Origin of the sequence: Hydrogenophaga sp. (assembly GCF_050182545.1) — a bacterium.
Taxonomy (GTDB): domain Bacteria; phylum Pseudomonadota; class Gammaproteobacteria; order Burkholderiales; family Burkholderiaceae_C; genus Hydrogenophaga.
On record NZ_JBFXCD010000009.1, the window covers coordinates 1 to 180,337 of the forward strand.

Annotated in this window: 175 protein-coding genes, 1 other RNA gene and 1 pseudogene; 70 read left to right on the forward strand and 107 right to left on the reverse strand. The window is 66.3% G+C overall.

All coding sequences use genetic code 11. From position 1 onward, the window contains the following. Positions 1-456 precede the first annotated feature (456 nt). The 4 genes from AB7P10_RS11170 to AB7P10_RS11185 form a co-directional block, all read right to left on the reverse strand. On the reverse strand, positions 457-1,083 hold the full coding sequence (locus tag AB7P10_RS11170) for a hypothetical protein (protein ID WP_428293929.1): 627 nt from the start codon (positions 1,081-1,083) through the stop codon (positions 457-459). A gap of 45 nt (positions 1,084-1,128) precedes the next feature. Beyond that, positions 1,129-1,527 carry an ACT domain-containing protein gene (locus AB7P10_RS11175; protein ID WP_428293930.1) on the reverse strand — a complete coding sequence of 133 codons (399 nt, stop codon included), beginning with the start codon at positions 1,525-1,527 and terminating at the stop codon, positions 1,129-1,131. Beyond that, on the reverse strand, positions 1,524-2,123 hold the full coding sequence (locus AB7P10_RS11180) for a GNAT family N-acetyltransferase (RefSeq protein WP_428293931.1): 600 nt from the start codon (positions 2,121-2,123) through the stop codon (positions 1,524-1,526). Before AB7P10_RS11180 ends, AB7P10_RS11175 begins: the two co-directional genes overlap by 4 nt. A 127-nt stretch (positions 2,124-2,250) precedes the next feature. Further along, positions 2,251-2,946: a pyridoxamine 5'-phosphate oxidase family protein gene (locus AB7P10_RS11185; protein WP_428293932.1), complete on the reverse strand. Its 696-nt coding sequence runs from the start codon at positions 2,944-2,946 to the stop codon at positions 2,251-2,253. 104 nt (positions 2,947-3,050) lie between these two features. Here AB7P10_RS11185 and AB7P10_RS11190 point away from each other — a divergent pair, with 104 nt between their 5' ends. Next, entirely contained in the window at positions 3,051-3,938 is an 888-nt protein-coding gene (locus AB7P10_RS11190) for a LysR family transcriptional regulator (protein ID WP_428293933.1), read from the forward strand. Here AB7P10_RS11190 and AB7P10_RS11195 read toward each other — a convergent pair. From AB7P10_RS11195 to AB7P10_RS11220, 6 genes and pseudogenes are all read right to left on the reverse strand, one after another. Continuing rightward, positions 3,895-4,137: pseudogene (locus AB7P10_RS11195) on the reverse strand (ATP-binding protein); the annotation flags it as partial. The gene AB7P10_RS11190 and the pseudogene AB7P10_RS11195 overlap by 44 nt on opposite strands. Before the next feature lie 565 nt (positions 4,138-4,702). Beyond that, positions 4,703-5,002, reverse strand: coding sequence for a hypothetical protein (locus tag AB7P10_RS11200; protein ID WP_428293934.1), 300 nt, complete (start codon positions 5,000-5,002; stop codon positions 4,703-4,705). A gap of 177 nt (positions 5,003-5,179) precedes the next feature. Next, positions 5,180-6,445 carry an ATP-binding protein gene (locus tag AB7P10_RS11205; protein ID WP_428293935.1) on the reverse strand — a complete coding sequence of 422 codons (1,266 nt, stop codon included), beginning with the start codon at positions 6,443-6,445 and terminating at the stop codon, positions 5,180-5,182. 254 nt (positions 6,446-6,699) lie between these two features. Then, positions 6,700-8,451, reverse strand: a complete 1,752-nt coding sequence (locus AB7P10_RS11210; protein ID WP_428293936.1) for a methyl-accepting chemotaxis protein — start codon at positions 8,449-8,451, stop codon at positions 6,700-6,702. A gap of 522 nt (positions 8,452-8,973) precedes the next feature. Continuing rightward, positions 8,974-9,648, reverse strand: coding sequence for a response regulator transcription factor (locus AB7P10_RS11215; protein ID WP_428293937.1), 675 nt, complete (start codon positions 9,646-9,648; stop codon positions 8,974-8,976). Between the two features lie 18 nt (positions 9,649-9,666). Beyond that, positions 9,667-11,406, reverse strand: a complete 1,740-nt coding sequence (locus AB7P10_RS11220; protein ID WP_428293938.1) for a sensor histidine kinase — start codon at positions 11,404-11,406, stop codon at positions 9,667-9,669. Between the two features lie 336 nt (positions 11,407-11,742). On the opposite strand from AB7P10_RS11220, the gene AB7P10_RS11225 reads away from it, so the two are divergent. From AB7P10_RS11225 to AB7P10_RS11250, 6 genes are all read left to right on the forward strand, one after another. Next, positions 11,743-12,699, forward strand: a complete 957-nt coding sequence (locus tag AB7P10_RS11225) for a hypothetical protein (protein ID WP_428293939.1) — start codon at positions 11,743-11,745, stop codon at positions 12,697-12,699. After that, entirely contained in the window at positions 12,693-13,262 is a 570-nt protein-coding gene (locus AB7P10_RS11230; protein WP_428293940.1) for a GTP-binding protein, read from the forward strand. The genes AB7P10_RS11225 and AB7P10_RS11230 overlap by 7 nt, the downstream gene beginning before the upstream one ends. 55 nt (positions 13,263-13,317) lie before the next feature. Beyond that, the gene (locus tag AB7P10_RS11235; RefSeq protein WP_428293941.1) at positions 13,318-13,668 is read left to right on the forward strand and encodes a roadblock/LC7 domain-containing protein; all 351 of its coding nucleotides are present in this window, start codon (positions 13,318-13,320) and stop codon (positions 13,666-13,668) included. 80 nt (positions 13,669-13,748) lie between these two features. After that, a complete protein-coding gene (locus AB7P10_RS11240) occupies positions 13,749-14,108 on the forward strand; it encodes a hypothetical protein (protein WP_428293942.1) in 360 nt (119 codons plus the stop codon). Positions 14,109-14,191: 83 nt separating this feature from the next. Next, positions 14,192-14,950, forward strand: coding sequence for a hypothetical protein (locus AB7P10_RS11245; protein ID WP_428293943.1), 759 nt, complete (start codon positions 14,192-14,194; stop codon positions 14,948-14,950). 31 nt (positions 14,951-14,981) lie between these two features. After that, positions 14,982-15,548 carry a carbonic anhydrase gene (locus AB7P10_RS11250; protein ID WP_428293944.1) on the forward strand — a complete coding sequence of 189 codons (567 nt, stop codon included), beginning with the start codon at positions 14,982-14,984 and terminating at the stop codon, positions 15,546-15,548. Positions 15,549-15,894: 346 nt separating this feature from the next. Here the strand turns inward: AB7P10_RS11250 and AB7P10_RS11255 are convergent, their stop codons facing one another. Both AB7P10_RS11255 and AB7P10_RS11260 read right to left on the reverse strand, forming a co-directional pair. Continuing rightward, positions 15,895-16,158, reverse strand: a complete 264-nt coding sequence (locus AB7P10_RS11255; RefSeq protein ID WP_428293945.1) for a DUF6953 family protein — start codon at positions 16,156-16,158, stop codon at positions 15,895-15,897. Then, positions 16,158-16,391 (reverse strand): DUF2158 domain-containing protein, encoded by a 234-nt coding sequence (locus AB7P10_RS11260; protein ID WP_428293946.1) that lies wholly within the window; start codon positions 16,389-16,391, stop codon positions 16,158-16,160. The genes AB7P10_RS11255 and AB7P10_RS11260 overlap by 1 nt, the downstream gene beginning before the upstream one ends. A 317-nt stretch (positions 16,392-16,708) precedes the next feature. Between AB7P10_RS11260 and AB7P10_RS11265 the strand changes: the two genes are divergently transcribed. The 5 genes from AB7P10_RS11265 to AB7P10_RS11285 all read left to right on the forward strand — a co-directional run bounded on the left by AB7P10_RS11265 (position 16,709) and on the right by AB7P10_RS11285 (position 22,839). Then, complete coding sequence (locus tag AB7P10_RS11265; protein ID WP_428293947.1) at positions 16,709-18,598, forward strand: DNA internalization-related competence protein ComEC/Rec2; 1,890 nt, start codon at positions 16,709-16,711, stop codon at positions 18,596-18,598. Positions 18,599-18,707: 109 nt separating this feature from the next. After that, positions 18,708-19,007 carry a helix-turn-helix domain-containing protein gene (locus tag AB7P10_RS11270; protein WP_428293948.1) on the forward strand — a complete coding sequence of 100 codons (300 nt, stop codon included), beginning with the start codon at positions 18,708-18,710 and terminating at the stop codon, positions 19,005-19,007. A gap of 24 nt (positions 19,008-19,031) precedes the next feature. Continuing rightward, positions 19,032-20,330 carry a type II toxin-antitoxin system HipA family toxin gene (locus AB7P10_RS11275; RefSeq protein WP_428293949.1) on the forward strand — a complete coding sequence of 433 codons (1,299 nt, stop codon included), beginning with the start codon at positions 19,032-19,034 and terminating at the stop codon, positions 20,328-20,330. 94 nt (positions 20,331-20,424) lie between these two features. After that, complete coding sequence (locus AB7P10_RS11280; RefSeq protein ID WP_428293950.1) at positions 20,425-21,864, forward strand: circularly permuted type 2 ATP-grasp protein; 1,440 nt, start codon at positions 20,425-20,427, stop codon at positions 21,862-21,864. 15 nt (positions 21,865-21,879) lie between these two features. After that, positions 21,880-22,839, forward strand: coding sequence for an alpha-E domain-containing protein (locus AB7P10_RS11285; RefSeq protein ID WP_297649392.1), 960 nt, complete (start codon positions 21,880-21,882; stop codon positions 22,837-22,839). A 13-nt stretch (positions 22,840-22,852) separates the two neighbouring features. Here AB7P10_RS11285 and AB7P10_RS11290 read toward each other — a convergent pair whose 3' ends face one another. Continuing rightward, positions 22,853-23,716, reverse strand: coding sequence for a LysR family transcriptional regulator (locus tag AB7P10_RS11290; protein ID WP_428293951.1), 864 nt, complete (start codon positions 23,714-23,716; stop codon positions 22,853-22,855). Positions 23,717-23,799: 83 nt separating this feature from the next. Between AB7P10_RS11290 and AB7P10_RS11295 the strand changes: the two genes are divergently transcribed. Then, positions 23,800-24,729 (forward strand): DMT family transporter, encoded by a 930-nt coding sequence (locus AB7P10_RS11295; RefSeq protein WP_428293952.1) that lies wholly within the window; start codon positions 23,800-23,802, stop codon positions 24,727-24,729. 159 nt (positions 24,730-24,888) lie between these two features. Next, positions 24,889-25,827, forward strand: a complete 939-nt coding sequence (locus AB7P10_RS11300) for a hypothetical protein (protein ID WP_428293953.1) — start codon at positions 24,889-24,891, stop codon at positions 25,825-25,827. A 16-nt stretch (positions 25,828-25,843) separates the two neighbouring features. Here the strand turns inward: AB7P10_RS11300 and mltB are convergent, their stop codons facing one another. The 4 genes from mltB to AB7P10_RS11320 form a co-directional block, all read right to left on the reverse strand. Continuing rightward, positions 25,844-26,944: a lytic murein transglycosylase B gene (gene mltB / locus AB7P10_RS11305; RefSeq protein WP_428293954.1), complete on the reverse strand. Its 1,101-nt coding sequence runs from the start codon at positions 26,942-26,944 to the stop codon at positions 25,844-25,846. Between the two features lie 15 nt (positions 26,945-26,959). Continuing rightward, complete coding sequence (locus tag AB7P10_RS11310) at positions 26,960-28,993, reverse strand: transglutaminaseTgpA domain-containing protein (RefSeq protein WP_428293955.1); 2,034 nt, start codon at positions 28,991-28,993, stop codon at positions 26,960-26,962. Positions 28,994-29,119: 126 nt separating this feature from the next. Further along, positions 29,120-30,097 carry a DUF58 domain-containing protein gene (locus AB7P10_RS11315; RefSeq protein WP_428293956.1) on the reverse strand — a complete coding sequence of 326 codons (978 nt, stop codon included), beginning with the start codon at positions 30,095-30,097 and terminating at the stop codon, positions 29,120-29,122. Further along, complete coding sequence (locus tag AB7P10_RS11320; RefSeq protein ID WP_428293957.1) at positions 30,094-31,014, reverse strand: AAA family ATPase; 921 nt, start codon at positions 31,012-31,014, stop codon at positions 30,094-30,096. Before AB7P10_RS11320 ends, AB7P10_RS11315 begins: the two co-directional genes overlap by 4 nt. A gap of 26 nt (positions 31,015-31,040) precedes the next feature. Between AB7P10_RS11320 and AB7P10_RS11325 the strand changes: the two genes are divergently transcribed. The 3 genes from AB7P10_RS11325 to AB7P10_RS11335 are packed head-to-tail and all read left to right on the forward strand — an operon-like array spanning position 31,041 to position 34,211. Beyond that, on the forward strand, positions 31,041-31,994 hold the full coding sequence (locus AB7P10_RS11325) for a histone deacetylase family protein (protein WP_428293958.1): 954 nt from the start codon (positions 31,041-31,043) through the stop codon (positions 31,992-31,994). Between the two features lie 39 nt (positions 31,995-32,033). Then, positions 32,034-32,840, forward strand: coding sequence for an enoyl-CoA hydratase (locus AB7P10_RS11330; RefSeq protein WP_428293959.1), 807 nt, complete (start codon positions 32,034-32,036; stop codon positions 32,838-32,840). 39 nt (positions 32,841-32,879) lie between these two features. Beyond that, entirely contained in the window at positions 32,880-34,211 is a 1,332-nt protein-coding gene (locus tag AB7P10_RS11335; RefSeq protein ID WP_428293960.1) for a mechanosensitive ion channel family protein, read from the forward strand. On the opposite strand, the gene AB7P10_RS11340 is transcribed toward AB7P10_RS11335, so the two are convergent. From AB7P10_RS11340 to AB7P10_RS11350, 3 genes are all read right to left on the reverse strand, one after another. After that, positions 34,188-35,483: a TRAP transporter large permease gene (locus tag AB7P10_RS11340; RefSeq protein WP_428293961.1), complete on the reverse strand. Its 1,296-nt coding sequence runs from the start codon at positions 35,481-35,483 to the stop codon at positions 34,188-34,190. The two genes, AB7P10_RS11335 and AB7P10_RS11340, sit on opposite strands and share 24 nt — an antisense overlap. Next, positions 35,480-35,998, reverse strand: coding sequence for a TRAP transporter small permease (locus AB7P10_RS11345; protein ID WP_428293962.1), 519 nt, complete (start codon positions 35,996-35,998; stop codon positions 35,480-35,482). Before AB7P10_RS11345 ends, AB7P10_RS11340 begins: the two co-directional genes overlap by 4 nt. Before the next feature lie 81 nt (positions 35,999-36,079). Next, positions 36,080-37,093, reverse strand: a complete 1,014-nt coding sequence (locus AB7P10_RS11350) for a TRAP transporter substrate-binding protein (RefSeq protein ID WP_428293963.1) — start codon at positions 37,091-37,093, stop codon at positions 36,080-36,082. A 345-nt stretch (positions 37,094-37,438) separates the two neighbouring features. Between AB7P10_RS11350 and AB7P10_RS11355 the strand changes: the two genes are divergently transcribed. The 4 genes from AB7P10_RS11355 to AB7P10_RS11370 all read left to right on the forward strand — a co-directional run bounded on the left by AB7P10_RS11355 (position 37,439) and on the right by AB7P10_RS11370 (position 42,005). Further along, positions 37,439-38,188, forward strand: coding sequence for an electron transfer flavoprotein subunit beta/FixA family protein (locus tag AB7P10_RS11355; protein ID WP_428293964.1), 750 nt, complete (start codon positions 37,439-37,441; stop codon positions 38,186-38,188). Positions 38,189-38,199: 11 nt separating this feature from the next. Further along, positions 38,200-39,132 (forward strand): electron transfer flavoprotein subunit alpha/FixB family protein, encoded by a 933-nt coding sequence (locus tag AB7P10_RS11360; protein WP_428293965.1) that lies wholly within the window; start codon positions 38,200-38,202, stop codon positions 39,130-39,132. A 77-nt stretch (positions 39,133-39,209) separates the two neighbouring features. Next, positions 39,210-41,000, forward strand: a complete 1,791-nt coding sequence (locus tag AB7P10_RS11365) for an acyl-CoA dehydrogenase (protein WP_428293966.1) — start codon at positions 39,210-39,212, stop codon at positions 40,998-41,000. Positions 41,001-41,024: 24 nt separating this feature from the next. After that, positions 41,025-42,005 carry an NAD(P)H-dependent flavin oxidoreductase gene (locus AB7P10_RS11370; RefSeq protein WP_428293967.1) on the forward strand — a complete coding sequence of 327 codons (981 nt, stop codon included), beginning with the start codon at positions 41,025-41,027 and terminating at the stop codon, positions 42,003-42,005. On the opposite strand, the gene AB7P10_RS11375 is transcribed toward AB7P10_RS11370, so the two are convergent. From AB7P10_RS11375 to AB7P10_RS11385, 3 genes are all read right to left on the reverse strand, one after another. Continuing rightward, on the reverse strand, positions 42,006-44,348 hold the full coding sequence (locus AB7P10_RS11375; protein WP_428293968.1) for a penicillin-binding protein 1A: 2,343 nt from the start codon (positions 44,346-44,348) through the stop codon (positions 42,006-42,008). Between the two features lie 85 nt (positions 44,349-44,433). Beyond that, a complete protein-coding gene (locus tag AB7P10_RS11380; RefSeq protein WP_428293969.1) occupies positions 44,434-44,721 on the reverse strand; it encodes a DUF1330 domain-containing protein in 288 nt (95 codons plus the stop codon). 40 nt (positions 44,722-44,761) lie between these two features. Then, positions 44,762-45,787 (reverse strand): LacI family DNA-binding transcriptional regulator, encoded by a 1,026-nt coding sequence (locus AB7P10_RS11385; RefSeq protein ID WP_428293970.1) that lies wholly within the window; start codon positions 45,785-45,787, stop codon positions 44,762-44,764. A 180-nt stretch (positions 45,788-45,967) separates the two neighbouring features. Between AB7P10_RS11385 and AB7P10_RS11390 the strand changes: the two genes are divergently transcribed. From AB7P10_RS11390 to AB7P10_RS11405, 4 genes are all read left to right on the forward strand, one after another. Continuing rightward, entirely contained in the window at positions 45,968-46,507 is a 540-nt protein-coding gene (locus AB7P10_RS11390) for a gluconokinase (protein WP_428293971.1), read from the forward strand. After that, the gene (locus AB7P10_RS11395; protein WP_428293972.1) at positions 46,504-47,001 is read left to right on the forward strand and encodes a TRAP transporter small permease; all 498 of its coding nucleotides are present in this window, start codon (positions 46,504-46,506) and stop codon (positions 46,999-47,001) included. Before AB7P10_RS11390 ends, AB7P10_RS11395 begins: the two co-directional genes overlap by 4 nt. Next, positions 46,998-48,275: a TRAP transporter large permease gene (locus AB7P10_RS11400; protein ID WP_428293973.1), complete on the forward strand. Its 1,278-nt coding sequence runs from the start codon at positions 46,998-47,000 to the stop codon at positions 48,273-48,275. The genes AB7P10_RS11395 and AB7P10_RS11400 overlap by 4 nt, the downstream gene beginning before the upstream one ends. Before the next feature lie 79 nt (positions 48,276-48,354). Continuing rightward, the gene (locus tag AB7P10_RS11405) at positions 48,355-49,350 is read left to right on the forward strand and encodes a TRAP transporter substrate-binding protein (RefSeq protein WP_428294095.1); all 996 of its coding nucleotides are present in this window, start codon (positions 48,355-48,357) and stop codon (positions 49,348-49,350) included. Positions 49,351-49,390: 40 nt separating this feature from the next. Here AB7P10_RS11405 and AB7P10_RS11410 read toward each other — a convergent pair whose 3' ends face one another. The 10 genes from AB7P10_RS11410 to AB7P10_RS11455 form a co-directional block, all read right to left on the reverse strand. Continuing rightward, entirely contained in the window at positions 49,391-50,353 is a 963-nt protein-coding gene (locus AB7P10_RS11410; RefSeq protein ID WP_428293974.1) for a helix-turn-helix domain-containing protein, read from the reverse strand. 35 nt (positions 50,354-50,388) lie between these two features. Next, on the reverse strand, positions 50,389-51,777 hold the full coding sequence (gene dalD / locus AB7P10_RS11415; RefSeq protein ID WP_428293975.1) for a D-arabinitol 4-dehydrogenase: 1,389 nt from the start codon (positions 51,775-51,777) through the stop codon (positions 50,389-50,391). Positions 51,778-51,814: 37 nt separating this feature from the next. Then, positions 51,815-52,855: an ABC transporter ATP-binding protein gene (locus AB7P10_RS11420; protein WP_428293976.1), complete on the reverse strand. Its 1,041-nt coding sequence runs from the start codon at positions 52,853-52,855 to the stop codon at positions 51,815-51,817. A 17-nt stretch (positions 52,856-52,872) separates the two neighbouring features. Next, complete coding sequence (locus tag AB7P10_RS11425) at positions 52,873-53,694, reverse strand: carbohydrate ABC transporter permease (protein ID WP_428293977.1); 822 nt, start codon at positions 53,692-53,694, stop codon at positions 52,873-52,875. Between the two features lie 2 nt (positions 53,695-53,696). Then, positions 53,697-54,554 carry a carbohydrate ABC transporter permease gene (locus AB7P10_RS11430; RefSeq protein WP_428293978.1) on the reverse strand — a complete coding sequence of 286 codons (858 nt, stop codon included), beginning with the start codon at positions 54,552-54,554 and terminating at the stop codon, positions 53,697-53,699. A 54-nt stretch (positions 54,555-54,608) separates the two neighbouring features. After that, positions 54,609-55,814 carry an ABC transporter substrate-binding protein gene (locus AB7P10_RS11435; RefSeq protein ID WP_428294096.1) on the reverse strand — a complete coding sequence of 402 codons (1,206 nt, stop codon included), beginning with the start codon at positions 55,812-55,814 and terminating at the stop codon, positions 54,609-54,611. A gap of 356 nt (positions 55,815-56,170) precedes the next feature. Next, on the reverse strand, positions 56,171-57,901 hold the full coding sequence (locus tag AB7P10_RS11440; RefSeq protein WP_428293979.1) for a SulP family inorganic anion transporter: 1,731 nt from the start codon (positions 57,899-57,901) through the stop codon (positions 56,171-56,173). Between the two features lie 13 nt (positions 57,902-57,914). Next, positions 57,915-58,352, reverse strand: a complete 438-nt coding sequence (locus tag AB7P10_RS11445; RefSeq protein ID WP_428293980.1) for a DUF6691 family protein — start codon at positions 58,350-58,352, stop codon at positions 57,915-57,917. Positions 58,353-58,363: 11 nt separating this feature from the next. Next, complete coding sequence (locus AB7P10_RS11450) at positions 58,364-58,801, reverse strand: YeeE/YedE family protein (protein ID WP_428293981.1); 438 nt, start codon at positions 58,799-58,801, stop codon at positions 58,364-58,366. After that, positions 58,798-59,124, reverse strand: coding sequence for an ArsR/SmtB family transcription factor (locus tag AB7P10_RS11455; protein WP_428293982.1), 327 nt, complete (start codon positions 59,122-59,124; stop codon positions 58,798-58,800). Before AB7P10_RS11455 ends, AB7P10_RS11450 begins: the two co-directional genes overlap by 4 nt. A gap of 93 nt (positions 59,125-59,217) precedes the next feature. Between AB7P10_RS11455 and AB7P10_RS11460 the strand changes: the two genes are divergently transcribed. After that, the gene (locus AB7P10_RS11460; RefSeq protein ID WP_428293983.1) at positions 59,218-60,093 is read left to right on the forward strand and encodes an MBL fold metallo-hydrolase; all 876 of its coding nucleotides are present in this window, start codon (positions 59,218-59,220) and stop codon (positions 60,091-60,093) included. Positions 60,094-60,124: 31 nt separating this feature from the next. Here AB7P10_RS11460 and AB7P10_RS11465 read toward each other — a convergent pair whose 3' ends face one another. Beyond that, a complete protein-coding gene (locus AB7P10_RS11465; RefSeq protein WP_428293984.1) occupies positions 60,125-60,481 on the reverse strand; it encodes a hypothetical protein in 357 nt (118 codons plus the stop codon). Between the two features lie 243 nt (positions 60,482-60,724). Between AB7P10_RS11465 and AB7P10_RS11470 the strand changes: the two genes are divergently transcribed. Together AB7P10_RS11470 and AB7P10_RS11475 are read left to right on the forward strand one after the other, a co-directional pair. Further along, positions 60,725-61,270 carry a hypothetical protein gene (locus AB7P10_RS11470; protein WP_428293985.1) on the forward strand — a complete coding sequence of 182 codons (546 nt, stop codon included), beginning with the start codon at positions 60,725-60,727 and terminating at the stop codon, positions 61,268-61,270. After that, a complete protein-coding gene (locus AB7P10_RS11475; protein ID WP_428293986.1) occupies positions 61,263-61,757 on the forward strand; it encodes a hypothetical protein in 495 nt (164 codons plus the stop codon). Before AB7P10_RS11470 ends, AB7P10_RS11475 begins: the two co-directional genes overlap by 8 nt. A 4-nt stretch (positions 61,758-61,761) precedes the next feature. Here the strand turns inward: AB7P10_RS11475 and pgi are convergent, their stop codons facing one another. From pgi to AB7P10_RS11505, 6 genes are all read right to left on the reverse strand, one after another. Continuing rightward, on the reverse strand, positions 61,762-63,333 hold the full coding sequence (gene pgi / locus AB7P10_RS11480; RefSeq protein ID WP_428293987.1) for a glucose-6-phosphate isomerase: 1,572 nt from the start codon (positions 63,331-63,333) through the stop codon (positions 61,762-61,764). Between the two features lie 11 nt (positions 63,334-63,344). Then, the gene (gene eda / locus AB7P10_RS11485) at positions 63,345-63,983 is read right to left on the reverse strand and encodes a bifunctional 4-hydroxy-2-oxoglutarate aldolase/2-dehydro-3-deoxy-phosphogluconate aldolase (protein ID WP_428293988.1); all 639 of its coding nucleotides are present in this window, start codon (positions 63,981-63,983) and stop codon (positions 63,345-63,347) included. Positions 63,984-63,994: 11 nt separating this feature from the next. Then, complete coding sequence (edd, locus tag AB7P10_RS11490) at positions 63,995-65,875, reverse strand: phosphogluconate dehydratase (protein WP_428293989.1); 1,881 nt, start codon at positions 65,873-65,875, stop codon at positions 63,995-63,997. 133 nt (positions 65,876-66,008) lie between these two features. Further along, positions 66,009-66,719 (reverse strand): 6-phosphogluconolactonase, encoded by a 711-nt coding sequence (gene pgl, locus AB7P10_RS11495; protein WP_428293990.1) that lies wholly within the window; start codon positions 66,717-66,719, stop codon positions 66,009-66,011. 11 nt (positions 66,720-66,730) lie between these two features. Then, complete coding sequence (gene zwf, locus AB7P10_RS11500) at positions 66,731-68,206, reverse strand: glucose-6-phosphate dehydrogenase (RefSeq protein ID WP_428293991.1); 1,476 nt, start codon at positions 68,204-68,206, stop codon at positions 66,731-66,733. Positions 68,207-68,360: 154 nt separating this feature from the next. Continuing rightward, positions 68,361-69,371, reverse strand: a complete 1,011-nt coding sequence (locus AB7P10_RS11505; protein ID WP_428293992.1) for a PfkB family carbohydrate kinase — start codon at positions 69,369-69,371, stop codon at positions 68,361-68,363. A gap of 77 nt (positions 69,372-69,448) precedes the next feature. On the opposite strand from AB7P10_RS11505, the gene AB7P10_RS11510 reads away from it, so the two are divergent. Further along, complete coding sequence (locus tag AB7P10_RS11510; protein ID WP_428293993.1) at positions 69,449-70,684, forward strand: ROK family protein; 1,236 nt, start codon at positions 69,449-69,451, stop codon at positions 70,682-70,684. A 12-nt stretch (positions 70,685-70,696) separates the two neighbouring features. On the opposite strand, the gene AB7P10_RS11515 is transcribed toward AB7P10_RS11510, so the two are convergent. From AB7P10_RS11515 to mutL, 6 genes are all read right to left on the reverse strand, one after another. Continuing rightward, the gene (locus tag AB7P10_RS11515) at positions 70,697-71,347 is read right to left on the reverse strand and encodes an ABC transporter ATP-binding protein (RefSeq protein WP_428293994.1); all 651 of its coding nucleotides are present in this window, start codon (positions 71,345-71,347) and stop codon (positions 70,697-70,699) included. Between the two features lie 61 nt (positions 71,348-71,408). Beyond that, positions 71,409-72,377 (reverse strand): tRNA (adenosine(37)-N6)-dimethylallyltransferase MiaA, encoded by a 969-nt coding sequence (gene miaA, locus AB7P10_RS11520; RefSeq protein ID WP_428293995.1) that lies wholly within the window; start codon positions 72,375-72,377, stop codon positions 71,409-71,411. Positions 72,378-72,384: 7 nt separating this feature from the next. Continuing rightward, positions 72,385-73,635 carry a multidrug effflux MFS transporter gene (locus AB7P10_RS11525; RefSeq protein ID WP_428293996.1) on the reverse strand — a complete coding sequence of 417 codons (1,251 nt, stop codon included), beginning with the start codon at positions 73,633-73,635 and terminating at the stop codon, positions 72,385-72,387. A 59-nt stretch (positions 73,636-73,694) separates the two neighbouring features. Then, a complete protein-coding gene (locus AB7P10_RS11530) occupies positions 73,695-74,588 on the reverse strand; it encodes an alpha/beta hydrolase (protein WP_428293997.1) in 894 nt (297 codons plus the stop codon). Between the two features lie 104 nt (positions 74,589-74,692). Next, positions 74,693-76,036 (reverse strand): NADP-specific glutamate dehydrogenase, encoded by a 1,344-nt coding sequence (gene gdhA / locus AB7P10_RS11535; protein ID WP_428293998.1) that lies wholly within the window; start codon positions 76,034-76,036, stop codon positions 74,693-74,695. Between the two features lie 163 nt (positions 76,037-76,199). Beyond that, the gene (gene mutL, locus AB7P10_RS11540) at positions 76,200-78,125 is read right to left on the reverse strand and encodes a DNA mismatch repair endonuclease MutL (RefSeq protein WP_428293999.1); all 1,926 of its coding nucleotides are present in this window, start codon (positions 78,123-78,125) and stop codon (positions 76,200-76,202) included. Positions 78,126-78,161: 36 nt separating this feature from the next. On the opposite strand from mutL, the gene AB7P10_RS11545 reads away from it, so the two are divergent. Continuing rightward, a complete protein-coding gene (locus AB7P10_RS11545; RefSeq protein WP_428294000.1) occupies positions 78,162-78,815 on the forward strand; it encodes a DedA family protein in 654 nt (217 codons plus the stop codon). 16 nt (positions 78,816-78,831) lie between these two features. On the opposite strand, the gene AB7P10_RS11550 is transcribed toward AB7P10_RS11545, so the two are convergent. Next, positions 78,832-79,752 (reverse strand): LysR family transcriptional regulator, encoded by a 921-nt coding sequence (locus tag AB7P10_RS11550; protein ID WP_428294001.1) that lies wholly within the window; start codon positions 79,750-79,752, stop codon positions 78,832-78,834. A 123-nt stretch (positions 79,753-79,875) separates the two neighbouring features. Between AB7P10_RS11550 and AB7P10_RS11555 the strand changes: the two genes are divergently transcribed. The 4 genes from AB7P10_RS11555 to AB7P10_RS11570 are packed head-to-tail and all read left to right on the forward strand — an operon-like array spanning position 79,876 to position 83,042. Further along, positions 79,876-80,862, forward strand: a complete 987-nt coding sequence (locus AB7P10_RS11555) for a 2Fe-2S iron-sulfur cluster-binding protein (RefSeq protein WP_428294002.1) — start codon at positions 79,876-79,878, stop codon at positions 80,860-80,862. Positions 80,863-80,871: 9 nt separating this feature from the next. After that, the gene (locus tag AB7P10_RS11560; protein WP_428294003.1) at positions 80,872-82,227 is read left to right on the forward strand and encodes an aromatic ring-hydroxylating dioxygenase subunit alpha; all 1,356 of its coding nucleotides are present in this window, start codon (positions 80,872-80,874) and stop codon (positions 82,225-82,227) included. Between the two features lie 2 nt (positions 82,228-82,229). Then, positions 82,230-82,712 (forward strand): aromatic-ring-hydroxylating dioxygenase subunit beta, encoded by a 483-nt coding sequence (locus AB7P10_RS11565; RefSeq protein ID WP_428294004.1) that lies wholly within the window; start codon positions 82,230-82,232, stop codon positions 82,710-82,712. A gap of 6 nt (positions 82,713-82,718) precedes the next feature. After that, positions 82,719-83,042 (forward strand): non-heme iron oxygenase ferredoxin subunit, encoded by a 324-nt coding sequence (locus AB7P10_RS11570; protein WP_428294005.1) that lies wholly within the window; start codon positions 82,719-82,721, stop codon positions 83,040-83,042. A 32-nt stretch (positions 83,043-83,074) separates the two neighbouring features. Here AB7P10_RS11570 and AB7P10_RS11575 read toward each other — a convergent pair whose 3' ends face one another. After that, the gene (locus tag AB7P10_RS11575) at positions 83,075-84,025 is read right to left on the reverse strand and encodes a LysR family transcriptional regulator (RefSeq protein WP_428294006.1); all 951 of its coding nucleotides are present in this window, start codon (positions 84,023-84,025) and stop codon (positions 83,075-83,077) included. 115 nt (positions 84,026-84,140) lie between these two features. Here AB7P10_RS11575 and AB7P10_RS11580 point away from each other — a divergent pair, with 115 nt between their 5' ends. From AB7P10_RS11580 to AB7P10_RS11590, 3 genes are read left to right on the forward strand one after another with little or no spacing between them, the layout of a single operon-like run. Beyond that, the gene (locus AB7P10_RS11580; RefSeq protein WP_428294007.1) at positions 84,141-85,343 is read left to right on the forward strand and encodes a CaiB/BaiF CoA transferase family protein; all 1,203 of its coding nucleotides are present in this window, start codon (positions 84,141-84,143) and stop codon (positions 85,341-85,343) included. A 17-nt stretch (positions 85,344-85,360) separates the two neighbouring features. Beyond that, the gene (locus tag AB7P10_RS11585) at positions 85,361-86,623 is read left to right on the forward strand and encodes a DUF1254 domain-containing protein (protein ID WP_428294008.1); all 1,263 of its coding nucleotides are present in this window, start codon (positions 85,361-85,363) and stop codon (positions 86,621-86,623) included. 28 nt (positions 86,624-86,651) lie between these two features. Further along, a complete protein-coding gene (locus AB7P10_RS11590) occupies positions 86,652-87,626 on the forward strand; it encodes a Bug family tripartite tricarboxylate transporter substrate binding protein (protein WP_428294009.1) in 975 nt (324 codons plus the stop codon). A 51-nt stretch (positions 87,627-87,677) separates the two neighbouring features. Here AB7P10_RS11590 and AB7P10_RS11595 read toward each other — a convergent pair whose 3' ends face one another. Both AB7P10_RS11595 and tsaE read right to left on the reverse strand, forming a co-directional pair. Continuing rightward, on the reverse strand, positions 87,678-89,114 hold the full coding sequence (locus AB7P10_RS11595) for an N-acetylmuramoyl-L-alanine amidase (RefSeq protein ID WP_428294010.1): 1,437 nt from the start codon (positions 89,112-89,114) through the stop codon (positions 87,678-87,680). After that, positions 89,111-89,704: a tRNA (adenosine(37)-N6)-threonylcarbamoyltransferase complex ATPase subunit type 1 TsaE gene (gene tsaE, locus AB7P10_RS11600; protein WP_428294097.1), complete on the reverse strand. Its 594-nt coding sequence runs from the start codon at positions 89,702-89,704 to the stop codon at positions 89,111-89,113. Before tsaE ends, AB7P10_RS11595 begins: the two co-directional genes overlap by 4 nt. On the opposite strand from tsaE, the gene queG reads away from it, so the two are divergent. Then, positions 89,687-90,775 carry a tRNA epoxyqueuosine(34) reductase QueG gene (gene queG, locus AB7P10_RS11605; RefSeq protein ID WP_428294011.1) on the forward strand — a complete coding sequence of 363 codons (1,089 nt, stop codon included), beginning with the start codon at positions 89,687-89,689 and terminating at the stop codon, positions 90,773-90,775. The two genes, tsaE and queG, sit on opposite strands and share 18 nt — an antisense overlap. 4 nt (positions 90,776-90,779) lie before the next feature. On the opposite strand, the gene AB7P10_RS11610 is transcribed toward queG, so the two are convergent. Beyond that, entirely contained in the window at positions 90,780-91,217 is a 438-nt protein-coding gene (locus tag AB7P10_RS11610; protein WP_428294012.1) for a MarR family winged helix-turn-helix transcriptional regulator, read from the reverse strand. Between the two features lie 74 nt (positions 91,218-91,291). Between AB7P10_RS11610 and AB7P10_RS11615 the strand changes: the two genes are divergently transcribed. Further along, positions 91,292-92,101: a siderophore-interacting protein gene (locus AB7P10_RS11615; protein ID WP_428294013.1), complete on the forward strand. Its 810-nt coding sequence runs from the start codon at positions 91,292-91,294 to the stop codon at positions 92,099-92,101. Between the two features lie 2 nt (positions 92,102-92,103). On the opposite strand, the gene AB7P10_RS11620 is transcribed toward AB7P10_RS11615, so the two are convergent. Continuing rightward, positions 92,104-93,666 (reverse strand): acyl-CoA synthetase, encoded by a 1,563-nt coding sequence (locus AB7P10_RS11620; RefSeq protein WP_428294014.1) that lies wholly within the window; start codon positions 93,664-93,666, stop codon positions 92,104-92,106. Positions 93,667-93,789: 123 nt separating this feature from the next. Here AB7P10_RS11620 and AB7P10_RS11625 point away from each other — a divergent pair, with 123 nt between their 5' ends. From AB7P10_RS11625 to AB7P10_RS11635, 3 genes are all read left to right on the forward strand, one after another. Further along, on the forward strand, positions 93,790-94,596 hold the full coding sequence (locus AB7P10_RS11625) for an MlaE family ABC transporter permease (RefSeq protein ID WP_428294015.1): 807 nt from the start codon (positions 93,790-93,792) through the stop codon (positions 94,594-94,596). A gap of 5 nt (positions 94,597-94,601) precedes the next feature. Beyond that, on the forward strand, positions 94,602-95,615 hold the full coding sequence (locus tag AB7P10_RS11630; protein WP_428294016.1) for an MlaD family protein: 1,014 nt from the start codon (positions 94,602-94,604) through the stop codon (positions 95,613-95,615). A 176-nt stretch (positions 95,616-95,791) separates the two neighbouring features. Continuing rightward, a complete protein-coding gene (locus AB7P10_RS11635) occupies positions 95,792-96,364 on the forward strand; it encodes a hypothetical protein (RefSeq protein ID WP_428294017.1) in 573 nt (190 codons plus the stop codon). A gap of 4 nt (positions 96,365-96,368) precedes the next feature. Here the strand turns inward: AB7P10_RS11635 and AB7P10_RS11640 are convergent, their stop codons facing one another. Both AB7P10_RS11640 and AB7P10_RS11645 read right to left on the reverse strand, forming a co-directional pair. After that, positions 96,369-97,346: a tripartite tricarboxylate transporter substrate binding protein gene (locus AB7P10_RS11640; protein WP_428294018.1), complete on the reverse strand. Its 978-nt coding sequence runs from the start codon at positions 97,344-97,346 to the stop codon at positions 96,369-96,371. A 39-nt stretch (positions 97,347-97,385) separates the two neighbouring features. After that, the gene (locus AB7P10_RS11645) at positions 97,386-98,258 is read right to left on the reverse strand and encodes a fumarylacetoacetate hydrolase family protein (RefSeq protein WP_428294019.1); all 873 of its coding nucleotides are present in this window, start codon (positions 98,256-98,258) and stop codon (positions 97,386-97,388) included. A gap of 153 nt (positions 98,259-98,411) precedes the next feature. Between AB7P10_RS11645 and AB7P10_RS11650 the strand changes: the two genes are divergently transcribed. Then, on the forward strand, positions 98,412-99,083 hold the full coding sequence (locus AB7P10_RS11650) for a FadR/GntR family transcriptional regulator (protein ID WP_428294020.1): 672 nt from the start codon (positions 98,412-98,414) through the stop codon (positions 99,081-99,083). Positions 99,084-99,414: 331 nt separating this feature from the next. Here AB7P10_RS11650 and AB7P10_RS11655 read toward each other — a convergent pair whose 3' ends face one another. The 8 genes from AB7P10_RS11655 to AB7P10_RS11690 all read right to left on the reverse strand — a co-directional run bounded on the left by AB7P10_RS11655 (position 99,415) and on the right by AB7P10_RS11690 (position 109,508). Further along, on the reverse strand, positions 99,415-100,329 hold the full coding sequence (locus tag AB7P10_RS11655; protein WP_428294021.1) for an AEC family transporter: 915 nt from the start codon (positions 100,327-100,329) through the stop codon (positions 99,415-99,417). Positions 100,330-100,365: 36 nt separating this feature from the next. After that, positions 100,366-100,779, reverse strand: a complete 414-nt coding sequence (locus tag AB7P10_RS11660; RefSeq protein ID WP_428294022.1) for a DUF1850 domain-containing protein — start codon at positions 100,777-100,779, stop codon at positions 100,366-100,368. Between the two features lie 30 nt (positions 100,780-100,809). Next, positions 100,810-102,837: a TRAP transporter permease gene (locus AB7P10_RS11665; protein WP_428294023.1), complete on the reverse strand. Its 2,028-nt coding sequence runs from the start codon at positions 102,835-102,837 to the stop codon at positions 100,810-100,812. A 66-nt stretch (positions 102,838-102,903) separates the two neighbouring features. Continuing rightward, positions 102,904-104,031: an ABC transporter substrate-binding protein gene (locus AB7P10_RS11670; RefSeq protein WP_428294024.1), complete on the reverse strand. Its 1,128-nt coding sequence runs from the start codon at positions 104,029-104,031 to the stop codon at positions 102,904-102,906. Between the two features lie 118 nt (positions 104,032-104,149). Beyond that, positions 104,150-105,121 (reverse strand): TAXI family TRAP transporter solute-binding subunit, encoded by a 972-nt coding sequence (locus AB7P10_RS11675; RefSeq protein WP_428294025.1) that lies wholly within the window; start codon positions 105,119-105,121, stop codon positions 104,150-104,152. Positions 105,122-105,308: 187 nt separating this feature from the next. After that, complete coding sequence (locus AB7P10_RS11680; RefSeq protein ID WP_428294026.1) at positions 105,309-106,628, reverse strand: sigma-54-dependent transcriptional regulator; 1,320 nt, start codon at positions 106,626-106,628, stop codon at positions 105,309-105,311. Continuing rightward, a complete protein-coding gene (locus AB7P10_RS11685; RefSeq protein WP_428294027.1) occupies positions 106,609-108,375 on the reverse strand; it encodes a sensor histidine kinase in 1,767 nt (588 codons plus the stop codon). The genes AB7P10_RS11680 and AB7P10_RS11685 overlap by 20 nt, the downstream gene beginning before the upstream one ends. Before the next feature lie 173 nt (positions 108,376-108,548). Beyond that, a complete protein-coding gene (locus AB7P10_RS11690; RefSeq protein WP_428294028.1) occupies positions 108,549-109,508 on the reverse strand; it encodes a TAXI family TRAP transporter solute-binding subunit in 960 nt (319 codons plus the stop codon). Positions 109,509-109,629: 121 nt separating this feature from the next. Between AB7P10_RS11690 and xerD the strand changes: the two genes are divergently transcribed. Further along, positions 109,630-110,565 (forward strand): site-specific tyrosine recombinase XerD, encoded by a 936-nt coding sequence (xerD, locus tag AB7P10_RS11695; RefSeq protein WP_428294029.1) that lies wholly within the window; start codon positions 109,630-109,632, stop codon positions 110,563-110,565. A gap of 19 nt (positions 110,566-110,584) precedes the next feature. Here xerD and msrA read toward each other — a convergent pair whose 3' ends face one another. The 4 genes from msrA to AB7P10_RS11715 form a co-directional block, all read right to left on the reverse strand. Further along, the gene (gene msrA / locus AB7P10_RS11700; protein WP_428294030.1) at positions 110,585-111,208 is read right to left on the reverse strand and encodes a peptide-methionine (S)-S-oxide reductase MsrA; all 624 of its coding nucleotides are present in this window, start codon (positions 111,206-111,208) and stop codon (positions 110,585-110,587) included. Continuing rightward, positions 111,205-111,687: a peptide-methionine (R)-S-oxide reductase MsrB gene (gene msrB, locus AB7P10_RS11705; RefSeq protein WP_428294031.1), complete on the reverse strand. Its 483-nt coding sequence runs from the start codon at positions 111,685-111,687 to the stop codon at positions 111,205-111,207. Before msrB ends, msrA begins: the two co-directional genes overlap by 4 nt. Positions 111,688-111,797: 110 nt before the next feature. After that, a complete protein-coding gene (locus AB7P10_RS11710; RefSeq protein WP_428294032.1) occupies positions 111,798-112,382 on the reverse strand; it encodes a DUF1439 domain-containing protein in 585 nt (194 codons plus the stop codon). 51 nt (positions 112,383-112,433) lie between these two features. Next, positions 112,434-112,694 (reverse strand): DUF3297 family protein, encoded by a 261-nt coding sequence (locus AB7P10_RS11715; protein ID WP_428294033.1) that lies wholly within the window; start codon positions 112,692-112,694, stop codon positions 112,434-112,436. Between the two features lie 90 nt (positions 112,695-112,784). On the opposite strand from AB7P10_RS11715, the gene AB7P10_RS11720 reads away from it, so the two are divergent. Next, a complete protein-coding gene (locus AB7P10_RS11720; RefSeq protein ID WP_428294034.1) occupies positions 112,785-113,213 on the forward strand; it encodes a VOC family protein in 429 nt (142 codons plus the stop codon). Between the two features lie 41 nt (positions 113,214-113,254). On the opposite strand, the gene AB7P10_RS11725 is transcribed toward AB7P10_RS11720, so the two are convergent. The 5 genes from AB7P10_RS11725 to AB7P10_RS11745 form a co-directional block, all read right to left on the reverse strand. Beyond that, positions 113,255-114,178 carry an SdiA-regulated domain-containing protein gene (locus AB7P10_RS11725; RefSeq protein WP_428294035.1) on the reverse strand — a complete coding sequence of 308 codons (924 nt, stop codon included), beginning with the start codon at positions 114,176-114,178 and terminating at the stop codon, positions 113,255-113,257. Continuing rightward, positions 114,178-115,572: an ATP-dependent RNA helicase DbpA gene (dbpA, locus tag AB7P10_RS11730; RefSeq protein ID WP_428294036.1), complete on the reverse strand. Its 1,395-nt coding sequence runs from the start codon at positions 115,570-115,572 to the stop codon at positions 114,178-114,180. The genes AB7P10_RS11725 and dbpA overlap by 1 nt, the downstream gene beginning before the upstream one ends. 22 nt (positions 115,573-115,594) lie before the next feature. Beyond that, on the reverse strand, positions 115,595-117,085 hold the full coding sequence (locus AB7P10_RS11735; RefSeq protein ID WP_428294037.1) for a sensor histidine kinase: 1,491 nt from the start codon (positions 117,083-117,085) through the stop codon (positions 115,595-115,597). Beyond that, positions 117,082-118,119 carry a sensor histidine kinase gene (locus AB7P10_RS11740; RefSeq protein ID WP_428294038.1) on the reverse strand — a complete coding sequence of 346 codons (1,038 nt, stop codon included), beginning with the start codon at positions 118,117-118,119 and terminating at the stop codon, positions 117,082-117,084. Before AB7P10_RS11740 ends, AB7P10_RS11735 begins: the two co-directional genes overlap by 4 nt. Before the next feature lie 70 nt (positions 118,120-118,189). Continuing rightward, complete coding sequence (locus tag AB7P10_RS11745) at positions 118,190-119,056, reverse strand: ferritin-like domain-containing protein (RefSeq protein ID WP_428294039.1); 867 nt, start codon at positions 119,054-119,056, stop codon at positions 118,190-118,192. Between the two features lie 39 nt (positions 119,057-119,095). On the opposite strand from AB7P10_RS11745, the gene AB7P10_RS11750 reads away from it, so the two are divergent. Next, a complete protein-coding gene (locus tag AB7P10_RS11750; protein WP_428294040.1) occupies positions 119,096-119,620 on the forward strand; it encodes a gamma carbonic anhydrase family protein in 525 nt (174 codons plus the stop codon). A 49-nt stretch (positions 119,621-119,669) separates the two neighbouring features. Next, a complete protein-coding gene (locus tag AB7P10_RS11755) occupies positions 119,670-120,647 on the forward strand; it encodes an Hsp33 family molecular chaperone HslO (protein ID WP_428294041.1) in 978 nt (325 codons plus the stop codon). A 1-nt stretch (position 120,648) separates the two neighbouring features. Here AB7P10_RS11755 and AB7P10_RS11760 read toward each other — a convergent pair whose 3' ends face one another. The 5 genes from AB7P10_RS11760 to AB7P10_RS11780 are packed head-to-tail and all read right to left on the reverse strand — an operon-like array spanning position 120,649 to position 125,269. After that, positions 120,649-121,089, reverse strand: coding sequence for a hypothetical protein (locus AB7P10_RS11760; RefSeq protein ID WP_428294042.1), 441 nt, complete (start codon positions 121,087-121,089; stop codon positions 120,649-120,651). 4 nt (positions 121,090-121,093) lie between these two features. Then, positions 121,094-121,378 carry a septum formation initiator family protein gene (locus AB7P10_RS11765; RefSeq protein ID WP_428294043.1) on the reverse strand — a complete coding sequence of 95 codons (285 nt, stop codon included), beginning with the start codon at positions 121,376-121,378 and terminating at the stop codon, positions 121,094-121,096. Between the two features lie 11 nt (positions 121,379-121,389). Further along, the gene (eno, locus tag AB7P10_RS11770) at positions 121,390-122,673 is read right to left on the reverse strand and encodes a phosphopyruvate hydratase (protein WP_428294044.1); all 1,284 of its coding nucleotides are present in this window, start codon (positions 122,671-122,673) and stop codon (positions 121,390-121,392) included. Positions 122,674-122,711: 38 nt separating this feature from the next. Continuing rightward, positions 122,712-123,569, reverse strand: coding sequence for a 3-deoxy-8-phosphooctulonate synthase (kdsA, locus tag AB7P10_RS11775; protein WP_428294045.1), 858 nt, complete (start codon positions 123,567-123,569; stop codon positions 122,712-122,714). Positions 123,570-123,595: 26 nt separating this feature from the next. Then, positions 123,596-125,269: a CTP synthase gene (locus tag AB7P10_RS11780; protein WP_428294046.1), complete on the reverse strand. Its 1,674-nt coding sequence runs from the start codon at positions 125,267-125,269 to the stop codon at positions 123,596-123,598. A gap of 114 nt (positions 125,270-125,383) precedes the next feature. On the opposite strand from AB7P10_RS11780, the gene coaBC reads away from it, so the two are divergent. Beyond that, entirely contained in the window at positions 125,384-126,610 is a 1,227-nt protein-coding gene (gene coaBC, locus AB7P10_RS11785) for a bifunctional phosphopantothenoylcysteine decarboxylase/phosphopantothenate--cysteine ligase CoaBC (RefSeq protein WP_428294047.1), read from the forward strand. A 16-nt stretch (positions 126,611-126,626) separates the two neighbouring features. Here coaBC and AB7P10_RS11790 read toward each other — a convergent pair whose 3' ends face one another. Continuing rightward, on the reverse strand, positions 126,627-127,757 hold the full coding sequence (locus tag AB7P10_RS11790) for a substrate-binding domain-containing protein (RefSeq protein WP_428294098.1): 1,131 nt from the start codon (positions 127,755-127,757) through the stop codon (positions 126,627-126,629). A 122-nt stretch (positions 127,758-127,879) separates the two neighbouring features. Here AB7P10_RS11790 and AB7P10_RS11795 point away from each other — a divergent pair, with 122 nt between their 5' ends. The 9 genes from AB7P10_RS11795 to AB7P10_RS11835 all read left to right on the forward strand — a co-directional run bounded on the left by AB7P10_RS11795 (position 127,880) and on the right by AB7P10_RS11835 (position 135,040). Further along, a complete protein-coding gene (locus AB7P10_RS11795) occupies positions 127,880-128,617 on the forward strand; it encodes an ABC transporter permease (RefSeq protein ID WP_428294048.1) in 738 nt (245 codons plus the stop codon). Then, positions 128,614-129,399, forward strand: coding sequence for a phosphate ABC transporter ATP-binding protein (locus tag AB7P10_RS11800; RefSeq protein WP_428294049.1), 786 nt, complete (start codon positions 128,614-128,616; stop codon positions 129,397-129,399). The genes AB7P10_RS11795 and AB7P10_RS11800 overlap by 4 nt, the downstream gene beginning before the upstream one ends. After that, positions 129,396-130,208: an extracellular solute-binding protein gene (locus tag AB7P10_RS11805; RefSeq protein WP_428294050.1), complete on the forward strand. Its 813-nt coding sequence runs from the start codon at positions 129,396-129,398 to the stop codon at positions 130,206-130,208. The genes AB7P10_RS11800 and AB7P10_RS11805 overlap by 4 nt, the downstream gene beginning before the upstream one ends. A gap of 2 nt (positions 130,209-130,210) precedes the next feature. Then, entirely contained in the window at positions 130,211-130,939 is a 729-nt protein-coding gene (locus AB7P10_RS11810) for a substrate-binding domain-containing protein (RefSeq protein WP_428294051.1), read from the forward strand. Then, on the forward strand, positions 130,920-131,969 hold the full coding sequence (locus AB7P10_RS11815; protein ID WP_428294052.1) for an iron ABC transporter substrate-binding protein: 1,050 nt from the start codon (positions 130,920-130,922) through the stop codon (positions 131,967-131,969). Before AB7P10_RS11810 ends, AB7P10_RS11815 begins: the two co-directional genes overlap by 20 nt. A 2-nt stretch (positions 131,970-131,971) precedes the next feature. Next, a complete protein-coding gene (locus AB7P10_RS11820; RefSeq protein WP_428294053.1) occupies positions 131,972-132,970 on the forward strand; it encodes a FecCD family ABC transporter permease in 999 nt (332 codons plus the stop codon). 5 nt (positions 132,971-132,975) lie between these two features. Further along, entirely contained in the window at positions 132,976-133,743 is a 768-nt protein-coding gene (locus tag AB7P10_RS11825; RefSeq protein WP_428294054.1) for an ABC transporter ATP-binding protein, read from the forward strand. A 41-nt stretch (positions 133,744-133,784) separates the two neighbouring features. Continuing rightward, positions 133,785-134,564, forward strand: a complete 780-nt coding sequence (locus AB7P10_RS11830) for a hypothetical protein (RefSeq protein ID WP_428294055.1) — start codon at positions 133,785-133,787, stop codon at positions 134,562-134,564. 62 nt (positions 134,565-134,626) lie between these two features. Then, positions 134,627-135,040, forward strand: a complete 414-nt coding sequence (locus AB7P10_RS11835) for a DUF3597 domain-containing protein (protein ID WP_428294056.1) — start codon at positions 134,627-134,629, stop codon at positions 135,038-135,040. A gap of 32 nt (positions 135,041-135,072) precedes the next feature. Here AB7P10_RS11835 and modC read toward each other — a convergent pair whose 3' ends face one another. Genes modC through modA form a run of 3 tightly spaced genes read right to left on the reverse strand, consistent with a single transcriptional unit; the run spans position 135,073 to position 137,616 of the window. Then, positions 135,073-136,176 carry a molybdenum ABC transporter ATP-binding protein gene (modC, locus tag AB7P10_RS11840; RefSeq protein ID WP_428294057.1) on the reverse strand — a complete coding sequence of 368 codons (1,104 nt, stop codon included), beginning with the start codon at positions 136,174-136,176 and terminating at the stop codon, positions 135,073-135,075. Then, a complete protein-coding gene (gene modB, locus AB7P10_RS11845; RefSeq protein WP_428294058.1) occupies positions 136,173-136,856 on the reverse strand; it encodes a molybdate ABC transporter permease subunit in 684 nt (227 codons plus the stop codon). The genes modC and modB overlap by 4 nt, the downstream gene beginning before the upstream one ends. Positions 136,857-136,860: 4 nt before the next feature. Further along, on the reverse strand, positions 136,861-137,616 hold the full coding sequence (gene modA, locus AB7P10_RS11850) for a molybdate ABC transporter substrate-binding protein (RefSeq protein ID WP_428294059.1): 756 nt from the start codon (positions 137,614-137,616) through the stop codon (positions 136,861-136,863). A gap of 75 nt (positions 137,617-137,691) precedes the next feature. Here modA and AB7P10_RS11855 point away from each other — a divergent pair, with 75 nt between their 5' ends. Next, positions 137,692-138,486, forward strand: a complete 795-nt coding sequence (locus AB7P10_RS11855) for a TOBE domain-containing protein (protein ID WP_428294060.1) — start codon at positions 137,692-137,694, stop codon at positions 138,484-138,486. A gap of 22 nt (positions 138,487-138,508) precedes the next feature. Here AB7P10_RS11855 and AB7P10_RS11860 read toward each other — a convergent pair whose 3' ends face one another. The 12 genes from AB7P10_RS11860 to AB7P10_RS11915 form a co-directional block, all read right to left on the reverse strand. Beyond that, the gene (locus AB7P10_RS11860; RefSeq protein WP_428294061.1) at positions 138,509-139,621 is read right to left on the reverse strand and encodes a sigma-54-dependent Fis family transcriptional regulator; all 1,113 of its coding nucleotides are present in this window, start codon (positions 139,619-139,621) and stop codon (positions 138,509-138,511) included. Between the two features lie 103 nt (positions 139,622-139,724). Next, the gene (locus AB7P10_RS11865) at positions 139,725-140,363 is read right to left on the reverse strand and encodes a nucleotidyltransferase family protein (RefSeq protein ID WP_428294062.1); all 639 of its coding nucleotides are present in this window, start codon (positions 140,361-140,363) and stop codon (positions 139,725-139,727) included. Then, positions 140,360-141,433: an XdhC family protein gene (locus AB7P10_RS11870; RefSeq protein ID WP_428294063.1), complete on the reverse strand. Its 1,074-nt coding sequence runs from the start codon at positions 141,431-141,433 to the stop codon at positions 140,360-140,362. The genes AB7P10_RS11865 and AB7P10_RS11870 overlap by 4 nt, the downstream gene beginning before the upstream one ends. A gap of 6 nt (positions 141,434-141,439) precedes the next feature. Beyond that, a complete protein-coding gene (locus AB7P10_RS11875; protein ID WP_428294064.1) occupies positions 141,440-142,015 on the reverse strand; it encodes a CoxG family protein in 576 nt (191 codons plus the stop codon). A gap of 46 nt (positions 142,016-142,061) precedes the next feature. Continuing rightward, positions 142,062-143,237: a vWA domain-containing protein gene (locus tag AB7P10_RS11880; protein ID WP_428294065.1), complete on the reverse strand. Its 1,176-nt coding sequence runs from the start codon at positions 143,235-143,237 to the stop codon at positions 142,062-142,064. Positions 143,238-143,715: 478 nt separating this feature from the next. Beyond that, complete coding sequence (locus tag AB7P10_RS11885) at positions 143,716-144,621, reverse strand: AAA family ATPase (RefSeq protein ID WP_428294066.1); 906 nt, start codon at positions 144,619-144,621, stop codon at positions 143,716-143,718. Beyond that, complete coding sequence (locus AB7P10_RS11890; protein ID WP_428294067.1) at positions 144,618-145,409, reverse strand: FAD binding domain-containing protein; 792 nt, start codon at positions 145,407-145,409, stop codon at positions 144,618-144,620. The genes AB7P10_RS11885 and AB7P10_RS11890 overlap by 4 nt, the downstream gene beginning before the upstream one ends. Positions 145,410-145,420: 11 nt before the next feature. Further along, positions 145,421-147,799, reverse strand: a complete 2,379-nt coding sequence (locus AB7P10_RS11895; RefSeq protein WP_428294068.1) for a xanthine dehydrogenase family protein molybdopterin-binding subunit — start codon at positions 147,797-147,799, stop codon at positions 145,421-145,423. Between the two features lie 13 nt (positions 147,800-147,812). Next, the gene (locus AB7P10_RS11900; protein ID WP_428294069.1) at positions 147,813-148,280 is read right to left on the reverse strand and encodes a (2Fe-2S)-binding protein; all 468 of its coding nucleotides are present in this window, start codon (positions 148,278-148,280) and stop codon (positions 147,813-147,815) included. Positions 148,281-148,423: 143 nt separating this feature from the next. Continuing rightward, the gene (locus AB7P10_RS11905; RefSeq protein WP_428294070.1) at positions 148,424-148,921 is read right to left on the reverse strand and encodes a hypothetical protein; all 498 of its coding nucleotides are present in this window, start codon (positions 148,919-148,921) and stop codon (positions 148,424-148,426) included. A gap of 129 nt (positions 148,922-149,050) precedes the next feature. Continuing rightward, on the reverse strand, positions 149,051-149,530 hold the full coding sequence (locus tag AB7P10_RS11910; RefSeq protein ID WP_428294071.1) for a DUF1579 domain-containing protein: 480 nt from the start codon (positions 149,528-149,530) through the stop codon (positions 149,051-149,053). A 14-nt stretch (positions 149,531-149,544) separates the two neighbouring features. After that, positions 149,545-150,264, reverse strand: a complete 720-nt coding sequence (locus AB7P10_RS11915; protein WP_428294072.1) for an NIPSNAP family protein — start codon at positions 150,262-150,264, stop codon at positions 149,545-149,547. 79 nt (positions 150,265-150,343) lie between these two features. Between AB7P10_RS11915 and AB7P10_RS11920 the strand changes: the two genes are divergently transcribed. Beyond that, a complete protein-coding gene (locus tag AB7P10_RS11920) occupies positions 150,344-151,303 on the forward strand; it encodes a helix-turn-helix transcriptional regulator (protein ID WP_428294073.1) in 960 nt (319 codons plus the stop codon). Here AB7P10_RS11920 and AB7P10_RS11925 read toward each other — a convergent pair. The 6 genes from AB7P10_RS11925 to AB7P10_RS11950 all read right to left on the reverse strand — a co-directional run bounded on the left by AB7P10_RS11925 (position 151,298) and on the right by AB7P10_RS11950 (position 156,213). Then, positions 151,298-151,804, reverse strand: coding sequence for a GFA family protein (locus tag AB7P10_RS11925; RefSeq protein WP_428294074.1), 507 nt, complete (start codon positions 151,802-151,804; stop codon positions 151,298-151,300). The genes AB7P10_RS11920 and AB7P10_RS11925 overlap by 6 nt on opposite strands. Before the next feature lie 25 nt (positions 151,805-151,829). Beyond that, positions 151,830-152,213: a fluoride efflux transporter CrcB gene (gene crcB / locus AB7P10_RS11930; protein WP_428294075.1), complete on the reverse strand. Its 384-nt coding sequence runs from the start codon at positions 152,211-152,213 to the stop codon at positions 151,830-151,832. Positions 152,214-152,238: 25 nt separating this feature from the next. After that, positions 152,239-153,237 (reverse strand): recombination-associated protein RdgC, encoded by a 999-nt coding sequence (locus tag AB7P10_RS11935; RefSeq protein WP_428294076.1) that lies wholly within the window; start codon positions 153,235-153,237, stop codon positions 152,239-152,241. Between the two features lie 88 nt (positions 153,238-153,325). Then, positions 153,326-154,621, reverse strand: a complete 1,296-nt coding sequence (locus tag AB7P10_RS11940) for a TRAP transporter large permease (RefSeq protein ID WP_428294077.1) — start codon at positions 154,619-154,621, stop codon at positions 153,326-153,328. Next, positions 154,614-155,117: a TRAP transporter small permease gene (locus AB7P10_RS11945; RefSeq protein ID WP_428294078.1), complete on the reverse strand. Its 504-nt coding sequence runs from the start codon at positions 155,115-155,117 to the stop codon at positions 154,614-154,616. The genes AB7P10_RS11940 and AB7P10_RS11945 overlap by 8 nt, the downstream gene beginning before the upstream one ends. A gap of 130 nt (positions 155,118-155,247) precedes the next feature. Further along, positions 155,248-156,213 (reverse strand): TRAP transporter substrate-binding protein, encoded by a 966-nt coding sequence (locus AB7P10_RS11950; RefSeq protein WP_428294079.1) that lies wholly within the window; start codon positions 156,211-156,213, stop codon positions 155,248-155,250. Between the two features lie 94 nt (positions 156,214-156,307). On the opposite strand from AB7P10_RS11950, the gene AB7P10_RS11955 reads away from it, so the two are divergent. The 7 genes from AB7P10_RS11955 to AB7P10_RS11985 all read left to right on the forward strand — a co-directional run bounded on the left by AB7P10_RS11955 (position 156,308) and on the right by AB7P10_RS11985 (position 165,668). Beyond that, positions 156,308-157,243: a LysR family transcriptional regulator gene (locus AB7P10_RS11955; protein ID WP_428294080.1), complete on the forward strand. Its 936-nt coding sequence runs from the start codon at positions 156,308-156,310 to the stop codon at positions 157,241-157,243. 163 nt (positions 157,244-157,406) lie between these two features. Then, positions 157,407-158,183 carry a putative hydro-lyase gene (locus tag AB7P10_RS11960; RefSeq protein WP_428294099.1) on the forward strand — a complete coding sequence of 259 codons (777 nt, stop codon included), beginning with the start codon at positions 157,407-157,409 and terminating at the stop codon, positions 158,181-158,183. A 14-nt stretch (positions 158,184-158,197) separates the two neighbouring features. Then, a complete protein-coding gene (locus tag AB7P10_RS11965) occupies positions 158,198-159,163 on the forward strand; it encodes a TRAP transporter substrate-binding protein (protein WP_428294100.1) in 966 nt (321 codons plus the stop codon). A 116-nt stretch (positions 159,164-159,279) separates the two neighbouring features. Next, positions 159,280-159,753, forward strand: a complete 474-nt coding sequence (locus AB7P10_RS11970; protein ID WP_428294081.1) for a TRAP transporter small permease — start codon at positions 159,280-159,282, stop codon at positions 159,751-159,753. Between the two features lie 28 nt (positions 159,754-159,781). Continuing rightward, positions 159,782-161,080: a TRAP transporter large permease gene (locus AB7P10_RS11975; RefSeq protein ID WP_428294082.1), complete on the forward strand. Its 1,299-nt coding sequence runs from the start codon at positions 159,782-159,784 to the stop codon at positions 161,078-161,080. Between the two features lie 13 nt (positions 161,081-161,093). After that, the gene (locus AB7P10_RS11980) at positions 161,094-162,056 is read left to right on the forward strand and encodes a TRAP transporter substrate-binding protein (RefSeq protein ID WP_428294083.1); all 963 of its coding nucleotides are present in this window, start codon (positions 161,094-161,096) and stop codon (positions 162,054-162,056) included. Positions 162,057-162,068: 12 nt separating this feature from the next. Then, the gene (locus tag AB7P10_RS11985; RefSeq protein WP_428294084.1) at positions 162,069-165,668 is read left to right on the forward strand and encodes a hydantoinase B/oxoprolinase family protein; all 3,600 of its coding nucleotides are present in this window, start codon (positions 162,069-162,071) and stop codon (positions 165,666-165,668) included. Positions 165,669-165,672: 4 nt separating this feature from the next. On the opposite strand, the gene lapB is transcribed toward AB7P10_RS11985, so the two are convergent. From lapB to gyrA, 9 genes are all read right to left on the reverse strand, one after another. Then, a complete protein-coding gene (lapB, locus tag AB7P10_RS11990) occupies positions 165,673-166,818 on the reverse strand; it encodes a lipopolysaccharide assembly protein LapB (protein WP_428294085.1) in 1,146 nt (381 codons plus the stop codon). After that, positions 166,808-167,122, reverse strand: coding sequence for a lipopolysaccharide assembly protein LapA domain-containing protein (locus tag AB7P10_RS11995; protein ID WP_428294086.1), 315 nt, complete (start codon positions 167,120-167,122; stop codon positions 166,808-166,810). The genes lapB and AB7P10_RS11995 overlap by 11 nt, the downstream gene beginning before the upstream one ends. A 46-nt stretch (positions 167,123-167,168) precedes the next feature. Then, positions 167,169-167,489, reverse strand: a complete 321-nt coding sequence (locus tag AB7P10_RS12000; protein WP_297649651.1) for an integration host factor subunit beta — start codon at positions 167,487-167,489, stop codon at positions 167,169-167,171. Between the two features lie 92 nt (positions 167,490-167,581). Continuing rightward, a complete protein-coding gene (rpsA, locus tag AB7P10_RS12005) occupies positions 167,582-169,267 on the reverse strand; it encodes a 30S ribosomal protein S1 (protein ID WP_428294087.1) in 1,686 nt (561 codons plus the stop codon). Positions 169,268-169,449: 182 nt separating this feature from the next. Next, the gene (locus tag AB7P10_RS12010; RefSeq protein ID WP_428294088.1) at positions 169,450-171,477 is read right to left on the reverse strand and encodes a bifunctional 3-phosphoshikimate 1-carboxyvinyltransferase/cytidylate kinase; all 2,028 of its coding nucleotides are present in this window, start codon (positions 171,475-171,477) and stop codon (positions 169,450-169,452) included. 35 nt (positions 171,478-171,512) lie between these two features. After that, on the reverse strand, positions 171,513-172,391 hold the full coding sequence (locus tag AB7P10_RS12015) for a prephenate dehydrogenase (protein ID WP_428294101.1): 879 nt from the start codon (positions 172,389-172,391) through the stop codon (positions 171,513-171,515). Continuing rightward, positions 172,391-173,488, reverse strand: coding sequence for a prephenate dehydratase (gene pheA, locus AB7P10_RS12020; RefSeq protein WP_428294089.1), 1,098 nt, complete (start codon positions 173,486-173,488; stop codon positions 172,391-172,393). Before pheA ends, AB7P10_RS12015 begins: the two co-directional genes overlap by 1 nt. Positions 173,489-173,492: 4 nt before the next feature. After that, entirely contained in the window at positions 173,493-174,599 is a 1,107-nt protein-coding gene (gene serC / locus AB7P10_RS12025; protein ID WP_428294090.1) for a 3-phosphoserine/phosphohydroxythreonine transaminase, read from the reverse strand. Then, entirely contained in the window at positions 174,599-177,238 is a 2,640-nt protein-coding gene (gyrA, locus tag AB7P10_RS12030) for a DNA gyrase subunit A (protein WP_428294091.1), read from the reverse strand. Before gyrA ends, serC begins: the two co-directional genes overlap by 1 nt. Before the next feature lie 262 nt (positions 177,239-177,500). On the opposite strand from gyrA, the gene ompA reads away from it, so the two are divergent. The 4 genes from ompA to ssrA all read left to right on the forward strand — a co-directional run bounded on the left by ompA (position 177,501) and on the right by ssrA (position 179,995). Continuing rightward, complete coding sequence (gene ompA, locus AB7P10_RS12035) at positions 177,501-178,157, forward strand: outer membrane protein OmpA (protein WP_428294092.1); 657 nt, start codon at positions 177,501-177,503, stop codon at positions 178,155-178,157. A gap of 66 nt (positions 178,158-178,223) precedes the next feature. Then, positions 178,224-178,931 (forward strand): bifunctional 2-polyprenyl-6-hydroxyphenol methylase/3-demethylubiquinol 3-O-methyltransferase UbiG, encoded by a 708-nt coding sequence (gene ubiG / locus AB7P10_RS12040; protein ID WP_428294093.1) that lies wholly within the window; start codon positions 178,224-178,226, stop codon positions 178,929-178,931. After that, positions 178,928-179,605 carry an HAD-IA family hydrolase gene (locus AB7P10_RS12045; RefSeq protein WP_428294094.1) on the forward strand — a complete coding sequence of 226 codons (678 nt, stop codon included), beginning with the start codon at positions 178,928-178,930 and terminating at the stop codon, positions 179,603-179,605. The genes ubiG and AB7P10_RS12045 overlap by 4 nt, the downstream gene beginning before the upstream one ends. A gap of 13 nt (positions 179,606-179,618) precedes the next feature. Beyond that, positions 179,619-179,995: a transfer-messenger RNA gene (gene ssrA, locus AB7P10_RS12050) on the forward strand. The last annotated feature ends 342 nt before the right edge of the window (positions 179,996-180,337 follow it).

Sequence of the window (180,337 nt, forward strand, 5' to 3'; positions counted from 1 at the left end):
TCCGGCAGCAGTGTGACTTGACTGCGCTCCTCGCCTTCGATGAATCGCTTCATATGGCCCACCTAAAGTCGCGTTGTCGAACATTAAGTGATCACTTCGGTCAATTCAAGCGTTTTCACACAGCCTCGACTGAACTCGGACGCTGGTCATCGACGCATGGACTCGTCGTGACGTCAACTTCCGGTCATTGGGGCAAGCAGCGCTCGAACGACTGCAGGTCCATCGAAACCTATCATTCCCCAGACTCTGGTGACTGGAACTGATCCAACCGATTTTTTACATTCATTCCTGCAAGAAGGCTCGGTTGGGAATGGGGTGATTGTGCTGCTTGAATATTTGGGATGTGAGGTAGCCACGGTGGAGAATGGTCAAGCGAACTCGCTTGCCCAGCTTGATGTCGAGCCGTATGGCTCGAAGTCGGTCGTCGTGTGACCACGCGAACCAACCACCAGCCAGTCAAAGAAATTGTCCATGCCCCCAGCGGGTCAGTGTTTGGGCAGCGTTGGCAAGCAATGTTTTGGAGACCAGATTCGGGCCGCCTTCAACGGAGATGGGGATGCCAAACCAGTGCTCGATGGGATGTTTGAATGCGAACTCTATGGCTTTGGCGTGGTCGGTGTCGCGTCCGATCGGGCTATCGCAGATCAGACTCCAAAGAAGCTCAAACTCAGACACAGTGGGTGGCAACTCGGTCATTCGGAATGCGCCAATGCTTCGCCATCCGTTGACACAGCCGATTTCTACAAAGTCGGGTTTTTGTGCCAAACTCGGGCAGCCGATCTCGCGGCGCAACGTATCGAAGAACGATGACTGCGTGCTCAATGCCTTGAGGCATTTGATACCGAAAGCTTTGACCTCAGAGGTTGTGCCCGACAAGCGCACGCCGAAGAACGCGGGGCCAAAAAAAGCTTCAAACGCTACCTCGGTCCGATGAGCGAGGCAGCCGTCAAGCTCCGGCAGCGATGGCGGACGATCACAAGGAAAAGACCAAGCATTTTCCCACAAACCGTCTTTCGCAAACTGGCACATGGTGGGCGAAGACATGAACTGCGGCAGGCTGTCACTGGTTGCAGATGGATACATGCGTGTCTTATGGGGAAGTTTTTGTGTTGGAGCTCTGGTTCGAGGTCAGTCGATAACAAGATGACCGGCGCCTCTCAGGCATTTCAGCGATGCCACCCAGTTCTGTTCAGCGACGAGGACATGCTCGCCATCAAATGTGCAGACAACGAAGATGCCGATACCTTGTGCGGACAGTGGCGCGATGATCGCCAACACAATGCCGCTTGTATCAAATGCAAAGGGCCCGACACTGCGCAGACAGCGCCAGTGCAGTACACACTCGACATCATTTGGGATGCGTTCTTGCAGACAGACCAGCGTGAGTTCATCATCGGCGCGAACACCCGCACTGAAACCCGGCCCACTCGCCCAGCTGGGGATCGGAGTATCCTGCGCCAGCCTTGCAATGCCATAAAGTCCTGGCACGACCCGCAAGGTGATGATCCGTTCGGATTGGCGGCTCATGTCGGTATCGCCTTGCGCATCAGCACCCACTCGCCCGGGCTGTCAGACCCTGGAAATGCTGTAAACGGGCGCCTGGCCCATTCTTCAAGGCCGCATCGCAAATAGAGCCTGTGGGCCCTGGTGTTGAAGCTGCCGACCAGCAGTGTGAGTTGCCCCGCGCCGGTATCACGAGCTTGTGACAATGCTTCCTCTATCAGTGCCGAGCCGAATCCACAGCCTCGGTGTTCGGGATAAAGCGCTGCCGCAGACAGATAGCAGCTACCTGCGGCGAGCGATTTGAGTTCGTTCGACGCGCGTGTAACGTCTGGCAGGATTTGCGACGGAGTCGGCGGTTCGCACATCGCCGGCGGTAACAGGCAGGTGTTGATGGCACCGACCACCTCACCATCAAGCGCTGCAACCCGCCAGTTGCTGAAATGTGAAAAGTTCAGCTTATCGTTGCGAATGATTGATCTGCCCACCTCGAAAGCAGATTGTCCTGCAGTCGCAGCATGAGACCAGAGATGAGAGGCCAAGCACCGCGTTGCCATGTCTGCGAGCAAAGCCAAATGGGTGCAATCACTCTTTAGTGCCGGTCGAAATTCAAGCTCAGACATCAATACTCCTCATGCTTAAACTTGACATCAATACCGGCGTTGCAGGCCGAGAATCGTCTTTTGAGCCAATGGCATAGGTATGTAACCACGCGTTTCAACCGAAGCGTGTACGCATGCAGGTCAAAGTTCAGTTTGCGCGCAAAACACTGAGGGGCGGTTTGATTCCGCTCACAACATTCGAATCAGTCAGCGGTCGTCCGCGCCCCATCGCAAGCGGAACAACACCCGCCCAGGTGCTTTCCCACTGCCCGGGCGTGTAGTCTGCTTTGTCATCCAGCACGCCAACGTCGCGGATTTTTGCTGAGGCAAACAGGATTTCGACACGCTGCACTTCGGTCGCCTTCAATTCTTTGGACAGCGGTGGCCGAACTTCCTGCCACCGCCCGGGCATCAAGTGGTCACTCATTGCTTCTAGTGCTCTCAGCTTTTCAGCCTCGTCTTCAATAACTCGTGCAATGCCGTGGACCACGACAGAGCGGTAATTCATGGATGAATGGAAGATTGAACGTGCATAGACCAGTGCATCCAGCAGGGTCACGGTGATACACACCGGCAAGTCTGCCACTGCCTGCTGTATGCGTGATTTGCGTGCGCCATGAATCAGCAGTTCGTCACCCCAACGTGCGCAGGTCATCGGAATCACGACAGGGCGACCGTCTTCGACGAAAGCAACATGGGCGATAAGTGCACGGTCAACGATATCAAACACCGTCGCCTTGTCGTACTTGCCGCGCTCAGGTATCCGCCGTACCTGATTGACTGCATCAACCGCAAAGTGTGTTTGCGTGACGGTTGCTGCATTTACGTTCACAGAGGAGCTCATGATTTGAATCGGATGTTTCTACTCAGAGCGACTATGGCTTGGCAGTTGATATCAGTAAAATACTTGTTTATAGGCTCACTATTCAGTTTTGATATGTTATTTCTATGCGACTCAACCATCGCCTGATCGAAACCTTTCGTACCGTTGTTTCATGCGGCAGCGCAACGCGCGCAGCCGAACTGCTCTTTACGTCACAACCCGCCGTCAGCCGTGATCTGGCGCGACTCAAGCAGGTGCTGGGTTTTGCGCTTTTTGAGCGCGTCAAGGGGCGGCTTTCGCCCTCCGCGCAGGGGCTGGCTTTTTATGAGGAGGTCGAGCGCAGCTTTACAGGGCTGGTCGAGCTTGGCGCGCGCGCCGAAGCACTGCGTCAATTCAAGAGCGGCACGCTATCGGTTGCAGCCCTGCCAGCGCTTTGCGATTCCCTGCTGCCCCAGGCTTGTGAGCGGTTCCACCGCAGGCATCCCGATGTGCTCATTCGCATCAGCGCCTTGGACTCTCCCGAGCTTGATGGCGCTTTGTCAGAGCAACGTTTTGACCTGGGTCTGGTTGAGCACAAACATCCGATAGCGCAAACTGTCGCCACCTCGCTGTTCAGAGGCAATGAAGTTGTGATCATGGTGCACACGCATCCACTGGCACGAAAAAAACACCTTCGGCTGCAAGATTTGACGGGCCAAGCATTTGTGAGCTACGGCTCACGTGATCCTTATCGCCGTCGGTTGGATGCCATGCTGGATCAGCACGGTATAAAGCGGCAGATTGTGGCTGAAACCAGCAGCGCAACATCGCTTTGCGCGCTGGTGCGCAGCGGTATTGGCTTGGCGGTGGTGAACCCGATCACGCCACGTTTCTCAAGTGGTTCAGGCTTGGTTTGCGTTAGCTTGAGTCCATCCATCGTCTACGAAGTGGATGTCGTGCAACCGATCAATCGCCCCAGCAACCCGCTCATCAATCTCCTCTTGTCTGATCTGCGGCAATGCCTGGAGCCCTGACAACGGTTTCGTTTTCAAACCGACGGGCTTGTCTGGCTCTGCGCAGTTGATCACGTCGAATATTGAGCCACTGGTTTGATGGATTCTCTGGTGCTGCCGCGACAGCAGCACTGGAATGCTTGAAGCGCCAGCTCTTATTGCCCGTCTCTACGATGTGGCAGTGGTGCGTGAGTCGGGCAAGCAAGGCGGTGGTCATCTTGGTGCGGCGCACCGGGCTTTCGCTCAACGAGCGATGTAGCGCGTCCAGTCGTAGAGGGTTTGATCACGTTCGAAGTTGCGCACCAGGCGCACCTGTCGCCCATCAGGCCCGACCACCAGCAGGTCGTCCGCACAACCCGGCTATCGAGAGGATGCTCAACTGGCTGCGCCAGTTGGTCGCCCCATATTTCAAGCACTGGGCTGCACGTGCACCGCGCATTCAAGAGCTGTGACATGAATCGATACAAATCGCGACCTGAGTGAGAATCGGAGAATAGAGCGCGTTGAGATCATCTGCTTTATCAACCTTTAGGAGATGAAGCAATGTTCAAGACGTTCGACCGCTATCAGGCGCTCAAATCAAATCGTCAACTTGTCGTCTTGACACTTGCGGGACTGGCGCTCAACGTCCGCTTTTGGCCTATGTGCATCATGGTAGCGGGGGAGGTGGTGGGCCCATAGCGGCCGAACGGGCCAGTGCATCAATCTTGAACGACCTGGCAGTCAGAATTTCACATCAGACCTTTTCCGTCATCAAGCCCAGCACTCTTTACGGTGAGCAAAGGTCATCCTGCGAGTGGCTCTCCATTCAAGCATTTTCGGATCCCTTCAATGTATGGACCAATCTCATCGAAACCTTGTGCCAGTGTTGGATCATGCAAGACACTTTGCGCAATCATTGATGAAGATTGCCCGACACTTTGCACAGCATTCAGTAATTCATGGCAAGAGGATTCGATTAAGACATAAGCTTGATTAAATCGAATATCCAGCGCACGCGATTGAACTTCACCAGCGAATTGATGCATGATGTTGGCGATTGTGACACTTTTCAACTGAATATCTTCCAACAATGGCAGCAGCATCTCGACATCTTTCCATGCTTGATTCGTGGTGCGACATGCGATATCGTCCTGAAGGCATTGTACCGCAATGAGCAGCTGTCGCAATCGCCAACAAGCGTCGTGATAAAGTATGAACTGCTTATCCATAGTGACGGGTACCAACTGCGTGTTAATAGAACCACAGACTGAACTCAACGTCTAATGTTGATCAACAGAGACTGATGACGTCATGGGTAAGGTAATACAGAAAGTCGCTCCACAGCCTGTCTGAGACTGGGCATAGATGGTTCCTCCATGGGCTTCAATGATCCGTCGCGCTTGTGCCAACCCGATCCCACTGCCTTCAAAACGCTCATCCGAAGTCATTCGCTGAAAAATCTCAAACATCCTCTTTGCGCTATCAGGATTGAATCCGATACCATTGTCCTTGATGCAATAACAAAGCTGATGACCAACTTTCTCCACAAAGAACTCAATCTCAACCACTGTGCGATCAGCGGAGTACTTGATTGCGTTGTCAATGAGATTGACCCACAGGGTTTGCCAAAGTACCTTGTCGACGAAGACGGGTGGAAGCTCGCCAGTGATCTTCCATTGGACCTTGGATCCGCCCTGAGATGAAAACATTTGTGTCATCAAATCGGAAATGAATTCACCTTGATTGACTTCGGCATATTCAAGGGCTCGATGTCCCACTTGGGAAAAACTGAGCATTCGGTCAATCAGGTTGACCATGGTGGTGGCTGCAAGCTGTATTCTCTCGGCAAAGTCCATGCTCACTGAGATTTCACTCTGTTGTAATGCTTCTTTAAGGAGTTCAGCGTAACTGTGAACGTGGCGCACAGGACGACGAAGATCATGAGAGAGCGCGTAAGCAAACTCTGTCAAAGCGCGATTGGCTTGCGCCAGTTGCCGGTTACGGAGTTCCAAGTGGTTGTTCAACACAGCCATCTGGGTACGATACGGCGTGACATCCTGGATCGACCAGCAGTGTGGAAGCTTTCCAGCGCTGTCATATTCGCTGGATACGCTGTGACATCGAACCCATCGAATATTGCCATCGTCTCCTGCTATACGAAATTCAACATCGATAGGTCCTCCAGACTCGACGGTACGGGCAATACTCATGGCAACTGCTTGGGCATCGTCCTCAAAAATGATCCCTCCTATTTCCTCCAAAGTCCACTCGGATTTGTCTTCAGGCAGGTGGAACAAAGTCCGAACCTCCTTGGGAACGGAGTAATGTCTCTCACCAGGACGGCGAGAAACTGAAAAAGCACCAGCCAGCTTTTTTAGAACGTCCAATTGTGAGATCGCGAGCAGCTTTTCATGCAATGGAGCTGTATCTGTCGTGATATCTTTTTGAACGCAATTGAAACCAATCACTTCAGCATCACGATTCCTGACAGTCTCAATACTGACCAAGAGAAGATCGATTAGAGTATGATTGTTGGCGACGCTCATGCTGTGACACTTCATATTTAGAGAGATGATTCCGCTTCAGCAGGCTCATTTGTATTCTTTAGGATGTCAACATTTACTTTTTCTATTTATCTACAAAACCTAGTACGCTCTAAATCTTCATGTCACCATGATAAGACACCTATTTTTTATTGCCAGTTTGATATAAGCAGTCAGGGCTAAGTGCAACAATCTTCTGTAGAAACAATGAGGATCACACAACCACAGTGATTTCACGAGGCATGCAGTTGGATCACTTAAAAGCTTTCCCATGCATCGCCATCAGATTTTCCCGATGATGATCCAGTTGTGGGCTGCACAACATGGGGTTTTGGTGTGGGTCTGGCCGAAGCGCCCATTTGAGGCGGGGAAGTCTTCTTGGCCGGATGCAGATTGCGGTGTGATTCAGCGGGCAGCCCGATGGCCGGCGCCCGGGCACTTTGAGCTTGGGAGCTGTGCGGTGTTTGCGCCAACTTGAATACAGCCACCGCCTGCACCAGTTGATCTGCCTGCGCCCTGAGGCTGTCGGCAGCAGCAGCACTTTCCTCCACCAGCGCAGCGTTTTGCTGGGTGGCCTGGTCCATCTGGCTGACGGCCTCGCCCACCTGTGCCACACCCTCGCTCTGTTCGTTGCTGGCTGCGCTGATTTCTGCCACGAGGTCGGTCACCCGCTTGATCGAGCCTACGATCTCGCTCATCGTCGCGCCCGCTTGGTCAACCAGCATCGTGCCCTGATCGACCCGCTCGACGCTGGTCATGATCAAACCCTTGATTTCCTTGGCCGCTTCGGCGCTGCGCTGCGCCAGGTTGCGCACTTCGCCCGCCACCACCGCGAAACCCCGGCCTTGTTCTCCGGCGCGTGCCGCTTCCACCGCCGCGTTCAACGCCAGTATGTTGGTCTGGAAGGCAATGCCGTCGATCACGCTGATGATGTCGGCAATCTTCTTGCTGCTGTCGTTGATGCTTTTCATGGTGTGAACCACCTGACCAACGACCTCGCCTCCCTTGATGGCGACTGCACTGGCCCCAAGCGCAAGTTGATTGGCTTGCTTGGCGCTGTCGGCGTTTTGCTTGACGGTGGAGCTCAGTTGCTCCATCGAGGCCGCCGTTTCCTCCAGCGCGCTGGCCTGCTGCTCGGTACGGCTGGACAAATCGTTGTTGCCAGAAGCGATCTGTGCTGAAGCCGTTGCAACTCCATCGGCGTTCTGTCGCACGCCGTAAACGATGCGAGTCAGGTTGTCCTTCATGTTGGATAGTGCTGCCAGCAACTGCGCTGTCTCGTCTTTGCCCTCAGCGCTCAGATCCACGGTCAGGTCGCCTTCGGCCACACGGCTGGCAGCGTCTCGTGCGCGATTCATTGGGCCAGTGATCGAGCGCGTGATCAGCCATGCGGCAATGGCGCTCAACAAGATCGCAAGTGCAGTGACCGATACCAGCAGGATTTCCGCACGGGTATCTGCCACGATCGCAGCCTCATAAGCTGCCTTGTTGTTTTTGCGTTGCAAGGCTGCGTTGTCGTCCAGCGCTGCTTGCCATGCGGCAACTCGGGGTGCGGCTTGTTTTAGCAGCAGGTCAATCGCTTCGGTGTCCTTTTTGGAGCGCGCCAGTGCGATCACTTGATCATTAAAGCTTCGAGCGTCAACGCGGGCGGCGTCGATTCGAGCTCTGATCGCTTTTCCTTCTTCAGAGGCTGGCATCTTCTGCAGTTCGCTCCACGCCTGGTCGTACTTTTGGCGCGACTCGGCGATTCGACTTATCTCCGCTTCGATCTGCGCTGGGTCATCAAGGAGAACCACTGTGCGCAAATCGCGAGACACGATGTGCACCTGCTCCGACATGTCGTTGATGAGGTTGATCTTGGCGATGTTGTCGTTCACAACATCATCCATGTGGTGGATGGCGGCCTGTATGCTTGTGAGGCCAATGCCGGCGACCAGCATCGTCAGAGACAGCGTCAGCGCGAAAGCGGAGCCCAAGCGCGTACCAATTTTGAAGTCTGAGAGTTTCATGAAGAGATCCTTGTACCGATGAGAAAGGTCACGGGTTTCACGTGTTGCAGCTTCTGCCGAGGCAAATTCATACTTAGGCTCATTGCCCGGGTGTGCGCAGGTGACATGGTCACGCTCGTGGCAATGGGTGGCGTGGCCAAGTTTGATGCCCAACGCACCTTTGCCACTGGTGCGCGTTGCCTTCGTGTTCCTCGCCATCGATCTCCTGGGTTCGCACATCGCACGCGCTTGGTTTGGAGGTGAAGACGCTCACCATGGGTGGACGTTCCTGGCGTGATGGGCCGATTGGCGGTTTGCGAACGCATGATTCAGGTCCCATGTCTTAAGGTGGGGGTTGGGAAGTCCTCGGGCGTTTGGGGCCACTAGTCCCCATGCCATGTAAGGATTTTCGGCGTAACCCCAAAGAACTAAAGCGAAAAGTAGGAATGAATCTGTGACCTTTTGGGCGCTTACATCAAATAGCGCCAGTTGGACAGATGAACCAGCTCCTGGCGTCTGCGCTCGTTCAGTTCCAACGACCGGTCACGATCTTCCGCTGGGGTTCAAGCTGTGCTCGACCGCGTACCGCATCAGCGCGATACCTGTCTTCAGGCCCAGCTTCTGCTTCAGGTTTTCCTTGTGAGACTCCACCGTTTTCACACTGCGTGAGAGCAGGGAAGCAATCTCAGCGGTTCCCAGTCCCTGTGCCATCAGGGTCAAGACTTCCAGCTCTCGATTCGATAACCGCGGCAGCAACAGAGTCTCCGCCGACGCATTGGCGGCCTTCAAGTTCTCGAACAGGCGGGCCTGAGCTTGATCACTTATGTACACGCCACCCGCGAGAACCTTGCGAACGGCAGACATCAGCACCTCGATGCTGGCGTCCTTGGACACAAAGCCGTGCCCACCCGCCCGCAGAACACGGTCCAGCCAGATGGATTCGTCGTACATCGACAAGGCCACCATTCGCACGCTGGGATGCTGTGCGCTGATGTGTCGAATCAGGTCCAGTCCAGAGGGTCCTTGCAATGACAGATCCACCAGCGCCAGATCCAGCGACACGGACTTGAGAAGCCCAACCGCATCTTCCAAGCTGCAAGCTTCGGCCGCCACCTCGAGATCTGGCTCCATGCCGATCATCAGGGCCAGGCCCCGCCGGACGACCGCGTGGTCGTCCACGATCAGGATGCGGCGGATGGCTTGCTTGGGTTGGGACATGTTGGGTTCGATTGATTTTCAGAGGGGCAACTTCACCAGGAGGGTGAATCCTGCAATCTGATTGGGTATGACGCTCAACTGACCACCGCACAACATCGCCCTCAATTGCATGCCCGCCATACCGAGGCCAGACTGCGACTCGAGCTCCTTGGCGGTTGCAGGCAGGCCGTCATTCCAGACCTCAAGGACCACGCCATCCACGGCATCGCTCTGCAAGGAAATCTCTATCGTCTGGGCCTTGCCGTGGCGAACAGCGTTGGTGGTGGCCTCCTGAACAATCCTGTACAAATGGTTTCCGATACCCACATCCATCTTTGGGATGCCCGCAGCTTGCAGAAAGGTACATTGCACACCGAACATGGCACTGCAATCCAGGGCCAGCTGCTTCAGGGCCTGCTCAAGCGCACCATCTTCGTCATGCACGGGCTGCAGCCCTTTGGAAATAGTTCGCACCTCCGCCACGCTTTCTCTAAGCAGGCGTGTGATCCATTCTGCTTCGTCGGCAGCACCGATGTTTTTCTCTCGCAGTTTGCGCTCGAGCACCCCCGACAAGAAAGCCAGCCCGGTGAGTTTCTGCCCTATCCCGTCGTGCAGCTCCTGGCCGAGTTTGCGCTTTTCCTGATCAAACGTTGACAGGATTTCGCTCGCGACGCCCTGCGAAACCACCGCGATGCCTTGGCGTCCCCCAAAGCGAAGGCTCGCCGCATCCTTGATGGCTGAGCGCCAGAAGAAGATCAGCAAGCTCGCCAGCACCACCAGTGTCAACAATCGGATCATCAACTCCTTGCGCCAAGGTGCGAGGTAATCCTCACTGGCAATCATTGCAACGACAGCAAGGCGCTGCGTTTCCAACAATCGGTAGCGGACGATCCAGTCGGGATGAACGTTTTTTCCCCCGACCACAAGCCGGCCACTCGCCGGATTCTGTGCGATCGAGCGCCTGATCGCCTCGATCGGTAGCCCGATCACCTCGTTGGACTCGACCCGTCCTGCATGCGACGCAATCACCGCCCCCGTCCGGGTCGACAGGATGAAGCTGACACCTTTGGTACCCACATCGGCCAAGCGAACGGCGTCATCAAGGTGCCTGGCCTCCAGATGCGCGACAACCAGACCCAAAAACTCCCCGTTGCGTCCCAGCACGCGGCGCTGGATCTCGATGACGCTTCTCTGCGAACTTCCGGACTCTCGCCTCACGTGATGCCACCCAAGATCGTTGGGTGCGGCCTGCCTCAATGCAGAGACTTCGGATTCACTCAGCGGAAAAGGGTTACTTTCCCCAGACCGCTCGCTGGCAGCCACTAACGCGCCATTGGCATCCACCAGCCACAGGTCAATGACATCGGGGACGAGCATGTTGAGATCGGATACCACCGTCCGAACAGCGGCAGCTCCATCGTTGGCATCTCGGTTGCGGTAGACCCGCGCCACGGCGCCCATGATCAGCTGAGCCTTGTCCACGACCTTTTGCGACTCGCTACCCACGGCGTTGGCAGCTGCCTCAGCCCGTTGCTCTGCAAACTCTTCGTAGGTCGTCAGTTCAAGGATGCTTTCTGCCAGGAACAATCCCCCGATAGCCGTGAGCGTGAAGGCCAAGGTCAGCCACAGGCTGTAGTGGCGCACGAAACGCCGCAGCGCATACGCTCTGCTTGAGGAGGGTGCTGCCTCAAGTGATGACTGGTCGATGCGTGCAGAGGGATCCGCACGCTCACCCGGGTCCATCGGGTCTGCCAGGTGATCGTGCTGTGGTGGAGCCATGGGGCAATTTTTCTTGTTGGTCGGTTGGGCTCAGTTGGATGCTGACGCAATTGGCACGCCTGCGCAAGCAAACGGATGATCTGGCTGAGAAGGCGCCCCTCAACCCAGCAAGCACTGCGCAGTGTGCGTCTTGCGTACGACCAACCTCAGTCACACGATCCCGCCTGTGAAGCACGCCTGACCCCTCTAAGAGATTCCCCCACCTGCCTTTCAGGAGGCTCCCCATGTTGCGTTGCTCCGAATGCCGCCACCATTCAAGCCGTCGCCAAAGTCGGGTCGTACAGCATCAAAGCAGTACACCAGTTCAAAGAATGTCGTTGGAGAAGATCGAAGCTTATGACCTTGAGTGTTGGATTGTTTGGCTTGGAAATGCGCGATGAAGCTTTGCTTCGTTCCATGCTGGGTCTGCTCAGTGGGCGTCTGCCCCACTCGCTGCTCTTGAGCGGCGAGGGATCGGGCGCTCAGGCCGTCTTGTGCCCCATAGGCAAAAAGACGTTGCTTCATGATCTTTCTGCAGAACAGGTGGTCATCTGGATCGACAACGGACGCAACGCATCAGCACATGACCTGTCGGCGAGCGATCTCCGATTCGTTCTCCGACGGCCGTTTGGCATCACCGATCTTGCTCGAGCACTGCACCTGGTGAGCGAAGTTCTGCCTCCTGGGGCACCTCAGAGAACTGCCGCCACAGGCGCAAGAAGCCTGTTCAATGCTTTGGTCGAGGGTGTGCGGTCAGAGGATTCTCAACGCACTGTCATGGCATTCAAGGATGGTCGCCGGATCATGATTGATCCACAGCGCAACACGGTTGTGAGTGAGCCGTCGTGGAAAGAGCTGCTGGATGGACTGGGCCACGACAGTGGAATGAGTGTGCTCCCGAACGATCCGACCTTGGAGCCGGCACTGGCCACATCACACCTCATTCCTTTGGAGTCTCTGCTCTGGGACCTTGCGCACCAATCGAGGAGCGAGTTGGGTTGTGACGGCAGACTTTCGCAGGCGCAAGGTTTTCGCTTGCGCCGGTGGCCAGACTCCGCTGCATTGACGAAACCGCACTACGCTCGCATGGCAGCGCTCATGTCCGTGCGTTCCCGCAGCATCAGCGAACTGCAGCATTTGTCAGGTGTAGACGTCGAAGTGGCAACGCGCTTTGTCGAAGCTGCAGTTGCGTGTGGCATCGCAGTCGCGGAGGCTAACGTACCTGTGTCAATACTCGTTGGATCTGAACATGTGACCCAGCGAGACAAGCGGACTGTGTTTTCTCGGATTAGAAAACACTTGAAGCTATGGTGAACGATCGTATGAATGAGTGCGCTCTCGATCCCACCGAACTGAAGATCGTTTTCGCGGGCTCCATGGGCGCCGGCAAGACGACGGCCATCAAAGCCATCAGCGAAACCGAGACCGTTTCCACCGACGTGAGAAACAACGACATGGGCTCGTTTCCGAAGCTCACGACCACGGTTGGGCTTGACTATGGCGAATGCCAGTTGGGCGACAACCTGACGCTTCGTTTGTATGGAACGCCAGGGCAAGATCGCTTTCGCTTCATGTGGGACATCCTCGGCAAGGAGGCATTCGGCGTGGTGATTCTTGTTGACAACTCTCGCCCCGATCCCTTGGCCGATCTGGACACTTACCTCGAAGCATTCCTCAAGTTGGTGGCGCCGCACCAAATAGTGGTTGGGGTGGGTCGCGTGGAATCCCACCCGGTGCCGACAGTGAAGGGTTACTGCGACCATCTTGCTCAGCGCGAAACGCTAATCCCCGTGCTGTCGGTTGATGTGCGTCAGCAGGCCAGTGTGAAGATGCTGCTGACCGTGCTGGTCCACAACCTGGAGGCTCACGATGTATAGCGTCCCGTCGTCGCCGCTGCTTCGCGATCGCCTCCTTCAGGTGTGTGATCTGCAAATGTACAAGCTGCAACTGATGAGCCCCGGTATTGGGAGCGTGACACTGGCAACTGGTGATGGATTCACGCTGACGACGACGCTGGCCTCCCGAGTGCAGGCCAACAAGCTCTCAGCCATGGCAAGTTCGCTGGTGTCGGTGGGCGAGTCGCTCGGGCGTGAGGCTGGGCAGGCAGCTCCTGACAACGTGATCATGGAAACAAGCGGCGGCAAGCTGCTGCTGATGCGGGTTCCTGCGTTGGTCGAGGCCGTGGTACTTGTGGTGGTGGCAGACACCACGGCCGTCCTTGGACATCTGCTGTGGTCATGCCGGAGAACCTGCGTGGCGATCGGCTCAACTGGGCGTCCCTGAACCTGAAATTCGCCAGACTTGTGCGCACATCGGGCGGCTGGTCTGGATTCACAACAACCGATGCAAGAAAGTAACTCGACATGGCAAACCCCAAGGAAATGCTGGCCCAACTGATGCAGCTCGACGGTGCGATGTGTGCAGCACTCGTCGACTACCAGAGCGGAATGTTGCTGGAGTCTGTGGGCAGTGGCGTTGATCTGGAGGTGGCTGCCGCGGGCAACACCGAAGTTGTTCGCGCCAAGATGAAAACCATGAAGGCGCTGAACATTGAGGGCGGTATCGAGGACATGCTGATCACCCTGACGACGCAATACCACATCATGCGTCCAGTGGCCAAGCACGAGGGCCTGTTCATCTATTTCGTGCTCGACCGCGCACGGTCCAACCTGGCCATGGCGCGGCGCAGGTTGTTGGAAGCCGAGAGCGCCACTACGCTCTGACCCCGGACCACTTTCCGACCACAGCGCAGCCGACGCTTCGCATCACCCACAAGGGCCATATGAAAAGGTTTCCTCAAATCTGTTTGGCGTTCGCGATCGTGATCGGTCATGCATGCGCCCTGGCTGCGCCCTCTCCAGCCAAGGTCTTCTCGGACCTCGCGATCATCAAGGCACAGTGTCAGCAGCTCGCCAAGCTGTATGTAGAGAAGGCGGTCAGAGGTGTCACCCCAAGGATTGACCGGCGCCTTGCTCGCTCACTGACGGGGATCTCGGCCGCGACGACCGATTCCGCGTCCTGGGATGCGTTGCTGAGCGAAGCAGGCCATGCTCGTCCCGTGCAGAGTTCCGTCAAGGCACTGATCGAGCGCGCAAGCAGCACGGCAGCACCTGACTCCAAGGGCATGGCCGACATAGTCGCAAGCGCGGACCGTTGTTCGTTCGAAGCCGAAGCGGCTATGAAGGTGCTTTCTGGACCTGCGGCATCGGGCAGGGCCGTGACCTTGGTCGCACGAGCACTCTATCTTTCTCAGCGAGTCTCTCGAGATGCGATTCTCCTTAGCACTGGCGTGAAGGTGGCTGGTATCACGGCAGATCTCATGGAGCGTGAGCGCGATGAGCTGCAAGCGACGTTCCAACAGCTGCAACAACTCCCAGCCACACCCGCGATTCGCTCCGCGCTGGAGGGGTCCATCGCGCAGTGGACGTTGCTGCAGCCCAAACTCAACCGGTCTGTGCTGAACAAAGACAGCGAGGATTCGATCGTGCGCTCCAGCGATGTGCTTGTTGATGCACTTGAAGAGCTGCTGGAGATGGTCCAGAAAGCCTTGTTGATGATGAATTGAGAACCTGTTTACCCACCGAAGAAAGAGACCCATGCGCCTGATGCCGACCACCCCCAATCCACGGTTTCAGTGCCAGTGCAGCACCAGCATTGCCCCCATCAGCCGCCGCTCCTGGCTGACGCAAACGCTCGCGCTCACGTCGTTGGGGGCCCTGCTGCCGATGAGTGCGCGCGCTGCTGACGGCGAATACGAGGCGATGATCATTTCGTGTATCGATCCCCGGTTTCAGCGGATCGTGTTTGACTACGCACGAAACAACCAGTTGGTGGACAAGTACAGCCACGTGGCGCTGGCAGGCGCCTCCATTGCTGCGGTTGCCGAGCCTTTGAAAGATTGGCACAAGGCTGTCTGGGACAACATCGCAACCTCCATTCAGCTGCACAAGGTCAAGCGCATCGTGGTGCTCAATCACCGCGACTGCGGCGCTGCGCGAATTGCCTATGGGGATGCCGCAGTGGTGTCACGCGATGTTGAGGCGATCACCCACCGAAACGCTTTGCGGACGTTCGCCGCTCAGTTGAAGCAACGCCATCCCGCCATGAAGGTTGAGATGGGGCTGCTGGAGTTGGACGGTTCGGTCGTCATGATTACGGTCTAAGGCGATACTCGCCTGCGTACAAAGCGGTGGCGCCTCATTCAAGTGCGACCCATGAAGCACGTCAAGCGAGTACATCCCGTCCCGTTTGCTGCAGGACACGCCGATTGACGAGTGGGTAACCATTGCTTGATGGAGAACATTTAGGGAAGGCGCCGCAAAACGCCGTGTCCGCGCCACACATAGGGTTGCAATGTCTGCAGCACTTCCGGCAGCTGACACTCGATCCATGCGATTTGGAGGAGCTGAGTGACCGCGATGTGGCAAGCGCTGCGGGCTCAGCTCTTCATCGCGACTGTCGGCTGCCGCTGCACGACCGTCGTTCACGATCACGGGATGAAGGACAAAGCTATCCGCGCTGATCGCGACCAGGCTCGTCCTCATCGACACGCCAGCGCCAGTAGCGGTCGGGCTTGATCCAGACCGCGCTAGCCGAGACTTTTTTGAATGCATTGAGCACTCCACTCCCGAGAACAATGTTTCCGTCTGGGTTCTCGCGAAGCAAATCCTCCGCATTTGCCTTTGTGAGCATGTCTACTGTGTCGTCCTGATAGATGCAGCCGTCGCGATACAGCATGGCGAGCATCCACTGTGCAGCCTCGGACGCCAGCATCACTTCTTCTCGGTTTCAGGCGCGGGCAACGGAGCCTTGGGCTCTGCGGCGATGAGCTGTTCTTCCTTGAACTCGCCTTGGTCAAGCTTCTTGCCGGCGAACCATTGACAGTAGTAGCTCGCCCCTTCCTTGCCCGGTTCATGCTTCACCGACATGACGGGGCCGCCCCCGGTATTTAGCGTCACAGTTGAGCCAACAGGAAACTTCGGTGCCCAAGCCTTCGCGGTAGCCATTCGTGTCTCTCCTTTGTTTGTGAGGAAACGTAAGCATAGCCGTTCAGCCCAGCAGATCAGGCAGCCGCTTGGCTACCTCAAGCGACCATCGCCGAAGGACGGCTTTGCCGCGGCTAACGTTCTGGAAAACAATGCCGGCAGGGCGTAGGGCTTGACCAAATCGATCGGCCTGCCTGTTCAGCTCGAACTTGGCTGCTGGTCAAGTTGTACCGGACTCGCCGATCACGAACAACTGAAATACGCATCGCTCCGCGCCATCCTCGATCTGTGAGTTCCCCGCAGGGGCCGCTGCCCAAGGGAGTTCAGTCGCGCTCACAGTGAGTACCGTTCAGAAAGCTTGGCTCTGGGAGCAAGGCGTCCAGGCCACCGGCTATGTGCGCAACGGCCCGCGCGACCCGGTGCCGCAGCGCCTGGGCCAGACCGCCTCGCTGGATGCGGTGCGGCAGGCCGTGGCCGAGCGCATCGAGGCGCGCGTGCAGCACGACCCGCGCAGCGCGGGCGTGCTGGCCGCACTGGTGGTGGGCGAGCAGTCGGCCATCGAGCGCGCCGACTGGGACCTGTTCCGCACCACGGGCGTGGCGCACCTCATGTCGATTTCGGGTCTGCATGTGACCCTGTTTGCCTGGCTGGCCACAGCGCTGGTGGCGGTGCTCTGGCGGCGCCTGGCCTGGCGCTGGCCACAGGCCTTGCTGGCCGTGCCCGCGCCGTGGGCGGCGGGCGTCGGTGGCGTGGCGCTGGCCACGGCCTACGCGCTGTTCTCAGGCTGGGGCGTGCCGGCGCAGCGCACCGTGTTGATGCTGGCCGTGGTGGTCGGGCTGCGCCTGGGCGCGCGCCACTGGCCCTGGCCTATGGTCTGGCTGCTGGCCATGGCCGTCGTGCTGCTGCTCGACCCCTGGGCGTTGATGCAGGCCGGTTTCTGGCTCAGCTTCGTCGCGGTGGGCATTCTGTTCGCCACCGACCCGGGGCGGCGGGCCCGCCATGCCGATGGGACTGACCATGGGCCATGGTTGCGTCGCAGCGTGCGGGCGCTGCGGGGCCTGCTGCGTGAGCAGGGCGTGATGACCGTGGCGCTCGCGCCGCTGACCTTGTTGCTGTTCGGCCAGTTCTCGGTTGTGGGGTTGCTCGCCAACCTCATCGCCATCCCGTGGGTGACGCTGTTGGTCACACCGCTGGCGCTGCTGGGCGTTCTTGTGCCCCCGCTGTGGGACGTGGCGTCCTGGGCCGTTCAGAGCCTGTCGCTCTGCCTGCAGTGGCTGGGCCAGTGGTCCTGGGCCGCCCTGTTCCGGCCGGTTGCGCCCTGGCCGCTGGCGCTGGCCGCCGTGGTGGGCGGCGTGCTGCTGGTGCTGCGCCTGCCCTGGGCCGTGCGCCTGGCGGGGCCGTTGCTGCTGTGGCCGGCGCTGATGTACACACCGCCGCGCCCGGCGCCCGGTGAGTTCGAGCTGCTGGCGCTGGACGTGGGGCAGGGCAGCGCGGTGCTGCTGCGCACCGCGCGGCACAGCCTGCTGTACGACACCGGGCCGCGCTACGGCGCGCAACCCGATGCCGCCGATGCGGGGGACCGTGTGGTGTTGCCGCTGTTGCGCGCGTTGGACGAGCGGCTCGATGCTGTTGTGGTGAGCCACCGCGACAGCGACCACGCGGGCGGCGCAGCCTCGGTGCAGGCGGCGCAGCCACAGGCGCGCTGGCTATCCTCGTACGACGCCGATCCGGCGCGACGCTGCGTGGCGGGCCAGCGCTGGCAATGGGACGGTGTGGATTTCGAAGTCCTGCACCCGCAGCCGGGCGACTACGCGGACGATGGCAGCGCGCGCCTTTCGAGCAACGCCATGTCCTGCGTGTTGAGGGTGAGCAATGGCGCGAGCAGCGCCTGGCTCGGTGGCGACATCGACGCCGCGCGCGAGGTGCGCCTGGCGCTGGCGAGGCCCGAGGAGCGCGCCACCGTGTTGCTGGCGCCGCACCACGGCAGCCAGACCTCCAGCAGCCCGGTGCTGCTCAACACGCTGCAGCCGCGCTGGGTGTTGGTGCAGTCGGGCTACCGCAACCGCTTCGGCCACCCGGCGCCGGCGGTGCTGGAACGCTACGCGCAGCGCGGCATCCGGTGGGTGACTTCGCCGGATTGCGGGGCCGCCACCTGGCACAGTGCCCGGCCCGAGGATGTCTTGTGCCAGCGCGATCGCCATCGGCGGTATTGGCATGCAATGCGATAAAAATAAAGCTTTTATGTAGTTTTGATAAACATATCTATCAAATTGGGCTTGCGCAGCTGAGGTCAAAATGATAAATTAAATTATCAAAATCTTTAAAAAGATCATGATAATGAGCATTGTCCAGGATCTCGAAAACGCCCGCAAGGCGGCCTCGCTCACCCAGGAGGTGCTGGCGCAACGCGCCGGCGTCAGCCGCATGACCGTCTCGCGCATCGAGGCCGGCATGGACCCCCGGCTGTCCACGCTGCAGGAACTGGCACGGGCCATGGGCATGGAGCTGATGCTGGTCCCGCGCGCGCTGCGCCCCGAGGTGGAGGGTTTTCTTCGCTCGGGCGGGCGCGTGCTGGGACAGCCCGCCGGAGCGGGCGCGCCCCGCTCGCTGGTCGACCTGCTGGACAAGGCGCCCTGATGGCGTGGCGCCGATGAGCAGCCCATGAGCACGTCCATCCGCTACCTGCGCCTGTCCTTGCACACGCCGACGGGCGAGAAGCGGCCCATCGGCCACCTCTCCCAGTACGGCGACATCCTGCGCATGTCCTTTGACGGGTCCTACATCGAAGACCCGCGCCGCCCCACGCTCTCCATGAGCCTGCGTGGCGTGGACGATGACGCCACCCGGCAGATCCTGCGCGCACCGCGCGACGAACGCCTGGTGCGCAACGATGGCCACTGGCCGGTGTTCTTCCAGAACCTGCTGCCCGAAGGCCACAACCGCGAACGCCTGGCCGCGCAACGGGGCTGCACCACCGAGGACGAGTTCGAACTGCTGGCCGCCGCCGGGCACGACCTGATGGGGGCGCTGGAGGTCGAGCCCGTGCCGGCGGACGAGGAGATTCCGCAGGCGGTGCGCCACTGGCATGCGGCGCTGGGGCTCGATGTGCTGGAGCCGGGCTTCGTGGAACTGCCGGTGGAGGACGCGGCGTCGCTGCCGGGCATGGTGACGAAGTTCTCCGCCGTGCAGGATGGGCGGCGCTATGTCGTGCGCCGCCATGGCCTGGCCGGCAGCCACATCCTCAAGCTGCCCAGCACCCGGCATCCGGACCTGGTGGAGAACGAATACACCGGCTATCGGCTGTGTGCGGCGCTGGGGCTGGACTGCGCCCGCGCCAGCATCATCACCCGGGAGCAGGCACAACTGCCCGAGCCCGCCACCTTCCCGCACATTCTGGCGGTCGAGCGACTGGACCGCAGGCACGGCCTGCGTGTGCACATGGAGGAGTTCGCCCAGGTGTTGGGCTATGCCCCGAAGCACAAATACGGCAGGGGCATCGAGCGCGATTTCGGCCAGATGCTGCGCCTGCTCAACCAGTACTCGGTGCAGCCGGCCAGGGACACGCGCGAATTCCTCGGCCGCTTCGTCGCCTTCATCCTCATGGGCAACACCGATGCCCACCTCAAGAACTGGGCCCTGCTGTATCCCGACGGCATCGAACCCCAGCTCGCGCCGCTGTACGACCCGGTCTGCGTGAGCGCGTTCTTCTCAGGCCTGCCGCCCGCGGACTATGGCGTCAACCGCGCCATTGATCGCACGCTGCGCGCCTTCACCTGGGAGCAGCTCGGGTCATTGATCGAACGCGCCGGCCTCCTGCGCAAGTCGGTGGTGCTGCGCCACTGCAAAGACCTCGTCAAGGTGGCGCGCGCCGACTGGCCCGCGCTGCTGGCCGATGCACCGCCGAACGTTCGGGAGGAAGTCGGTGCGCGCCTGCAGGGCGGCGTGGCGCTGACCGCCTGAGCGAGCTGGCGCGCCGGCTGAATTCGAGCGCTGGGGTCGCGAAACCCCATTCCTGGCCCAGTCCTTGCTATGCTGTGCCCAGGAGAAAAAGCCCATGAGCAGACCGATGTTCGACGAAATGAATGCCTCGCCCAGCGAGGTCAGGGCCCACTACCAGAGCTATGCCAAGTGGCTGGCGCAGCAGCCCGACGACGTCATGGCGGCGCGGCGCGAAGAAGCCGAGATGATCTTCCGGCGCGTCGGCATCACTTTTGCGGTGTACGGCGCCAAGGACGAGGACGGCTCGGGTACCGAGCGGCTGATTCCCTTCGACCTGATACCGCGTGTGATTCCCGCCCATGAGTGGCAGAGCATGGAAGAAGGCCTGGTGCAGCGCGTGACCGCGCTCAACCGCTTCATCCACGACGTCTACCACGATCAGGAAATCATCAAGGCCGGCATCATCCCGGCGGACCAGATCTTCCAGAACGCGCAGTTCCGCCCCGAGATGATGGGCGTGGATGTGCCGCACCAGATCTATTCACACATCTCGGGCATCGACATCGTGCGCGCCCCCAATGCCGACGGCGTGGGCGAGTACTATGTGCTGGAGGACAACCTGCGCGTGCCCAGCGGCGTGAGCTACATGCTCGAAGACCGCAAGATGATGATGCGGCTGTTCCCCGAACTCTTCGGCGAGAACCGCGTGGCACCGGTCGCGCACTACCCCGACCTGCTGCTCGAAACCCTGCGCGCGGTCAGCCCGGCCACCACGGCCGAGCCCACGGTGGTGGTGCTCACGCCCGGCATGTACAACAGCGCGTACTTCGAGCACGCCTTCCTGGCGCAGCAGATGGGCATCGAACTGGTCGAGGGCCAGGACCTGTTCGTCAAGGACAACTTCGTCTACATGCGCACCACGCGCGGCCCCCGGCGCGTGGACGTGATCTACCGCCGCGTCGACGATGACTTCCTGGACCCTTCGGTGTTCCGCCCCACCTCCACGCTGGGCTGCGAGGGCCTGCTGGGCGTGTACCGCAGCGGCAATGTCGCGATCTGCAATGCGGTGGGCACCGGTGTGGCCGACGACAAGTCGATCTACCCCTACGTGCCCAAGATGATCGAGTTCTACCTCGGGCAGAAGCCGATCCTCAACAACGTGCCCACCTACATGGGCCGCGACGCCGAAGACCTCAAGTACATGCTGGCCCACATGAAGGACCTGGTGGTCAAGGAGGTGCATGGTGCCGGCGGCTACGGCATGCTGGTCGGACCGGCGTCCACCAAGGCCGAGATCGAGGACTTTCGCAAGGCCGTGGTGGCCAACCCCGGCGGCTACATCGCCCAGCCCACGCTCTCGCTCTCCACCTGCCCAACCTATGTGCAAAGCGGCGTGGCACCGCGCCACATCGACCTGCGCCCCTTCGTGCTCAGCGGCAAGGAGGTGCAGATGGTGCCCGGGGGCCTCACGCGCGTGGCGCTCAAGGAAGGCTCGCTGGTGGTCAACTCGTCGCAGGGCGGTGGCACCAAGGACACCTGGGTTCTGGAAGATTGATCAAAGGGACTATCCATGCTTTCGCGCACCGCCGACCACCTCTTCTGGATGTCCCGCTACACCGAGCGCGCGGAGAACACCGCCCGCATGCTGGACGTCAACTACCAGACCTCGCTGCTGCCGCAGTCCGCCGCCGTGGCCCAGGTGGGCTGGGAAGGCCTGCTCATCATCAGCGAGCTGATGCCAAGCTACACCGCCAAGTACGGCCAGGCCATCACGCCACGCAACGTGATCGACTTCATGGTGCGTGACGAAGCCAATCCGTCGAGCATCTACACCTGCCTGAAGGCCGCGCGCGAGAACGCCCGCGCGGTGCGCGGCGCGCTCACCACCGAATTCTGGGAAACGCAGAACCAGACCTGGCTCGAACTGAATCGCATGGTCAAGAGCAAGAATTTCGAGCGCGACCCCAGCGAATTCTTCGAGTGGGTCAAGTTCCGCTCGCATCTCTCGCGTGGCGTGGCCATCGGCACCATGCTGCAGGACGAGGCCTTCCACTTCTACCGCATGGGCACCTTCCTGGAGCGCGCGGACAACACCGCGCGCCTGCTCGATGTGAAATTCCACGCTGTGCACAGCGACTTCTTCGGCGCCGCCAGCGAGCTCGATCAGGAATACGACTTCTACCACTGGAGCGCCATCCTGCGATGCGTCAGCGGCTTCGAGGTCTACCGCAAGGTCTACCGCGACGTGATCACGCCCGAGCGCGTGGCCGAGCTGCTGATCCTGCGCGCCGACATGCCGCGCAGCCTGGCCGCCAGCCTGAACGAGGTGGTCAACAACCTGGCCGTGGTGTCGAACGAGCACTCGGCCGAAACCCTGCGCCGCGCCGGCAAGCTCAAGGCCGACCTGCAGTACGCGCGCATCGACGAGATCCTCTCCACCGGTCTGCACGCTTTCCTGACGCAATTCCTGGACCGGGTGAACGAACTCGGCGGGCGCATCAGCCAGGACTTCCTCGTGCCCTCGCACTGAGCTGGTCGCTGGCTCAGCCTTTGGCCTTCAGTGTCTGCACCATCAATTCGAACAGCGCATCCACCGCCTTCAGGGCGCGCGAGGCCTGGCTGCGGTACAGCGCCACATCCATCGACGCGAGCGCTGGCAGTCCCTGGCGTTCACCCAGGATGGCGAGGTGCGCCGGCACGCTGCAGCGTGTGAGCACGGCCACCGCCAGGCCGCTCTCCACCGCCGCGAGCTGCCCCGCGAGACTGGAACTGTTGTAGACCACGCGGTGGGCGCGCCGCTGCGCGGCGAGCGCCGCGATGGTTGCGCGGCGCGCCAGGCTGGCGGCCTCGTACACCGCGATCGGCAGTGGATCGCGTCGCCAGACCTCGAACTGCGGAGCGCCCACCCAGACCAGTGGCTCCTGGAACAGCAGCGTGCCGCGCGTGGCCTTGTCGCGCGAGATCAGGGCGATGTCGATCTCGCCGCGCCGCACCCGGGGAATGAGTGCGGTTGACTGTTCGCAGTTGAGTTCGATCTCCACGCCCACATGGCGGCTGGCGTAGCTGCGCAGCACCGGCGTGAGGTACTTGCCGGCGTAGTCGTCCGGCACACCCAGACGCACGCGGCCCGACAGCACCGGCCCGTGCAGCGCCTCCAGCGCCTCGCTGTGCAGCGCCAGCATGCGCCGCGCATGACCCAGCAGCTCGGTGCCGGTGGGCGTGAGCTCGAGGTGGCGTGGGCCGCGCAGGAGAACCGCCCGGCCCACCGCATTCTCCAGCTTGCGGATCTGCATGCTCACCGCGGGTTGCGAGCGGTGCACCCGCGGCGCGGCCGCCGACAGCGAGCCGCCATCCACCACGGCGACGAAGGCGCGCAGCCAGTCCAGTTGCAGGTCGGTGTGGGTCATGGTTTTCAATCATTCGATTATCGAAAGACCAAGATTTTATTTATCCGCTGTACAGAACCAACGCGCCAACCGACCATCGGCGCATGACCACCTCTGCCTCGCTGTCAGCCACCACCTCTGGCGACTCCCACGCTGCGCGCGAGCGCGGCGGCCTGTGGCTGATGGTCGCGGGAGGTGCGATGCTCGGCACGCTGGGCATTTTTCTGGAGGAGGCGGGCCAGAGCCCCTTCATGGCCGTGTGGTTCCGCTGCGCGTTTGGCCTGCTTGCGCTCACCGCATGGTTCGCCGCCACGCGCCGATGGCACGAGCTCCGGTTGAGCGGCGCGGCGCGCGTCGCCGCGGTGAGTGCCGGTGTGCTCGCGGTGGTCAACTGGTTGCTGTTCTTCGAGGCCATCGAACGAACCTCCATCGGCGTGGCCACCGTCGTCGTGCACGTGCAGCCCTTTCTGGTCATGGCCTTTGGCGCCTGGTGGTGGAAAGAGCGCGTCAGCCCCGCGCAGGGCATCGCCGCGCTGGCCGCGCTGACTGGTCTGGCGCTGGCATCGGGCTGGCTCGATGGCGCCCTGACCGGCGCGGGCGGCTCGTCCCGCTATCTCGGAGGCATCGCACTGGCCTTGCTCAACTCGGTGGGGTATGCCGCGCTCACCCTCATTGCGTTGCGCGCGCGCAGCGTGAGCCCGCTTGCGCTGGCCTGGTGGCAGTGCTCGGTGGGCGCCGTGGCGCTGGTGTGGTGGCCCCTGACGCAGGGCTGGCCCGCAGCCGGGCCGGCCTGGGCCTGGCTGGCCGGCATGGGTGTGATTCACACCGGATTCGCCTACATGGTGCTCTATGCTGGAGTGGCCCGCTTGAGCGCGGGCCGGGTGGCGGCGCTGCAGTTCGTCTACCCGGCAACAGCGGTCGCGGTGGAATGGCTGGTGTATGGCCGGGCCCTGAGCGCCAGCCAGTTGCTGGGCGTGGGCGCGATGCTCGTGGCTCTGGGTGTGGCGGGCGCGGAACGGACGCGCAGGCTCTGAGGAGGGTCAAAAAACCCGCTCCGCTGGTCGCAAAAGTCACGGACGGCCGCTGGCAGACGCCGGGGAGGTGATCAAATCGCTCTATGCTGCCCGACGGGCTGGCGCCAGAGCCTCCAGGACGGGCCCGCCCACGAAGAAGATGCCATCACCGGAGGCGACATGGCCAGCGATCTCGACACGGTAAGGGTGCTGCGCGCCCTGTTCAACGACATGCCCCGGGCTCCCCAGGGTCTCTCGCCCGAGCAGACCATGGCCTGGGTCCAGCAGTCAATGACGGACTACGCGGGCGGCGACATGGCCTACATGCTCGAACACGTCACGCGCAGCTCCATGCTCGACATCGTGCTGCGCCTGCGCGAGGACGGTTACCTCAAGAACGACGCCGCCTTCACCGAAACCGTGGACCTGCTCTCCACCCCGGCAGGCCGCAAGACCTTCATGGACCGCTGCATCCAGGCGCAGAAAAGCGCCGACGCCACTTCGCGCCTGATCCACCGCGCCAAGCGCTCGTGGACCGACCCGCTGCCCCTGTTCAGTTCCGACCCCGGCACCCTCGAACGCTTCGTGCGCGGCGAACTCTCGGGCCCCGGTCCGCTGTACGCCGAGTACCAGGCGCGCGAGGACGTGCGCGAAGTCGGCGTGCTGGCGCAGGCGCCTGACGGCATCCACGAGTTTTCCTGGGGTTTTGTCGTCGAAGACCAGGGCGCCTGGGTGTTCTACCTGGCCGACGTCTGGCGCCGTGGCACCGTGGGCTGCTTCGACCGTTTCCTGAGCGCGTGGCAGCAGATGACGCTGGCGGATCACGCCACCGCCGCACCGGCCGCGCCCGCGCGGGAAGACCAGGACCACAACGCCCACGACGGCAGCAGCGCCCAGGCCCTGGCCGGTTTGCCCCCCGTGCCCAATGGCCTGGTGATGGAAGACGGCATCGCGACCTTCAGCAGCCTCTCGCTGCTGGCCGCTGGCCCCATGAACCGCCCCGAACTGCGGCGCTGGATCGGTGAAGTCTTCATCGACCGCATGCTGCCGACCATGGCCGCGCGGGTGGTGGATGCGGACTACGACTTTCCGTTGCTGGCGGGGGTGTCGGCGCATTGATGCCGGCACGGCTTCGTCATCGCTCGCCGAGCGTCTCCCGCACGGCCTCTCCCAGTTCGATCACCGCCAACGCGTAGTAGCTGCTCCAGTTGTAGCGCGTCACCACATAGAAATTCTCGGTGCCGGCGATGTAGGTGGACGGTGCGCCCGCGTTCTCCAGCTCCACCAGGGCGAGTTTGCCGCTGTGCTGTGGCGCCAGGGGGCTTTCGATCCGCACGCCCTTTTCGTTGAACGTTTCCACGCTGAAGCTGGGCAGGATGTCTGGCGCGAGCAGGGTGGCCAGGTCCTGCGGGCTCTGGTTGGGGTCGAAGCGCACAGGGTAGTGCGTGGGCAGGCCGGGTTGCCAGCCGAAGGCCTTGAAGTAGTTGGCCACCGAACCGATCACGTCGGCCTGGCTGTTGAACAGGTCGACCCTGCCGTCGGCGTCAAAATCGATGGCGTACTTGGTCCAGCTGCTGGGCATGAACTGGGGCCAGCCCATGGCGCCGGCGTAGCTGCCCAGGTAGCTCGCGGGGTCGGTGCCGGTGCGTTCGGCCAGGCTCAGAAACTGTTCCAGTTCGTCGCGAAAGAAGGCGCTGCGCGTGGCCGCACGCGGGTGGCTCTCCGGGAAGTCGAAGGAGAGCGTGGCCAGCGCGTCGATGACGCGGAAGTTGCCGGTGTGCCGGCCATACAGCGATTCCACGCCGATCACACCGACGATGAGGCTGGCGGGCACACCGTACTGGTCTTCAGCGCGCGCGAGCGCCTCGCGGTTGTCTTCCCAGAAGCGCTGGCCGGCGCGCAGGCGCACGGGTTCGATGAAGCGCGCGCGGTAGGCGGCCCAGTTTTTGGGGGTGCCGCTGGGTGCGGGCTGCATGAGGCGGATGACGGCAGGAATGCGCTGCGCGGCGCCGAGATGCTGGCGCACCCAGGCGGGGTCGAGATCGCGGCGCCCGGCCAGGTCGCGGGCGAAGGCCATCGCGGCGTCGCTTTGTGCGTAGTTGAAGGCTGCTGCGGTGGGTGAGGCGCCTGGCCGCGTTTTGGCGGGCGACTGCGCGAGGGTGGTGGTGGCACTGGCAACGACGAGCAGGCTGGTGGCGATGCAGGCCAGGGCGCGGCGCGGGAGGCGAAGGGACATGCGGGGGAGCGAGGTTCAACGGGACGCGGTAATGGGGCGGGGCCAGGCCAGTTGCCGGAACTCGCGTTGCAGCGTGGCCAGGGTGTTCATGTCCGGCGAGGCGGGACGGGCGTAGCGCTGCGCTTCGAGCCGGAGCAGCCATTGTGCAACGCCTTGCGCGGCCGCGTCATCGCCGCTCCATCGCTGCTGTATGTGTCGTGCCAGTTCGCGGGGCGGGGTGTGCTCGGCGCTGTCCACGCCCAGGGCTTTGAGCTTGAGGCGCGCGCGGCGCAGCAACCGAAGCCAGGGGTCGTGTTGCTGGCGTTCCCACAGCGTCCAGGCCGCGCCGAGCAGGCTCGCGATCACCACCACCCCGAGGAGGACATAGGCCAGGTCGGTCCAGCTCGGGGACTTGAAACCGAGGTTGCGCAGCAGGTCGAGCTGGCTGCCCTGGGTGTAGTTCAGCACCCACTGGTTCCAGCTGTTGTTGAGCGCTTCCCAGGCCGCGCGCAGCTGGGCGGACAGGTTGGGCGTGAGGTTGCGGATCGCGCCGGCAATGGCGCCCTCGGGCGCGCGCAGGCGCTCGAACGCGCCGATGCGGCCCGGGGCCACGGCCGAGGTGGGGTCCACGCGCACCCAGCCCTGGCCGGCCAGCCAGACCTCCGTCCAGGCATGGGCGTCGCGTTGGCGCACCGTCCAGTAGCCGTCCAGCCCGTTGAGTTCGCCGCCCTGGTAGCCGGTGACGATGCGTGCCGGGATGTCGAGCGCGCGCATCAGGACGACGAAGCTGCTGGCAATGTGCTCGCAGAAACCGGCGCGAACGTCGAACCAGAACTCGTCGGCCGTGTCGCGCCCATACACGCCAGGGGTGAGCGTGTAGCTGTAGCCCCCGGTGCGCAGCCGCTCCATCACCGTCCGGATGAGGCGGGGGTTCGCTTCGGCGCCCGTACCGTGTTCGCGCCGCAGCTGTTGCGCCAGCGCGAGCGTGCGCGGGTTGTAGCCCGGCGGTAGGGCCACATGGTCCTGCAGGGCCAGGGCGGGTTCGAGCGGGCCGTGGCGAAAGGTGGTGTGGCTCTCGGCGCGGTACCGCACCAGGCTGTTCATGGGCCGGTTGGTGATCCACTGCAGGTCGTCGTTCATGCGCACGCGCGCGCCCGGCACCTCGGGCGCCTGCGTGGCCGCTTCCAGCAGGAACAGCCAGGGCCGGCGGTGCGGTTCCATGGTCACCTCGTAGCGCACAGGCTCGCCCGCCACGCTCAGGTTGGCGGGCAGGCTCAGGCGCGTGGGAAATTCGGAGCGCACAGGGCGCCATTCGACGCCGTCGAAATCGCTCAGCACGGGGCCGCGAAAGTACAGCTGGCCCGGCGGTGGCGGCGTGCCGTCGAATCGCAGGCGCAGCGCGATGCTGTCGTCGAGCACCAGCTCGGCGATCTGGCCCACGCGCATCTGGGCCGAGAGACCGCTGCGCCCGGTGTCGCTCTGCGAGGGCACACCCCATAGCGGCGCCAGGCGCGGAAAAAGCAGGAACAGCACCAGCATGATGGGCGCGCCCATGGCGGCCATGCCGGCGGCGATGCGCGCGGCTTGCACCAGCGAAGGCCGGCCCACCGGCATGTGGGCGTTGACCAGCGCGGTGAGCAGGCCCAGTAGCGCCAGCAGGATGCCGGCCGCGGTGAGCAGGGACTGCGAGTAGAAGAAGTGGGTGAGCAGGGTGAAGAAGGCCAGGAAGAAGATCACGAAGGCGTCGCGCCGCGCGCGCATCTCCAGCGTCTTGAGCGTCAGCAGCACGACGATGAGCGTGACGCCGGCGTCCTGCCCCAGCACGGTACCGTGGGTGGCCCAGGTGGCCAGCAGCGTGAGCAGCAACAGGCCCAGGCGCCAGGGCCAGCCGGGCAGTGGCAGGCCACGCAGCGCGAGCACGGCGCGCCAGACCAGCACCCCCGCAGTCAGCGCGCTGCACCACCACGGAACGTGGCCCACCTGCATGCCGACCACCCAGGCCACCACGGCGAGCAAGAAGAGCACGTCGCGCGTCTCGCGGGGCAGAGAAGTCAGGGACAGGGTGGCCATGTCAGCGGACGCGAGGGCGCGAGGTGACACAATCCAGGGCAGCCGTGGAACTGGCTTCGCCAGGCCACAGGCTGCGTCCCCCTCCCGCAGGCGAGGGGGAAGACGCGAAGCGGCGCAGGGGGTGATTCATACCAGCGCCAACGCCTCCAGGCAGCGCGCGCGGTGCGCCGGGCCCTGGTCGGGCGCGAGTTCGCGCGCGGGCAGGCGCAGGCCGTAGTCCAGCCCGAGGCGGTCGGCCATGAGCACCCAGGCGGTCAGGCGCGAGAGGCGTGCTTCCAGGCCGCTGTGGCCGCACTGCGCGTGGTCCAGCCAGAGCTGCTGGCGCTGGGTGGAGAGTGCGTCGCGACTCACCAGTTCATCGCGCCCGGCCGCAAAGGCCTGGGCGGCCTTCTTCCACACCACCGCTTTCAGGGGGTCGCCGCGCCGGTAGCTGCGCACGCCATCGAATTCGCCCGTGCTCTGCACGCGTGCGCTGCCCGAGCTGCCCGCCTGCGGCTCGCCCGGTGGCAGGGGCGGCGGATGGCTTTCGGGCTCGGGGTACACCAGCACGGTGGACGCCGGGCGCCACACCGTCCAGACGCGGAAGGTGCCCAGGGGAAACAGTGTGAGCGCGGTCAGCGCGGGAAGCGCGTGCAGGCCGCGACCGGGCACCGACCAGCTCACCTGCAGGGTGGCGCTGCCTTGCGCGGGCACGTCCGTCCAGGCCAGGGGCGCGTGGGCCAGGTCGACGCCGATCACGCCCATGCCGATGCCGTAGCGGATGCGCGTGCGTTCGCTGGAGAGGCGGATGTCCAGCGTGGCCGCCTGCCCCGCGTGCACGGGCCCGGGAGCGTCCAGGTGCAGGGTGGTGCCGCGCAGGTTGCCGTGGCACACGTGCATGCCCACCACCGCGCTGCCCGCCAGCAGGAAGGTCAGCAGATAACCCAGGTTGAGCTGGTAGTTGATGCTGGCCACGAGCAGCAGCACCAGCGTGAGCGCCAGCATCCAGCCCGCCCGCGTGGGCAGGATGTAGACATTGCGCTGGGTCAGCGTGAGGGTGTCGCGGCGCGGCAGGCGGTTGTGCCACCAGGTCCGGATGCGGGCGCGAACCTTGAGGACGCTCACGGCAGGGGAACGGCTTCCAGCATGGCCCGCACCTGCTCGACCGGGCCACGCCCGGCGTCGCGAACCGGGGTCAGGCGGTGCGCCACCGTCTGCGGAAGGATGGCGGCGATGTCGTCGGGTGCCACGTAGTCGCGCCCGCTCAGGTAGGCCTGTGCCTTGGCCGACCGCACCACGGCCAGTGCCGCACGTGGCGACAGGCCTTGCGCAAACCAGCGCCCGCTGCGCGTGGCGGCCACCAGATCCTGCAGGTACTCGAGCACCGGGTCGGCGGTGTGCACCTGGCCCACTGTGCGTTGCAGGTCGGCCAGGTCGGCCAGCGTGAGGGCGGGAGGCATGTGGTCGAGCATGTCGCGCCGGTCCTGGCCGCGCAGCAGCTCGCGTTCGGCGGCGCGGTCGGGGTAGCCGATGGACAGGCGCATGTGGAACCGGTCCAGCTGGGACTCGGGCAGGGCGTAGGTGCCCAGTTGGTCGTGCGGATTCTGCGTGGCAATCACGAAGAAGGGCTCGGGCAGGGCGCGCGTCTCGCCTTCCACGGTGACCTGCTTCTCCTCCATGGCTTCGAGCAGCGCGCTCTGTGTCTTGGGGCTGGCGCGGTTGATTTCGTCGGCCAGCAGCACCTGGGCAAACACCGGCCCCGGGTGGAACACGAAATCCTCGCGCCCGCGCTCGTAGACCGACACGCCCACCAGGTCGCTGGGCATGAGGTCGGCCGTGAACTGCACACGCGAGAACTGCAGGCCGAAGGAGCGCGCCAGCGCGTGCGCCAGCGTGGTCTTGCCGACGCCCGGCACGTCCTCGATCAGCAGGTGGCCACCCGCCAGCAGGCAGGCCACGCAGTCCGACACCTGCTGCGATTTGCCCACGATCACCGTGTTAAGCTGGCTCAGCAGCAGTTGGATTCTTGTGTCGGCTTGCATGCCGCGAACCATACCGTAAAACCGCCATGGGACAGGCCACCGGATATTTCACCCACCAGGCATGCTGGAGGCACGAGATGGGCGCCGGCCACCCGGAATGCCCGCAGCGCCTGGACGCCATCGAGGACCGCCTGCTCATCAGCGGCCTGGACATCGCGCTGGAGCGCCGCGAGGCGACCGCCGCGGCCATCGCCGACCTCGAACTCGCCCACAGCCGCATGCATCTGGCCGCGCTGCGTGGCCTGAGCGAACAGCTGCGCGAGGACATGGCCGCTGGCGGCCCCGGGCACGCGCAGGTGGACCCTGACACCTCCATCAACACCCACAGCTGGGACGCGATCCTGATGGCCGCGGGCGCAGCGATTGACGCAACCGACGCGGTCATGGCCGGCGAACTGGCCAATGCCTTCTGCGCGGTGCGCCCGCCCGGGCACCACGCCACGCGCAACCAGGCCATGGGCTTCTGCTTCGTCAACAACGTGGCCGTGGCCGCGAAGTACGCGCTGGAGCGCCATGGTTTGAAGCGCGTGGCCATCGTGGACTTCGACGTACACCACGGCAATGGCACCGAGGACATCGTCGCAGGCGACGAGCGCATCCTCATGTGCAGCTTCTACCAGCATCCGTTCTATCCTCTGTGCGAGCACTCGACCGCGAGCAACCTCGTCAACCTGCCGGTGCCGGCCTACACCAAGGGCATGGACATCCGCGAGCTGGTCGACATGATGTGGCTGCCCCGGCTGGAAGCGCACAGGCCGCAGATGCTCTTCATCAGCGCGGGATTCGACGCCCATCGCGAGGACGACATGGCACAGCTGGGCCTGGTGGAGAACGACTATGCCTGGCTCACCGAGCGCATCAAGGAAGTGGCGCAACGCCACGCGAAGGGCCGCATCGTGAGCTGCCTGGAAGGTGGTTATGCGCTCAGCGCACTGGGCCGCAGCGTGGAGGCACACCTGCGTGTGCTGGCCGGCGTCTGAGCCACTGGACGCCCCGGAGCGCGGCAGATAATGCGCTCCATGACGGACTCCAACCCCCCAGACCCGATCAATGATTCGCCGATGCTGCAGGCGCGCGACGCGCGTGGTGTGTACACGCTCACGCTGAACACGCCGCGCAGTTTCAATGTGCTGTCCGAGGCCATGTTGACGGCCTTGCAAGGCGCGCTGGAAGGTGTCGCGGCCGACCCGCAGGCGCGTCTGGTGGTGATCGCCGCCAGCGGTCGCGCGTTCTGCGCCGGGCATGACCTCAAGCAGATGCGGGCGACGCCCGAGCTGGGCTATTACCAGCGTCTGTTCGCGCAGTGTTCTCGCCTGATGCTCACCATCCGCCAGCTGGAGGTGCCGGTGATCGCGCGCGTGCAAGGGCTGGCCACGGCCGCGGGCTGCCAGCTGGTGGCGCAATGCGACCTGGCGGTGGCCAGCGACAACGCGACCTTCGGCGTCAACGGCATCGATGTCGGCCTGTTCTGCGCCACGCCGGGCGTGGCCCTCTCGCGCAACATCCTGCCCAAGCAGGCGATGGAGATGCTGCTCACGGGGGATTTCGTCTCGGCCGCAGAAGCCCGCGCCCGCGGGTTGGTCAATCGCGTGGTGGCGCCGGACGCGCTAGACGCCGAAGTCGCCGCGCTGGTCGACCGGATCCTGGCCAAACCGCGCGAGGCCCTGGCCATGGGCAAGGCTTTGTTCTACCGCCAGCTTGAGACCGGCATCGCGTCGGCCTACCAGCTCGCGGGCCAGAGCATGGCCTGCAATATGGTTCACGCGGTGGCACAGGAGGGCGTGCAGGCCTTCATCGACAAACGGCCTCCCGCATGGCGCGCCTGACGCGGGCCCATCACATCAACCACCTGTCTGCGCCACTCCATGGACTCCACTTCCAATCCCAAGCCGATCGATGACTTCGGTCTGTGGCTGGCCGGCTTCGCCCAGCCCACGGTGCTGGTCGAACTGGCCGCGCTGGCGGTCTGCGTCGCGATGGCCTGGTCGCTCAGCTGGGCACTGCGTCGCGCGCTGGGCATGCAGGACGACAAGTCGTCGGTGCTGTTCGGTCGGCGCCTGATCGATGGCGTGATGTTTCCGCTCGCACTGCTCACGCTCGGCTACATTGCGCGCGCACTGGTCACCAAATTCCTGCCGCTGGCGGCGTTCAAGGTGGCCATTCCGGTGCTGGTTTCTCTGGTGGTCATCCGCGTGGGCGTGAAAGTGCTGCAGGTGGCGTTCGCCACAGCGCCCTGGGTGCGCGTGCTCGAGCGCACCATCTCCTGGGTCGCCTGGCTGGCCATGGTGCTGTGGGTGAGCGGCCTGCTGCCGGTGGTGCTGGCCGAGCTTGACAACATCAGTTGGAAGATCGGTGCGACCACGCTGAGCTTGCGCACCTTGCTCGAAGGCATCATCACCGCGGGTGCGGTGCTCATCCTCTCGCTGTGGGTGTCATCGGCGATCGAGACGCGGCTGCTGCGCAAGGCCGTGGGCGGCGACCTTTCGCTGCGCAAGGCGGTGAGCAACGCCACGCGCGCGCTGCTTATGTTCCTCGGTCTCATCATCGCGCTGTCGGCGGTGGGTATCGATCTCACTGCGCTGTCGGTGCTGGGCGGCGCAATCGGTGTGGGCATCGGTTTCGGCCTGCAGAAGCTGGCCTCGAACTACGTCAGCGGTTTCGTCATCCTGGCCGAGCGCAGCATGCGCATTGGCGACAACGTGCGCGTGGACAACTTCGAGGGACGCATCACCGACATCAATGCGCGCTACACGGTGATTCGATCGACCACGGGCCGCGAATCCATCGTGCCCAACGAGTTGCTGATCATCAATCGGGTGGAGAACCTCTCGCTTGCCGACAACCGCCTGTGGCAGTCCACCGTGGTCTCGGTGGCCTACGACAGCGACGTGGAGCTTGTGATGCGGTTGCTGACCGATGCCGTGGCCGAGCACGAGCGCGTGCTCAAGGACCCGGGGCCGTCGGCGGCGCTGTCGAACTTTGGCGCGGACGGACTGGAATTCACGCTGGGCTACTGGATCGCCGACCCGGAGAACGGCACGCTCAACATCCGCTCGCTGGTCAACCGCAGCATCCTGTCGGCGCTGCGGGCGAACGGCATCGAGATTCCGTACCCGCAGCGCGTGCTGCACATGGTGTCCGCGCCCGCGCTCACACCCGAGCCGCCCGCGGATTTAGCGGGCCATGAAGCCCGGTAGCCACAGCGCGATGGCCGGGAAGGCGATCAGGATGCCCAGGCGCACGATGTCGGCCAGCACGAAGGGCCATACGCCGCGGTAGATCGCCCCGAGCTTGACCTGGGGCAGCAGCGAGTTGATGACGAACAAGTTGAGCCCCACCGGGGGCGAGATCATGCCGATCTCCACGATGGTGACGATCAGGATGCCGAACCACACGGGATCGAAGCCCAGCCCGGTGATGACGGGGAAGAAGACCGGTATGGTCAGCAGCACGATGGCCAGCTCCTCCATCACCATGCCCAGCGCGAGGTAGACGCCCATCATCACCACCACGACCATCACCGGATGCGGGCTGAACTGCAGCACGAAGTCGCGCAGGTCCGCCGGCATGGTGGTGAAGTTGATGAAGTTGGTGAAGATCATCGCGGCGATCAGGATGGTGAACAGCATCGCCGTGGTGCGCGAGCTCTCGACGAGGATGTCCACCAGCACGCGCGGCGTGAGCGAGCCACGCAGCAGCGCAAAGAAAAAGGCGCCCGCTGCGCCCACGCCGGCGCCCTCGGTGGCCGTGAACACGCCACCGTAGATGCCGCCGATGACCAGCGCGAACAGCACGGCCACGCCCCAGATGCCGCGGATGGCGGCCAGGCGCTGGCGCCAGCTGAATCGCTCGGCCGGTGGGCCCGCGGCAGGGTCGCGCCAGGTGACGAACACCACACCCAGGCACAGGCAGGTGATGGCCACCAGACCCGGCAGGATGCCGGCAATGAACAGCTTGCCGATGTCCGTCTCGGTGATGATGCCGTAGATGACCAGGATGGTGGACGGCGGGATCAGGATGCCCAGCGTGCCGCCCGAGGCGATGGCACCCGTGGCCAGCGTGTCCTTGTAGCCGTGTGCCTTCATTTCCGGGTAGGCCACGCGCGCCATGGTCGCTGCCGTGGCAATGGAGGAGCCGCAGATGGAGCCAAAGCCACCTGACGCAATGATGCTGGCCATGGCCAGGCCGCCCTTGCGGTGTCCCACGAAGGCATTGGCCGCCGTGTACAGCTCCTTGGCCATGCCCGCGCGCGCCACCAGGTTGCCCATCAGCACAAACAGCGGAATGACCGATAGCACGTAATGGAATCCGGTCTCGAAGATGACCTGGCTGGTGCTGGCGTAGGCAGGCTGCCAGCCGCGCAGCAACCCCATGCCGACGATGCCGGCGATGGTCATCGCCACGGCCAGCGGAATGCGCAGAAAGGCCATCGCGAAGACGGCCAGGAAACCCAGCACGGCCTCGATCATGATGGCATCCCTTCATCGGCCACGGGCGCGGGGTGATGGGGCGAGGGCACCGGCACCGTGACGAAGACGAACAACAGGTGCACCAAGGCCGTGAGCAGCAGGAACAGCGCCATCATCCAGGCCACGGGCGCGATCGAGAGCTGCAGGTGCACGGTGATGTCGCCGTACTCCATGAAGCGTTCGGCGCGGGTGGTCATGAGATAGGCCAGGAAACCGAACACCGCCGCGCACACCAGGTTCACCAGGCGCGCCTGGATCGAACGCAGCCAGCCGGGGATGAAGGCGTCCAGCGAGTCGAAGACCACGTGTTCGCCTCGCCAGGACACCAGCGGCATGGCGCCGAAGATCACCACGACCATCAGGATCTCGGTGATCTCCAGACCGCCCGGCACCGAATGGCTGAAGAAGCGGCGGCCGGTGACATCCACGAGGGTGAGCCACATGATGGAGAACAGGGCCATGGCCGCCATGAGACCGGCGGACCAGCGCAGCATGCGCTCGAGCAACTTGAGCATGATGGAGAGTCTTGATGTGAAAAGGCCGGCGGGCATCTAGCTCCGCCGGCCGCTGACGGCTGGTGGGGTGGGCGCGTGGCCTTACTTCACCTTGGCGATTTCAGCACGGAACTCGGCCAGCACCGCCTTCGGGTTTTTCAGGCCCTTGACCTGGGCGGCGGCGGCCCACTTGGTTTCCAGGTAGTCCTGCTTGTCGGCGACCGCTTTCACGAACGCCTTGTCGGCCATGACGCGCGCGACGCCCTGTGCCTTCTGCAGCTCGCGGCTGGCAGCGTCCACCTTGTCCCAGCCTTCGCCGAACATGCGCGCGGCCGTTTCGCCCGAGATCTTGTCCACCACCGCCTTGTCCTGCGCCGACAGCGCGTTGTATTTGCCCTGGTTCATCATGAAGACGAAGCTGGTGTTGTAGAGGCCACCGGGGAAGGTGGTGGCGTGCTTGATCATGCTGAGCTTGAACGAGGCCACCGATTCGTCGGGGAAGAAGGTGCCATCCATCACGCCGGTGGAAAGCAGTTCGAATGACTCGGGCGCCGGCTTGAGCGTGGTGTTCCAGCCCATGGCCTTGGAGAGTTCATTGATGTTGCCGCCACCGATACGGAACTTGAGCGACGCCGCGTCCGCCGCCGACGTCACGGGCTGCTTGCTGTTGAAGATGATGCCCGGGCCGTGCGTGAACACGGCCAGCGCCTTCACGCCACGGTGTTCACCCAGCGGCGCGAAGTACTTGCTGTAGATGCGCTGGTAGGCCACCGAGGTGGCGGTGGCGTTGTCGCCCAGGAACGGGAACTCCGCCACCTGGGTGTTGATGAAGCGGCCCGGCGTGTAGCCATCCACCGTGTAGGAAATGTCGGCCAGGCCGTCGCGCACGGCGTCGAAGGTGCCGGGTGCGGCCGTCACGCCCTTGGGCAGGATGTTGCACTTCATACGCCCCGCGCTGTCCTTCTCCAGCAGGTCGCACCAGTTCTTCTGCACGGTGCTCAGCGTGTGCGTGGGCGGCAGCCAGCTGGAGACGGTGAACACGGTCTGGGCCGAGGCCGCGCCGGCTGCGAGCACGGTGGTGGACAGGGCAGCGGCAAACAGGTGGCGGGATTTCATGCGGCAACTCCGGGTAGGGGATTAATAATTAACATATTAAGTAAAAGCAGGCTTACTCAATATAAGCAATTACCCGGGAACGCCGTCCCCAGACTTACCCGAATTGCCCGACCGATTGGTTGGTTAATGGTCGTTCAGGCGACAGTCGAGGATGGGCGATTGACGTGCCTTGGTCGTGATGGGGGAATCCCCTATAATCAAAAAATAGCACGACCGTTCGTTTTACTCCCCTGTGCCTGTCATTTGCCCGCGCAAGCGTCCGCACACGGAGGCATACAATTCCCGAGTTGACGTGCACGTCAATTCGTGGCGCCCATTTTTCCAATCATCCAGGAGCAAACCAGCATGAAGGTCATCGTCCCCGTCAAACGCGTGGTGGATTACAACGTCAAGGTGCGCGTCAAGAGCGACGGCAGTGGCGTGGACATCGCCAACGTGAAGATGAGCATGAACCCGTTTGACGAGATCGCGGTGGAAGAAGCGGTTCGTCTGAAGGAAAAAGGCGTGGTTACCGAGGTGATTGCCGTCTCCTGCGGTGTCACGCAGTGCCAGGAGACGCTGCGCACGGCCATGGCCATCGGCGCGGACCGCGCCATCCTGGTCGAGACCAGCGAAGAACTGCAGCCCCTGGCCGTGGCCAAGCTGCTCAAGGCGCTGGTGGACAAGGAGCAACCGGGCCTGGTGATCCTGGGCAAGCAAGCCATCGACGACGACTGCAACCAGACCGGCCAGATGCTGGCCGCGCTCGCCGGCCTGCCGCAAGCCACGTTCGCCAGCAAGGTCGAAGTGGCCGACGGCAAGGCCAGCGTCACGCGCGAAGTCGATGGCGGTCTGGAAACCCTGGCCATCACGCTGCCGGCGGTGATCACCACCGACCTGCGCCTCAATGAGCCGCGATATGTCACGCTGCCCAACATCATGAAGGCCAAGAAGAAGCAGCTCGACACCCTCAAGCCTGAGGACCTCGGCGTGGACGTGAGCCCACGCATCAAGACCCTCAAGGTCAGCGAGCCGCCCAAGCGCGGTGCCGGCGTCAAGGTGCCCGACGTGGCCACGCTGGTCGAGAAGCTCAAGAATGAAGCCAAAGTGATCTGAGGAACCCACACATGACCGCACTCGTTATTGCCGAACACGACAACGCCTCCGTCAAGGGCGCCACCCTCAACACCGTGACCGCTGCCGCCCAGTGCGGCGGTGACGTGCACGTGCTCATCGCCGGGCACAACGCCGGTGAAGCCGCCAAGGCCGCCGCGCAGATCGCCGGCGTGGCCAAGGTGATCCACGCCGATGCCCCCGGCTTCGAGCACGGCCTGGCCGAGAACGTGGCCGCGCAGGTGCTGGCCATCGCGGCCGACTACAGCCACATCCTCTTCCCCGCCACCGCCAGCGGCAAGAACATCGCGCCGCGCGTGGCCGCCACGCTGGACGTGGGCCAGGTCAGCGACATCACCAAGGTGATCAGCGCCGACACCTTCGAGCGCCCGATCTACGCCGGCAACGCCATCGCCACCGTGCAGAGCACCGACGCAAGACACGTGATCACCGTGCGCACCACGGGCTTTGACCCGGCCGCGGCCACGGGCGGCAGCGCCGCAGTGGAGACGGCCACGGCCGCCCAGGGCGAAGGCAAGAGCGAGTTCAAGGGCTCGGAAATCGCCAAGAGCGATCGCCCCGAACTCACCGCCGCCAAGATCATCGTCTCGGGTGGCCGGGCGCTGGGCAGCGCGGAGAAGTTCAACGACGTGATGACGCCGCTGGCCGACAAGCTCGGTGCCGCACTGGGCGCCAGCCGCGCCGCGGTGGACGCGGGCTACGCGCCCAACGACTGGCAGGTGGGCCAGACGGGCAAGATCGTCGCACCGCAGCTCTACATCGCAGCCGGCATCTCGGGCGCCATCCAGCATCTGGCCGGCATGAAGGACTCCAAGGTGATCGTGGCGATCAACAAGGACCCCGAAGCCCCGATCTTCTCCGTGGCCGACTACGGCCTGGAGGCCGACCTGTTCGAGGCCGTGCCGGAACTGATCAAGGCGCTCTGAGCCCTCTGAAACACGCAAGGGCATCGTTCGCGATGCCCTTGTTGCATCTGCACCGTTGATTCCCCTGGAGACAAGACATGAGCTACACCGCCCCTCTCAAGGACATGTTGTTCGACATCGAACACCTGGCACGCATCGACGAAGTGGCGAAGATGCCCGGCTTCGAGGACGCCGGTCTGGAGACGGCGCAAGCCGTGCTGGAGGAGTGTGCCAAGCTGAACGAGGGCGTGATCGCACCGCTCAACTTCGAGGGCGACAAGAACCCCTCGTCGTTCAAGGACGGCGTCGTCACCACCACGCCCGGCTTCAAGGACGCCTTCAGGCAGTACGTCGAAGGCGGATGGCAGGGCCTGCAGCATCCGGTGGATTTTGGCGGCCAGGGCCTGCCCAAGACCATTGGCGCGGCCTGCGGCGAAATCCTCAACAGCGCCAACATGAGTTTCGCGCTGTGCCCGCTGCTCACCGACGGTGCCATCGAGGCGCTGATCACCGCGGGCAGCGATGAACTCAAGGCCGTTTACCTGGAAAAACTGGTGAGCGGCCAGTGGACCGGCACCATGAACCTGACCGAACCACAGGCGGGCTCTGACCTCGCAGCCGTGCGCAGCCGCGCCGAGCCGCAGCCCGACGGCACTTACAAGATTTTTGGCACCAAGATATTCATCACCTATGGTGAGCACGACATGGCCGAAAACATCGTGCACCTGGTGCTCGCGCGCGTGACCGGCGCCCCCGAGGGCGTGAAGGGGATCAGCCTGTTCGTCGTGCCGAAGTTCATGGTGAACCAGGACGGCTCACCCGGTGCGCGCAACGACGTGCACTGCGTGAGCATCGAGCACAAGATGGGCATCAAGGCCAGCCCCACCGCGGTGCTGCAGTACGGTGACCATGGCGGCGCCGTGGGCTACCTCGTGGGTCAGGAGAACCGTGGCCTCGAGTACATGTTCATCATGATGAATGCCGCGCGCTACGCGGTGGGCGTGCAGGGCATTGCGATCGCCGAGCGCGCCTACCAGAAGGCGGTGGGCTACGCCAAGGACCGCGTGCAGAGCCGACCTGTCGACGGCTCGATGAGCGCGGCCGCGCCCATCATCCACCACCCCGACGTGAAACGCATGCTGATGACCATGCGCGCCTCCACCGAAGGCTGTCGGGCCATGGCCAGTGTGGCTGCCGCTGCGTACGACGCCGCGCACCACCACCCCGACACCGAGGTGCGCAAGCAGAACGCGGCCTTCTACGAGTTCCTGGTGCCACTGGTCAAGGGCTACAGCACCGAGATGAGTCTCGAAGTCACCAGCCTGGGTGTGCAGGTGCACGGGGGCATGGGCTTCATCGAGGAGACCGGCGCGGCGCAGCACTACCGCGATGCCAAGATCCTGACCATCTACGAGGGCACGACGGCCATCCAGGCCAACGATCTCGTGGGTCGCAAGACCGCGCGCGACGGCGGCACCGGCGCCAAGGCCATCGCCGCGCAGATCGAGAAAACGGAGGCCGAGCTCGCGAAGCGCGGCAGCGCGAACGCCAAGGCCGTGCTCCAGCGCCTGAAGGCCGCGCGCGAGGCCTTCGTGGACGTGGTCGAGTTCATCGCGGCGAACGGCAAATCCAACCCCAATGCCGCATTCGCGGGCAGCGTGCCCTACCTCATGCTCGCGGGCAACCTTGTTGCGGGCTGGCAGATGGCGCGCGCGCTGATGGTGGCCGAGGACCTGTCTGCCAAGGGACAGGACAAGGCCTTCATGGACGCGAAGATCACCACCGCGCGCTTCTATGCCGACCACATCCTCAGCCGTGCGCCGGGCGTGCGCGATGCCATCGTCGATGGCGCCGAGGCCGTGACCGCGCTGGCCATCGAATCGTTCTGATCTGATCCCTTACCCGGAGACACCATGACCGCACCCGCCCGCAGCCTGCCGCCCGTTCTCAAGAACCTCAAGTTCCCGGTGATTGGCTCGCCGCTGTTCATCATCAGCAACCCCAAGCTCGTCATTGCGCAGTGCAAGGCCGGCGTGGTGGGTGCCATGCCGGCGCTCAATGCGCGCCCGGCCTCTCAGCTCGACGAGTGGCTGGCCGAGATCACCGAGGCGCTGGCGGCGCACGACCAGGCGAACCCGGACAACAAGGCCGCGCCCTTCGCCATCAACCAGATCGTGCACAAGAGCAACGACCGGCTGGAACAGGACATGGCGCTGTGCGCCAAATACAAGGTGCCGATCATCATCACCAGCCTGGGCGCGCGCGAGGATGTGAACCAGGGCGTGCACGGTTGGGGCGGCATCGTGCTGCACGACGTGATCAACAACGTGTTCGCGCACAAGGCGATCGAGAAGGGCGCCGACGGCCTGATTCCGGTGGCGGCCGGTGCCGGCGGACATGCCAGCGTGAAGAGCCCGTTTGCCATGGTGCAGGAAATCCGCCAGTGGTTCGGTGGCCCGATCGCGCTCTCGGGCGCCATCGCTTCCGGCGGCGCGATCTTGGCGGCGCAGGCCATGGGCGCCGACCTGGCCTACATCGGCTCGGCCTTCATCGCCACCGAAGAGGCGCGCGCGGTGGATGGCTACAAGGCGATGATCACGGCGTCGGACTCCGACGACATCGTCTACAGCAACTTCTACACCGGCATCCACGGCAACTACCTCAAGGGCAGCATCAAGAACGCCGGCATGGACCCGGACAACCTGCCCCAGAGCGACCCGAGCAAGATGAACTTTGCCACCGGTGAAGGTGCCAACGCGGCCAAGGCCTGGCGCGACATCTGGGGCTGTGGCCAGGGCATCGGTGCGATCCACGAAGTGGTGCCGGCGGCCGACCTGGTGGCGCGCTTCAAGCGCGAATACGCCGAGGCCAGGGCGCGCCTCTGCGCCGCCTGATCAGGGCGACGTCGTCGGGCGCGCGGGCTCCCCGCCGCCCAACCAGGCCTTGAAGGCATCCAGCGCCGAGCCGATGGCGGCGCCGAAGCTGGTCTTGTACTGCACGCCGTTGGCGTCCGAGATTTGCGACACCCAGCCGCCGTCGCGCCATTCCGCATACAGCCAGTCGTCGCCCTCGCGCACCAGTCCCTCGGGAGGAGGTCCCGGCTGCGCCACCGGCACGCCCTTGAGCGCCGCGCCCATGTAGTCGATCCAGATCGGCAGCGCGATGCGGCCGCCCGACTCGCTGCCGCCCAGACCACGGGGTTTGTCGTAGCCGACCCACACGGTGGTGGCCAGCGTCGGCTGGTAGCCCGCAAACCAGGCGTCCACGGCGTCGTTGGTGGTGCCGGTCTTGCCATACAGGTCGGGGCGCTTGAGCAGGGCCTGGGCCCGCGCGGCGGTGCCCGAGCGCGTGACCTCGTTGAGCAGACTGGCCATCACGAAGGCGTTGCGCGCCGGAATGGCCCGGGTGTCCTCGGTCAGCGGCGCGGGCGGTGGCGCTTCAAACAGCACCTTGCCCTGGGCGTCGGTGATTTTTTCGATCAGCACAGGAGACACTTGCCAGCCGCCGTTGGCCAGCGTGGCATAGGCCTGCGTCATCTGCAGCGGTGTGGCGCTGCCCGTGCCCAGGGCCAGCGTGAGATCACTCGGCTGACGCGCCACGTCCAGGCCGAAGCGGCCTGTCCATTCGCGCGCGGGCTGCGTGCCGGTGTGCTGCAGCACACGCACGCTGGCCAGGTTGCTGGAACGCGCCAGCGCTTCGCGCACGGAGATGGCGCCCAGGTGCTCGCGGCTGGCGTTGTCGGGGCTCCAGCCGTTGGCAGCGGTGAAGGGCAGGTCGTCCACCAGGGTGGCGGGCATCACGCGCGCTTCCAGTGCGGCGGAATACAGCAATGGCTTGAGCGCCGAACCCGGCTGGCGCCAGCCCTGCGTGACGTGGTTGAACGGCTGCCTGCCGAAGTCGAAGCCGCCGACCAGCGCGCGCACGCGGCCGGTCTGAGGTTCCATGGCCACCAGCGCGGCTTCGGCCTCGGGCCATTGCGAGATGGCCCAGGTGGTGATCGACTTGCCCTTGACCCTGGAGGCACTGCCGACCACGCGCACAACGGCGCCGCGCGCCAGTTTGAGTGGCGGCTTGGCCTTGGGGTCGAGCGCGCGCTGCGCCCAGCGCAGGCCCTCACCCTGCACCGTAACGCGTTCGCCGCTGGCCAACTGCACCTGCAAGGCCTTGGGGCTGGCGGCGAGCACGATGCCCACGCGCAGGGTTTCGTCGTCGCGGTGGTCCTTGAGGGCCTCCGCGGCCGCGCGTTCCACTTCGGCACCGTTGCCGGACGGGAGGGATTCCACATCTTCCGGGCCGCGCCACGCGCCCCGGCGGTCAAAGGCCAGCACACCGCGCTGCACGGCGGCATGCGCGGCACGCTGGTCGGCCGCGCGCAGCGAGGTCGTCACGCGCAAGCCACTCGAATACACCTCGGTGCCGAAACGCTCGACCACCGCGAGGCGCGCCATTTCCGCCACGTGGGCGGCGTGCACGCTGCGCAGGCCCGGCGTGCGGATGGTGAGCTTTTCGGCACGCGCCGCAGCGAGCTGCTTGTCGTTGATGACCTCGGTGGCGCGCATGCGTTCGAGCACCACGCGCTGGCGCTGGGTGGCGCGCTCGAAGTTGGCCACGGGGTTGGCGTAATACGGGTTCTGCGGCAGCCCGGCGAGCATGGCCGTCTCGGCCAGCGAGAGTTTGTCCAGTGGCTTGCCGAAGTAGATCTGCGAGGCGGCGGCGAAGCCGTAGGCGCGCTGGCCGAGGAAGATTTCGTTGAGGTAGATCTCCAGGATGCGGTCCTTGGAGATTTCATCCTCCAGCTTCAGCGCGAGCCAGATTTCCTTGGCCTTGCGCTCGGCGGAGAACTCGCGCGTGAGCAGCATGGTGCGCACCAGCTGCTGCGTGATGGTCGACGCACCCTGCTTGCGCCCGCCGGTGACGGCCGCCACCAGCGCACGCACCATGCCCTTCGGATCGACGCCCGAGTGCTCGCGAAAGCGCGCGTCTTCCACCGCCAGCACCGCCTGCTGCATCTGCAGCGGGATGCGCGACAGCGGCACGTACTCGCGCCGCTCGGTGCCGAACTGAGCGATCTCCACGCCGTCGGCGGTGAGCACCTGCAGCGGCAGCTTGGGCTGGTAGTGGACGATGCGGTCGAGCGACGGCAGATCGAAGGTCGAGGCCGGGACAGGGAGCGCTGCCACGATGGCGGCGACGACGGCCGTGGCCACCGCAGCCCTGCGCAGGGTGAACTGAAACATGGGGCTGAATTATCCCGCGCCCATGTGAAGCGCAGGTGTGGTCAGAGGTCGCGCAAGTAACCAGCTGTGACCGGCTGGCGCCAGCTCAGAAGCCTTCGATCGCGAACAGCGTGCCGGTGGATGCACGCTGGCGGATCGCCACCAGGCGCTGGTATTCGGGCGAGTGGTAGAAGGCCTGCAGGTGCGCCATGTCGGGAAATTCCAGGATCACCTGCCGGTGCGGCACGCCGTCGCCTTCGAGCACCGTGACAGCGCCACCGCGCACCAGGTAGCGCCCGCCGTGCGCGGCGATCAGGGCCGGTACTTGCTGGCGATAGGTTTCGTACGTTTCCGTGTCGGTGACATCGACATTGGCGTAGATGTAGGCGGGCATGGGGGTCTCCGGTGGGGAATGGGGCGTTGCGTCGGGTGAGTCAACTGCTCCCGCGCACCATCATCTCAAATCCCAGGTCCACCGAGTTGCTTGGCGGCAGCTGGCCCCGCATCAGGCCCAGCAGCATCTGCGCGCTCGCCTCGCCCATCGCGCGGCGAGGTGTTCGCACCGTGGTCAGCGGCGGCACCATCTGGTCGCTGCCCGAAAGGTCGTTGAAGCCGGTTACCGCGATCCGGCCCGGCACGTCCACGCCCAGCCGCAAGGCGGTCAGCACCCCGCCCTGGGCCAGGTCGTCGTTGCAGAAGAACACGGCATCCACATCGGGGCGGGTGCGCAGCAGGTCCTCCAGCAGCTCGCCGCCGAGCCGCATCGACGAGGGCTGCGGGCTCAGCAGTTCCAGCCGTGCGTCGTACAGCCCATGAGCGCGCAGGCAGCGGCGGTAACCCTCGGCGCGCTGCAGTGTGCGCGGGTCGAGCTGGGCGGCCACAAACGCAATGCGCTGGCGCCCGCGCTGCACGAGGTGCTCGGTGATGGCATGACCGGCCTCGGTCTGGGAGAAGCCCACGCAGTACACGTTGGGCGCCTGCGTGAGTTCCATCAGGTAGACGCAAGGCACACCACTGCCCGCGATCATCTGCCGAGCGGCCTCGGTGCGGTCGAAGCCCGTGAGCAGCAGGCCGGCCGGGCGGTGCGCGAGGTAGCTTCGCAGCAGCTGTTCTTCCTCCAGCGGGTCATAGTGCGTCACACCGATCATGGGCTGGTAGCCATGGGGCAACAGGCTGCGGTGCACGGCCTCCAGCACGTCGACGAACAGCGCGTTGGACAGCAGCGGCACGAGCACCGGCACCTGGGTGCTGCGCTGCGAGGCCAGCGCGCGCGCGGCCGGATCGGGCACATAACCCAGCTGTCCGGCCGCGTGCTTGACGCGTTCGACCAGTTCGGCGGCCACGCCACGCTCGCCGCGCAGGGCGCGCGACGCGGTGATCGGGCTGACCCCGGCGGCCTGCGCCACGTCGTTCAGGGTGGTGCGCCCGCTCTGGCGGCGCTTGCGTTCGGTCGGTTCCAAGGGTTTTCCCGATGGTGGAGGCGGTGGTGGTGGCGATAGGATAGCGCTGTCCAAGAGTTTTTTGTCCCCGAATTTACCCTGAAGTGCAGGGCGCTTCAGGCAGAAAGGTTCTCCGGACGGCGGCAACACCCTGCCGGGTGGTCCGCCTCTTTTTTCAGTTTTGTGGGACAGCGCTATCCAATGAAGAACCGGCCCTTTATCACCTCCCTCGTCGTCATGGGCGTCGCGGGTTGCGGCAAGTCCAGCCTCGGACAGCGCTGTGCGCAGGCACTGGGTCTGCCGTTGCTCGAAGGGGACGACTTTCATTCGGCCGGCAATGTGGCCAAGATGCGCAGCGGTATCCCGCTGAGCGACCATGACCGTGCCGCCTGGCTGGACACGCTGGCCGCGCAGCTGCAGGCGCACCCGCAGGGTGTGGTGCTGACGTGTTCCGCGCTCAAGCGGCGTTACCGGGACCGTTTGCGCGTCGCCGCACCCGGCCTGCGCTTCGTCTTTCTTGAACTCACGCAGGACCAGGCGCGCGAGCGCGTGGCAGCCCGCCCGGCCCACCTGTTTCCGGTGAGCCTGGTGGCCAGCCAGTTTGCCGCGCTCGAAGACCCGCGGGACGAACCGGGCGTGCTGCCGCTCAATGCCACCGAGCCGCTGGACCAGCTGGCCACTTGCGTGGTGCGCTGGGCGCAGCAGGCTCCAGATGCCGCCGGGCTGGAGGTGCGGTCATGAAGCTGGGGCAGGCCCTCAAGCACGGCGTTGAAGCCATGCTGGCGCTGTGCCTGACGGGCATGGTGATCTGCGTGTTCGGCAACGTGGTGCTGCGCTATTTCTGGGGCACCGGCTGGGTGGTTTCGGAAGAACTCTCGCGGCTGCTGTTCGTGTGGCTGGTCTGCCTCTCGGCTGTCCTCGCGTTCGGCGAGAACAGGCACCTGGGCTTCGACCTGGTGACCGCGCGGCTCAAGGGCACGTCGGGCGCGGTGTTTCGCTGGCTCACGCGGGGCCTGATTGCGCTGGCTCTGTATTACCTGATCGATGGCTCATGGTCGCAGGTGCTGGTGGGTCTGGACAGCCGCAGCCCGGTGATGGACCTGCCGCTGGCCGTGGGCGCCGCGGGCACGCTGGTGATGGGCGTGTGCATGGCGGTGCTGCTGGTGCTGCAGGCCTGGGACGACCTGCGCGGCAATGCGTCCGGGTCGTCCATGCAGGAAGGGCGCACACCATGACCATCGCGATCTTCCTGCTGGTCCTGTTCGCCACCATGACGGTGGGCGTGCCGATTGCGTTCGCGCTCATGCTCACGGCGCTGGCGCTCATGGTGCACCTGGACTTCTTCGACGCCCAGCTGCTGGCGCAGAACGTGCAGGCCGGCTTCGACAGTTTCCCGCTGCTGGCCGTGCCTTTCTTCATCCTCGCGGGCGAGCTCATGAACGCCGGTGGCCTGAGCCGGCGCATCATCGACCTGGCGCGCTCCCTCGTCGGTCACGTGCCCGGCGGGCTGGGCTATGTGGCCATCGCGGCTTCCGTGCTGCTCGCGTCCATGAGCGGATCGGCGATTGCCGACACGGCCGCGCTGGCCACGCTGCTGCTGCCCATGATGCGGCGACAGAACTACCCCGATGGCTCCAGCGCGGGCCTGATCGCCTCGGGCGGCATCATCGCGCCCATCATCCCGCCATCCATGCCCATGGTGATCTACGGCGTGACCACCAACACCTCGATCAGCAAGCTGTTTCTTGCCGGCATCGTGCCGGGTCTGATGATGGCCAGCGCGCTGGTGCTGGTGTGGCGCCGGGTGGCGCGCGACAAGCAGCTGTCCGTGGCGGAGAAGACGGGCTGGCCCGAGCGCCGCCAGGCCCTGGCCAGCAGCGCCTGGGCGCTCATGATGCCGGTGATCATCATCGGCGGCCTGCGCATGGGTTTCTTCACGCCGACAGAGGCCGCCGTGGTGGCCGCGGTGTACGCCCTGGTGGTGGCCACGCTGGTCTATCGCGAGCTCAACCTGGCGGGCATCTACCGTGTGCTGGTCGATGCCTCGCGCACCACCGGCGTGGTGATGTTTCTTTGCGGCGCCGCCACCGCCGCGTCCTACATGATCACGCTGGCCGACCTGCCCAACGAGCTGGCGAAGAGCATCGGGCCCTTGCTCTCCGAGCCCATGCTGTTCATGGCCGTGGTCTGCCTGTTCCTGCTCGCCGTGGGCATGGTGATGGACCTCACGCCCACCATCCTGATCCTGGCGCCGGTGCTCGCGCCGCTGGCGGCGAAAGCCGGCATCGACCCGGTGTACTTCGGCTTCGTCTTCATCTTCGTTGGCTGCCTGGGCCTGCTCACGCCACCCGTGGGCACGGTGCTCAACGTGGTGGCCGGTGTCGGCGGCCTGCGCATGGAGCCGGTCATCCGCGGCGTCATGCCTTTCCTGCTGGTCTACGTGGCCATGCTGGTCCTGCTCATCGTGTTCCCGGCCATCGTGTTGTGGCCCTTGAAGCTGATGTTCTGAGCGTCGGCACCTTTCTGTTCCCCCGGCTCGCGCCGCATTCCAACCCAGGAGATACACCATGAAACTCAAACAGCTCGCCATGGCCACCGCGGTCACGCTCGCCACCCTCGGCGCCGGCATCGCCCAGGCGCAGGACATCAAGCCGCGCCTGATCCGTTTCGGCTACGGCCTGAACGAGGTGTCCAACCAGGGCCGCGCCACCAAGGTGTTCGCCGACGAGGTCGAGAAGGCCTCGGGCGGCAAGATGAAGATCCGCGCCATCGGCGCCGCCGCCCTCGGCTCGGACGTGCAGATGCAGCAGGCCCTCATCGGCGGCGCGCAGGAAATGATGGTCGGCTCCACCGCCACGCTGGTGGGCATCACCAAGGAAATGGCGATCTGGGACACACCCTTCCTGTTCAACAACGCACAGGAAGCCGACGCCGTGCTGGACGGCCCGGTGGGCCAGAAGGTGATGGACAAACTGCAGGAGAAGGGCCTGGTCGGCCTGGTCTACTGGGAGAACGGTTTCCGCAACCTGACCAACAACAAGCGCGCCGTCAACAAGCTGGAGGATTTCGATGGCATCAAGCTGCGCGTGATGCAGAACAACGTCTTCATCGACAGCTTCAAGACCCTGGGCGCCAATGCCGTGCCGCTGCCGTTCTCCGAGCTGTTCACCGCGCTGGAGACCAAGACGGTCGATGGCCAGGAGAACCCGTACAACACCATCCTCTCCAGCAAGTTCTACGAGGTGCAGAAGTACCTGACTGTCACCAACCACGTCTACAGCCCGTGGATCGTGACCGTGAGCAAGAAGTACTGGGACCAGCTCAGCAAGGACGAGCAGAAGGTGCTGATGGACGCGGCGAAGAAGAGCCGCGACTTCGAGCGCCAGGACACGCGCGCCGAGGCCGACAAGGCGCTGGCCGACCTCAAGGGCAAGGGCATGCAGATCAACCAGCTCAGCCCGGCCGAGGCCAACCGCATGCGCGAGAAGCTCGGTGCGGTCAACGCCAGCATCGCCGCCAACGTGGGCGAGGATCTGTGGAAGGACACGCAGGCCGCGGTGGCGAAGGCCCGCGGCGCGAAGTAAGCCAGCGCTATCGATGCCGTGCCGAGGGTGCCTGCACTCGCTACGGCATCGGGGGGCGTTCCACCGTCAGCGCCGCGCCGCGAAAGCGGTTGAGCGACTGGCGGCGGAAGCCCGATGGCGTCATGCCCTTGATCTCGAGGAAGCGACGGTTGAAGTTGGCCACGTTGTTGAAGCCGACTTCGTAGCAGATGTGGGTGATCTGCTGATCGGTGTCCATCAGCAACTGGCAGGCGCGGCTGATGCGCACGCGGTTGACAAAGTCGGTGAAGGTGTTGCCCGTGGCGCGGCGGAAGAAGCGGCTGAAGCGGCTCTCGCTCATGCCGAGTTCGGCAGCCAGTGCGGCGGCGGAATGCGGCTCGGCCAGGTGGTCGGTGATGCGACTGACCACGGCGTCGATCTGCACCAGCGAGGCGTCGTCGTCGTCGCTTTGCAGCTGCACGCTGGAGAGCAGGCGGTAGTCGGTGCAGGCGACCAGGTCCGCCATGAACTCACAGAAAGCGTTGAAGCGACGCAGGCCGTGCGTGGACTTCACCCGGTGCCAGTGGGCGTCGGCGGCGTCGGACAGGCCAAAGAACTCGATGCCGTGGCGCGCGCGTTCCAGCAGCGGCAGCACGTCGGCGAGCTCGGGAATCGTTTCGCTTGCGCGCGCCAGCGGCTCGTGGGAAAACTGGATCACCAGGTCGCGCTGTGCCACGCCGCCTTCGGGCAGGTCCATGCTCACCCAGTTGTGCGGCAGGCGCGGGCCGGTCAGCACCAGTTGTCCGGGCTGGAACGGTCCGATCCAGTCACCCACGAACACCTTGCCCGAGGTGGCGGTGATCAGGTGCAGCTCGTATTCGTCGTGGTAGTGCCAGCGCGCCAGCGGCGTGGGAAAGCCGTGCGAGAGGCAACGCACGAAACCCACGTCGCCCGGTGGCTCGTAGCCCAGGTCGGGCGAGCGGGCGTACTCCAGTTCCAGCTCGGGTCTGAGCTGGCGCGGTGCCGGTTCGGTTCGCTGGGGCATGGGTCTGTGGGGCGGTGGCGCCGAGGCCAGTGCGGTCAGACCGCGACGTTACCACCGAAGGCTTCTGCGCGCGCGTGCGCGGCCTGAACGGCTTCGACCAGGCGCGCATCGCCGGCCGCCGTGCCCCACAGGCTGGTGTCCGCGCACAGGGCCGCCACGGGATCGGGGGCCTCGCAGATGGCATGTGCCACGGCCGGATCCATGCCCTGGTCCTGGTAGGCATAGGGCAGGCGGCCGAGGTGCCAGCGCTGCAGGAACGCGAGGAACAGCGCGGGCAGCATGGCCACGCTGTCGATGCGCGCGCCCTGGGCCAGGCGCTCGCGCACGGTGGGGGCAATGAAGCCTGGAATCTTGGCGAAGCCGTCCATGGCCACCCGCTGGTTGGTGTCGCGGATGGCGGGGTTGGCGAACCGGTCGAGCACGATGTCGCGGTAGGCCGGCAGGTCCACCGGGCTGGGCGCGCCGGACCGGGTGAGGCACGGAATCACGTCGTTGGTGACATAGTCGAACGCCATCTGGCGGATGGCAGGTTGCAGCGTGCCCTCGTGGATGAACCGCAGGCCGGCGAGCGTGCCGGCCCAGGCAATGCAGCTGTGGCTGGCGTTGAGAATGCGGATCTTCGCCTCTTCATAGGGCGCAACGGTTTTCACCATCTGCACCCCCACCGTTTCCCAGACCGGGCGACCCGCCATGAAATGGTCCTCGATCACCCACTGGATGAAGCTCTCGCCCGTCACGGCGGCGGCGTCGTCCAGGCCGGTGGCGGCGCGCACACGCTCGCGCAGCTCGGGAGGCGGGCGTGGGGTGATGCGGTCCACCATCGCGTTCGGGCAGCTCGTGTGGGCGCGCATCCATGTCAGCAGGGCGGCATCGCCCACGAGGTCGACGAATTCGAACAGGCCGGCTCGGAAGCGGTCTCCGTTGTGGCGCAGGTTGTCGCAATTGAGCAAGGTCACCGCACCCGCGTTGCGGTCGCGCCGAGCGCGCAGCACGGTGCACAGCGCGCCGTAGATGGTTTCGCCGGCCTGCCCCTGGCGCACGCGGTCCAGGTCGGCAACGAGATCGGGAAAGCCCAGGTCGAGCCGGTCACGGGCGTCGAGGTAGTAGCCAGCTTCCGTCACGGTGAAGGAGATGATGCGCGTGGCCGGGTGCGCGCCACGTTCGACCACGGCGGCCAGCCCGGGGGCCCAGGGAAGCACCTCGCGTATGGACTGGATGCGCTGGTAGCGGTATTCGCCGCCAGGCGACACCGTCTCCAGCGTGTAGGCGCCACCCTGGTCGCGCAGCGCCTGCAGCAGTTCGGGCATGTCGTTGCGCAGGTTGGCGCCCGAGATCGACCACTGATCGTCGCCGCGCTCGATCAGTTGCTGGAGGTAGACGGCCTGGTGTGCCCGGTGGAACGAGCCCAGCCCGAGGTGGAGCATGACGCATGGGGAAGCGGGAGGCGAGAGGGTCACGTGGTCACGCGCGGGCCTGGGCGATGGATTGACCATCGCGGTTGAACAGATGCAGCACGGCCGGGTCGAGCTCGACCGCGACCGGATCGCCCACGCGCAATGGCGTGCGCTCGTTCTGGCGCGCGACCAGTGGCACGCCAGCCACGTCCACATGGATCAGCGTGTCCGCACCGAGCGCCTCGATCAGGTCAACCCGGCCCGGCTCGCCCGCACCCTGGCCGGGGTGCACGCGCAGGCCTTCCGGCCGCACGCCCAGGAAGCCGTCGCCCGGCAGGCGGCCACCGGTCTGTGCCGAGAAACTGGGGATGGCGTTGGCCGCCACCACGTTCATGGATGGCATGCCGATGAACTGCGCGACGAACTGGTTGGCCGGATGGTCGTACAGCTCCAGCGGGGTGCCCACCTGCTCGATCAGACCGTCCTTGAGCACCACCACGCGGTCAGCCAGCGTCATGGCCTCGACCTGGTCGTGCGTCACGTAGATGGTGGTCGCTCCCAGGGCGACGTGCAGCTTGTGGATCTCCACCCGCGTATTGCCGCGCAGCGCCGCGTCCAGGTTGGACAGCGGCTCGTCAAACAGGAACACCTTGGGTGCGCGCACGATGGCGCGGCCGATCGCCACACGCTGGCGTTGCCCGCCCGAGAGCTCCTTGGGCGTGCGGTCCAGGTACGTCGTGAGGTTGAGCTGTTTCGCGGCGTGTTCCACCTTGCGGCGGATCTCGTCCCTGGGCACGTTGGCGAGCTTGAGCGCGAAGGACATGTTGTCGTACACGCTCATGTGCGGGTAGAGCGCGTAGCTCTGGAACACCATGGCCAGGTCGCGTTTGCCCGAGGGCGTGTGCGTGATGTCCTTGCCGTCGAGCAGCAGGTTGCCGCTGGTGATGGGCTCCAGGCCAGCGATGAGGCGAAGCAGCGTGGACTTGCCGCAGCCCGACGGGCCGACGAAGACGATGAACTCGCCTTTCTGTATCTCCAGGTCCACGCCCTTGATGATGTGCGCGTCGCCGAAGCTCTTCTGGATGTTCTTGAGCTGAAGGTAGGCCATGGGTTTTGTCTCCAGGTTCATTTGACGGCGCCGAAGGTCAGACCCTGCACCAGCTGTTTCTGGGAGAACCAGCCAAACACCACAATGGGTGCGATCGCCATCAGCGAAGCAGCCGAGAGCTTGGCCCAGAACAGGCCCTCGGGGCTGGAGTAGGAGGCAATGAGCGTGGCCAGGGTGCCGGCCTTGGCCGAGGTGAGGTTGAGCGCCCAGAAGGCTTCGTTCCAGCTCAGCACCAGGCACAGCAGGCCGGTGGAAGCCAGGCCGCCGATGGACAGCGGCAGCACCACGTGGCGGAACTCGGTCCAGAGGTTGGCGCCGTCCATGCGCGCGGCTTCGAGGATTTCGTTCGGAATGTCCTTGTAGCTCGTGTAGAGCATCCACACCATGATGGGCAGGTTGGAGAGCGTGAACACGATGGTGAGCGCGCTCAGCGAGTCCAGCATGCCCGCGGTCTGGGCCAGCACGTAGATGGGCACCAGCGCGCCCACCGCCGGCATCATCTTGGTCGAGAGCATCCACATCAGGATGTCGCGCGTGCGTTTCGTCCGGAAGAAGGCCATCGAATACGCGGCCGGTGCCGCAATCAACAGGCCGATGATGGTCGAACCCAGGCTGGTGATGAGCGAGTTGCGCGCATACAGCAAGTAGTCGCTGCGGCGCTGCACCTCGCCAAAGTTGTCCATCGTTGGCTCGAAGACGAACAGCGGCGGCACGGCAATCGCCTGCAGCTCGGTCTTGAACGCCGTCAGGAACAGCCAGCCCAGCGGGAAGAACAGCAGCAGGGCAATGGCCCAGGCGCCGATGGCGCGCAGTGCGGTCAGCAAGGGATGGGTAGGCATGCTCAGTCCAGGTTCTTGCCGATGATGCGGATCAGGAAGACCGCGACGATGTTGGCCAGCACCACCGCGAGCAGCGCACCGGCCGAGGCCACGCCGACGTCGAAATTCATCAGCGACTGCTTGAAGATCAGGTAGGTGAGGTTGGTGCTCTCGTTGCCCGGTCCGCCGTTGGTGGTGATGGCGATCTCGGCGAACACGCTGAGCAGGAAGATCATCTCGATCATGATCACCACCGCCATCGGGCGCGCCAGGTGCGGCAGCGTGAGGTAGAAGAAGCGCTGCACGGCATTGGCGCCGTCCATCCGCGCCGCTTCCATCTGTTCACGGTCCAGCGACTGCAGCGAGGTGATGAAGATCAGGCAGGCAAACGGCAGCCACTGCCAGGCCACCATGACGATCACCGAGAACAGCGGCACGTCGGTGAGCCAGTCCACCGGCGTGAGGCCGAAGAACTGCCACAGGTTGGCCAGCACGCCGTAGATCGGGTTCATCATCATGTGCTTCCACAGCAGCGCGTTGACCGCGGGCATGACGAAGAACGGCGAGATCAGCAGCACGCGCACCACACCCCGGCCCGGAAAGGGCTCGTTGACCAGCAGCGCGAGCAGCACGCCGAAGACAACGGTGATCACGATCACGCTGCCGATCAGCATCAGCGTGTTCGACACCGAGGGCCAGAAGTCCGGGTCCGTGACGAAGTACTCGAAGTTTTCCAGGCCGATGAACGGGCGTTCACCGGGTTGCAGCAGGTTGTAGTTCACCAGCGAGAAATACAACGTCATCAGCAGTGGCACGATCATCCAGAGGACGAGCGCGATCACGGCCGGCGCCATCAGCGCCCGGGGCAGCAGTCGGTTCATGCGAGCGGGGTGTTTCGTGGGAGTGCGCGCGATGGCGTGCCTGGGGGGCTCAGCCTACTTGTAGTAACCGGCCTTCTTCATCTCGCGCTCGGCCTGGGTCTGTGCCGTCTTGAGGGCCTGGTCCACAGTCACCTTGCCGGCCAGCGCCGCGCTCATCTGCTGGCCCACCGCGACGCCGATGGCCTGGAACTCGGGAATCGCCGCGTACTGCACGCCCACATAGGGCGACTTGGGCAGCGTGCTGTCGTTCGGGTTGGCCGAGTCGATGGCCTTCTTCTCTGCGGCGGCGAAAGTCGCGACCTTCTGGAAATCCGCGTTGGCATAGGTCGATTTGCGCGTGCCGGTGGGCACCGCACCCCAGCCGTGCTCCTTGGCCACCAGGTTGATGTAGTCCTTGGACGTGGCCCACTTGATGAAGCTTTGAGCGGCGGCGTCCTTGGTGGAGCTGGCGGGGATGGCCAGATTCCAAGACCAGAGCCAGTTCGCACCCTTGGGCGTGACGGCCACCGGAGCCTGCGCGAAGGCCACCTTGTCGGCCACCTTGGACTGCTTCGGGTCGCTGATGAAGGACGCGGCGATGGTTGCGTCCACCCACATCGCGCATTTGCCCTCGTTGAACAAGGCCAGGTTCTCGTTGAAGCTGTTGGCCGACGCGCCGGGCGGGCCGTACTTGTTCATCAGGTCGACGTAGAAGCCGATGGCGTCCTTCCAGGGCTGGGTGTTGATCTGCGGCTTCCACTGCATGTCGAACCACTGGCCGCCGTGGGTGTTGACCAGCGTGGTCAGGAAGGCCATGTTGTCGCCCCAGCCCGGTTTGCCGCGCAGGCACATGCCGTACACGCCGGCCTTGGGTTCGTGTGCCTTGGCGGCGAACGCCTTGACGTCGGCCCAGGTGGGCTGCTCCGCGATCTTGATGCCGGCCTTGTCGGCCAGATCCTTGCGGTACATCAGCATCGAGCTCTCGCCATAGAAAGGCGCGGCGTACAGCTTTCCCTCGTGCGACAGGCCGTTGCGGATCGCCGGCAGCAGGTCGTCCACGTCGTAGGCGGCGTCGGTGGCGATGGGCTTGAGCCAGCCCTTCTTCGACCAGATCGGCGCTTCGTACAGTCCGATGGTCATGATGTCGAACTGACCGCCCTTGGTGGCGATGTCGGTCGTCACACGCTGGCGCAGCGTGCCTTCTTCCAGCGTGACCCACTTGAGCTTGACGTTGGGATTGGCCTTTTCGAAATGCGTGCCGAGTTTCTGCATCTCGATCATGTGGCCGTTGTTGACCGTGGCGATCACCAGCTCGGTGCTGGCCTGGGCGTGGGCGGCGCTGGCGCCCAGCAGGGCAATGGCCGCGAAAACGGAAGCAGGGCGAAAGTTCACATTGGTCTCCTGATGGTGTTCTGAGTGGGAAGCGGATTGCGCGGCGGCCGGTCAAGGCCGTGGGGAGATTCTGGCCACGAACCCCGTCAGGATTTGTACGGAAACTGGTCTGATATGTACTCTCTTGCGTTTGAATGCTGGGAATTACCCTAGGAATCGGCGCAAAGTTTGCGTCGTGGGGCTCGGCCGCATGCCCCGGGTGGCGGTGGCGCCTGGGCGTCGGGGCCTGGGCGGTGTCACCGGGCTCAGCCCACCGGGGGCGCCAGTTCGTGAACGGCCTGGTAGTGGGTCAGGAAGACCCGGCCGCTGAGCGCCTGCAGGAAGTGCGTGCGCTGCAGCCGGTCCATCACGGGGCCTTTCACCTCGGACAGGTGCAACTGGATGCCCGCTTCGCGAAGGCGCGTGTCGATGGCCTCCAGGCTTTCCAGCGCGCTGGCGTCGATGTCGTTGATGGCCGAACATTGCAGCACCACGTGCTCCAGCCCCGGGTGCTCGGCCACGGCCTGGTTCACCCGGTCCTCCAGCGCGCGCGAGTTCGCAAAGTACAGGCTTTCGTCGACACGCAGGCCCACCAGGCGCGGATCCACCGCCACCGCGTGGCGCTGCACGTTGCGGAAGTGCTCGGTGCCGGGCACCTGGCCCACCTCGGCAATGTGGGGGCGGCTGGTGCGGTACAGGTGCAGCGCCAGCGACACACCCACGCCGACCACCAGGCCCGACTCCACGCCCACCCCGAGGGTGACCGCGAGCGTGGTCAGCATGGCGATGAAGTCCGGCTTCGAGTAGGCCCAGGTCCGCTGGAAGATGCCGAAGTCCACCAGGGACAGCACGGCCACCACGATGGTGGCGGCCAGCGTGGCCTGTGGCAGGTGGAACAGGGCGGGCGTGAGGAACAGCGAGGCCAGCAGGATGCCCGCCGCGGTGAGCACGCCCGCCAGGGGGGTCTGTGCGCCGGCGTCGAAATTGACCACCGAGCGCGCGAAACCGCCAGTGACCGGGAAGCCGCCCGTGAAGGCCGCGCCCAGGTTGCTCGCACCCAGGGCCACCAGTTCCTGGTCGGGGTTGATGCGCTGGCGTCGCCGCGCGGCCAGGGTCTGGCCCACCGACACCGATTCGACAAAACCCACCACGCTGATCAGCAAGGCGGGCACGAGCAGCGACTGCCACAGCGCGATGTCCCACAGGGGCTGCGTCAATGGCGGCAGGCCCTGCGGCACGGCGCCCACGGTCTTCACGCCTTGTGCCTGCCACTGCAGGGCCCAGGCCAGGAAGGCGGTGGTGCCAATGGCGGCGATCGGGCCGGTCTTGGCGAGCAGGTCGGCGGTGCGCGGCGGCAGGCCCGCGCGCACCAGCAAGGGCCTGAGCCCGCTGCGCACCCAGAACAGGAAGACGATGCTGACCACGCCCACCAGCGCGGTGAGCCCATGCACCTGCCCGAGCTGCGACAGCAGCGAGCGGCCCAGCTCGATCAGGTTGTGGCCTCCGGCCTGCACACCCAGCAAGGTCTTCAACTGGCTGGCGGCGATCAGCAGGCCCGAGGCCGAGATGAAGCCCGAGATCACCGGGTGGCTGAGGAAGTTGGCCAGGAACCCCAGCCGCAGCAGGCCCATGGCCAGCAGCAGCACACCCGACAGAAAGGCGAGCGTGATGGCCACGGCCCAGTAGGCGTCGCTGCCCGCCACGGCGTGTTCGCCGATGGCCGCTGCCGTCATCAGCGAAACCACGGCCACCGGCCCCACCGCGAGCACACGGCTGGACCCCAGCGCCGCGTACAGCAGCAGTGGTGCCACGCTGGCATAGAGTCCCACCTCGGGCGGCAGGCCCGCGAGCAGCGCGTAGGCCAGGCTCTGCGGGATCAGCATGACGGTGACGATCAATGCCGCCACGCCATCGCTCAGCAGCGTCTCGCGCTGGTAGCCGCGTGCCCACTGCAGCAAGGGCAGCGAGGGCAACCAGGTGCGTGGTGCGCTGCGCATCCTGTGGCCTCGCTCAGCGCGTCGCCACGTCCGGGCGCTGGAAAGACCGTTCGGCCAACTCGTACAGCGCCATACCCACGAGCATGGCGGCCACGAAGACCGCGGCCTTCCATTCGCCCGAGGCCATGGAGACGATGCCGGGACCGGGGCAGAAGCCCGCCAGGCCCCAGCCCGCGCCAAAGGTCAGGCCGCCGAGCACCAGGCGCCGGTCGATCTGGCTGGACTTCGGCAGGTGCAGCGCGCCCCCGAGGAAGCTGGTGGTGCGCTTGCGCGCCAGCGCGAAGGCGAAGAAGCCGACGGCAATCGCGCCGCCCATGACGAAGGCGAGCGACGGGTCCCAGGTGCCGAACAGGTCGAGGAAACCGAGCACCTTGCCGGGATCGGTCATGCCCGAGAGCAGCAAGCCCAGGCCAAACAGCAGGCCCACGAAGAATTCGGTGATGCGGTGCATGTGTGTGCTCCTCAGAGAATGTGGCGGACCACGAAAACCATCGCGAAGCCCGCGCCCATGAAGGCCAGGGTCGCGACGAGAGAGCGCGGCGACAGGCGCGAGAGCCCGCACACGCCGTGGCCGCTGGTGCAGCCCGAGCCATAGCGTGTGCCCAGGCCGACCAGCAGCCCGGCCGCCACGATGGCGCCGAAGCCCGCGTCGATGCGCGGCGCCTGCACGAAACCGGTCGGCGCGATCAGGCCGTAGACCAGTGGCGCGGCCAGCAAGCCCAGCAGGAAGGCGACGCGCCATCCCACGTCCCGCACCCGGGGCGTGAGCAAGCCGCCCAGGATGCCGCTGATGCCCAGCACCCGGCCGTTCAACAGGATGAAAAGCGCCGAGGCCACGCCCAGCAGGATGCCGCCGGACAGCGAGGCCCAGGGGGTGAAGTTCGTCCAGTCGATGCTCATGTCTTTCTCCGTTTCGTGCCGCAGAACTGTGCGTACAGCACCTGCATCACCGCCAGCGTCTGCGGGCTGTCGAGCAGGTAGTAAATGTGCTTGCCGTCTCGGCGCGTGCTCACCAGCGCCTCTTCGCGCAACACGGTGAGCTGCTGCGACAGCGTGGGTTGCACGATGCCCAGCAGTTCCTCCAGTTCGCCCACGCGGTATTCGCCCTGAGAGAGCTGGCACAGGATGAGCAGGCGGTCCAGGTTGGACAGCACCTTCATCAGGCGGCAGGCGTCCACAGCCGCCGCGCGCATGTCGTCAAGATCCAGGGTGGTGGATGTCATCGGAAGTCCTTTCGGTTCAGCATGGCACATAGTCTATTGACAAACAATATATCTGTCAATATACTATATTCAACTTAATTGAAGGAGGTCTTCATGAAACCCGCTGCCATTTCTCCGCAAGTCCAGGGCTTTTTCGACCCCGCCACCTGGACGGTGACCTACGTCGTGCACAACGGGCCGGGCAGTGCCTGCGCCATCGTCGACCCGGTGCTCGACTACGACCCCAAGGCCGGGCGCACCAGCCACGGATCGGCCGACAAGGTGGTGGCCTTCGTGCGCGCGAATGACTTGAAGGTCGAATGGATCCTGGAGACCCATGCCCATGCCGACCACCTGTCGGCCGCGCCCTACGTCAAGTCACAACTGGGTGGCCGCATCGCCATTGGCAGCCACATCACCGACGTGCAGAAAGTGTTCAAGGGCATCTTCAACCTCGAGCCGGATTTCAGGCTCGACGGCTCACAGTTCGACCACCTGTTCCAGGACAACGAGGTCTTCCAGGTGGGAGACCTCTCGGGTGAGATTCTCTACGTGCCAGGTCATACACCGGCCTGCGTGGCCTATCGCATCGGCGATGCGGTGTTCGTCGGCGACACGCTGTTCATGCCCGACGTGGGTACGGCGCGCTGCGATTTCCCCGGGGGTGACGCGAAGACGCTGTACGCCTCCACGCGCAGGCTGTTGAGCCTGCCGCCCGAAACGCGGCTGTTCATGTGCCACGACTACCCGCCCGTCGACCGCGAGGTGGCTTTTGAAACCACCGTGGCCGAACAGCGCGCGCACAACATCCACGTGCATGATGGGGTGAGCGAGGAAGCGTTCGTGGCCATGCGCACACGGCGCGACGCCACGCTGGAGATGCCGGTGCTGATCCTGCCTTCGGTGCAGATCAACATCCGCGCAGGCCAGTTGCCGCCCGCCGAAGAGAACGGCATTGCCTACGCCAAGATTCCGCTGAACGTGCTGTAGGGGCAGGGGGCCGGTGCGGGACCGGCCCTGCTCAGCCGCGCCGCTGGGTTCGACCGCGCTGGAACGACTGCAGCTGCGCCTGGGAGATGTTCCCCTCGAACAGCGGTGTGAGATCCGACACCGCGGCCAGGGCGCTGGTTTCGTCCCGCTGCAGGCACATCGCTTGCGCCAGATCGGCGCGCAGGAACCACAGCGCCTCGATGCTCGACGCATAGCGGATGCGATTCTCCAGTTGGGGATTGAGTTCGGCGCCACGCACCCCCAGCAGGCGCAACATCGATTTCTGAATGAGCACCATGGCCTGAGGGTCGGGCGCCTTGGGCGCGGACTCGGTGTTCGGCGACAGGATCGAAGTGAGGCTGCTGAGAAAGGTCTTGACGCTTTGCATGCTTGTGGATGCCTTTCGTGTGAGCCGAACTGGCAGAAGGGTGTGGCACCTCTGCGGAACTGTTGGCTTTATACCCGATACCGTATTTTCCGTGCGAATTCGCACGACAACACGCCCAATGCGGGTGCATTCCCGCGCGAAGCGGTGGAGGCGCGGACCCGGCTGAACAGCGCTTGACTTCCCTTGGCCCGTGGGCGTTGAATCCGTGCAACCCCCTTTGGCGGGGTCTGACGGGAGGTCTTCATGGGTGCGGCTTGTTACCTCTGTGAACACCAGTACGGCTTGATTCCCGGCCAGAGCCCGGGCGATGCGGTCGGGGCCTGCAAGCTGTGTGGCGTGCTCGCCTGCCTGGCGCACGGCATGCGCGACAAGAGCCGGCCTGCGTATGTCTGTGGCTGTTGTGTCGTCGGGCTGCTCGCGGCGGCCGCGGGCAAGACTGCGGGTGGCACGGGTGATGCGCCGGCGGGCCCACGGGACGATCGCGATCCGGCGGCGGGCGGGCCCTCCGGATTCGCCCTCTGGGCACGGGAGGTCGAGGAGGTCGAGGACGTGATCGACGACCTGGCCGATGAGCGCTGGGCATGGCTGCGCGACGACGCGGGGTATCTCTCCCAACTGCTGGCGGGGCCCGACACGCCCGCCCGTCTGAAAAGCTACGCCCGACCGGACGCGGCCAGGTCGCGCGCCCTCATGGGGGCGGCCGCCGCGCTCGCGACGCAGCTCAACCTCCCGGAGAGCGAACTGGCGCCCGCGCTGCGGCTCGTGGTGCAGGAGGTGCGCCGTGTCTGACGGGTCGCTTGTCGTCCGGGCGCTCGGCTCAAGCGCCGAAGCCTCACTGCCGCAGTACGGCAGCGGGTCCGAACTGGCGCACGCCAGGTACCTGCGCATCGCGCGCCTGGACGATGCCTCGCAATCGGGCATCTTCGCGGTGAATCCGGTCCTTCGTCCCGGTGCCAGGGACCAGATCTTTCTGCTGCCGGGGCAACTGGGCCTGACGCACGACGGCAGCGCGCCCGTGTCGGCGGTGCCAGCGACCGCGTGGGCCTATCGGCGCGCCCAGCTGTTCACGACCACCGGCGCTCTGGTGCTGGCCGTGCTCTGCGTGGCTTTCCTGTCGGCGTGGATCGACGGCACGCTCGCCCTGGGCAAGCTGGACGGCTGGGCGTGGCTGCGGTTTCAGGCATCCACCCTGAACGCCATGGCCTTCGTGTCCTGGGTCTGCAAGCTGGTCTCGCCGATGCTGGCTTTCCTGCTCGCGCTGTGGTTCAAGAAATGAAGGCTCAGCCGGGCGCCTTCTCCATCGCCTTGGCCATCGTCTTGCCCAGCTCCACGCCCCACTGGTCGTAGGCGTTGATGCGCCAGATGGCCGCCTGGGTGAACACCTTGTGTTCGTGCAGCGCGATCAGCGCGCCCAGGCGCATCGGGTCCAGGCGGTCGAGCCAGAGGATGTGGCTGGGGATGTTGCCCTCGAAGCTGCGGTGCGGCGCCATCGACTTTGCGTCGGCTTCGCCCAGTCCGTCCTGTTGCAGCAAGCCCTGCGTGTCGGCCAGCGGGCGGCCCCGTGCCATCGCCTCGGCCTGGGCGCGCAGGTTGAGGTTGACCACCGCGTGGTGCGTGGCGGCCAGGGGCAGCGGCGTGTCTTCGTTCTCCACGCCGATGAAGTCCACCGGCACCATGTGCCGGCCCTGGTGGATGAGCTGGAAGTAGGCGTGCTGCCCGTCAATGCCCAGGCCGCCCCAGACGATGGGGCCGGTGTCCACCGTGGCAGGTGTGCCATCGGTGTGCGTGTGCTTGCCGTTGGACTCCATGTCCATCTGCTGAATGAAGGGCGTGAAGCGCACCAGCCTCGAGGCATAGGGCACGATCAACTGCGTGGGCAGGCGCAGGAAGTTGCGGTTCCACACACCGTGCAGGGCCATGCGCACTGGCAGGTTCTGCGCCAGAGGGGTGTCGAGGAAGTGCGCGTCCATCTCGCGCGCGCCGGCCAGGAAGGCGCGGAAGTGCTCGGCCCCGATGGCGATAGCCAGCGGCAGGCCCAGGGCCGACCAGACCGAGTAGCGCCCGCCGACCCAGTCCCAGAACAGGAAGGTGCGCTCGGCCGGATAGCCCAGCCTGGCCGCCTGCGCGGGCGACGCGGTGATGGCCACCAGGTGCTGTGCCAGGGCCTCGGCCGGACAGCCGTTGTCGCGCAGCCAGCGCTGCGCGCTCGCCGCGTTGGTCAGCGTCTCCTGGGTGGTGAACGTTTTGCTGGAGACGATGAACAGGGTGCGCTGCGCGTCCAGTCCGCGCAGCACGCTCCACAGCGCCCAGGCGTCCGGGTTGGACACGTAGTGCACGCGCACGCCGGGGTGGGCGAGGTGGGCCAGGGCGTCGGCCGCCATGCGCGGGCCGAGGTCGGAGCCGCCAATGCCGATGTTCACCACGTCGGTGATGGCCTGGCCGCTGTGGCCCAGCACCGTGCCGGCGCGCAGCGCTTCGGCGAAGTCGCACACCCGTTGCAGTTCGCGCTGCACATCGGCCTGCACCGCCGCGCCCCACGGCCCGGTGTGCAGCGGGTCGCCACGCAGGGCCACGTGCAGCACCGGGCGGTCCTCGGTGGTGTTGATGCGATCGCCCCGGAACATCGCCTCGCGCTGCACGGCCAGATCCGACTGCTCGGCCAGATCCAGCAAGGCCTGCTCGATGGCGGGCGAGACGCGCTGGCGGCTGGCGTCGAGCGTGATGCCGGCGGCGCGCAGCGTCATGCGGGCGGCTCGGCCGGTGTCGGCCAGCAACTCGCGCAGGTGGGGTTGTGCGGCATGGGACAGCGATTCGAGCTGTTGCCAGGCGGGCAGGGAGGTGGGCAGGGTCATGTCTTGAGATCCTAGACGCCAGCGGCCAGCGCGGTGGCCTCGCGCGCGAGCTGGGTGATGCGTTTCCAGTCGCCATCGCGCAGCGCATCCGACGGCGTGAGCCAGGAGCCACCGGCCATGGCCACGTTGGGCAGCGTCAGCATGGCGCGCAGGTTCTCGGTGCTCACGCCGCCGGTGGGGCAGAAGCGCACGTCGGGCAGGGGCGCGCCCAGCGCCTTGAGCATGGCGATGCCACCGGCTTGTGCGGCCGGAAAAAGCTTCATCAGGGTGAAGCCGTGGTCGCGCGCCTGCATCACCTCGCTGGGCGTCATCACGCCGGGAACGAAGGGCAGGTTGGCCTTGCGCACCGCCTCCACCAGCGCCGCGGTGCATCCGGGAGACAGCGCGAAGGCCGCGCCGGCCGAAACCACCTGCGGCACCTCGGCCGCGCGCGTGACGGTGCCCGCGCCCAGGTGCATCTGCGGCACGGCGCGTGCCACGGCCTCGATGGCTTGTAGCGCCACGCCCGAGCGCAGGGTGATTTCCATGACGTCGATGCCCCCTTCGAGCAGGGCGTGGGCGAGCGGAACCGCGTGCGCGGCGTCCTTGAGCACGATCACGGGCACGACGCGGGACTTGAAGGCAGGGCGGGAGAAGCAGGTGGTCGTCATGGTGTCTGGGTTCAGCTGGAAAGGGCTTCAACGGGCGCGGCGGGGTGGTGAGCCGGTGGCGCGCCGAACAGGGGGGAGGCCCCCGCCTCGGCCGCGCTGGCCTGCTGGCGGAACAGGCCAAACAGCTCGCGCCCGCTGCCATGCCCGTTGGCGCTCAGGTCGGGGTGGCTGATTCTGCGACGCGCCAGCGTTCTGGCGTCGACTTCCAGCTCCAGCACGCCGCGTTCGCAGTCGAGCGTGATCCAGTCGCCGTCGCGCACGTGGGCGATCGGGCCGTTGGACAGGGCCTCGGGCGTGAGATGGATCGCCGCGGGCACCTTGCCCGAGGCGCCGGACATGCGCCCGTCGGTGACCAGGGCGACTTTGAAGCCCTTGTCCTGCAGCACGGCCAGTGGGGGCGTGAGCTTGTGCAGCTCGGGCATGCCGTTGGCGCGCGGGCCCTGGTAGCGCACCACGGCCACCAGGTCGCGTTCGAGCTTGCCTTCGTTGAACAACGCGAGCAGGTCCTGCTGGTCGCTCACCACGACCGCCTGCGCGCGCACCACGCGGTGCTCGGGCTTCACGGCCGACACCTTGACCACGCTGCGGCCCAGGTTGCCCTGCAGCAGTCGCAGGCCGCCGTCGGCGCTGAACGGGTCGCTGACGGGGCGCAGCACGGCGGTGTCGCCGCTGCGCTCGGGCACCGGGCGCCAGGCCAGCTGGCCGTTGTCGAGCCAGGGTTCGCGCACATAGGCGTCCAGGCCCGGCCCCATCACGGTATTCACGTCGGCGTGCAGCAGGCCCGCGCCCAGCAGTTCCTTCATGAGAAAGCCCATGCCGCCCGCGGCGTGGAAGTGGTTCACATCGGCGCTGCCATTGGGGTACACGCGCGCCAGCAGCGGTACCGCGTGCGAGAGCTCGGCGAAGTCGTCCCAGTCGATCAGCACGCCCGCCGCGCGCGCCATGGCCACCAGGTGCAGCGTGTGGTTGGTGGAGCCGCCCGTGGCCAGCAGGCCGACGATGGCGTTGACGAGGCTTTTCTCGGTCACGATGTCGGCCAGGCAGAGCGCGGGCTCGCCGGTGCGCCCCGTGTTGGCCAGCGCGCGTTTGACCGCGCCCCGCGTGAGCGCATCGCGCAGTGGCGTGCCGGGGTTGACGAAGGACGCGCCCGGCAGGTGCAGGCCCATGATCTCCATGAGCATCTGGTTGCTGTTGGCCGTGCCATAGAACGTGCACGTGCCGGGGCTGTGGTACGCCTGCGACTCGGATTCGAGCAGCGCATCGCGCCCCACCAGACCTTGTGCGTACTGCTGGCGCACCTTGGCCTTGGCGTCGTTCGACAGGCCCGAGGTCATGGGGCCGGCGGGCACGAACACCGCGCTCAGGTGGCCGAACTGCAGCGACCCCATGAACAGGCCGGGCACGATCTTGTCGCAGATGCCGAGGAACAGGGCGGCGTCGAACACGTTGTGCGACAGCGCCACGGCGGTGGACAGCGCGATGACGTCGCGCGAGAACAGCGAGAGCTCCATGCCGGCCGCGCCCTGCGTGATGCCGTCGCACATCGCGGGCACGCCGCCGGCGACCTGCACGGTGGCACCCAGCCGGTGCGCATGGTCGCGGATCTTCTGCGGGTAGGTTTCATACGGCTGGTGCGCCGAGAGCATGTCGTTGTACGCCGTGACGATGCCGATGTGCGGCGCGCGCTCGGCATGGATCTGGAGCTTGTCGGCCAGCGGCAGCGCGGCCGTGGTGTGGGCCATGTTGGCGCATCCCATGCCGGTGCGCTGCGTGCCGCTCTTGCGCTGCGCGGCCATGGCCGCCAGGTATTCGGCGCGGCTGGCCGCGCTGCGTTCGGTGATGCGCCGCGTGACGCGGTCGAGGACGGGGTTCAGGTTGCTCATGATGTTCATTTCGAAAAAGTCCGTTGCGCGAGGCACTGTCGTCCAGTGGCACCACGGAACCGGCTTGGCCGGGCCGTTGGTGCCGCCCCCTTGAGGGGGGATGCGGCTACACGCAGTGAGCAAGCGACGGGGGTGGGCATGTCTAGGCCAGCCAGACGCTCACCGGCGTGAGGTGCTGGTCCAGCACCAGGGAGACCGGCAGGCTCTCATCGGCGCCCAGGCGGGCCTGCTGGTAGACGGCGAGCTTGCTCGCGCCGGTGATGGAGAGCGCCAGTTCGCGCGTGGCCAGCAGGGCGGGCAAGGTGAGGGTGAGGCGAGCGTGCGGCGCGCGCGAAGCCGGGGCCGGGCGCAGCCAGGTCACCGGGCCGCTGCCGTGCAGCGCCCGGGCCAGGCCCGGCGCCCCCGGGAAGATCGAGGCGGTGTGGCCGTCCTCGCCCATGCCGAGCACGGCCACGTCCATGGGCCAGGGCTGGGTGGCCAGGCGCTGGTTGGCGGCATCGGCCAGGCGCTCCAGCGCGCTGTCGTCGAGCGGTGCCGGCAAGGCGTCGAAGAAGGGCACGAAGCTGGCTTTCGCCGCCGCGCCCTGCAGCAGGTGGGTGCGCACCAGCGCGGTGTTGCTGTCGGCGTGGTCGTGCGGCACGCAGCGCTCGTCGACCAGCAGCACGGTGACGTGCGCCCATTCCAGTGGTTGTTCGCGCAGTTGCTCGAACAGGGCCACCGGCGACTTGCCACCCGAGACCGCCAGCACCGCGTGACCACGCACGGTCGTGGCCTCGCGCAGCCGCCGCGCCACATGGCGCGCGAGCCGTTGCGCGAGTTCGGTCGGGCTGTTGCAGGGGTGCTCAAGTCGCATGCCAGTGCCTTTCAGGCCTCCTCGACCCAGGCCGATCCTTCGCGCGCCATCAAGGCCGACGAGGCGGCCGGTCCCCAGCTGCCGGCGGTGTAGGGGCGGGGCTTCTCGCGCAGGTTGCTCCAGCCGTCCAGGATGGGTTCGACCCAGGTCCAGGCGGCCTCCAGTTCGTCGCGCCGCATGAAGTGCGTCAGACGGCCCTTGATCACGTCCATCAACAGGCGTTCATAGGCCTCTGCGCGGCGTGCGCTGAAGGCCGATTCGAGGTCCAGGTTCAGGCTCACCGGTCGCAGGCGCATGCCGCTGCCGGGCTCCTTGGCCATCATCTGCAGCTGCACGTGCTCCTCGGGCTGCAGGCGGATCATGAGGCGGTTGACCGGCTGGCGCGGTGCGTCCGGGAAGATGGTGTAGGGCAGGTCGGCGAACTCGATGACGATCTCCGAACGGCGCTCGGCCATGCGCTTGCCGGTGCGAAGGAAGATCGGCACATTGGCCCAGCGCCAGTTGTTGATGTGCGCGCGCAGGGCGACGAAGGTTTCGGTTTCGCTGCCAGCGGGTACGTTGTCTTCCTGCAGGTAGCCCACGGCCTTGTCGCCATTGGCACTGCCCGCGGTGTACTGGCCGCGCACCGTGTCTCGCGCCACGTCGGCCACGGTGAGCGGGCGCAGCGAGCGCAACACCTTGAGCTTTTCGTCGCGCACGGCATCCGGGTCGAGCGAGACCGGTGGCTCCATCGCGACGATGCACAGCAGTTGCAGCAAGTGGTTCTGCACCATGTCGCGCAGCGCGCCGGTGCCGTCGTAGAAGCCGGCACGGCTGCCCACACCCACCGACTCGGCCACTGTGATCTGCACGCTCTTGATGTAGGGGCTGCGCCAGAGCGGTTCGAAGATGGTGTTGCCAAAGCGCAGCACCATCATGTTCTGCACCGTCTCCTTGCCCAGGTAGTGGTCGATGCGGAAGGTCTGCGCCTCGCTGAAATAGCGGCCGACCTCGTCGTTGATGGCGCGCGCTGAAGCCAGGTCGTGGCCCAGGGGTTTTTCCAGCACCACGCGCGCGCGCTCGTCGATCAGGCCCGCGCCGTGCAGGTGCGCGCAGATGCCGGTGAACAGCGTGGGCGCGGTGGCCAGGTAGTAAACGCGGTCCGAGCCCGGTTGCATCGCGCGCGCCAGGCCCGCGAAGTCCTCTGGCTGCGTGGCGTCCAGGCACACGTAGCCCAGTCGGTCCACGAAGCCGCGCCAGGCCGCCTCGTCCAGGGATTCGGCGGCGATGAAGCCACGCACCTTCTCGTTCACGAAGGCCATGAAAGCGTCGCGGTCCCAGGGCTGGCGACCCAGTGCGTGGATGCGCGCGGACTCGGGCAGGGTGTGGTGCAGGTGCGCCATGTACAGCGCCGGCAGCAGTTTGCGCACCGAGAGGTCGCCCGCACCGCCGAAGATCACCAGATCGAGGGGTTCGGTGGCGGTGGAGGCGGTGTTCGAGGTGACCATGGTTCTAATTTAGTTACTTGTGGTCATGGCATTTTATTGTAATCAAGTTACAAGCCGAATTCTTTCTGCATGACCATGGCCGGACCTTAACCCGATGGCCCCGACCGTGCACGCGATCGGGGGTTCTTCACCACTTTTTTCCCCGGGGGATGAATCAGCGTGCCAGCACCCGGGGCGGTGCTTCGCTCAGCCGGGCGGCGACCCGGGCCGCGTCCGGCGGCACGCAGCCGGTTTCCATCACGCACAGGCTGGCACTGGCCACCGCGTGCGCAAGCAGGTGCCGCACGTCCTCTTCGTCCAGTGGCAGGGAGTGCGCCTGCGCCGCCCCCAGCAGGGCGATGCGGCGCAGCAGCGCCACCAGCAGGCCGGCCAGGAAACAGTCGCCCGCGCCCACCGTGTCTGCCACAGGCACGGGCGATGTTTCGCTGGCGTGCCAGGCTCGGCCATCGCGGTGCAGCAGCATGGCGCCCTGCGCGCCCAGCGTCAGCGCGAGCCAGGGCGCATCCGTACGCTGCAGCAGTTCGCGCGCACTGTTGAGCGCGTCGGCGCCGTCCAGCCCCAGCGTCACGAGGTCATCGTCGCTCACCTTGATCACGTGGGCCGTCTGCAGCGCGGCCATCACACTGGCCTGGTAGGCGGCCATGTCGGGCACGACGGCGGGACGCAGGTTGGCGTCCACTACCACCAGGCGGCCGGCGGCGCGCTGGGCCTGCAGCCACGGAAGCAGCTGCGCGCTGTCCTCCGGCACCAGCGCCAGACAGCCCGTGACCACCAGGCGCAGCGTGGGCACGGCAGCGCACGCTGCCGTCATGCCGGCGGCGTCCACCGCGCGGTCGGCCACGCCGTCGCGGTAGAAGCTGTAGCTGGCCTTGCCCTGCGCGTCGAGCCCGACCACGGCCAGCGAGGTGGGCTGGTGCACCGGTTCCGGCCGGGCCAGCGCCACGCCCGCCTGCGCGAGTCCGGTGGCGAGGGAGCGGCCGAAACGGTCGCGCGAGAGCGGGTTGAGGTAGAGCGTGCCCACGCCCTGCAGGCCGAGCGCGCGGGTCAGGTTGTAGACCGCGCCGCCGGCGCAGGGGCGCAGCCGCCCTTCGGCGTCTTCGATGAGGTCGATCAGGGCCTCGCCAGCGGTGGCGACCGCGATGGGCCCGAGCTCAGGGGTGCTCATAAGTAAATTAACTTGATTTATGTGCCGGAGGGGAAGTATCGTTCAAGCCCCGAACTGCCCGGCATCGTGAAAACCCCATGGCCCTCCTGCCCGCCACTGACACACCGTCCGATCAGCGCGATGCACCCGCGCGCCTTCGCCCGCGCGGGTCCAACCAGTTGGGCCTGCGGCAATTCAATGACCGCGTGGTGCTGCAGGCGTTGCGCGTGCACGGCACCCTGGCCAAGGCCGACATCGCGCGGGTGACCGGCCTGACTGCGCAGACCATAGGCCTGATCACCGCCCGGCTCGACGAGGACCAGTTGCTGCGCCGCGAGGCGCCTGTGCGCGGACGGGTCGGCCAGCCTTCGGTGCCGCTGGGCCTGCACCCGGACGGCGCGTTCGCCATCGGCATCAAGATCGGGCGGCGCAGTGCGGACTGGCTGCTCGTGGACTTCACCGGCCAGGTGCGCGAGCGCCTGTCAATGGCTTACGACTTTCCCGACATCGCTGAGCTGCTGCCAGCGATCAAGTCCAACCTGAACCGCCTGTTGCGCAAGCTCGGCCCCCTGCGGGACCGCGTGGTGGGCGTGGGCGTGGCGGCACCGCTCCAGCTCGGCGGCTGGCACCGCATGCTGGGATTGACGCACGCGCAGGCGCAGGCCTGGAGCGGCATCGACCTGGCCACCGAGGTGCAGCGGCTCACGGAGTTGCCGGTGAGTTTTGCCAAGGACACCTCGGCCGCCTGTGCGGCCGAGCTGCTGCAGGGGCGCGGGCGCGACCTGCGCAGTTTTCTCTATCTGTTCATGGACACCTTTGTGGGTGGTGCTCTGGTGCTCGATTCGCAGTTGCACCGCGGCCTGCATGGCAACGCCGGCGCGGTGGCTTCGATGCCATTGCATACCGCCCGGGGCAGGGAGCTGCCGCCGCAGCTGGTCACCCAGGCTTCGCTGTGGGACCTTGAGCAGCGCTACCGCGAACACGGCCTGGACCCCATGGCCGCCTACGACGCACGCGCACTGCAGCCACCCTGGCGGACGCACAGCCTCGAATGGATCGCCGGGGCCGCGCGCGCGCTGGCGCAATGCGTGGTCTCGGGCATGGCCTTTCTGGATGTGGAGGCGGTGGTGATGGACGGTGCGGTCGCGCCCGATCTGCTGCGCAGCTTGTGTGAGCAGACCCACTCGGCCCTGGACGCCTACGATTGGCAGGGCTTGCACCGGCCTCGGCTGGCGCTGGGCAGCATCGGCTCCGATGCGCGCGCACTGGGTGGCGCGCTGCTGCCGCTGCACGCGTGTTTCGCGCCCGATCACGACAGCTTCCTCAAGGGCTGAGGCTTGCCGGCGCTACGCCTGCTGCAGGCCGCTGGCTGTGAGCCGCAGCACGCGCTGCGCGCGCGAGGCAGCCGTTGGCGAGTGCGTGACCAGCACCAGCGCCGCGCCGCTGCCCGCCGCTTGGCGCCGCAGCACGTCCAGCACCTGCGCGGCGGTGGTGGGGTCGAGGTTGCCGGTGGGCTCGTCGGCCAGGAGCAGGCCGGGGCGGTGCACCAGCGCGCGCGCGATCGCCACCCGCTGCAACTGCCCGCCCGAGAGTTCGGCGGGCAGGCGCGCGCCGAGGTCGCCCAGGCCCACGGCGTCGAGCATCTGTTGCACACGCGCGGCGTCGGGCCGGCCCAGCAGCAACAGGGGCAGGCCCACGTTCTGTGCCACGTCCAGATGGGGCAGCACGTGAAAGGCCTGGAACACAAAACCCAGGTGCTCGCGCCGCCAGTGCGCACGCTGCGTGTCGTCGAGCCGTCCGAGGTCCACGCCGTCGTGCGTGACCGTGCCTTCGCTCCAGTCGTCGAGCCCCGCCAGGCAATTGAGCAGGCTGGACTTGCCCACGCCCGACTCGCCGACGATGGCGACGAACTCGCCGGGCTCGACGGCCAGACTCACGCCACTGAACACCGGCGTGTCGCCGTAGCGCTTGCCCAGGCGGTCGACGACGAGAGTCATGGACTACCTTCGCCCTGCGGGCCGCGGTGCGAGCTTGCCTGGGAACGGCCCGGCGCAGCGCTCATGGGCGCGTCCCCAACCGTGCCTCAACGGCGCGCAACACCTGCGCGAGCGCGTCGGGCGCGTCGCAGGGTATCACGCGGCGCTGCGGCATGGAACGCAGCCAGGTGAGCTGGCGCTTGCCGAGCTGTCGGGTGGCGGCGGTGCCCAGCGCGCGCAGTTCGTCGAGCTGTTCGGGCGTGAGTGTGTCGCCGTGTTCGGCCATCAGGTCCCAGGCCTGGCGGTAGCCCACGCAGCGCATCGAGGGCAGGTCGGTGGAGAGGTCGCCGCGCGCGCGCAGCGTGCGCATCTCGTCCAGAAAACCCGCCTCCAGCATGTCGTCGAAGCGCTGCGCAATGCGCGCGTGCAGCCAGGCGCGGTCGTGTGGTTCGAGCGAGATCAGGTTCTCAGGCGCCAGCGGGCTGGCCGGGTTGTGCGTGCGCCCTGACTGGAAGCTGGAGATGGGCTGGCCCGAGACCTCGAAAACCTCGAGCGCGCGCTGGATGCGTTGCGAATCGTGGGGTGGCAGGCGCGCGGCGGTGACAGGGTCCACGCGCGCGAGCTCGGCATGCAGCGCGGGCCAGCCCAGGGCGCGCGCACGGGCATCGATGACTTCGCGCACCGTGGCATCGGCCTGCGGCATGTCATCCAGGCCCACGACCAGCGCCTTGAAGTACAGCATCGTGCCGCCCACCAGCAGCGCGGTGCGCCCGCGCGCGGCGATCTCGTCCACCAGTCGGGTGGCGTCGCGCACGAAATCGGCCGCGCTGTAGCTCTGCAGTGGGTCGAGGATGTCGATCAGGTGGTGCGGCACCCGCGCGCGTTCGGCGGCCGTGGGCTTGGCGCTGCCGATGTCCATGCCACGGTAGACCAGGGCCGAATCGACGCTGACGATCTCCACCGGCCAGCGCTGAGCGATGGCCAGCGAGGCCGCGCTCTTGCCACTGGCCGTGGGGCCGGCCAGGGCGAGGCAGCGCGGCGCGGAGCTCATGCGCGCCTCAGTGCGCGGCCGCGGCCACGCGCTGCGGCGCGGCATGGGTTTCGCCGTAGCGCTGCACCAGCGTCCACGCGACGGTGGCGATCAGCACGCTCCAGAACCACAGGCCGTTGGTGAGCGGCAGCACGCTGTCCGCGCCGGCCAGGCTCACGCCGAGCCAGCCGCCCATGCCAAAGGCCGCAGCCATGGAGAGGAAGCCGCTGAGCGCCGAGGCCGCGCCGGCCGCCTGCGGGAACGGACCGACCGCGCCGCTCTGGCCGCAGGGCTGGTGCACGCCATGGGCCAGCGTGAACAGCCAGAACGGCAGCATGATGGCCCAGGTGTTGTGCACACCCAGCAGGCCCAGCACGCCCATGGATGTGCCGGCGGTCAGGGTCATGGCGCCGGCAATGGCCACGGTGCGCCGCAGGCCCACGCGCGGCAGCAGATGGCGGCAGAGGAAGGTGCCGAAGATGTAGGTGAGCGACATGCTGAACATCAGCAGGCCGTAGCCCGTGGTGGAGACGCCCAGCACACGGATGAACACGAAGGACGAGGCCGCCAGGAAGGTGAACAGGCCGCCGTAGGACGCGGTGGACAACAGCGCGAACGCCCAGAAGGTCGGGTGGCGCATGATCTGCACCCAGGTGGACAGCATCGTGCGCGGCTGCAGTGCGCGCGGGTTCTTCTGGGGCAGGGTTTCCTTGAAGCGCCAGGCCACCACGGTGAGCGCGATCACACCGAACACCGCCAGCGACAGCAGCGAGACGCGCCAGCCGAACAGGTCGGCGAGCAGGCCACCGGTGGGGGACGCCGCACAGGCGATCACGCCCAGGCCGGTGAGGCCCTTGGACATGACGCGCGCGCCCTCGGTCGGCGCGTACAGGTCGCGCACGATGGCGCGCGCGCACATCACACCCGCGCCCATGGCCACGCCCTGCAGCGTGCGCCAGACGATGAGCTGCTCCATCGACGGCGCGAACACGGCACCCACCGACGCCACCACGAAGCCCGTCATGCCCACGAGCAGGATGGGCCGGCGGCCGAAGCGGTCCGACAGCGGGCCCCACACCAGTTGCGACAGACCGAAGGCCAGCAGCAGCGCGGTGAGCGTGAGCTGCGCCTGCGCCATGGGCGCGCCAAAGCCCGCGGTGAGCGCGGGCAGGGCGGGGAGGTACAGGTCGGTGGCGATGGGCTGCATGCCCAGCAGCAGGGACAGCACGAGCACGATCAGGCCCGGCGACATGGCGGAAGAAGGCAGGGGGGAAGACATCCGGTCGAGGGTAGCAGAACACCCCCTCGACGCCATGCCCGCGGGGTCGGGAAAACCGCCTACCGCGCGACCGCGTCCGCCGCGTTCACCACGTCCACCGCGGCCGGTTCGTCGCGCAGACCGAACAGCTCGGCCAGCGCCACGCGGTACTGCGCCTGACCCACCGAGTTCGTGTTGTGGTGCGAGCCACCCTCGACCAGCACGAAGGCCTTGCGGCCGGTGGCGGCTTCATACAGCCGGCGCCCCAGCGCGGGCCGGATCAGGCGGTCTTCACCACCGTGCACCACCAGCAGCGGCGAGCCGATGTCGGGCACGCGCTTGACCGCCTCGAAGCGCTGCGTGATCAGCAGCGAGACCGGCAGCCAGCCCCACTTGAAGGTGCTGACCACGTCGGCAATGGAGGTAAACGTGCTTTCGACCACCGTGCCGGCCTCGTCCTGCACCCGCGCCGCGAGTTCGATGGCGATGGCGCCGCCCAGCGAGTGGCCGAAGATGTAGCGCGGCCGGTCGGGGTACTTCGCGCCCAGCCAGTCCCAGGCGGCGCGCGCGTCTTCGTAGGCGGTGGTTTCCGAGGGCAGCTCGTTGGTGCTCTTGCCGAAGCCGCGGTAGTCGACGGTGAGCACCGAGAAGCCGAGGTCCTGCATGCGCCGGGCGCGAAACGCCGAGCCGACGACGTTGTAGCGCGCGCCGTGCAGGTACAGCAACACGGGGGCGTCCGCGCGGCGCGCGAAATCCTCGTGTGCGGCCCACAGTCCGTGCAGCTTCACCGGCTGGCCGGAGGTGGGCTCGGTGTAGTGAATCCACACCTCGTCCATGCTCTGGGCCGCATAGGCGCCCCCCGCCCAGCTGCGGTCCGAGGGCTGGAAGATCCAGGCGCGCTGCTTTTCGTCCAGCGTGGCGCATCCGGCCAGCAGTGCCAGGGCGGCCAGCAAGGTGGCGATGAGACGCTTCATGGCGGTGATGGATGCACCCGGAAGGGGAAAAGTTCAGGTCCTTTTCCCGATGGTGCAGGTTCCATGCCACCGCTGGCGCCAGGTCAAGCCCTCGCGGCTGCGCCTCAGATCACCCCTTGCGCCAGCATCGCGTCGGCCACTTTCACGAAGCCGGCGATGTTCGCGCCGTCCACATAGCTCACCGAGCCGTCGGCGCGGCGGCCATGGCGCACGCAGGCCTCGTGGATGCCGACCATGATGGTGTGCAGGCGCGCGTCGACCTCGTCGCGCGGCCACGACAGGCGCATTGCGTTCTGGCTCATCTCCAGGCCGGAGGTGGCCACGCCACCGGCGTTGCTGGCCTTGCCGGGCGCGTACAACACGCCGGCTTCCTCGAAGCGCTGCACGGCGTCCATCGTGGTGGGCATGTTGGCACCCTCGGCCACGCAGACCACGCCGTTCTGGATCAGCGTGGCGGCGTCATCGGCATCCAGCTCGTTCTGCGTGGCGCAGGGCAGGGCCACGTCCACCGGCACGGCCCAGGGCTTCAGGCCGGCCTCGAAGCGTGTCCCGGTGCGCCGGGCATAGTCGCTCACACGGCCGTACAGGTGGTTCTTCACCTCCATCAGCTCGGCCAGCTTGGCCGGGCTGAAACCGTCCTCGTCGATCACCGTGCCGCTGGAGTCGGACACCGTGACCACCTTGGCGCCCAGTGCCATGGCCTTTTCCACCGCGTACTGCGCCACATTGCCCGAGCCCGAGACGCTCACGCGCAGGCCCTGGAAGCTCTTGCCCTGCTGCTTGAGCATTTCCTCGGCGAAGTACACCGTGCCGTAGCCGGTGGCCTCGGGCCGGACCAGCGAGCCGCCGAACGACAGGCCCTTGCCGGTGAAGATGCAGTCGGCGCGGTTGCTGAGCTTTTTCATCATGCCGGCCATGAAGCCGACCTCGCGCCCACCCACGCCGATGTCGCCGGCGGGCACGTCGGTGTCGCTGCCGACATGGCGGAACAGCTCGCTCACCAGGGCCTGGCAAAAGCGCATCACCTCGCCGGGGCTCTTGCCCTTGGGGTCGAAATCGGAACCGCCCTTGCCGCCGCCCATGGGCAGGGTGGTGAGCGCGTTCTTGAAGGTCTGTTCGAACGCGAGGAACTTCAGGATGGACAGGTTCACCGAGGGGTGGAAGCGCATGCCGCCCTTGTAGGGACCGATGGCCGAACTGTGCTGGATGCGGTAGCCGCGGTTCACCTGCACGTCACCGTGGTCGTTGACCCAGGCGATGCGGAACATGACCACCCGCTCGGGCTCGACGAGGCGGTCCAGCAGGCCGTGTTCGGCGTACTTCGGGTGGGCGGCGATGAAGGGCCAGAGGCTTTCCATCACCTCGGTGACGGCCTGGTGGAATTCGGACTGGCCCGGGTTCTGTTGCGCGACGTGTTCCAGGAATTGGTGGGTCGATGTGTATTTCATGTCTCTCATGCTTCAAAAAAGTGCATGAGATTATGTGCAGATCGCATTTCGCGACCCAAAACGCCCCGATGTAGAGCATTCTCACAGCGGCCTTTCTGAAATTGATCCAGAACGGTGCCTGTTCTGTGCCCGGGCTTGCGGACGTTTCCTTTTTTGGTGCGTCTCAGCGCCCGCGCAGAAACAGCGCGTCCAGTTCCTTCATGCCCATCTGGCGCCAGGTCGGACGGCCATGGTTGCACTGGTCGGAGCGCTCGGTCACTTCCATCTGGCGCAGCAGCGCGTTCATCTCGTCCAGCGTGAGGCGCCGGTTGGCGCGCACCGCGCCGTGGCAGGCCATGGTGGCCAGGAGTTCGTTGCGCGCACGCTGCACCACGGTGCTGGCTTCGTGCTGGCCCAGTTCGGCGAGCACGCCGCGCGCCAGCTCCACCGGGTCGCCTTGCGCCAGCGTGGTGGGCACGGCGCGCACCGCCAGGGTTCTGGGTGACAGGGCGGTGATCTCCAGGCCGAGCGAGGCCAGAGCGCCGGCACAGACTTCGGCGGTGGCGACTTCGTCGGGCGTGGCGGCAAACGTGGCGGGAATCAGCAGCGGCTGGCTGCTGACCTGCTGGTCGTCGAGTTGCTGCTTGAGCCGCTCGTAGACGATGCGCTCGTGCGCGGCGTGCATGTCCACCACGACCAGGCCATGGGCGTTCTCGGCCAGGATGTACACGCCCTGCAATTGCGCGATGGCGCGGCCCAGCGGCCACTCGCCTTCGGGCAGGGGCTCCGATGGGTCGAGGGCTGCGGTTGTTTCTGCCCGAACGGCTGCTACCCCGGGCGCAACATCCAGCCCCGTTGGGGCGGCGTCCGTCAAGACCCGAGCAGATCCATAAGCCCACAAAGTCCCTACGTCACTCACCCGGTGCCCCACTTCGGGCTCACGCGGCACAAACGAAAAGGGCGCCTGCCGCGCCGGGGGTGTCCACGCCGGGGCGGCGCCCGTGGCGGTGTCGGACGCGGGCTGCTCGTGCGCGGCATGACCCGCACGCGGCACGGCCAGCGCGGCCTCCACCGCACGGCGAACGGCCTGGTGCACTTCGCGGCTGTCGCGAAAGCGCACCTCGATCTTGGTCGGGTGCACGTTCACGTCCACCCGCGCCGGGTCGAGCGAGACAAAGAGGGCGTAGACCGGCTGGCGCTGGCCGTGCAGCACGTCCTCGTAAGCGCTGCGCGTGGCGTGGGTGATGACCTTGTCGCGCACGTAGCGGCCATTGACGTAGGCGAACTGCCAGTCGGCGCGCGAACGCGCGGCGTCGGGCACGCCCGCAAAGCCCCACACGCGCAGGCGCTGCGCCTGCCCGTCGCCGTCGTCGGGCGTGTCCACCGGCCAGTCCAGCGCCACGGCCTGCTGCACAAAGTCCTCGCCCAGCACGTCGGCCAGGCGCTGGCGCAGCGCGTCCATGGCGTCCCCTTGCGCGGCGCGCCACTGCGCGACCAGCTTGCCGTCGTGCCAGATCGCAAAGCCCACGTCGGGTCGCGCCAGCGCGTGCCGGCGCACCGCTTCGATGCAGTGGCCGAGTTCGGTCGCGTCGGTCTTGAGGAACTTGCGCCGCGCCGGCGTGGCGAAGAACAGCTCGCGCACCTCCACCGTGGTGCCCGGCGCGCGCGCCGTGGGCTGCAGCTCACCGCTGCGCCCATCGAGCAGCCAGCCGTGCGCTTCCTCGGCGGTGTCCACGCGCGTGAGCAACGAGACCTCGGCGATCGAGCAGATCGCGGCCAGCGCCTCGCCGCGAAACCCCATGGTGCCGACCGATTCCAGGTCGGCCAGGCTGGCGATCTTGCTGGTGGCGTGGCGCTTGAGCGCGTTCGGCAATTCGCTGCGCACGATGCCGCAGCCGTTGTCTTCCACGCTGATGAGCCTCACGCCACCGGCCTGCAGGCGCACCGTGATCTGGGTGGCGCCGGCGTCCAGCGCGTTGTCCACCAGCTCGCGCACCACCGAGGCCGGGCGCTCGACCACTTCACCCGCCGCGATCTGGCTGACCAGCTCGTCGGGCAGTTCGCGGATGGGGCGGCGGGCGGTGGCGGGGCGGGGGGGCAGGGATGTCACAGACAAATTGTAGGTGGCAGGGATAATGCCCCTCCTATGGAAATCGTTACCTTCCTCATCGACTTCATCCTGCATGTGGACCAGCACCTGCAGACCTTCGTGCAGAACTACGGCGCCTGGGTCTATGCCCTGTTGTTCCTGATCATCTTCACCGAGACCGGTGTGGTGGTCATGCCCTTCCTGCCGGGGGATTCGCTGCTGTTCGTGGTCGGCACGCTGTGCGGCGCGGGCCTGATGAGCCTGCCGCTGGCCATGGCGCTGCTGGTGGCCGCGGCCATCCTGGGGGACCAGACGAACTATTCCATCGGCCGCTATTTCGGCCCCAAGGTGTTCCAGTGGGAGAACTCGCGCCTGTTCAACAAGAATGCCTTCAACCAGGCGCACGCGTTCTACGAGCGGTATGGCGGCATCACCATCATCCTGGCGCGCTTCATGCCCTTCATCCGGACCTTCGCGCCCTTCGTGGCTGGTGTGGCGGAGATGACGCGCACCAAGTTCACGGCCTACAACGTGATCGGTGCGCTGATCTGGGTGGTGGGCCTGACGGCCGCGGGCTACTGGTTCGGCAACCTGCCCTGGGTGCAGCAGAACCTGAGCAAGATCATCTGGGCCATGATCATCATTCCCGGCCTGATCGCGATCTATGGCGGCTGGAAGGCCAGCCGCGAGGCCAGGCGCAACCCGGCTTGAGGACGGGGCAGCGGCGTCAAGGCCGCGTGGGCGCGCGGTCGGCGTGCAGCTCGAACACCAGGTCGCGCAGCCACTGGTTGGCCGGGTCCTTGTGGTACTTCGCGTGCCAGAACAGGTTGATGGCAATGCGTGGCAGGTCCACCGGATGCGGCAGCTGCTTCAGCCCGAAGGGAGCCACCATGCGCTCGGCCAGGCGCTCGGGCACGGTGGCGATCAGGTCGGTGGACTGCAGGATGTGCCCGATGGCCACGAAGTGCGGCACCTTCAGCTTCACGCGCCGCTGCGGTGAGTGCCTGTCCAGGATCTCGTCGACCTGGCCATGGCCGGTGCCCGCCGAGACCACGGCCAGGTGGTCAGCGGCGAAGAAGTCGGCGACCTTCATGCGCTTCTGGTCCAGCCGGTGGCCCTGGCGGAACAGACAGACGTAGCGCTGCTCGAACAGGCGCCGCTGGAAGAAGCCGGCCTTGAGTTGCGGCAGCAGGCCGATGGCGAGATCGACCTGCCCGGCCTCCATGGCGTCGCGCAGTTGCGTGGCGGTGTTGCGCACCGTGCTGATGCCCACACCCGGTGCCAGCTCCTGGATGCGCTGCATGAGCTGCGGCAGGAAGTAGATCTCCCCGATGTCGGTCATGCCGATGCAGAAGCTGCGCTGGCTGCTGGCGGGATCGAACGAGCTGCGCGCGTTCACCGCGCTGTGAATCATGCCCAGCGCGTAGCCGATGGACTCGGCCAGTTGCTCGGCGAAGGGCGTGGGCTGCATGCCCTGGGCGGTGCGCAGGAAGAGCTCGTCGCCGAACAGCTTGCGCAGGCGGGCCAGCGCATTGCTCACCGCGGGTTGGCCCAGGCCCAGGTTCTCGGCCACCCGGGACACCTTGCGCTCGGTCAGCAACTGGTTGAACACCACCAGCAGGTTGAGGTCGATGTCTTCAAGTTCCATGGCTGTTCCCGTGCAATCAGATATTGATTTGGATGATATTTTGAATTGATCTCATTGCATTGACTGATTTTTGTCGGATGGGGATCATGCCGCCAGTTCCCACGAAAACCAGAGACAAGCCCGATGGACATCCATGTACGCCCCTTGCAGCGCACGCTGAGCGTGGAGCCGGGCGTGAACCTGCTGGATGCGCTGCGGGCGAACAATGTCCCGGTGTCCTACAGCTGCATGGCCGGGCGTTGCGGCACCTGCCGCTGCAAGGTGGTTTCGGGCCATGTGCTGGCGTCGGGCCGCGAACAGCGGCCGCCGCAGGCCAACGAAGCCGCCGACAGCGTGCTGGCCTGCCAGACCTTCCTGACCGAACCCTGCACCATCGAGATTCCCGAACCGGACGAAGTGGTGGTGCACCCCGCGCGCACCATCAAAGCCACCGTGCTGGCCATGGATGCCCCCACGCACGACATCACGCGCCTGCGGCTCAAGCCGGCCAAGCCGATCGCGTTCTCGCCCGGGCAATACGTGCAGCTTCAGTTCACACCCGACCACGTCCGCCCCTATTCAATGGCGGGCCTGTGCACCGACGACGAGCTCGAGTTCCATGTGCGGCGCGTGCCCGACGGTCGCGTCACCGGCTACATCGGGCGCGAACTCAGGCCGGGCGACGCGGTGCGCGTGAGCGGCCCGCTGGGCTCGGCCTACCTGCGCCGCAAGCACACCGGGCCCATGCTCTGCGTGGCCGGGGGCACGGGGCTTGCGCCCATCCTGTCCATCATCCGGGGCGTGATCGCCGAGGGCATGCACAACCCGATCCACCTGTACGTTGGCGTGCGTTCGGAGCGCGACATCTATGGCCGGGACTGGCTGGCCGATCTGCAGCAGCGCTACCCGAGGCTGCAGGTGCACGTCGTGGTGGCGTCCGGGCGCGCGCCGGGTTGCCGCGCCGGCCTCGTCACCGAAGCGATCGGGCAGGACTGGCCCGCCCTGCCGGGTTTTCGCGCCTACCTCTGCGGCGCGCCGCCCATGGTGGAGGCGACCTCGCTGCTCATCCGCCAGATGGGCGTGTTGCCCGACCAGATCCACGCCGACGCGTTCTACGCCAGCAGCCACTAGGAGACCACGATGAGCACCCCGTCCGAACACGCAGGCACCTTTCCCGAGCGCATCCGCTGGGAATCCGGCGGCACGAGCCGCATCCCCTTCATGGCCTACACCGATGCGGAGCTGCACAGGAAGGAACTGGAGCGCTTCTTCTACACGAAGCACTGGAACTACATCGGCCTGGAGGCCGAGGTCCCGAACCCGGGTGACTTCAAGCGCACCGTGGTGGGCGAGCGCTCGGTGATCATGGTGCGCGACACCGACGGCGCCATCAGCGTGGTGGAAAACGTGTGCGCCCACCGGGGCATGCAGTTCTGCCGCGAGCGCCATGGCAACAGGAAGGAATTCGTCTGCCCCTACCACCAGTGGAGCTACACCCTCAAGGGTGACCTGCAGGGCGTGCCGTTCCGCCGCGGTGTGAAGCAGGACGGCAAGGTCAACGGCGGCATGCCGGCGGACTTCAAGACCACCGACCACGGCCTCAACAAACTCAAGGTGGCCACGCGCGGCGGTGTGGTGTTCGCCAGCTTCGACCATGGCGTCGAGTCGCTGGAAGACTTCCTCGGCCCGACCATCCTGGGCTACTTCGACCGCCTGTTCAACGGCCGCAAGCTCACCATTCTCGGCTACAACCGCCAGCGCATTCCGGGCAACTGGAAGCTGATGCAGGAGAACATCAAGGACCCGTACCATCCGGGTCTGCTGCACACCTGGTTCGTCACCTTCGGCCTCTGGCGCGCGGACAACAAGAGCGAGCTGAAGATGGACGCGCGGCACCGCCACGCCGCCATGATCTCCACGCGCGGCCAGTCGGGCAAGGCGGAACAGGTCACGCAGGTCTCCAGCTTCAAGGAAAGCATGCAGCTGCACGACCCACGCTTCCTGGACATCGTGCCCGAGCCGTGGTGGGGCGGCCCGACGCCGCCGGGCCGCCCCAAGGCGTCGGAAGCCCCCTCGGGGGGCAGCGAAGCACGCGAAGCGGCGAGCGTGGGGGCACCCATTCCGACCGCGGTGATGATGACGATCTTCCCCAGCGTCATCCTGCAGCAGCAGGTCAACAGCGTCTCCACGCGCCACATCCAGCCCGACGGCCACGGCGCCTTCGATTTCGTCTGGACGCATTTCGGCTTCGAGGACGACACACCGGAGATGACCCAGCGCCGCCTGCGCCAGGCCAACCTGTTCGGCCCGGCGGGCTTCGTCTCGGCCGACGACGGGGAGGTGATCGAGTTTTCGCAACAGGGCTTCGAGCAGAAGCCCTACCACCGCGCGCTGGCCGAACTCGGTGGCCGGGAGGTGGGCGACACCGACCACATGGTCACCGAGACCCTGATCCGCGGCATGTACGCCTACTGGCGCGACGTGATGGAGGCCTGAACATGAGCGTTCGCATGAGCTTTGAAGACCACCTGGCGATCACGCGGCTGTACGCCGACTATGCGCAGGCGGTCGATTCCGGCGACTGGAACCTCTGGCCCGAGTTCTTCATCGACGACTGCGTCTACAAGCTGATCCCGCGCGAGAACCACGAGCGCGGCTTTCCGCTGGCCACGTTGTCGTTCGAGAGCAAGGGCATGCTCAAGGACCGCGCCTACGGCATCCAGGAAACCCTGTTCCACGACCCCTACTACCAGCGCCACGTGGTGGGCGCGCCGCTGGTGCACAAGGCCGAGGCCGACCGTTTCGAGGTCGAGGCCAACTACGCGGTGTTCCGCACCAAGCTGTCGAAGGAATCGACGGTGTTCAACGTCGGCCGCTACATCGACGTGATCGTGCGCACGCCCGACGGCCTGAAGTTCGCCTCGCGCCTGTGTGTGTACGACAGCGAAATGATCCCCAACTCCATCATCTATCCGATCTGAAACCCCATGAGCAAACATCCCGAATGGCTGGACGCCACCGCTGAAGCCGACGTACCCGACGACGACGTGATCGGCCTGGACATCGGCGGACTCGACATCGCTCTCTACAGGGTCGATGGAACCGTTTACGCCACCGACAACGTCTGTACCCATGGTCAGGCGCGGCTGTGCGACGGTTTTCTGGAGGGGCATGAAATTGAATGCCCGCTGCACCAGGGCCGGTTCGACATCCGCGATGGCAGCCCCACCTGCGCACCGGTGACCGAGGCCATCCGCTGCCATCCCGTGCGCATCGAAGGCGGGCGGGTGCTGCTGCAGTTGCGGGACTGACAAGGCGTCTGCCCTGCGTGCCTCCGTCGGCGTCAGCGCGCGGCGAGCGCGCCGGTCTTGCGGATCGCGCGCGCGAAAGCCTGCATGACCGGGGGCGTCTGCACGTCGCTGCGCCGCGTGAACAAGCCCAGCGGCGGCAATGCCACTTCGGGCGCCACCGCCAGCCGCCGAACGCCTCCACGCGCCACCTCGTCGCGCGCATGCTCGAAGCGCACCGCGCACAGCAGCGAGGGGTCCAGGCGCAGCACCGCGCCAATGGTGACCGATGAAATCGCCTCGATCACCGGGGCGGGCGGGTCCACGCCTTCGTTGAGAAAGGCGGTCATGAAGGCCTGGCGCACCAGTGTCTGGCGTGGCGGCGCCACCCAGTCCGCGTCACGCAGGTCGGTCCAGCGCAAGCGACGGCGCCGCACCAGCGGGTTGGACGCGGCGGCGAGCACGCACAGCCTGTCTTGCATCAGGACCTCGGACTGGAGCAGGCGCAGCTGGTCGCTGGTGAGCATCTCGGTGGTGAGTGCGCCGAACACGCAGTCGAGGTCGCCCTCCAGCAGGCGCTGGATCAGTTCGCTGACGCGCCCCTCGTGGATGTGCACAGCGGCTTCGGGCATGCGCTGACGCAGCTGCACCACGGCGGCGGGCACCGCGGCCGTGACCGAAAACGCGCCCACCCGCAGCACCGCGCTCGCGCCGCTGCGTATGGCCTCGACCTCGTCGCGTGCATGCGCGAGCTCGCCCATCACGACCCGCGCGCGATGCACCGCTGCCGCGCCGGCCGCGGTGGCCGTCACGCCCTGGGGGCTGCGATCGAACAGGCGTGCACCCAGCGAGTCCTCGGTCTCGGCCAGCATCTTGCTGATGGCCGGCTGGCTCAGATGCAGGCGGCTGGCGGCGGCGCGCATGGTGCCTGCTTCCGCGAGCACCACCAGCAGTTCCAGGTGGCGCAGGCGCAGTCGGCGCACGAGGTGGTCGAAGCCCTTGTTCATGTGGATTTCCCCAGAGAGGGTGATCACCAGATCGGATCACGCCATCAGCATTATTCAATTTTCAGGAATCCAGGTATCGCCTATCGTGCGACCCATACAGGAGACAAGACGCACCATGAACGATTCCGCATCCGTTCCCCCGGCCGCGCCGCTCGCAGGCGTTCGCGTCGTGGACCTGGGCCAGTACATCGCTGGCCCGGGCGCCGCGATGACACTGGCCGAGCTGGGTGCCAGCGTGATCAAGATCGAGCCGCTGGCGGGCGACCAGGCGCGCCACATCGGCCGCTATGGCGAATCCATGGTGCGGGCCTACAACCGCGGCAAACGCTCCATCGCGCTTGATCTCAAGAGCGACGCCGGCCGGGAGGCCGCGCTGCGGCTGATCTCGCGGGCCGATGTCGTGATCCAGAATCTGCGCCCGGGCGTGGTCGACAAGCTCGGCCTCGGTCCGGCCAGCGTGCGTGAACGGTTCCCGCGTGTCGTCTATCTCTCGATCTCGGGCTTCGGCAGCCGCGGGCCTTCGCGCGATCGGCCGGGCTACGACATCGCGGCGCAGGCCGAGAGCGGCCTGATGTCCGTGACCGGTGAACCCGACCGGCCGCCGCAGAAGGTGGGCGTGCCCATCGTGGACGCCGCAGCCGCCCACCTGGGCGCCCAGGCGGTGCTGGCGGCCCTGTACGGACGCGAGAAGACCGGCGTGGGCGCGACCATCGAAACCTCACTGCTCGACGTGGCCATGCACCTGCAGGCGGCGACCTGGGCCGATTTCCTGGGGGGAGGGCCCGAGCCCACCCGCATCGGCGACGGCCAGCCGCACAACGCGCCGGCCGCCGAGGTGGTGCCCACGCGCGACGGCCACATCGTGCTCTCGGCCTACGCGGACGAACACTGGCTGCGCTTTTGCCGGGTGGTCGGGCGCGAAGAACTGGCCCGCGACCCGCGGTTCTGCAGCAACGAGCGGCGTGTGGCCCACCGGGCTGCGCTGCGTGCCATGTTGCGCGAATGCCTGTCGGATCGCAGCAGCGAGGAGTGCGTGGCGCTGCTCGCGGGCAACCAGATCGTCGCCGGCGCGGTGCGCAACTACAGCCAGGTGCTGCGCAGCCCGGGCCTGGAGGCCAGTGGCCTGATCGTCGAGGCGGCCGGCGCCGACGGCCTGCGTTACCGCGCACTGGGCCTGCCCTACCGCATCGACGATGCGCCGCAACCGGCGCCCCATGCCGCGCCCGCCTGCGGGGCCGACACCGACACGCTGCTGGCCGAAGCCGGCTACGGCGCCAACGATATCGCCGCATTGCGCCGGACTGGCGTGGTGGCCTGATGAACACGAACAAGACGATGACCCCACAGACAGAAGACCGTGTGCGCCACGCCCTGATCCAGACCCTGCCGCTGTTCGAGATGATGCGCATGCGCGCGGCCACCACCGCGCGCCGCCACCCCGTGCTGGGGTTCGCCAGCGAGGAACGTGACTCGCCGCAGCGCTGGGTCAACCAGTTCACGCACACGCACCGCAAGCTCGGACCGGACGACCGCGAGGTCGTGAGCCCGAACAACGACACGGTCTACAGCAACGCCTGGCTGGACCTCTCGCAGGGGCCGGTGCTGATCGACACGCCCGACATGGGCGATCGCTACTGGACGCTGGGCCTGCTCGATGCCTGGACCAACCCATTCGCCTACGTCGGCCGCCGCACCACCGGCAACCGCCGCCAGCGCACGCTGGTGCATGGCCCGCGCTGGCAGGGCGTGGTGCCGGCGGACGTGTCCCAGGTCATCGCCGCGCCGGGCGACGACGTCTGGCTCATCGGCCGTGTCCTGGTGGACGACTCGCCAGGGGACATCGATGCCGTGCGCGCGCTGCAGGCGCAGCTGCGCATGACGCGCCTGGACGGCAGCGATGCCGCGATGCGCGTGGACACGCGCATTGACGGGCGTTCGGTGGCCGCGCCGTCGGCGTCGACCTACATCGACACGGTGAACCACGCGCTGGTCGGCAACCCTCCACCCGCGGGCGAGTCGCTCGAATGGCCACTGGATGCGGATGCGGTTCAGGCGCTGCTGCCACAGGTGTACGCCGAACTGCGCGAGCAGCAGAATCAGCCGCGCCCGCTCGGCGGTGGATGGTCCCTGCCGCTGGAGGTGAAGACGCACTGGGGCGCGGACTTGCTCACCCGCGCGCGCGTTGCGCGCAACTTCATCGGCGCGCTCGGCATCGAGGAAGCGATGTACCCCAGCGCCGAGGTGGACGGCGAGGGGCTCGCGCTGGACGGCGCGCACGCCTATGAGCTGCGCTTCGCGCCCGGCGAGGGTCCGAAGGTGGGTGCGTTCTGGTCGCTGACGATGTACCGCCGAAGCGACTGCCTGTTTGTCGCCAACCCCATCCACCGCTACTCGATCGGCGACCGCACGCCCGGCCTGCGGCACGAAGCGGACGGTGGACTGGCGATCCGCATCCAGGCCACGGACCCGGGCGCGGGCCACAACTGGCTGCCGGCACCGGCCGGCGATCCGTTCTACGTGGTGCTGCGCCTCTACCAGCCGCAGGCCGAGCACCTGCGGTTCCAGTACACCTTTCCCCCGCTGCAACGACTCGATTGATTCCGACTCACCTACAAGGAGACACACCATGCCCATCCAACGACGCCACCTGCTCGGCGCCAGCCTCGCCACCCTCGGTCTCGCGCACACCAGCGCCTTTGCGCAGGCCTGGCCGGCGCGGGCGGTCCACCTCATCGCGCCCTATGGCGCGGGCGGGTCCAACGACATCCTCACGCGCCTGCTCGGCGAGGCCCTGGCGCCCCGCATCGGGCAGAGCCTGGTGATCGAGAACAAGGCCGGCGCGGGCACGCGCATCGCCAACGAATACGTGGCGCGTGCCGCGCCCGACGGCCATACCGTGCTGCATGCGGCCGCGCCCATCGCCATTGGCGCGGCCCTCTACCCCAAGCTCCCCTACGACGTGAAGACGGATTTCATACCCGTGCTGAGCACGGCCATCGCGCCGCTTTTCCTCATCGTCAACGCCGATGCGCCCTACAAGACCGTGGCCGAATTCATTGCCTACGGCAAAGCCAGCGACAAGGGCCTGACCTTCGGGTCGCCGGGGGCCGGCTCGGCGCCCCACCTCACGGCCGAGCTGCTGATGCGCGCGGCCGGCACCAAAGGCATCGTGGTCCAGTTCCGCGGCGACGCACCGGCCTATACCGAGCTGCTCGCGGGCCGGATCGATGCCACGCTGACGGCGATCTCGACCGCGTTGCCGCACATCCAGGCGGGCAAGCTGCGCGTGCTGGGCGTGGCCAACGAGGAGCGCACGCCCCTGTACCCGCAGGCGCCGAGCCTTCGCGAGTCGGGTCTGCCAACGGTGGTCGGCTATGGCTGGTACGGCCTGATGGTGCCCGCCGGCACACCCGCGGCCATTGTGCAGAAGCTCAACGCCGACACCAATGCGGTGCTGGCCGACCCGGAGATGCGCAAGAAGGTCGAGGCGGTCGGCCTGCAGGTGCGCGGTGGCACGTCGGCGGAGTTCGCGACCTTCATCGACAGCGAAATCCGCAAGTGGACGCAGGTGATCCAGGCCGCGAACATCAAGCCGGAATGATCGGGTGAGAGAGCCCGGCTGCGCGACCTCGCGCCGTGGCCGGCTCTCAGCTCAGATCTGGCGGCTGCGCGCCAGCGGCGGGTTCTTCGAGAAGTAGGCCACGATGCCGCGCAGCAGCGCGTCGGCCAGATCGTCCTGGTACTTCGGGTCGTTCAAGCGCTTCTCTTCATCGGGGTTGCTGATGAAGGCGGTCTCCACCAGCACGCTGGGGATGTCGGGCGCGCGCAGCACGGCGAAGTTGGCCTGCTCCACGCGCGGCTTGTGCAGCTTGCCGATCTTCTTGACGTGGCCGAGCATGGCCGTGCCGAGCTTGAGGCTGTCGTTGATCTGCGCGGTGGTGCTCATGTCGAGCAGGGCACGGCGCACGGTGGCGTCGGCTGCCTTGGCGTTGAGCCCGCCCACGAGGTCGGCGGCATTTTCCTTGTTGGCCATCCAGCGCGCCGCGGTGCTGGTGGCGCCGCGCGTGCTCAGCGCATACACGCTCGCACCTTGCGGGCGCGGTGACATGAAGGCATCGGCGTGCAGGCTGATGAACAGGTCGGCCTGCACGCGCTGCGCCTTCTGCACGCGCACCTGCAGCGGCACGAAGAAGTCCTTGTCGCGCGTCATGTAGGCGCGCATGGGGTTGCCGTTCACGCGCGTCTCGTTGATGCGGTCGCGCAGCTTCTGCGCGATCTGCAGAACCACCTTCTTCTCATGCGTGCCGCGCGGGCCGATGGCGCCCGGGTCCTCGCCCCCGTGGCCGGGGTCGAGCGCGACGATGATCAGGCGCTCGGTCTTGCCCTTGCCTGGCGGCGGCTGCTTGGCGGCGATGCCCTTCCTCGGCCTGGCCTCGGCCACGCTGGTCTCGCCATCCGGAGACGTGGCCGGTTCAGGGCTGGTGGTGGGTGGTTTGCCTTGCCGAGCGATCAGGTCCCCGAGCGGGTCGTCGGCAGGCTCGGCCGCGCGGGTGACCTTGTCGGCTTCCAGGCCCAGCAGGCGCGCGGCGCGCTCGCTGGCCGCGTCCAGGTCTTTCATGCGCTGCGAGATCAGTTGCTCCAGCGGGTCCGGCGGGTTCAGTGGGTAGAGGTCGAACACCAGACGGTGCTGGTAGGCCGCCACCGGCTGCAGGCTGAATACCTGCGGCTTGATCGGCTTCTTGAGGTCGAGCACCAGGCGCACCACATTAGGCGCGTTCTGTCCCACGCGAATGCCGGCGATGTTGGGGTCGTCGGACTTGAGGTGGCCCACCAGCTCGCGCAGGCCGGGCAACAGGTCCATGCCCTCGATGTCCACCGCCAGCCTGGGCGGCTCATTGATGAAGAACTGGCGCGCCTGCAGCGCGCCGTCGGACTCGATGGTCACGCGCGTGTAGTCCTCGGCCGGCCAGATGCGCACCGCCACCACGCTGGCGCCGCGCGCGATCTGCTGCGTGCCCAGCAACAGCACCAGAGAGCCCGCGCGCAGCAGGCGGCGGCGGCTCAGCGGGCCTGCGAATCCCTCGCTCATGCCAGCGCCTCCAGCAACAGGTGGCCGGTGGGCGTCAGCGCGGTGGCGCTGACGCGGCGGTGGGTGTCCTGATCCAGATCGATGTGGGTGTGAGGGGGCATCTCGTCGGGTTCGATGTCGATCCGCAGATCGACCACGGGGAGAAAGTCGCCGGCGCGTTCCGGCCATTCCACCAGCTTGAGGCCGGGGCTGGCGAAAAGTTCGCGAAAGCCCGCGTCCTCCCATTCGCGCGGGTCGTTGAAGCGGTAGAAGTCGAAGTGCCAGATGTGCAGCGGTTCGCCCGCGGGCATCACCGCGCAGTCGATCGCGCTGTGCGGTTCCACCACGGCATAGGTGGGGCTCTTGATGCGCCCTCGCACGCCGAGCGCGTGCAGCAGGTGGCGCACCAGGGTGGTCTTGCCCGCGCCCAGATCGCCCCGCAGCGTGAGGGTGGCGTGGGCGATGGCGGGGGAGGTGGCGAGCTGGCGGGCAAAGGCCTGCGTGTCTTCTTCGGTGGTCCAGCGGCCGTGCCAAGTGGCGGCAGGGGACGCGGGGCCCGCAGGAACCGGCCCGGTTCCTACAATGGGCTTTACATGAAGTTCGCTTTTGATGCCGCTCAACTCGTCTCGCAGATACAGGCTTGGGGCCAGGAGCTTGCATTTTCCCAAATTGGCGTCGCGGGTGTGGATTTGAAGGCCGCAGAACCGGGATTGAAGGCCTGGTTGTCGGCTGGATGTCACGGTGACATGGCCTACATGGCCGCGCACGGCATGAAACGGGCGCGCCCCGCCGAGCTGGTGCCGGGCACGCTGAGTGTGGTCACCGCGCGCATGGACTACCTGCCGCGCGCCGCGCCCGAAGGCTGGCAGGCGCTGGAGTTGCAACGCCTGGGGCATCCCGGCGAGGCCGTGGTGTCCATGTACGCGCGCGGCCGGGATTACCACAAGGTCCTGCGCAATCGCCTTCAGACGCTGGCCGAGCGCATCCAGGGCGCTGTGGGGCCGCTGGGCCACCGCGTGTTCACCGACTCCGCGCCGGTGCTCGAGGCCGAGCTGGCGCAGCGCAGCGGGCAGGGCTGGCGCGGCAAGCACACGCTGCTGCTTAATCGCGAGGCCGGTTCGATGTTCTTTCTGGGCGAGATCTACCTGGATCTGGCGCTGCCCACGACCGCACCCATCAGCGAGCACTGCGGTGCCTGCCGCGCCTGCATCGACGTCTGCCCCACGCAGGCCATCACCGCGCCACACCGGCTCGACGCGCGCCGCTGCATCAGCTACCTCACGATCGAGCATGCGGGGGCGATACCCGAAGACCTGCGCCCCCTGATGGGCAACCGCATCTACGGCTGCGACGACTGCCAGCTGGTCTGCCCCTGGAACAAGTTCGCGCAGCGCAGCCCGCTGCCCGACTTCGACGAACGCACGGGCATGAGCGGTGCGGCGCTGGTCGCGCTGTTGGCGTGGACCGAGGACGAGTTCCTGCGCCGCACCGAAGGCAGCCCGATCCGCCGCATCGGGCACGAGCGCTGGCTGCGCAACATCGCGGTGGCGCTGGGCAACGCGCTGCGCGCCGGGCACGACGACGACATGCTGCGCGCGTTGCAAGGCCGCTCCAACCACCCGAGCGAACTCGTGCGCGAGCACGTGGCCTGGGCGATGGCGCAGGCCACCGCGGCGCGCTGATCCGTCAGACCTCGCCGACATTGTCCCGAAGCCGGTCGAGCAGGGCCAGCAGGGTCGTGCGCTCGCGCTCGTCCAGGCCCGCGGTCATCGCCTTCTCGAAACGCGCCAGGTGCTGCTGCATCCTGCGCTGCAGCGCCAGGCCCTCGGCGGTGGCACTCACGCGCTGGCTGCGGCCGTCATCGGGGTCGGGCCGGCTGTGAAGCAAGCCGCGCTCGTGCAGCAGCCTGACGACCCGCGCAATCTGCGCCTTGTCGCGCCCCGTGTGCTGCACCAGGTCGCGCTGCGTGGCACCGTCGCGGCGCGCAAAGAAGGCCAGGCATCGCGCCTCCATCGGCCCCAGGCCCTCGCCGTCGTTTCGCATCGCGTCCCGAAGGTGGCGGCGCAGGCCATGCATGAGGTGGTGCAGGCGGTCCAGCACCTCGTTGGTGGTTGGTTTCGTCATCGTGGGCGGGTCATGTGGTTGACAGTGTCATCCATATCGGGCATGATGGTTGTTATTATCAACCAGATGAATCCATGAATCCAGACTTTTCACCATCCCTTGCAGTGGAGCGCGTGCGCCACGAGATCCGCGTGCGGCGCCTGCAGGTGCAGCGCATCGACACCGTCAGCCCGCACTTCCTGCGCATCCGTTTCGCGGGCGACGCGCTGCGCGATTTCGTCAGCGCCTCGTTCGACGACCACGCCAAGCTCATGCTGCCGGCCCGGCCCGGCGTGCCTCTGGTGCTGCCCCAACCCGGGCCGGACGGGCTGTCCCTGCCGCCCGGCGCCGAGAAGCCGGTGATGCGCGACTACACGCCACGCCAGTTCGACCGCGCCGCCGGCACGCTCGACATCGAGTTCGTGCTGCATGGGGACGGTGTGGCCTCGCGCTGGGCCGAAGCGGCGAAGCCCGGCGACGAGGTCGGCCTGGGCGGGCCGCGTGGTTCCTTCGTGGTGCCCACGGGCTTTGACTGGCACCTGCTGGTGGGCGACGAGTCCGCCTTGCCCGCCATCGCGCGGCGGCTCGAGGAACTGCCCGAGACCGCGCAGGCCATCACCGTGATCGAGACCGCCGATGCCGGCGACCGGCGCGCCTTCACCTCCCGCGCACGCGTTCAGACGCACTGGGTCGACACCGGCCCGACCGATGCGCTGGCGCGCGCGGTGGCGGCACTGAAGCTGCCTGTGGGCGAGGGATTTGCCTGGGCGGGCGGCGAAGCCGCCAGCATCGCGGCGGTGCGTGAGGTACTGGTGGGCGCACACGGCCTGCACAAGAGCCGCGTGCGCGCCTCCGCCTACTGGAAGCGCGGCAGCGTCGGCCACCACGAAACCCTGGGTGGCTGAGTTCAGCCTGCGAAGCGCTGGCGCAGGTCGCGCTTGAGCAGCTTGCCGCTGGGGTTCTTGGGCAGGCTGTCGGTGAACACCACACGTTTCGGGCTCTTGAACGCGGCCATGTGCTGGTTGCAGTGCGCGACCACCTCGGCCTCGGTCAGCGTCTGGCCTGCCTTGACGACGATCACGGCGGTGACGGCTTCCACCCACTTCGGATCGGGCAGGCCGATCACGGCCACTTCGCTCACCGCCGGCAGGCGGTAGATCATTTCCTCCACCTCGCGGCTGGCCACGTTCTCGCCACCGGTCTTGATCATGTCCTTCTTGCGGTCGACCACGGTGATGTAGCCCTCATCGTCGATCACCGCGAGGTCGCCGCTGTGGAACCAGTCCCCCTCGAATGCGGCCTTCGTGCGCTCGGGGTCGTTGAAGTAGCCCAGCATCAGGTGGGGCGAACGGTGGACGATCTCGCCGACCTCGCCCACGGCCACGTCCTGCATGGCGTCGTTCACCACGCGTGTCTCCACGTTGAGCACGGCCTTGCCGCAGGAACCGGGTTTGCGCAGCTGGTCGTCGGGGCCGAGCATGGTCGCCAGGGGCGCGATCTCGGTCTGGCCATACAGGTTCCACAGCCGCACCGCGGGCAGGCGCGAAGCCAGTTCCTTCAGCACCTCCACCGGCATGATGGAGGCGCCGTAGTAGCCCTTGGCCAGGCTGGCCAGCTTCGCCGCGTCGAACAGCGGCGAGCGCAGCAGCGCGATCCACACCGTGGGCGGTGCGAAGAAGCTGGTGATGCCGTGGCGCTCGATCAGCGCGAGCAGGTTGTCGGGCACCGGCTTGCTGGTGATCACGTTGTTGCTGCCGATGTAGATGGCCGGGCCGAAGAACACGTCGAGCTGCGCGCAGTGGTAGAGCGGCAGCGCGTGCAGCGCACGATCGTCTTCGGCGATCTCGGCGTTGATCACGCAGCTCACGTATTGCCACAGCACCGCGTCGTGGGTGAGCATCGCGCCCTTGGGCATGGACTCGGTGCCGCTGGTGTAGACGATCTGCGCGAGGTCGAAGCTGCCCAGGGTCACGTCGGGCAGCGGGTCCGCGCAGGCGGCCAGCGTGTCGAAGCTGTGCATGCCGGCCACGGGCCCGGAGGGATCTTCCGAGGGCAGCCAGACGTACTGGGCCACCTGCGTGTCCAGTGCCGCCGCCGCGCGCGCCAGATCGGCCAGGCCGCTGTCGGTGGCCAGCGTCCTGGCGCCGGCGTGGCGCAGGATGTAGGCCACCTCGTCGGCCTTGAGCATGAAGTTGATCGGCACCATCACCGCGCCCCGGCGCGCCAGGGCAAAGCGCAGCGCGGCAAAGCCGTGTGAGTTGCGTGCCAGCACAGCCACCTTGTCACCCTGCGCCACACCGATGCCGGCCAGGCCCGCGGCCAGTCGGCTCACCAGCGCATCGAACTCGGCGTAGGTCCATTGCGTGTCGCCGCAGACGATGGCGGTCTTGGTCGGCAGGCGCAGGGCGGTGCGGCGCAGGGCGTCGGCGATGGTCTGGCGGCGCACCACCGGGTGGATGGAAGAGGGCATGCAATGTCTCCTGTTTCTGGGGTCGTTCGCGCCGCATTCTGGCCGGCGCCGGCTTCGCATGCTGTCACATTTGCAGGCTCCCGCACCGATGCCCGGGCGCGGACCGACGGCTATCATCGGTTCATGAATCCGGTGACCTCCGCGCAATCCACCCTGCACCGCTGGGGCCGTGCGGCGCGCGCGAGCTGGGACGCCTGGTGGAACACGCTGCTGGTGGGCGCGCAGATCCTGGTGCTGGCGCTCTCGCCGGGCAGCTACAGCGCGGGCCCGCACCGGCGCGCCGTGCTCGAGAACCTGTACCGCGCCACCGCGCCCCTGCTCCCCTGGTTCCTCACGCTCTCGGCGCTGGTCAGCCTGGTGCTGATCCGCATCGTCGTGGCCACAGCCACCAGCTATGGCCTGTCGCAGTACGCGCTGGAGGTGCTGGTGCGCACGCTGGTGCTTGAACTCATCCCGCTCTACGCGGCACTGTTTGTGGCGGTGCGCTATGCCATGCCTGGCGCCCAGGTTGTGCGCAAGCAACTGGCGCTGCGGCAGCGCGAAGGCCGCCTGTCCGAGCGGCAACTGCTGCTGGTGAACGAGTTGCTGCCGCGCGCGCTGGGCTGCGTGTTTTCGGTGCTCCTGCTCGCCGGGCTGAGTTCGCTGGTGGCGCTGGTGCTGACCTACCTCACGGTCTACGGCTTCTCGCCCTGGGGCCTGCCGGGTTACACGCATGCCGTCGGCGGCGTGTTCACGCCCGCCGTCTCGCTCATCTTTTCGCTCAAGACCCTGTTCTTCAGCCTGGCCGTGGCGGTGGTGCCGCTGGCCGCCAGCGCCGAGCCCGATGCCCAGGGGCACTACGCCCGCCGCAGCGACATGAGCGAGTTCGCGCGACTGTTCTCGGTGGTGCTGCTGATTGAAGTGGTGTCGCTGGTGGGCAACTACTATTGAAGACCATGAACCCGACGCCGCCGCCTTCGCCCAACCCCGCCGACGCGCCACCGGTGAAGAACCTGGAGCTCAAGGCCGCGCTCTTGCTGGTGCTCATGGTGGTGTTGCTGCTCGGCTCGGCCGCCTACATCCTGTACGCGCGTGGCGTGCTGGAGCCCACGCAGCGGCTGGTCCTGATCTCGGACGATTCCGAGGGAGTGGTCGTCGGCATGGACATGACCTTCGCCGGCTTTGCCATCGGGCGTGTCGCGCGCATCGAACTGGCCGACGACGGCAACGTGCGCATCCTGATCGACGTGCCCGAGTCGGACGCGAAATGGCTGCGCACCTCCAGCATCTTCACCATGGAGCGCGGCCTGGTGGGGGGCACGCGCATCCGCGCCTACAGCGGTGTGCTGGACGATCCGCCGCTGCCCGATGGCGCGGAACGCACGGTGCTGCGCGGCGACACCGCGGCCGAGATCCCCAAGCTCGCCGCGAGCATGCGCGAGGTGCTGGAGAACCTTGCCGCGCTCACGAAAAGCGACGGCGCGCTCGCCGGCGCGCTCAACGGCGTCGGTGTGGCGACCGACCGCCTCACAGGCCCGCAGGGTGCGATGGGCTTGTTGATGGGCAACGACGAGGACGCGAAGAAGCTGGTGGTGACCATCGAGCGCACCAACGCGCTGCTGCTGCGCGCCGACGCGCTGGCCAGGCGGCTGGACAGCCTGGCCGCCAACGCCGACCGCCAGGTGTTCGGCCAGGGCGCCGCGCCGGGCGAGGGCAGCCTGACGGGCGATGCGCGCGCCACCGTACAGCAGCTCACCGCCTTGCTGGGGCAGGCGCGCACCAGCCTGCAGAAGGTCGACGCGGTGCTGGTGCAGGTCGAGGGTGTCGCCGCCAACACGCGCGACGCCACTGGTGACCTGGGCACGTTGCGCGGCGAGGTCGAGTCCAGCCTGCGCAAGGTGGAGTCGCTGATCAACGACATCAACCGCAAGTGGCCGTTCGCCCGCGACACGGAGATCAAGCTGCCGTGAAGAAGCCCACCCCCGTCGCTTGCTCACTGCGTGTAGCCGCATCCCCCCTCAAGGGGGCAACACCCTGCGCCCCGGCCGAGCCGGTTGCGCGGTGTTTCTGGTTGGGGGCTGTGGCGCTCGTCGCGGGCTTGGTGCTGTCCGCCTGTTCCAGTCAGCCGCCCGCGCCCGAGTGGCAGATGAACGCGAAGGGAAGCGCCGAGCGCGCGACCCAGGCCTGGCTGGGGGGCGATGCGCGCATCGCGGCGGCGGAGTTTGCGCGCGTGCGCGCTGCGCTGGCCAGCACCGGCCAGCCCACGCTGCTGGCGCGCGCCGAACTGCTGCGTTGCGCCACGCGCGTGGCGTCGCTGGCGTTCGAACCCTGCACCGCCTTTGATGCGCTCGCGCAGGACGCGCAACCGGCCGAGCAGGCGTATGCGCGCTACCTCGCGGGGGCGGCCACGCCGACCGATGCGGCCCTGCTGCCCGAAGCCCACCGGGCGCTCGCGTCCGGCGCGGCACCCGAGTCCGCCCTGGTCGCCATCCAGGACCCGCTGTCGCAGTTGGTGGCCGCTGGCGTGCTGCAGCGCCAGGGCCGTGCCTCCGATGCGGTGGCCGCGCGCGCGGTGGAGACCGCGTCCGCGCAAGGCTGGCGCGTGCCTTTGCTCGCCTGGCTCAGGCTGCAGCGGCAGCGCGCCGAGGCGGCAGGTGCCAGCGACGAGGCCGCGCGCCTGCAGCGCCGCATGGACCTCGTGTCGGGCGCGCCGCGCTGAACGCTCAGTTGACCTTGCCGATGCGTTGCACCACCGCCTTCATGGCCGTGGCGTCGGCCTTCACGAAGGCGTCGAACTCCGAGGCGTCCTGGTACTGGAAGCGCGTGCCGGCCGTGGTCATCACCTGGATGGTGCGCTCGTCGCGCGCGGCGGCGCGAGCGGCGTCCCGCAGCTTGTCGATCACCGGCTGCGGTGTGCCGGCCGGCGCGAACAGGCCCGCCCACTGCGAGTAGCTGACGTTCACACCCAGCTCCTTGAAGCTGGGCACGTCGGGCAGCAGCGCCAGACGGCCCTCGCCCCAGTGGGCCAGCGCGCGCATGCGGCCGCTTCGGATGTGGCCCACGACGCTCGCCGGTCCGCTGGCGAGGGCCTCCACCTGGCCGCCCAGCAGACCGACGATGGCCGGGCCGGCGCCGGTGTAGGGCACGTGCAGCATGAAGGTGCCCGTGGCGGCCTTGAGCTGCTCCATCGGGACTTGCATGGTGCCGTAGTTGCCCGACGAGCCGAAGCTGATGCGCCCCGGGTTGCCCTTGGCGTGCGCGATGAACTCGGCATAGGTTTTCCAGGGGCTGTCGGCGCGCACCACCAGCACCGTGGGGTCGGCCGTCATGCGCGCGATGGGCGTGAGCTGGTTCACCTCGAACTGCGGCGGGCGCTCCAGGATGCGGTCGGCCTCGGGCAGCACCACCAGCGACGACAGCGCCATGAGGATGGTGTAGCCGTCGGCCGGTGCCTTGGCCACCGCCGCCATGCCGATGGCACCACCCGCGCCGCCCCGGTTGACCACCACCACCGACTGGTTCAGGTGGCGCGCCATGGCCTCGGCCACCGGACGGCCCACGGTGTCGGCCACGCCACCGGGCGGGAAGGGCACGATCATGGTCACGGGCTTGCTCGGGTAGGCGTCCTGCGCGGCGACCAGGCCTGCGCTGGCGGCCAGGGCGAAGGCAAGGCTGCACAGCTTGAGTGCGGTTCGGTTCATGGGTGTTGTCTCCTGTCGGTTGTCGAAAGCGGAACGGGTTCAGACGAAGCGGTTGCGCAGCGTGCCGATGCCATCGATCTCGATGCGCACCACGTCGCCGCTCTTCAGAAAGGTGGGCGGCGTCATGCCCAGACCGACGCCGGCGGGGGTGCCGGTGGCGATCACGTCGCCGGGGTAGAGCGTGATGCCGCGCGAGATGGTCTCGATCAGCGTCGGGATGTCGAAAATCAGGTGCTCGGTGCGGCCGTCCTGGCGCGGCTCGTCGTTGACCCAGCAGCGCACGCGCGTGTGCTGGCCATCGAGTTCGTCGGCGGTGACGATCCACGGGCCCATGGGGCAGAAGGTGTCGAAGCTCTTGCCCATGTCCCACTGCTGGTGGCGCATCTGCACGTCGCGCGCGGTCACGTCGTTGACGATGGTGTAGCCGTAGACGTGCTTCATGGCATCGTCCCGGGCGATGTTCTTGCCACCGGTGCCGATGACCACCGCCAGCTCCGCTTCGTAGTCGATCTGCGGCGAGATGTCATCGCCCGGCAGCTGCACGTCGTCGCCGTCGGCGATCACGCACTCGGGCACCTTGGTGAACACGATGGGCCAGGCCGCCGGGTTGGTGTTGTTGTTCTTGAACACCGAGCCCTGCAGCTCCCTGGCGTGCTCGTGGTAGTTGCGGCCCACGCACCAGAGGTTGCGCCGGGGCATGGGCAGTGGTGCTTCGAGCCGCACGTCGGCCAGGGCCAGCGCGGCGCCCGTGGTGGCGGGCAGCGGCTGGCCTGCGGCCCTGGCCTCGATCAGTGCGAGCGCGCCGCGCCGGGCGTCGGCCGGGCCGAGGGCCAGCGGGGTGATGACCAGGCCATCGGCCGACACGAGGCCGACCTGGCGACGTCCGTCGTGAACAAAAGTCGCAATGCGCACACACACTCCTTGTGAGATAACTTGAAAAGTACCAAAAAATACCAATTGGTATCTGCAGCTGGATCGTAGGCGATGTGAATGAAATTTGGACTGGGGAAATCACGTAGATGGCCCTTGCGGTGGATATTGGTATGTTTTGGTATAGTGCACGGCATGAGCATGTCCACACCGCTGCGCGACACCATCCTCGACCAGTTGCAGGCCGGCCAGTGGCGCCCGGGGGACCGCCTGCCCACCGAGCGCGAGCTCGCCAGCCGCTTCAATGTGAGCCGCACCACGGTGCGCAAGGCGCTGCTCGAACTCAAGGCGCAAGGCCTGATCGAGCAGACCGTGGGCAGTGGCACTTTCGTGACCGAACATGTCAGCGCACGCCTGGGCCGGCGCGTGCAGCAGGATTCGTCGCAGCACACCAGCCCGGCCGCGCTGATGGAGGCGCGTCTGGCCATGGAGCCGGCCATCATCGAGATGGCGATCCGCAACGCCAACCAGGCAGACCTGCAGCGCATGGACGCCTGCTGCGACCACGCCGAGCGCGCCGAGACGCTGGAGGCTTTCGAGCACTGGGATGCTGAGCTGCACCAGGCGATTGCGGATGCGGCGCACAACAGCTTCGTGGCCAATGTGTTCACGCTCATGAAGACGGTGCGCGCGCAGGGCGACTGGGGGCAGCTCAAGAAGAAGAGCGTGACGCCCGAGCGCCGCCTGGCCTACCAGACCGAGCACCGCGCCATCGTGGAGGCGCTGCGCGACCGCGATGCGCAGCGGGCGCGCGAACTGACGCTGGCGCACCTGCTGCATGTGCGGCAGAACCTGCTGGGGTACTAGCTCTCTCGCATTCGTTGCGTTGCGTTGCGTTGCGTCGCGTGCGGAGACCTCGCGGGATCGGGCACCCGGGCGCTCTGCTCCGCTCATGTCCCCCGAACCGGCTGCGCCGGTTCTCCTCCTTGACTTCGCTGCGCAGAGCGCCCGGGTGCCCGATCCGAAGCAGCGGTGGCACTCCAGCGGTGGATTGCTCAGGTGCAGGCGGACCGAGGCGCTGGGCTGACCGGCGCAGCGAAGTCAAGGAGGAGACAAGGGCGAAGCCCTTGGCGGGGGACATGAGCGGAGCCGGTCAGCCCAGCGCCTCGGTCCATACCAGGCCCGCAGGCCTGAAACGTCAGGGGATGTTCCCCAGCACCCCCAGCGCAAACGGCAAGCTCACCATGCCCAGCAAGGTCGACAGCGTGACCAGCCCGGCCACATACGGCCCGTTGTAGCCCATGCGCGCGGCCAGCACATAGCAGCTTGACGCGGTAGGCACGGCCGAGAACATCAGCAGGATGGTGGTCTGCATCGGGTCGAGCCGGAACAGCCTGGCCAGGCCGAAGGCCATGAGTGGCATGCCCAGGTGCTTGCAGGCCAGCACCAGGCCACCCAGCGTCTTGGCCGAGGCCAGCATGCCGAACTGCATGCCCGCGCCCGCGGCCAGCAGACCCAGCGCCAGCGAAGCCTGGCCGATGCGATTGACCGTGGGTTCGAGCCAGACCGGCATGGAAAAGCCCAGCAGATTGGCCACCAGGCCCGAGACCGTGCCGATGATCAGCGGGTTGCGCAGCAGCTCACGTGCAAAGCCCTTCTGGCCGTGGCGCGCCATGGGCCAGACCGCGCCGACGTTGAAGATCGGCACGCAAACCCCGATGATCACCGCCACCAGCAACAGGCCCTCGGGCCCCGCCACGCGGTCCGCCAGCGCCAGCAGGATGAAGGAATTGAAGCGGAAGGCAACCTGCGCGCTGGCGGCATGCAGTCGCACGTCGAGCCGCTTGCCCAACCAGGGCCAGTGGGGCAGGGAGTACGACAGCGCGATGGCACACACCGCCAGCGAAACCGCCGCGCCCACCAGACTGGAGGCGGCGCTGAGGTCCAGCGGGCTCTTCACGATGCTGTGGAACAGCAGCACCGGGAACAGGAAGTAGTAGACGAGGCTCTCCACCTGCTCCCAGACCTTGCGGTTGAGCGCGGTGAAGCGGCACACCAGATAGCCGCAGAGGATGAGCGAGAAGTCGGGAAAGAGGAGCTGCGCGAAGTTCACCGGGCGAGCATAACTGGGCCGCGCGGGGCCACGGATTCAGCGCGTGGCGGAGCCTTCGCAGGCGGTCACCACGGTGACCCCGCCGTCCGACTTCAGCCATTGAGACAGGGCGTGGCACTGGCCGCCGGTGCACAGCTCGTAGTCGGCCGTGAACTCCGAACGCGAGAGCCGCAATGCAGCGGGTTGTCGCAGCCCGGGAGGGGTATAGCTGTACCACCCGTCCTTCAGCACCGCGTCGGGTGCGGGCTCCATGCCGGCGGCCGAGCCACGCACGCGGGCCGACAGCGCGCGCAGTTCGACCCGTCCCTCGGGCGCCCTCACCACCGCGTAGTCTTCTTCCCAGCGCACCTTTTCAATGGAGTGCGTCCAGGCCAGCGTGAAGCGCTCGGTGGCGACGAAGACCGGCGCAGGAGCGGGTGTGGCGGCCAGTGCCGCCAAAGCCAGACACACGCCCGCCGCGGACACCCTTGCGTTCCCGGTTCAGCGCACCGCGCTCAGCGCACGCTGCTGGCGGGTGCGCCACCAGTGCCAGGCCACGAAGAGCGCGATCGCGCCCAGGCCGATCTCGTCGGTCAGCGGCAGCGCCACCACCAGGAAGCTCGCCGACACCACGGCCACCGCGCGTTCGACCCAGTTCAGGCGCCCGAACAGGAAACCGATGGCGCCCGCGCCCCACATGCCGATGGCCAGCAAGGCCTTGAACACGATCCAGAGCGTGTCGCCCCAGTCGCCCGATTGCAGCATGAGGGCCGGGCTGTACACCGCCATGAAGGGCACGATGAAGCCGGCAATGGCCACGCGGATGGCCTGCATGCTGATCTTCAGCCCGGTCTCGCGCGCAATGGGCGCGGCCGCGAAGCACGCCAGCGCCACCGGCGGCGTGAGGTCGGCCATGATGCCGAAGTAGAAGACGAACATGTGCGAGACGATCAGCGGCACGCCCAGCTCCAGCAGCACCGGCGCGGCCAGCGAGCTGGTGATGATGTAGTTGGGAATGGTGGGTATGCCCATGCCCAGGATCAGGCAGGTGAGCATGGTCAGCAGCAGGGCCAGGAACAGACTCTCGCGGCCCACGGCGATGATGTAGCCACCGAGCTCGGCGGCCACGCCGGTGAGGTTGATCACGCCGATGATCACGCCCACCAGCGCGCAGGCAATGGCCACGGGCAAGGCATGGCGCGCCCCTTCGACCAGCGCACGCACCGCGAGCTGGCGGGCGTCGCCGCCGACGCGGCGGATGAAGGTGATTGCCAGCAGCACGGCGGTGATCACGAAGAAGGTGATCACGCCGAACTTGATGAAGCCCGCGCAGGCCAGGCCCAGCAGCACCCAGAACAGGCCGCGCAGCGCGTTGCCCTTGACGCCGGTCATGACGGCCGCGCCGAAGATCAGGATCACCGTGAGCGCCAGGCCGACCGTGCCGGAGAACAGTGGCGTGTAGCCCGAGAACAGCAGCGCCACCAGGCCGGCCAGCGGCAGCAGCAGGTACCAGCGCTCGCGCACGGCGGTCCAGGGGTTGGGGCAGTCTTCCTTGGCCAGGCCGGTCAGGCCCTTGTTGCCGGCTTCCAGGTGCACCATCCAGAAGGCGGTGACGAAGTACAGGATGGCCGGAATGATGGCCGCCTGCACGATGGACAGGTAGGGCACGTTGATGGTCTCGGCCATGATGAAGGCCACGGCCCCCATCACCGGCGGCATGATCTGCCCGCCCATGCTGGCCGTGGCTTCCACCCCGCCGGCAAACGCCGGGCTGTAGCCGAAGCGCTTCATGAGTGGAATGGTGAACTGGCCGGTGGTGACCACGTTGGCCACGCCCGAGCCGTTGATAGTGCCCATGAGGCCCGAGGAAATCACCGACACCTTGGCAGGGCCGCCGCGCGTGTGGCCCACGGTGCCCATCGCGAAGTCGTTGAACAGGCGGATCATGCCGGCCTGTTCGAGGAAGGCGCCGAACAGGATGAACAGGAAGATGTAGGTGGATGACACGTAGGTCGGCGTGCCGTAGATGCCTTCGAGCCCCATGCCGAGCTGGCCCACGATCTGGTCGAGACCGTAGCCCCGGTGCGCCAGGTGGCCCGGCAGGTACTGGCCGAAGATGGCATAGGCCAGGAAGATCAGGCAGATCAGCGGCAGGCCCCAGCCCATCACGCGCCGCGCCGCCTCGAACACCAGCACCACGGCGGTCACGCCGACCACCCAGTCGGCCAGGGTGAGTTCGCCAGCGCGCAGGGTGAGGTCGGCCTCGAACACCCACTGGTAGAGGCCGGTGACAAAACCGATCGCACCCAGCAACCAGCCCAGCGCGCGCCAGCCCAGGGCACGGCCGCCCATGGGCGGGAACAGCACAAAGATCATCAGCAGCACGAAACCCACGTGCAGCGCGCGGATGACCTGGCTGGAAAAGGGGTGGAATGCGGCCATCCAGATCTGGAAGGCCGAGAAGGCGATGGCGATCCAGAAGATCGCTTGTTTTGGCGATGGTGCCGAATGCTCGTGGGTGTCGCTCATGAATTGTCTCGTTGGAAGGAATTGTTTTCAGTGTCTGTCGGGACTCGTGCTGATCCGGGAAAGGCGCTAACGTCTGAACCGGCCCGACGCATCGATGATGGAGAGGTCCACGAAATCAAGCCCGGTGTGATCGTTCGCGCCATAGGTCACTTCCAGTCCACCGAGGTTGAAGTTGCGCATGTTCTCCAGCGCGTTTCGCAGCGCGACCGGGGTGAGGTCCTTGCCGACGAGCCGGATGCCTTCGGTCAGCACCATGGCCGCAGCATAACCTTCCAGCATGGCTGGGGAAAGCTCGTCAACACCCAGTTCTCTGGCCCGCTTCAAGGCGTTCTTGACAAACGGGAAAGCCACCGACCTTTCGTTGGGAAACACCTGGGTGACGATCGTGCCACGGCCCAGATCGCCGAGTTCCTGGATGAAGCCGGAAGAGGCATTGTTCGAGAGGGTCACCGCTTGCGCCCTGGACCCGTGCTCCCTGGCGGAACCGATGGCCGCGACGGTGTTCCTCGCGGACGCGATGACCAGGAAGGCCTGAGGGGTGGCGTCGGCCAGGGTTTTGCCAACGCGCTTGAAGTCGGCTTTCTCGCGGGGAAATTTCATCACCAGGACGGGCTCAAGCCTGGCCTTCTGCAGTGCTCGCGAGGCACCCTGTAGCGCGTCCTCGCCGAAGGAGTCGTCGGTGACGAGCAGGGCGATTCTGGTGATGCCGATGGTGACCAGATGTTCGATGGCCTTGGCAGCCTCCCTCTGGTAGGTGGCGCGCACATTGAATATCCAGGGATCGACCGGTTCGTGCAGGACCATCGCGCCCGTGCTGGGAGCGATCAGCGGTGTCTGGTGCTTTCTGAGCAAAGGCTTGATCGCCTGGGCATGCGGTGTGCCACGGGTGAGAAACAGGGCATGCACCCGCTGTTTTTCGATGAGTTCAAGCGCCCCTTCGTGGCTGCGCTGTGGATCGAATCGATCATCCACGGAGATGAGCTTGATGGGCTGACCGTTGATGCCGCCTTCGGCATTGACACTGTCGAAATACAGTTGCGCCCCTTTGGTGATCTCCTTGACGCCCGCAGCCACAGGGCCGGAGAAAGCGGCCACCTGTCCAATCCGTATCTCGGCACCGACGGACAGCGACACGGCTGCCAACGCAACGGCCAGCGCTATGCGAAAGAATGGGGCCCCTTTGATGCTGTGCATGGGCTTGTCTCCTGTTGTGTTCTGGCATGGCGGCGCGCAGGGCGGTTGCAGAAACCGCCCGCGCGCTCGCGCGCCCACGCGGCACATGGCCGTGCCGCGTGAGCTGGGTCTGGCGGGGTTACTTGATCAGGCCGACTTCCCTGTAGTAGCGCTCGGCGCCTGGGTGCAGGGGCACGGGCATGCCCTTGATGGCGTTGTCGCGCTTGATGGCCTTGGCGGCGTTGTGCGCGGCGTAGAGGGTGTCGATGTTGTCGTACATGGCCTTGGCCATGCGGTAGGCGGTGTCGTCGGAGACGCCGCTGTGGGTGATGAGGAAGTTGGGGATGGCCGCGGTGGGCACGTCCTCGGTCTGGCCGGTGTAGGTGTTGGCCGGGATGACGGAGGGCTGGTAGGCCGGGTCACCGACCTTGGCCACCACATCGGCGGGCACGGAGACCACCACGATCTTGACGGCGGTGGAGAGGTCGCGGATGGAGGCCACGCCCAGGCCGGCGGACTGCAGGGTGGCGTCGAGCTGGCGGTTCTTCATGAGTTCGACCGACTCGCCAAAGGGCAGGTACTCGACCTTGGCCAGGTCGCCGTAGCTCAGGCCGGCGGCCTTGAGGATGGCGCGCGCATTGAGCTCGGTGCCCGACTTGGCCGCGCCGACGGACAGGCGCTTGCCCTTGAGGTCGGCCAGGGTCTTGATGCCCGAATCGGCGCTGGCGACGACCTGGATGTAGTTGCTGTAGGTGGCCGAGAGGCCGCGCAGCTTGTCCAGCTTGTTGGGGAAGCCCGCTTCGGCGTTGCCCTGCCAGGCGTAGGAGACGGCGTCGGCCAGGGAGAGCGCGAGTTCACCGCGGCCGGCCTGGAGCAGGTTGAGGTTCTCGGCCGAGGCGCGGGTGACCTGGGCGGTGGAACGGGTGTTGGGGATGTCCTTGGCGAAGATCTGCGAGAGCGCCACACCCATGGGGTAGTACACGCCGCTCTGGCCGCCGGTCAATACGTTGACGAACTGCTGCTGCTGGGCCGAGGCCACGCCGGTGAGCAGGGCCACCGTAGAGGCCAGCACCAGGGCGCAGGTGGTCGTGAAGGCTCGTCGCTTTTTCATGTTGTCTCCAGTTGAGGGTTGATGCAACCTCGCCACCGTCGGGCGCGGGGTCACCATTGAAATAGCAACTTGCCTGCCAGCAGGGCGCCGCCCGCAAGTGGTTGATTTCATTGCACCCGCTGCGGCTCGATGTGCGGATTCCCGGAATGTCAGGCCGGGGTTGTGCGGACTTCCGCATCCCGGGTGATCAGCGGAAGCCGGTCGGATCGATCGTGTGCCGTGTCAGCTTGTCGTACAGCGTCTTGCGCGGCACCTTCAGGTGCTCGGCCGCCGCGGCCACGCTGCCCTGGCAGTGGGTCAATGCATTCACCAGCAAGTGCCGTTCGAAGTCGTCCACCTGCTGGCTGAGTGAACGTGCCACCGGGTTGCCTTCGGCGGGCATGCGCGCCTCCGGCTCCAGGCCCAGGCACAGGCGGTCGGCCACGTTGCGCAGTTCACGCACATTGCCCGGCCAGGAGTGGGCCATCCACTGCGCCATCTGGGTGAGAGAGAGTTCAGGCGGCTCGGTCTGGTAGCGCTCGGCAGACAGGCGCAGACAGTGCGCCATGAGCAGTGGGATGTCGTCGCGCCGCTCGCGCAGCGGCGGCAGTTCGATGCTGGCCACATGAAGCCGGTAATAGAGGTCGGCGCGAAATGCCCCGGCGTCCGACAGCGCCTTGAGGTCTTCCTTGGCTGCCGCGACAAAGCGGCAGTCGATGCGGTGGCTTTCATTGCCCCCCAGCCGCTCGATGGCGCGTTCCTGCAGCACCCGCAGCAGCTTGACCTGCTGCGTCATGGGAAGACTTTCGATCTCGTCGAGGAACACCGTGCCGCCTCTGGCGTATTCCAGCTTGCCCACGCGTTTGCGCGACGCGCCGGTGAAGGCACCGGCTTCATGCCCGAACATCTCGCTTTCGAAGATCGATTCGGGCAGTGCGCCGCAATTGATCGCCACAAACGGCCCGGTCCGGCCCGATGCCTCGTGAATGGCCCGCGCCACCACTTCCTTGCCGGTGCCGGTCTCTCCGCGCACGAGCACGTCGACCTGGGTGGGCGCCAGCGCGGCGATGCGCCGCTGCACCTCGACCATGCCGGGTGTCTGGCCGACCAGACCGTGCTCAGGCCGGGAGGCCACCAGTGCCTGCAGGCGGCGGTTGTCCAGCACCAGCCGGCGCTTCTCCAGCGCGCGGCGCATCACCTCGACCAGCCGCTCGGAAGAGAACGGTTTTTCGAGAAAGTCGTAGGCGCCCAGGTGCATGGCCTCCACCGCCATGCGGATATCGCCATGGCCTGTCATGAGGATCACGGGCACTTCCGCATCCAGCGCACGCATGCGCTTGAGCGCCTCGAAGCCGTCTTCGTCGGGCAGGCAGACGTCGCTCAGCACGGCGGCAGGGCATTCGCGTGCGCACAGTTGCATGGCCGCCTCGACCGTGGTCGCCTGGGCCACCGGGATGTCCGCGAGCTGAAACGCCTGGACGGCGCCCATCATCACGGTCGGATCGTCTTCAATCAGCAGGACGTGCATGGGGATCCCGTGTGTGGGGTGCCGGTTGCAGGATGAGGTCGAACCGGGCCCCTGGCTGGGTGTTCGCGGCCTCGATGCGCCCACCCATTTCGCGAACGATGGCCTTCGACAAGGCCAGACCCAGGCCCAGGCCCTTGCCACCGGGTTTGGTGGTGAAGAAGGGCTCGAAGAGGTGTTGCTGTACCTCGGGGCTGAGCCCGGGTCCGTGGTCTTGCACCGAGACGCACACGTGGCCGTCGGCGGTGGCGCGCACGCCAATGTCGAGCCGGCGTTCGCGCTGCGACTCCATGGCGTCGATGCCATTGCGCAGCAGGTTGACCAGCACCTGTTCGAGCCGGATCGGATCGCCCATCACCTGCAGGTCCGTGTCGTCGTGGAGGATTCGGGTGCCGCTGGCGTGCCTCATGGGCTCGATCAACATCAGGGAGCTGCCGATCACGTGCCGCAGCGAGACCGGCTGCAGGCGCGCAGGCTCCTTGCGCGCAAAGGCCTTGAGCTCGCCCACGATGCTGCCCATGCGCGCGCACAGTTCGCCGATCAGGCGCAGGTTGCTGCTGGCGTTGGCGGTGTCCTGTCGGTCGAGGAACTTGCCCGCGTTGTCGGCGAGCGTGCGCAGTGCCGTGAGCGGTTGCGATATTTCGTGGCTGATGCCGGCGGCCATCTGGCCCAGCAGGGCAAGCTTGCCGGTTTGCACCGCGGCGTCGTTGGCGGCGGTGAGTTCGGCCGTGCGCGTGGCGATGCGTTGTTCCAGCTCGGCCACCACCCTGGCGCGCTCGCGCATGGACGCCTGTCGCTCGGCCATGCGGCGCCGGTACTGCCACACCAGCGCTGTGAGCAGCAGCAGCAGCGTCAATCCCATGCCGATCAGTTCGGCCGCGAGAAGGCCCCGGGCGCGTGGTGCGGCCGGGTCGGAGAACAGCAGCAATTGCCAGCCGAACCGGCCCAACGGACGCCCCTGAACCAGGTAAGGCACACCGCCTACCTTCATGGCCTGCACCGTGGGCCCCGGGGCACTGCCTGCGCGTTCGATCAGCGTGACGGGCGTGGGGTCGCCGTACTGCAAGGTCTCCCGCAGCTGCGACACGACGGCGCCCTTCAGCGGGAAGAGGCTGCGGTAGCGCCACGCGGGTTCGGTGGTCAGGAACAGGACACCCTTGTCGTCCGAGAGCGCCAGTTGCAGGCCCTCGGCCCGCCACTTGTCCTCAAAGGCATTCAGATCGATCTTGACCGCCACCACACCGATGACCTGCGATGCACTCAGGATGGGCGCGGCAATGAAGAAGCCCGGTTCACCGGTGGTCACCCCGACCGCATAGAAGCGGCCGGTTCCACCATTGAGTGCATCCTGAAAGTAGGGGCGGAAGCGGTAGTTGCGCCCCACGAAGCTTGATGGCAGGTCCCAGTTGCTGGCGGCCAGGGTGTGCCCCTGGGTGTCCATCAGGTACACGGCCGCCACGTCGGTCCGCTTCTGGGCAAAGAGCAGATAGCGGTTGGCTTGCGCGATGCGCTCGGGGTCACCGGGCGACTGCAGGGCCCGCGTCAGCATCTGTTCGGCGCCCACGAGGTAAGGCAGGTGCTCGAACTTTTCAACCGACACCAGCAGGTCGCTGGCCAGTCGCTCTATGGCCGCGTTGCCCCGGGTTTCCGAATCGCGCAGCGCCGCCTGATGAAACCACGCGTACGCAAGCCAGACCACCAGGGCCAGCAAGGCCGCAACCGCAGCAAGGATGGGCCAGGGGCGCCCCATGGGCCTGCGGGTCCATGGGGGTGTTTTTTCTGCCGCTGGCGCAAGCGCGATGGATGGCATGGAACAGGCTCCGGGAAGCCCAAAAAAACGGCCTCAAGCAGAAGCTGGAGGCCGCTTGCCGATCGGCAGACTGGGCTCGGACAGACGCCTCGCGAGAGGCCGCCCGCTGGAGGTCACTTGATCAGGCCGACTTCCCTGTAGTAGCGCTCGGCGCCGGGGTGCAGGGGCACGGGCATGCCCTTGATGGCGTTGTCGCGCTTGATGGCCTTGGCGGCGTTGTGCGCGGCGTAGAGGGTGTCGATGTTGTCGTACATGGCCTTGGCCATGCGGTAGGCGGTGTCGTCGGAGACGCCGCTGTGGGTGATGAGGAAGTTGGGGATGGCCGCGGTGGGCACGTCCTCGGTCTGGCCGGTGTAGGTGTTGGCCGGGATGACGGAGGGCTGGTAGGCCGGGTCACCGACCTTGGCCACCACATCGGCGGGCACGGAGACCACCACGATCTTGACGGCGGTGGAGAGGTCGCGGATGGAGGCCACGCCCAGGCCGGCGGACTGCAGGGTGGCGTCGAGCTGGCGGTTCTTCATGAGTTCGACCGACTCGCCAAAGGGCAGGTACTCGACCTTGGCCAGGTCGCCGTAGCTCAGGCCGGCGGCCTTGAGGATGGCGCGCGCATTGAGCTCGGTGCCCGACTTGGCCGCGCCGACGGACAGGCGCTTGCCCTTGAGGTCGGCCAGGGTCTTGATGCCCGAATCGGCGCTGGCGACGACCTGGATGTAGTTGCTGTAGGTGGCCGAGAGGCCGCGCAGCTTGTCCAGCTTGTTGGGGAAGCCCGCTTCGGCGTTGCCCTGCCAGGCGTAGGAGACGGCGTCGGCCAGGGAGAGCGCGAGTTCACCGCGGCCGGCCTGGAGCAGGTTGAGGTTCTCGGCCGAGGCGCGGGTGACCTGGGCGGTGGAACGGGTGTTGGGGATGTCCTTGGCGAAGATCTGCGAGAGCGCCACACCCATGGGGTAGTACACGCCGCTCTGGCCGCCGGTCAATACGTTGACGAACTGCTGCTGCTGGGCCGAGGCCACGCCGGTGAGCAGGGCCGCGCCGAGGCTGAGCCCCAGGCCAATCTTGTGAATCAAGCGCATGGTGAGTGTCTCCTGTCGATTGAAAAAGCGAGCAGGCAGAATACAACAAGTTGATACGGAACTCCCCCCGGTAACTGCTTACCTGTCGGGGCGGGTTTTCCCCGAGAGTCCACGCACCTCAGTGACCCAGGCACCTACCGAACTGTCCCCGAAGGCCCTGGCCAGCCGCGCCGCGGCCGATGCCTTCGCCGATGCCCTGTGGCTGGAGGAGGGCCTGTCGCGCAACACGCTCGATGCTTACCGGCGCGATCTGGTGCTGCTGGGCGACTGGCTCGCCGAACAGGGCAAGACCCTGCCCGAGACCAGCGAGGTTGACCTCAACAACTACTTCAGCGCACGCCATGCGCAGACCCGCGCCACCACCGCCAACCGGCGCCTCACGGTGTTCAAGCGCTACTTCCGCTGGGCATTGCGCGAGCGCTTCATCGCCGCCGACCCGACGCTGCGTCTAGCGCCGGCGCGCCAGCCCCTGCGCGTGCCCAAGACCCTGTCGGAGGCCCAGGTCGAAGCCCTGCTGAACGCGCCCGATGCGGGTACGCCGCTGGGCCTGCGCGACCGTTGCATGCTCGAACTCATCTATGCCAGCGGCCTGCGGGTGAGCGAGCTCGTGACGCTGAAGACCTGGCACGTGGGCATGAACGAGTGTGTGCTGCGCATCACGGGAAAGGGCAACAAGGAGCGGCTCGTGCCCTTCGGCCAGGTGGCTGGCCAGTGGCTGCAACGCTACCTGGCAACGGCGCGCGGCGAGATCCTGGGTGGCCTGCAGAGCGAAGACCTGTTCGTCACCTCGCGCGGTTCGCGCGCCGGCGAGGCCATGACGCGCGCGATGTTCTGGCAACTGGTGAAGAAGTACGCCGCACAGGCCGGCATCACCGCGCCGCTGTCACCGCACACATTGCGGCATGCCTTTGCCACGCACCTGCTCAACCACGGCGCCGACCTGCGCGCGGTGCAGATGCTGCTGGGCCATGCCGACATTTCCACCACGACGATCTACACCCACGTGGCGCGCGAGCGCCTCAAGACCCTGGTGGCGCGGCACCACCCGCGGGGGTGAACCACCGCTGGGCCTGTGCCTACTGCTTCTTGCCCCAGAGCTGTTCCAGGCGCATGTCGCGCCCGCAACTGGCGCGGTAGTACTGGTAGCGGATCGGGTTCTTCCGGTAGTAGTCCTGGTGGTAGTCCTCGGCCGCGTAGAAGGGCCCGGCTGCCACGATCTCGGTGACGATGGGTTCCTTGAACGGCTTGCTTTTTTCCAGCTCGGCCAGCGAGCGCCGGGCTGCTGCCATTTGCGCCGCATCTTGCGTGAAGATGGCCGTGCGGTAGGGGCTGCCCACGTCGCAGAACTGGCGGTCTTTGGTGGTGGGGTCGATGCTGCGCCAGAAGACGGCGAGCAACTGCTCGTAGCTCACCCGGGATGGGTCGAACACGATCTCCACGGCCTCGGCATGGCCCGTTTTCTCGGAAGAGACCTGCCGGTAAGTCGGATTGGCCACGGTGCCGCCGATGTAGCCCGAGGTGGTGGACAGCACACCGGGCACCTTGTCGAAGTCGGCCTCCACGCACCAGAAGCAGCCGCCCGCGAACGTGGCCTTGGCGGTGGACGGTGTGGTCTGCGCCTGCGCCGGCGCGATCGCCACGACCGCGCTGACCAGCAGACCCATCAACGCGCCGCTCCAGAAGCGCAACAGCCGGCTCATGCGGCCTCCGGCACGAATCGCAGCGCCACGCCGTTGTTGCAATAGCGCTTGCCAGTGGGCGGGGGTCCGTCGTTGAACACGTGGCCCTGGTGGCCGTCGCAACGCACGCAGTGGTATTCGGTGCGGGGCAGCAGCAGTTTGTAGTCGGTCTTTGTGCCCAAGGCGTTCGGCAGCGGTGTGTGGAAGCTGGGCCAGCCGGTGCCGCTGTCGTACTTGGCGTCGGAAGCGAACAGTGGCAGGTCGCAGCCCGCGCAGTGGTAGGTGCCCTTGCGCTTCTCGGCGTTGAGCGGGCTGGTGCCCGCGCGCTCCGTGCCTTCTTCGCGCAGCACGGCGAATTGCGCGGGCGTCAGCCGCTTCTTCCATTCGGCGCTGGAGAGTTTCCAGGGATCGGTGGCGGCCAGAGCGCTGGCCAGCGGTGCGGCGGCCTGTGAGCCCAGGCCGAGCAAGGAAAGCAGCTTCATGGTGTGTCGGCGGTTCATGGTGGTGGGGCCTTTCATGCGCATGGGTCGGACGAGGAGGCCGGTTCCTTACAGGCAGACCCTTTGGAGTGCGCGCCGCGCTTGAAGTTCGCCCGCGCCACCGGTCCGGCTCACAGCGGTTTGAGCACGAGCCCGATCACCAGGCCCGTGTCGGTCACGGTGATCGGTCCGGGCTGCATGCCCATGGCGTCGACCATTTTCAGATCCTGCGGCTGCAGCTGGTGCAGCACCACCTCGCGCAGCGACTGCTCGGCCAGCGCGGGCGCGTAGGTGTTGAGCATGTCCACCACACCGGGCTGCAGACTGGGAAAGCGCAGCCGGCCCAGGCGCAACTGGTGCGCGCGCACCGTGCGGTCGCTGGCCTCGTAGCGCAACGCGAAGTCGACGTCGAAACGGCCCTGGTGGCTGCGGTTGAGCGCGGGCCCGGCCACGTCCACCACCATCTCGCTGCGCAGGCGGTTCTGCGCGGGCAGCAGACGCAGCTGGGGAGCCAGCAGGTCGAGGTTCAGGACGCCGGGCACCGGGTAGCGCAGCGGGAAGCGTTGGGCCGCTGCCTGCTGCAACTGGTCGAGCGACACCTTGAGACCCGCAGGCGAATCGGCGGGCGCGGGGGGTTCGTCGGCCGGCGCGCCCGCCGCGCGACCGACGGTGCCGTCGAGCAGTGGCAGTGCGAGGAGGAGGGTTCTGCGTCGCATGGGTGGCTGTTTGGAGCCGGCGCCGCGCCGCAGGTTCGCGCCAAGACGTCTCTATTTGTAGAAGGCCTCGACCTTGCCCTTGAGCTGGATCAACAGCGGATTGCCCTTGCGATCCAGCGTCTTGCCCGAGGGCACCTTGACCCAGCCTTCACTGATGCAGTACTCGGTCACGTCGAAACGCTCCTTGCCATTGAAGCGGATGCCCACGTCGTGCTCGAACACGGCAGGCACGTAGTGGGGGCTGCCCGGCTCGATGCACAGGCGGTCGGGCAGGGGCGGTCGGGTGGTGTCGGGGGAGGTGTTGTCGCTCATGCGGGGATTGTCGACCAATTCGCTGGGTGGGTGCATGTCACCCTTCCTGGCGCTAGCATGAAGCGGCCCGTCAGATCACAGGAGCACATCATGGAAACGCATGAACTGCATCGCGGCCGACTGATCGACCACATCCAGCTCGTGGTGAGGGATCTTCCCGCCAGCCAGGTTTTTTACAGGGCGGTTCTCGGCGCGCTGGACATCCCGCTGGGAGGCACGGGCGACGGCTACTTCTGGGCCGATGAACTGTTCGTTTCAACCGCCGACAGCGAAGCTGCGAATGGAGAACTGACGGGGCGCCACCACCTGGCGTTCCAGGCGCAGGACAAGGCCATGGTGGACCGGTTCTACCAGGCCGCGCTGTCCTCGGGTGGCCGGGACAACGGCGCACCCGGCATCCGTGCCTACCACCCCGGCTACTACGCGGCCTTCGTCCTCGATCCCGATGGCAACAACATCGAGGCGGTGTTCCATGGTGAGGCGCACCGCAGCGCGGCTTCGGTGGTGGTGACGTTCTGAGTCCGGCGACTTTTCGCGAAGACGCCACTTCCCCAGGGGGGCTATCGACTGGTGCCCGCAGCGGTACGGGTCTTTTCGAAGCGGTAGAACAGGTTGGGCTCGGACAGCACGTAGATGGCGCCATCGGAACCCACAGCCAGACCTTCGGGTTGAGGCACCTTGTGCTGGAGCCCATGCAGACCCCGCCACAGCGGCATCACGCCGATCGGTTGCCCGTCAGGCGCGTATTCCACGACCAGCGCCGACTCCTCGCTGAGCAGCAGCAGGTTGCCGGTGGGCTCGTGCATCGTGATGGAAGACAGGTCACTCATGAACAGCGAGGCCGCCCGCGACGATTTCCACTCGCTGATGTCGATGTTGAAGCCCTGAGATGTGTTGAACACATCCAGGCCGGTGACGACCAGCACGCGCAACGGCAGTTTTTCCTTCACCACAAACAGGCGGTTCTGTGTGCTGTCCCATGACACGCCTTCGAAGCTGCTGTTGTGCACGGTGTCGATGCTCAGGCCCAGTCTGGACTTGCCCGCCACCGAGATGCGCGCGGTATCGGGCTGGATCTGCACCCAGTACATCGCGTGGCTGTGCTCGTCGGAAATCACATAGGTGTCGTCCTGCACGTAGGTGATGCCCTCGGGGTCACCCGCGCCCTCCAGTTCGATGATGCGCAGCAACTCGCCATCGGTCGTGAGTTCGGCGATCTGGGGTGGCCGGTTGATGACGGTGAACAGAGTGCCGGTTTTGACGTTGAACGTGAGTCCCGAGGCGTTGCGGTTCAACCCTTTCACCGGGTGCGCCTCCACCGCGACGCGGTAGCCGGGCAACCATAGCGATCTGCCCTGCCATTCGGTTGCACCCAAGCTTGTGCTCGCCCAGTAGTAGCCCAGGGCGAGCACCTTGAAGTACCACACAAAGAGGATGGCGAGGACGACGGTGGCCCAGAACCAGGGCTTTCGGATGAAGCGCATCAGTCCTCCAGCACCCGAACCTTCACCCCTTTGCCCTTGATGCGCCCCGCGTTGAGGCGGCTCGCGGCCTGCTGCGCGATGTCGCGGGCCACCGCAACGTAGGTGGACCACTCGTTCACGTTGATCTTGCCCACCTGTTCGCGGGTGTAGCCCAGGTCGGCGGTGAGCGCGCCCAGCACGTCGCCAGGGCGGATCTTTTCCTTGCGACCGCCCTGGATGTGCAGCGTCACCATGGGCGGTACCAGAGGGCCGTCGCCGGTTGGCACGAGTTCGTCCAGCGCGTGCCATGTTGATTCGCGCCCTTGCAGCTGCTCGATCTTGCCGACACTGCCCATTTCGTCCAGTGCCGCGAGGTTGAGCGCCAGTCCGCTTTCGCCCGCGCGGCCGGTGCGGCCGATGCGGTGGACGTGCACTTCCGGGTCGGGCGTCACGTCGACGTTGATCACGGCGGCCAGGCTGGCGATGTCCAGGCCGCGCGCGGCCACGTCGGTGGCCACGAGCACCGAGCAACTGCGGTTGGCGAAGCGCACCAGCACCTGGTCGCGCTCGCGCTGCTCCAGTTCGCCGAACAGCGCGAGCGCGCTGACGCCCTGGGCCTGCAGCACGGCCACGAGGTCGCGGCACTGGGCCTTGGTGTTGCAGAACGCGAGCGTGCTTTCGGGCCGGAAATGGCGGAGCAAGCGGCTCACGGCGTCCAGCCGCTGCGTTTCGGCCACTTCGTACCAGCGCTGTTCGATCTGCGTGCCCGTGTGCTGCGCATCCACCTTCACGGTGACGGGCTCGCGCATGAACTGCGCGCCAAGTTTGGCAATGCCTTCGGGGTAGGTGGCCGAAAACAGCAGGGTCTGGCGGTCCCTGGGGCACTGTTTCGCCACGGTCACGATGTCGTCGAAGAAGCCCATGTCGAGCATGCGGTCGGCTTCGTCGAGCACCAGGGTGTTGAGCGCGTCCAGCTGCAGGCTGCCGCGTTCCAGATGGTCCATGATGCGCCCGGGCGTGCCGACCACGATGTGCGCGCCGTGTTCCAGCGTGGCGAGCTGCCCACGCAGTGGCACGCCGCCGCACAGCGTGACGACCTTGATGTTGTCTTCCGCGCGCGCCAGGCGCCGGATTTCGGTGGTCACCTGGTCGGCCAGCTCGCGCGTGGGGCACAGCACCAGCGTCTGCACCGCGAAGCGGCGCGGGTTCAGGTTGGCCAGCAGGGTCAGGGCAAAGGCGGCGGTCTTGCCGCTGCCGGTGCGGGCCTGGGCGATGAGGTCCTTGCCCAGCAGGGCGGAGGGCAGGGCGGCGGCCTGGATCGGCGTCATGGACGCATAGCCCAGCCGTGCCAGGTTGGCCAGCATGGCCGGAGAAAGGGGGAGGGTGCTGAAGTCGGTCGGGGCGGCGGTGGTCATCCCCGATTATCGGTGGCGGCGCTCAGCCGCCGAGCGTGAAGTAGAAGGTGGCGCCCTGGTCGGGCGCCGCATCGGCCCACACGCGCCCGCCGTGGCGCGCGGCGATGCGCTGCACGATGCTCAGGCCGATGCCCGTGCCCTGGAACTCGGTGTCGGTGTGCAGGCGGCGGAACGGGCTGAACACCTGTTCGGCAAATGCCATGTCGAAGCCGCAACCGTTGTCGCGCACGTAGAAGACGTCCTCGCTGCCCTGCCGTTCGTGGCCCACTTCAATGCGCGTGACCTCCCGCTTGGCGCAGAACTTCCAGGCGTTGCGGATCAGGTTGTCGAGCACGCTGCGCACCAGAACCGGGTCGCCCACGGCCGTCATGCCGGGCGCGACACGCACGTCGGCCGCACGCCCGGGCGCGGTCTCGAGCTGCTGTTCGATGATCTCGGCGGCGATGGCACTGAGGTCGACGTCGACGAGCTGCGGTTGCGCTTGTGAGAGCTTCGACAGGTTGAGCAGGGCGTCGATCAGGTTGCCCATCTGGGTGCTCTTGGCGGCGATCCTGGCGATCAGGGTGGCGCCTTCGTCACCCAGGTCGGCGCGGTGGTCCTCCAGCAGCACGGCGCTGAGGCCCGCGATGGAGCGGATCGGCGAGCGCAGGTCGTGCGCAACCGAGTAGCTGAAGGTCTCCAGCTCGCGCAGGCTCTCGCGCAGCTCGGTGGTGCGTTCGTGCACCAGTTGTTCCAGGCCTTCGTTGAGCCGCTGCAGGCGGATCTCGGCCTGCTTGCGTTCGGTGACGTCCTGCACCACGCCGCTCATGCGCTGCTCTGACAGGGGGCTGGCGTCCAGCTTGATCCATCGCGACGGGGTCTGGTCCCCGAGCAGGCGGAATTCTTCGCTGAACTTGCGCAGCGGCTCCATGGCTTCCCTGAGTTTGGTTTCGACGAACTGTCGGTCCTTCTCATCCACGTCGGTCAGAAAATCGGCCAGGGTCAGGGGCTGGGCCGCGTCGCGCCCGAGCAGGGACGCGGTGCGCGCGTTGATGGTCATGGCGCTGGTGGTGGTGTCCATCTCCAGCACGCCCATGCTCGCGGCGTCAAGCGCTTGCTGCAACAGGCGCCGGTTTTCACGCAGGGCTTCTTCCACGGCGTGGCGTTCCAGCGCCATCTGGATGGTGGCGTGCAGCTCGCGCTCCGAGAAGGGTTTGATCAGGTAGCCGTAGGGCATGGTCCGGCGCGCGCGTTCCAGCGTGGAGTCCTCCGAATAGGCGGTGAGGTAGATCACGGGTACCGGGTGGTCGTCCTTGAGGCGCGCGGCCACGTCGATCCCGTCCATGTCGCCCTCGATGTGGATGTCCATCAGCACCAGGTCGGGGCGCGTGCTGTCGACCAGCGCCAGGCTTTCCTGCCCGGACACCGCCACGGCCGGCACGTCGTAGCCCAGTTGCGCGAGGCGCTGCTGGAGGTTGAAGGCGACGATGCTTTCGTCTTCCACGATCAGGATGCGCGCGGGCGTGTTCTTCATGCGGTGTCTCCCAACTCGAAGCGAAGGGAAAAGCGAGTCGGGCCGGCGCGCTGAATGTCCAGAACGCCGTGCAGCTGGCGCGTGAGCAACTGCACCAGCTGCAGGCCCAGCGAACCGGTGCGCAGCAGGTCGAGGTCGTCGGGGATACCGCGCCCGTCGTTGCTGATCGACAGCTCCACGTGCTTGTCGTGGTCCTGGCTCAGTTCGACCAGGATCGTGCCGGCTTGCCCGTCCGCGAAGCCATGCTTGAGCGCGTTGCTGACGAGCTCGTTGACGATCAGGCCACAGGGGATGGCCTCGTTGATGGGCAGGCTCACCTCGTGCGCCTCGACCCGAATACGCACCTGGCTGGCCGAAGAGCCGTAGGCCTCGGTCAGGCGGGGCAGCAGTTCGTCGAGGAAGCGCTGGAAGTCGACCTTGGCGAAGTTCTGCGACTGGTACAGGGTCTGGTGGATCAGCGACATCGAGCGGATGCGGTTCTGGCTGTCGCGCAGCATGCCCACGAGCTCGCGGTCCTTGCTCTTGAGTGCCTGGAGGTCGAGCAGGCTGTGGATCACCTGCAGGTTGTTCTTGACGCGGTGGTGCACCTCGCGCAGCAGCAGGTCCTTTTGCTGCAGCGCGTCCTGGATGCGCCGCTCGGCCTGCTTGCGTTCGCTCAGGTCCAGGATCACCGACAGCACCATCGGCCCTTCGCCCGTCTGCACCGGGTTGATGCCGATCTCCACCGGGAATTCGCTGCCGTCCTTGCGCAGGCCGCTCAGGTCGCGCCCCGCACCCATGGGGCGTGCGCTGGTCTCGGCCAGAAAGCCGTTGCGGTAGCCGGGATGCACGCCGTGGTACCGGTGCGGGATGAGCTTTTCCACTGTGTGGCCGATCAGCTCCTCGGTGCTGTAGCCGAAGGTCGTCTCCGCCAGCTGGTTGAGTCGGACGATTTCACCGAGGTGGTTCACGACGATCATGGCCACCGGGATGCGATCGAACGCCTGCCCGAGGTATTCATCGAGTTGTATCCGCCGCTCCGCCATGACTGGCATGTTAGGCGAGGTGCGCCTCTCGTGTGAACCCCTGTCACTGGGGTCTCGGCGAAGGGGTAGCACCAATGAACTACGTGTCTGTCGCGTGTGTGTCTGCGTTCATCAATTCTTGCATTTCGAGCTCGCTAAACCCCGCTGCTTTGCGCGCCACCGTGTTGAAAGGTGGGCGCAACCGGGGTGCGCTGAACCGGCGCGCGAGCTGCCGGTAGTGCGCCACGGGCTCCAGCCCCTGTTGCTTGCACAGCCAGCCGTACCAGCGGTTGCCCACCGCCACATGGCCGATCTCGTCGCGCAGGATCACGTCCAGAATCTCCACCGCCCGCATCGCCGCCGGCGTGCCCACCTTGCGCAGGCGCGCCTGCATCGGCGGCGCGGCGTCCAGGCCACGGGCCTCCAGCGTGCGCGGCACCAGCGCCATGCGCGCGGTCACGTCGTGCTGGGTGCGCACGCACATGTCCCACAAGCTGTTGTGCGCCGCGAAGTCGCCGTAGTCGTGTCTCAGGCTTTGCAGGTGTTCGCGCAGCAGGCTGAAGTGGATCGCTTCTTCGTGCGCCACGCGCAGCCAGTCGGTGTAGTAGTCCACCGGCATATCGGGAAAGCGCCAGACCGCGTCCAGGGCGAGGTTGATGGCGTTGAACTCGATGTGGGTGACGGCGTGCAGCTGCATGGCCAGGCCTTCGGGGGTGAAGGGTGAGCGCTGCGGCACGTCGACGGGTGCGATGAGTTCGGGCCGTGCCGGCCGTCCGGGCAGGGGTCCCGACGTGTCGGGCTCCAGGCGCAGAGCCGTGTCCAGTGGGATGCGGTCAGCGTGCCAGGCTTCGAACAGCGCGTGTGTACACGCCACCTTCTGCTGCGGATCCGGGACACACAGCGCCAGCAGGGCCTGCTCGCGCAACGAGGCGCGAGGCGATGGGAACGGTTGCTCGGGGGCGTGCATCCCTACAATTCTAGGTTTCGCGAACGGAGATCTCTTCACATGGCCATTTACGAACTTGATGGTGTCGCCCCGCGCGTGGCCGATTCGGCCTGGGTGGCCGACAGCGCCCAGGTGATGGGCAACGTGGTGCTGGCCAAGGACAGCAGCGTGTGGTTTGGCGCGGTGCTGCGAGGCGATACCGAGACCATCACCGTCGGGCGTGGCAGCAACATCCAGGACGGCAGCGTGCTGCACGCGGACGTGGGCTTCCCGACGACGGTGGGTGAGAACGTGACCGTGGGCCACCAGGTGATGCTGCATGGCTGCACCATCGGCGATGAATCGCTGATCGGCATCGGCGCGACCGTGCTCAATGGCGCGAAGATCGGCAAACACTGCCTGGTGGGCGCCGGTTCACTGGTGACCGAAGGCAAGACCTTTCCCGACGGCAGCATGATCATGGGCAGCCCGGCACGGGTCGTGAAAACGCTCACCCCCGAGCAGATCGAGGGCCTGCGCCGCAGCGCCGGGCACTATATCGAGAACGCCGCGCGCTACCGCCAGGGCTTGAAAAAGATCGGGTGACCCCGACCTGTGCCCATTCAATTTTTGCGAACGTCCCTGAAAGTCCCGCGTGTCCGAACTCCACAAATTCGTCTTTGAAGGCCTGCCGGTGCGCGGCATGCTCGTGCGCCTGACCGACGCCTGGCAGGAGATCCTGCAGCGCCACCGCGACGCCGGTGGTTACCCTGCGGCGGTGACGGAACTGCTGGGCGAGATGACGGTGGCGGCCACGCTGATGCAGGCCAACATCAAGTTCAACGGCGCGCTGATCATGCAGATCATGGGCGACGGTCCGGTGAAACTGGCCGTGGCCGAGGTGCAACCCGACCTCAGCCTGCGCGCCACCGCCACGGTCGTGGGTGAGGTGGCGGCCGACGCGCCGCTGTCGCACATGGTCAACGTGACCAATCAGGGTCGCTGCGCCATCACGCTCGACCCCCGGGACCGCCTGCCGGGCCAGCAGCCTTATCAGGGTGTGGTGCCATTGTTTGGCGACCGGCGCGAGAAGCTGGAGAAACTCAGCGAGGTGATCGAGCACTACATGCTGCAGAGTGAACAGCTGGACACGCGCCTGGTGCTCGCGGCCGACGACAAGATGGCCGCCGGCCTGCTGATTCAGCGCCTGCCCTTGCAGGGCGCGACCAACCTGGCGGGCAGCTCGCACCAGCGCGACGAGGACCAGATCGGCCAGAACGAGGACTACAACCGCATCGCCATCCTGGCCGCCAGCCTCAAGCGCGAGGAACTGCTCGGGCTGGACGCCGACACCATCCTGCACCGCCTGTTCTGGGAGGAGGATGTGCGCCGCTTCGAACCGCTCACCGGCGCGCAAGGCCCGCGGTTTGCCTGCACCTGCTCGCGCGAGCGCGTGGGCAGCATGCTGCGCAGCCTGGGCCGCGACGAGGTGGAGTCCATCCTGGCCGAGCAGGGACAGGTGGAAGTCGGCTGCGAATTCTGTGGCAAGAAGTACTGGTTCGACCCGGTGGATGCCGCCCAGGTGTTCCTGCAGCCGGCGCAGCAGGCACCGGCCAGCGATCAGAAGCACTGACTCAGTCGCGGGACAGCAGTCCGGTGAACAGCCGGTGCTCGCATTCGGGATCGCTGCAGTTCTCACAGGACCACGGCCGCAGGCCGTTGGCCAGCGCCGGGTCGCGCGCCACCAGTGGGCGGCCGAGCAGCGTGCCCACGGTGCGAAGCGCCTGCTGCACACGGACAGCGTCCTGGCCATGCACGACCTGGAATGCGACGCCTGCCTGAAGCAAGTCAATGCGAAGCTGCGCATCGGTGGCCTCGCCAGCGGGTGGGTCGGACGGATTGGGTGCCAGGAGCAGGGTCAGGTCGTAGCGGCGTGCCTTGGCCAGGGGTGCGTCGTCGTCGATTGCCACCGCCACGTCAGGCGCCAGCAGAGCCAGCGCCTGCTGCAGCGCGGTGGCCAATGCCTTCTTGCCGCTGGACTCGCCACCGAGCAGCGCCACGGTGAAGGCCGCCATGGCGTCAGCGCTTGTTCTGCGCGATTTGCACGAAGATTTCGTTGGGCTTGACCATGCCCAGTTCCTGGCGGGCGAGTTCCTCGACCATGTCCAGGCCTTCCTGGAGGTCGCGGACCTCGCTCACCAGCTGGTCGTTGCGCAGTTGCGCATCGCGGTTGGCGAGATCCTGCGTGGCGAGCTGCTGCTTCAGGCTGGCGACCTTGGGCACGCTGCCCCGCCCGAACCACAGTTGCGCGTGCAGGATCAGCAGCAGCGCAACCAGCAGGGCGGGGATGAAGCGGTTCGCCATGAAGCCGGAGCTTACTTCAGGTTGTAGAACGCGTCACGCCCCGGGTACACCGCCACGTCGCCCAGGTCTTCCTCGATGCGCAGCAGCTGGTTGTACTTGGCCATGCGGTCCGAGCGCGAGAGCGAACCGGTCTTGATCTGACCCGCGTTGGTGCCCACGGCGATGTCGGCGATGGTGCTGTCCTCGGTCTCGCCCGAACGGTGCGAGATGACGGCGGTGTAGCCGGCGCGCTTGGCCATTTCGATCGCGGCGAAGGTCTCGGTCAGGGTGCCGATCTGGTTGATCTTGATCAGGATCGAGTTGCCGATGCGCTTGTCGATGCCTTCCTTGAGGATCTTCGTGTTGGTGACGAAGAGGTCGTCGCCCACCAGCTGCACCTTCTGGCCCAGGCGCTCGGTGAGCACTTTCCAGCCGTCCCAGTCGCCCTCGGCCATGCCGTCCTCGATGCTGATGATGGGGTACTTGTCGACCCAGGTGGCGAGCATGTTGGTCCAGTCCTCGGCGCTGAGCACCAGGCCTTCGCCTTCGAGGTGGTACTTGCCGTCCTTGTAGAACTCGCTCGCGGCGCAGTCCAGGCCCAGGGCGATCTGTTCGCCAGCGGTGTAGCCCGCATTGCCGATCGCTTCCAGGATCATCTGCAGGGCGGCCTCATGGCTCTCGACGCTGGGGGCGAAGCCGCCTTCGTCGCCCACCGCCACGCTCATGCCCTTGTCATGGACGATCTTCTTGAGCGCATGGAACACCTCGGCGCCCCAGCGCAGCGCTTCGCGAAAGCTCGGTGCGCCCACGGGAATGATCATCAGTTCCTGCAGGTCGAGGTTGTTGTTGGCGTGCGCGCCGCCATTGACCACGTTCATCATGGGCACGGGCATCTGCACCGCGCTCATGCCACCGAAGTAGCGGTACAGCGGCAGGCCCGCCTCTTCGGCGGCGGCGCGGGCCACGGCCATGGAGACGGCGAGCATCGCGTTGGCGCCCAGGCGGCCCTTGTTGTCGGTGCCGTCGAGGTCGATCAGCGTCTTGTCCAGGAAGGCCTGTTCGGATGCATCCAGGCCGAGCACGGCTTCGGAGATTTCGGTGTTGATGTTCTCCACCGCCTTGAGCACGCCCTTGCCGAGGTAGCGGCTCTTGTCGCCGTCGCGCAGCTCGATGGCTTCGCGCGAGCCGGTGGACGCGCCCGAGGGCACGGCCGCACGGCCCATCACGCCACTTTCCAGCAGCACGTCGCATTCGACGGTGGGGTTGCCGCGGCTGTCGAGGATTTCGCGGCCAACGATGTCAACGATTGCACTCATGGATTCAATACCTTTGGGTCAGAAACAGAAATGGGAAATCAGGCGTTGAAGCGGTCTTCGAGAAAACCGTTCTTCTTGGTCACGCTGTCGAGGGCGAGCAGGGTCTCGAGCAGCGCCTTCATGTGCTTGAGCGGCACGGCATTGGGTCCGTCGGACAGGGCCTTGGTCGGGTCGGGATGGGTCTCCATGAACAGGCCGGCCACACCGACCGCAACGGCTGCGCGCGCCAGCACCGGCACCATCTCGCGCTGGCCGCCGCTGCTGGTGCCCTGCCCGCCGGGCAGTTGCACGCTGTGCGTGGCGTCGAACACCACCGGCGCGCCGGTCTCGCGCATGATGGCCAGGCCGCGCATGTCGGAGACGAGGTTGTTGTAGCCGAAGCTGGCACCGCGTTCGCAGGCCATGAAGCTGTCCTCGTTCAGGCCCACTTCCTTCGCGGCCGCGCGCGCCTTGTCGATCACGTTCTTCATGTCGTGCGGCGCGAGGAACTGGCCCTTCTTGATGTTCACCGGCTTGCCGCTTTGCGCCACGGCGCGGATGAAGTCCGTCTGGCGGCACAGGAAGGCGGGTGTCTGCAGCACGTCGCACACCTTCGCGGCGTCGGCGATGTCGTCCTCGCTGTGCACGTCGGTGATCACCGGCACGCCCAGTGTGGACTTGACCTTGCCCAGGATTTCCAGACCCTTGTCGCGGCCCGGGCCGCGGTAGCTGGTGCCGCTGCTGCGGTTGGCCTTGTCGAAACTGCTTTTGAAGATGAAGGGGATGCCCAGGCTGGAGGTGATCTCCTTGAGCTGCCCGGCCACGTCCATCTGCAGCTGCTCTGACTCGATCACGCAGGGACCCGCGATCAGGAAGAAGGGGTGGTCCAGGCCGATGTCGAAGCCGCAGAGTTTCATGGCGTGTCTTCTTTCGTGGCGCGTGCTCAGGCCGCGACCGGGGTTTTTGCGCTGGCCTGGCCCTGGTGCGCCAGAGCCGCCTTCACGTAGGCGTTGAACAGCGGGTGGCCGTCCCAGGGCGTGGACTTGAACTCGGGGTGGAACTGCACGCCCACGTACCAGGGGTGCACGGCCTGCGGCAACTCGACGATTTCGGTGAGTTGCTCGCGCTGGGTCAGCGCGGAGATCACCAGGCCGGCCGCGCGCAGCTGGTCGAGGTAGTTCACGTTGGCCTCGTAGCGGTGGCGGTGGCGTTCGGTGACGACCGGGCCGTAGATCTGGTGCGCCAGCGTGCCGGGCGCGACGTCGGAACTCTGGGCGCCCAGGCGCATGGTGCCGCCCAGGTCCGAGCTCGCGCTGCGCTGCTGGATGCTGCCGTCGGCGTCCTTCCACTCGGTGATCAGGGCGATGACCGGGTGCGGGCAGTCGGGCTCGAACTCGGTGCTGTTGGCGTCCTTCAGGCCGGCGACGTGGCGCGCGTACTCGATGGTGGCCACCTGCATGCCCAGGCAGATGCCGAGGTAGGGCACCTGGTTCTCGCGCGCGAAACGCGCGGCGCAGACCTTGCCCTCGATGCCGCGCTTGCCGAAACCGCCGGGCACGAGGATGGCATCGAACGCGCCCAGCACCTTGGACACGTTCGCAGGGTTGAGGGTTTCGGAGTCGATGTACTCGATCTGCACACGGGCGTGGTTTTTCATGCCGGCGTGGCGCAGCGCCTCGTTGAGCGACTTGTAGCTGTCGGACAGGTCCACGTACTTGCCGACCATGGCGAGCCTCACCGTGGCCTGCGGGTGCTCGACCTCGTACACCAGATCGTCCCAGCGCTTGAGCTTGGCCGGGGGCGTGTTGATGCGCAGCTTGTCGCAGATCAGGCCGTCCAGGCCCTGCTCGTGCAGCATGCGCGGCACCTTATAGATGGTGTCCACGTCCCACATGGAGATGACGCCCCAGGCGGGCACGTTGGAGAACAGCGAGATCTTGGCACGCTCGTCCTCGGGGATGGGGCGGTCGGCGCGGCACAGCAGCACGTCGGCCTGGATGCCGATGGCGCGCAGTTCCTTGGCCGTGTGCTGCGTGGGCTTGGTCTTGAGTTCGCCGGCGGCGGCGATCCAGGGCAAGTAGCTCAGGTGCACGAAGGCCGAGCTGTTGGGTCCCATGCGCAGGCTCATCTGGCGCACCGCTTCGAGGAAGGGCAGGGACTCGATGTCGCCCACGGTGCCGCCGATCTCGACGATGGCCACGTCCACCGCATCGGGCGTGCCAATGCCGGCGCCGCGCTGGATGAATTCCTGGATCTCGTTCGTGACGTGCGGGATGACCTGCACCGTCTTGCCCAGGTAGTCGCCACGGCGTTCCTTCTCCAGCACCGACTGGTAGATCTTGCCGGTGGTGAAGTTGTTGGTCTTCTTCATGCGCGTTTCAATGAAACGCTCGTAGTGGCCCAGATCCAGGTCGGTTTCGGCGCCATCGTCGGTGACGAAGACTTCGCCGTGCTGGAAGGGGGACATGGTGCCCGGGTCCACGTTGATGTACGGGTCGAGCTTGATGAGGGTGACTTTGAGGCCACGCGACTCAAGCAGCGCGGCCAGGGATGCGGAGGCTATGCCTTTGCCCAGGGAGGACACCACACCGCCGGTGACGAACACAAATTTGGTCATGTCTCGGGCGAGCCAGTCGCTCGCAGGAGGTGGAAATGGCGATTATAAATGCCGCCCCCTTTCGCCCCGGCCTTGCCCCCCGTGTGGCCCTGCTCGAACTGCTACATTGCGCGCATGAACGATCTCGCCGGAAAACACCTCGTGCTGGGCCTCAGCGGAGGCATCGCCTGCTACAAGGCCGCCGAACTGTGTCGCGCACTGGTCAAGGACGGTGCCACGGTGCAGGTGGTCATGACCGAGGCGGCCGAGCAGTTCGCCACCGCGGTGACGATGCAGGCGCTCTCGGGCCGCCCGGTGTTCACCTCGCAGTGGGACGCGCGCACCTCGGGTGGCGTGGACAACAACATGGCCCACATCAACCTCAGCCGCGAGGCCGACGCCATCGTGGTCGCGCCAGCCAGTGCCGATTTCATGGCCAAGCTGGTGCATGGCCGCGCCGACGACCTGCTCAGCCTGATGTGCCTGGCGCGCCCGATCGACAAGGTGCCGCTGATCCTGGCACCGGCCATGAACCGCGAGATGTGGGCCCACCCGGCCACCCAGCGCAACGTCAAGCAGTTGCGCGCCGATGGCGCCACGGTGCTCGACGTGGGCGCGGGTGAGCAGGCCTGCGGCGAAACGGGCGATGGCCGCATGCTCGAGCCCGACGAACTGCTGTACGACATTGCCCGCTTCTTCCAGCCCAAACCGCTGGCGGGCCGGCACGTGCTGGTGAGCGCCGGCCCAACCTTCGAGGCCATTGACCCGGTGCGCGGGCTGACCAACCTCTCCAGCGGCAAGATGGGTTTTGCCATCGCCCGCGCGGCACACGAGGCGGGCGCGCAGGTCACGCTGGTGGCCGGGCCGGTCGGCCTGCCCACGCCGCGCGGCGTGGGGCGGGTCAACGTGAAGTCGGCTCTGAACATGCAGAAGAGCCTAGATTTGCTGGTGGCGGGTGCGTCCGTGTTCATCTCCGCCGCCGCCGTGGCCGACTGGCGCCCCGCGCAGGCGGTGGAACACAAGATCAAGAAGGACGGTTCGGGCGCCGTGCCCACGCTGTCGTTCGTCGAGAACCCGGACATCCTGGCCGCCATCGCCGCGTCGCCGCGCGCGCAAAGCGGGGCGCTCTACTGCGTGGGCTTCGCCGCTGAAAGCCATGACCTGGAGGAGCACGCCCAGGCCAAGCGCGTGCGCAAAGGCGTGCCCCTGCTGGTGGGCAACATCGGCCCGGCCACCTTCGGACACGACGACAACGCCTTGCTGCTGGTGGACGAGCGCGGCATGACCGAGCTGCCGCGCGCATCCAAGCTGGTGCTGGCGCGCCAGCTCGTGGGTGAGATAGCTCGGCGCTTGCCGCGCTGAACCTGCGGCCGTCCAGTCAATCCCACCAGGGCAGCAGCCGCTTCATCGCTGCCACCTCGCCGCAGTGGTCGGTGGCGTAGCCGGGCAGGGCGTTGAGCCGATCCTGCCAGGCGCGGCTTCGCAGGCGCAGGAGCAGCCGCTGCAGGGCGGGTTGTTCCAGCGCGCTCTTCAGGCACACGAGCAAATAGCGCTCCTCGGTCAGCGGCACGAAGTCCAGCCCCTGGGCGCGCGCGGCGTATTCGGTGCCCAGTCCCACGTCCGCACTGCCGCTGGCCACCGCCTGCGCCACCGCGGCGTGTGAACTCTCGACGTGGTGGTAACCCACGACATCCATCGGCAGCAGCGACGCCTGGGCCAGCAGTTCGTCGAGCAGCAGGCGCGTGCCGGTGCCGATGGCGCGGTTGACAAAACGCGCCTGCAGGCGCGCCACGTCGGCAATGTCCTGCAACCGCAGTGGATTGCCGGGCGCGACCATGAGCCCTTGCGAGCGGCGCGCGAAGCCAATGATCTTGTGCAGGCCGGGTTTGAGCAGCGGCCGGTAGGCCCGCGCGCTCAGGCTGCCGGCGGCGGCGAAGGGCTGGGTGTGGAACCCCGCGAGCTCGCAGCGCCCTTCGTTGAGTGCGCGGATCGCGTCCACACTGCCACAGAAGCGGATGTCCATGTGCAGCGCTGGCGAGGGGTTGCGGCCCTCGGCGGGCGCGCTGGCGTAGCGCTGCAGCTCGGTCAGCGCGTGGTCGTGGCTGGCGTAGAGGGTCAGCAGATCGCTCGCATGGGAGCTTTCGCGGTCTTCGTTGAAGGCGATCGCGAAGGCTCGTTCGAGTTCGGCGCGCAGGTTCTCCATCTGCGGGCCCAGCCGCGCCTGCGCCAGTCGTTCGGCCATCAGCAGGCGCTCGCCAAAGGGGGTGAGTCGCGCGGCCTGTCCCCGCTCCCAGAAGATCAGGGCCTGCCCCAGATCGGCTTCCCAGTCCTTCAACTGGCCCCATACATGGCGGTACGACAGGCCCAGCTCGCGCGCGGCGCCGGAGATGGAGCCGCTGCTGCGCAGCGCGTGCAGCACGTCCATCATGGGGTTGCGCAACAAGGCGGGCTGGTGTGGGCGCCGCGGGGTCGGCGAGGTCAGCGCGTAGGACAGCTCGATCTTTCGCATGGGGGACGAGTGTGCCCGAAACAGGGGCACGAACACGCCGCCCGAGCCGTATGTACTGCGGTTCATACCGCGTCACTACGTACTCTCATTTCGGGAGCACCCCGTAAGCTCGGTGAGAACCTATGAACACGTTTTCAGACAGTCTTGTCACCGCGGTGGAGCTGATCCTGTCGGGCGATCCGGGCCTGTGGTCCGTGGTTCTGCGCTCCCTCTCGGTCAGCGCCACGGCCTGCCTGATCGCCTGTGGCCTGGGGCTGGTGCTGGGCGCCTGGCTGGCGGCGGCGCGCTTTGCCGGGCGCGGCGCGGTGCTCACGCTGCTCAACACCTTCCTCGCCATTCCCTCGGTGGTGGTGGGCCTGGTCATCTATCTCTTGCTGTCGCGCTCCGGTCCGCTGGGGTTTCTCGGCTGGTTGTTCAGCTTCAAGGCCATGGTGCTGGCGCAGGCGGTGCTGGTGCTGCCGCTGGTGATGGCGCTCACGCGCCAGGTGGTGGAGGACGCGGACCGCAGCCACGGTGAACAGCTGTCCTCGCTGGGCGCGGGCGCGCCGCTGCGCAGCCTGTTGCTGGCCTGGGATGAGCGCTATGCGCTGGTCACCGTGCTGCTCACGGCGTTTGGTCGTGCCGTGTCCGAGGTCGGGGCGGTGATGATCGTGGGCGGCAACATCGACGGCTTCACCCGCGTCATGACCACCGCCATCGCGCTGGAGACCAGCAAGGGCGACCTGCCCCTCGCGCTTGGCCTGGGCGTGGTGCTGTTGCTGGTGGTGCTGCTGCTCAATGCCCTGGTGTCGATGCTGCGCCGCTGGCGCGAGCGGGCCGATGGCGCGGACAGCGCTTCCGTAGCGCTGGCGGCGGGATGAGCGGTTTGCCCCTCACCACCCACCACCCCGTGGTGCCCGCCGCCTGCTTCGACTTGCGTGGCGTGCAGGTGCATCTGGGGCCGGCCGCGCGCTTTCACGCCCTGGCCGACGTCTTTCTGCGCATCGAAGAGGGCGAGCGGGTGGCGCTGGTGGGTGCCAACGGCAGTGGCAAGAGCACGCTGCTGCGCACCCTGCACGGTCTGCAGCGCCCCAGCATGGGCGAACTGCACACGCCGTCGAACCAGCGCGTGGCCATGCTGTTCCAGCGCCCCCACATGCTGCGCATGAGCGCGCGGCGCAACCTTCAGCTCGGCCTGTGGCTGCGCGGCGTGCCCTGGCGCGAGACCGATGCCCTGGCGTTGGCCGCGCTCGAACGCGTGGAGATGAAGCCGCTTGCCCATCGCAATGCGCGGGCACTCTCGGGCGGGCAGCAGCAGCGCCTGGCGCTGGCGCGCGCCTGGGCGTTGCGCCCGGCCGTGTGGCTGCTCGACGAACCCACCGCCAGCCTGGACCCGCACGCAAAGCGCGAGGTGGAGGCGCTGATCGCCGAATTCACCACCGCAGGGCAGCGCGATGCGGCGGGCGAGCCCACCGGAAGGCCGACCACGCTGGTCTTCAGCAGCCACAACCTGGGCCAGGTCAAGCGCCTGGCCAGCCGCGTCATCTACATCGAGCGGGGCCGCCTGTTGGCGGACCTGCCCGTGCGCGACTTTTTCAACCACGACCTGTTGCGGTCTTTGTGCCCGCAGGCCCATTTGTTTGTTCAAGGAGAAAGCCTGTGAAATCCGTTCGTCATCTGACCCTGGCCACCGTCCTGGGCGCCGCCGGCCTGCTGGCCAGCGCCGGCGCCTTCGCCCAGAGCATCGTGGTCGCGTCCACCACCTCCACCGAGCAGTCGGGCCTGTTCGGCTACCTGTTGCCCGAGTTCAAGAAGGCCAGCGGCATCGACGTGAAGGTGGTCGCCCTGGGCACCGGCCAGGCCATCGACATGGCGCGCCGCGGCGACGCCGACGTGCTCTTCGTGCACGACAAGGTGGCCGAAGAGAAATTCGTGGCCGATGGCTTCGCCGCCAAGCGCCAGGAGGTCATGTACAACGACTTCGTGCTCGTGGGCCCGAAGGCCGACCCGGCCAAGACCACCGGCAACGACATCGTGGAGGCGCTCAAGAAGGTGGCCGCGGCGAATGCGCCCTTCATTTCACGCGGCGACAAGAGCGGCACGCACGCGGCCGAACTGCGCTTCTGGAAGATGGCCGACCTCGATGCCAAGGGCAGTGGCTACAAGGAATGCGGCTGCGGCATGGGCCCGGCGCTCAACATCGCGTCCAGCAGCGGCGGTTACGCGCTCACCGATCGCGGCACCTGGCTGAACTTCAAGAACCGCGGCGACCTGGCGGTGCTGGTGGAAGGCGACAAGCGCCTCTTCAACCAGTACGGCGTGATGCTCGTGAGCGCCGCCAAGCACCCGCAGGTCAAGACCGCCGATGGCCAGAAGTTCATCGACTGGGTCACCGGCCCGGCGGGTCAGGCCGCCATCGCCAGCTACAAGATTGGCGGCGAACAGCTGTTCTTCCCCAACGCCGCGAAGTGACCATGCCGGCCGCCGCGCCTGTGCGCGTGTACGCGGCCGGCAGCCTGCGCGAGGCGTTCACCGCGCTGGTGCGCGCGCAGGGCGAGGCAGCGGCGCTGACCTTCGGTGCCGCCGGCCTGCTGCGCGAGCGCATCGAGCAGGGCGAGGAGGCCGAGGTGTTCGCGTCGGCCGACCTGCGCCAACCTCAGCGCCTGGCCGATCAGGGCAACTGGACAGAGCCCACGGTGTTTGCCCGCAACAGCCTGTGCGCACTCGTTGCGCCTGCAGTGCGCACCCACGCTGGTGACCTGCTCGATACCCTGCTGGATCCCGCCGTGCGCTTGGGCACGTCCACGCCGGGCAGCGACCCTTCGGGCGACTACGCCTGGGCGGTGTTCGCGCGCGCGGGTCAGGCGCGTGCCGGCGCCCGCGAGGCCCTGGAGGCCAAGGCACTGCGGCTGACCGGCGCGGCCGATTCGCCCAGGGCGCCGCCCGGTCGCAGCACCTACGCCTGGTTGATGGAACAGCGCCGCGCCGACGTGTTCCTGACCTACCGCACCAACGCCGTTGCGGCGCAGCGCGAGTGCCCGTCGCTTCAGGTCGTTGCCTTGCCGCCAGCGTTGTGTGTCGATGTGCGCTATGGCGTCAGCCGGCGCGTGGGCGCGCCGCCCGGGGCACTTGCGTGGGTCGAGGCGCTGCAATCCGGGCCAGTCCAGCGGATACTGGCGCACCATGGTTTCGAAGCACCCTGAGCTTCCCGTGCTGCGCCGGCGCGACCTGCTGGTCGCCGCCGGTGCCGGGCTGTGCCTGCCGGCGCGTGCGCAGCGGGGACGCAGCGTGACCGACAGCGCCGGGCGCCGCGTCGGTGTGCCGGCCCAGGTGCAGCGCATCTTTCCGGCCGGCCCTCCCGCGGCGATCTGGCTCTACACGCTGGCGCCCGATGCGCTGCTGGGCTGGCCGCGCGCCAACCACGCGCCCGAACTCGAATTCCTGCTCCCCGGCATCGGCAACCGGCCGGAGCTGGGGCGCCTGACCGGGCGCGGCAACACCGCCAACCTCGAACAGGTGCTGGCGCTCAAACCCGATCTCATCATCGACGCCGGCTCCACGCGCCAGACATTCGTGGAACTGGCCGAGCGCGTGCAGTCGCAGACGGGCATTCCCTATGCGCTGATCGATGGCCGGCTGGAGGCCACGGCGCAGGGCTACACCCTGCTGGGCGAACTCACCGGCCGCACGGAGCGGGCCGCGACCCTGGCGCGCTACGCCAGCGACACGCTGCGCACGGTGCGCGAACGGGTGGCGCTCGCGCCGGCGCAGCCCCGCGTGTACTACGCGCGCGGCCCCGAAGGCCTGCAGACCGGGCTGGGCGGCTCGATCAATGTGGAGATCTTTGAGGCCATGGGCATCCGCCACGTCGGCGCCGGTCTGCGGGGCGGTCTGGTCACGGTGCCGATGGAGCAGGTGCTGACCTGGGACCCGGAGGTGATCGTCACCATCGACCAGGACTTTGCGCGCACGGTGCAGGCCAACCCGCTGTGGCGCGGTGTGAGCGCGGTCAGGAGCGGGCGCGTGCACCTCTCGCCCAAGCTGCCGTTCGGCTGGGTCGACTTTCCCCCGGGCGTGAACCGCCTGCCCGGCCTGTGGTGGCTGGGCAGCAAGGTGTTTCCCGCGCTGTTCCCCGAGGACCTGGCCACCATCACGCGCGATTTCTACCGGCTGTTCTACCAGGTCGATCTGTCGCCTGCCCAGGTCGCCCGGGTGCTGGCCGGGCGCGACTGAGCATGAAGGGCGGTGGCCTCTGGGCGCTGGTGGTGCTGCTCGCCGGCGTGCTGGTGGCGCTCACCCAGGGGCGCACCGACATCCCGTTGGCCGACCTGGGCTCGCTGGTGTGGTCGATGCTGCAGGGAGCGCCCGCGCCGGACGAGCAGGTGCAGACCATCGTGTGGCAGATCCGGGTCCCGCGCACGCTGGCGGCCATTGCGGTGGGCGCGGCGCTGGCGGTGGCGGGCACGGCCTTCCAGGGCCTGTTCCGCAATCCGCTGGTCTCGCCCGACATCCTGGGTGCCTCGGGCGGGGCGGCCCTGGGCGCGGTGCTCGGCATCTTCTTTTCGTTCGGGGTGCTGGGCATCCAGGCCTCTGCGTTCGCGGGTGGCCTGCTTGCGGTGGCCCTGGTCTACAGCGTGGGTTCCACCGTGCGCCACGGCGACCCGGTGCTCGTGCTCATCCTGGCCGGGGTGGTCGTCGGTGCCTTGCTGGGCGCGGGCATCGGCATGGTCAAGGTGCTGGCCGATCCCTACAACCAGTTGCCCGCCATGACCTTCTGGTTGCTGGGCAGCCTCGCTGGCGCGCACGCCAGCGACCTGCTGCCGCTGTTGCTGCCCGTGCTGTGCGGCACCGCCGTGTTGTTGCTGTTGCGCTGGCGCATGGACGTGATGTCGCTGCCGGAGGAAGAAGCCCGCGCGCTGGGCGCGCGCACCACGCTGCTGCGCCTGCTGATCGTGGCGGCGGCCACGCTGGTGACTGCCGCGAGCGTGGCCGCCGCCGGCATCGTGGGCTGGGTCGGCCTGGTGGTGCCGCACCTGGCGCGCTTCCTGGTGGGCCCCGCGTTCCCGCGCCTGCTGCCCACCGCGGCGCTGCTGGGCGGTGGTTTCCTGCTGTTCATCGACACGCTGGCCCGCAGCCTCGCGCCGGTCGAGATCCCGCTGGGCATCCTCACGGCGCTGATCGGATCGCCGTTTTTCATCGTGCTGCTGCGCCGCGCCTCGAAAGGCTGGATGTGAGCCCCATGATCGAGGCCCGCGAGCTGGGCGTGGGCTACCCCGGCCGCGTGGTGGGCGCCGGCCTCTCGCTCGCGCTGGCCGGCGGTGAGGTGCTGGCGCTGCTCGGCCCCAATGGCTGCGGCAAGACGACGCTGCTCAAGACCCTGCTCGGCCTGCAGCCCGCTCTGGGGGGATCGGTGCACCTGCAGGGCCGCGCGCTGCGCGACTGGCCACTGCGCGAACGCGCACGCGCCATGGCCTACGTGCCGCAGGGGCAGGCCAGCACCTTCGGCTTCACCGCGCTCGAGATGGTGCTGATGGGCCGCACCGCGCACCTGGGGCTGATCGCACGACCCGGGGCGCGGGACCATGCCATCGCGCAGGCGGCGTTGCAGCGGCTGGGCATTGACCAGCTGGCGCAGCGCTCGGTGCACCGTCTCAGCGGCGGCGAGCGCCAGCTCGTGCTGATCGCGCGCGCGCTGGCCCAGCAGCCCCGCGCCGTGCTGCTCGACGAGCCCACCGCCAGCCTGGACTTTGGCAACCAGGGGAGGGTGATGCGGGCCGTGCGCACGCTCGCCGGCGAAGGACTGGCCGTGCTGTTCACCACGCACGACCCCAACCAGGCGCTGCGCTGCGCCGACCGGGCGCTGCTCATGCGCGATGGCGCGGTGCTGGCGCAGGGCCCGGTCGCCAGCGTGATCCGGCGCCAGGACCTGCGCGAGCTTTACCGCGCCGAGGTGCACGAGGTGAGCGATGCCGGCGGCGGCCTGCCGGTGTTCCTGCCGGGGCCGTGAAGGTGCCTGACATTTCACACGTCTGTGCTACCGTGCCTCCGATGAGCCCGCTGCGCCGCAACCTGCTGCTGATTGCGCTGACCGTGATGGTCGGCGCGAGCTGGCTGCAGCCGGTGGACCAGTTCGCGTTGGCCAGCAGCGAGGCGGGCCTCAAGCGTTCACTGGCCGCGTTTGCCGCCGCGCGCGGCCTCAACGCGGTCATCTCGGTGATCCAGGGCACCGAAGTCACGGGCGGCGCCTTCGTGAACGTCACCCTGGCGCTGGGCCAGGTGCTGGACCCGGTGAACGACCTGGTGGAGCAGTTCTCACAGTTGATGCTGCTGGTCAGCGTGGTGTTCAGCGCGCAACTGCTGCTGATGAAGATGGGCGCGACCTGGGTCGTGTCGCTGGTGCTGAGCGCGTTGGCGCTGGCGTGGGCCTGGCTCGCGTTCGGGCCGCAGAGCAAACAGGCGCGGCCGCCCTGGTTGGGGCGAATGCTGCTGGCCCTGCTTCTGGTGCGTTTTTTTGTGCCGGCCGTGGCCATCACCAGCGAGTTGGGCTACCAGGCCTTCATGACCGAGCAGTACCAGCGTGGCCAGCAGGCGGTGGAAGACTCCACCCGCACCCTCAGCGGCGGCAGCGGCGCGAGCTCGGGCACGCGCTGGTGGGAGCTGCGCGAGAAGCTGGCCGAGAAGGTCGACGAGATCCGGGCGCAGTCCGAACAGGTCGTGGCGCACGTGATCGACCTGATCGTCGTCTTCCTGATGCAGACCCTCGTGTTCCCGTTGCTGACGCTGTGGCTCGCATGGTGGGGCTGGCGCGCCTTAGGTCATCACCGCTGACGGGGCGCGGCATACTGTTCCCGGTTCCCTTCATCCGTTTCCACACCACCAAGGAGTTCACCATGGGATTCTTCAGCAACATCCTCGAAAAGCTCGGCATGTCCTCGGCCGCGGCGGCACCCGTCATCACGCCGCCCGCCGTGCCCGGCGCGCCGGCTGCCGCGCCAGCGCCAGCACCCGCGGCCGCGGCCGCGCCGGCGGTGGCCTCGATCACCATGGTGGACGTGATGGCGCTGATGGAGAAGAAGGCCGCGGCCAACCCGCAGAAGCTCAACTGGAAGACCTCCATCGTCGACCTGCTCAAGCTGCTCGAGCTCGACAGCAGCCTGACCGCGCGCAAGGAGCTGGCCAAGGAGCTGTACTGCCCCGATGAGCTGATGGGCGACTCCGCAAAGATGAACGTGTGGCTGCACAAGAACGTGCTCGCGCACATCGCAGCGAACGGCGGGAATGTGCCCAGGGAACTGTTCGACTGAGCCACCCCGAGAGGGCGCGAGCGCGGCCTGTGTCAGCGCACCATTGCCACGCCCTTGATCTGCGCGAACACGCGCAGGCCGGGCGCGATGCCCAGGCGGCGCGCCGAGAACTGGCTGATGCGCGAGAGCAGGCGCACCGGCTTGGCGCCGTCGCCGAGTTCCAGTCCCACCAGCACCTGGCCGGGCGTGTCGTCCACCACATCCGTCACCGTGGCGGGCAGGATGTTGAGCACGCTGGTCTGCTCGGGCATCTGCAGCGACACACTCACGTCGCGCGCCTGGATGCGCAGTCGCACGGGCGCTCGCAGAGACAGCCCGCTGCGGTTTTGCGGCAGCAGCAGGCGCCCGCCGCCATCGAACTCGAGCACGCTCAGGCTGTCGGCGGGCACATGGCCGACCATCCGCGCATCGATCAGCGAGGCCGCCGCATCGCCCTGAGCCAGCGGCAGATCCATGCGCGTCATGAGTTCCATCACCGGCCCCTGCGCGCGCACGCGGCCGGCTTCCAGCAGGACGAGGTGGTCGCCCAGGCGCGCCATCTCGTCGGGTGAGTGCGTGACGTAGACCACCGGGATGTCCAGCCGCTCGTGCAATTGTTCGAGCCAGGGCAGGATCTCGGCCTTGCGCGCGGCGTCCAGCGACGCCAGCGGCTCGTCCATCAACAGCACGCGCGGACTGGTGGCCAGGGCGCGCGCGATGGCCACGCGCTGGCGCTCGCCACCCGAGAGTTCGTGCGGCATGCGCTGCAACAGGTGCGCGATGCCCAGCAGTTCGAGGCCATGGTCCCAACTGTGGCGGCGTTCGGTGGCCGGTGTGCGCTGGAGGCCGAACATCAGGTTGCCCTGCACGCTCAGGTGTTCAAACAGGCTGGCTTCCTGGAACACGTAGCCCAGCGCGCGCCGGTGCACCGGGCGCATGATTTGGCGCGCGCTGTCCTGCCACGGTTCACCGTCCACGCGCACCACGCCGGTGGCCAGTGGTTCCAGCCCCGCGAGCACGCGCAGGCAAGTGGTCTTGCCCGAGCCCGATGGGCCGAACAGCACGCTCACGCCGCGCGCGGGCAGCTGCAGATCCACGTCGAGCAGGAAGCCCGGGCGCTGCAGGCGCGCGGTGAGCTGCAGGCCATGTGCGCTCATGTGCTGCCCCCACGCTGGCGCCGGTTGTAGAGCTGCAGCGCGAGCAGCACGACGAATGCGAAGCCGAGCATGACGGCGGCAAGGCGGTGCGCGTCCCCATACTCCAGCGCTTCCACGTGGTCGTAGATCTGCACCGAGACCACGCGCGTGACGCCCGGGATGTTGCCGCCGACCATGAGCACCACGCCGAATTCGCCCACGGTGTGTGCGAACGCCATGATGGTGCCGGTGACCAGGCCGGGTTTGCACAGCGGCAGCACCACGTGGAAGAACGTGTCCAGCGGCGAAGCGCGCAGGCTGGCTGCGGCTTCGAGTGGGCGCGTGCCCAGGGACTGCATGGCGTTCTGCACTGGCTGCACCATGAAGGGCAACGAATAGAACACCGAGGCGATCACCAACCCGGAAAAACTGAAGGTGAGCACGCCCAGCCCGAGCCATTGCGTGAACTGGCCGACCGGCCCGTGGGGGCCCATGGCCACGAGCAGGTAAAAGCCGAGGACCGAAGGCGGCAGCACCAGCGGCATGGACACCAGCGCGCCCACCGGCCGGCTCCAGGCCGACCTGCTGCGCGCCAGCCACCACGCCAGCGGCACACCCAGCACGAGCAGGATCAGCGTGGTGAGGGTGGCGACCTGCAGTGTCAGGCCGATGGCTTGAAGATCGGAGGGGGTCAGCGGCACGGGATCAGAGGTCGTAGCCGCAGGACCGGATCAGGTCCTTGATGTCGGGGCTCTTCAACAATTTCATCAGTGCGACGGCGGCCTCGTTGTTCGCGCCGCGCTTGAGCAGCACCGCGTCCTGCTGGATGGGCGCATACAGGCCCTGTGGCACCACCCACATCGAACCGCCTTTGAGCCGGCCGCCTTCGAGTACCTGCGACAGGGCCACGAAGCCGATTTCGGCGTTGCCGGTGTGGACGAAGTTGTAGGTCTGGCCGATGCTCTCGCCCTGCACCAGCCTGGGCGCGAGCGCCTCGGCGAGGCCGAGATTCTCCATCGCCTGCACAGCGGCCGCGCCATAGGGGGCCGTCTTGGGGTTGGCGATGGCCAGCTTGCGAAATCCGTCGCCCTTGAGCACCGCGCCCCGCGCATCCACCCTGGCCGCATCGGCCGACCACAGCACCAGCTTGCCGGTGGCGTAGGTGAAGCGGTTGCCGGGCTGCGCCAGGCCATCGGCCTCCAGTTGGGCGGGGGTCTTCGTGTCGGCCGCGAGCAGCGCGTCGAACGGCGCACCGTTGCGGATTTGCGCGTACAGCTTGCCGGTGGAGCCCACCGTGATCTGCAGTGTGTGGCCGGTGGTCTTGTTCAGCACCGCGGCCACGGCTTTGATGGGCTCGGCGAAGTTGGCGGCCACCGCCACCCGGGCTTCGGCGGCGTGCAGCGTGCCGGCCACGGCCAGCAGCGTCAGCAGGGGCCAGCGCAGAAGAGAACGTGCGAACATCGGGTGCTCCTTTTCATCCGGATTCGCTATTCTTATTTGGAATAGCGATGCCAGTATAGACGCTCGACGAATCTCATGGCTTCCAGAAAACCCTCCTCTCGCAACGCCTTGAGCGATCTGCCGCAGGCGCTGGTCGACAGCAGCGCCGACAAGCGCCTGGACGTGTTGCGGCAGGTGGCCGCGGGTGGCTCGATCTCGCAGGCCGCACGCGAGGTCGGCATCAGCTACAAGGCCGCGTGGCAGGCCATCGACACGCTGTCCAGCCTGAGTGGCCAGCCGCTGGTGGAGCGCACCGTGGGCGGCGCGGGCGGCGGTGGCGCGCGCATCACGCCGCAGGGCGAACAGCTGCTGGCGCTGGCCGCCGCGCTGGCGCACGCGCGCGAACAGGTGTTGTCCCGTTTCGCGGGTGGCGAGGCGCTGGCCACCGGCCTGGGCCTGCGCACCAGCATGCGCAATCAGCTGCCCTGCACGGTGCTGCGCTGCGAGGCCTCGTCGGCGGAAGATCCCACCGTGTGGGTGCAGGCCGAGAGCGCGGGGGGCACCCGGCTGTGGTCCAGCGTGACGCGTGAGAGCGCCGATCTGCTGGGGCTGGCGCCGGGGCGGGCGGTGCTGCTGCTGTGCAAGGCCACGGCCGTCACGGTGGGGTCGGCGGTGAGAGGCAATCGCGCCAGTGTCCGCCCCGCCGACATCTGCCACTTCAACGGCCTGGTCGAGCGCGTGGCGCCGGGCAGCGCCCGCGATGAAGTCGTGCTGGCTTTGCCCGGCGGCGGGCAGTGGGTGGGGTTTGCGCCGCATCCGTCGGCGCTCAAGACCGGCGACCGGGCCAGCGCCAGCGTGGCCGCCTCGGCGCTCGTCGTGGCGCTGGGCTGAGTGCCTGCGGGTGTGGCAAGGCTCAGCGCCGGCGCGCGCCGAGCTTTCGGTACACCGTGGCGCGGCTGATGCCCAGCGCGCGCGCGGCTTCCTTCACGTTGCCGCGTGCGTCGTCCACTGCCTTGCGGATCAGCGCGGTCTCCACGTCCTTGAGGGGAACGCCGTGGCTGGCGCCATGCAGGGGGCTGCGCTCACCACCCGGGTTGAGCCGGGCCAGCACGCTCAGGCGCAGGCCCGACCACAGGGGTACCTCCAGGGGGCCCCGCTGCGCGCGCGCCGCGTCGAACAGCGACTCCATTGGTGCGGCAAAAAGTTCGCTGCAATGGCCAGGCGCGGTGCCGGGTGCCACGCCCAGCATGTCGGCGGCGGGGCGGTTGAGCGCGGTCACCAGGCCGTCGGCGTCCACGCAGACCAGGCCGTCGCTGTCGTCGCCGTGCACGCGGCCAGGCCAGTTCAGGCACAGCAGCAGGCGGTGTGGCTGGCCCAGGGTGAGCGCGTTCTCGATGCTGCGTGCGGACTGCGTGACGAGATGCTTGAGCGCGGGTTGCTCGATCACGTTCACGCCGGTCAGGTCGAGCATGCCCACGCACCGGCCGTCGTGTCCCCAGATCGGCGCGCCCGCGCAGCTGTAGACGCTGGTGTCGTCGTAGAAGTGTTCACCGCGGTGCAGCCACACCGGCTGCAACTCGGCCAGCGTGGTGCCGATGGCGGTGGTGCCGACGGCGCGCTCGGACAGGTCGACACCGACGCGTGCGATGTTGGCCGCCAGCGGATCGTTGCGGTCCACCGGGCCATGAACGTTGATCACCATGCCGCACGCGTCGGTGAGGATGGCGAAGTAGCGCGTGTGCGCCATGGCGCGCGTGAGCGACTGAATCACCGGCGCGGCGGCGCGCAGCAGCGGCTGGCTGGCTTCGATGGCGTGCTGCATCGCCCCCGGGGTCACGGCGCCGAAGGCGATGTGCTGGCGAGGCTCGAAGCCGAGGTCAAGGCAGCGCCGCCAGGAGCGCTCGACCCAGGGCGCCAGCATGGGCTGGGCCTGCGGCGCGCGGCCCTCCAGCACGAGCTTGCGCGCCTGTTCGATCAGGGCAAGCCGGTGCTGCGGGGGAACCGGGGGCAGGTGCTGGGGGGTCACGATCGGCGGGAATGTGGCAGGGCCGGGGCCGGGCTGGGGAACCGTGGAGCGCTGTCCATTAGAGCAGCGAATGCGCCGCCCGTGCACGCTTCAGTGGTCCGGGTTAACCCGGCCAGCGCCAGGTCCAGCGGGTTTCGCGCGCGAGGGTGTTGAGGTCTTCGGGTGTGTCCAGGTCGCGGGTGTAGTGTGAGTTCTCGCTGGCCCAGAGTCGCACCGCCTGGGGGTGCGCGGCGCGCCACTGGCGCAGGCTGGGCTGCGCGGGGCTGATGAGTTCGGCGCGCACCCGGGCGTCGAATATCACGGGGTGGCCTGGGCGCCCGTGCACCATCGGCACCTGCACGCGGATGCCCGGATCGCGTTCTGAAAAGGCCTGCTGCGCGGCCAGCACGTCGCTGCCGTCGATCAGCGGCTGATCGGCCAGCAGCACCACCACCTCGTGCACGCCCGGTGAGAGCGCGCGCAGGCCGGCGCGCAGCGACGAGGCGGTGTCGTCCTCGGGGCGTGGGTTGATCACGCACAGCGGCGCGATCTCGTCGGGCAGCCGCGCCAGGTGGGCCTGGATGTCGGCCGCGTGGTGGCCCAGCACCAGCACCAGGTCGTGCCGGGCCGCGCCGCGCAGTGGCTGCACCTGGCGCAGCAGGCGCTCCAGCAGGCTGTTGCCGTTGAGTTCCAGGAGGCATTTCGCCACGCCGCCCATGCGGCGCCCGGCGCCGGCCGCGAGGATGACGAAACCGGTCTTCACGGTGAGACGAAACAGGTGGGGGCCGAGGCCGCGGCCGCGAGCGTGTTCTTGGCGCTGGCCACGTCCATGTCGCGCGGCAGCGGCACGCCGTTCTTCACCGCCAGCACCTCGGCCATGATGCTCACCGCGATCTCGGGCGGCGTCTTGCTGCCGATGTAGATGCCGATCGGCCCGCGCAACCGCGCCAGGCTCTCGGCGGTCTGGTCGAAGTGCTCGATCATGCGGGCGTGGCGCGCCTCGTTGTTGCGGCGCGAACCGATGGCGCCGACGTAGAAGGCTTCGGTGCCGAGGGCTTCGAGCAGGGCGAGGTCGTCCAGCTTGGGGTCGTGCGTGAGTGCGATCACGCAGCTGCGGCGGTCGACGCGGAAGTCGCGCACCACGTCGTCGGGCATGTCGGTGAGCAGCGTCACGCCGGGCACGGACCAGGCGTTGCGGTACTCCTCGCGCGGGTCGCACACGGTGACCGCGAAGCCGCTGAACAGCGCCATGGTGGCCAGGTACTCGGTGAGCTGGCCGGCACCGATGAGCAGCATGCGGTATTCGGGGCCGAAGGTGTTGCTCAGCCACTGCGCGTCCTCGCGCAGCGCCGCCGGCGCGGCGGCCTGGCGCAGTTCCACGCGGCCGGTGGCGAGTTCGGTGCGGCGCTCGACCAGATGGCCGGCTTCGAGCGTGCGCACCAGTTCGGCCAGCGCGCCGGCGTCGGGGTTGAATTCCAGCACCAGTTCCAGGGTGCCGCCGCAGGGCAGGCCGAAGCGGTGCGCCTCGTCGGCGCTCACGCCGTACTTCACCCGCTCGGGCGGTCCGGTGGGGATGTCGTGCGTGATACCGGCGGGCGCGCTGCTGCCCTGCACGGCACCGTGCGCGCGGCTGTAGCGGTAGATCAGGTCGTCTTCGATGCAGCCGCCCGAGACCGAGCCGACCACGGCGCCGGTTTCACACAGCGCCATGATCGAGCCCACCGGGCGTGGCGACGAACCCCAGGTGCGCACCACCGTGGCCAGCAGCGCGCGCTGGCCCTGCAGGCGCCAGCCGTGCAGGGTGCGAAGGACAGTAACGTCAAGGTTTTCCATGGATGTTCAGCCTTTGGTGGCCAGGTAGATCAGTGCGGCCACGACCACCGCGATCGCGGCCCAGGCCCATGTTGGCATGCCACCACCTGGCGTGGGCATGGCCTGCAGATCGGTCGCCGCCGGCGCCGCCGCGCCCGGGTGGCGGCTTTGCAGCGCTTCGTCGAAACGGCGGAAGAAGTCCTCGGCCAGGGATTTGGCCGCGCCATCGATCAGGCGCTGGCCGAGCTGCGCGATCTTGCCGCCCACGGTGGAGTGCACCGTGTAGCTGAGTTCACAGCCCGTGCCGGCGGGCGCGAGTTGCACCGCCGCTTCGCCCTTGCCGAAACCGGCCACGCCACCCTGGGCGTCGAAGCCGAGCTTGTACGACGCGGGCGGCACGATGTCGGAGAGTTGCACGCGCCCGTTGAAGCGCGCGGACACCGGGCCGATCTTGACGGCGGTGGTCACGGCGTAGGTGTTGGCTTCGGTGAGCTCGAATTTCTCGCAGCCCGGGATGCAGGCCTTGAGCATCTCCGGGTCGTTGAGGGCTTCCCAGGCCTGTTGCTGGGTGACGGCGAGCGTCCGGCTGCCTTGCATGTCCACGTTGAAATCTCCTGTGCGGGTGGAATGATGAATGAAATCGGGTGCGTCAGCCGCGCCGCATCAGCTCGGCCATGGACCGTGCGAGGTCTTCCAGGCGGCTGAGGTTGTGCACGGCGAGCATGCCGTGAGCATGGCGGTGCAGCACGCTGGCGCCGCGGGCCAGCGGGGCATAACCCTCATAGCGCAGCAGCGGGTTGAGCCACAGCAGCTGCCGCGTGTGGCGGCCCAGCCAGCGCAGTTCTTCTTCGAGCGCCTCGGGCGCGCCGGTGTCCAGGCCGTCGGTGATGAGCAGCACCACGGTGCGCCGGCCCACCAGGCAGCGGCTGTGCGCGGCCCGCAGTTGCGCCAGCGCGGCGCCCAGGCGGGTGCCGCCGGCAAAGTCGTCGATCGCCGCGTTGGCCAGGGCCAGCATCTGGTCGGTGTCGCGCTGGCGGAAGGCGGGGCGCAAGTCGGTCAGGTCGGTGCCGAAGGCGAATGCGGCGCGCGGCGTTCCCTGTGTGGCCTGGTGCAGGAAGGCCAGCAGCAGGCGGGCATAGCGTTCCATGGAGCCGGAGATGTCCACCAGGATCAGCAGGGGCAGCGGCTGGTGCCGGCGCGCCAGCAGCGGCAGTTGCAGCAGCTCACCACTGTGACGCCGCGCCTGCTGCAGCGCGCGCGGCCAGTCGGGCTGGTGGCCGCGCAGTCCGGCGCGCGTGCGCCGCGCGCGCACCGGCGGCAGGGGCATGGGGATGTCGCGCACCAGCTGTTCGACCAGGCGGAACTCGCTGGCCGAGAGTTCGGCAAAGTCGGCGTGCCGCAGGCGCTGCTGGTCGCTGGCGGTCATGGCTGCGTCGAACTTCAGCTCCGTCTCGCCCTGGTTGGGGGTGCGTGCTTTCAGGCCTGCAATGCTCAGCGCTTCCTGCACGCGCGCCTTGCGCCGCACCGGGTGGGCCTTGGCGGCCTTGGGCAGCATTTGCGCGAGCAGTTGCTGGGCGAGTTCGGGGTTGCGGAAGAAGGCGTCGAACATCTCGCTGAACACGCCGATGTCCTGCTGGCGGCTGACCAGCACGGCTTCGAGCGCGGCGCGCAGGTCGTCCTTGCGTTCCACGCCAACGGCCTGCGCGGCGGTGATGGCCAGCACCACGCGGCTGCTGTCCACCGGCACACCGGCGCGGCGCAGGGCTCGGCCGAAGGCGGTGATGTGGTCGGGGAGTTTCCCGCTTCTTGCGTCGCCGAGGATCATGTCTTTTCTGCGGGTTGTGTGCCTGCACCTCGCGCTCTTGTGCCTGCACCTCGCTGCTGCGTGCCTGCACCTCGCGCTGACGGCTGGCGTGGTCCGCGTTCTCCGGCGCACGCTCGCGGGCGACTGTTCGGGCGGGCCTGTGCCACTTCGTCAACGCCGTGGCTGGCGCTCAGCTTCTGTGGCAACCGCGAATGGCGCCTGCGCCCGCGAACCCCACCAGCCGTCGAGAGTGGCATGTGGGCATGCCTGCGCCAGTTGTTTTCGTTGCGTGCAGGGGCGCCACTGGGGTCGATGGGGTGGGTGTCCGGGCGCAGGCGCCATTCGCGGTTGCCACAGAGGTCGAGCCCAGACCACGTGATTGACGAAGCGGTCGTCCGCGCACCCAGACAGCCGCCCGCGAGCGTGCGCCGGAGAACGGGCACACGCCCCATCGGCCCGGACGCAGTGCAGGCAAACAAGGTTTTCACCGCACCCCCCGTCAAGCCGGCTCAGGCGCCAGCAACTGGTCCAGCATCGGCAACAAGGCCGCCACGTCCTCGCGCTGCTTGAACAGGATGCCCGCGGTGTCCTGGATCACCTCGGGGTCGAGCGTGAGCGTGTCCAGCGCCACCAGCGCCTTGGCCCACTCCACGCTCTCGGCAATGCCCGGGCTGCGCTGGAAGGCGTTGGCGAAGGGCTGGTCGCGCAGGCGCGAGACGAAGCGCGTGACCTGCTCGGTGAGCTGCGCGCTGGCCTGGGGCACCTGGCTGCGCACGATGGCGAGTTCGCGCTCGCGCTCGGGGTAGTCCAGCCACTGGTACAGGCAGCGGCGCTTGACGGCGTCGTTGAGGTCGCGCGTGCGGTTGCTGGTGAGGATGGTCAGCGGTGCGGCCACGGCGGTGATGGTGCCGAGTTCGGGAATGCTCACCTGGTACTCGCCCAGGTACTCCAGCAGGAAGGCCTCGAAGGGTTCGTCGGCGCGGTCCACCTCGTCGATCAGCAGCACGGCGCCGGGCTCGGGCGTCTGCAGCGCCTGCAGCAGCGGGCGGCGGATCAGGTAGCGCGCCTGGTAGACCTCGCGCTCGATCTCGTCGGGGGTCGACACGGCCTGCGCAGCGCGCATGTGCAGCAGCTGCGCCGTGTGGTTCCACTCGTAGAGCGCTTCGCGCTGCTCCATGCCGTCGTAGCACTGCAGGCGCAGCAGCGGGCGACCAAGCACCCGCGCCAGCGCCTTGGCCAGTTCGGTCTTGCCCACGCCCGGTTCGCCTTCGAGCAACAGCGGGCGTTGCAGCCGCATGGCAAGAAAGACGGCGGTGGCCAGCCGCCGCGGTGCGTGGTAGCCCACGCCCTGCAGGGCATGGGTGAGGCCATCGATGGTGCTGGTGTCCTCAGGCACCCGGCTCATCCATTGGCCTGCCGCACCGCAGCCTGCGTCTGCACCGTGACCAGGTGCGCGCGGTAGGCGGCGCTGGCGTGCAAGTCGCCGCTGATCTCGCTCGCGTCGATCGCCACGCCTTTCACCGCGTCGGGCGTGAAGCTCTTGCCCAGCGCCGCCTCCAGGCCTTTGTGGCGGAACACGCCGTTGCCCGTGCCGGTGATGGCCACGCGCACGCCCCCAGCGGTCTGCGCCACGAACACGCCCACCAGCGCAAAGCGCGAGGCCGGCTGGCGGAACTTGGCGTAGGCCGCTTTCGCGGGGATGGGGAAGCGGATGGCGGTGATGAGTTCACCCGGCTCCAGTGCGGTGGTGTAGAGGCCCTGGAAGAAGTCGTCTGCCGCGATCTCGCGCCGGTCGGTGACGACGGTGGCGCCCAGGCCGAGCACGGCGCTGGGGTAGCACGCGGCCGGGTCGTTGTTGGCGACCGAGCCACCCATCGTGCCCATGGCACGGACCTGGCGGTCGCCAATGCCCTCGGCCAGCGCGGCCAGCGCGGGGATGTGCTTGCGCACGTCGGCGCTGGCGGCCACGTCCTGGTGTTTGGTCATCGCACCGATGACCACGTTCTGGCCCTCGACCTTGATGCCGCGCAGTTCGGCAACGCCGCCCAGGTCGACCAGGTTCTCGGGCCGCAGCAGGCGCTGCTTCATCGAGGCGATCAGGGTCTGGCCGCCGGCCAGGGCCTGCGCGCCGCCCGCGGCGAGTCGTTTGGCGTCGGCCAGGGTCTTGGGCTGTTCGAGCGTGAATGCGTACATGGTTGTTCTCCTTACTTCACGGCCTGGATGGCGTTCCAGACGCGGTTCGGGCTGGCCGGCATGTCCAGTTCCTTGACCCCCAGCGGCGCCAGCGCGTCGAGCACGGCATTGATCACCGCCGGCGGCGAGCCGATGGCGCCGGCCTCGCCGCAGCCCTTGGTGCCCAGCGGGTTGGTGGTGCAGGGCGTGACCACGTGGCCGAGCCGGAAATCGGGCACGTCATCGGCGCGCGGCATGGCGTAGTCCATGAACGAACCGGTCACGAGCTGGCCGGTGTCGCGGTCGTACACGCAGTGCTCCAGCAGCGCCTGGCCGATGCCTTGCACCAGGCCACCGTGCACCTGCCCCTCGACGATCATCGGGTTGATGATGGTGCCGAAGTCGTCCACCGCGGTGAAGCGGTCGATGCGCACCACGCCGGTGTTCGGGTCCACCTCCACTTCGCAGATGTGCGTGCCTGCGGGGAAGGTGAAGTTGGTCGGGTCGTAGAACGCGGTCTCGTTCAGGCCCGGCTCCAGCTTGTCCAGCGGGTAGTTGTGCGGCACGTAGGCGGTGAGCGCGACCTGGCCGAAGGTCACCTTCTTGTCGGTGCCCTTCACGGTGAACTCGCCGTTGGCGAAGTCCACGTCGGCGTCGCCGGTCTCCATCAGGTGCGCGGCGATCTTCTTGGCCTTGGCCTCGATCTTGTCGAGCGCGCGCATGATGGCCGCGCCGCCCACCGAGATGGAGCGCGAGCCGTAGGTGCCCATGCCGAAGGGCACGCGCCCGGTGTCGCCGTGCACGATGTCGACCTGCGACGGGTCCAGCCCCAGGCGCGAGGCCACCACCTGCGCAAAGGTGGTCTCATGGCCCTGGCCGTGGCTGTGCGAGCCGGTGAACACCGTGACGCTGCCGGTGGGGTGCACGCGCACCTCGCCGCACTCGAACAGACCGGCGCGCGCACCGAGTGCGCCGGCGATGTTCGACGGCGCCAGGCCGCAGGCCTCGATGTAGCTGCTGTAACCTACGCCGCGCAGCAGGCCTTTGGCCTTGGAGTCGGCCTTGCGCTTCTCGAAGGTCGACATCTCGGCCAGTTCGTTGGCCTTGGCCATGCAGGCCGGGAAGTCCCCGGTGTCGTACTGCAGCGCCACCGGCGTCTGGTAGGGGAAGTCGGTGATGAAGTTGCGGCGGCGGATCTCGTCCTGCGACAGACCCGTTTCCCAGGCGCAGCGGCTCACGATGCGCTCGAGCAGGTAGGTGGCCTCGGGCCGGCCGGCACCGCGGTAGGCGTCCACCGGCGCGGTGTTGGTGAACCAGGCGTCCACCTCCACGTAGACCTGTGGCGTCTTGTACTGGCCCGCGAGCAGCGTGGCGTACAGGATGGTGGGCACCGCGGTGGAGAAGGTGGAGAGGTAGGCGCCGAGGTTGGCGTCGGTGTGCACGCGGAAGGCGAGGAAGTGGCCGTCCTTGTCGAGCGCCATCTCGGCGTGCGTCACATGGTCGCGGCCGTGCGCGTCGCAGAGGAAGGCTTCCGAGCGGTCGCAGTTCCACTTGATCGCGCAGTTGAGCTTCTTGGAGGCCCAGGTCAGGCACACGTCTTCGGCGTAGAGGTAGATCTTGGCGCCGAAGCCGCCGCCCACGTCGGGCGCGATCACGCGCACCTTGTGCTCGGGCAGGCCCATCACGAAGGCCGTCATCAGCAGGCGCTCGACGTGCGGGTTCTGGTTCGACACGTAGAGCGTGTAGTCGTCACCGGCGCGGTTGTACGAGGCGATGGCCGCCCGCGGCTCCATCGGGTTGGGCGCGAGGCGGTTGTTGACCAGGTCGATCTTCGTCACGTGGGCCGCGCCGTTGAAGGCCGCGTCCACCGTCCCTTTGTCGCCGATGGCCCACTTGTAGCAGTGGTTGTCGGGCGCGGCTTCGTGCAGCGCAGGGGCGCCCTTCTTCATGCTGTCGCGCACGTCGACCACCGCGGCAAGGGGTTCGTAGTCGACGTCCACCAGCTCGGCCGCGTTCTTCGCGTTCTCCAGCGTGTCGGCCACCACCATGGCCACATGGTCGCCCACGTAGCGCACCTTGCCGAAGGCCAGGATGGGGTGGGGCGGTTCCTTCATGGGCTGGCCGGCGGTGTCGGTGATCAGCCAGCCGCAGGGCAGGCCGCCGATCTTGTCGGCCGCCACGTCGTTGCCGTCGAGCACACCGATGACCCCCGGCGCCTTGAGGGCGGCGGCCTTGTCGATCTTGCGGATGTTGGCGTGGGCATGCGGCGAACGCACGAACACCGCATGGTGCATGTTGGGCAGCACGATGTCGTCGGTGTACTGGCCTGCGCCGGTGAGGAAGCGGTAGTCCTCCTTGCGCAGCAGCGATTCGCCGATGTGCGGAAGCTTGGAAAAGTCGGATGCACCCATGATGTGTGGCTCCTCAGGCTTTCATGCCGGCAGCGCCTTGCTGCACGGCTTTCACGATGTTCTGGTAACCGGTGCAGCGGCACAGGTTGCCCTCGAGGTGCTCGCGGATTTCGGTGGCACTGGCACCGGGGTGCTGCTTGCACAGGCTGACCGCGCTCATCACCATGCCGGGGGTGCAGAAGCCGCATTGCAGGCCGTGGCAGTCCTTGAACGCGGCCTGCATGGGATGCATGGTGCCGTCGGCGCTGGCCATGCCTTCGATGGTGGTGACCTCGGTGCCGGCCACCTGGGCCAGCAGCACGTTGCACGACTTGACCGCGCGGCCGTCCACCAGCACCGTGCACGCACCGCACTGGGCGGTGTCGCAACCCACGTGCGTGCCGGTGAGCTTGAGGTGTTCGCGAATCGTCTGGACCAGCAGCGTGTGGGGCGCCGCGTCGACGGTCACGGCCTTGCCGTTGACCCTGATCTGAACCTGCATGCTTGTCTCCTTGTTGTGTTGGGGCACAACAAGTTGAGCACGGGCGGCAGACGGTGATTTGCGGGTTAACCCTGAAATCCCGGGCGCGCCGCCAATCATTCTCAAATTGAGACGTGGCCGGCGGGCCGCGCCCCGGCGGGCGACTACAGCGGGTTCGGCGCCCGCACGGTCTCGGGCCGGTAGCGCAGGCGGACGGTGGTTTCGTCGAGCACCTCCAGATGCACACTGGTCCGGCGGTACGACCACTTGCGATCGATGCCGGTGCTGGAGCGATCCTGCCGGCTCTTGGTGCTGATCTCCAGCCCGTAGCGCGCCTTGAGCGAGGTGGTCAGCCGCTGGGCGATGGCTCGGGCTTCCTGTGGCGTGGCGGCCCGGGTTTGCAGCTGGATGCCCTGGAGCCTGTCCTTCTCGAAGCCGAAGGCCACGGCGAAGTCGACGCCCAGCAGTTCATGGGCGGGTATCTCCAGCAGCACACGGCCGACTTCGGTGGCCGGCCAGTCTGCGCTGGCGGGCACGGCCTCGGGGATCAGGGCGCTCACCTCGGCCGGCGTGGCGCCGGCGGGCACGCCGCGCCACAGTGCCTGCGCCGAAGCGCCCGCAAAGGACAGCAGGAGGAGGGTGCAAGCCAGGATCTTCTTCATGCAGGGCGTTGGATGCGGACCGGGCGGCGGAGTTCGGGAACGGATGCGCCTGGCACCCGGGCGCGGCCTGGAGCCGCCCGGCGAGGATACCGGAGAGGTCGCCCGGTGTCCCGGCCGTGGGCTCTGGCGTCATGGGGTGCTGCGTTGAAAGCGCATCGTCCAGTTCACCTCCCAGGTGGCTCCGCCGTCGGCGGAAAACGCCTGTTCCCAGTGTGGCGACGGTGTGTGCGTGTCGGTCCAGAGAAAGCGCACGCGGATCGGGCGGCCATCGAGCGTGTCGTCGGCGAAGAAGCGGCCCACGCCGTCCTCGAACGCGCCGACCACCGGCACGTCCAGCCGGTGCGGCTGCCGGGCGTCGAGCCACCAGATGGACCAGCGGCCGCTGGCGGCATCGTGGGTGCGCAGGGTGGCGGCGCGGTAACTGCCACCGGGCAGGTGCAGCAGGTTGTCGTCGACATTGCCGTGTCCGCTCAGGATGGGTTGTGCGATGCAGCGGCCACCGAAGGTGTCCCAGTCCAGGCAGCCGCGCAGGCGCTCGCGCAGGCGGCGGTGCTCAACGTGCCAGTGGCCGAAGAGGAAGTCGAAGTCGTGGGTGTCGGGGGTTTTCATGGCGGTATTTCTCTTCATGCGTGCAGGGTAGAGCGCGCGGTGGGCACCAGGCGGTGGCTTTCGGCGGGGCCGGCGAGCCAGGGTGAGAGGGCCGGCTGTGCGTCGCGCGCCCAACTGCCGCCGCGTTGGAGGGCGTCGAAGGCGGCGAGGTCGTCGAACAGGGCCAGCCCCACCAGCACGGGCTGGCGTTCGCGCACCGGCAGGCGCGGGAAGTTGTTGGGCGTGGGGTCTGTGACGTACCAGCCGATGCGCCGCGCGCCACCCTGCCGCAGCACAGGCGCGAGCACGTCACGGCAGAGTGCCAGCAAGTCGTCGCTGGCGGGTGCCCGCAGCGGGAACACCGTGGCATCGAGCAGGCCGGGCGGGGTGCTGGAGGCGCCGGGTGCGGCGCGCTCCCGGTGACTGCCGTCGATGCCGGCGCCGGGCCAGGCGGGGTGCAGCAGGAACACGTCGTCCGAATCGACCATGGTGGCGTTGGCGGCGTCGCGGTGGGTCTGCCACACGGGGCCACCGTAGAAGGCCTCCAGGCCCGCGCGGCGCTGGTCCATGTCTGCAAATCCGCGCAGCCAGACGAAGCGCCTGTCGTCGTCGAGGTCGCGGAACTGGCCGATCACGCGCATGCCGACGGCCTCCTGGGTTTCGATGAACTCGCGGTCGAACAGCGCGATGAGCGTGTCGCGCTGGCCCGGGTGCAGGGTGTAGCGGCGCAGTTCAACGATGGTTGATTCGTTCATGACAAGGGCTCCTGAGGTTGGGGTGCGCCGATGATCGAAGGAAAAACACGACAAGGCCTGTCATGTTTAAATCCGCCGCATGAAAGCCAGCCGCCTGCTCTCGATCCTGATGCTGCTGCAGGCGCGCGGGCGCATGACGGCACCGGCATTGGCGCAGGCCATGGAGGTGTCGGTGCGCACCGTGCTGCGCGACATCGACCAGCTCTCCGCCGCCGGTGTGCCGCTTTGGGGCGAGCGGGGGCGCCTGGGCGGCTTCCAGCTGCGCGAGGGCTGGAGCACGCAACTCACCGGCATGACCGAGCCCGAGGCCCACGCGTTGCTGCTGGCGGGCCTGCCCGGGCCGGCCACCGAGCTCGGCCTGGGCGCGGCCGCCGCATCGGCGCGCCTGAAGATGGTGGCCAGCCTGCCCAGCGGCTGGCGCGAGCAGGCCGACCGCGTGGGCGAGCGCCTGCACATCGACCCCGTGGACTGGTACCGCACGCAGGATGCGCCACGCTTCCTGCGCGAGGTGGCCGACGCGGTCTGGCGTGCGCGCCGCATCGAGGTGCGCTACGAAAGCTGGCGTGGTCAGGCGCGGCGTGTGCTGGAGCCGCTGGGCCTGGTGCTCAAGGCGGGTGCGTGGTACCTGGTGGCGCGCCCGGCCGATGCCGCTTCAGGCCAGGGCGACCGTGTGCGCACCTACCGCCTGGCAAGCCTGCTCGAACTGAAGGTGGGTGCGGCCTTCCGCCGTCCGCGGTCGTTCGACCTCGCGCGCACCTGGCAGGCGTCGGCCGCGCGCTTTGAATCGGAGCTGCGCGCGGTGCAGGTGCGTGCCCGGGTCTCGCCGCGCTGCCTGAGATGGCTGGCGAACGCGCGCATCCCCTTCACCGACCGCGAAGGCGACGAGGTGACAATCCGCGTGGAGTCGATCGAGCAGGGCGCGCGGAAATTGCTGGGTTTTGGCGACGAGATCGAGGTGCTGGCGCCCCCCGCGCTGCGTGAGCGCATGGCGCAGCAGGCCGCGGCGGTTCTGGCGAAGTACCCCGCAGTGGGGTCATGACGCCTTTCTGACGGGTTTCCGTGCTTTCGCGCCGTGTTCCCGGTGCCACTGCGCGAGGGAGAAATCTGGATAGGCGTCAAAGCGTTCATCGCTCTTGCGGCCTTCCACGCGGACCCAGGGCGCTTTCGAGCCCAGCATGATGTGCACGTTGCCGGGCGGGCTGGACAGGGGCGTGTCGATCGCGCTGGCATGGGGGTGCACCAGCTCGGGCCAGCGAGGGTCCCACAGCCAGAGCGCGCTGCCGCACTTGCCGCAGAAGTGGCGTTGACCGCTGCTGTGCCGCACCTGATCGCCCTCGGAAATCGCCGCCTGGTAGATCCGCAGATGGCGCTTGCCCGTCACTTTCAGGGTGCGGTGGTCGGCGCCCAGGTTGATGGCGTAACCACCACCGCCCGCTGTCTTGCGGCAGATCGAGCAGTAGCAGCGCATGAAAGGCACGGGCTCCGTCGATTCGACCGAGAACCGGACGCTGCCGCAGTGGCAGGAACCTTCGAGTTGCATGGGAACCTCCGCGGGTGAACGGGCCCTAGGCGGGCGTGAACCAGATCGCCGCCGTGCGCATGCCCAGCCAGGTCAGCAGCAGCGAGCCGAACAGGTGCAGGCTGGCCGTGCCGCCGGCCAGGAGCCAGCGGCCATGCTGCAGCATGGCCACAATTTCCACTGAGAAAGTGGAGAAGGTGGTGAGCGCGCCCAGCAGGCCGGTGACGATCGCCAGGCGCCACACCGGGTCGATCTGCGTCTGGCTCTGGAAAAACACCACTGCCACGCCGATCGCGTAGGCACCGATACAGTTCGCCGCCAGCGTGCCCCAGGGCAACAGGGCGCTGCCGTGGTTGAACCACAGGCTCAGGCGCCAGCGGGCCAGCGCGCCAAGCACGGCACCCAGGCTGATGGCGATGACGCTGTGCATGCGGTGCCTGTGCCGTCAAGGGGCGTCAGAATGGCGCGCCGTCATCGTCGCCGCCTTCGGCCAGCGCGGGTTCTTCTGCCATGGGCATGGCCGCGGGTGCCTGGGTGTCAGGAGCCGCGGCGCCAAAAGGCATCTCGCCGCCAAGGGCCTCGACCAGTTCCGGGATGAGCTTCTGCAGTTCGCCGGTGGACAGGGCCACGTCGGCGTCGAATCCGTTCTCGCCTTCGTCGGGCCGGCCTTCGAACACGCCTTCGAGGAAGTTGATCTTCTTGAGCTGCAGCGATTCGGTGAGCACGAAGCCGATGCGGCCTTCCCAGCTCAGGGCCAGGCGCGTGGGCAGCTTGCCCTCGGTGATGTGCTTGCGCACCTCGTCGGTGGCGAGGTTGTGGCGCGTGAACTTCACCACCGACTTTTCCTCGTCGCCCGACTTGAGTTCGCACTCGCGCTCGACCGCGAAGCCGCCCCGCCACTCGTCCGGCGTGGTGGCGGAAAGCCATTGCGTCATGGCGGTCTGCGGCGTCACGGCGGTTTGCAGCAGGGTGATGGCCAGGCCGTCGAAGGCGCGCACCAGCGCCGTCACGACCTCGTCGAGCTTGCCCTGGCTGCTGGCGTCGGTGACGAGCCAGCCGTTGGCCAGGTCGATCCAGACCCAGACGTTCATCTGGCGCGCGAAGGCCTGCGGCAGCAGCGCCAGCAGCGCGTCCTCGCGCAAGGCTTTCGTTTCCTTCTTGCCGGGCTTGCGGCCGGTGGTGGCCTCGATGTGGTCGGCTTCTTCCTGCGCCTTCTTGCGCACCACCGAGCCGGGCACGCCCTTGGTCTCGATCTGCAGCTTGAGAATGCGCTGGCCTGCGACCGATTCCACCAGCGGGCCGTGGGCTTCGCCACGCGGTTCGACCCAGCCGACGGATTTGTCCTGCGTGGCGCCGCAGGGTTGGAACCGGGCTGCGTCCAGCGCGGCCTCCATCTCTTCCAGCGTCGCGGCCCAGCCGGGCGCGATGCGGTAGATCGTCACATTCTTGAACACGGGATACCTTCAAAAAAACAAACCCTGCGCCAGATGGGGCAGGGCCAGTATCTTAGTTTGTCGCTCGCCACGCCCGAGGCCAGGTGCTCTACATCCGGGAGGGCAGCCACAACGCGATCTGCGGGAACCACCACAGCAGCAGCAAAGCCAGCACCATCAGGAAGAAGTAGGGCGCGCAGACGCGTGCGATCCAGGTGATTTCACGCTTCGTCATGCCCTGCAGCACGAACAGGTTGAAGCCCACGGGCGGCGTGATCTGCGCCATCTCGACCACGATCACCAGGTAGATGCCGAACCAGATCAGGTCGATGCCGGCGGCAGTGACGGTGGGCAGGATCACGCCCATGGTCAGCACGATCATGGAGATGCCGTCGAGGAAGCAGCCGAGCAGGATGTAGAACAGGGCGAGCGCGATCAGCAGCACGGCGGGCGAGAGGTTCAGGCTGGCGACGTATTCGGCCAGGTGGCGAGGCAGGCCGATGTAGCCCATGGCCAGCGTGAGAAAGGCCGCGCCGGCGAGGATGAGCGCGATCATGCAGTACAGCCGCGTGGCACCGAGCAGCGAGTCGCGGAAGGTGCGCCAGTTCAGCGAACCCTGCGCCCCCGAGAGAATGAGCGCCCCCACCACGCCCACGGCCGCGGCCTCGGTGGCCGTGGCAATGCCGGTGTAGATGGTGCCGATCACGCCACCGATGAGCAGCAGCACCGGGATGAGGTGGCGCGACTCGTCGAGCTTCTGCATCAGCGTCATGCGCGTGTCGCTGCGTGGCACCTTGTCCGGATTGAGCAGCGCCCAGACCATCAGGTGACCGCTGAACAGGGCCGCCAGCAGCAGGCCGGGCAGCATGCCCGCGACGAACAGCCTGGCAATCGAGACTTCGGCGGCGACACCGTAGACGATCATCACGATGGAGGGCGGGATCAGCAGGCCCAAGGTGCTGGCGCCGCCGAGCGAGCCCACGATCTTCTCGGCCGGGTAGCCACGCTGGCTGAGCTCGGGAATGCTCATCTTGCCGATGGTGGCGCAGGTGGCCGCCGACGAGCCCGAGACCGCGGCGAAGATCGTGCTGCCCAGGATGTTGGTGTGCAGCAGGCGCCCTGGCAGGGCATTCACCCAGGGTGCGAGCCCGCGGAACATGCTCTCGGAGAGTTTGGTGCGGAACAGAATCTCGCCCATCCAGACGAATAGCGGCAGCGCGGTCAGCGTCCAACTGCTGGCCGCGCCCCAGATGGTGATGGCCATGGCGTCGCCTGCGGGACGCGAGGAAAACAGCTCCATGCCGATCCAGGCCACGCCGGCCAGCGTGAGGCCGATCCACACGCCGCTACCCAGCAGCACGAACAGCGAGACGATCAGCAGCGTGATGAGCACAAACTCATTCATGGCGCGTCTCCGCCGGGCCGTGGACGCGTTGGCGCCGGTATTCGAGCACCCATTCGTCGATGAAGGCGATCAGCAGCACGGTGGTGCCCACGCCCATGAGGATCTGTGGTATCCACAGCGGCGTGGCGTCGGCCGCGGTGGAGATGTCGTGATAGGTGTGCGACTGCCAGGCCAGGCGCCAGGCATAGACCGCCAGCAACCCAGCCAGCAGCACCGCCACCGAGAGCGACCACAGCTCCAGGCCGCGCCGCGCGCCACCCGTGAGCTTTCCGATGATCAGCGTCACGCGGATGTGTTCGCCGCTCTTGAGTGTGTGGGCCAGTGCCAGGAAACCCGCGCCGGCCATGGCGTAGCCGGCGTAGGCGTCGGTGCCGGGTACATAGAACTGCAGCAAACGCCCGAAGATGGACAGCAGCACCATGACCAGCACGCCGATCATGAACAACGCGGCCAGCCAGGCCGCGCCGAGGTAGAGGACATCAAGTGCTTTGCGCATGGGAATATGAAATCAGTTGAATGACCCGTTGCGCGTGTCCGGGTTCAAGCCAGCGGGCGCCGCGGAACTGGCTTGGCCAGGCCGCAGGCGCCGCCCCCTTGAAGGGGTCGCGCGGAGCGCGGCGGAGGTGTTACTTCCTGTACGCGTCGAGCATGGCCTGGCCTTCAGGTCCGGCCTTGCCCAGCCATTCCTTGACCATGGTCTCCCCGACCTTTTGCATGTCGGCCTTGAGCGTGGCCGAGGGCGGCTCGACCGCCATGCCGTTGGCCTTGAGCGTGGCGAGCGTGTCGGTGTTGACCTGGCTTGATTTCTCCCAGCCACGCGCCTCGGCGTCCGCGCCGGCCTTGAGCACGGCGTCCTGCGTGGGCTTGTCCAGGGCGTCGAAGGCCCGCTTGTTCACGATGACTGCATTCTTGGGCAGCCAGGCCTGCACGTCATAGTAGTACTTCAGGTGCTCGTAGAGCTTGCTGTCAACGCCTGTAGCACCCGAGGTCATGTTGGCCTCGACCACGCCGGTGGCCAGAGCCTGCGACAGCTCGGCGGCCTGCACGGTAACCGGCTGCGCCCCCACCAGTTCGGCAATGCGCGTGGTGGCCGGGCTGTAGGCTCGCCACTTGGCGCCCTTGAGGTCGGCGGCGCTGGCCACAGGTTTCTTGCTGTAGATGCCCTGGGGCGGCCATGGCACGGCGTACAGCAGCATCATTCCTTGTTCGGCCAGCTTTTTCTCCAGGATGGGCTTTTGCGCCTGGTACAGCTTCTTCGAGTCGGCGTAGCTGGTGGCCAGGAAGGGCAGGCCGTCGGCACCGAACATTTGCCATTCGTTCTGATAGGCCGCCAGCAGGATCTCGCCCGCCTGTGCCTGGCCACCCTGCACAGCTCGCTTGATCTCAGGCGCCTTGAACAGCGAGGCACCGGGATGCACAGTGATCTGCAACTTGCCGCTAGTGGCCTTGTCGACATCGGCCGCGAAGTTGGCCAGGTTGACCGAGTGGAAATTGGTGGCGGGGTAGGCGGCCGGCAGGTCCCACTTGGTCTGTGCGTGCGCGCCGGTGCACAGCGCCAGCGCGGCGGCCATCAGGGCAAATTGGTGCTTCATGGTTTCTCCGGGACAATGGTGGAATGAAGAGGAATGACAGCATAAATGCAAATAGCGGGCCAGGTGCCAGGGTGTTTTCCCCGGGGCAAGGCGCATGAATCTCCGATTCGTCGAAGCGTTTTACTGGGTGGCTTCGCTCAAGAGCGTCACGCGAGCGGCTGACAAACTGTTTCTCACGCAATCGGCCATGTCCAGCCGCATAGCGGCGCTGGAAGAGGAACTGGGTGTGTTGTTGCTGGACCGGCGCGACAAGCAGTTCCGCCTCACCGTGGCGGGTGCGCGTTTCTTCACCTACGCGCAGCGCCTGCTGGAGCTGCAGCGCGAGGCCAAGTCGGAGATGGGTTCGGGCGCGGCGCTTGCGGTCTCGCTGCGCATCGGCGCGATCGAATCGGTGCTTCACTCGTGGTTGATTCCCTGGATCGAGAAATTGCGTGCAGATCACCCGGCGTTGGCGCTGGAACTCACGGTGGAGACCACGCCCATCCTGGTCGAGCAGGTACAGCGCGGCACGCAGGACATTGTGTTCGCTGCGCTGCCTGCGGCGGCAGATGGTGTGCGCAGCCACAGCCTGCCGCCCATGGAGATGGTATTCATTGGCCACGCACAGCGGCATCGCAAGCGCCGCTACACCCTGGAGGCACTGTCGGCAATGGAGCTGCTGACTTTCCAGCGCGGATCGCATCCCCATGTCGCGTTGCTCGACCTGTTCCGACAGGAAGGCGTAGAGCCAGGTCGGGTGCACACGATCTCGTCTATCTCTGCCATGGTGCAACTGGTACAGGGCGGGTTCGGTGTGGCCACGCTCCCGCTCAATGCCGTGCGCCGCATGCACAACTCGCCCGACCTTCGAGCGCTGGCGTGCGACCACCCGCTACAACCGTTACCCATCCACGCGAGCTACCGCACGGATCCGACCAACGACGCGGTGGAGACGGTTCTGAAGTCGGCGTTGGGCTTTGTCGAGGCGCAACCTCGGTCCCTGTCGCGTGCCACGCGCGCACCAATAAGGCGCAACTCGCCCCGTTTCTGAGCATCGAAAAAATCGATGATGTAAGCGAAAAATTTTGAATTTGAATTGCTGCTGATCGCGCTCCACAATCCGCCCATCGCCATCGCGGTGACATGTGATGGCAAGAGGAGACGCAGTGAATTCAGATTCGAAATCGGCAGTGGAAGTGTTCGGTCGCAACGGCATGCAGAGCGCATCGCACGTACGCGAAAAGATCCGCATGGGCCTGTGGACGTCTCACACCAGTGGCCTTGCCGACGAGCATGTGCAGGGCAATGTCGTCATCTTGCCCCAGGCACTTGCCGGTGATTTTCTGCGTTACTGCCAGCGCAACCCAAAGCCCTGCCCATTGCTGACGGTGTCGGAGCCGGGAGAGCGCAAGTTGCCCGAGCTAGGCGCTGATATCGATATCTGCACCGACGTGCCGCGCTACCGTGTGTGGCGCAATGGTGAACTGGTGGACGAGCCAAGCGACATCACGGCCATCTGGCGCGACGATCTGGTGAGTTTTGTCATAGGTTGTTCCTTCTCGTTCGAGCAAGCGCTGATGGACGCTGGCTTGTCCTTGCGACATGTCGATCAGGGCCGCAACGTGGCGATGTTTCGTACTCATATTGCCACGCAGCCGGCGGGACCGTTCTGCGGTCCGCTGGTTGTTTCAATGCGGCCCATGAAGGCGGCCGATGCGATTCGTGCCGTGCAAGTCACTTCACGTTTCCCCAATGTTCACGGCGCACCGGTGCACATCGGTGACCCTTCCCTGATCGGCATCGCCGACCTCTCGAAGCCGGACTACGGCGACGCGGTCGACGTCTTGTCCGATGAGCTGCCGGTGTTCTGGGCCTGTGGCGTCACGCCGCAGGCCGCGATCCAGCAGGCCCGCCCAGCGTTCTGCATCACCCACGCCCCAGGGTCGATGTTGATCGCCGATCTTCTCAACCAGCAACTTGCCAGTTTTTGAACCAGGAGCCTTCAATGAAAAAGATGATGTTCTGCCTCTCAGCGCTCGCGCTTGCCGGCGCCGCCACGGCACAGGTCAAGTGGGACCTGCCGACTGGCTACTCGGCCAACAGTTTCCAGACCCAGAATGTGCAGCAGTTCGCCAGCGAGGTGGAAAAACTCACCGGCGGCAAGCTCATGATCACAGTGCACCCAGGGGGATCGCTCTACAAGGCCAATGAGATCAAGCGCGCGGTGCAGACGGGGCAAGTGCCGGCCGCTGAGTTCATTCTCTCCGGAGCCGCCAATGAGAATCCGTTGTTTGGTCTGGATTCCATTCCCTTCCTCGCCACCAGTTATCCAGCCGCCCGACGTCTGTACGAGGCAGGCAAGCCCGCACAGGACAAACTGCTGGCGTCGCAGGGCATGAAGGTGCTTTTCACTGTGCCCTGGCCAGGCCAGTCGCTGTATTCGGTCAAGCCAGTGAACTCGCCTGCCGATCTGGCTGGCACCAAGATGCGTGCCTACAACCCGGCGACGACACGCATAGCCCAGATGCTCAAGGCCCAGCCGGTGACCATTCAGCTGGCTGAGTTGCCTCAGGCCCTGGCCACCGGGGGTGTGCAGACCTTCCTCACTTCCAGCGCAAGCGGCGTGGAGAGCAAGTTGCATGAGCAGGTGAAGTACTTCTACCCGGTCAGTGCATGGCTTCCTCGCAATGCGACCGTCGTGAACCAGAAGGCGTTCGACGCGCTCGACAAGGCCACCCAGGAAGCAGTGCTCAAGGCAGCAGCATCTGCTGAGCAGCGGGGCTGGATCACCAGCGAGCGGCTTGACGGCGAGTTCATCAAGGAACTCGGCGCGAAAGGCATGACCATTGCTGCCCCATCGGAAAGCATCAAGAAGGAACTCGCTGCCATCGGTGAGGCCATGACTTCTGACTGGCTCAAGACGGCGGGCCCTGAAGGGCAAGCTGTGATCGACGCCTACCGCAGCCGGTAGCAATCCAGCGCGTGGGCAGCGTTCATCGTGGCCCACGCTTTCTCTTCGCTGTGTCTTTCAGCCCGAAACCGGAGTGTGCGGTGCATCAACTTGTCCTTAGCCTATACAGGGGGCTGATGTTCCTGTCATGCCTGTCGATGGTTGCGACGTTCTGCGCTGTGCTGCTCGGTGTGGTGTCGCGACAGGCACAGTGGGATATTGCAGGCCTCGATGCGTATGCCGGCTATTTCATCGCCTGCGCGCTGTTCCTGGCCCTGCCCGCGACGTTGCGTCAAGGCGAGCACATTCGAGTAACCCTGTTGCTGGACCGCGTGCCAGGATGGGCGCGTGGTGTGCTGGAGGGTGCGGGCCTGGTCATCGGTCTGTGCATCGCGCTGTCCATGGCGTGGTATGCAATTCGGCTGGTCTGGGTGTCCTGGATCACGCATGACATCTCGCCGGGTGCGGACGTTACGCCGCTGTGGATTCCGCAGATTGGCATGGCACTTGGCTGCATCGGTTTCGCATTGTCGTTCGCCCACGCGCTGCTGTTGCGCCACCGGGGTGAGCATTTCACGCCGGTCGGCGGCGACGCCGCCCGCACCGAATGACCAGGCCCTAGGGGCCCGAGGAACTCCCATGGATGTACTGATTGCTGCCGCCCTCATCGTGCTGTTGCTGACTCTGCTCGCGGGTGGATTGTGGATTGGCCTGTCACTGATTGCCGTCGCGTTGATCGGCATGGATCTGTTTACCTCACGCCCAGTGGGTGACAGCATGATGCTTACCATTTGGGGATCGACTTCCAGTTGGACGCTGACCGCGCTACCGCTGTTTCTGTGGATGGGCGAGATACTCTTCCGTAGCAAACTCTCGGACGACATGTTCAAGGGTCTGGCGCCATGGCTGGATCGCCTGCCTGGTCGGCTGCTGCATACCAACGTGGTGGGGTGCACCATCTTCGCAGCCATCTCGGGCTCGTCGGCCGCAACCTGCGCCACTATAGGCAAGATCACGCTGCCCGAACTGAAGAAGCGAGGTTATCCAGATGACATTGCCGTAGGCACGCTCGCAGGTGCTGGCACGCTGGGTCTGTTGATCCCGCCCTCGATCATCATGATCGTTTATGGCGTTGCAGCAGATGTATCGATCGCCAGGCTGTTTCTGGCCGGGGTGGTGCCCGGTCTGCTGCTGGGGCTTCTGTTCATGGGCTACATCGTCGTGTGGGCATTGATGAACCCAGACAAGGTGCCTGCCGCCGAGGCATCTGTTAGCCTGGGTCAGAAGATATATGCCTCGCGTCACCTGATTCCCGTGGTGTCATTGATCGCACTGGTGCTGGGCGGCATCTACAGCGGCGTGGCCACGCCCACGGAGGCAGCCGCACTTGGCGTGGGGGGCGCGCTGCTGTTGGCAAAAATCGAGGGCTCCCTGAACTGGGTGCGTTTCAAGGACGGGTTGGTCGCAGCTTGTCGCGTGTATTGCATGATCGGTCTGATACTTGCAGGCGCGGCATTTCTCACGCTCGCCATGGGCTTCATCGGCCTGCCGCGGCACTTGGCCGAGTTCATCGGCGAACTGAACCTCGCGCCGTTCAGCCTCATGCTGTTGCTGGTTATTTTCTTCATCGCGCTGGGCTGCTTCCTGGACGGTATCTCCATGGTGGTACTGACCATCGCGGTGCTGCTGCCCACGGTGCAGGCCGCGGGTTTCGATCTGATCTGGTTCGGTGTTTTTATCGTGCTGGTGGTTGAGATGGCCCAGATCACGCCTCCGGTGGGCTTCAATCTGTTTGTCATCCAGGGGCTCATCCGCCGCGAAGTGACCTGGATCGCGCGCACCGCATTGCCGTTGTTCCTGCTAATGATGGCGGCTGTGCTGCTGACCTACTTCGTGCCCGAGATCGTTCTGTGGCTGCCTGGCCGCATGCAGGGCTGAACAGGGGGAAGCCATGAAGAAACTATTTTTGGTCGCGTTGGCTGCGATCTCGGTGGCGCACGCCCAGACGCGTTGGCAACTGGCCACCGGCTACAGTGCCGAGTCCTTTCACACGAAGAACATTGAGCAATTTGCGGATGAGGTGGCGCAGGCCACGGACGGTGCGCTGCAGATCGACGTGCACTCAGACAATTCGCTTTTTAAGCTCGCGGATATTCGCCAAGCGGTGCAGGATGGCAAAGCCGAGGCTGGCGAGTCGATCATGACGAGCATGGTGGACGAGATTCCGATCGCGGGTGCCGATGCGATTCCCTTTGTGGTCCACAGCTACGCCGACGCGCGGCGGCTCTGGCAACTGCAGCGCCCCCTGATCGAAAAGCAATTCGCCGCACGAGGAATGCGTCCCTTGTACGCGGTGCCATGGCCGCCACAAGGACTGTTTGCCAACGTACCGGTGCGCACCACAGGTGATTTGAAGGGCACACGCATGCGCACCTATAACCAGTCAACCCGGCGCATCGCCCAGATGTTGGGCGCCACGCCAGTGGATGTGCCCATGGCCGATGTCAACCAGGCACTGGCTCGGCGAGAGATAGACGGCATGATCACTTCTGCGGTGACCGGGGTGGAAAATCGTGTATGGGGTCAGATTGGCTTCTACTACAGCATCGATGCCTGGTTTCCGAAGAACATTGTGCTCGTGAATGAGCAAGCGTTCGGCGCATTGCCTTCGCAGGTCCGTAGCGCTGTATTGCAAGCTGCGGCCCGCGCGGAGGGGCGAGGGTGGGCCGCGAGCGAGGCGGTGGCCAGGGAGTCCACCCGAGAGCTGCAACGCCATGGCGTAAAGGTCGAACGAGCGCCTGCAGCCTTTGAATCTGAGCTCAAACGCCTTGGCGAGAAGTTCTCGCGCGAATGGGTTCAATCGGTCGGCAAGGAAGCCAATGAGATTTTCGTGCCTTACTACCTTCAACGCTAAAGTTCCACCATCATGAAAGAAAAAACTTCTCCCCTGGGCAGTCGCTGGCAATTCTGGATTGATCGCGGTGGCACCTTCACCGACATCGTGGCGCGCAAGCCGGATGGTTCGCTCGTAACGCACAAGCTGCTCTCGGAGAACCCCGAGCAATACCGCGACGCGGCGGTTGCAGGCATCCGCCACCTATTGGGGCTGAAGGCCGGAGAGCCGGTGACACCCGCATTGGTGGAATGCGTGAAGATGGGTACCACCGTCGCCACCAATGCCCTGCTGGAGCGCAAGGGCGAGCCAACGCTGCTGGTGACTACGCGTGGCTTTCGCGACGCTCTGCGCATCGCTTACCAGAATCGCCCGCGGCTGTTCGACCGCCGTATCGCGCTGCCTGAGTTGCTATATCGAGAAGTGGTGGAGGTGCAGGAACGCGTGGGCGCGCATGGCGATGTGCTGTTGCCTCTGGACGAAGTGACTCTGAAGACCGACCTGCAGGCAGCGCATGACCGCGGTTTGCGCAGCGTAGCCATCGTGTTCATGCATGGCTACCGCTTTACCGCGCACGAGCAGGCAGCGGCCCGCATCGCGCGTGATATTGGCTTCACTCAGATAAGCACGTCGCACGAAACCAGTCCAATGATGAAGTTCGTGAGCCGGGGCGATACCACGGTGGTCGACGCCTACCTCTCGCCCATTTTGAGGCGCTATGTCGAGTTGGTGGCCACCGAAATGCCAGGGGTCAAGCTGTTCTTCATGCAGTCGTCGGGCGGACTCACGGATGCGCGAGCCTTCCAAGGCAAGGACGCCATTCTGTCCGGGCCGGCCGGTGGCATCGTGGGCATGGCGCGCACCGCTGGGCTGGCGGGGCAGCACAAGGTGATCGGTTTTGACATGGGTGGGACTTCCACTGACGTGTCGCATTACGCTGGAGAGTTCGAGCGCGAGTTCGAGACCCAGGTCGCAGGCGTGCGCATGCGCGCTCCCATGATGAGCATCCACACTGTGGCAGCTGGTGGCGGCTCAATACTTTCGTTCGACGGTGCCCGCTTCCGGGTTGGCCCCGAGAGCGCCGGCGCCAACCCCGGGCCGGCGAGCTACCGTCGAGGCGGACCGCTGGCGGTGACTGACGCGAACGTCATGACCGGCAAAATCCAACCGCGCCATTTCCCCAGGGTGTTTGGGCCGAATGCCAACGAGACGTTGAGCCTGGAAGCCGTGCAGGCGAAGTTTGACGAACTGGCTCGGCAGACGGGACGCACGCCCGAAGATGTGGCCGAAGGCTTCATCAACATCGCGGTGCAGCAGATGGCCAACGCGATCAAGAAGATATCGGTGGCGCGTGGTTACGACGTGACGCGCTATACCCTGCAATGCTTTGGCGGTGCGGGTGGTCAGCACGCATGCCTGGTGGCGGACGCGCTGGGCATGACGCGTGTGTTCGTGCACCCGCTCGCTGGCGTTCTCAGTGCGTACGGCATGGGCCTGGCTGACCAGAACGTGATCCGTGAACAAGCAGTGGAACTGCCGCTTCTGGCGTCGTCGTTGCCCCTGGTCGCCGAGAAGCTCGATGCGCTGGGCTCGGCGGCGCAGGCGGAGCTGCAGAGGCAGCAGGTGAATGCTGGCGAAGCCGTGGTACACCATCGCGTGCACGTGCGCTACGAGGGTAGCGATTCCGCTCTGATCGTGCCGTTCGGGGACCTCGCCGCTATCGAGGCCGGTTTCGAGGCCGCCTACCGGCAGCGCTTCGCTTTTCTGATGCAGGGAAAGCACCTGGTTGTGGAAGCAGTGTCGGTTGAGGCCGTGGTTGCGGGCGATGCGCCGCATGAACCCCGTCGCGAGACGTACGAACCCCGCGAAGTGCCGCGGCGCGAGACGGTGCGCATGTATTCCGGCGGTCAGTGGCTCGACGCCGCACTGGTGGTGCGCGAAGACCTACGAGCGGGCGACGTGGTGCCCGGCCCCGCAATCATTGCTGAGAAGAACGCCACGACCGTTGTGGAGCCCGGCTGGGAGGCGGTGCTTACGGCACTGGACCACCTGGTGCTCGACCGGCGCGTGCCTCGTGCTGCTACCTATGCGGTGGGGACAACTGTGGACCCCGTGCTATTGGAAGTGTTCAATAACCTGTTCATGAACATTGCAGAACAGATGGGTCTGCAGCTCCAGAACACGGCTTACTCAGTCAACATCAAGGAGCGACTGGATTTCTCCTGTGCGCTGTTCGATGCGGAGGGCCACCTGATCGCCAACGCACCGCACATGCCGGTGCATCTGGGCTCGATGGGCGAGAGCATCAAGACCGTGATTCGCGAGAACTCCGGTCGTATGCAGCCTGGCGACGTGTATGTGCTCAACGACCCTTACCACGGTGGAACGCACCTGCCCGACGTAACAGTGATCACTCCGGTCTATATCGGCGGATCGGCCGAGCCTACCTTTTATGTGGGCTCGCGTGGCCACCATGCCGACATAGGTGGAACAACCCCGGGTTCCATGCCGCCGTTCTCCACGCGTATCGAGGAAGAGGGCGTGCAGATCAATAACGTGAAGCTGGTGGACCGGGGTGTGCTGCGCGAGGCGGAGATGGTAGCGCTGTTGCAGAGTGGCGAGTTTCCTTCGCGCAACCCGCAGCAGAACATGGCAGACCTCAAGGCGCAGATTGCCGCGAACGAGAAAGGCGTGCAGGAACTGCGCAAGATGGTTGAGCAGTTCAGCCTGGAAGTGGTGCAAGCCTACATGCGCCACGTGCAGGATAACGCAGAGGAGGCCGTGCGGCGCGTGATCACGCGCCTGAAGGACGGGCAGTTCACGCTGCCGTTGGACAATGGCGCGCAGATCAAGGTGGCCGTGCGCGTAGACGCAGCGCAGCGCAGCGCAGAGATCGATTTCACCGGCACATCGGCGCAGCAACTCAACAACTTCAACGCACCGACGGCAGTTTGCATGGCGGCTGTGCTCTACGTCTTTCGCACCCTGGTGGATGACGACATTCCACTGAACGCGGGTTGCCTTAAGCCGCTCAAGGTCGTCATTCCGCCTGGCTCCATGCTCAACCCCAACCCGCCGGCCTCGGTGGTGGCGGGCAATGTGGAGACATCGAGCTGCATTACCAATGCCTTGTACGGGGCGTTGGGTGTGATGGCGGCGAGCCAGTGCACGATGAACAATTTCACATTCGGCAACGCTGCGCACCAGTATTACGAGACGATCTCGGGCGGCAGCGGCGCCGGTGACGGCTTTGAAGGGACCAGTGTGGTGCAGACCCATATGACCAACTCGCGCCTGACCGACCCGGAGGTGCTGGAGTTCAGATTTCCGGTCCGACTGGAGAGCTACGAAATCCGCGCGGAGTCGGGGGGGGCAGGGCGTTGGCACGGTGGTCATGGCGGTGTGCGCCGGGTGCGATTCCTTGAGAGCATGACGGCCAGCATTCTCTCCAACGGTAGGCAACACGGCGCCTTTGGCATGGCCGGTGGGAAGCCCGGCTGCGTGGGCATCAACCGGGTGGTCCGTTCGGACGGGGTGATCGAGGAGCTGGGCCATATCGGGCAGGCCGAAATGAAGCCGGGTGACATCTTCGAAATTCACACGCCTGGTGGCGGGGGCTACGGTAAGCCCTAGCGATTCAGAGTTCTTCCACGCGCCGTGCGGGATAGCTGTCCCAGGTCTGGCATCCGGGGCATTGCCAGAAGTGCTGGCGGGCCTCGAAGCCGCATGCCGCGCACCGGTAGCGCCTGAGCGGTGCGCTGGCAGTGTCCAGTGCCGCCTGGACCCGTGCCTTCGCGTCGTCACTGGAGAGGGTTTCGCCCGCCATCCAGAGCGAGGTGATCACCAGTGACGGCTCCAGGGCAAGGTGGTCCATGTAGCGTGCCCTGGCCGCCGCGGGGTTCGCGTCCAGACTGGCAAGGGCTTCCGTGACGTCGATGGAGGGCGCCCGTGCGTGACTGGCTTGAAGCAGGCGCAAGGCCTCAGCCTGACGGTCCGTCTGTTGCGACAGGTCGGCGAGCGCGCGCGCTGCCAGGGGCAGGTTCTGGGGCGCATGCTGATTCAGGCGCAGTAGGGCGTCCAGTGCCCCAGACGGGTCGCCTGCCTTTGCCCTCAGTGCCGACAGCGCCATCCAGCCCCGCGCCAACTGAGGCGCCTGTCGCACGGCGTCTTCCAGAAGACTCAGGGCCTGCGCGCTGTCATTGGCGCGTTGCGCGAGTTCGGCTTCTTCGCACTGGTAGTGGGCCAGACGCGTGGCAAAACTGCCTTGCTCGGCGTCTTCGAGCCGCTGCGCGATCTGCCGGGCCTGGGGCCAGTCCCGCGAGCGTTCGTAGATGCCCAGCAGGGCGAGCAGGGCTTCGCCCTCGAACTCGGAGCCTTTGAGCTTGTGCAGGGCCGATTCGGCGCGGTCGAGCAGGCCGGCCCTGAGGAAGTCCAGCGCCAGGGCATGCTGTGCTCGATCCCGGTCCTTGCGGTCGATGTCGGCGCGCGAAAGCAGGTGTTCATGCACGCGCACAGCGCGGTCATAGTCGCCCCGGCGGCGAAACAGGTTGCCCAGCGCGAAATGGAGTTCGGCTGTGTCGGGGTCACCCTGCACTGCCTCGATGAAGGCGTCGATGGCCTGGTCTTGCTGTTCGTTGAGCAGGTGGTTCAGGCCGCGGAAATAGGCCTTGGGTGCCTGGCGGCTTTCCAAGCGCCACTGCCGCAAATCCAGCCGCGAGGCACCCCAGCCCAGAGCGAAAGCCAGTGGCAGGCCCCAGAGCAGCCAGGTGAAATCAAAGTCCATGCCGGCGGTCGATCGGTTCGGGTGGCAGCAGCGTGGTATCGCCGTCAAACCCGGTGTTGGTCATGACGGATGCTCCGGAGCCATGCTGTCGCCGTGCGCGACGCGCTCGCAACCACAGAGGCAGCATCACGGCGACACCCAAGAACACCCCGGCCACCAGCGCGACCAGGACGACCAGCACCAGTGGAGCCTGCCAACTGGCACCGAAGAACAGGTGGAGTGTCACGTTGTCCTGGTTGTTCAGCGCGAAGGCGAACAGCACAAAAAAAATGGCTGCATTGAGCAGCCACATCAGGTATTTCACGTCGTCCCCTTTGTGGTGGAACGATTGTACCGAGCAGGTTCCTGGGTCAGGCTTGTTTGCGGGCCTCGCGGTCCAGGATCTCGGCCGTCTTCTTGTCCACGGCTTCTCGCAGGGCCTTGCCGGGCTTGAAATGCGGCACACGCTTCTCAGGAATCATGACGCTCTCGCCCGAACGCGGATTGCGTCCAATGCGAGGCGAACGGCGGTTCACCGAGAAGCTGCCGAAGCCCCGGATCTCGATTCTGTGACCTTTGACGAGCGCGTCGCCCATGGCGTCCAGGATCGCCTTGACGGCGAACTCGGCATCGCGGTGGGTGAGCTGGCCAAAGCGGCTGGCCAGGGCTTCAACGAGGTCGCTGCGGGTCATGGAGTCGGGTGTCGGGGCGTTGAGGAACCGGCGCCTGGCAAGTTGCCGCCCCTGCGGGCAGCCGGCTCGCCCGGCGCCGAACCGGCTTCGCTTCAGTTCTGGTTGTTGTCCAGCTTGGCGCGCAGCAGGGCACCCAGGCTGGTTGTCCCGGCGTTTTCGCGGGAAGACTGCTGGCTCAGGCTGGCCATGGCTTCCTGCTGGTCGGCTGCATCCTTGGCTTTGATCGACAACTGGATGTTGCGGGTCTTGCGATCCACGTTGACCACCACGGCGTTGACTTCGTCGCCTTCCTTGAGCACGTTGCGCGCATCTTCCACGCGGTCGCGGCTGATCTCACTGGCGCGCAGGTAACCCAGCACGTCTTCGCCCAGGTCGATCTCGGCGCCTTTGGCGTCCACTGTCTTGACCTTGCCGGTCACGATGGAACCCTTGTCATTCACCGACACGAAGGTGGTGAACGGGTCGCCATCGAGCTGCTTGATGCCCAGGGAAATGCGCTCACGCTCCACGTCGATGGCGAGCACGATCGCGTCGACTTCCTGGCCCTTCTTGTAGTTGCGCACGGCGGCTTCGCCGGGCTCATTCCAGGACAGGTCAGACAGATGCACCAGACCGTCGATGCCGGCGGCCAGGCCGACGAACACGCCGAAGTCAGTAATCGACTTGATCGGGCCCTTGACGCGGTCGCCACGCTTTGTCTGCTCGGCGAACTCGTGCCAGGGGTTGGCGCGGCACTGCTTCATGCCCAACGAGATGCGGCGCTTGTCTTCGTCGATGTCGAGCACCATGACCTCGACCTCGTCGCCCAGCGACACCAGCTTGGACGGGGCCACGTTCTTGTTGGTCCAGTCCATCTCGGAGACGTGCACCAGGCCTTCGATGCCTGGCTCAAGCTCCACGAAAGCGCCGTAGTCGGCGATGTTGGTGATCTTGCCGAACATGCGTGTGCCCTGCGGGTAGCGGCGCGAAACGCCCATCCAGGGGTCGTCGCCCATCTGCTTGAGGCCCAACGAGACGCGGTGCTTCTCGGTGTCGAACTTGAGAATCTTGGCGGTGATTTCCTGGCCGGCGGTGACCACCTCGCTCGGGTGGCGCACACGGCGCCAGGCCATGTCGGTGATGTGCAGCAGGCCGTCGATGCCGCCGAGGTCGACGAACGCACCGTATTCGGTGATGTTCTTGACCACGCCGTTGACGATAGCGCCTTCCTTCAGCGTTTCCATCAGCTTGGCGCGCTCTTCACCCATGGAGGCTTCCACCACGGCGCGGCGGCTCAGCACCACGTTGTTGCGCTTGCGGTCGAGCTTGATGACCTTGAATTCCAGGGTCTTGTTCTCGTACGGGGTCAGGTCCTTGGTGGGGCGGCTGTCGACAAGCGAGCCCGGCAGGAAGGCGCTGATGCCATTCACCATGACTTTGAGGCCACCCTTGACCTTGCTGGACGTGGTGCCGGTGACGAATTCGCCCGATTCGAGCGCTTTTTCCAGGGACATCCAGGAAGCCAGGCGCTTGGCCTTGTCGCGTGAGAGCAGGGTGTCGCCGAAGCCGTTTTCCACGGAGTCGATGGCGACGGAGACGAAGTCACCGACCTGCACTTCGAGTTCGCCCTGGTCGTTCTTGAATTCGGCCAGCGGGACGTAGGCTTCCGACTTGAGGCCAGCGTTGACCACCACGTGGCTGTGCTCGATGCGCACGACCTCGGCGGTGATGACTTCGCCCGAGCGCATTTCGGCGCGTTTCAGGGACTCTTCAAACAGGGCGGCAAAAGATTCAGACATTGAATTTCCTAAACCACTCAGCGTCGGCGCGTTCAACCGGCGGGGCCGGGGTGCGCGGGAATCGACGTGTGGGCGGCGTTGACGTTGCGGTGCGTGACACCGCGGGGTTAAGTGAAAAGAACCCTCGGGCCTGCGGGCTGGGAATGCCCGGCTGTGCCGTCGGGGCCATCAGTAGCGTGTCCTCAGTTGCCCGGGAACACTGTTTTTTCCTGCCACCATTTCAAGACCTGCTGCACCGATTGCTCGATGTCCATGCCGGAGTTGTCCAGTCGCAAGGCATCCTCGGCAGGCTTGAGCGGCGCGTGCAAGCGGGACGAATCCCTCAGGTCACGTGCCTTAAGGTCTGCCAAAAGACCGTCGATGGTAGCAGCAAATCCCTTTGAAATCAACTGCTTATGGCGCCGCAAGGCGCGTTGCTCGGCACTGGCGGTCAGGAACACCTTCAAGGCCGCGTCCGGGAAGATGACGGTGCCCATGTCGCGGCCGTCGGCCACCAGGCCAGGCAGGCGCCTGAAACCGTGCTGCAGGCCGTGCAGGGCGGTGCGCACGCTCAGGTACTGGGACACTCGGGATGCCATGCCGCCGGTGGACTCCAGGCGCAATGGATCGGTGATGTCGCGACCGCCCAGGAACACCTTGTGGTCCAGGAAGGCCAGCGGCAACCGCGAGGCCAGGCGGGCCAGGGCGGGCTCGTCGTCGAGGGCCACACCGGCATCCTGCGCCGCGAGCGCCGTGGCGCGGTACAAGGCGCCCGAGTCAAGCAACTGGTAGCCCAGTCTCTGTGCAAGTTCGGCGGCGAGGGTGCCCTTGCCCGAGGCTGTGGGCCCATCGATGCAGATCACGGGAATGTTGGCAGGCGGCGTCGCGCAGACGTCAAAAAGTGTCTCGAAGTAGTCGGGAAACGTCTTTGCCACGCACTTCGGGTCTTCGATGCGCACCGGCAAGCCCGCAGGGTTGAACGCGACGAGGGAAAAGCACATGGCGACGCGGTGGTCGTCATAGGTGTGGATGGCCGCGGCCCGCCAGTGCCGCGCGTCGGCCGGCGGAGTGATGCGGATGAAGTCCGCACCTTCCTCCACCTCGGCTCCGAGCTTGCGGCATTCGGTGGCCATGGCGGCGATGCGATCGGTTTCCTTGACACGCCAACTGGCGATGTTGCGCAGGGTGGTCGTGCCTTCGGCATACAAGGCCATGGTGGCCAGGGTCATCGCCGCGTCGGGGATGTGGTTGCAGTCCAGATCGATGGCCTTGAGCGGCCAGGCACCACGTCGCACATGCAGGCGATTGGCGTCGCCGGAGATCTGCGCGCCCATGAGCCGCGCCGCTTCCACGAAACGGATGTCGCCCTGGATCGATGCGAGGCCGACGCCTTCGATGGTGATGCCGTCGGTGCCTGCGGTGGCCGGCGCGATGGCACCAAGTGCAATGAAATAGCTGGCCGAAGAGGCGTCACCCTCAACGGCGATGGTGCCGGGCGAGCGATAGCAGCTGCCGGCCGGGATGGTGAAGCGGCGCCAGGCGTCGTTGCGCACGTCCACGCCGAAGCGCGCCAGCAGGTTCAGCGTGATCTCGATGTAGGGACGCGAGATCAGATCACCCACCACGTCGATCACCACCTCGCGTTCCTGCGCCACAAGGGGCAGGGCCAGCAGCAAGGCCGTGAGGAACTGGCTGGACACATCGCCGCGCACACGGATGGCCTGGTCCAGCTGCAGTGGGTGGGTCTGCCCATCGCCGAGCCTGAGCGGCGGGTAGCCCTCGTTGACGAGGCATTCGACCGGACAGCCAAGCTGACGCAGTGCGTCAACCAGATCGCCGATGGGTCGTTCGTGCATGCGTGGGACGCCACCGAGTTCGAACGAACCTCCGTGGCGGGCTGCCAGCAGGGCCAGCGACGCGGTGAGCGGGCGCATGGCGGTGCCGGCATTGCCGAGGAATAGCCGGGCTTTGTCGACGGGTAACTGGCTGCCCAGGCCATGGACGCGCAGCGCGCCGTCGGGCTGGCGTTCCATGCGGCAGCCCAACTGGGTGAGCGCCTCGATCATCACGCGCGTGTCATCGGAGTCCAGCAGATCGGTTACGTCCGTGTGGCCTTCGCTCAGCGCCGCAAGCAGCAGCACGCGATTGGAAATGCTTTTGGATCCAGGCAGGCGGACGACACCGCCCGCGCTGGCCAGGGGTGGAATGTCGAGGAAGGGAATGGCGAACATGCGGGGGAAAAGGGGAGTGACGCCGGCAGCGTCACTCAGCTGCGGGGTTTCACTGCGCTCATGCGCCAGCGAGCGCGTCCGCTGCTGGCCTGCTCGATCAGGGCTTCGAGCGCATCCGGGTTGCCGGCGTTGATCGCTGTTTCCAGCGCGTGCAGCGCGCGCTGAAAATGCCTCGACTGCGCCAGCAGCTCCTCGCGGTTGGACATAAGGATGTCACGCCATACGGCCGGGTCACTGGCTGCGATGCGGGAGAAATCGCGAAACCCGGGGCCGGCGAGCGAGAGGAAGTCCGGCCCGTCGCTTTGACCCTGAATGGCATTCATCAGCGCGAAGGCCACCATGTGCGGCAGATGGCTCACGGCGGCGTAGGCGGCATCGTGCGCCTCGGGCGACATCTGCTTGACGTGGCAGCCGAGCGCCGTCCAGAGCTGCGCAGCCTTGTCGAGCTGCGAAGTCAGCGTGCGTTCAATCGGGGTGAGGATCACCTGGCGGCCGTGGTACAGGTCGGCATCAGCATGTTCGACGCCTGCCACTTCCTTTCCCGCGATCGGGTGCGTGGGCACGAAGACACCGACCTGGTCTTTGAGCACGCGGCGCGCGGCATCAATGACCTCGCGTTTGGTGGAGCCCACGTCCATGATCAGCACGTTGCCGCGCACCAGGTGGCGAATGGCCTTGAAGGTGGCTTCGGTGGCCGCAACCGGCACGGCAAGCAGCACCAGATCGGCACCGGAGACCGCCAGCAGCGCCGAAGGAGCCTCGACATCGATCACGCCGAGCTGTCGCGCGCGTTCGGTCGTGGACGGCGACTTGCTGTAGCCGACGACGCGTTTGACCAGGCCCGCGCGTTTGAGGGCCAGCGCGAACGAACCGCCCATCATGCCGCAGCCGATCAGGCCCAATTGTTCAAACATCATTCGTTCACCGGGTAAGCACCCAGCACCTTGTAGAAAGCGCACAGCCCCTGCAGTTCCTTCAAGGCAGCGGCCACGTTTGGTTGGGACGGATGGCCCGCAATGTCGATGTAGAAGTAGTACTCCCACTGTCCGGACTTCGCCGGACGGGACTCGAAGCGCGTCATGGAAACGCCGTTGTTCTTCAGCGGTACCAGCAGATCGTGCACGGCGCCGGGTCGGTTCGGCACGGAGACCACGAGGCTGGTGCAGTCGCGTCCCGAGGCAGGAGGCATGGCCAGTGTCTGGGGGAGGGCGATCACAGCGAATCGCGTGCGGTTGTAGGCCTCGTCCTGGATCGCATGGGCCACGATGTGCAAGCCGAACTGCGCGGCGGCGCGCTCACTGGCCAGACCCGCCCAGGCCGGGTTTGTGGCCGCCAGGCGCGCGCCTTCGGCATTGCTGGAGACCGCGCGACGCTCCACGTGTGGCAGGTGCTGAGACAGCCAGTTCTGGCACTGGGCAAGCGCCTGAGGGTGCGCCATCACCACCTCGATACCATCGAGGTGATTGAGCTGGCGCAGCAGGTTGTGGCGGATCAGCAGGCTGACTTCCCCGACCACATGCACAGGGGAGCGCAGAAACAGGTCCAGCGACCGGGCCACCACGCCTTCGGTGGAATTCTCCATGCCGACCACGCCGAACTGCGCGGTGCCGGCTGCTGTGGCGTGGAAGACCTCGTCGAAGTTGGCGCAATAGATCAGGTTGGCGGCACTGCCGAAGAACTCGATCGCGGCCTGCTCACAAAACGTGCCCTGTGGACCCAGCACCGCCACGCGCTGAGGCGCTTCCAGTGCGAGGCAGGCCGACATGATTTCGCGCCAGATCGAAGCCACATGCTGGTTGAGCAAAGGGCCCCCATTGGCACTCTGGATCTTTTCGATCACCTGGGCCACGCGATCCGGGCGGAAAAAGGGGGATCCCTCGGCTCGCTTGATGTCGCCCACCTGCTCGGCTACGTGCGCTCGCTGGTTGAGCAGGGCAAGCAGTTGCTGGTCCAGCGCATCGATCTGCACGCGCAGGCTCGCCAGGGCATCAGACTGTGATGGTTGGGTCATGGATTCAGGCCTGGGTTTTCTCGAAGTCGCGCATGTAGGCCACCAGGGCCTGCACACCTTCGATCGGCATGGCGTTGTAGATGCTCGCCCGCATGCCGCCCACGGACTTGTGGCCCTTGAGTTGAAGCAGTCCGGCGGCCTTTGCGCCTGCAAGGAAAGCCTCGTTGCGCGACTCGTCGTGCAGGAAGAAGGGCACGTTCATTCGCGAACGGCAGTGGGCCGCGACCTGGTTGGAGTAGAACGCAGACTGGTCAATGTACCCGTAGAGCAGGGCGGCCTTGGCAATGTTGCGGGCCTCCATGGCGGCCACGCCCGTCAGGGCACCTTCGGCCTGTCGCTTGAGCCACTGGAACGTGAGGCCCGCCATGTAGATCGCGAACGTTGGCGGCGTGTTGTACATGGACCGGTTGTCGGCCACAGTCTTGTAGTCGAAGGCGCTGGGGCAGGACTTCATGGCGTGGCCCAGCAGGTCCTCGCGCACCACCACCAGCGTGACGCCTGCCGGCCCGAGGTTCTTTTGCGCACCGCCAAACGCCAGGCCCACGCGCGACCAGTCCACGGGGCGGGACGCGACGTGCGAGGAAAAGTCGATGACCAGCGGCGCGTTGCTGCCCAATGCCTTGAGGTCTGGCAGCTCGTGTGTTTCCACGCCATTGATGGTTTCGTTGCTGCACAGGTGCACGTACCGTGCTCCCGGGTCCAGTTGCCAACTGGCCGGGTCAGGAAGGGAGGTATGGCCATCTGCCTCGTTGCTCGCGGCGACGCGCGCGCTGCAATAGCGCCCAGCCTCCTTGAACGACTTCTGGCTCCAGCTGCCGGAGATGACGAAATCCACCGACTCGCCGCGCGAGAGGTTCAGAGGCACGATGGCGTTTTCCGCAAGTCCACCGCCTTGCATGAACAGGATGCGGAAGTGTTCCGGCACCGCCAGCAGCTCGCGCAGATCGCGTTCGGCAGCCTCCAGGATGGCGCCGAATTCCTTGCCGCGGTGGCTCATCTCCATCACGCTCATGCCGCTGCCGTGCCAGTCGAGCATCTCCGCAGCGGCTTCTTGCAATACGTCGACCGGCATGGCGGCCGGCCCGGCGGAAAAGTTGAACGGCCGGGACATCACGCCTCGGTGCCCGGCTCGTCGGTCTCGCTCGCGTCGCCCAGTTCCGGCGCGTTGGCGTCGTTCTCCACGATGCGCTGAAGGCCCGAGAGCTCCGCACCCTCATCGAGCGCGATGAGCGTGACGCCTTGCGTGGCGCGTCCCATTTCACGGATCTCCGACACACGGGTCCGAACCAGCACGCCCTTGTCGGTGATGAGCATGATTTCATCGTCGGCGTGCACCAGGGTGGCCGCGACCACTTTGCCGTTGCGCTCGCTTTGCTGGATGGCGATCATTCCTTTGGTCCCACGACCATGCCGCGTGTATTCGCCTATTGGTGTGCGCTTGCCGTAGCCGTTGATGGTCGCCGTCAGCACGCTCTGCTGTTCGTCCTCGGCCACCAGCATGGCGATCACGCTTTGACCATCTTCGATCAACATGCCGCGCACGCCACGCGCATTGCGCCCCATTGGGCGCACGTCGTTTTCATCGAAACGCACGGCCTTGCCGCCGTCGCTGAACAGCATGACGTCGTGCGCGCCGTCGGTGAGCGCGGCACCGATCAGGTAGTCGCCTTCGTCCAGGTCCACGGCGATGATGCCGGCCTTGCGCGGATTGCTGAATTCGTCCAGTGCGGTCTTCTTGACCGTGCCCATGCTGGTGGACATGAACACGTATCGATCCGCCGGGAAGGTGCGCGTCTCACCCGTCAACGGAAGGACGACATTGATCTTTTCGCCTTCTTGCAGGGGGAACATGTTGACGATGGGCCGACCGCGCGAGCCGCGCGAACCCGCCGGCACCTCCCAGACCTTGAGCCAGTACAGGCGGCCGCGGTTGGAGAAGCACAGGATGTAGTCGTGCGTGTTGGCGATGAACAGCTGGTCGATCCAGTCGTCTTCCTTGGTCGCCGTGGCCTGCTTGCCCCGTCCACCACGCTTTTGAGCACGGTATTCGGACAGCGGCTGGCTCTTGATGTAGCCACTGTGGCTGAGCGTGACCACCATGTCGGTGGGCGTGATCAGGTCCTCGGTCGCCAGGTCCTGTGCGTTGTGTTCGATCTCGCTTCGGCGCGCACCCAGTTTGGTCTGGCCAAACTCCTGCTTCACGGCCGTGAGCTCGTCGCCGATGATGGCCGAGACGCGCTCGGGCTTGGCAAGAATGTCGAGCAGATCGTCGATTTCGCCCATGACCTCCTTGTATTCGGCCACGATCTTGTCCTGCTCTAGACCGGTCAGCCGCTGCAGGCGCATCTGCAGGATTTCCTGTGCCTGGGTTTCCGAGAGACGGTAGAGCCCGTCGCCCCCCATGCCGAAGGCCCGCTCCAGGCCATCGGGACGGTAGTCGTCCGCATTGATGACGCCGCCATCGGCGCGCGTTCGGGTGAGCATCTCGCGCACCAACTGACTGTCCCACGGCCGGGCCATCAACTCGGCTTTCGCCACCGGAGGTGTGGGCGATTCGCGAATGATGCGGATGAACTCGTCGATATTGGCCAGCGCCACGGCCAGGCCTTCGAGCACGTGACCGCGCTCACGCGCCTTGCGCAGGTTGAACACGGTGCGGCGGGTCACGACCTCGCGCCGGTGTTCCAGGAACACCTGGATGAGGTCCTTCAGGTTGCACAGGCGCGGCTGCCCATCCACCAAGGCCACCATGTTGATGCCGAACGTGTCTTGCAGTTGTGTCTGCTTGTACAGATTGTTGAGCACCACCTCGGGTACTTCGCCGCGCTTGAGTTCGATCACCAAGCGCATGCCCGACTTGTCCGACTCGTCCTGGATATGGCTGATTCCCTCGATCTTCTTCTCGTGCACCAGTTCGGCAATGCGCTCCTGCAAGGTCTTCTTGTTCACCTGGTACGGCAGTTCGTCGACGATGATGGCCTGGCGCTGGCCACGATCAATGTCTTCGAAATGGCATTTGGCGCGCATCACAACGCGCCCGCGCCCGGTGCGATAGCCATCCTTCACGCCATTGATGCCGTAGATGATGCCGGCCGTGGGGAAATCCGGTGCCGGAATGATCTCCATCAGTTCGTCAATGGAGGCGTCCGGGCTCTTGAGCAGGTGAAGACAAGCGTCGACAACCTCGTTGAGGTTGTGCGGCGGGATGTTGGTGGCCATGCCGACAGCGATACCCGCCGAGCCATTGACCAGCAGGTTGGGCAGGCGCGACGGCAGAACCAGCGGTTCCTTCTCGGATCCGTCGTAGTTCGGTCCGAAGTTGACAGTTTCCTTGTCGATGTCGGCCAGCATCTCGTGCGCAATCTTCGAGAGGCGGATTTCGGTGTAGCGCATGGCCGCCGCGTTGTCGCCATCGACCGAGCCGAAGTTTCCCTGTCCGTCCACCAGCATGTGTCGCAGGGAGAAGTCCTGCGCCATGCGCACAATGGTGTCGTACACGGCGCTGTCGCCGTGCGGGTGGTACTTGCCGATCACATCCCCCACGATACGGGCCGACTTCTTGTACGGCCGGTTCCAGTCGTTGTTGAGTTCGTGCATCGCAAACAGCACGCGCCGATGCACTGGCTTGAGGCCATCGCGCGCATCGGGCAGGGCGCGTCCCACGATCACGCTCATCGCATAGTCGAGGTAGCTGCGCCGCATTTCCTCTTCAAGACTGATGGGCAGGGTCTCTTTGGCGAACTGTGTCATGTGCGGCGGCTGTGAAGCGTGGATGGACCTGAAGGCAACCGAAGATTTTAAGCGGCAGGGCTTCCACTGCTTTATTCATCCGTTTGTTGTACATCCACAACGAATGATGTGAGGCCCTGTATCGGGGGGGCAGGCTGACATTGGTCGGCTGGCGGGGCATTCCGTGCTTGTGGCACAATAAATTCCAACGTTTTTAGTGGTGGTCACTTGAAGCGTCGTTTTTTGTCACGCAGTCCGTCTGCGGCTCATATAGAGGAAAACCATGAAAAAACTGAACAAAGTGGCAATGCTGTTGGCAACCGCCGCCATGGCATCCGCCGCCGGCGCGCAAACCATCGACAACTGGCGCAACGGCACCAACGAACTGGTTTGGAAGAATGGCACCAACGAGTTGTGCTGGCGCGATGCCAGCTGGACGCCTGCCACCGCTGCACAAGGTTGCGATGGCGCCATCGTGCCCATGGCTGCTCCTGCGCCTGCACCAGCAGCGCCCGCACCAGCTCCTGCCGCAGCACCAGCGCCTGCTCCGGCTCCTGCGCCGGCTCCGGCCCCGGCCCCTGTTGCTTCAAAAGTGACCTACGCGGCTGACGCCTTCTTCGATTTCGACAAGGCTGTCCTCAAGCCCGAAGGTAAGGCCAAGCTGGATGATCTGGCCGGCAAGGTTTCGGGCATCGCTCTGGAAGTGGTGATTGCCGTGGGCCACACCGACTCCACCGGTCCCGCCAGCTACAACCAGACCCTGTCCAACCGCCGTGCCGAGGCTGTCAAGGCCTATCTGGTGAGCAAGGGCATTGAGAGCAACCGCATTTACACCGAAGGCAAGGGTCTGACCCAGCCGGTGGCGGACAACAAGACCAAGGAAGGTCGTGCGAAGAACCGTCGCGTGGAAGTCGAAGTGGTCGGCACCCGCAAGAACTGATTCAACCAGTTCCAATGAAAACCGCGCCTCGGCGCGGTTTTTTATTGTCCTGACGATAATTGCCCCATGAATCCAACCGTCAATGCCGATCCGGCCGAGCTGGCCAAATTCTCCGACCTCGCCCATCGCTGGTGGGACCCTGAGAGTGAATTCCGCCCATTGCACCTGATCAATCCACTCCGATTGGACTGGATTGATGCACTGGCTGGTTTGTCGGGCAAGAAGGTGCTTGATGTGGGTTGTGGCGGCGGTATTCTTTCCGATTCGATGGCACGCAAGGGAGCGCAGGTGCTCGGCATCGATTTGTCCACAAAGGCGTTGCGCGTGGCGCAATTGCATGCGCTGGAGGCGGGGACCTCAAACGTCCGCTATGAGGAAGGCAGTGCCGAGGCCATGGCCCTGGAGCAGCCCGGCGAGTTCGACGTGGTGACCTGCATGGAAATGCTGGAGCACGTACCCGACCCAGCGTCCGTGGTGCGGGCATGCTCAACCCTAGTGAAGCCTGGAGGCTGGGTGTTCCTGTCCACCCTGAACCGCAACCCGAAGTCGTTCCTGTTTGCGATTCTGGGCGCAGAGTATGTGCTCCAGTTGCTGCCCAAGGGCACGCACGAGTACGCGAAATTCATCCGGCCCAGTGAACTGGCCAGCCACTGTCGTGCGGCAGGCCTGAATCTGGAGCACACGCGCGGCATGGAATACAACCCGCTCACTAGGCGCTACTGGCTGAGCGCGGACACCAGTGTGAACTACCTGTTCGCGACCCGCAAACGATGACACGGGTCAGCTTCCGTGGCGTGCGGGCCGTGTTGTTCGACCTTGACGGTACGTTGATTGACAGTGCGCCTGATCTGGGCGCTGCGGTCGATGCGATGCGTATTCGCCGCGGCCTCGCTTCGCTCCCGCCGGAGCACTACCGACCCTACACGGGGTCTGGTGCGCGAGGCATGCTGCGTGCTGCCTTCGACATCTCTCCTGAACATGAGGAATACGACGCCCTGAAAACAGAGTTTTTCGCTGTGTACGCGGGTTGCCTCACTCAGCGCACCAAGGCATTCGATGGCGTGGCGGATCTGCTGGCTTCGCTGGTGGGCCAACGCATGCCATGGGGCGTGGTCACTAACAAGGCCGAGCGGTTCACGCTACCGATCACGCGGGCGATGGAACTCTTCGCCACGGCATCGGTTGTTATCAGTGGCGACACCACGGCGCACGCCAAACCGCATCCGGAGCCCTTGCTGGAAGCGGCGCGCAGGATAGGGATGGCGCCTGGCGACTGCATCTATGTGGGCGATGACGAACGCGATGTGCTTGCGGGACGGGCTGCAGGCATGCGCACTGTGGCAGCGCAATACGGCTACCTTGGCCCGGGAGCCGATGCATCGGCCTGGGGTGCGGACGCGGAAGTTTCTTCACCCCTGCAGGTCTTGAAGTTGCTCGATCTGCCTTAAACTGACAGATCTTGGGGCTGCACCGGTTTCGACGTGGGTTCGGACGCGCAGCAGGGCATGTCGAGGTTCTGTCACCTCGTAAATCCGCAGAAAAAAACCAACTGCAAACGACGAACGTTTCGCACTCGCCGCTTAAACACCGGTGAGCCTCGCAACAGCAGGCCGATGGGCTGGGCAAGGGGGTCGCAAGACCTCCCGGCTGCGAGGTAATTGACATCGGCTGGCTCTGCGCCGGGCATCTTGTCGCAGGGTAAGACTCAAGGATGCTGGCTTCCCGTTTAGCGTGCCACTGCGCGACTCGGGCGGCGAGACCCAAAACAGATGGCTACACATGTAGAACTGCTCGAAGAAGGCTTGCGGACGGGGGTTCAATTCCCCCCAGCTCCACCATTTAGAAAAGACAAACCCGTCTCTCTGGGGTCATTCTCCGGGGTGACGGGTTTTCTTTTTCCCCTTGTTTCTAAAGGCTTTGCGCCCGTTTCACATCTTTCCAAAGCACCTCTACGCACCATCGATTCTCCCCATCCTCCAGCCTTTCTTTCTCTGTTTGGCCCCTGATTCTCTGTTTTCTCCGGACGAAGTCCGAAGCGCGTCCGGAAAGCTACATTGTTGATTTCCACGCATAGGTGACCCGGGATTTCCATCGAACCTTGACCCACCCTTTGGGATGAACCTTGCGGTTCAGGATGTGGATAAGTTCTTTGGGGTCTTCTCCTTCTTGGGTACTGGTGT

Excerpts from the sequence above, each read along its gene's own strand:
- AB7P10_RS11170 (WP_428293929.1), bottom strand. The coding sequence starts at position 1,083 with ATGTATCCATCTGCAACCAGTGACAGCCTGCCGCAGTTCATGTCTTCG.
- AB7P10_RS11175 (WP_428293930.1), bottom strand. The coding sequence starts at position 1,527 with ATGAGCCGCCAATCCGAACGGATCATCACCTTGCGGGTCGTGCCAGGA.
- AB7P10_RS11180 (WP_428293931.1), bottom strand. The coding sequence starts at position 2,123 with ATGTCTGAGCTTGAATTTCGACCGGCACTAAAGAGTGATTGCACCCAT.
- AB7P10_RS11185 (WP_428293932.1), bottom strand. The coding sequence starts at position 2,946 with ATGAGCTCCTCTGTGAACGTAAATGCAGCAACCGTCACGCAAACACAC.
- AB7P10_RS11190 (WP_428293933.1), top strand. The coding sequence starts at position 3,051 with ATGCGACTCAACCATCGCCTGATCGAAACCTTTCGTACCGTTGTTTCA.
- AB7P10_RS11200 (WP_428293934.1), bottom strand. The coding sequence starts at position 5,002 with ATGCTGCTGCCATTGTTGGAAGATATTCAGTTGAAAAGTGTCACAATC.
- AB7P10_RS11205 (WP_428293935.1), bottom strand. The coding sequence starts at position 6,445 with ATGAGCGTCGCCAACAATCATACTCTAATCGATCTTCTCTTGGTCAGT.
- AB7P10_RS11210 (WP_428293936.1), bottom strand. The coding sequence starts at position 8,451 with ATGAAACTCTCAGACTTCAAAATTGGTACGCGCTTGGGCTCCGCTTTC.
- AB7P10_RS11215 (WP_428293937.1), bottom strand. The coding sequence starts at position 9,648 with ATGTCCCAACCCAAGCAAGCCATCCGCCGCATCCTGATCGTGGACGAC.
- AB7P10_RS11220 (WP_428293938.1), bottom strand. The coding sequence starts at position 11,406 with ATGGCTCCACCACAGCACGATCACCTGGCAGACCCGATGGACCCGGGT.
- AB7P10_RS11225 (WP_428293939.1), top strand. The coding sequence starts at position 11,743 with ATGACCTTGAGTGTTGGATTGTTTGGCTTGGAAATGCGCGATGAAGCT.
- AB7P10_RS11230 (WP_428293940.1), top strand. The coding sequence starts at position 12,693 with ATGGTGAACGATCGTATGAATGAGTGCGCTCTCGATCCCACCGAACTG.
- AB7P10_RS11235 (WP_428293941.1), top strand. The coding sequence starts at position 13,318 with ATGTACAAGCTGCAACTGATGAGCCCCGGTATTGGGAGCGTGACACTG.
- AB7P10_RS11240 (WP_428293942.1), top strand. The coding sequence starts at position 13,749 with ATGGCAAACCCCAAGGAAATGCTGGCCCAACTGATGCAGCTCGACGGT.
- AB7P10_RS11250 (WP_428293944.1), top strand. The coding sequence starts at position 14,982 with ATGCGCCTGATGCCGACCACCCCCAATCCACGGTTTCAGTGCCAGTGC.
- AB7P10_RS11255 (WP_428293945.1), bottom strand. The coding sequence starts at position 16,158 with ATGCTGGCGTCCGAGGCTGCACAGTGGATGCTCGCCATGCTGTATCGC.
- AB7P10_RS11260 (WP_428293946.1), bottom strand. The coding sequence starts at position 16,391 with ATGGCTACCGCGAAGGCTTGGGCACCGAAGTTTCCTGTTGGCTCAACT.
- AB7P10_RS11270 (WP_428293948.1), top strand. The coding sequence starts at position 18,708 with ATGAGCATTGTCCAGGATCTCGAAAACGCCCGCAAGGCGGCCTCGCTC.
- AB7P10_RS11275 (WP_428293949.1), top strand. The coding sequence starts at position 19,032 with ATGAGCACGTCCATCCGCTACCTGCGCCTGTCCTTGCACACGCCGACG.
- AB7P10_RS11280 (WP_428293950.1), top strand. The coding sequence starts at position 20,425 with ATGAGCAGACCGATGTTCGACGAAATGAATGCCTCGCCCAGCGAGGTC.
- AB7P10_RS11285 (WP_297649392.1), top strand. The coding sequence starts at position 21,880 with ATGCTTTCGCGCACCGCCGACCACCTCTTCTGGATGTCCCGCTACACC.
- AB7P10_RS11290 (WP_428293951.1), bottom strand. The coding sequence starts at position 23,716 with ATGACCCACACCGACCTGCAACTGGACTGGCTGCGCGCCTTCGTCGCC.
- AB7P10_RS11295 (WP_428293952.1), top strand. The coding sequence starts at position 23,800 with ATGACCACCTCTGCCTCGCTGTCAGCCACCACCTCTGGCGACTCCCAC.
- AB7P10_RS11300 (WP_428293953.1), top strand. The coding sequence starts at position 24,889 with ATGGCCAGCGATCTCGACACGGTAAGGGTGCTGCGCGCCCTGTTCAAC.
- mltB (WP_428293954.1), bottom strand. The coding sequence starts at position 26,944 with ATGTCCCTTCGCCTCCCGCGCCGCGCCCTGGCCTGCATCGCCACCAGC.
- AB7P10_RS11310 (WP_428293955.1), bottom strand. The coding sequence starts at position 28,993 with ATGGCCACCCTGTCCCTGACTTCTCTGCCCCGCGAGACGCGCGACGTG.
- AB7P10_RS11320 (WP_428293957.1), bottom strand. The coding sequence starts at position 31,014 with ATGCAAGCCGACACAAGAATCCAACTGCTGCTGAGCCAGCTTAACACG.
- AB7P10_RS11325 (WP_428293958.1), top strand. The coding sequence starts at position 31,041 with ATGGGACAGGCCACCGGATATTTCACCCACCAGGCATGCTGGAGGCAC.
- AB7P10_RS11330 (WP_428293959.1), top strand. The coding sequence starts at position 32,034 with ATGACGGACTCCAACCCCCCAGACCCGATCAATGATTCGCCGATGCTG.
- AB7P10_RS11335 (WP_428293960.1), top strand. The coding sequence starts at position 32,880 with ATGGACTCCACTTCCAATCCCAAGCCGATCGATGACTTCGGTCTGTGG.
- AB7P10_RS11340 (WP_428293961.1), bottom strand. The coding sequence starts at position 35,483 with ATGATCGAGGCCGTGCTGGGTTTCCTGGCCGTCTTCGCGATGGCCTTT.
- AB7P10_RS11345 (WP_428293962.1), bottom strand. The coding sequence starts at position 35,998 with ATGCTCAAGTTGCTCGAGCGCATGCTGCGCTGGTCCGCCGGTCTCATG.
- AB7P10_RS11350 (WP_428293963.1), bottom strand. The coding sequence starts at position 37,093 with ATGAAATCCCGCCACCTGTTTGCCGCTGCCCTGTCCACCACCGTGCTC.
- AB7P10_RS11355 (WP_428293964.1), top strand. The coding sequence starts at position 37,439 with ATGAAGGTCATCGTCCCCGTCAAACGCGTGGTGGATTACAACGTCAAG.
- AB7P10_RS11360 (WP_428293965.1), top strand. The coding sequence starts at position 38,200 with ATGACCGCACTCGTTATTGCCGAACACGACAACGCCTCCGTCAAGGGC.
- AB7P10_RS11365 (WP_428293966.1), top strand. The coding sequence starts at position 39,210 with ATGAGCTACACCGCCCCTCTCAAGGACATGTTGTTCGACATCGAACAC.
- AB7P10_RS11370 (WP_428293967.1), top strand. The coding sequence starts at position 41,025 with ATGACCGCACCCGCCCGCAGCCTGCCGCCCGTTCTCAAGAACCTCAAG.
- AB7P10_RS11375 (WP_428293968.1), bottom strand. The coding sequence starts at position 44,348 with ATGTTTCAGTTCACCCTGCGCAGGGCTGCGGTGGCCACGGCCGTCGTC.
- AB7P10_RS11380 (WP_428293969.1), bottom strand. The coding sequence starts at position 44,721 with ATGCCCGCCTACATCTACGCCAATGTCGATGTCACCGACACGGAAACG.
- AB7P10_RS11390 (WP_428293971.1), top strand. The coding sequence starts at position 45,968 with ATGAAGAACCGGCCCTTTATCACCTCCCTCGTCGTCATGGGCGTCGCG.
- AB7P10_RS11395 (WP_428293972.1), top strand. The coding sequence starts at position 46,504 with ATGAAGCTGGGGCAGGCCCTCAAGCACGGCGTTGAAGCCATGCTGGCG.
- AB7P10_RS11400 (WP_428293973.1), top strand. The coding sequence starts at position 46,998 with ATGACCATCGCGATCTTCCTGCTGGTCCTGTTCGCCACCATGACGGTG.
- AB7P10_RS11405 (WP_428294095.1), top strand. The coding sequence starts at position 48,355 with ATGGCCACCGCGGTCACGCTCGCCACCCTCGGCGCCGGCATCGCCCAG.
- AB7P10_RS11410 (WP_428293974.1), bottom strand. The coding sequence starts at position 50,353 with ATGCCCCAGCGAACCGAACCGGCACCGCGCCAGCTCAGACCCGAGCTG.
- dalD (WP_428293975.1), bottom strand. The coding sequence starts at position 51,777 with ATGCTCCACCTCGGGCTGGGCTCGTTCCACCGGGCACACCAGGCCGTC.
- AB7P10_RS11420 (WP_428293976.1), bottom strand. The coding sequence starts at position 52,855 with ATGGCCTACCTTCAGCTCAAGAACATCCAGAAGAGCTTCGGCGACGCG.
- AB7P10_RS11425 (WP_428293977.1), bottom strand. The coding sequence starts at position 53,694 with ATGCCTACCCATCCCTTGCTGACCGCACTGCGCGCCATCGGCGCCTGG.
- AB7P10_RS11430 (WP_428293978.1), bottom strand. The coding sequence starts at position 54,554 with ATGAACCGACTGCTGCCCCGGGCGCTGATGGCGCCGGCCGTGATCGCG.
- AB7P10_RS11435 (WP_428294096.1), bottom strand. The coding sequence starts at position 55,814 with ATGATCGAGATGCAGAAACTCGGCACGCATTTCGAAAAGGCCAATCCC.
- AB7P10_RS11440 (WP_428293979.1), bottom strand. The coding sequence starts at position 57,901 with ATGCGCAGCGCACCACGCACCTGGTTGCCCTCGCTGCCCTTGCTGCAG.
- AB7P10_RS11445 (WP_428293980.1), bottom strand. The coding sequence starts at position 58,352 with ATGCACCGCATCACCGAATTCTTCGTGGGCCTGCTGTTTGGCCTGGGC.
- AB7P10_RS11450 (WP_428293981.1), bottom strand. The coding sequence starts at position 58,801 with ATGAGCATCGACTGGACGAACTTCACCCCCTGGGCCTCGCTGTCCGGC.
- AB7P10_RS11455 (WP_428293982.1), bottom strand. The coding sequence starts at position 59,124 with ATGACATCCACCACCCTGGATCTTGACGACATGCGCGCGGCGGCTGTG.
- AB7P10_RS11460 (WP_428293983.1), top strand. The coding sequence starts at position 59,218 with ATGAAACCCGCTGCCATTTCTCCGCAAGTCCAGGGCTTTTTCGACCCC.
- AB7P10_RS11465 (WP_428293984.1), bottom strand. The coding sequence starts at position 60,481 with ATGCAAAGCGTCAAGACCTTTCTCAGCAGCCTCACTTCGATCCTGTCG.
- AB7P10_RS11470 (WP_428293985.1), top strand. The coding sequence starts at position 60,725 with ATGGGTGCGGCTTGTTACCTCTGTGAACACCAGTACGGCTTGATTCCC.
- pgi (WP_428293987.1), bottom strand. The coding sequence starts at position 63,333 with ATGACCCTGCCCACCTCCCTGCCCGCCTGGCAACAGCTCGAATCGCTG.
- eda (WP_428293988.1), bottom strand. The coding sequence starts at position 63,983 with ATGACGACCACCTGCTTCTCCCGCCCTGCCTTCAAGTCCCGCGTCGTG.
- edd (WP_428293989.1), bottom strand. The coding sequence starts at position 65,875 with ATGAACATCATGAGCAACCTGAACCCCGTCCTCGACCGCGTCACGCGG.
- pgl (WP_428293990.1), bottom strand. The coding sequence starts at position 66,719 with ATGCGACTTGAGCACCCCTGCAACAGCCCGACCGAACTCGCGCAACGG.
- zwf (WP_428293991.1), bottom strand. The coding sequence starts at position 68,206 with ATGGTCACCTCGAACACCGCCTCCACCGCCACCGAACCCCTCGATCTG.
- AB7P10_RS11505 (WP_428293992.1), bottom strand. The coding sequence starts at position 69,371 with ATGAGCACCCCTGAGCTCGGGCCCATCGCGGTCGCCACCGCTGGCGAG.
- AB7P10_RS11510 (WP_428293993.1), top strand. The coding sequence starts at position 69,449 with ATGGCCCTCCTGCCCGCCACTGACACACCGTCCGATCAGCGCGATGCA.
- AB7P10_RS11515 (WP_428293994.1), bottom strand. The coding sequence starts at position 71,347 with ATGACTCTCGTCGTCGACCGCCTGGGCAAGCGCTACGGCGACACGCCG.
- miaA (WP_428293995.1), bottom strand. The coding sequence starts at position 72,377 with ATGAGCTCCGCGCCGCGCTGCCTCGCCCTGGCCGGCCCCACGGCCAGT.
- AB7P10_RS11525 (WP_428293996.1), bottom strand. The coding sequence starts at position 73,635 with ATGTCTTCCCCCCTGCCTTCTTCCGCCATGTCGCCGGGCCTGATCGTG.
- AB7P10_RS11530 (WP_428293997.1), bottom strand. The coding sequence starts at position 74,588 with ATGAAGCGTCTCATCGCCACCTTGCTGGCCGCCCTGGCACTGCTGGCC.
- gdhA (WP_428293998.1), bottom strand. The coding sequence starts at position 76,036 with ATGAAATACACATCGACCCACCAATTCCTGGAACACGTCGCGCAACAG.
- AB7P10_RS11545 (WP_428294000.1), top strand. The coding sequence starts at position 78,162 with ATGGAAATCGTTACCTTCCTCATCGACTTCATCCTGCATGTGGACCAG.
- AB7P10_RS11550 (WP_428294001.1), bottom strand. The coding sequence starts at position 79,752 with ATGGAACTTGAAGACATCGACCTCAACCTGCTGGTGGTGTTCAACCAG.
- AB7P10_RS11555 (WP_428294002.1), top strand. The coding sequence starts at position 79,876 with ATGGACATCCATGTACGCCCCTTGCAGCGCACGCTGAGCGTGGAGCCG.
- AB7P10_RS11560 (WP_428294003.1), top strand. The coding sequence starts at position 80,872 with ATGAGCACCCCGTCCGAACACGCAGGCACCTTTCCCGAGCGCATCCGC.
- AB7P10_RS11565 (WP_428294004.1), top strand. The coding sequence starts at position 82,230 with ATGAGCGTTCGCATGAGCTTTGAAGACCACCTGGCGATCACGCGGCTG.
- AB7P10_RS11570 (WP_428294005.1), top strand. The coding sequence starts at position 82,719 with ATGAGCAAACATCCCGAATGGCTGGACGCCACCGCTGAAGCCGACGTA.
- AB7P10_RS11575 (WP_428294006.1), bottom strand. The coding sequence starts at position 84,025 with ATGAACAAGGGCTTCGACCACCTCGTGCGCCGACTGCGCCTGCGCCAC.
- AB7P10_RS11580 (WP_428294007.1), top strand. The coding sequence starts at position 84,141 with ATGAACGATTCCGCATCCGTTCCCCCGGCCGCGCCGCTCGCAGGCGTT.
- AB7P10_RS11585 (WP_428294008.1), top strand. The coding sequence starts at position 85,361 with ATGACCCCACAGACAGAAGACCGTGTGCGCCACGCCCTGATCCAGACC.
- AB7P10_RS11590 (WP_428294009.1), top strand. The coding sequence starts at position 86,652 with ATGCCCATCCAACGACGCCACCTGCTCGGCGCCAGCCTCGCCACCCTC.
- AB7P10_RS11595 (WP_428294010.1), bottom strand. The coding sequence starts at position 89,114 with ATGAGCGAGGGATTCGCAGGCCCGCTGAGCCGCCGCCGCCTGCTGCGC.
- queG (WP_428294011.1), top strand. The coding sequence starts at position 89,687 with ATGAAGTTCGCTTTTGATGCCGCTCAACTCGTCTCGCAGATACAGGCT.
- AB7P10_RS11610 (WP_428294012.1), bottom strand. The coding sequence starts at position 91,217 with ATGACGAAACCAACCACCAACGAGGTGCTGGACCGCCTGCACCACCTC.
- AB7P10_RS11615 (WP_428294013.1), top strand. The coding sequence starts at position 91,292 with ATGAATCCAGACTTTTCACCATCCCTTGCAGTGGAGCGCGTGCGCCAC.
- AB7P10_RS11620 (WP_428294014.1), bottom strand. The coding sequence starts at position 93,666 with ATGCCCTCTTCCATCCACCCGGTGGTGCGCCGCCAGACCATCGCCGAC.
- AB7P10_RS11625 (WP_428294015.1), top strand. The coding sequence starts at position 93,790 with ATGAATCCGGTGACCTCCGCGCAATCCACCCTGCACCGCTGGGGCCGT.
- AB7P10_RS11630 (WP_428294016.1), top strand. The coding sequence starts at position 94,602 with ATGAACCCGACGCCGCCGCCTTCGCCCAACCCCGCCGACGCGCCACCG.
- AB7P10_RS11635 (WP_428294017.1), top strand. The coding sequence starts at position 95,792 with ATGAACGCGAAGGGAAGCGCCGAGCGCGCGACCCAGGCCTGGCTGGGG.
- AB7P10_RS11640 (WP_428294018.1), bottom strand. The coding sequence starts at position 97,346 with ATGAACCGAACCGCACTCAAGCTGTGCAGCCTTGCCTTCGCCCTGGCC.
- AB7P10_RS11650 (WP_428294020.1), top strand. The coding sequence starts at position 98,412 with ATGAGCATGTCCACACCGCTGCGCGACACCATCCTCGACCAGTTGCAG.
- AB7P10_RS11665 (WP_428294023.1), bottom strand. The coding sequence starts at position 102,837 with ATGAGCGACACCCACGAGCATTCGGCACCATCGCCAAAACAAGCGATC.
- AB7P10_RS11670 (WP_428294024.1), bottom strand. The coding sequence starts at position 104,031 with ATGCACAGCATCAAAGGGGCCCCATTCTTTCGCATAGCGCTGGCCGTT.
- AB7P10_RS11675 (WP_428294025.1), bottom strand. The coding sequence starts at position 105,121 with ATGAAAAAGCGACGAGCCTTCACGACCACCTGCGCCCTGGTGCTGGCC.
- AB7P10_RS11680 (WP_428294026.1), bottom strand. The coding sequence starts at position 106,628 with ATGCACGTCCTGCTGATTGAAGACGATCCGACCGTGATGATGGGCGCC.
- AB7P10_RS11685 (WP_428294027.1), bottom strand. The coding sequence starts at position 108,375 with ATGGGGCGCCCCTGGCCCATCCTTGCTGCGGTTGCGGCCTTGCTGGCC.
- AB7P10_RS11690 (WP_428294028.1), bottom strand. The coding sequence starts at position 109,508 with ATGCGCTTGATTCACAAGATTGGCCTGGGGCTCAGCCTCGGCGCGGCC.
- msrA (WP_428294030.1), bottom strand. The coding sequence starts at position 111,208 with ATGAGCCGGCTGTTGCGCTTCTGGAGCGGCGCGTTGATGGGTCTGCTG.
- msrB (WP_428294031.1), bottom strand. The coding sequence starts at position 111,687 with ATGAACCGCCGACACACCATGAAGCTGCTTTCCTTGCTCGGCCTGGGC.
- AB7P10_RS11710 (WP_428294032.1), bottom strand. The coding sequence starts at position 112,382 with ATGCGACGCAGAACCCTCCTCCTCGCACTGCCACTGCTCGACGGCACC.
- AB7P10_RS11715 (WP_428294033.1), bottom strand. The coding sequence starts at position 112,694 with ATGAGCGACAACACCTCCCCCGACACCACCCGACCGCCCCTGCCCGAC.
- AB7P10_RS11720 (WP_428294034.1), top strand. The coding sequence starts at position 112,785 with ATGGAAACGCATGAACTGCATCGCGGCCGACTGATCGACCACATCCAG.
- AB7P10_RS11725 (WP_428294035.1), bottom strand. The coding sequence starts at position 114,178 with ATGCGCTTCATCCGAAAGCCCTGGTTCTGGGCCACCGTCGTCCTCGCC.
- dbpA (WP_428294036.1), bottom strand. The coding sequence starts at position 115,572 with ATGACCACCGCCGCCCCGACCGACTTCAGCACCCTCCCCCTTTCTCCG.
- AB7P10_RS11735 (WP_428294037.1), bottom strand. The coding sequence starts at position 117,085 with ATGAAGAACACGCCCGCGCGCATCCTGATCGTGGAAGACGAAAGCATC.
- AB7P10_RS11740 (WP_428294038.1), bottom strand. The coding sequence starts at position 118,119 with ATGCCAGTCATGGCGGAGCGGCGGATACAACTCGATGAATACCTCGGG.
- AB7P10_RS11745 (WP_428294039.1), bottom strand. The coding sequence starts at position 119,056 with ATGCACGCCCCCGAGCAACCGTTCCCATCGCCTCGCGCCTCGTTGCGC.
- AB7P10_RS11750 (WP_428294040.1), top strand. The coding sequence starts at position 119,096 with ATGGCCATTTACGAACTTGATGGTGTCGCCCCGCGCGTGGCCGATTCG.
- AB7P10_RS11760 (WP_428294042.1), bottom strand. The coding sequence starts at position 121,089 with ATGGCGGCCTTCACCGTGGCGCTGCTCGGTGGCGAGTCCAGCGGCAAG.
- AB7P10_RS11765 (WP_428294043.1), bottom strand. The coding sequence starts at position 121,378 with ATGGCGAACCGCTTCATCCCCGCCCTGCTGGTTGCGCTGCTGCTGATC.
- eno (WP_428294044.1), bottom strand. The coding sequence starts at position 122,673 with ATGAGTGCAATCGTTGACATCGTTGGCCGCGAAATCCTCGACAGCCGC.
- kdsA (WP_428294045.1), bottom strand. The coding sequence starts at position 123,569 with ATGAAACTCTGCGGCTTCGACATCGGCCTGGACCACCCCTTCTTCCTG.
- AB7P10_RS11780 (WP_428294046.1), bottom strand. The coding sequence starts at position 125,269 with ATGACCAAATTTGTGTTCGTCACCGGCGGTGTGGTGTCCTCCCTGGGC.
- coaBC (WP_428294047.1), top strand. The coding sequence starts at position 125,384 with ATGAACGATCTCGCCGGAAAACACCTCGTGCTGGGCCTCAGCGGAGGC.
- AB7P10_RS11790 (WP_428294098.1), bottom strand. The coding sequence starts at position 127,757 with ATGCGAAAGATCGAGCTGTCCTACGCGCTGACCTCGCCGACCCCGCGG.
- AB7P10_RS11795 (WP_428294048.1), top strand. The coding sequence starts at position 127,880 with ATGAACACGTTTTCAGACAGTCTTGTCACCGCGGTGGAGCTGATCCTG.
- AB7P10_RS11800 (WP_428294049.1), top strand. The coding sequence starts at position 128,614 with ATGAGCGGTTTGCCCCTCACCACCCACCACCCCGTGGTGCCCGCCGCC.
- AB7P10_RS11810 (WP_428294051.1), top strand. The coding sequence starts at position 130,211 with ATGCCGGCCGCCGCGCCTGTGCGCGTGTACGCGGCCGGCAGCCTGCGC.
- AB7P10_RS11815 (WP_428294052.1), top strand. The coding sequence starts at position 130,920 with ATGGTTTCGAAGCACCCTGAGCTTCCCGTGCTGCGCCGGCGCGACCTG.
- AB7P10_RS11820 (WP_428294053.1), top strand. The coding sequence starts at position 131,972 with ATGAAGGGCGGTGGCCTCTGGGCGCTGGTGGTGCTGCTCGCCGGCGTG.
- AB7P10_RS11825 (WP_428294054.1), top strand. The coding sequence starts at position 132,976 with ATGATCGAGGCCCGCGAGCTGGGCGTGGGCTACCCCGGCCGCGTGGTG.
- AB7P10_RS11830 (WP_428294055.1), top strand. The coding sequence starts at position 133,785 with ATGAGCCCGCTGCGCCGCAACCTGCTGCTGATTGCGCTGACCGTGATG.
- AB7P10_RS11835 (WP_428294056.1), top strand. The coding sequence starts at position 134,627 with ATGGGATTCTTCAGCAACATCCTCGAAAAGCTCGGCATGTCCTCGGCC.
- modC (WP_428294057.1), bottom strand. The coding sequence starts at position 136,176 with ATGAGCGCACATGGCCTGCAGCTCACCGCGCGCCTGCAGCGCCCGGGC.
- modA (WP_428294059.1), bottom strand. The coding sequence starts at position 137,616 with ATGTTCGCACGTTCTCTTCTGCGCTGGCCCCTGCTGACGCTGCTGGCC.
- AB7P10_RS11855 (WP_428294060.1), top strand. The coding sequence starts at position 137,692 with ATGGCTTCCAGAAAACCCTCCTCTCGCAACGCCTTGAGCGATCTGCCG.
- AB7P10_RS11870 (WP_428294063.1), bottom strand. The coding sequence starts at position 141,433 with ATGGAAAACCTTGACGTTACTGTCCTTCGCACCCTGCACGGCTGGCGC.
- AB7P10_RS11880 (WP_428294065.1), bottom strand. The coding sequence starts at position 143,237 with ATGATCCTCGGCGACGCAAGAAGCGGGAAACTCCCCGACCACATCACC.
- AB7P10_RS11885 (WP_428294066.1), bottom strand. The coding sequence starts at position 144,621 with ATGAGCCGGGTGCCTGAGGACACCAGCACCATCGATGGCCTCACCCAT.
- AB7P10_RS11890 (WP_428294067.1), bottom strand. The coding sequence starts at position 145,409 with ATGTACGCATTCACGCTCGAACAGCCCAAGACCCTGGCCGACGCCAAA.
- AB7P10_RS11895 (WP_428294068.1), bottom strand. The coding sequence starts at position 147,799 with ATGGGTGCATCCGACTTTTCCAAGCTTCCGCACATCGGCGAATCGCTG.
- AB7P10_RS11900 (WP_428294069.1), bottom strand. The coding sequence starts at position 148,280 with ATGCAGGTTCAGATCAGGGTCAACGGCAAGGCCGTGACCGTCGACGCG.
- AB7P10_RS11905 (WP_428294070.1), bottom strand. The coding sequence starts at position 148,921 with ATGAAGAAGATCCTGGCTTGCACCCTCCTCCTGCTGTCCTTTGCGGGC.
- AB7P10_RS11910 (WP_428294071.1), bottom strand. The coding sequence starts at position 149,530 with ATGAAAACCCCCGACACCCACGACTTCGACTTCCTCTTCGGCCACTGG.
- AB7P10_RS11915 (WP_428294072.1), bottom strand. The coding sequence starts at position 150,264 with ATGAACGAATCAACCATCGTTGAACTGCGCCGCTACACCCTGCACCCG.
- AB7P10_RS11920 (WP_428294073.1), top strand. The coding sequence starts at position 150,344 with ATGAAAGCCAGCCGCCTGCTCTCGATCCTGATGCTGCTGCAGGCGCGC.
- AB7P10_RS11925 (WP_428294074.1), bottom strand. The coding sequence starts at position 151,804 with ATGCAACTCGAAGGTTCCTGCCACTGCGGCAGCGTCCGGTTCTCGGTC.
- crcB (WP_428294075.1), bottom strand. The coding sequence starts at position 152,213 with ATGCACAGCGTCATCGCCATCAGCCTGGGTGCCGTGCTTGGCGCGCTG.
- AB7P10_RS11940 (WP_428294077.1), bottom strand. The coding sequence starts at position 154,621 with ATGAATGAGTTTGTGCTCATCACGCTGCTGATCGTCTCGCTGTTCGTG.
- AB7P10_RS11945 (WP_428294078.1), bottom strand. The coding sequence starts at position 155,117 with ATGCGCAAAGCACTTGATGTCCTCTACCTCGGCGCGGCCTGGCTGGCC.
- AB7P10_RS11950 (WP_428294079.1), bottom strand. The coding sequence starts at position 156,213 with ATGAAGCACCAATTTGCCCTGATGGCCGCCGCGCTGGCGCTGTGCACC.
- AB7P10_RS11955 (WP_428294080.1), top strand. The coding sequence starts at position 156,308 with ATGAATCTCCGATTCGTCGAAGCGTTTTACTGGGTGGCTTCGCTCAAG.
- AB7P10_RS11960 (WP_428294099.1), top strand. The coding sequence starts at position 157,407 with ATGCAGAGCGCATCGCACGTACGCGAAAAGATCCGCATGGGCCTGTGG.
- AB7P10_RS11965 (WP_428294100.1), top strand. The coding sequence starts at position 158,198 with ATGAAAAAGATGATGTTCTGCCTCTCAGCGCTCGCGCTTGCCGGCGCC.
- AB7P10_RS11970 (WP_428294081.1), top strand. The coding sequence starts at position 159,280 with ATGTTCCTGTCATGCCTGTCGATGGTTGCGACGTTCTGCGCTGTGCTG.
- AB7P10_RS11975 (WP_428294082.1), top strand. The coding sequence starts at position 159,782 with ATGGATGTACTGATTGCTGCCGCCCTCATCGTGCTGTTGCTGACTCTG.
- AB7P10_RS11980 (WP_428294083.1), top strand. The coding sequence starts at position 161,094 with ATGAAGAAACTATTTTTGGTCGCGTTGGCTGCGATCTCGGTGGCGCAC.
- AB7P10_RS11985 (WP_428294084.1), top strand. The coding sequence starts at position 162,069 with ATGAAAGAAAAAACTTCTCCCCTGGGCAGTCGCTGGCAATTCTGGATT.
- lapB (WP_428294085.1), bottom strand. The coding sequence starts at position 166,818 with ATGGACTTTGATTTCACCTGGCTGCTCTGGGGCCTGCCACTGGCTTTC.
- AB7P10_RS12000 (WP_297649651.1), bottom strand. The coding sequence starts at position 167,489 with ATGACCCGCAGCGACCTCGTTGAAGCCCTGGCCAGCCGCTTTGGCCAG.
- rpsA (WP_428294087.1), bottom strand. The coding sequence starts at position 169,267 with ATGTCTGAATCTTTTGCCGCCCTGTTTGAAGAGTCCCTGAAACGCGCC.
- AB7P10_RS12010 (WP_428294088.1), bottom strand. The coding sequence starts at position 171,477 with ATGTTCGCCATTCCCTTCCTCGACATTCCACCCCTGGCCAGCGCGGGC.
- AB7P10_RS12015 (WP_428294101.1), bottom strand. The coding sequence starts at position 172,391 with ATGTTTGAACAATTGGGCCTGATCGGCTGCGGCATGATGGGCGGTTCG.
- pheA (WP_428294089.1), bottom strand. The coding sequence starts at position 173,488 with ATGACCCAACCATCACAGTCTGATGCCCTGGCGAGCCTGCGCGTGCAG.
- serC (WP_428294090.1), bottom strand. The coding sequence starts at position 174,599 with ATGTCCCGGCCGTTCAACTTTTCCGCCGGGCCGGCCGCCATGCCGGTC.
- gyrA (WP_428294091.1), bottom strand. The coding sequence starts at position 177,238 with ATGACACAGTTCGCCAAAGAGACCCTGCCCATCAGTCTTGAAGAGGAA.
- ompA (WP_428294092.1), top strand. The coding sequence starts at position 177,501 with ATGAAAAAACTGAACAAAGTGGCAATGCTGTTGGCAACCGCCGCCATG.
- ubiG (WP_428294093.1), top strand. The coding sequence starts at position 178,224 with ATGAATCCAACCGTCAATGCCGATCCGGCCGAGCTGGCCAAATTCTCC.
- AB7P10_RS12045 (WP_428294094.1), top strand. The coding sequence starts at position 178,928 with ATGACACGGGTCAGCTTCCGTGGCGTGCGGGCCGTGTTGTTCGACCTT.